The sequence below is a fragment of the Streptomyces fractus genome (genome assembly GCF_049844455.1).
Taxonomy (GTDB): Bacteria; Actinomycetota; Actinomycetes; order Streptomycetales; family Streptomycetaceae; genus Streptomyces; species Streptomyces fractus.
In genome coordinates this window covers 6,488,582-6,713,155 of sequence record NZ_JBMYHI010000002.1, presented here as the reverse complement: position 1 = coordinate 6,713,155, position 224,574 = coordinate 6,488,582, and the positions used below count along the sequence as shown (strand labels likewise).

The window sequence follows — 224,574 nt, the reverse complement described above, 5'->3', positions numbered from 1 at the left end:
ACAGGTCGCCGGGGCGCACCGCACGGGAGTCGTGGGTGATGCCGGTGACCTCCACTGCGGCCCTGGGCGTGGAGACACCCAGTTGATCGGCGAGTTCCGCGAGGGGTGTGGCGGAGACCTCGACCGGTCGCGGCGGCCCGGGGTATGTCACGGGTGCGCCCTTCTGGGTGGTTTGGGACTGATCAGCGTGTGGCACGGCGTGAGCGTACCGGGCCCACCCCCCGCCGGGCGAAGCGAGGGGCGTGGCGCGGGGCGGTTCCCCGGATCGGAGGTGATGGCTGTCACGGCACCCTCACGGCTTGTGAGTGATCATGGTCACGGCCCGTCCTGGCTGGAAAACGTCACGGCTTGAACGTGACGGGAAGCCTGGCCGGCTTGTCGCCCGTGGGCGGGGTCTGAAGCGTCTTCAGGGCGAACTCCATGACCTTCTTGTAGATCGGGCCACAGATCTGGCCGCCGAAGTAGCCGCCCTTGGTGGCGTTCTGGATCGCGCAGTAGACCGTGACGCGCGGCTTGTCGGCGGGCGCGAAACCGGCGAACGACGACGTGTAGCCCTTGTAGCGGCCGGTGGCCGGATCCACGCGGTTGGCGGTGCCCGTCTTGCCCGCGACGCGGTAGCCCGGGATGCGCGCCTTCGCGCCCGTGCCCTCTTCGTCGTCGACCACGGACTCCAGCATCTGCGCGACGGTCTTGGCGGTCTTCTTGCTGACGACGCGGTTCTCCTTGGGCTTCGGCGCGGGCGTGAACCGCCCGTCGGGACCCTTGGTGCCGCGTACGAGGGTGGGCTGCACGCGTACGCCGCCGTTGGCGATGGTCGAGTACACGGACGCGGCCTGCATCGCGTTGATGGAGAAGCCCTGGCCGAACGGGATCGTGTACTGCTGCGACGTGGACCACTTGTCGGCGGGCGCGAGGATGCCGGACGTCTCGCCGGGGAAGCCGAGGCCGCTCTCCCGGCCGATGCCGAACTTGCGCAGGTACGAGTAGAGCTTCGCGTTGGCCTCCGGCTGCGTCTTGCCGAGCTGGCCCGTCGCCAGGATGGTGCCGATGTTGCTGGACTTGGCGAGCACGCCGTTGAGCGTGAGGTGCCAGGTCGGGTGGTCGACGTCGTCCTGGAAGAGGCGGTCGCCGCGGTGCAGCCGGTTGGGCACGGTGACGTGGGTCCCCGGCGTGGCCGCGTTCTCCTCCAGGACGGCCGACATCGACATGACCTTGGCGGTGGAGCCGGGCTCGTACGCGTCCTGGAGCGCGGCGTTGCCGAGGGCGGAGGCCTTGGCGTCCGCCAGGTCGTTCGGGTCGAAGCCGGGCGCGTTCGCCATGGCCAGGACCTCGCCGGTCTTGGTGTCCTGCACTATCACGTAGCCGCGGTCCGCCTTCGACTTCTTGACCTGCTCGTCGATCGCGTTCTGCGCGGCCCACTGGATGTCGCGGTCGATGGTCAGCTCGACGTCCGAGCCGGGGACCGCGGGCTGCTCTGTGCTGCCCGCCGTCGGTACCTGCTGTCCGCCGGACTGGGCGTAGCGGATCTTTCCGGGCTTGCCCGCGAGCTCCTTGTCGAGCTGCTGCTCCACGCCGCCGCCGCCCTTGCCGTCGGCGTTGACCCAGCCGAGGACGCCCGCGCCGAGGTCGCCGTTCGGGTAGACGCGCTTGCTGCTGGGGTCGGCGACCACGCCGGACAGCACGCTCGCGGTGCGGCCCGCGGCGTTCGCCTTCTCGTTCAGCGTGGTCCTGAGGTCCTTGATCTGCTTCCAGACCTGCGGCGTCTGGCGCGCGGCGAGCCGCACGTACCGCGTGTTCTTCGTCTTCAGCTTCTTGGTCAGCTCGGCGGCGTCGACGCCGATGATCGGCGAGAGGAGCGCCGCCGCCTGCTCCGGCGCGTCGTCGACCTTGGTGGCCTTCTTCGTGAACAGCGTCGGGTCGGCGGTGATGTCGTACGCGTCCACGCTCGCGGCGAGCTCGACGCCGCTGCGGTCCGTGATGCCACCGCGCTCGGCGGCGATCGAGTGGCTGACGTATCGGTTCAGCGAGGCCTTCGCCGCGTACGCGCTGGCGTCGACGCCCTGCACCTGGAAGAGGCGGACGACGAAGACCAGCAGGACCAGCGTGAGGCCGAGGCTGACCATGCGCAGGCGCGGCTTCGGGCTGCCGAGACGCAGCCGGGAGGCCGCCTTCTGCTTCGGTTTCGGCGGGGCGGGGCGGGGACGGCGGGTGGCCTGGCGCGGGGCGGGGCGGCCCTGTTGCGCGGACCTGGCCGCGGGCTTCGGCGCGGGCCTGGCGGGGCGCTTGGCCGCCCCCTTCGGGGTGGGCTTGGGCGCGGGCCGGCCGGTGCGCGGCGGGCGCGCGGGGCCTGGCACGCGGCGGCGCGGGGGCTCCCTGTCGGTCATGGCGTCACCTGCCGGTGCTCGAAGGGGAGGGCTCGACCGAGGAGTTCGGGCTCGCCGACTCGGAGGGTTTGGCGGAGGGGGACGTGCCGGCCGACGCGGACGGGCTCGCGGAGGGCGACGCGCTCGCGCTCGGGGTGGCCTCCCGCGTCTTCTTCGGCTCGACGCGGGGCGGGGCGGGCGGTCCGGCCGCCGGGCTCGGCATGCCCTTGACGGTGCCGTTCGGCTCCAGGAACGCCGGGTCGCCGCCGGGCACCATGCCGAGCCCGCGGGCGCGCCGCAGGAGGGCGTCGGGCGCCGAGTAGGAGTCGACGTCGCGCTGGAGTTCCTGCTCGTCGTCGGTGAGTTCGGTGGTCTGCTTCTTGAGCTTGGTGAGCTGGAACGAGCCTTCGTTGAGCGAGGAGTTCAGCATCAGGAGCGTGATGAGACCGCCGCCGAGGAGCAGCACGACGAGAAGGACGAACGGGGTACGTGCGGCCTGTGTGCCGCCGGACGGGCCGAGCGGGAGCAGCCGCGCAAGGCGGGCGGCCCTGTCGCGCAGCGCACCTTTCGAGCCACTGCTGGCGCTCATGACCACCCCTCCACGCGCGCGTACGTCACTCGGCCGTCACCCCTCGACATCCTCGCGGATGCGCTGCGCACCCCGCAGCCGTGCCGGAGCGGCCCGGCGGTTCTCCGCGACCTCTTCCTCCGTGGGGAGTTCGGCGCCGCGCGTGAGCAGCTTCAGCCGCGGCTGGTACTGCTCGGGGACGACCGGCAGTCCGGGCGGCGCCGTATTGCTCGCCCCGGCCGCGAACACCTGCTTGACCAGGCGGTCCTCGAGCGAGTGGTACGACAGGACGGCGATCCGGCCGCCGACGGCGAGCGACTTCACGGCCCCCGGGATCGCCCGCTCGAGCACGCTCAGCTCGCCGTTGACCTCGATGCGCAGGGCCTGGAAGGTGCGCTTGGCGGGGTTGCCGCCGGTGCGCTTGGCGGCCTGCGGCAGGGAGTCGCGGATCAGCTCGACGAGCCGGGCGCTGTTGCTGAACGGCTCCTTCTCGCGCTCCCGCACGATGGCCGAAACAATGCGCTTGGCCTGCTTCTCCTCGCCGTACTGGCGCAGGATCCGCACCAGTTCACCCGGCGGGTACGTGTTGAGCACCTCGGCGGCGCTCATCCCGGCCGACTGGTCCATGCGCATGTCGAGCGGCGCGTCCTGCGCGTACGCGAAGCCGCGGTCGGCCTCGTCGAGCTGCATGGAGGAGACGCCGAGGTCGAACAGGACGCCCTGCACCTTCGGGATGCCCAACCGGTCGAGGACCTCGGGCAGTTCGTCGTAGACGGCGTGCACGAGCGTGGCCCGGTCGCCGAAGGGCGCGAGGCGCTCGCCGGAAAGACGCAGCGCTTCCTTGTCGCGGTCGAGCGCGACGAGGCGGCACAAGGGGAACGTGGAGAGCAGCGCCTCACTGTGCCCGCCGAGGCCGAGCGTGCAGTCGACGACGACCGCGCCCGGCTGGGCAAGTGCCGGAGCCAACACGTCCAAGCAGCGTTGGAGCATGACCGGAACGTGTCGCTGGCTCAAAGGTCCCTCTCAGGTCCGGCGTGGAGGCGTACGCACTGCCGGGTCCCCGCCCGCTCGTGAAGGGGAAGGTGGTCCGTCGGCGCCGGGGAAGTGACGCCGACCGACCGGAGCGGGAGGAGGCCGAGCCGTACGTACGCGCCGCGCACGCGGGGAGCGTTCCGACAGGTGCCGGGACGGCGGTGCCGGGATCTCCGTGTTGCATCGTTGCGTGGTTATCTGGGGTCGGCGTCACTTTAGTCCACGGTGCCCCCCGGTCAATCAACCGGTCGACCAAGCGGACCGCGCGTCGCGGCCGCCACGGCCCGAAGCCGCGAATCGGGTGAATTCACCCGAGCGGCCGAGGTCGCACCCCTCTGTGGGTTCGCTCACAACAAGGCTCAATGATGTTCTTTGTCCGCTCTCACAGCGGGCCCCGACCAGGCTCGACGGCTACCGTCATAGTCATGACGACTTCTGCTCACCTCCCCTCTGGAGCCGCCTCCGAAGGCGCCATACCCGCCGACGGAAGCGTGATCGACCGCCTTGTCGACGCGAACGGGCGGTATGCCGCGGCGTTCACCGACCCCGGCATGGACGCGCGCCCCGTACTTCAGGTCGCGGTCGTCGCGTGCATGGACGCCCGCCTCGACCTGCACGCCGCCCTGGGCCTCGAGCTCGGCGACTGCCACACGATCCGCAACGCGGGCGGCGTCGTCACCGACGACGTGATCCGCTCCCTCACCGTCAGCCAGCGCGCGCTCGGCACCCGCAGCGTGGTCCTCATCCACCACAGCAACTGCGGCCTTGAGGGCCTGACCGAGGACTTCAGGACCGACCTGGAGATGGAGGTCGGCCAGCGCCCCACCTGGGCGGTCGAGGGCTTCCGCGATGTCGACCAGGACGTGCGCCAGTCCATCCAGAAGGTGCGCACCTCGCCGTTCCTGTTGCACACCGACGACGTCCGCGGATTTGTCTTCGATGTGAAGACGGGCTTGCTGCGGGAGATCGAGCCGGCCTGACAGCCGGTCCGAATGCGGTCGACTTTCCTCTCAAAGGGCTTCAAGCCCTGACATATCGCGGCCAGTTGTCCACAGGCGAGTGACACGAACCGGTAACGCAAACAAGAATGCGTGTGTGACATCCGCACGAGCGGCGAACATCTCGTGCGCGCTGTCCGTGTATCGGGGTGGGCCGGTTCGCGTCGTAGCGCGTCGGCCCGGAAAGTACGGGCCGAGGAGGGCCGGGTGACGACCTATGACGATCGAGCGAGCCTCACTGATCTGACCACCACCGCGGAACGCGTGCGGGGGTCGGTGGAGGCTGTGATCGAGGGCAAGCCGGAGGTCGTACGGCTCTCGCTGACCGTGCTGCTCGCCGAGGGACATCTGCTCATCGAGGATGTTCCGGGTGTCGGCAAGACGATGCTGGCCAAGGCGCTCGCGCGGTCCATCGACTGCTCGGTGCGCCGCATCCAGTTCACTCCCGACCTGCTGCCATCGGACATCACCGGTGTGTCCATCTGGGACCAGCAGCGTCGGGAGTTCGAGTTCAAGCCGGGCGCCGTCTTCGCGCAGATCGTGATCGGGGACGAGATCAACCGTGCGTCCCCGAAGACCCAGTCCGCGCTCCTCGAGTCCCTGGAGGAGCACCAGGTCACCATCGACGGCAAGACGTACGAACTGCCCACCCCCTTCATGGTGGTGGCCACGCAGAACCCGGTCGAGATGGAGGGCACCTACCCGCTCCCCGAGGCCCAGCGCGACCGCTTCATGGCCCGCGTCTCCATCGGCTATCCGAGCCCGGAGGCCGAGCTTCAGATGCTGGACGTCCACGGCGGCGTGAACCCGCTGGACGACCTGCAGCCGGTGGCGCACGCGCACGAGATCGTGAAGCTCATCGACGCCGTGCGCACGGTCCATGTAGCCGACGCTGTACGGCGCTACGCGGTGGACCTGGTCGCCGCCACGCGCACCCACCCCGACCTCAGACTCGGCGCGTCCCCGCGCGCGACGCTGCACCTGCTGCGCGCGGCGAAGGCGGCCGCGGCCCTCAGCGGCCGCGAGTACGCGCTGCCCGACGACATCCAGGCGCTGGCCGTGGCGGTCCTGGCGCACCGTCTGCTGCCCACCGCCCAGGCCCAGTTGAACCGGCGCACCGCCGAGCAGGTCGTCCTCGACATCCTGCAGCGCACCCCGGTCCCGGCCGCCGAACCCCGCGCCGCGCAGCCCTACGACTCGACGACGCCCCCGCTGTACGGCCAGCAGCCGCCCGGTCCGCGGAGGCTGTGATGACACCGGGGGGACACACGGGGCACTACGCGCCGGATCCGGGGGGCGGATTCACGGACGACGACGCGGGAAGGAACGTCGGCGACAAGAGCGGTCTGCGCACCGCCCTCGCCGGACTCACCACGCGCGGCCGTTCGTTCCTGGCCGCCGGCATCGCGGCGGGGATCTGCGCGTACGTCCTCGGGCAGAGCGATCTGCTCCGGGTCGGCCTGCTGCTCGCGGCCCTGCCGCTGGTGTGCGCGGGCGTCCTGTACCGCACCCGCTACCGGGTCGCGGGCAGCCGCCGGCTCTCCCCCGCGCGCGTACCCGCGGGTTCCGAGGCACGCGTGCACCTGCGCATGGACAACATCTCCCGGCTGCCGACCGGCCTGCTGATGCTCCAGGACCGGGTGCCGTACGTGCTCGGGCCGCGGCCCCGGTTCGTCCTCGACCGGGTCGAGGCGGGCGGCCGCCGCGAGGTGTCCTACCGGGTCCGCTCCGACCTGCGCGGCCGCTATCCGCTGGGGCCGCTGCAGCTGCGCCTCACGGACCCCTTCGGCATGTGCGAACTGACCCGGTCCTTCTCGACGTACGACAGCCTGACGGTGATCCCGCGCGTGGACGCGCTGCCTCCGGTGCGTCTCACCGGTGAGGCGAAGGGGTACGGGGACGGGCGGCAGCGCTCGCTCGCGCTGGCCGGCGAGGACGACGTGATCCCGCGCGGCTACCGGTACGGAGACGACCTGCGCCGCGTCCACTGGCGGCTGACCGCGCGCTACGGCGAGCTGATGGTGCGCCGCGAGGAGCAGCCGCAGCGCTCCCGCTGCACCGTGCTGCTCGACACGCGCGCGCCCGCCTTCCAGGGCGCCGGGCCCGACTCGGCCTTCGAGTGGGCGGTGTCCGGCGCGGCCTCCGTCCTGGTGCACATGCTCGAACGCGGCTTCTCCGTCCGCCTGTTGACCGACACGGGCAACGCGGTACCCGGCGAGGGCACCGACGGCTTCGCGGGCACCAGCCAGGAGTCGGCGGACGCGGCGGGCCTGATGATGGACACGCTCGCCGTCGTCGACCACTCCGACGGCGGCACGCTCTCCGCCGCGTACGACGTGCTGCGCGGCGGCAACGAAGGACTTCTGGTCGCCTTCTTCGGCGACCTCGACGAGGAGCAGGCCTCCGTCGTCGCCAAGATGCGCCGCCGCAGTGGTGGCGCGCTCGCCTTCGTCCTGGACAGCGGCTCCTGGACCCAGGGGCCCGGGTCGCCGGTTTCGGAGCGCTGCACCGAGCGGCTGCGGATGCTGCGGGAAGCGGGATGGACCGCGGTGGCCGTGCCGCACGGCGCGTCCCTCGCGGACCTCTGGCGGCAGGCGGACAGGGAGCGTACGGGGCTGTCCGCGCCGGCCGGCGCCGCGGATTCCCTGGATACCCGGAACACCTCAGGGGGTTGGTCATGAGCGGCGGCGCCCGCCTGTCGATCTGCGCCACGCTGGCCACGTTCCTGGCCTCGTGCGCGCTGCTCCCGCTGGTCGACCGGTCCACGTGGCTGATACAGATCGCGATCCTGCTGGTGATCCAGGCCGCGGTGGGCGCGTTCGCCCGCCGGGTGCCGCTCGCCCGCCCGCTGACGGTGGCGGCGCAGGCCCTGGTGTCGCTGCTGCTGCTCACCGTCCTCTTCGCCCGCGACCAGGCGATCGCCGCGTTCCTGCCGGGCCCCGAGGCCTTCCGGCACTTCGGCCTGCTGCTCCAGGTGGGCGGCGAGGACGTGGGCCGGTACGCCATACCGGCGCCGCTGACCGACGGCATCCGGCTGATGCTGGTGGGCGGCGCGCTGGTGATCGGTCTTTTCGTGGACGTCCTCGCGGTGACGTTCCGCAGCGCGGCCCCGGCGGGGCTGCCGCTGCTCGCCCTGTACTCGGTCGCCGCGGGGCTCTCCGTGGGCGGCGCGGACTGGCTGTGGTTCCTGCTCGCGGCCGGCGGCTATCTCCTGCTGCTGCTCGCGGAGGGGCGCGACCGGCTCTCCCAGTGGGGCCGGGTGTTCGGGGGTGCCGGGCGGGCGCCCGGCGCGTCCACGCCCGTGCTGGAGGGCGCGCACGGGGCCCTCGCCCCGGTCCGTACGGGCCGCCGGATCGGCGCTGTCGCCCTGGGGCTCGCCCTGGTGGTGCCGCTCGCCCTGCCCACCCTGGACGGCGGGCTCCTCGGCGCGTCCGGCAGCGGGGTGCGCGGCGGGACCGGAGGCGGCGGCACGATCTCCGCGGTCAACCCGCTGGTCTCGCTGCAGAACAGCCTGAACCAGCCGGAGGACCGGGAGGTGATGTCCTACCGGACGGACACGGACCAGGCGTCCGACATGTATCTGCGGATCGTGGCGCTCGACGAGTTCGACGGCACGACCTGGCGCCCCTCGGTCCGCAGCATCGACGACGTGCCGTCCACGCTGCCCGATCCGCCGGGTCTGGGCGCCGACGTACGCAGGACCCAGGTGCGGACGAAGATCTCCGCGGCCGACTGGTACGCGCAGGACTGGCTGCCGATGCCGTATCCGGCGACGCGGGTGGGGATCGACGGGCGCTGGCGGTTCGAGCGGGTCGGCCGGACCCTGGTGGGCGACCACGGGCAGACCACGCGCGGGAAGACGTACACCGTCGACAGCCTGATCGTGCGGCCGACGCCGCAGCAGCTCGCCGCCGCGGGAGCGCCGCCCGGGGGCATGGTCCGCGAGTTCACCAAGGTGCCGGCCTCGCTGCCGAACGTGGTCCGCACGACGGCCCTCAAGGTCACCGAGGGCGCGTCGAACAACTACGAGCGTGCGGTGAAGCTGCAGGACTACTTCGCGGTCAGCGGCGGCTTCACGTACAACACGGAGGTGCGGGCCGGCAGCGGTTCCGCGGCGATAGCCCGGTTCCTGAAGCAGAAGGAGGGCTTCTGCGTCCACTTCTCCTTCTCGATGGCCGCCATGGCCCGCACGCTCGGCATTCCGGCCCGCGTCGCGGTCGGCTTCACTCCGGGCGTTCCCTCGGGCGAGGGCAAGTACTCGGTGGGCCTGCGCGACGCGCACGCGTGGCCCGAGCTGTACTTCGAGGGCGTCGGCTGGACCCGCTTCGAGCCCACGCCGAACCGCGGCACGACCCCGGACTACACGGTGGAGAACAGCCCCGACGGCAGCCCCAGCAACCCGGCGGCGCCCAGCGAGTCCGCCTCCACCGCGCCCACGGCCCCGGAGCCCTCGACGTCCCAGAGCTGCTCCTTGGCCCAACGCAAGGACGGAAGCTGCGGCAGCGCCGCCCCCGCCGTCGTGGGCGGCTCGCCGGGCGACGGTCCGCCGGTCGGCACGATCACTGTGGTGTCCCTGATCGCGCTGCTGATCCTCGTGGTGCCGCTTCTGCCGATGCTGTGGCGCAGGCGGGTCCGTGCGGTGCGGCTCGGCTCTGCGGGGCGCACGGACGCCGATGCCGTCGGGCGCACCCTGGCGGCCTGGCGGGAGGTCACGGACACGGCGTGGGACCACGGCATCGCGCCGGACGACTCGCAGACGCCGCGGACGGCGGCGGCACGCATCGTCCGGATCGGCGAACTCGAGCCCGACGCGGCCGACAGCGTGCACCGGGTGGCCGCCGCCGTGGAGCAGGTGCTGTACGCGCCGCGGCCCCGGCCCGCTTCGGGTCTGGGCGAGGACGTCCGCCGCCTGCACGACGATCTGCACGCGAAATCGAGCCGGTCGACCCGGCTCCGGGCGACGTTCGCACCCCGCTCGGCCGTCCGGGTGGTGTGGGCGGCGGCGCGACGCTGGGAGGCGTTCACGCTGGGCGTGCGCGGCCGGTTCACACGGCCCGCGCGACAGGGAAGCTGAGCTGAGATTACGCGCGAAGGCTGAGATTACGCGCAAAGGGTGACCGCGTGATGCGGTCACCCTTTGCGGATGTCTTCGTATGGGTCGTAGTCGGCGATGCGGGGCGGGCGGCTTGCCGCCCGCTGCTCAGCGGCCGCCCTGCTCGTCCCGGCGGCGCTGCCAGCGCTGCTCGATGCGGTCCATCATGGAGCGCTTCTGCTTGCCCTGCCGTCGGGGCGCCGACGCGCCCGGCACGGCTCCGGCCGCTCCTGCCGCCTGCTGCTCCCCCGGTTTGGGGGCCTTGCGCCAGCCGGTGACGGCGAGCACCGCACATCCCAGCATGACGAGGAACCCCACCACGCTGATCCAGATCTGCTGCGCGACCATTCCTGCCATGAGGAGCGCGATACCCACCAGGAAGCCCACGACTGCCTGGTAGACCCGACGTCGGGTGTATGTACGCAGCCCGCTTCCCTCAAGCGCTGTCGCGAACTTGGGATCTTCGGCGTACAGCGCTCGCTCCATCTGCTCGAGCATGCGCTGCTCGTGCTCCGAGAGCGGCACGGAGTCCTCCTCATCGTGCAGTCGCCGGGGCGACCGGGGGTCCCCTTCAGGATAGGCAGGGAATCGCCCCCGTGAAACCCGCCCCTCTACGCCAACTTCGCCATTGCCGACCGCGACACGGCGTCCCGGCTCACAGGGCGACATGCCCCGCAGGCCGACCCGTCATGCCGGACCGTCTTCTCAGATCATACGGCGCCGAGCGTCCGATCGGGGGGCCTGTGGCGTACTCCATCAAACGCTGCGCCGCTGATCAGCGGCGGCTCCCGGCCGCCGGTCGGCCGGGTCAGCCCTCTTCGGCCACTCGCTTCTCACCGAGCACGTGCAGTTGCGTGGCCACGGCGTGGAAGGCGGGGAGCTCGGCGGCGGCCGCCTCGAGCTTCAGCAGTTCCCGCTGCGCGCTCGGCTCGGTGTCCACGAGGACGCCCGGGACGAGGTCCGCGAAGACCCGCACACCGTGCACCGCGCCGACGTCCACTCCGGCCCCGCCGACGAGCTCCTTGAGCTGCTCGGCCGTGAAGCGGCGCGGCACCGGGTCGCCCTCGCCCCAGCGTCCCGCCGGGTCGTCGAGCGCCTGCCTGGCCTCCTTGAAGTGTCCCGCGAGGGCGCGCGCGATGACGGCGCCGCCGAGGCCCGCGGCGAGCAGGCTGAGCACGCCGCCGGGGCGCAGCGCGCCCACCGCGTTGCGCACGCCTTCCGCCGGTTCCTCCACGTACTCGAGGACGCCGTGGCACAGGACCGCGTCGTAGCCGCCGCGCTCGACGACGTCGAACAGGCCCGAGACGTCGCCCTGGACGCCGCGCACCCGGTCGGCGACGCCGGCCTCCGCCGCCCGGCGCTCCAGGGCGAACAGCGCGTTCGGGCTGGGGTCGACGACGGTGACGCGGTGGCCCAGCTGGGCGACCGGCACCGCGAAGTTGCCGCTGCCGCCGCCGGTGTCGAGTACATCGAGTACCCCGTGGGCCTCGCTGCCCGCCGACTTGGCGCGCCGGTCGAGGGCGTCCTTGAGGACGTCCCAGACGACGGCGGTACGGAGGGAGGCGCGGGGCCGCGAGGAGTCAGAGCGCGGTGACGTGGTTCGAGGGTGGTGATCCGACACGGCAGGTGACTCCTCGGGGCGGCTCCGACCGGCGGCGGAGCAAGTACAGGTTCGGGCGCCTCCACCCTAATGGGCGCGGCCCCGCGCCCATGCCATCCGTGCGCGGGGCCCCGCGCGCTACCCGGCGTCCTGCACCGTCCTCCTGCTCGTGCGCCCGTCGTCCTCCTGTCGGGGCTGGGGCAGCACCGGCTGCAGCACGAGCGCGCGCTCGACCAGGCGCAGGAACATCGCCACGTCACGCAGCAGGTCGTCGGCGTCGCGTGCGGTCGCCGCGTCGCGTATCCCCGCCTCCGCGCGGGCGCGCTTGGTGGCGCCCGAGGCGAACAGGGCGCTCCACTCCGTCAGCTCGGGGGCTATCTCGGGGAGCACCTCCCACGCGCTGCGTATCTTGGCGCGGCGCCTGGGCGTGGGCTCGGGCCTGCCGCGGGCCGCGAGCACGGCGGCGGCGGTGCGCAGCGCGGCGAGGTGGGCCGTGGCGTACCGCTCGTTCGCCGTCTCGAGCACGGACGCCTCGTCGAGTCCGGCGCGGGCCTGGGCGAGCAGGTCGAGGGCGGCGGGCGGGGCGCCGGCCCGGCGGAGCACCGGGTGGATGTCGCTCGCCGGTCCGGTGGGTGAGGGGGCAGGGCCGGTGGCGCCGCGGCGGGTGGCAGCTGCGGTAGGTGCCTTGTGTCCAGCCATGACGAACCTCCTGTCGTCTGTGTGACGGCACTGTGGCCGTATGTGCCCATCGTGGGGTACGCCACTGACAATCGGCCCTGACCAGGCATTTTGCTTCGATCGGAAGTTCGGGCTAGCTTTTGCACTGACCAGTCAGTTCAAAGAGGTACCCAGGGGGGACCATGGACGGCCCGGCAAGCGGGGCGACGAACCCGGACAGCGCGGACGAGCACGGGGAGACGGTCGGAGCCTCGGTGGCCGCCACGGACTTCGGCCTGAAGGGGCCGCGGGGCTGGGCCTTCCGTGGCATCGACGTCGACGCGGCGGCGGGTTCGCTCGTCGCCGTGGAGGGCCCCTCCGGCAGCGGGCGCACCTGCCTGCTGCTCGCGCTGACCGGGCGGATGAAGCCGAGCGAGGGGACGGCGCGGGTCGGCGGGATGCGGCTGCCGAAGCAGCTGACCGCCGTACGCAGGATGAGCGCGCTCGCGCACGTGCCCGGCGTGACGGAGCTCGATCCCGCCCTGACCGTGGCCGAGCACCTGCGGGAACAGGCGCTCCTTCAGCGGAGGTTCGACGGAACGCTCCGCGGGCTGCTGCGCACGCCCGCCGAGCGGCGGGCCGAGGCGAGCCTGCGCATCGACGCCGCGCTCGCCGCCGCGGGGCTCGACACCGAGACCCTGCCGAAGGGCTCCCGCACCTCCGTGCGCGACCTGGAGCGCCTCGAGGCCCTGCGCCTGTCCCTGGCGCTCGCGCTCATCGGCCGCCCGCGCCTGATCGGCGTCGACGACACCGACCTGAAGCTCGCGGACGCCGAACGGGCCGAGATCTGGGCCCAGTTGCGGGCCATCGCCGACGCGGGCACGACGGTCGTCGCCGTGTGCAGCGAGGCGCCCGAAGGGGCGGTCGTCGTGTCGACCGCCCCGGCGAACACCACGAACGACACCGCGAAGGAGACGGCCGATGCGCTCGCCGAAGCTCGCCGCGCTTGAACTCAGGCGCTTCGGCAGGGGAAAGCTGCCGCGCGCGGCACTCGTCGCGCTCCTCCTGCTGCCGCTGCTCTACGGGGCGCTGTACCTGTGGTCCTTCTGGGACCCGTACGGAAAGCTCGACAAGATCCCGGTGGCACTCGTCAACGACGACAAGGGCGCGACGGCCGCAGGGCAGAAGGTCAGCGCGGGCGACGACATCACCAAGGGCCTGTACGACAGCGACACCTTCCAGTGGCACGAGGTCAGCTCGGCGCAGGCGCAGAAGGGCGTGGAGGACGGCACGTACTACCTGTCGCTGACCATGCCGGAGGACTTCAGCAAGCGCATCGCGTCGAGTTCCGGTGACTCGCCCGAGACCGGCGCCCTCCAGGTGCGCACGAACGACGCGAACAACTACATCGTCGGGCAGATCTCCCGGACGGTCTTCTCCGAGGTGCGCTCCGCGGCCTCCGCCAACGCGTCGCGCTCGTTCCTCGACAAGATCTTCGTGTCCTTCTCGGACATCCATGACGCGACGAAGAAGGCGGCCAAGGGCGCCGACCAGCTCGAGGGCGGCATCGGCAAGGCCAAGAAGGGCTCCAAGGACCTGGCCGACGGCCTGAAGGACGCCAAGAAGGGCAGCGGCGACCTGGAGAGCGGCCTGACGAAGCTCACCAGCGGGGCCGGTGACCTGGAGTCGGGGTCCCGACAGGTCGCCGACGGCACGCAGTTGCTCGCCGACAAGGTGAACGGCGCGGCCGACCAGGTGCGCCCCTTCCTGAAGGGCAACAAGAAGGCGATCGCCGACACGGCGCGCCTCGTCGCCGACTCCGCGCAGGGCGTCCGGCACAACCTGGACGACCTGGTGAAGATCGCCCCCACCGCGCGTACGGGCGCACACGCGGGGTCCGACGCCCTGGACGCCGTCTACGAAAGGCGCTGCGAGAAGGCGGTGATCGACGACCCGGCCTGCCCCGACCTGAAGAAGGCGAAGACGGCGGCGAACGACGTCGCCACGATCTCCGACGACCTGAACAGGCTCATCCAGGACGAGCACGGCAACCTCGGCCAGATGGACAGCCACCTGGCGATGCTCCAGAAGCAGTCCGAGAACCTGGCCGCGCACGCCCCCACGCTCGACCAGGACGTCGAGAGCGCGGTCGCCCAGATCAACAAGCTCAACGACGGGGCGGGCCAGGTCGCCGCGGGCGCCGAGAAGCTGCACACGGGGCTCGGCACGGCGCAGAGCGGGTCGACCGAACTCAACAGCGGGGTCGGCCGGTTGACGACCGGCGCGGACGACCTGAACGGCGGCATGTTCCAGCTGGCCGACGGCTCGGGCAAGCTCGCCGGCGGACTGCACGACGGCGTGCAGAAGATCCCCGACTACGACAAGAAGGACCGCGACCAGCGCACCGGGGTGATGGCCGACCCCGTCCAGCTGGCCTCCCAGTCGCTGCACAAGGCGCCCAACTACGGGACGGGCTTCGCGCCCTACTTCATCCCGCTCTCCCTGTGGGTGGGCGCGATGGTCGCCTACATGCTGATCCAGCCGATGAACCGGCGCGCCCTCGCGGCCGGCTCCTCGTCCTGGCGGGTGGCGTTCGCGGGCTGGCTGCCGGTGGCCGCGCTCGGGTTCCTTCAGGTGGCGGCCCTGATGTCCGTACTGCACTGGGCCCTCGGGCTCGAGATGCTGCACGCGGCGGGGACGGTCGGCTTCCTGTGCCTGGTCACGGCGTGCTTCGCGGCGATCGTGCAGTGGCTGAACGCGCGCTTCGGTGCGGCGGGCCGCATCCTCGTACTGGCCTTCCTGATGCTGCAGTTGACGTCGGCGGGCGGCACGTATCCCGTGCAGACGAGCCCCGGCTTCTTCAACGCGCTCCACCCGTTCCTGCCGATGAGTTACGTCGTGGAGGCCCTGCGGCGACTGATCTCCGGCGGCGGGCTCGGGCCCGTGTGGCAGGCGTGCGTGGTGCTGACTGCGTTCACGGTGGGCGCGCTCGCCCTCACCGCGTGGACGGCCCGGCGCAAGCAGGTGTGGACGCTGGACCGGCTGCACCCGGAGCTGAGCCTGTGAGCGCGCCCACAATGGCTCCTGTGAGAATCAAGGGCATGGAAAGCAGCACACGGCGCCAGGCCACCCGGCAGAAGCTCTACGAGGCGGCGGTCACGCTCATCGCGGAACAGGGCTTCTCCGCGACCACGGTCGACGAGATCGCCGAGCGGGCCGGGGTCGCGAAGGGCACGGTCTACTACAACTTCGCCAGCAAGTCGGTCCTCTTCGAGGAGCTGCTGCGGCACGGCGTCGGGCTCCTCACCGCCTCCCTCCGGGAGGCGGCACAGAAGACGGACGAGAACGGCGGCAGCAAGGTCGACGCCCTGGACGCGATGATCCGGTCGGGTCTCGGGTTCATCGAGCACTACCCGGCCTTCACCCAGCTCTTCGTGGCCGAGCTGTGGCGCACCAACCGTGCCTGGCAGTCCACGCTCGCCGTGGTCCGCCAGGAGGCGGTGGCCGTGGTCGAGGAGGTCCTGCGGGCCGCGGTCGCGGACGGCGAGCTGAGCGCGGAGATCGACGTGCCGCTCACGGCGGCGGCCCTCGTGGGCATGGTTCTCGTGGCCGCCCTGGACTGGCAGGCGTTCCAGCCCGAGCGCTCGCTGGACGATGTGCACGGCGCGCTGTCGCTGCTGCTCCAGGGGCGGGTGGGCGGCGGACAGCCGCTGACGGGCAAGGCCTGAGAGACAGCGGCCGGGCCGGACAGGCCCCGCCGGGTCGGCGCAAATGAAGCGCCGGTCCGGCGGGGCCTGTGGTCGTTCTCAGGCCTCACCGGACCGGCGCATCCCCCGTGGATCCCCGTTTCCCCCGTGGATCCCCCGTTGGACCCCCGTTCGGTCTCCCCCAGGGTCCCCCGTCCTCACTCCCGCCCTCGCGGGCGAGAGGAGCGGCAAGAGGCACTCGATCCGTTCCGCCGCCCCGTGTCGGCGGTGCCGCATCCGTGCCCCTCTCCGTGCCCTCCACTCTTCCGTCTGCGCAGGTCGCGACCCATCCGCGTACCTACTCATCTCCCCGACTAGGTACGGATACTCAGGCGTGCGTGCTCAGACCCAGGCGGACTCCGTGCCCGCACTCAGCGGCCGGCCGCGCCGCCGCGACCTGGCGGCGGTGTTGTCAGTGGTGGCGGATAAGGTCCCTGGCATGGCACGAATTGCGGTGATCGGCGCGGGGATGGGCGCCATGGCGGCCGCCGCTCGGCTGGCCGTCGCGGGCCACCGACCGGTGGTGTTCGAGCGCGCGTCGACGTACGGCGGGTCGCTGGGCCGCCTCGAGCGCGAGGGCTTCGCGTTCGACACAGGGCCGGGGCTGCTCCATCTGCCCGCGGTCCACCGGGACTTGTTCATCAAGACCGGCAAGGAGCCGCTGGAGGACCTCGTCGGCCTCACCCAGATCGAGCCCGCCGTACGGCACGTCTTCGCGGACGGCACGACGACGGACCTGCCGAACGCGCGGCGGGCGGGCGTCGCCGAGGCCCTCGACGCGGCGATCGGTTCGGGCGCGGGCGGGCGCTGGTCGGCGTTCATGAACCGCGCGCGGGAGGCCTGGGACCGCTCGCGGCGCCCGCTGCTCGAAGAGCCGCTGTGGCCGAACTGGCAAGTGCTGGCCGACCGCGAGCCGTACCCCGCGGTCGTGCACAAGCGGGTTCTGCGCAAGGACCGCGCCGCGTCGACGCTCGCCGAGGTCGGCGCGCTCGAGCTGGGCGGGGAGCCGCGCCTGGTGGCCCTCCTCGAGCAGTACGCGCTGGCGTCCGGCCTCGATCCCCGTACGGCCCCCGCGAGCGCGGCCGTGCTGCCGTACATGGAGCAGACGTTCGGGACGTGGGCGGTGGCCGGCGGGATGCGGGCCCTCGCGGACGCCGTGCACGCGCGCTGCCTGAAGCGGAAGGTCGAGTTCAGATACGGCTCGGCCGTCACCCGGATCGTGGAGAAGGACGGGCGCGCGGCCGGCGTGGAGCTGGCCGACGGCACGGTGGAGGAAGCGGAGTTCGTGGTCGCGGGCGTCGCTCCGGGCGTGCTCGGCGGGCTCCTTCCGGGGCGGCCCGTGCGCGCGGAGGGGCCGGCCCAGCGCGAGTCGGCGTGGCCGAGCCGGCTGACCGTGCACCTCGCGCTGCGCGGGGCCCGGCCGCAGGACACCCCGCACCGCACGGTGGTGCACGCGGCGGACCGGGACGCCGAGTTGGCCTGGCTCTTCGAGGGCGGCGCCGCCCCTTCGAGACCGACGGTGGCGGTGCTGCGCACCGGTGACGCGGCGGCGGTGCCGGACGCGGAGCACGAAGCGGTGACCCTCACGGTGACCGTTCCGGCGCACGCGCGCGTGGGCGAGGCCGATGTGGAGCGGGTCCTCGCTGCGGCCGAGCGTGCGGTGCCCGGGCTGCGCGAGCGGCTGCTGTGGCACGAGGTGCGCACCCCGCAGGACATCGCCGACGCCACCGGGGCCGAGGGCGGCGCCGTGCCCGCGCCCGCGCTCGCGGCGGCGCGCGGCGAGCTGCTGCACGCGTCGAACACCACTGCCCTGCCGGGCCTGTTGACGGTGGGCGGCTGGTCCCATCCGGGCGGCGGCCTGCCGCACGCGGGCATGTCCGGGGCGCTGGTGGCGGGCCTGATCGTGGAGGGACCGGGCTTCCAGGGCTCCCAGTGAGCCGCAGGGCGCCCGCGTGAACCGCGGTGGACCGCACTGAGCCCCGAGCGCCTCAGCTGCTCGGGGCTCCGCGTTTCGGTACTGGTCCGTCCGGTTACCTGGTCCGGCCCGGTTACCTGATTGGTGTCAGTACCTGTACTGCTGCTCGTTGTACCCGTTGTTGTCGTACCCGGTGTTCGGGTCGTGCTGCGGGTACGCCGGGTACTGCTGCTCGGGCGGCAGTTCGCCGCCGTAGTTCTGCTGCTCGTCGCCGGCGCGCTGCTGTGGCACCCAGACGCCGCCGGGGGGCGTCTCCCCGCCGTAGCCCGCGGCCGTCGCGTACGGGTCGGCATAGCCCTGCCCGGTGGCGTACGGGTCGCCGTACTGGGGCTGCGCCGGGTAGGTCTGCGTCCCGATGTACGGGTCCGAGTACGGGGCGGCGTACGGCTGCTGAGTCGGGTCGTAGCCGTAGCCCTGCTGGTCGTAGCCGTAGGACCCGGCGTCGTAGCCGTAGTCCTGCATGCCGGCCTGGGCAGTCTGGGCGTACGCCGTGTCCTGGTAGACGCCGTACTGGCTGGTGTCGTCGGGCATCGGCTCGGGGGCGTACACCGCCGTGCTCTCGACCGCCGGCTCGGGGACCGGCGCGTACTCCTGCGGCGCCGGCTCGTACTCCAGGTCCGAGACCTGGAGCGTCGGCTCCTGGTGCGGTTCCTTCTCGGAGCGCCCCTCCCGGTCCATGCCGGGAACACCCGGTACGCCCTTGAGGGACCAGCCCGCCGCGAAGCCGCGGCGGAACGACAGCGTGACGTATGTCTGCCCGATCGCGAACGCGATGGCCCCGGCCCCGATGACGTACACCGAAGGCATCAGGACACCGATCACGACTCCGAGGAAGCCGCCGAAGGCGAGCAGCCGCCAGCGCAGCCGTGCCTTGTTCTGCAGCAGGACCTCACCGAGGAGCCACAGTGCCACCAGTCCGAACGCGACATAGAGGACCGCCCAGCCCATGTACGCCCCTCTCGTACGGCCGTAGCCCTTGTGGGTACGGCGAAATCAGCCCCGCTCGTGGTGCAGGCCCAGGTTCTCGTAGATCTCCAGCGATGCCGTGGAGTTGTTGAGCGTAATGAAGTGCAGACCCGGCACTCCCTCGTCAAGCAGCTTGGCGCAAAACTCCGTAGCGAACTCGATGCCAATGGAGCGTACAGCGGCGGGATCGTCTTTCGCTGTGAGGATTCGCTCTTTCAACACCGGGGGGATGTCCGCGTTGCTCAACTTGGGCAGGCGTTCGAGCATGCGCACGCTCGTCACCGGCATGAGTTCCGGGATGATCGGCGTCTCGCAGCCGGCCGCGGCGACCTTGTCGCGCAGCCGCAGATACTCCTCCGGATGGAAGAACATCTGCGTGATCGCGTAATCGGCGCCGGCCCTGCACTTGTCGACGAAGTGCCGCACGTCGGAGTCCCAGTCCGGCGAGCGCGGGTGCATCGCGGGGAATGCGGCGACGCCCACGCAGAAGTCACCGGACTCCTTGATCAATTCAACGAGTTCGGCCGCGTACGTGAGGCCTTCGGGGTGCGAGACCCACTCGCCCATGGGGTCGCCGGGCGGGTCACCGCGCACCGCGAGCATGTTCCGGATCCCGGCGTCGGCGTACTGGCCGATGATGTTGCGCAGTTCGGCGACCGAATGTTCGACGGCGGTGATATGGGCCACCGGCGTCAGCGTCGTATCAGCGACGATCTGCTGGGTCTCCTTGACGGTGCCCGCGCGCGTGGAGCCGCCCGCGCCGTACGTCACGGAGACGAAGTCGGGCGAGACCGCCTCGACCCTGCGCAGGGCGTTCCACAGGTTGCGCTCGCCCTTCGGGGTCTTCGGCGCGGAGAACTCGAACGAGAAAGCCGTCTTTCCGGGCGCGAGCATGTCGCGCACGGTGCGGGCACGATCAGTCCTGGTGGAAGCGGTACCTAGGGCCATACGGGCAGGTTACTGACGGATATCCAAAGCCCCTAATTCCCGTCCACCTTGCGGACAGGCGGGCAGGACGGCCGTTACCGGCTGTTTCCTGTGCCGCCGCGCGTGATTCACGCGGTGCGCAGGCGCTTCGCGAACTCGGCTGCCGCGGCGGCCGGATCGTCGGCCTCCGTGATGGCCCGGACGACGACGGCCCGGCGGGCGCCGGCCTCCAGCACCTCGTCCAGGTTCGTCAGGTCGATGCCGCCGATCGCGAACCAGGGGCGGTCCGTGTCCAGGCCCGCCGTGTAGCGCACCAGGTCGAGGCCGGGGGCGTGGCGGCCGGGCTTGGTGGGGGTCGGCCAGCACGGGCCCGTGCAGAAGTAGTCCACGCCCTGCTGGACGGCGGCCGCGGCGGCCTCGTCCTCGGCGTGCGTGGAGCGGCCGATGAGCACGTCCTCGCCGAGGACTACGCGGGCCGCGGGGACCGGCAGATCGCCCTGGCCGAGGTGCAGCACGTCCGAGCGGGTCGCGTGGGCGACGTCCGCGCGGTCGTTGACCGCGAACAGCTTGCCGTGGCGGCGGGCCGCGTCGGCGAACACCTGGAGGTGCTCCAGCTCCTCGCCGGCCTCCATGCCCTTGTCGCGCAGCTGCACGATGTCGACACCATTCAAGGGGTCGGCCAGCACCGCGTCGAGGAACTCCGGCAGATCGCCCTGGCGCTTGCGCGCGTCGGTGCACAGGTACAGCCGCGCGTCGGCGAGCAGCGCGCGCTTGGAGTCCGCCATGAAGTCCCCCCGTGGGTCGTGCGGTGTCGGTGGCGTGCGCACCACGCGGGTCGCGGTGCGCACGCCGGACGGTTGTCAGGTCAGACGGCGAGCGCCTGGGCGCGGCGCTTCACCTCCGTGCCGCGATTCTCGCTCAAGGCCTGCGCGGGCGTGCCCGGCAGGCTCGGGTCGGGGGTGAAGAGCCACTCCAGCATCTCTTCGTCGCTGAAGCCGTCGTCCCTCAGGACCGTCAGGAGGCCGACGAGCCCCTTGACGATCTTGTCGCCGTCGATGAAGGCGGCGGGCACGTGCAGTGCCCTGTTCTCACCGCGGCGCACGGCGATCAGCTGGCCTTCCTTGACCAGCTGCCGCACACGCGTCACCTCGACATCAAGCTGTTCCGCGATGTCGGGGAGGTTGAGCCAGGCAGGGACAAGAGCATCGATCTTTGCGTCAATCTCGGTCACAGGACAAGCCTGCCATCCCGGACTGACACTCGGAAGCCGGGCCGGTGCGGATGGGCCACGAATCCTCCCGTTTCACCCCTTCTGTCACGCCTGGGCGGGCGCACACCGCGGCGAACTCACGCCACCGCGGACTTCAGCGGGCGGGCCGGATCCGCGAGGAGCTCCGGGTCGAGCGCGGCCCCCGACTGGATGAGCTTGCGCCCCTGGGCCAGGTCACGCGGCTTGCCGACGGCGAGGACCGCCACCAGGGCGCCGTCGCGCAGCCAGCACACCGACCAGGCCGCGCCGGCGGGGTCGCCGCGCCACACCGTCGTGTCGGCGCCCTCGTGGTGCCCGGCGTACTGCACGAAGCGGCCGAACTGCTCGGACCAGAAGTAGGGCACCGGGTCGTACACCGCCGGTGTCTGGCCGACGATGTTCGCCGCCACCGTGCGCGGCCCCTGCAGCGCGTTGTCCCAGTGGTGGACCATGAGGCGCTCTCCGTAGCGCCCCGAGGGGAACGAGGAGCAGTCCCCCACCGCGTACACATCGGGAACGGACGTGCGCAGCCGCTCGTCCGCGAGGACCTCGCGGTGGGCGCCCAGCTCGATGCCGGAGCCGGCCAGCCAGCGCGTGGCGGGGCGGGCGCCGATGCCGACGACGACGGCTCCCGCGGGCAGCCGCGTGCCGTCGTCGAGGACCACGACGCCCGGCTCGATGCGCTCCACGCGCGCGTGGGTGCGCAGCTGGGCCCCCGCGTCGGCGTACCAGGTCGCCATGGGGGCGGCGATCTCGGCGGGCAGCGCCCCGGCCAGCGGCCGCTCGGCGGCTTCCACCACGGTGACCCGGCAGCCGGCCTCACGGGCCGCGGTGGCGAACTCGGCGCCGATCCAGCCGGCGCCCACGACCACCACGTCGTGCTGCTCGGCGAGGACGGGCCGCAGCCGCTCCGCATCGTCGAGCGTGCGCAGCAGGTGCACGCCGGGGGCGGAGTGCGCGCCCGGCAGCTGGACGGGCTCGGCGCCGGTCGCGACGACCAGCACGTCGTACGGGACCGGCCCTTCGGCCGTGTCGAGCTCGTGGTCGCCGGGCCGCAGCCCGGTCACCTCGCGGCCCAGTTCCAGGGAGACGCCGAGCGCCTCGAAGTCGACGTCGAAGGCCGAGCCCTCGGCCTTGCCGAGCAGCACCGCCTTGGACAGCGGCGGCCGGTCGTACGGCTGGTGGGGTTCCGCGCCGAGCAGCGTGACCGCGCCCGTGAAACCGTGTTCGCGCAGCGCGACCGCCGTCTGCACACCCGCCATGCCCGCGCCCACGATGACGACGTTCCGCTGCCCCGAAGGCGCTCCGCTCCCGCTCCGCTGCTCACTCACGGGATCAACCTTAGGCACCTGATCTTTCGTCAGTCAGCGATGCGGACCACTCCCGGGCCGTGACGTCCTGCACACACGTCAGCGGTTTAGCGATCAAGGGAAGGCCGGTGTTCCGGCGATCACGCCGGGCCGGGGAGCTGCTCGACCACGCTGGTCCCGCTGCCCTCCTGCGACTCCCACTCCCAGGTCTCGTCGAGGCGCACCCGGCCGTCCGGGAGCTCGGACACGGTCGAGACACAGTGCCCGGACGAGGTGGTCCCGTCGGTCTTCAGCTGCACATAGCGGAAGTCGAGCCGGTCGCCGGAGCGCGTGCCCACAAGGTGCCCCTCGACGACATCACCGCCTGCGTAGTCGGCCGAAACGCGGCCGTCCCGCTCCCGGTACGCGAAGCGGGTGCGCGTGCCCACCTGTCCCGGGGCCTGGTCGGCTACCGGGGACAGAACGAGACCGTCAAGAGAACGGGCCACGGGCTGGGACTCCCTTACTGGAGGTCACGGTGAACGGCTAGGGTGGCCAACGTAGAGCACTCGCGGGAGCCCGTACGCAGCGGGCTGAGAGGGAGGCTGGAGCGGCCTTCGACCGTACGAACCTGATCCGGGTCATACCGGCGAAGGGAGGGGCTTGACGCCCATGTCGTCGACGCCATCCGCACGTTCGCACCATTCGCACACCTGCGACGTCCTCGTCGTCGGTGGCGGCATCATCGGTCTCGTCACCGCCTGGCGGGCCGCGCAGCGCGGTCTGTCCGTCGCGGTCGCGGACCCCGAACCCGGCGGCGGGGCCGCCCAGGTGGCCGCCGGGATGCTGGCCGCCGTCACCGAACTCCACCACGGCGAGCAGACGTTGCTCGGCCTGAACCTCGCGTCCGCGCGCCGCTACCCGGACTTCGCGGCCGAGCTGTCCGAGGCCTCCGGGCAGGACCTCGGCTACCGCGCGTGCGGCACGCTCGCGGTCGCGCTCGACTCCGACGACCGCGCCCACCTGCGTGAACTGCACGCGCTGCAAACGAAGTCGGGGCTCGAATCCGAGTGGCTCTCGGGCCGCGACTGCCGCCGCCTCGAACCGATGCTCGCTCCGGGCGTGCGCGGCGGACTGCGCGTCGACGGGGACCACCAGATCGACCCGAGAAGACTCGCGAGCGCCCTCGTGACGGCCTGCGAGCGCGCCGGCGTGACCTTCCACCGGTCGTGGGCCGACAGGCTCTCTGTCGTCCGCGACCGGGCGCGCGGCGCGGTCCTCGCCGACGGCACCGAACTCGCCGCCGGCCAGGTGGTGCTGGCGGCCGGCAGCCGCGCCGGACAGCTCGCCGGTGTGCCGGACGCGGTGCTGCCGCCGGTGCGCCCCGTCAAGGGCCAGGTGCTGCGCCTGACGGTGCCCAAGCGGTACGCGCCCTTCCTCAGCCGGACGGTCCGGGCGGTCGTCCGCGGCGGCAACCTCTACATGGTGCCGCGCGTCAACGGCGAGCTCGTCGTGGGCGCGACCAGCGAGGAACTCGGCTGGGACACCACGGTCACCGCGGGAGGCGTCTACGAACTCCTGCGGGACGCCCACGAACTCGTCCCCGGCATCACCGAACTCCCGCTCACCGAGACCCGAGCTGGCCTGCGCCCCGGCTCCCCCGACAACGCGCCGCTCCTGGGCCCGACCGCCCTGCCCGGCCTCCTCCTCGCGACCGGGCACTTCCGCAACGGCGTGCTCCTGACGCCGATCACCGGCGACACCATGGCGCACGTCCTGACCACCGGCGAACTCCCGGAAGAGGCCCGCCCGTTCACGCCGATGCGCTTCGGCACCACCCTCGTGGAGCAGCCCGCATGAACGTCCATCTCAACGGCGAGCCGCGCACGGTGGCCGCGGGCACCACGCTCGACCTCCTGGTCACCACGCTCACCGCCGCGCCCAAGGGCGTCGCCGCCGCCCTCAACGAAACCGTCGTCCCCCGCACCCAATGGCCCGCCACGGCGCTCTCCGAAGGAGACCGCGTCGAGGTCCTCACGGCCGTACAAGGAGGCTGAACCGTCCATGGCCGACGACACTTTCGTCCTCGGGGGCGACCCGTACTCCTCGCGCCTGATCATGGGCACGGGCGGGGCGCCCAGCCTGGACGTCCTGGAGCGCTCCCTGGTGGCCTCCGGAACCGAACTCACCACCGTGGCGATGCGCCGCGTGGACGCGAGCGCGCACGGCTCGGTGCTGTCCGTCCTGGAGAAGCTGAACATCCGGGTGCTGCCGAACACGGCCGGCTGCTTCACCGCCGGAGAGGCCGTCCTGACGGCCCGCCTCGCGCGCGAGGCGCTCGGTACGAACCTGGTGAAGCTGGAGGTCATCGCCGACGAGCGCACCCTGCTGCCCGATCCGATCGAGCTGCTCGACGCGGCGGAGACGCTGGTGGACGACGGCTTCACGGTCCTGCCGTACACGAACGACGACCCCGTTGTGGCCCGCAAGCTGGAGGACGTCGGCTGCGCGGCGATCATGCCGCTCGGCTCCCCCATCGGCTCCGGGCTCGGCATCCGCAATCCGCACAACTTCCAGCTGATCATCGAGCACGCGCGCGTACCGGTGATCCTGGACGCGGGCGCGGGCACGGCGTCCGATGTGACGCTCGCCATGGAACTCGGCTGCGCGGGTGTGATGCTCGCCTCGGCGGTGACCCGCGCGCAGGAGCCCGTCCTCATGGCGGAGGGCATGCGGCACGCGGTGGAGGCGGGTCGCTTCGCGTATCGGGCGGGGCGCATCCCCAAGCGACATTTCGCGGAGGCGTCGTCGCCCACGGAGGGCCTTGCCGACCTGGATCCGGAGCGGCCGGCGTTCTGACACATCAAGCCCCTGCAGGGGGCACCTCCCAGCGTTAGCTGGGGGAGATTGAGCAGCGGGGTCCGGGGCGGAGCCCCGAGCCGTCAACCGGTCACAGCTGTGCTGCAGTACCGGCCCGGTCCAGCGACGCAGGACCGGGCTGTCGGTCACTCCTCGTAGACTCGCCTGCGTGGACACGACCCTTCAGGACCCGTTGCTCGGGCACGTGCTCGACGGCCGGTACCGCGTCGACGCACGCATCGCGGTCGGCGGGATGGCCACGGTCTACCGGGCCGTGGACACCCGCCTCGACCGCGTGCTCGCGCTCAAGGTGATGCACCCCTCGCTGGCCGCCGACGCCACGTTCGTGGACCGCTTCATCCGTGAGGCCAAGTCGGTGGCCCGCCTCTCGCACCCCAACGTCGTGGGGGTGTACGACCAGGGCACCGACGGCGCGTACGTGTATCTGGCGATGGAGTACGTCGCCGGCTGCACGCTGCGTGACGTGCTGCGCGACCGCGGAGCGCTGCGGCCCCGGGCCGCGCTCGACATCCTGGAGCCGGTCCTCGCCGCGCTCGGAGCGGCCCACCGCGCGGGCTTCGTGCACCGCGACATGAAGCCGGAGAACGTCCTGATAGGGGACGACGGCCGGGTCAAGGTGGCGGACTTCGGCCTCGTCCGCGCGGTCGACACGGTCACGAACACGACGGGCGCCGTCCTCGGCACGGTCTCGTACCTGGCGCCCGAGCAGATCGAGAACGGCACGGCGACGCCGAGCGTGGACGTCTACGCGTGCGGGGTCGTGCTCTACGAGATGCTCACCGGCGGCAAGCCGCACGCGGGCGAGTCCCCCGCCCAGATCCTCTACAAGCACCTCCACGAGGACGTGCCCCCGCCCTCGGCCGCGGTCCCCGGGCTCCCCTACGAGCTCGACGAACTGGTCGCGTCGGCGACGGCCCGCACCCCCGAGGTGCGCCCGCACGACGCCGTGGCGCTCCTCGCGCACGCCAGGGGCGCCCGGTCGACGCTCACGGACGCCCAGTTGGACGCGGCGCCGCCGCAGGCGCGCGACACGGAGCACGTGGGGGCCGACGACCGTACGAGCGTGATCCCGCGCGCGGTGGGCACGCCCGTACAGCTGCCGCTGCCCACGGACTCCGCGGACCAGGCGCGGCTCAACCGGACGAGCCGCCTGGAGATGCCGCCGGCCCCGCCGCCCGCGGCCCCCGGCGCGGCGCACGGCGGCGGTCGTGGTCGCGGCCCGCAGCGCCGCACGATCGCAATCCTCGTGGCGGTCCTGCTGGTCCTCGGTCTGGGCACCGGCGTCTGGTACATCAACTCGGGCCAGTTCACGAAGGTCCCGTCCGTCCTCAACCAGACGCAGGCGCAGGCCGAGAAGCGGCTGCGCGACGCGGGTCTGGAGACCGGCTCGGTCACGCGCGCGTACAGCGACACGTACAAGCGCGGCGCCGTCATGGACAGCGACCCGGGGTCAGGCGACCGCATCCGCAATGGCGGCACGGTGGACCTGACCGTGTCCAGGGGCTCGAAGACCGTGAAGGTTCCCGACCTCAGCGGCACCGCGCTGGACACGGCGAAGAGTGACCTCAGGAAGCGGGACCTCGAACCGGGCATGGTCACCAAGAAGTTCAGCGAGCAGATCGCCAAGGGCTCCGTGATCAGCACGGATCCCGGCGCGGGCGAGACCCGCAAGGCCGGTTCCGCCGTCGCCCTGGTCGTCTCCAAGGGCTCCCCCATCGACGTACCCGACGTCACGGGCGAGTCCGAGCAGGACGCCATCGCCGACCTCGAGGACGCGGGCCTGAAGGCCGAGATCTCCACGAAGCGGGTCAACTCGGAGGAGGACAAGGGCGCTGTCGCCCAGCAGTCCCCCGCCGAGGGCAAGCAGCTCGCCGAGGGCGACACGGTGACGCTGACGATCTCCAAGGGCCCCGTCATGGTCGAGGTCCCCGACGTCACGGGGATGAAGGTCGACGAGGCGAAGTCGCGGCTCAGCGCCGCCGGCCTGGAGGCGGAGGAGAACCGCGGGCTGCTCGGCCTGTTCGGCGACACCGTCAAGAGCCAGTCGGTGGAGGGCGGCGACAAGGCGCCCAAGGGCTCGACGGTCACGATCACCATCCGGTAGCGGCAGCCCGGCCCTGGGCGTTCGGACGCCCATGACACCCTGGGCCGGGTGAACAGCAGCATCCGCAACCCCATCGGCGGTCACGTCCCCGTGGCCGGCGGCCTCGCGAACGTAGGACTCTCCTACGCCCGTGACCTCAAGGCCGAAACCGTCCAGGTCTTCGTGGCCAACCCCCGCGGCTGGGCCACTCCGCCGGGAAACCCCCGCCAGGACGAGGACTTCCGCGCCCAGTGCGCCGCCGAGAACATCCCGGCGTACGTCCACGCCCCGTACCTGATCAACTTCGGTTCGCACACCGAGGCGACCGTCGACAGGTCCGTGGACTCCCTGCGTCACTCGCTGCGCCGGGCCCGCGCGATCGGCGCCCTCGGCGTCGTCGTGCACACCGGCTCCGCGACCGGCGGCCGGGAGCGCGAGGTCGCCCTCGCCCAGGTCCGCGAGCGCATGCTGCCACTGCTCGACGAGCTGACCCACGACGACGACCCGTTCCTGCTCCTGGAGTCGACCGCGGGCCAGGGCGCCTCCCTGTGCTCGCGCACCTGGGACTTCGGCCCGTATTTCGACGCCCTCGACCGCCACCCCAAGCTGGGCGTCTGCCTCGACACCTGCCACATCTTCGCGGCGGGCCACGACCTCACGGGCCCGGCCGGCATGAAGCAAACCCTCGACCTCCTCGTGGACACGGTCGGCGAGGGCCGCCTGAAGCTGATCCACGCCAACGACTCGAAGGACGTCGTGGGCGCCCACAAGGACCGACACGAGAACATCGGCACCGGCCACATCGGCGAGGAACCGTTCCGCGAGCTGATGACCCATCCCGCGACCGAGAACGTTCCCCTGGTCATCGAGACGCCCGGCGGCAAGGAAGGTCACGCGGCCGACGTCGCACGCCTCAAGGAACTTCGGATCTGAGGATCACAGAAGCCCGAGGAATACCCCTAGGGGGTATAGGGTTCCCTTGGTGACAGCATCCGCAGCGAACACTGGGGGAACCATGCAGCACGACACGCACGCCGGGCACAAGCACGAGCACCACGGCGCACCCGGCACCGGCAACGGCAAGGTCACCTGGTCCATGGCCGCCCAGGCCACCCTGCACTGCCTCACCGGCTGCGCCATCGGCGAGGTCCTCGGCATGGTGATCGGCACCGCGTTCGGCTGGGGCAACGTACCGACGATGATCCTGGCGATCGTGCTCGCCTTCGTCTTCGGCTACTCGCTCACGCTGCGCGGCGTCCTGCGCGCGGGCGTCGACTTCAAGACGGCCTTCCGTGTCGCGCTCGCCGCGGACACCCTGTCCATCGCGGTCATGGAGCTGATCGACAACGGCGTCATCGTCCTCTGGCCGGCCGCCATGAACGCCCAGCTCTCGGACGCCCTGTTCTGGGGCTCGCTGGCCCTGTCCCTCGCGCTCGCCTTCGTCATCACGACGCCGGTCAACCGCTGGATGATCGGCCGCGGCAAGGGCCACGCGGTGGTGCACCAGTACCACTGACCCCCGGGGGGTACCGCAGGCGCCGACAACGACCGGACCGGTCCTAGAGCTCGGGGCCTTCCCCGGGCTCCTCCTGGTACGAGTACCGCTGCTCGCGCCACGGGTCGCCCACGTTGTGGTACCCGCGCTCCTCCCAGAACCCGCGCCGGTCCGCCGTCATGTACTCGACGCCGCGCACCCACTTCGGGCCCTTCCAGGCGTAGAGATGCGGCACGACGAGGCGCAGCGGGAAACCGTGCTCCGCGGTGAGCAGTTCGCCGTCCTTGTGCGTGGCGAAAATGGCCCGCTCGGAAGCGAAGTCGGACAGGCGCAGGTTGGACGAGAATCCGTACTCGGCCCAGACCATCACATGGGTGACGTCGGGCCCGGGAGGGGCCAGTTCCAGGATCGTGGAGGCGCGGACGCCGCCCCACTCGGCGGCGAGCATGCTGAACTTCGTGACGCAGTGGAGATCGCCGACCACGGTCCCGTACGGCAGCGCCGAGAACTCCTCGTGGTTCCAGCAGTGCTTGTCACCGTCGGCGGTCGCGCCGAAGACCCTGAACTCCCAGCGCTCGGGCCGGAACTTGGGCACCGGGCCGTAGTGCGTGACGGGCCAGCCGCGCTGCAGACGCTGCCCCGGTGGAAGCTCCGGCTGCACTGCTCCCCCAGACTCGCGACCCACCGGATGACCCATGCCTCCATCCTGACAGACCTGGAGCAGTGGACGTGACCACGCCCACCCCGCCCGCACCCGCCACGAGCACCGATTGGGGCAACTCCTACTAAGCATGCACTTACTGGACGCACTCCTGTGCCGGTGCAAGGATGCGCGAAACCTGCCCAGTAACCGCTTGGAAGGAGCCTCTGCGATGCAGGGCGACCCCGAGGTCATCGAGTTTCTCAACGAGCAGCTGACGGCCGAGCTCACGGCGATCAATCAGTACTTCCTGCACGCGAAGATGCAGGACAACTTCGGCTGGACGAAGCTCGCGAAGTACACCCGCTCCGAGTCGTTCGACGAGATGAAGCACGCGGAGGTGCTGACCGACCGGATCCTGTTCCTGGACGGCCTGCCGAACTACCAGCGGCTCTTCCACGTCCGGGTCGGCCAGACGGTCACCGAGATGTTCCAGGCGGACCGGCAGGTCGAGGTCGAGGCGATCGACCGTCTGAAGCGAGGCATCGAGGTGATGCGCGGCAAGGGCGACATCACGTCCGCGAACATTTTTGAGTCGATCCTCGAAGACGAGGAGCACCACATCGACTATCTGGACACGCAGCTGGAGCTGGTGGAGAAGCTGGGTGAGGCGCTCTACATCGCGCAGCTCATCGAGCAGCCGGAGAGCTAGGCGGGCCGGTCCGGCTAGGCCGCCTTCGGCAGTTCCGCTGCCGGCAGTTCCGTCTGCGGTGCGAGGGCCGCGGCCGAATCGCCCTGCTCGACGAGGTCCCGGCGGGGGCACGCGCCCCGGCCGAGCAGCGCCTGGATCCGGCGGACGCAGGAGCCGCAGTCGGTGCCGGCCTTGCAGGCCGACGCTATCTGGCGGGGGGTGCAGGCACCGTCCTCCGCGTGCTTCTTGACCTGCGCCTCGGTGACACCGAAGCAGTTGCAGACGAACACGCGGTCCACCTCCCGGTCGGGCTGTCGTCGGGACTCATAGGTAACTGCCGTCCCGATTGATCGGTGAGGCTAACCTAACCTTACCCGGCCGACCGGAAGCACAAAAGTGCCGTGGGGCGCGGATCCTTGTGATCCGCGCCCCACGGCGTTACCCACGGTCAATGGCCGTCACTGGTCGCGGTACATCTCCGCCACCAGGAACGCCAGGTCGAGGGACTGGCTGCGGTTCAGGCGCGGGTCGCAGGCCGTCTCGTAGCGCTGGTGCAGATCGTCGACGAAGATCTCGTCGCCGCCGCCCACGCACTCGGTGACGTCGTCACCGGTGAGCTCGACGTGGATGCCGCCCGGGTGCGTGCCGAGCGCCTTGTGGACCTCGAAGAAGCCCTTGACCTCGTCGAGCACGTCGTCGAAGCGCCGGGTCTTGTGACCGGAGGCCGCCTCGTACGTGTTGCCGTGCATCGGGTCGGTGATCCAGGCGACCTCGGCGCCGGACGCCGTGACCTTCTCGACCAGCTCGGGCAGCTTGTCGCGGACCTTGTCGGCGCCCATGCGGACGATGAAGGTCAGCCGGCCGGGCTCGCGGTCGGGGTCGAGGCGCTCGATGTACTGCAGCGCGTCCTCGGCCGTCGTCGTCGGGCCGAGCTTGATCCCGATCGGGTTGCGGATCTTCGAGGCGAACTCGATGTGCGCGTGGTCGAGCTGACGCGTGCGCTCGCCGATCCAGACCATGTGGCCCGAGACGTCGTACAGATTGCCCGTACGCGAGTCCACGCGGGTCAGCGCCGACTCGTAGTCGAGCAGCAGCGCCTCGTGGGAGGCGTAGAACTCGACCGTCTGGAACTCGGCCGGGTCGGTGCCGCAGGCGCGCATGAAGTTCAGCGCGTTGTCGATCTCGCGGGCGAGCTTCTCGTAGCGCTGGCCCGACGGGGACGACTTCACGAAGTCCTGGTTCCAGGCGTGCACCTGGCGCAGGTCCGCGTAGCCGCCCGTGGTGAAGGCGCGCACGAGATTCAGCGTCGAAGCGGACGCGTGGTACATCTGCTTCAGGCGCTCGGGGTCCGGGATGCGGGCGGCCTCGTTGAACTCGAAGCCGTTGACGGAGTCGCCGCGGTAGGTCGGCAGCGTCACGCCGTCGCGGGTCTCGGTGCCCTTGGAGCGCGGCTTGGAGTACTGGCCGGCGATCCGGCCGACCTTCACCACCGGCACCGAGGCGGCGTACGTCAGCACGGCGCCCATCTGGAGCAGGGTCTTCAGCTTGTTCCGGATGTGGTCGGCGGAGACCGCGTCGAAGGCCTCGGCGCAGTCGCCGCCCTGGAGCAGGAACGCCTCTCCCTTGGCGACGGCGGCCATACGGTTGCGCAGCTGGTCGCACTCGCCTGCGAAGACGAGCGGCGGATACGACTCGAGGTCCGCGATCACATCGCGCAGAGCCTCGGCATCGGGGTACTCGGGCTGCTGCGCCGCGGGCAGGTCTCGCCAGGTGTTGCCAGCGCTCGCGCTGGTCTTAGCGTTCACGGTCACGGCCCCAACATTACGGGGTCGTGTCGTGCGTCCATTCCCCCGCTCATCTTTTGAGACGGACGCGACACGTCTGAGCCACGGCGCGCGGCATCGGGTACGGTGACGCTCATGTTCGCGCAACTTCTGCACCGCACCTGGTGGTGGACCGCACATCCGGCGGCCCACTGACTGCGCGTACCTGAAACCGCGAAGGCCGCCCGAGGGGCGGCCTTCAGTGTTTTCACGGGCTGTTCCTCCCTGACGACTGCCGAAGTCGACGACTCACGAAGTCAGACGAAGTCACTGGAAGGAACACTCCTCATGCTGGACGCACTGCTCACCGACGACCGCCCCTTCGCCCTGTTGCGCCGCCGCACCCCGGGCCGCGAGCACGACACGGTCGAGGTCCTGGTCGGCCCGGTCGCCGACTACGAACGTCTGGCCGACATCCCCGAAGGGCTCGCCCTCGTCCCCTTCCGGCAGATCCGGGAACGCGGCTTCGACGTCCGCGACGACGGCACCCCGCTGACGGTCCTCGCCCCCGAGGAGTCGTACGAACTCCCGCTCGCCGAGGCCCTGGAGCAGCTCCCGGTCCACGACGTCCAGGTCCGTGACGGCGGCTTCGACGTCGACGACGACACGTACGCGGACATCGTCGGCCGGGTGCTGCGCGAGGAGATCGGGCAGGGGGAGGGCGCCAACTTCGTCATTCGCCGTACGTACGAGGGTGAGATCGCGGGATTCTCGCGGGCCGACGCCCTCGCGCTGTTCCGGCGGCTGCTTGACGGGGAGCGGGGCGCGTACTGGACGTTCGTCGTGCACACCGGGGACCGGACGCTGGTGGGCGCGAGCCCCGAGGTGCACGTGCGGATGTCCGGCGGCACCGTCGTCATGAACCCGATCAGCGGCACATATCGCTACCCGGCCGAGGGCCCGACGCCCGAGCACCTGCTGGACTTCCTCGCCGACGGCAAGGAGATCGAGGAGCTGTCGATGGTCGTCGACGAGGAGCTCAAGATGATGTGCACCGTCGGCGACATGGGCGGTGTCGTGGTCGGCCCGCGGCTCAAGGAGATGGCGCACCTCGCGCACACCGAGTACGAGCTGCGCGGCAAGTCGACCCTCGATGTGCGCGACGTCCTCAAGGAGACGATGTTCGCGGCGACCGTCACCGGCTCACCGGTGCAGAACGCCTGCCGGGTCATCGAGCGGTACGAGCCCCTCGGGCGGGACGGTGTCGGGCGCGGCTACTACGCGGGCGCGCTCGCGCTCGTCGGCCGCGACGCCGGCGGGGCGCAGACGCTCGACTCCCCCATTCTGATCCGCACCGCCGACATCGACGCCTCCGGGCGGCTCCGCGTCCCGGTCGGCGCGACCCTCGTGCGCGGCTCCGACCCGAAGAGCGAGGTCGCGGAGACGCACGCCAAGGCCGCCGGTGTGCTCGCCGCCCTCGGCGTGCGTCCCGCGCGCCCGCGCGGGGAGGGCGCGCGGGCGCCGCTCGCCGACGACCCGCGGGTGCGGGCCGCGCTCGACGGGCGGCGGGCGGCGCTCGCGCCGTTCTGGCTGCGGATGCAGCGCCGCGAGAACGAGCTGTCCGGGCACGCGCTCGTCGTCGACGCCGAGGACACGTTCACCGCGATGCTGGCGCACGTGCTGCGCTCGACCGGGCTCGACGTGACGGTGCGGCGCTACGACGAGGAGGGGCTGCGGGAGGCGGTGCTCGCCCACGAGGGCCCGGTCGTGCTCGGCCCCGGCCCCGGCGACCCGTCCGACCTCGCCGACCCGAAGATGCGCTTCCTGCGTTCGCTGACCGCCGAGGTGATCCGCGGGCACGAGTACGGCGTGCTCGGGGTCTGCCTCGGGCACGAGCTGATCGCGGCGGAGCTGGGCCTGGAGATCGTCCGCAAGGAGGTGCCGTACCAGGGCGCGCAGAGCGACGTCGAGGTGTTCGGGCGGACCGAGAAGGTCGGGTTCTACAACAGCTTCGTGGCGTCCTGCGACGACGGGGCGGCGACGGAACTGGCCGCGCACGGCGTGGAGGTCAGCAGGGACCGGGCGACGGGCGAGGTGCACGCGCTGCGCGGGCCCTCGTTCGCCGGTGTGCAGTTCCACCCGGAGTCGGTGCTGTCGCTGCGCGGCGCCGGGATCGTACGGGAGCTGATGGCTCAGCTCGTCGCCGACGCCTCGGCCGGGACCAGCACGTTCTCGGAGCGGCGGCCCGCCTGATAGTCGAGGACGTTCTGCACCGTGGTCTCGATGATCTGTCCGACCGCGTCCACGGTGTAGTACGCCTGGTGGGACGTGACCAGGACGTTCGGGAACGTGACGAGGCGGGCCAGGGTGTCGTCCTCGACGACGTCGAGGGACTTGTCGAGGAAGAACAGGCCCGCCTCGGCCTCGTACACATCGAGGCCGACCCCGGCGAAGCGGCCCTCGCGCAGCTCCGTGACCAGCGCCTTGGTGTCGATGAGGCCGCCGCGGCTGGAGTTGATCAGGATCGCGTCGTCCTTCATGGCGCGCAGCGCGGCGGCGTCGACGATGTGCTCGGTGGCGGGCAGCAGCGGTACGTGCAGGCTGATCACGTCGGCCTCGGAGAACAGCTGCTCCTTGTCGACGTACTTCATGCCGAGGGCCGTGCAGTTCGGGTTCTCTGCGACGTCCCAGCCGAGCAGTTTCATGCCGAAGCCGTGCGCGATCCGGGTGAAGGCCTCGCCGATCTTCCCGGTGCCGAGGACGCCGACGGTGCGGCCCCGCATGTCGCGGCCCAGCAGACCGTCGAGGCGGAAGTCGAAGTCGCGGGTGCGGGTGCTGGCGCGGACGATGCGGCGGTTGACGGCCATCGCGAGGGTCCAGGCGAACTCGGCGACCGAGTACGGCGAGTAGTACGAGACGCGGGACACGGTCAGGCCGAGCCGCTCTGCCACCTGAAGGTCGATGTTGTTGAAGCCCGTGGAGCGCTGGGCGATCAGCTGCGTGCCCCCGGCCGCGAGGGTCTGGAGCACGCGGTGGTTGAGGGTGGCGTTGACGCTGCTGGAGATGATCTCGTAGCCGGCGGCGATCGGAGCGGTGTCCTCGTTGAGGAAGACGTCGAGGCAGCGGACGTCGTGGTGGCCCTCGAAGGCCTTCTCGATGAGGGGCTTTTCGTCGGATTGCACACCAAAAGCGAGAATCTCCATGGGCGTGAGCCTAAGCCAATCGGGCCTCCAAGGCTCAGCCGAAGAACACGCCCACTTCTTCGTACAGCGCCGGGTCCACCGTTTTCAGCCGGGACGTCGCGTCGGCGATCGGTACGCGCACGATGTCCGTGCCCTGGAGCGCCACCATCTTCCCGAAGTCCCCGTCCCGCACCGCCTCGATGGCGTGCAGCCCGAACCGGGTGGCCAGCCATCGGTCGAAGGCGGACGGCGTACCGCCGCGCTGCACATGCCCGAGGACCGTGGTCCGCGCCTCCTTGCCCGTGCGCTTCTCGATCTGTTTCGCCAGCCACTCCCCCACGCCGGAGAGGCGCACATGTCCGAAGGAGTCCAGCGACTCGTCCTTCAGCACCATGTCGCCGTCGCGCGGCATCGCCCCCTCGGCCACGACCACGATCGGGGCGTACGAGGAACGGAAGCGGGAGGTGACCCAGGCGCAGACCTGGTCGACGTCGAAGCGCTGCTCGGGGATGAGGATGACGTTGGCCCCGCCGGCCAGGCCCGAGTGCAGCGCGATCCAGCCCGCGTGCCGGCCCATGACCTCGACGACGAGGACCCGCATGTGGGACTCGGCGGTGGTGTGCAGCCGGTCGATGGCCTCGGTGGCGATGCCGACGGCGGTGTTGAAACCGAAGGTGTAGTCGGTGGCGTAGAGGTCGTTGTCGATGGTCTTCGGTACGCCGACGGTCTTGATGCCGTACTCGTCCGAGAGCCGGGCCGCGACGCCGAGGGTGTCCTCGCCGCCGATCACGATGAGGGCCTCGACCTCCTGCTTGGCGAGGTTCTCCTTGACGCGGCGGATCCCGTTCTCCGCCTCCATGGGATTGGTGCGCGAGGAGCCGAGAATGGTGCCGCCCCGGGGCAGGATGCCGCGCACCGAGGGGATGCCGAGGGGGACGGTGTCGTTCTCCAGGGGGCCGCGCCAGCCGTCGCGGAACCCCACGAACTCGTAGTCGTACTCCTGCACGCCCTTGCGCACGATGCCCCGGATGACAGCGTTCAGTCCGGGACAGTCACCGCCTCCGGTAAGGACTCCGACCCTCATGGCGTAACTCCCTTGTCACGGCGAGTGGTTGGAGTCACTCTCCCGCGCGGGGTCAGTCGTCGTCCAGACCCCGCTCGATCGCGTACCGGACGAGCTCCACGCGGTTGTGCAGCTGGAGTTTGCCGAGGGTGTTCTGCACGTGGTTCTGGACCGTGCGGTGCGAGATGACCAGCCGTTCGGCGATCTGCTTGTAGCTCAGGCCCTTCGCGACGAGGCGCAGCACCTCGGTCTCCCGGTCCGTGAGCTGCGGGGCGGCGCCCGGCTCGTCGGCGTCGCCGGCCGGGGGCGGGTCGGAGGCGAGGCGCCGGTACTCGCCGAGCACGAGGCCCGCGAGGCCCGGCGTGAACACGGGGTCGCCGACGGCGGTGCGCCCCACCGCGTCGATCAGCTCGTCCGTGGAGGCCGACTTCAGCAGATAGCCGGTCGCGCCGGACTTCACCGCTTCCAGCACGTCGGCGTGCTCACCGCTCGCGGACAGCACGAGGACGCGCAGGCGGGGGTCGGCGCCGACGAGTTCCTTGCACACCTGGACGCCGGGCTTGGCCGGCAGGTTCAGGTCGAGGACGAGGACGTCGGGGCCCGCGGCCTGCGCGCGGCGCACCGCCTGCTCGCCGTCGCCCGCCGTGGCGACGACCTCGAAGCCGGCCGCGCCCAGGTCGCGGGCGACGGCGTCGCGCCACATCGGGTGGTCGTCGACCACCATGACCTTGATGGACCCGTTCGCGTTCCCGGTCCCGTTCGGTTCGCTCATCGCTCCTGTCCTGCCTTCCCCCGTGGCCCGTGCGGGCCCTTCCTCGACTACTTCTCTCGGCTACTTCTCTCGACTACTTCTTCGGTACGCGCAGTTCGACCTCGGTGCCCTGGCCGGGGACCGAGATCAGCTCGGCGGTGCCGCCGATGTCGCGCAGCCGGCCCCGGATCGACAGGGAGACGCCGAGCCGGCCCTCACCCTCGGCCTGCGCGAGGCGGCCCGCCGGGATGCCCGGCCCGTCGTCCCGCACCGTCACGATCACCTCGTCCGGCTCGTCCTCGACGAGGATCCACGCGCTCGCGTCCTCGCCCGCGTGCCGACGCACATTGTCCAGGGCCGCACTGACAGCGGCGGCCAGTTCGCGGGCGGCGGCGGGGCGCATCGGCACCGGGGCGCCCGGCTCCGAGAAAGTGATGCGTCCACCGGCGTGCCCGGCGAGCAGGGGGCGCAGATCGCGGGCGCCCGCGCCGTCACCGTCGGCCGGTTCATCCAGTTCGTCCGGTTCGACCACGCTGCGTACGACCGCGCCGCTCGCCGCGTCCTCGGACGCGCGCGACGCGGGCAGGAGGCCCCCGGCGACCAGCGTGCGCAGCGCGACCTCCTGCTCGCCCGCCATCCGGCCGAGCTCCGCGGCCTCGCCGCCCAGGGCGGTGCCGCGGCGCTGCACCATCGCGAGGACCTGGAGCACGCTGTCGTGGATGTCGCGGGCGAGACGCTCCCGCTCGCGCGTCGCCGCCTCGATCTCCAGGGCGCGCGCGAGGGTGCGCTCGGAGGCGCGGGCCACCTCCACGACGTAGCCGATCGCGATGGAGGCGATGCAGACGAGCAGCACGCTGTGGACGAGGCCGCGGGTGATGTCGCCGCGCTGCAACACGTTGGCGACGCCGATGAGCAGGGATGCTCCCGCCGCCCACCGCCAGCCGCCCTTGAGCGCCCAGGCGAGGACCGCGCCCGCCGTCCAGATCGACGGCAGCGTGGCACCTCCGGTGGCGGCCCGCTCGTGCCCGGCGACCGGTGAGAGCAGGATGCCGGCGACGGCGATGGCCAGGTCGGCGGTGAGGAACCGCTTGGTGCAGCGCCGGGCGCCGGACACCTGCGGCAGCGTCACCAGCGTCCACACCGCGATGACCGCGAAGTAGCCGATGCCGACCCAGGGGCGCTCGTACACCTCGTACGAGGAGGCGAAGAGCCCGATCGCGTAGACGAGGGTCAGCAGGCGGTAGCCGGTGAGGGCGCGCCACAGCGGCTGCTCGACCGACATCCGCACGACCCGCTCGCGCCCGACCGTGTTCCCCATGTCCCCTGTCCCCTGTCCCCACCCTTGGCGCTTCCGGGCACCTCTTGGGAACGACGCGACTAGGAGCCGCCCCGTTCCTTCTCCAACGCCTTCTTCGCGGCTTCCTTCTCGGCCTTCTCGGCCTTGGCCGCCTTCTCCGCATCGGCGATCCGCCGCTTCGCGGCCGTCGCGTACATGTCGACGTACTCCTGGCCGGAAAGCTTCATGATCTCGTACATGACCTCGTCGGTGACAGCCCGCAGGACGAAGCGGTCGCTCTCCATGCCGTGATAGCGGCTGAAGTCGAGCGGCTTGCCGATGCGGATGCCCGGCCGCATCAGCTTGGGCATCACCTTGCCAGGGGGCTGGATCTTCTCCGTGTCGATCATGGCGACGGGGATGACGGGGGCGCCGGTGGACAGCGCCACGCGCGCGAGGCCGCCCGGCTTGCCGCGGTAGAGGCGGCCGTCGGGGGAACGCGTCCCCTCCGGGTAGATGCCGAACAGCTCGCCGCGCTCCAGGACCTCGATGCCGCTCTTGATGGCGGCCTCGCCCGCGCCCCGCGAACCGGAGCGGTCCACGGGCAGCTGGCCGACTCCCTTGAAGAAGGCGGCCGTCATCTTGCCCTTGATCCCGGGGGTGGTGAAGTACTCGGCCTTCGCGATGAAGGTGACCTTGCGGTCGAGGACGGCGGGGAGGAAGAACGAGTCGGAGAACGAGAGGTGATTGCTGGCGAGAATCGCGGGGCCCTCGGCCGGGATGTTCTCGAGGCCCTCCACCCACGGCCGGAAACCGAGCTTCAGCGGCCCTCCGATGGCCACCTTCATTGCGCCGTAGATCAACCCTCTGCCTTCCCTAGTGCCCGGACCTCGTACCGGACCAGTCCGAGGGTCCGACCTTAACCCGCGGGGCCGCCCGGAGGCCCGATGACCCGGGTCGGCCTGCTTGTCCGGCCGGGGGTCCGGGGGTTGTCCCCCGGGAAGACACAGCACCCGGGGGGCGGCCCGGGGGCCCGATGACCCTGGTCGGTGTCAGTCCGGTCGCGTACCGTGAGGTCCACGTCCTGAACCCCCCGTCGTTTCTGATGAACAGGAGACCGAAGGTGCCGGTCCTTCCTGGAGCCGAGCCGTACCGCCACGACGGTGGCGAGGTCGGCGTCCTCCTCTGTCACGGATTCACCGGATCACCCCAGTCGCTGCGGCCCTGGGCCGAGTACCTGGCCGAGCGCGGCCTGACCGTCTCGCTCCCGCTGCTGCCGGGACACGGCACGCGCTGGGAGGACCTGTCCGTCACCGCCTGGCAGGACTGGTACGCGGAGGTGGACCGCGCCCTGCGCGAGCTCACGGAGCGCTGCTCCAAGGTCTTCGTGTGCGGCCTGTCGATGGGTGGCGCGCTCGCCCTGCGTCTCGCGGCCAGGCACGGGGACGAGATCGCGGGCCTCGTCCTGGTGAACCCGGGGAACAAGGTGCACGGCCTTTCCGCGTACGCGCTCCCGGTCGCCCGGCACGTCGTGCGCACGGTCAAGGGCATCGCCAGCGACATCGCCAAAGAGGGCGTGGAAGAGGTCGGCTACCCCCGGGTTCCGCTGCACGCGGCGCACCAGCTGCGCATCTTCTTCGGGCTCGTGGACCGTGAACTGCCGCAGGTGACACAGCCCTTGGTGGTGCTGCACAGCGTGCACGACCATGTGGTGCCGCCCGCCGACTCGGCGCGGGTGCTCGGCCGCGTCTCGTCCACGGACGTCACGGAGATCCTGCTGGAACAGAGCTACCACGTGGCGACGTTGGACCATGACGCGGACCGGATCTTCCAGGAGAGCTACGCGTTCTTCGACCGGCTCGCTCCCGAAGTCGGCAAGATCCCCAACGAGGGCGTGGAAGGGACGAGCACCGGTGACTGAGCAGGAGCGGGGCGGATCCGAGCGGCCGGACAGCTCGGATCCGCACGACCAGGACGGGACCGGCGCGCAGCCGCGCGATCCCCTCCTGCCGAGCGACGAGGACGCGGCGTGGGCGGCGATCGTCGCCGGTTACGGGGAGGAGCCGCCGGACCCGCCGGGCGCCAAGCCGTTCAAGTCGGTGGAGGACCTGGCCCTGCTCGAACCGGAGACCAACGAGCCTCCGGAGCGGTCGGCCGACACGGAGCGCGGCACCCAGAAGCAGGACGCCCCGGCACCGGACGAGGACAGCGCCCAGGACCGCGACAGGGACCCCGATCAGGACCGGGACCGGAACCGGGGCAAGCAGAACCCCCTCGGCTCCTCGGTCTCCTTCGCCCCGGGCCTCGCCCCCGCCTCCGGCCCCCGCGACCACACGCCGCCCGAGACCTCGGACGACGAGGGCCACTTCGTCCCGCCCGAGCCGCCCCCGCTGCCGGAAGGGGACGTCACGTCCAGGTTCGCCTGGCTCGCGGTGGTCGGCGGCCCGATCCTGCTGCTCCTCGCGGTGCTGCTCGGCTGGGACATGACGTGGTGGCTGGCGACGCTGTGCATCGGCGGCTTCCTCGGCGGCTTCGGCACGCTCGTCGCCCGCATGTCCCCGGGCGACGACGAGGACGGCGACGACCCGGGCCGCGGCGCGGTGGTCTGAGCCCACCCCTGGACACCCCGCGGGGCCCGGCCGGAGAGATCCGGCCGGGCCCCGTCGTCGTATCCGCCGCCGCACCGGAGGGAACCCGTTCGCGGGCTGCGGCGAAGTACCGGTGAACCAGCCCAAGCCTTCAAGGCGTTCATCAGGCGCCTTGCGAGGGGCCTCGGCGCGGAGCGCCGATGGCCGAGTCAGCGGAGCCGGGTGAAGGCGAACACACGTGTCCGTGATCACTGGTAGGGGTGATCGGGGCGGGATGCGGGTGCAGGTGTGCGGGCCTCGCTCGTATGGTCGCGGTTCCGTAGGTGGGCGGGGCAACCGGGACGACGGTGCGGACGGTCGGGGGTGAGGACATGACGGCCAAGACGACAGGCAGTGACGGCACTGGGCATGTCCGTTTCTCCTACCGGTTGCGAGTGTCGGCCACCGCCGCAGCGGCGCTGGAGGCGGAGTGGGGCCGCTGCCGGTGGGTCTGGAACGAGGCCGTGGCGAAGTCCAAAGCCGTCTACCAGCACAATCAGCAGCATCCGCAGTCCAAGGTGACATGTGGTCCGGCGCAACTGGACAAGATGCTCACCCGGGCGAGAGCGGTCACACCGTGGCTGCGGGCGGGCTCCAGCGTTCCGCAGCAGCAGATCATCCGGGACTTCGGCAAGTCCCGGACCAAGGCGCTCAAGGACATCGCGGAGCGGCTGCCCATGCGGCAGCGGGCCGGGATGCCCTGCTTCAAGAAGAAGCACGCGAGCCGCCCGACGTTGAACTACACGCGGCGCGGCTTCCAGCTCAAAGACGATGGCCGTCTGCATCTGGCGGGCGGCATCACGCTCACCGTGGTGTGGTCGCGCCCGCTGCCCGCTCGCCCGACCTCGGTCCGTGTCTACCAGGACAGCCTCGGCCACTGGTATGCGAGCTTCGTCGTCCCCGCCACCATGGAACCGCTGCCCGAGACCGGTGCCGTCATCGGCGTCGACTGGGGGGTGCGGGAGATCGCTACCACCACCTCCGACGCACATGATCTGGCGCACCCCGGGTACGGCACGACGGCGACGGCGAAGCTGTCGCGCTACGACCGGATGATGGCCCGCCGCAAACCCAAGAAGGGACAGCCCGCCTCGAATGGCTACCGGGCGGCGAAGAACCTGCGGGCCAAGGCGTACAAGAAGGTCGCCCGCCAGCGCGAGGACACCGCTCGGAAGTGGGCGAAGAAGGCCGTCACCGATCATGACGAGTTGGCCGTGGAGGACTTCAAGCCCAAGTTCCTCGCCAAGTCCACCATGGCGAAGAAGGCCCAGGACGCCGCCATCGGCGCCACCAAGCAGGCCCTGATCCACATGGCCCGCAAGCACGGCAGGACCATGCACCTGGTCCACCCCACGTACACCACGATGGACTGCGGACGATGCGGTGCGAGAACCAAGCACCAACTCCCGCTGGGCGTGCGCACCTACACCTGCACCGCCTGCGGACACGTCTCACCGAGGGACAAGAACTCCGCACGCGTGATGCTCCACAGGGCGGGTCTGAGCCCTGCTGGTGTCGAGGGCACAAGACCGGACGGAACGCAGTTCCGCCCGGCAGCCTGAGCCAGAAATCCCCTCCCCCTCAGGGAGAGGAGCATTCAAACGGACGAAAGGAGCCCCAGTTCCCCAGTGGGCATCTCCTACCCCGAGGGCTTCAAGCTGTCGCACACGGTGAAGTGGGCGGTCACCGACAAGGCCAAACAACGCCCCTAACCGACGGGAACGCGGAGGGCGGCCAGGACCGGGAGGTGGTCGGTGGCCGCTCTCAGTTCGGCTGGGTCGAGGAAGTCCGGGACCCCGCAACCGAGCACCTCGATGTCCTTCGTGGCGAGGATCGCGTCGATACGCTGATGCGGGTCGGCCGGGGTAGAGGTGTACTCGCCGCCCCAGGGCCGGGTCGCCCAGGCGTCGTTGAGGGTGCGCGCGAGGCGTCGGAAGGTGCGTCCGCCGGGCCGTTCGTTGAGGTCTCCGCCCACGACGACGTGCCGCACCCCCATACCGGCGACCCGGTCGAGCAGCATCCCGCCCTGCGCGTACCGCTCGTCCTTCTGCAGGCTCAGATGGCAGCTGACGACACCCACCCGTACGCCCCCGAACCGTACGACCGCGGTCGCGAGGCCGCGCCGGTGCAGGCCCGGTGTGAGCGGCAGCAGCACGTCCTCGGTGCGCTCGACGGTGGCCCGCAGCGAGCAGAGCAGCGCGGGCCCCGCGGCGCTGCCGCCCCCGGAGAGGATCACCAGGTCGGCGGCGCGGGCGAGCCGGGCGAGCTGTTTGCGCCAGCGGAAGAACCGGGGCGCCTCCTGGATCAGTACGAGGTCCGGGGCGCAGGCCTTCATCACGCGGGCGAGGGCGACGGGGCTGTCGCGCATCGAGCGGATGTTGTAGCTGAGAACGCGGATGACGGCCGAACCGTCCGATTCGGTACGGGACTTGGGGAGTTCGGTGGGTGCTTCGGGGAGCGAGCCGGAGTCCATGAAGATCAAGATACGCCGGTGCCCGCCGCCCCCAAGGGGAACGACGGGCACCGGGTGCGCATGTACGTCACATGACGGGGTCGGGCTCCCGCGCCAGGTCGGCGGCGCCGACCATGCCCGCCTTGTTGCCCAGCTCGGCCGCGATCACGTCGGCCACGGGCCGCCAGTTGCCGCCGACCAGCCACCGCTTGTACGACTTGCGGATGGGGTCGAGGACCAGCTCGCCCTCGTCCGACAGGCCGCCGCCGACGATGAACGCCGACGGGTCGAACAGCGAGGCGAGGTCGGCCAGGCCCGCGCCGGCCCAGCGGGCCAGCTCGCGGTACGAGTCGACGGCCACGGGGTCGCCCTCGCGGGCGGCCGAGGAGATGTGCTTGCCCTCGATGCCATCGGGGGTGCCGTCGCCGAGGGAGAGCAGGTACGTCGCGTTCTCCGGCGTCGCGTTCGCCCGCTGCTTCGCGTAGCGGACGAGCGCGCGGCCCGACGCGTACTGCTCCCAGCAGCCCTGCGAGCCGCAGCCGCACAGCAGGCCGTCCGGCACCATGCGGATGTGGCCGAACTCGGCGGCCACACCGAAGTGGCCGCGGCGCAGCTTGTTGCCGATGATGACGCCGCCGCCGAGGCCGGTGCCGAGGGTGATGCAGATGACGTTGCGGTGGCCCTTGCCCGCGCCGAACTTGTACTCGCCCCAGGCCGCCGCGTTCGCGTCGTTCTCCACGACCACGGGCAGCTTGACGCGCGCCTCGACCTTCTCCTTGAGCGGTTCCTGGCGCCAGTCGATGTTCGGGGCGAAGTACACGGTGGAGCGCTGGCGGTTGACGTAACCGGCGGCACCGATCCCCACGCCCACGATCTCGTGTCCGGCCCTGGCACCTTCCACGGCCGAGGCGATCGCGTCGACGATCCCGTCAGGCGTGGAAGGCGTCGGCACCTTGAACGTGGAGAGGATGTTGCCTTCCTCGTCGACCACGCCGGCCGCGATCTTCGTGCCGCCGATATCGACGCCGATGGTGAGTCCCATGAATCCCTCAGTTCGGTCGAGCCCCGCTATGGCCCACCTTAACCGAGCAGGACCGCGCCCCCCGGTTCAGTCCAGGTCGATGTGTTCCCCGCCGGGGCCTTCGTCCCTGGGGTCCTTGCTGTTCTCGGTGTCCTTGACCGGGGCGGACTCCTGAGAGCGCTGGGTCCAGCGGCGCTCCTGGCCCTCGACCGCCGAGCGGTAGGCGGCGAGCAGTTCGCCGCCCGCGGCGGCCAGGTGGTCGAACACGTCCGCGTTGCGGTCGATGACCGGCTCGATGACGGAGCGTGCCTGCCGGACGGCCTGCTTGGCGACCTGCTCCGCGGTGCCCTGGGCGACCGCGCCGAGGAACGGGGCCTGCACGGAGGAGAGCTTGTCGGTGACGGCGTCGACGAGCCTCTTCAGCTCCTCGGCCGCGGATCCGGGCGGCGGGCCGTACTCGGCCCTGCGGCGGGCCCGCTCCTCCTCGAGATCCTCGGCGCACGCCTTCTCCCAGGCGTCGTCGTCGACCTGGTGCGCGGGCTGCTCGGTGGCGTCGCTCATGACGGCTGACTCCTGCGGAGAGCTGAGATGTCGTGGCTCGGGTGAACCCGGGGCACCTTCGACGTTACCCGAACGGGTGCGCCCCCTTCACGGGGTCTGCGGCCACAGATCCGGGTCGGGGGCGAAGCGGACCCGCAGCTCGCCGTCGACGAGTCCCGCGCCCGCCACGGTGCAGCGGCGGGGTGCGGAGGGCAGTGGGACGACGCGGCGGAACGTGCCCGCGCCGACGACCAGTTCGTCGCCGCGGCGCACCAGGCTCAGCTCCTCGCGGACGGCTCCGGGCAGCGGTATCCGCCACACCAGGACTCCGTCCTCGCCGAGCCGGTCCTCCACGGGCCACGGGTCACGGGGTCCCGGCAGGGTCGCCGGCGCGGGCGCGTCCAGGTCGCCGGGGCGCGGGTCGCGGCCCAGGTGGGGCAGCTCGTGCGCGCCGGGCCACTCGGCGAGGACCTTGCGCTGGAGGGCGGCGGCGTCGGCGAGCCACGGGTCGGTGGAGCCGTCGGGGAGCATGCGGTTGGCGACGACCGTCTCGACGTCGAGCCCGTGCAGGGCGAGTCCGGTGCGGGTCGTGCGCAGGGTCTCGGCGGCGGCCCGGGTGGGCTCCGCGACGAGTCGTACGCGGGTGGTGGCGGCGTCGATCACGGCCTGCGCGGCGGCGAGTTCGGCGTCCCAGCGGGCGGCGGACTCGTACAGCCACTGCGCGGGCATCGGCACCCCGGCGAGCCGGCCGAGCACGGGGCGCAGGGCACGTGCGGCCTGGCGCTCCGCGGGGAGCAGGCGGCGCAGGTAGCGGCGGAGCTGCTCGGGCAGGGCGAGCGTGTCGACGGCGCGGGGCGCGGGCGGCAGGTCGACGACGAGGAGGTCGTACGGGCCTTCGGCGCTGTCCCGCAGGGCGCGGAGCAGCGCGAGTTCCGCGCTGCCGGGGAGCGGGGTGACCTCGTCCGCGTCGAGCCGGGCGGCGCCGAGGAGTTCGAGGCCGGAGGCGGCGCGTTCCTGGAGGGCGAGGAGGTCGCGGCGGAAGTCGTCGGCCGGGGTGAGGCGGGCGACGTCGACGTCCTCGATCTCACCCACGGGGTCCGCGGTGATCAGCCTCGTACGCAGGCCCTGCCGGGCGGCCTGGTGGGCGGTGGCGGCGGCGACGGTGGTCTTGCCGGCGCCGCCGGGGCCGGTGACGAGGAGGGTGCGCATGGGGTGTGAGGGTACCCGTGGTGGCTGCAACCGTTCCTCGTGCGCGACACCGGGGCCGCGGCACCGGGGCTTCGGGGCTCTGCCCCGGACCCCGCTGCTCAATCGCCGCAGGGGCTCTATTCGCCCGACTCGACCCGCTTCTTCAGGCCCGCCAGGGCGCGGTCGATGATGACCTTCTCCGCCTTGCGCTTGATCATGCCGAGCATGGGGATCTTCACGTCGACCGTGAGGGAGTACGTGACCTCGGTCCCCTCGCCCGCCGGCTTCAGCACGTACGAGCCGTCGAGGGAGCGCAGCATCTGGGACTTCACGAGGGTCCACGAGACCTCGTTCGCACCGGCCCAGGTGTACTTGAGCGTCTGGTCGTCCTTGATCGCCCCGGCGTCCATGACGAGCCGGACCTGCTCGGCGCGGCCGGCCTCGTCCTCGGCGATGACCTCCGCCTCCTTCACCTCACCCGTCCAGTCCGGGTAGCGGGCGAAGTCGGCGATCACCCCCATGACATCGGCGGGGGCCGCCTCGATCGTGATGCTCGAGCTGGTGTGTTCCGCCATCGCCCTGGCTCCTCCGGATACCGGTCATGGGTGCGCCGTGCCTGCCTTGATGTGTCGCGTGAAGGCTATCGCGCGAGTACGGCTGCGCCTTCACCGATATCACCACTCCAGCGCCCACGGCCTGCCCGTACCCGCGAAGTGTCCGACGTTCACGCATTCCGTGGCCCCGATCCGCATCCGCCGCGCGAGCGGCTGGTGGACGTGGCCGAAGAGCGAGTACCGGGGCCGGGTCCGGCGGATCGCCTCCAGCAGGGCGCGGCTGCCGCGCTCGAAGCGCCGCGCCACGGTGTCGTAGACGGAGATCGGGGACCTCCGGCGGGATGTGCGTGCACAGCACGTCGACCTCGCCCACGGCCTCGATCTTCGCGGCGTACTCCTCGTCGTCGATCTCGTACGGCGTGCGCATCGGCGTGCGCAGCCCGCCGCCGACGAAGCCGAAGACCCGGCCGCCGATCTCGACGCGCTCCCCGTCGAGCACCGTCGTGCCGGGTGCGGCGTACTCGCGCCAGAGTTTCGGCATATCGACATTGCCGTAGGTCGCATACGTCGGTGTGGGGAAGGCCGCGAACATCTCCGCGTACTGCTTCCGCACGGCTTTTTCGATGGCGGGCACACGGTCTATGCCCGCCCAGAGCTCCGCCCCGAAGGCGCGCGCCTCCTCGAAACGGCGGGCCGTGCGCAGTTCAACGATGCGGTCCGCGTTCTCGACCCCGAACAATTCGGGGAAAATGCCGCGCGCGTGATTTGCGTAATCAAGGAACAACACCAGGTCACCAAGGCAGATGACGGCATCGGCGCCGTCTCCGGCTCGTGCGAGGTCGGTGGAGTTTCCGTGCACATCGCTGACTACATGTACGCGCATGCCGATCACCCTAGGACGATGGGTTCCAGAATGGGTAGAGGCCGTCGGACCTGCGGTTACTTCCGAGTCGGTCGGCTTCTGGACTAGGGTGCGAGAACAGTCGCGGCGACGTGTGACGCAGCGTACATCTGGTCCGACCCCCTATCGAAGAAGCAGTACCGGTGGGTAACGTCCGGGCAGTCCAGTCGTGTTCAGTTCAAGCAACGAGTGCCGTCGAGTTGGGGCGGACAATTCATTGATGCACTGTGCACCTGCCCGATCTTGGACCGCACCGGCGCATCACAGAAGAGTGGCGCCGGCGCCCTACGAGGAGCAGCAGTCTTGCGCGAGTTCAGCCTTCCCGCTTTGTACGAGGTCCCCGCGGACGGCAATCTGACCGACATCGTTCGCAGAAACGCCGCGCAGCACCCGGACGTCGCTGTGATCGGCCGCAAGGTCAACGGCACGTGGACGGACATCACGTCCGTCGAGTTCCTCGCCGAGGTGCGCGCGGCCGCCAAGGGCCTGATCGCCTCCGGCGTGCAGGCCGGTGACCGCATCGCGCTCATGTCGCGCACGCGCTACGAGTGGACGCTGCTCGACTTCGCGATCTGGAGCGCGGGCGCGATCACCGTTCCGGTCTACGAGACGAGCTCGCCCGAGCAGATCCAGTGGATCCTCGGCGACTCGGGCGCGGTCGGGATCCTCGTCGAGCTGGACGCGCACGCCGCGGCCGTCGCCTCCGTGCGCGACCGGCTGCCCGAGCTGCGGGACGTCTGGCAGATCGAGGGCGGGGGCCTGGACGCGCTGTACCGCGCCGGCGCCGGGCTCTCCGACGGGATGGTCGACGACCGCAGCGCCATCGCGAAGGCCGACGACCCGGCGACCATCGTCTACACGTCCGGCACCACGGGCCGCCCCAAGGGCTGCGTCCTCACGCACCGCAGCTTCTTCGCCGAGTGCGGCAACATCGTGGCGCGCCTCGGCCCTCTGTTCCGTACGGGCGAGTGCTCCGTGCTGCTCTTCCTGCCGGTGGCGCACGTCTTCGGCCGCCTCGTCGAGGTCGCCTCGCTGATGGCGCCGATCAAGCTGGGCCACGCTCCCGACATCAAGCACCTCACCGATGAACTGGCCGCCTTCAGGCCTACGTTGATCCTCGGCGTGCCGCGCGTCTTCGAGAAGGTCTACAACTCGGCGCGGGCCAAGGCGCAGGCCGACGGCAAGGGCAAGATCTTCGACAAGGCCGCCGACACGGCGATCGAGTACAGCCGCGCGCTCGACACCCCGAACGGTCCTTCGCTGGCCCTGAAGCTCAAGTACAAGACGTTCGACAAGCTCGTCTACGGCAAGCTGCGCGCCGTCCTCGGCGGGCGCGGCGAGTACGCGATCTCGGGCGGCGCGCCGCTCGGCGAGCGGCTCGGCCACTTCTTCCGCGGCATCGGCTTCACGGTCCTGGAGGGGTACGGCCTCACGGAGTCCTGCGCGGCCACGGCGTTCAACCCGTGGGACCGCCAGAAGATCGGCACGGTGGGGCAGCCGCTGCCGGGTTCGGTGGTCCGGATCGCCGACGACGGCGAGGTGCTGCTGCACGGCGAGCACCTCTTCACCGGCTACTGGAACAACCAGGGCGCCACCGAGGAGGCGCTCGCGGACGGTTGGTTCCACACGGGCGACATCGGCACGCTCGACGAGGACGGTTACCTGCGGATCACCGGCCGCAAGAAGGAGATCATCGTGACGGCGGGCGGCAAGAACGTCGCCCCGGCCGTCATCGAGGACCGCATCCGGGCGCACGCGCTGGTCGCCGAGTGCATGGTCGTCGGCGACGGTCGGCCGTTCGTCGGCGCGCTCGTCACCATCGACGAGGAGTTCCTCGGCAAGTGGGCCGCGGACCACGACAAGCCGGTGGGCTCGACGGTCGCGTCGCTGCGGAACGACCCGGACCTGCTGGCCACGGTCCAGGCGGCGGTGGACGACGGCAACGCGGCGGTGTCCAAGGCGGAGTCGGTGCGCAAGTTCCGTATTCTCGGCGCCCAGTTCACCGAGGAATCGGGTCACCTGACACCTTCGCTGAAGCTGAAGCGGAACGTCGTGGCGAAGGATTACGCGGACGAGGTCGAGGCGATTTACCGCGGTTAGCGGTAGCGGGTGACATCCGCCGCGGCGCGTTTCTTTTGCGCTGCGGCGGATGTCGCGTTTGCGGCGGACGTCGCCCACGTCTCGGGGCTCCGCCCCGGCCCCCGCGCCTCAATCGCCGGCGGGGCTTGATGTGGCCGTCCGAGCCAGCCACGGCGCACCCGCTACAACAGCCCCCGCAGCCGCTCCGCCAAGAGGTCCCAGCGCCACTTCTCTTCCACCCATTCGCGGCCCCGCTCGCCCATCCGCCGGCGGAGATCCGGGTCCAAGAGAAGCGTCACGACACGGTCCGCCGCCTCCGATTCCGAGCCGCCCCGGACGACCCAGCCCGTCTCCCCGTCCAACACCGCGTCCGGCGCCCCGCCGGAGTCACCGGAGACGACCGGCAGCCCGGTCGCGGAGGCCTCCAGGTAGACGATGCCGAGGCCCTCGACGTCGAGCCCGCCCCGCCGCGTACGGCACGGCATCGCGAAGACGTCCCCCGCCCCGTAGTGCGCGGGCAGCTCCTCCCACGGCACGGCCCCCGTGAAGCGCACGGAGTCCTCGACACCGGTCTCCACCGCCAGCTTGCGCAGCTCCTTCTCGTACGGCCCACCGCCCACGATCAGCAGCACCGCGTCAGGCACGGCCGCGAGAATCTTCGGCATCGCGAGGATCAGCGTGTCCTGCCCCTTGCGGGGGACGAGCCGCGAGACGCAGACGACGACCGGGCGATCCGTCAGCCCGAGCCGGGCCCGCACCACGTCGCCCCCCGATCCCGGGTGGAACGTCTTCTCGTCGACCCCCGGCGGGAGCTGCTCCATCCGCCCCGCCGCCGCGGGCGTGAGCGCCGCCGCGATGCGCGAGCGCGTGTACTCGCCGAGGTACGTGATCGTGTCCGTGCCCTCACCGATCCGCCTCAACAGCTGCCGGGACGCCGGGAGTTGGGCCCACCCCGCCTCGTGCCCGTGCGTCGTCGCGACGATCCGCTCGGCGCCGGCCCTGCGCAGCGCGGGTGCCATCAGGCCGAGCGGCGCCGCCGCCCCGAACCACACCGACGTACAGCCGTGCGCCCGCAGCAGACCGGCCGCCCGCCGGGTCACGCGCGGCGTCGGCAACAGCATCGTCGTGTTGTCGCGCACCACGGTGAACGGCTGCTCGGCGTCGAAGGCCGCCGTCGCCTCGACGCCCTCACGGCTGCGCTTCCACGTCGAGGCGTAGACGACGAGCCGCTCCGGGTCCAGGCGCAGCGCCATGTTGTGCAGGAACGCCTGGATCCCACCGGGGCGCGGCGGGAAGTCGTTGGTCACGAGCAGTGTCTTCGGTGTCTGGCGCATCACCGCCGACAGTACCGAACGCACCCGGCGGGATCCGCCGCGCCGCGGGGTCCATGGCCAGGCCACGGGGCTTCCCGGCATCATGTCTCGAATGAAGTCGCGAACGCCCGCCGGGCTCCTGGTCACCTGGGTACTGACCCGGGCGCTGCTCCTCCTGTGCGTCTTCAAGGTGATCGTGGTCCCTGGCCCGGACGTCACCAGCGACGTCCACGTGATCTACCAGGGCTGGTTCGACGTGCTGCGCACAGGAACGTTCCCGCTGGACGACGTGACGTGGCAGTACCCGCCGGCCGCCGCGATGGCGATCCTCTCCCCCGCGCTGCTGCCCTTCCTCTCGTACGCCTCCGCGTTCTTCCTGCTCGCGTTCCTGGCGGACGCCGTCGTCCTGTTGATGCTCCTCTACGTCTCCGAACGGCGGGGCGCGTCGCGGCGCGGCACCTGGGTGTGGGTCATCGGTCTGCCGCTGCTCGGACAGACCGCCTACGCGCGCTACGACGTGATGGTGACGGCCGTCGCGATCGCGGCGCTGCTCGCGGCGGCCCGGCATCCACGGGCCGCGGGCGTCTTCGCGGCGATCGGCGCGATGATCAAGGTGTGGCCCGCGCTGCTGCTGCTCGGCACGCGGCGCGGCCGGGCCACCCGGCAGACGTGGGGCACGGCGGTCCTGACGGCCGCCGGGCTGCTCGTCGCCTTCACGGTCGCGATGCCGGGCGCGCTCGCCTTCCTCACGTTCCAGAAGAACCGGGGCACGGAGGTGGAGTCCCTCGGTTCGCTCGTCTTCCACGTGGCGCGCCAGTTCGGCTGGAACGGCACGGTGCGGCTGAACTACGGCTCGGTGGAGTTCCTCGGCCCGTACGTGGACGTGGTGAGCACGCTGGCGCAGGTGCTCACGGCGCTCGCGTTCGCCTGGCTGGTGCTGTGGCGGTTCAAGGCGCGCGCCTGGCAGTCGGCGACGCTCGCCGACGCGGGCCTGACGGCGGTGCTGCTGTTCACGACGACGAGCCGCGTGATCAGCCCGCAGTACATGGTGTGGCTGGTAGGCGTGGCCGCTGTCTGCATGCTCTTCCGGGACAGCCGGATGACGCTGCCGGTGTGGCTGGTGCTCGCGGCGACCTTCGTGACGTTCCTGGAGTTCCCGCTGTACTTCGGGAACGTGGTGGCCAGCGACGCGGTCGGCGTCACGCTCCTCTTCGTGCGCAACGGCCTGCTGGTCGTGGCCTCCCTGAGCGCCTGCCGCCGGCTCTGGCGCGCCACGGTGACCGAGCCCCGACATGCCGGACACACTCCCGCGCACGCCCCGACCTCGCGCGACGACGCGGTACCGACGCCGTAGCCGCCGTAGCCCTCGGAGAGGGTTCTCAGCCCAGCTCCGCCCGCACGTACTGCCGCCACTGCGTCACGAACTCCTGCTCGTCGATGCCGAGGGCCTGCCGCAGCGCGCCGTCGACGGCCCCGGACCGCTGCTTGTGGCCGCCGACCGCCGTGTAGAACGCGTTGAGTTTCGCCTCGCCCCACCGGTCCGCGATCATCCGGCAGGCCAGCCAGCCGCTCTCGTAGGCGCGGGCGAGCCTGGCGGAGTCGCCGGCGAAGCCGAAGTCCGCGTCGGCGGGGAGCCCGGCGGGCGCCGCGCCCTCCTGGACGGCGCGGCGCAGCTCTGGCGCCGCCTGCCCCGGCGTGCGGTCGCTCTCGCGGTAGCCCGCCCAGTCCGCGTACCCCTCGGAGAGCCACAGCGGGGTCGCGGCGGAGGTCGCGCGGCGGGTGGCGACGTGGGCGGTCTCGTGGGTGAGGACGACCTGCTTGCCGACCTGACCGAGCACGCTGTACGCCTCGGGGTTGAGGATCACCCGGTCCGCGGGCGCCGTCTTCGGACCGCCCGCCTCGCCCGTCGTGACGGCCGCGATCCCCTGGTAGCCGGCGGCGGGCGCGCCGAGGAGTCCGCCCATCTCGTCGAGGGACTCGGGCACCAGGACGACGATCCGGCGCGCCCAGTCGTCTCCCCAGGCGCGCCGCACCGCGGGCACCGCCTCGTCGGCGAGCTTCGCGTACGAGCGCAGTTCGGAGCGTGGTTTGCCGACTCCGAGCACCAGGCTGTGGGCGCCCTTCACCGCGGTCACCGGGCCCTGCTCCCACAGCTGCTCGCCCGCCTTCTTCGCGGGCCGGTCCCCGGTGACGTACCAGCCGTCGTCGCCGTGGCCCAGGGTCAGCGCTCGCTCGGCGACCACGGGCGCCTTGTCGTAGCCGTCGACCCGGTAGCGGAGTTCGGCCGTGGCGGTGGCCCCGGATCCGGAGCGCTTCAGGTGCGTGAGCTTGTACTGCCAGGAGTCGAGCGGGACCTCGGAGAGGTCGTCGAGCAGGCCGGGCTCCGCGCTGCCCGTCGACCGGTACACGGGCCCGTCCCGGGTAACGACGGCGTGCGCCCGCTGGTTGAGCACCCGCTGCACGGCGGACGCGTCCGCGCCCTTCGGCCCCTCGGCGCCGCCGCACCCGGAGAGCGCGGACAGCCCTACGAGCAGGGCGCCCAGTGCCACCGCACTCCCCGCCCTGCCCACCGCACGCCGTCGACCAGCCATCATCGCCGATCGTACGGCGAAGTCGCGCGAGGAGCCTCAGACCCGGGTCACGGATGAGACGGGCATCATGCCGACCGGGTCGTAGCGCACCGGGGCGCCCGGATGCGGCGCGTGGATCACTTGGCCGTTGCCCGCGTAGATGGCGATGTGGTGGGCGTCGGAGCCGTAGGCGACGAGGTCGCCGGGCTGCGCCTGCGACACCGGGACCTGACGGCCCGCGTACCGCTGCGCCTGCGAGGTGCGCGGCAGCCCGACGCCCGCCTGTCCGTACGACCACTGCATCAGGCCCGAGCAGTCGAAGCCGGAGGGCCCCGTCGCGCCCCAGATGTACGGCTTGCCGAGCGCCGACTTGGCGGCGGCGAGCGCGATGGCCGCACGGGCGGAGGAGGCGGCGCCCGCACCGGACAGGTCGGGGCGGAGCTCGCTGCGCGAGGCCCGGTCGTACGCGGCCCGCTCGCCGCTCGGCATCGCGTTGAGCAGCCGGCGCGCCTTGGCCAGCTTCTTCTCCACGCTCCGCTTGTGCTGCCGGACGGCCTTGCGGCTGGCCTCCAGCTGGGCGAGCTCGGTGCGCGCCTCGGCCCTGCGCTGGTCCAGATCGCGCTGGGCGCCCCGCAGTTCGACCAGCTCTCCCGCGTTCCGGGCGCCGATCCTGTCGAGCGTGCCGGCCTTGTCGAGGTAGCCGGCAGGGTCGGAGGAGAGCATCAGGGCGAGCGAGGGGTCCATGCCCCCGGACCGGTACTGGGCGCCGGCCACCACGCCGAGCGCGCGCCGCATCGCGTTGATCCGCTCCTGCCCGCGGGCCACCTGGTCCTGGGTGTCGGCGAGTTCCTTGCGAAGCTTGTCCGCGCGCTCGTCCGCCCGGTTGAACGCCTCGGTGGCCTTCTCGGCCTGCTCGTACAGGCGGTCCACCGCGGCCTTGCCCGCGGCGGGCCTGTCCTGCGGCGCCGCGCCCGCCGGGGCTGCGCCGAGGGCCGCCGCCGCGGAGGCCGCGGCCACGGTCAGAACGGTCGCACGCGTACTCCGGTCGAGGCCCGAGTGCCGAGAATGCGAGATACGGCGATGAGAACCCACGGGTAGCCGCTCCCCCTTCCGCTGACGGACCCCCGTGATCGGGGGAATGCGCGCCGACAGTAGTCGGGCGACTACCGCCTGGCCAAAGACCGTTCAGGGGCCACGCAGCGCGGCGCCCCGCCTCTGACGCAGGTCATGGGCGGGGCGCGGGGGTCAGCGCGGGTCCGTGGAATTCGCCCGAACGGGCGCGTTTCCAGGGCACGTTGAGAGCCGGGAGGCGGCGGCCTTCCGGTGGGTCAGATGCGGCGGGCCGTCTGGTAGGGGCCGACCGTGTCCATCGACTCGTAGCGCACGCTGGCACCGGGGTGCGGGGCGTGCAGCACCTGGCCGTTGCCCGCGTACAGGGCCACGTGCTCGGTGTTGTTGAAGAAGACCAGGTCGCCGGGCTTGAGCTGGCTCCTGGGCACCTCGGTGCCCTCGTTGATCTGCGTGTACGTGGTCCGGGATATGGAGACACCGGCCTGGTTGTACGCCCACTGGGTCAGGCCCGAGCAGTCGTAGGAGTTGGGGCCCGAGCCGCCGGAGACGTACGGCTTGCCGATCTGAGTGGCGGCCGCGGACAGGGCGGCGGCGGCACGGCCAGAGGCGGGCACCGCGCTGCCGAGGTCGACGCGGCTGGCGGAGTCGCGGCTGGCGCGCTGCTGCTCGGCGGCCATCTTGGCGCGCTGCTCGGCGGTCAGCGTGTTGAGCAGCTTGCGGGCCTCCGCGAGCTTGCTCTGGACCTGGTCCTTCTTCTTGCCGAGCTCCGTGCGCGTGTCGGCGAGGTCCTTGAGCTTCTGGGAGGCCTCGGCGCGCTCCTGGGCGAGCGTGCGCTGCTTCTCCTGGACCTTCTTGAGCGACTCGAGCTGCTGGGCGCTGAGCGAGTCGAGCGTCGAGGCCTTGTCGAGGTAGCTGTCCGGGTCGGAGGAGAGGAAGAGCTGAACCGAGGGGTCGATGCCGCCGTTGCGGTACTGCTGGCCGGCGAGCGAACCGAGGCCGGAGCGCAGGTCGTTGAGCTCGTCCTGGCCGCGGGCGACCTTGTCCTGGAGATCACCGATCTCCGTCTCGAGCTTCTTCTGCTTCTCCTTGGCCCCGTTGTAGTGGTCGGTCGCGAGACCGGCCTCTTCGTAGAGCTTGTCGACCTTGGCCTTGACTTCGCTCTTGCTGGGCTTGGGTGCGGCGTTGGCAGCCTGAGAGGTAAGCGCCACGGCAGCGGCGGCGGTCGCGGTGAGCACGGTCACGCGGGTGCGGCTCGGCTGCTTGGGTCGACGGTGGGACGCCACGAAGGCGAGCTCCTTCTTCCTCCAGCCGCCTACCGATGCGCCGGCGGGCGGTGTCCCTCCACCGTCACCCCTTTTAGGTGATCACCCGAGCGGAGGTTCGAGCCAGACCCTAGTGACCTCTTCGTGATCAGTTCAAATCCCTCAGAGAAAAATCTCAGTCACTCGCTGCATTCTTTGCACTCAACTCACATGCAGTGATGTCCGCTTGACGCTACGTTGCGTGAAGGTTTCGCCAATTCGGGCATACGACACGGATGTTGCGCGTGTGACATAGGTAACTCGGGGTCCCTTTTGGGGGAAGGTCAACCGTGCGAGAGTCGCTTCAGGAGCACCACGGAGGCGACGGGCCGCGCCCCCGCCTTCGCGATGCCGTCCGCGACCTCCCGGTCGGTCGACACGACGATGACGGGGCGACCCGACGGCTCGGCGCGCACGAGCTGGCGGATCAGCTCGTCCGCCGTTACCCCCGGCTTGGAGAACAGCACCCGCACCCCGCGCGGGGGCGCGAGCAGTACGGGCGCGGCGAGTTCGGCCCCGTCGAAGACACACGTCACCTCGGCCCCGGTCTGCGCCGCGAGCTGCGAGAGCGAGCCGAGCAGGCGCAGCCGCTGCTTCTCCAGCGGCATCGTCGGATACCCGGTCTTCGTGACGTTGTACCCGTCGACGACGAGGTGGGCCTGCGGCAGCGCCAGCAACTGGTCGAGGATCGCCGGGTCGTGCTCGTGCAGGGCGCGCGCCGCGATGTCCTTCGGCGTCATCCGGCCGGGCTCGACGGCGTCGACGGAGTCGGCGGGGCGTGAGGACACCGGCGGCAGCGCGAGCTCCCTGCGCAGCCCCTGGGCCGCGTCCAGGACCGTGTCGAGCAGCAGTCGCACCCGCATGTCCTCGATGCTGCGCCCCTCGCGGGCCGCCCGGCGGGAGGACTCCAGGGCCGACTCCGCCTCGCCGAGCCGCGACTTGAGCCGCCGCGTCTCGCTCTCCGCGGCGGACACCTGGGCCTGCCCCTCGGCGCGCACCGCGTCGGTCTCGGCCTTCGCCTTGCGCACGGCGGCCTCGCCGCGCTTCACGTCGCTGAGCGCGGCCCGCAGCTTGCGCTCCACGGAGCCGACCTCGCGCTTGGCCGCGTCGAGCTCCCCGCGCAGCCGGTCCGTCTCGGTCTTGGTGTGGGCCCGGGCCTCGGCCAGTTCGGCGCGCAGCCGCTCGAGTTCGGCGCGGGTCTCGTCGTCGGCCCGCTCGGCGTCGGCCCGCTCCGCGTCCTCGCCCGCGGCGGCGACGAGCTTCACCCAGCCGACGGGCCGCAGCACATAGGCGGCCGCCGCCACGTCGAGCGGATCGGCCGCGGGCGGCGGGGACCCCGCCTCCAGGGCGGCCGCCAGTTCGGGCTGCGCGTCCCGCAGGCGCTCCCCGATCCGCTGCCGGAACAGCGTGTCGCCCTCCAGGGCCGCGGCCATGGCGTTGCCGGCGAACTTCATCCGCCGGGTCGGGGTGAACCGGGCATACTGCCGCAATTGAGCCGGGAGTTCACCTACCGTCAGACCGCCGAAGCCGTCCGACGCGATCTGCACGACCCGCCGCCGTACCCCTTCGGGCAGCGGACGGTCGAGCACCTCGGCGGCGCCGCCCTCCCCGGCCTCCCCGCCTGTGCTCTCCACCATCCGTCACCCCAATGTCGCTGTGGAGCCGCTCCTCAGGAGTCGGCGCCCGGCCTGTCCACCAGTTCCACCTGATCCACCGCGTTGCACCAGCGGCAGCGCACCGACTCGATGGTCTCACTGACCACCTCGCGCTCCTCCACCTTCGGCTCGCCGGCCAGGTCCAGGTGGACGTACTCGACAACCTTCGAGGACCGCGTGACGTCGAAACGCGTCAGATTGCCGCACAGCGTGCAGCGCCAGCGGGTGGTGGCGGTCGGCAGGGGAACCGTCATCGAGTGGTGCCTTCTTCCGGATGCGTACGGGGTTGCGTGGTGCTGCTTTATTGCCCGTAACCCTACGGCCTGCCGTACGCCGCCCGCTCCCCGCCTTGCGTCATGCTCTCTCCATGATCGGCAATGGGCGCTCCGCGATCGACAGACTGACCGCATTCCTCAGAGGTCACCCGGCTCCGGTCACGTACGGCATCATCGCGGTCTGCTGTGTCGTTTTCGTACTGTCCCCCGCCTCGGGCCTGAACCCCGGCTACGGCACCGGGGACCACCTGCTCGCCGCCCAGAGCGCCTACTTCGACCGCTGGGGCGTGGTCCCCGACGAACTCTTCAGCGGTTCGGCGCGGGCCCTGCTCACCCCCCTCACGGCCCTGTTCGTGCACGGCAGCTGGCTGCACCTGCTGGGCAACATGCTCTTCCTCTACGTCTTCGGGGCGATGGTCGAGGAACACATGGGCCGCCTGACGTACGCCCTGTTCTATGTGGTCAGCGGCTATCTGGCGCTTCTCGGATACGTGATCGCGCACGCCGATTCGGACCAGAGCCTGGTCGGCGCGTCGGGGGCGATCTCGGCGGTCCTCGGCGCGTTCCTCTTCCTGTTCCCCGAAGCGCGCGTGACGAGCGTCTTCCCGTTCCTCTTCTTCCTGCCCCTGCGGTTTCCGGCATGGGTGGTGCTGCCGTTCTGGGTGGCGTTGCAGTGGGTGGCGGCGGGGCGGGACAGCCAGGGGCCCGGGGTGGCGTATCTGGCGCACCTGGTGGGGTTCTCCGTCGGCTTCCTGTGGGCGTGGGGGAGGTACCGCGGGCGGGCTAAGGTTGAGGCGACCCCAGCCACGGCCACCGAGGGAGACAGCCAGCCGTGATCACCGCGATCGTGCTCATCAAGACCAGCGTGGACCGGATCCCCGAGATCGCCGAGTCGATCGCGGCCCTGGACAACGTGAGCGAGGTCTTCTCCGTCACCGGTACGTACGACCTGATCGCCATGGTCCGGGTCGCCCGCCACGACGACCTGGCGGACGTCATCCCCGGCAAGATCAGCAAGATCCAGGGCGTCGAGGGCACGGACACGCACGTCGCGTTCCGCACGTACTCGCAGCACGACCTGGAGGCGGCCTTCTCCATCGGCCTCGACGCGTAACGCCTCTCCGGCGGGGTCCCATTTAAGCGTCTGCGGCGACTGATTCAAGCGTCTGCGGCGGCTGACCCTTTTAAGCCCCTCCGGCGCTTGAGGAGCAGGGTCCGGGGCGGCGCCCCATTTAAGCCCCTGCGGCGATTGAGCAGCGGGGTCCGGGGCAGCGCCCCGGCGGCGCCGCGCGGTCAACGCCTCGGGGCTCCGCCCCGGACCCCGCTGCTCAAGCGCCGCAGGGGCTTGATTCGCCCACCCGCCGCAGGGGCTCAAGTGGGCTCAGGCAGACGACGGGTCCGGGACGCAGCGGCCGTCCTCCGTGCGGTAGCTCCACCGCGCACCGTCCCGTACGAGTTCCTTCACGGCGGACACGAACCGCTCCACGTGCTCGTCGGGCGTCCCGGCACCGAAGCTGACACGGATCGCGTTGAGGGACTTCTCGCCCGGCGCCGCCCCCGGCGCCCCGCACTCGCCCTGCTGCTGCGGGTCGGAACCGAGCAGCGTCCGCACCAGCGGGTGGGCGCAGAACAGCCCGTCACGCACCCCGATCCCGTACTCCGCGGAGAGCGCGGCGGCGAAGTGCGAGGAGTTCCACCCCTCGACGACGAACGACAGCACACCCACGCGCGGCGCCTCGTCCCCGAACAGGGACAGCACCTTCACCTCGGGCACGGCCGCGAGCCCCTCCTGGACCTTGCGGATCAGGTACTGCTCGCGGGCGACGAGGTTGTCGAACCCGGCCTCGGTGAGCGCCTTGCAGGCGGAGGCGATGGAGTACACGCCGATGACGTTCGGCGAACCGGCCTCGTGGCGGGCCGCGGTGGTCTGCCACTCGACGTCCACGCCACCGTCCGCACGCCGCGCGACCTTCTTGGACGCGCCGCCGCCCGCGAGGTACGGCTCCGCGTCCGTCAGCCAGTCGGAGCGGCCCGCGAGCACACCCGAGCCGAACGGGGCGTACAGCTTGTGCCCGGAGAAGGCGACCCAGTCGACGTCCAACTCCTGCACGGAGACCGGGTGGTGGGGCGCGAGCTGCGCGGCGTCGAGCACGATGCGGGCACCGTGCGCGTGAGCGGCCGCCGCGAGCTCGCGCACCGGCCAGAGCTCACCGGTGACGTTCGAGGCACCGGTGACACAGACGAGAGCCGGGCCGTAGGGCTCCCGGTCGGCGAGCGCGCGCTCCAGCGTGGCGACGGCCTCGTCCGGCGTGCGCGGCGCGTTCAGGTACGTCACGCGCGCCTCGCGCCACGGCAGCAGCGAGGCGTGGTGCTCGGTCTCGAAGACGAACACCTCGCAGCCGGCGGGCAGCGCGGCGGCGAGCAGGTTGAGCGAGTCGGTCGTGGAGCGGGTGAAGACGACCTGGTCGTCCACGCGGCAGCCGAGGAACTCGGCGACGGCGACCCGGGAGTTCTCGAACAGGTCGGTGGACAGCTGCGACAGGTACCCGGCGCCGCGGTGCACGCTGCCGTAGTACGGCGCGTAGGCGGCGACGTCGTCCCACACCCGCTGCAGGGCCGGCGCGCTGGCCGCGTAGTCGAGGGCGGCGTACGTGACCTCGCCACCGGTGACGAGCGGAACGGTGACGTCCCGGCCGAGGACCTGAAGCGGGGCCGCGACGTCGGAGGGGGTCGCGGTACAGACAGCGGCGTCGACGGAAACAGACATGGGTGAACTCCCTGGCGCGGTAAGCGAATTGACCATGCCGAAGCCACGTCCGACCTCTGCGGGGCAGGGCTCGACGGCATGGAAAGAAAGGTGAAAACGGGTACGCGGAGGCGGGGCCGAAACGCCCTATCGCATTCGCTTGCTCACGAGACTGCTCCCTTGAGGACCAGGACCCCAGGGTGTGCAGGGGTCCGCGCTTGCCACACGCCTTGCTGCGCACGGCCTGGTCTTCACCCAGGGCACCCCGCCACGGACGGAGGGTTGCCGGACAGCGGGCTGGGGCCTCGATCGCTGTCACTCATGACCTTGAAAAGCATCCTGCCACACGTCTCGGATACGGCAAGGGCGCAGTCCAAAGTTTGGACTGCGCCCTGCGTCACACCCTTGAGGTCACGGCCGGTTGCTCGCCGCCACCCACCGCTCCAGGGCCGCCTTCGCCGCGCCGGAGTCGATCGACTCGGCGGCCCGGTCCATGCCGGCCCTGATCTGCTCGACGAGCGTGCCCTCGCCCGGCCGCACGGCCACCAGGGCCGCCGCCGCGTTCAGCAGCACCGCGTCGCGCACGGGCCCCCGCTCGCCGTCGAGGAGACGCCGCGCGACCTCCGCGTTGTACGAGGGGTCGCCGCCGCGCAGCGCCTCGATCGGCACGATGTCGATGCCGACGTCGCGTGGGTCGAAGGACTCCTCGCGCACGGCGCCGTCTCGCACCACCCACACGCGCGAACTCCCGGTGGTGGTCAGCTCGTCGAGCCCGTCGTCGCCGCGGAACACCAGGGACGAGTTGCCGCGCTCGGCGAAGACCCCGGCCACGATCGGCGCCATCCGTGCATCGGCGACGCCGACGGCCTGCGACTTCACCTTGGCCGGGTTGGTCAGCGGGCCCAGCAGGTTGAACACGGTGCGGATACCGAGCTGGCCGCGCGCGGCGCCCGCGTAGCGCAGCGCGGGGTGGAACTTTATGGCGAAGCAGAACGTGATGCCGGCTTCTTCCGCGACCTCGGGCACCCGCTTGGGCGACAGGTCGAGGTTGACGCCCAGCTTCTCCAGTACGTCGGAGGAGCCCGAAGCCGAGGAGGCGGCCCGGTTGCCGTGCTTGACGACCTTGGCGCCGGCCCCCGCGATCACGATCGCGGCCATGGTCGAGATGTTGACGGTCTTGGCGCCGTCCCCGCCGGTGCCGACGATGTCGACGGTCTCGCCGGGCACCTCGATCACGTTGGCGTGCTCGTACATGCCGCGTACGAGGCCGGAGATCTCCTGCACGGTCTCGCCCTTGGCGCGCAGCGCCACCGCGAACCCGGCGATCTGCGCGTCGGTCGCCTCGCCCCGCATGATCCGGTCCATCGCCCACGCCGTGTCGTCGGCGCTCTGGTCTCGGCCCTCCAGCAGGCCGTTCAGGACGGCGGGCCAGGAACGGCCCGCCGCGGTGTCGCCTCCAGCGGGGTTCAAAGCGCTCATGGCCGCTCCTGTGTGCATCTGTGGATCGAAAGGTGCTGCGGTCCCACCCTATCCAGGTCCCGGGACCGCAAAGAGCCCCCGTCCAGGCACTGGACGAGGGCTCCCGCTGTGGCTTGCAGCGACAGATCAGAGATCAGTGATGGCCGTGGCCGCTGGTGATCTCCTTGTACTCCTCGGCGGTCGGCTTCGGGATCTGGTTGTTCTCCCCGTAGTAACCGCGCGAGAGCTTGCCGCGCAGCTTCTGGAGCCGCGTGACCTTCCGCTCGACACCGTTCTCGTCGACCGTCGGGCCGATCTCGACCGGCGCGTACTGCTCGTGCGCCGTGAGGGTGTGCAGGGCCTCCTGGTCGAGCGGCTCGTGCACCTCGATGAACTCACCGTGCGGCAGGCGCTTGATGATGCCGGACTCGCGTCCGTGGAGCACCTTGTCCTTGTCGCGGCGCTGGAGGCCGAGGCAGACCCGCTTGGTGACGATGAAGGCGATGACCGGTCCGACGAAGAACGCGATCCGGACGAACCAGGTGATCGCATTCAGCGAGAGGTGGAAGTGCGTCGCCCAGAGGTCGTTGCCACCACCGATGAGCAGCACCATGTACCAGGTGATCCACGCGACGCCGAAGGCCGTGCGGGTCGGTGCGTTGCGCGGGCGGTCCAGGATGTGGTGCTCGCGCTTGTCGCCGGTGACCCAGGCCTCGATGAACGGGTAGACCGCGATCGCGACCAGGACCAGCGGGAAGACGATCACCAGCGGGATGGCCACGCCCAGGACGAGCGTATGACCCCAGAAGTTGATCTCCCAGCCTGGCATCACACGGATCAGGCCCTCGGAGAAGCCCATGTACCAGTCGGGCTGCGCGCCGGTGGACACCTGATCCGGCCGGTACGGACCGATGGCCCAGATCGGGTTGATCGTCGCGATCGCGGCGACCACCGCGATGACGCCGAACACCAGGAAGAAGAAGCCACCCGCCTTGGCCATGTAGACCGGGAGCAGCGGCATGCCGACGACGTTCTTGTTGGTCTTTCCGGCACCCGCGAACTGCGTGTGCTTGTGGTAGAAGACCAGGATCAGGTGCGCCGCCATCAGGCCGAGCATGATGCCCGGCAACAGCAGGATGTGGATCGAGTAGAACCGTGCGACGAAGTCGCCGCCGGGGAACTCGCCGCCGAAGAGGAAGAACGACATGTACGTGCCGACGATCGGCACGGACAGGATCGCGCCCTCCATGAAGCGGACACCGGTGCCGGAGAGCAGGTCGTCCGGGAGCGAGTAACCGGTGAAGCCGGTGAACATGCCCAGGACGAACAGCAGGAAGCCGAACAGCCAGTTGACCTCACGCGGCTTGCGGAACGCACCCGTGAAGAACACGCGCATCATGTGCACGAACATGCCCGCGAGGAAGATCAGCGCGGCCCAGTGGTGGATCTGACGGATCAGCAGGCCACCGCGCACATCGAAGGAGATGTGCATCGTCGAGTTGAAGGCCTCCGACATCAGCTGCCCCTGGAGCGGGACGTAGCTGCCGTTGTAGGTGACCTCGTTCATCGACGGGTGGAAGAACAGCGTCAGATACACACCCGTGAGGATGATGATGATGAAGCTGTACATGCAGATCTCGCCGAGCATGAAGGACCAGTGGTCCGGAAAGATCTTGCGCATGTTGGACTTGGCCAGGGAGTAGATCCCCAGACGTCCGTCGGCCCAGTCGGCTACGCGCTCGCCGGCCGGTGCCTTCTCGCGCGCAGGCGCGTCGTTCGTGGTCGTAGTACTCATCCGCGCTCCCAGAAGGCAGGGCCGACGGGCTCAGCGAATTCGCTCTTCGCCTCGAGGTGACCCTCGGCGTTGACGCCGATGCGCAGCTGCGGCAGCGCGTGACCGGCAGGACCGAAGATCACCCGGGCGCCGTCGGAGAGGTCGAAGGTGGACTGGTGGCACGGGCACAGCGCGTGGTGCGTCTGCTGCTCGTACAGCGAGATCGGGCAACCGACGTGGGTGCAGATCTTCGAGTAGGCCACGATGCCCTCGTGGGACCACTCGAGTTCCTGCTTGTCCTTGATGTTCTCCGGCTGGATCCGGACGAGCATCAGGGCGTCCTTGGCGATCTTCGTCTGGAAGTCCTCGTCGTGCTCCTCCAGGCCCTCGGGCTTGGCGAAGGTGAGCGAGCCGACCGCGATGTCCGAAGGACGCAGCGGCTCGTTCGTGTTCATGTTGACGAGGGTCAGGCCCTTCTTCCACGACGTGGTGCGCAGCTTCTTCTCGGGCAGCGGCCCGAGGTCACGAAGCAGGACCACACCGGAAAGGGGCACCAGCGCCAGCGCGCCGAACAGGGTGTTGCGGATCAGCTTGCGCCGGCCGAACTGCGACTCGCGGGCACCGTCGGCGAAGTCCTGCAGGACCTTCGCCTTGACCTCGGGCTCCGCCTCGATCGGGTGGCGCTCCTGGATGACCTCTTCGTCGGACATCAGGGTGCGGGCCCAGTGGACCGCGCCCGCGCCGATGCAGAACAGGGCCACGCCCAGGGTCAGGCCGAGCGCGAAGTTGAGCGCGCTGATGTGCCCGATCGGGAAGACGTAGATGCTCGTGTCGACGTCGATGGTGACGTACGAGGCGATGAAGCCGACGGTGGCCAGCATCGACACCATGAACAGGAAGGCAACGACGCGCTCGGACCGCTTGGCGGCCCGCTCGTCGAGGTCCTGGATCCGGTGCTCGTGGGGCGGCAGACCCGGGTCGGTGAAGGGCTCGTCCTTCACCGCGACCGAGCCGTGCTCCTCGGCTTCCTGCTCAGTGGGCAGGTTCTCTTCTGGAATGTCTTGGCTACTCATGACTTCTTGGCCTTTGCGGTCCGAGCGGCAACCCAGATGGCGACGGCGATCAGACCGCCAAGACCGAAGATCCAGGCGAACAGGCCCTCACTGACCGGGCCGAGCCCGCCCAGCTTGAGACCGCCCGGGCTCTCGGTCTTGTCACCGTTGACCGCGTCGAGGTACGCGATGATGTCCTTCTTGTTCTGCTTGGTCATCGTCGTGTCCGGGAACGACGGCATGTTCTGCGGGCCCGTCTGCATGGCCTCGTAGATGTGCTTCGGGGCCACACCCTCGAGGCTCGGTGCGAACTTGCCGTGGGTCAGCGCGCCACCCTCACCGGTGAAGTTGTGGCACTGGGCGCAGTTGGTGCGGAACAGCTCGCCACCCTTGGCGATGTCCGCGCCACTGGCGCTGTAGTCCTTGTCGGTCGGCGCGACCGGACCGGCACCCAGCGACGCGACGTACGCCGCGAGCTGGTCGATCTCGGCCTGCGAGTAGATGACCTTCTTCCTCGGGACCTGGGCGCCCGGCTGCTGGGCCGGCATCCGGCCGGTACCGACCTGGAAGTCGACGGCGGCGGAGCCGACGCCCACGAGACTCGGCCCGTCGGAGGTGCCCTGACCGCCGGTTCCGTGGCAGCTCGCGCAGCCTACGGAGAAGAGCTTCTTGCCCTCGTCGATGGCGAGGGACTGGGAGGTTTCATTGGCCTGCGCCTTGTCCGCCGGCGCGAACGCGGCGTACAGCCCCCCGGTGGCCGCCAGCGCGAGGAGTAGGACGACGACCGCCGCCAGCGGATGGCGTCGTCGTGCGGAGAGCTTTTTCACGGATTACCCCGGTGTCAGGATCTTCTGCGTCGGTGCTGCGGAAATGTGTCGGGTACTACGCCCGATGCTGTGATCGTCGAACTACTTGATCAGGTAGATCGTGGCGAAGAGGCCGATCCAGACGACGTCCACGAAGTGCCAGTAATAGGACACGACGATGGCGGCCGTCGCCTGATGGTGGGTGAACCTCCGGGCCGCGTACGTCCTGCCGAGGACGAACAGGAAGGCGATGAGGCCACCTGTCACGTGCATGCCGTGGAAGCCGGTGGTCAGGTAGAACACCGAGCCGTACGGGTCGGAGGAGAGCGAGAGCCCATCCTTCTTGACCAGCTCGGTGTACTCGTAGACCTGACCGCCGATGAAGATCGCACCCATGATGAACGTGACGATGAACCACGACCGGAGCTTCTTCACGTCGCCGCGCTCAGCGGCGAACACGCCCATCTGGCACGTGAGTGAGGAGAGCACCAGGATCGTGGTGTTCGTCGCGGAGAACGGAAGATTCAGCGCATGCGCCATTTCCTTCCAGTGATCCGGCCCGGTCACCGATCGCAGGGTGAAGTACATCGCGAAGAGGGCCGCGAAGAACATCAGCTCGGAACTCAGCCAGATGATGGTTCCGACGCTGGTGAGGTTCGGTCGATTGACCGACGGGTGCGCGTGCCCGGTTTCTACTGTCGTTGCTGTCGCCACGACCGACATTATGTCGGTCGCTTATCTCGCCCTCACTCCGGGGGGTGCCGTTCGGAGTGTCTGGGTGGTGTGTCCAGCCCATATGGCCCATCGGAGCCGTGTGCGAACCGGTGTTGACGGGGTGTCGGGAGGAGTAGGCTCCGCCGCGAGGACGCCCTAGGACACCGATGTCTCGGAGGAACGATGCAGTCGACCGCGACGGTTCTGGTCTACAGCGACGACGCCAACACGCGCGAGCAGGTCCGCCTGGCTACCGGACGCAGGCCCGCGTCGGACGTTCCCGAGGTCCAGTTCATCGAGTGCGCGACGCTTCCGGCCGTCCTCAAGGAGCTGGACCGGGGCGGGATCGACGTCTGTGTGCTGGACGGCGAGGCCACTCCCTCGGGCGGCATGGGCGTGTGCCGGCAGATCAAGGACGAGATCTTCCACTGCCCGCCGGTGCTGCTCCTGATCGGCCGCCCGCAGGACGCGTGGCTGGCGACGTGGAGCCGCGCGGAGGCGGCTGTGACGCTTCCTGTGGAGCCCGTGGAGTTCGCCGGGGCGCTGGCCTCCCTGCTGCGCTCCCGGCTCGCTGTCGAAGCCTGAGGCGCCTCGCGCGGACCGGCTCCCGCACGCACCGACTCCCGTACACCGATGGCGTACGGGAGTCGGAAGTCACACCGCTGATCCTGGCCGGCGGCCTCAGGCCTGGGGACTGAGCCGTGCCTGGAGGGCCGGGTCGGGCTTGTCGGCCTTCTTCGTGAGGGCGCTGCCCCCCTGCCACTTCTTCCAGCTGACGTTCCAGTCGCCGAACCCGTTGCCGAACGGGTCCATTTCCGAGCCGTTGCTGTTGACGACCTTCACGATGTCGCCCTGGCGCACGGTGTCGTAGAACCAGGCGGCGTTGTTGGTGCTCATGCCGGTGCAGCCGTGGCTGACGTTCGCGGAGCCCTGCGAGCCGACGGACCAGGGCGCGGCGTGCACGTACTCGCCGCTCCAGGTGACGCGGGTCGCGTAGTAGACCGGCAGGTCGTACGAGTCCGAAGAGCCCTCGGAGATGCCGATCGTCTCGCCGCGCATCCGTACGTAGTACTCCTTGCCGAGCACCACCTTGACGCCGTTTCGGGTCTCGTAGCCGGGCTTGCCGGTGGTGACCGGCATGGAGTTGATCTCCTTGCCGTTGCGGTAGACCGTCATGGAGTGCGCGGAGGCGTCGGTGACGGCCACGATGCGGTCGCCCGTACTGATGGTCAGCGGCTTGGAGCTGCCGCCCCACAATCCGTCCCGGATCTTCACGCCCTCCAACCTGCTGGTTGCCGTGATTTTCGCCTGAGTGGGCCAGTAACCCTTGGGGCGGTAGTGCAGTTCGGTGCTGTCCACCCAGTACCAGGAGCCGTCCACGGCGGGCTTGGAGTCGACCTTCAGGGAACGCTCCACCAACGCGCGGGACTTCTCGTCCCGTACGGGCTTGTTGAGTTCGGCGGTGATGGGCTGTCCGACGCCGTATGTGCCCTTCTGCGGGCCGAACGTGACCTTGAGGGCCTTCTCCTTGCCCGGGTGGCCGGTGTCGAAGCCGAGGACCTTGCGGCCGGGTTCGCCGTCCTCGTCCTCGGTGCTCACCCGGACCGTGTAGCGGGTGTCCGCGGTCAGGGGTGCGGTGGTGTGCCATCTCGTGCCGTCGGCGGAGAGTTCGCCCGCGACATAGCGGCCCATGGCGTCCTGGGCGGTGACGTCGGTGATGCGGGACTCGTCGCCCTGGGCGGTGACCTCCAGCGGCTTGTCCGGGTCGGCCTTCTTGGCCTTGCCCACGGGACCGTTGAAGGAGATCTGGCTCGCCGCGTCGTACGGCTTGGCGGAGAGCGGGTGGCCGGAGTTGCCGCATGCCGCTGTGCCCGCACCGAGTGCGGCCACCAGCACGGTGCAGCCCAGAACCGTACGGATACGCGGTGAGTGGTTCATGGACTCACCGTAAGAAGGAACGTCCCGTCCAGCGCGGCGAGTGAGCCGCACGGGGCAACCGGCGGCATGCCGAAGGGCCCGGACGCTCCGTCAGGAGTGTCCGGGCCCTTCGGTCACGGAGGTTCAGTACCGGTCAGCCGGGGCTCACTGGTTCTGGTTCTCACCGCGGTAGTACTCGAAGACCCAGCCCCACAGGCCGAACAGGATGATCGGGGCCGAGAAGTACAGCAGCCACCAGCCGATGGCCACGGCCAGGAAGGCGAGCGCGCCGCCGACACCCAGTGCGAGCGGCTGCCAGGAGTGCGGGCTGAAGAAGCCCACCTCGCCGGCGTCGTCCGCGACGTCGGCCTCCTTGTTGTCCTGGGCACCGGTGTCGACACGCCGGGCCGTGAAGGCCAGGTAGTAGCCGACCATGATGCACAAGCCGAACGCCAGGAAGAGTGCCGTCGTACCGGCCGGCTCCTTCGACCACACGCCGTAGACACCGGCCATGATCAGGACGAAGAGGCTCAGCCAGATGAACATCTTGCCTTGGACCTTCACTTGCCGGCCTCCTTAGCAAGAGCGGTGCCGGTCGAGGCACCGTGTCCAGCGTTCTCCAGCTGGTCCAGCGCGGCGATCTCCGGGTGGTGGAGGTCGAAGGCCGGGGATTCCGAGCGAATGCGCGGCAGCGTGAGGAAGTTGTGCCGCGGCGGCGGGCAGGACGTCGCCCACTCGAGCGAACGGCCATAGCCCCACGGGTCGTCGACCTCGACCTTCTTGCCGTACTTGGCGGTCTTCCACACGTTGTAGAGGAACGGCAGGATCGACAGGCCGAGCAGGAACGAGGAGATCGTCGAGATCGTGTTCAGCGCGGTGAAGCCGTCGGCCGCGAGGTAGTCCGCGTAGCGACGCGGCATGCCCTCGACGCCCAGCCAGTGCTGCACCAGGAACGTGCCGTGGAAGCCGATGAACAGCGTCCAGAAGGTGATCTTGCCGAGACGCTCGTCGAGCATCTTGCCGGTCATCTTCGGCCACCAGAAGTGGAACCCGGCGAACATCGCGAAGACGACGGTGCCGAACACCACGTAGTGGAAGTGCGCCACCACGAAGTACGAGTCCGAGACGTGGAAGTCCAGCGGCGGGGCCGCCAGGATGACGCCGGTCAGACCGCCGAAGGTGAAGGTGATCAGGAAGCCGATCGTCCAGAGCATCGGTGTCTCGAAGGACAACGATCCCTTCCACATCGTTCCGATCCAGTTGAAGAACTTCACGCCTGTCGGCACGGCGATGAGGAACGTCATGAAGGAGAAGAACGGCAGCAACACACCGCCGGTGACGTACATGTGGTGCGCCCACACGGTCACGGAGAGACCGGCGATCGCGATCGTCGCACCGATGAGGCCGGAGTAGCCGAACATCGGCTTGCGCGAGAACACTGGGATCACTTCGGAAATGATTCCGAAGAATGGTAGGGCGATGATGTACACCTCTGGGTGCCCGAAGAACCAGAAGAGGTGTTGCCATAGCAACGCGCCGCCATTCGCGGCATCGAATACATGCGCACCGAACTTGCGGTCCGCCTCCAGGGCGAACAGCGCGGCGGCGAGCACCGGGAAGGCCAGCAGGACCAGCACACCGGTCAGCAGCACGTTCCACACGAAGATCGGCATGCGGAACATCGTCATGCCAGGAGCGCGCATGCAGATGATCGTGGTGATGAAGTTGACCGAGCCGAGGATCGTGCCGAAGCCGGAGAAGGCCAGACCCATGATCCACATGTCGGCGCCGATGCCCGGCGAGCGGACGGCGTCCGACAGCGGGCTGTAGGCGAACCAGCCGAAGTCGGCGGCGCCCTGCGGGGTGATGAAGCCACCCACCGCGATCAGCGAGCCGAACAGGTACAGCCAGTAGGCGAACATGTTCAGGCGCGGGAACGCGACGTCGGGGGCACCGATCTGGAGCGGCATGATCCAGTTCGCGAAGCCGGAGAACAGCGGCGTCGCGAACATCAGCAGCATGATCGTGCCGTGCATCGTGAACGCCTGGTTGAACTGCTCGTTCGACATGATCTGCATGCCGGGACGGGCCAGTTCGGCGCGCATGAAGAGCGCCAGGATGCCGCCGATGCAGAAGAACGCGAACGACGTCACCAGATACAGCGTGCCGATGGTCTTGTGGTCAGTGGTGGTGAGCCACTTGATCACCGTAGAGCCGGGGCGCTTGGGCCGGACCGGCAGCTCGTTCTCGTACGAGTCGCTTGCTGCCGCGGCACCCTGGGGTTCGTTGAGGATGCTCACAGGTTCTTCGTCTCCCGGTCCTTCTCGTGGTCCGTCTGGGCGATGCCAGACGGGACGTAACCGGTCTGCCCCTTCTTCGCGAGGTCCTTGAGGTGCTGCTGGTAGCGCTCAGGAGAGACGACCTTCACGTTGAACAGCATCCTGGAGTGGTCGACGCCGCAGAGCTCGGCGCACTTGCCCAGGAAGGTCCCCTCCTTGTTGGGGGTCACCTCGAAGGAGTTGGTGTGGCCCGGAATGACGTCCTGCTTCATCAGGAACGGCACCACCCAGAAGGAGTGGATGACGTCACGCGAAGTGAGGACGAAGCGGACCTTCTCACCCTTGGGGAGCCAGAGGGTCGGACCGGGGTTGTTGGTCTGCGGGTTCCGCTCGCCAGGGGTACCGACCTCGTAGACACCGCCGGCGTGCGCCGGGAAGTCGTCCTTGAAGCGCTTCGGGATGCCCGAGAGCTCCTTGGAGGTCTTGGCGTCACCGTTGACACCCGGCACGTTCTCGACGTAGTTGAAGCCCCAGCTCCACTGGTAGCCGACCACGTTGACGGTGTGTGCGGGCTTGTCGTCGAGCTTCAGAAGCTTCGACTCGTCGCGCGCGGTGAAGTAGAAGAGGACCGACACGATGATGAGCGGAACCACCGTGTAGAGGGCCTCGAGCGGCATGTTGTACCGCGTCTGCGTCGGAACCTCGATCTTGGTGCGGCTGCGCCGGTGGAAGATGACGCTCCACAGGATCAGACCCCACACCAGCACGCCCGTGGCGAGCGCTGCCGCCCACGAGCCCTGCCAGAGGGAGAGGATCCGAGGGGCCTCCTCCGTCACCGGGGTGGGCATACCAAGACGAGGGAAGTCCTTGTATGAGCAACCGGTAGCGGTTACCAGGATCAGGCCCGCAGTCAGCACCTGCGGCAGCTTCCGCCGCATCGGGCGCCGCGACGAGCGGTCGGAGCCGTTGGGACTCACGTAGCGCCTTCCCGAGAGTCTCGCCCGCGCTCTTTGGTTGGCTACGGCCGCCATCTCGCTGGTCGCTCGCCGCCCTGGCACACGGGCAGGGGTTTGGATGTTTATGCGGACCAAACCCTACTGGACGCTATTTGGGGTCGCGCGGGGAGGGTGCCTAACGCGCCGCGGGTCACTCCGAAGGGTGGGATCGGGCCGCGTTTGAGGCTTTCTGACGGTGGGTCGGGGGTGCGGTGCGCGGTTCCCCGCACCCCCGGGGAAGCGGGCTCGGCTGGACCGGGGGCGCCCCCTGGGGTCACCGGTCGGCTGTGACGGCCTTAGCGTTGCGGCGTGTCGTACTTCGATGTGGCCTCGTCCGCTCCGCTTCATCCCGTCGCCCGGCAGGCGTTGCAGGCCTCGCTCGACGAGGGGTGGGCCGATCCGTCCCGTTTGTACCGGGAAGGTCGGCGGGCGCGGCTGTTGCTGGATGCCGCGCGGGAGGCGGCCGCCGAGGCGGTGGGGTGTCGGCCCGACGAGCTGGTGTTCACCTCGTCCGGGACGCGCGCCGTGCACGACGGGATCGCGGGGGCGCTCGCCGGACGGCGGCGCGCCGGAAAGCACCTGGTCGTGTCAGTGGTCGAACATTCTGCCGTGCTCCATTCGGCGGCGTCCAACGAGGGTCTCGGCGGGTCGGTGACCCAGGTCGGGGTCGGGCGGGAGGGAAGCGTGCGCGTCGAGGCGTTCCGCGGCGCGCTGCGTGAGGACACCGCGCTGGCCTGTCTTCAGTCCGCCAACCATGAAGTGGGGACCGAACAGCCGGTCGCCGAGGTGGCCGAGGCGTGCCGGGCCGCCGGGGTGCCGCTGTTCGTGGACGCGGCGCAGTCGTTGGCCTGGGGGCCGGTGGCGGGTGACTGGTCGATGCTCGCCGGGAGCGCCCATAAATGGGGCGGCCCGGCCGGGGTCGGTCTGCTCGCCGTGAGGAAGGGGACACGGTTCGCCCCTCAAGGGCCCGCCGACGAGCGGGAGTCGGGGCGGGCCGCCGGGTTCGAGAACATTCCGGGCATCGTGGCCGCGGCCGCCTCGCTCCGGGCCGTACGGGCGGAGGCCGCCGAGGAGGCGGCGCGGCTCAAGGAGTTGACGGAGCGGATCCGGGCGCGGGTGCCGGAGCTGGTTCCGGACGTGGAGGTCGTCGGCGATCCGGTGCGGCGGCTGCCGCACCTGGTGACGTTCTCCTGTCTGTACGTCGACGGGGAGAGCCTGCTGCACGGGCTCGACCGCGCCGGGTTCTCCGTTTCGTCCGGGTCGTCCTGTACGAGCAGCACGCTGACGCCCAGCCATGTGCTGCGCGCGATGGGCGTGGTGAGCGAGGGGAATGTGCGGGTGTCGCTGCCGCTTGGCACGGAGGCCGCCGAGGTCGAGCGGTTCCTCGCGGTGCTGCCGGGCGTGGTGGGCGAAGTACGGGAGAAGCTGGGCGCGCCGGTCGCCGGGGCGGAGGGCACGGCCGATTCGCTGACCGTCGACGCGCTGGGCCTGACCTGCCCTCAGCCGGTGATCGAACTCGGCCGGGCGATCGGCGGGGTACGGGTGGGCGGCACGGTGACCGTCCTCGCCGATGACGAGGTGGCGGCGGTCGACATCCCGGCGTGGTGCTACACGCAGGGCCACGAGTACGTGGGAGCGGAGCCGCGCGAAGCGGGCGGCGTCCTTTATACGGTGCGGCGAGGCGTTTAGGGCCTGTCTGGGGCTGTGATCTGGATCAGGGAGCGGGGCGTGGTGCGTGCGATCGCAAGGCGCCGGGATGTCCTCGCATGGGGCCTCCCCTGCTCGAGCAAAGCCGAGAGCTTGGGGAAGGAGCTACTAGGGCATTTCGGCAACGCGGCGAGCGTGCGGCTTCGCCGTGTGGGCGCGGATGCGACCACCGGGGAAATCCGCGGCCGCGCTGCTCGGCGAGAGAACAGCGCGGCCGCGGTCTTTCATGGGATCGCCGAGGCGTCAGCCCAGGTGGGCCTCGACCTCGACCGCGGCGGCGTCCCCGTAGGCCTTGCGGAAGCGGTCCATGAACTGCGCGCGCCGCAGCTCGTACTCCTGGGTGCCGAGCGTCTCGATGACCAGCGTCGCGAGCATGCAGCCGACCTGCGCCGCGCGCTCGTGCGAGACGCCCCAGGCGAGGCCGGACAGGAAGCCCGCGCGGAACGCGTCGCCGACGCCCGTCGGGTCGACCTTGGCCTCCTCCTCCGGGACGCCGACCTCGAGCGGGTCCTCGCCGGCCTTCTCGATGCGCACGCCGCGCGCGCCGAGCGTGGTGACGCGGTGGCCGACCTTGCCGAGGATCTCGGCGTCGGTCCAGCCGGTCTTGGACTCGATGAGCCCCTTCTCGTACTCGTTGGAGAAGAGGTACGTGGCGCCTTCGAGGAGCGTGCGGATCTCCTCGCCGTCCATGCGCGCGATCTGCTGCGAGAAGTCGGCGGCGAACGGGATCGACCGGCTTCGGCACTCCTCCGTGTGACGGAGCATCGCCTCCGGGTCGTCCGCGCCGATGAGGACGAGGTCGAGGCCGCCGACGCGGTCCGCGACGGTCTTCAGCTCGATGAGCCGGGCCTCGCTCATGGCTCCCGTGTAGAAGGAGCCGATCTGGTTGTGGTCGGCGTCCGTGGTGCACACGAAGCGGGCCGTCTGAAGGGTCTCGGAGATGCGGACGGACTCCGTGTCCACGCCGTGGCGGTCCAGCCAGGCGCGGTAGTCGTCGAAGTCCGAGCCGGCGGCGCCCACCAGGATCGGGCTCGTGCCGAGCTGCCCCATACCGAAGGCGATGTTGGGGCCGACGCCTCCGCGGCGGACGTCCAGGGCGTCGACGAGGAAGGAGAGGGAGACCGTGTGCAGCTGGTCCGCGACCAGCTGGTCGGCGAAACGGCCGGGGAAGGTCATCAGGTGGTCGGTGGCGATGGAGCCGGTGACTGCGATTCGCACGGCGTGAGCACGCTTCCTGAATAAGGGGAGGAGTTGACGCTTCACGCTACCCGCTCGGGGCGTGCGGGCTGAAGTATGGAAAATGCCTGATAGTGGCTCTTTCTTCGGATGTCACCTCAGGGCTACCGTGCCTTCATGACCTACGACGTGTCAGGCACGGTCCAGGACGGTCTCGCGGAGCTGCGCGGCGACTGCGTCCGGATGCTCCCGCACTGGGTGACACCGCCGGCGACGTGGGAGGTCGAGCGACACGGCGCGGCGGCCGGACCCGCCGCGATCCACGGGGTCGTCGTACCCGAGTCGTCCGCGCGGATGATCGACTCCATGGCCGGTTTCGGCGACTGACGGCTTCCGGAAGGGAACCGCGTACCCGCGCGCCCCGTCCCATCGGTGTCCCCGGTGAGAAGGAGCGATGCGGTGAGCGGCGAAGAGCGGACGCGGGACCAGCACCGGCGACGGCACACGGCGGCTGTCGTATCGGTCGCGGCGGCCGTCCTGCTGGCCGGTGGCGGCGGCGCGTATCTGGCGACGAACGCGATGAGCGGATCCAGCGACGAGGGGGCGGCCCGGCCCGGCGCCGGCCCCGGCACTCCCCCGCCGCTGGCCCTGGACGGCTACTCCGACACCTCCCCCTCCTCCGGCACGGCGCCGCCCGGCATCGCGCCCGGCGAACCCGATCCGAACGGCACCCGCTACAAGGCGACCGGCGATCTTCCGGAGGGCCCCGGGAAGGCGCCCGTCTACCGGGCCCGCGGCGAGGTGACCGCCGCCGAGGCCGGCACGCTCGCCGAGGCCCTCGACGTACAGGGGAAGCCGCGACGGTCCGGTGACACCTGGAAGGTGGGTCCGGCGAAGGACGGTTCGGGGCCCTCGTTGCGGGTGGGCCGGGAGGCGCCGGGGACCTGGACGTACTCCAGGTACGCGCCGTCCGCCGGCACCAAGTGCGGTGACCTGGCGAAGTGTTCGGACCCGGCAGGCGGGGGCGGCGCCAAGGACGCGGTGAGCGAGGCCGCCGCGAAGCGGGCCGCCGCGCCGGTCCTGAAGGCTCTCGGACAGGACGACGCCAAGCTGGACGCCGGGCAACTCATGGGCGCCACGCGCGTGGTGAACGCCGACCCGGCGGTCGGCGGGCTGCCGACGTACGGCTGGTCGACCGGGATCCAGGTCGGCTCGGACGGTCAAGTGGTGGGCGGCAGCGGCCAGTTGAAGGCGCCGGTCAAGGGCGACACGTATCCGACGGTCGGGGCCCGCGAGGCCCTTGAGGGGATGAACGGGACGGCGGCCGGGGGCCGGGTGTCCGTCGGCGGGTGCGCGAGTCCGGCGCCACTCGACGAAGGCAAGGGCGAAAGCAAGGACAAGAGCGTGGGCAAGGGCGCGGACTGTGCTTCCGCGCCGCCCGAGCCGTCCGCGGTCGCCGTCACCGGGGCGACGTTCGGGCTCGCCGCGCACACCGTCGGGGGGCGGCAGGCGCTGGTGCCGTCGTGGCTGTTCGAGGTGCGGCCCAGCGGGTCGGACGCCGCGTTCACCGTGACGTATCCGGCGGTGGAGCCCAAGTACCTTGCGGCGCGGCAGAGTTCACCGCGGAACCCGAAGCCCTCCCCCTCCGAACCTTCCTCCCCCTCCGGCAAGGCGGGCACCGACACCCGCACCGTGCACATCCAGGGCTACAGCGCCAAGGGCCGGACCCTGACCCTGCACTTCACGGGCGGCGTGTGCGCGAAGTACTCGGCGTCGGCGGACGAGTCCGGGGGCCGTGTGAGCGTGAAGGTCACGGAGACGAAGAAGAAGGGCACCGTCTGCATCGAGCTGGCGAAGTTCTATACGTTGCCGGTGACGCTGGACGCGCCGCTGGGCGAGCGGAAGGTGCTGACGGCCGACGGTTCCGCCGTGCCGAACGCGCAGAAGAACGCGCCCGGCGGCGTCGAGCCCGCGCCGCGGAACTGAGGAACCCAGGAACCGAGGAGCAATGCCGAAGGGGCGGCCCCAGTGGGGCCGCCCCTTCGCGCTTTACAGCTGTACGGCTTAGCTGAACGAGTCGCCACAGGCGCAGGAGCCCGTCGCGTTCGGGTTGTCGATCGTGAAGCCCTGCTTCTCGATGGTGTCGACGAAGTCGATGGAGGCGCCGCCCAGGTACGGGGCGGACATGCGGTCGGTGACGACCTTGACGCCACCGAAGTCCTTGACGACGTCGCCGTCGAGCGAGCGCTCGTCGAAGAAGAGCTGGTAACGCAGGCCGGAGCAGCCGCCGGGCTGAACGGCCACGCGCAGCGCCAGGTCGTCACGGCCTTCCTGGTCGAGCAGGGCCTTGACCTTGGCGGCGGCTTCGTCGCTGAGGATGATGCCGTCGCTGACGGTGGTGGTCTCGTCCGATACGGACATCTACATCTCTCCCGGGTTGTTCGGAGACTGCTTGCCGACCATTGCAACCGGCAAAGGCCCGGATCCATTCCGGGTTTCGCACTTCTTCTCTTCATGCTCGCACACCGTGCGCGGACGGGGCACGGCCTGGGGCCCGCGGATTGCGTCACATCGACGACATTGCCGTCGTCAAACTGACGTGAAGCACGTATGATAGATAACGTCATTTCGACGAAAAGTCGAGCAGAGCGAAGAAAGGGTGCGTGACGTGACCACGGCCCAGTCCCCCCAGGCCCCTGTTGACCTGGACGTTTCTCCCACGCCTCTGGCGCTGCTGCTGCTCGGCCGCGAGGCCGACCCGCGCAGTGAGCGCGGCGTGGAGTGCCCCGGCGACCTGCCCTCGCCGTCCGACCCGGACCTGGTGGAGCGGGCGCGCGCGGCCAAGGAAAAGCTCGGAGACAAGGTGTTCGTGCTCGGACACCACTACCAGCGCGACGAGGTCATCCAGTTCGCCGACGTCACCGGGGACTCCTTCAAGCTGGCGCGCGACGCGGCGGCCCGGCCCGAGGCCGAGTACATCGTGTTCTGCGGCGTGCACTTCATGGCGGAGTCGGCCGACATCCTGACCGGGGACGACCAGAAGGTGGTCCTGCCCGACCTCGCCGCCGGGTGCTCCATGGCGGACATGGCGACGGCCGAGCAGGTCGCCGAGTGCTGGGACGTGCTGACCGAGGCCGGCATCGCCGGGTCCGTGGTCCCCGTCTCGTACATGAACTCCTCCGCGGACATCAAGGCGTTCACGGGCAAGCACGGCGGCACGATCTGTACGTCGTCCAATGCCGAGCGGGCCCTCAACTGGGCGTTCGAGCAGGGCGAGAAGGTCCTCTTCCTGCCCGACCAGCACCTGGGGCGCAACACCGCGGTGCGCGACCTTGGCATGTCGCTCGACGACTGCGTCGTCTACAACCCGCACAAGCCGAACGGCGGGCTGAGCGTCGAGGAGCTGCGGGCCGCGAAGATGATCCTGTGGCGCGGGCACTGCTCCGTGCACGGGCGGTTCTCGCTGGACTCCGTGAACGACGTGCGGGAGCGGATACCGGGTGTCAACGTGCTCGTGCACCCGGAGTGCAAGAACGAGGTCGTCGCCGCGGCGGACTACGTCGGCTCGACCGAGTACATCATCAAGGCGCTGGAGGCCGCGCCGGCCGGGTCGAAGTGGGCCATCGGCACGGAGCTGAACCTCGTACGCCGGCTCGCGAACCGGTTCGCCGCCGAGGACAAGGAGATCGTCTTCCTCGACAAGACGGTCTGCTTCTGCTCGACCATGAACCGGATCGACCTGCCGCACCTGGTCTGGACGCTGGAGTCCCTGGCGGACGGCCAGCTCGTCAACCGCATCGAAGTCGACCGCGAAACCGAACAGTTCGCCAAGCTCGCCCTTGAGCGCATGCTGGCGCTGCCTTAACCCGTATAAGCCCTTGCGGCGATTGAGCAGCGGGGTCCGGGGCAGAGCCCCGAAACCGGAAGCGGGGCGAGCGCCAGATGAACGCTCGCCCCGCACCGGGGTGCCGGCAACCGTTACGCGTTGGCCGGCTCCGGCTCCGTGGCCTGGGACTGGGGCGGAACCCCGTCCCCGCCACCCCGCTTGGCGGCCCGCTTCGCGGCCCTGCGCTCCTTGCGGAGCTCCAGCATCGCGTAGAGCGTCGGCACGAGCAGCAGCGTCAGCAGCGTCGACGAGATCAGACCGCCGATCACCACCACCGCGAGCGGCTGGGCGATGAAGCCGCCCTCGCCCGTGACGCCGAGCGCCATCGGGAGCAGGGCGAAGATCGTCGCCAGTGCCGTCATCAGGATCGGACGCAGTCGGTGCCGCCCGCCCTCGACGACCGCCTCGACCACGCCGAGCCCTTGGGCCCGGTACTGGTTGATCAGGTCGATCAGGACGATCGCGTTGGTGACCACGATGCCGATGAGCATCAGCATGCCGATCATCGCCGGGACGCCCATCGCCGTGCCGGTGGCGACCAGCAGGCCGATCGCGCCGGTGGCCGCGAACGGGATCGAGACCAGCAGGATCAGCGGCTGGGCCAGCGAACGGAACGTCGCCACCAGGAGCATGAAGACGATCGCGATCGCCGCGAGCATCGCCAGGCCCAGGTTCTTGAACGCGTCGTCCTGGTCGGAGGTGACACCGCCGATGGTCGCCGTGGCGCCCTTCGGCAGATCCAGCTTGTTGATCTTCTGCTGGAGGTCGGTGCTGACCGCGCCCGTGTTGTCGCCGTCCGGCTTCGCCGTGATCGTCGCCGCGCGGGCGCCGTCGATCCGGGTCATCGAGACCGGTCCGTCGACCGTCTTCACGGTGGCGATGTCGCCGAGCGTGAGGCCGCCCGGGCCCATCGGCAGCTTCTTCAGCTCGGCCATCGTGGTGGCCGGCTTCGCCGACTTCACGACGATGTCGCGTTCGGTGTCGTCGATCGTCGCCTTGCCGCTGGTGGTGCCGCGCACCGCCTGCGTGACGGCGGCGCCGAGCGTCGTGTCGTTGAACCCGGCGGCGGCCGCCTTGGAGTTGGCCTTCACCGAGATGCGCGGCACCGACTGCGACAGGTCGCTGGTGACGTCGGTGACGTCGTCGAGCGACGCTACGGCGTCCTTGACCTGCTCCGAGGCCTTGTCCAGGACGCTGCCGTCGGCCGCCTTCACGACCACGGAGAGGTCCTGGCTGCCGAAGCCGCCACCGGCCGAGATCGTCGTCGTACCGACCCCGGACAGCTTGCCGAGCTCGCGCTCGATGCGCTTCTGCGTGGCCTCGTACGTCGAGCTGTCCTTCAGCTTCACCTGGTACGACGCCTGGTTGGTGTCGGTGCCGCCGCCGAAGGCCGCCATGAAGCCGGAGGAGCCGATGGTGACCTGGTAGTCCTCGATCTCGTCGATGCCCGAGAGCATCTTCTCGATCTTCTTCGCGGACGCGTCGGTCGTCGACAGGCTGGTGCCGGGCTGCAACTCCTGCTTGATGGAGAGGACTTCCTGGTCGCCCTGGTCGAAGAAGTTCGTCTTGAGCATCGGCGCCATGCCGAACGTGCCGACGAGCACGACCACTGCGATCAGCAGGCTGGTGATCCGACGGCGCGTCGCGAAGCGCAGCACGGGAACGTAGATCCGCTGCAGCCAGGAGCGCGCCTCCTTCTCCTCGGCCTTGCGCCGGGCCTCCTCCGGGTCGACGCCGCGGGCCGTCTTGGGCGGACGCAGGAACCAGTAGGAGAGGACGGGCACGACGGTCAGCGAGACGAGCAGGGACGCGAGGAGCGCCGCCGTCACCGTGATGGAGAACGAGCCGAACAGCTCGCCCACCATGCCGCCGACCAGGCCGATCGGGAGGAAGACCGCCACGGTCGTGAGGGTCGAGGACGTCACCGCGCCCGCGACCTCGCGGACCGCCTTGAGGATGGCCTCCCTGCGTTCCTCGCCGTAGCCGAGATGGCGCTTGATGTTCTCCAGGACGACGATCGAGTCGTCGACGACGCGGCCGATCGCGATCGTCAGCGCGCCGAGCGTGAGCATGTTGAGCGACAGGTCGCCGGTCCACAGGACGATCAGCGCGAGGACCACGGACAGCGGGATGGAGACCGCCGTGACGAGGGTCGAGCGCAGCGACGCCAGGAAGATCAGGATCACGATGACCGCGAAGAGCAGGCCGAGCGCGCCCTCCGTGGTCAGGCCCGAGATGGACTTCGAGACGGCCGGGCCCTGGTCGCTGACGACCGTGATGTCGGAGCCGGCGCCGAGGTCGGTCCTCAGCTGCGGCAGCTTGTCCTTGACGTCCTTGGAGATGGAGACCGCGGAACCGTCGTGGTCCATGGTCACCGCGAGCGAGAGGCTCGGCTTGCCGTCGGTGCGGGTGATCGAGTCGGCCGTGGACGGCTGCTGCTTCACCGTGGCGATGTCACCGAGGCGTACGGGCTTCTTGACGCCCTCACCCGTGATCATCAGGTCCTGGAGCTGCTTCAGGGACGTGAAGCCGCCGCCGACCTGGACCGTGCGGTTCTTGCCCGCCTCGTCGAGCGAGCCCGCGGGCATGGTGGCGCCGCCGGCCTTCAGGGACTCCGCGAGGGCCTGCGGGTTCACCCCGGCCGCGGCCATCTTCCGGTCGCTTGGCGTGATGTCGACCTGGAGGTCGCGGACGCCGTCCACCGTCACCTGGGAGACGCCGTCGATGTCCTTCAGCGTCGGCACGACCGACTTGTCCAACTGGTCGGCGAGCGCCTGCTGGTCCTTGTCGGAGGTGACGGCGAGGACGACGGTCGGGATGTCGTCGGTCGAGCCGGCGACGACCTGCGGGTCGACGTCGTCGGGCAGCTGGGCGCGGGCCCGGTTGACCGCCTGCTGGACGTCGGCGACGAGCTGCTTGCTGCCGTCCGTGCCGTAGTCGAACTGGGCCATCACCAGGGCGTTGCCCTCGCTGGCCGTCGACGTGACGCCGGTGATTCCGTCGACCGCGTCGATGGAGTTCTCAAGAGGCTCGACGACCTGCTTCTCCACCACGTCCGGGGACGCGCCCTGGTAGGGGGCGATGACGGAGACCATGGGCAGTTCGATCGAGGGCAGCAGCTGCTGCTTGAGTTGAGGGATCGCGATCGCGCCGAAGACGATCGCGATGATCGAAATCAGCCCGATGAGGGCGCGTTGAGCGAGGCTGAATCTCGACAGCCAGGACATGGATCGGGTCTCCGTGGGACGTGAGCGGAAGATGAAGGCCCGTGCCATGACAACTCCTGCGGTGGCACGGTGGCAGGCGTGGGGCCCACGGTCCACCCTCGGTCATGCGTGCGACCCGATTCGTCGCTCCCAGGTCCCGTTCTTGTCCGCCGCCTACTGCGCCCGTAGTACGCGGCCCGTAAGGGTCACTCCACCCGTGGACGTACCAGGCCCGATTCGTACGCGATGACGACGAGTTGGGCGCGGTCGCGGGCGCCCAGCTTGGCCATGGCGCGGTTGACGTGGGTCTTCACGGTGAGCGGGCTGACCTCGAGGCGCTCGGCGATCTCGTCGTTGGAGTGGCCGCCGCCGACCTGGACGAGGACCTCGCGCTCGCGCCCGGTGAGCGCGGCGAGCCGCTCGCCGCTGCTGCCCGCGAGGCGCGTCCCCTCGTCGTGACCGTCCCCCTGCGCGAGGAACTTGGCGATCAGCCCTTTGGTCGCGACGGGCGAGAGCAGGGCGTCGCCGGCCGCCGCGATCCGCACGGCGCCGAGCAGTTCGTCGGGCTCGGCGCCCTTGCCGAGGAAGCCGGAGGCGCCGGCCCGCAGCGACTGCACCACGTACTCGTCGACCTCGAACGTCGTCAGCATCACGACGTGTACGTGGGCGAGTTCCGGGTCGGCGCTGATCTCGCGGGTGGCGGTGAGGCCGTCGGTGCCGGGCATCCGGATGTCCATGAGCACGACGTCGGGGCGCTCGGAACGGGCGAGCCGGACGGCCTCGGCGCCGTCGGAGGCCTCCCCCACCACCTGCATGTCGGGTTCGGAGTCGACGAGCACACGGAAGGCGCTGCGCAGCAGGGCCTGGTCGTCGGCCAGGAGGACCCTGATCGTCGCGCTGGTCATGTGGTGGCGTCCTCGGGGGTGTTGGTGTCGTCGGCGTCGTGGCGACCGGTGCCGGCGCGGGCCTTGGTCGGAAGGATCGCATGGACGCGGAAGCCGCCGCCGTAGCGCGGTCCCGCGGTGAGGGTGCCGCCGAGCGCGGTGACGCGTTCGCGCATGCCGAGGAGGCCGTGGCCGCCGTTCGCGTCGGGCTCCTCCGGATCGCTGGGGTGGTCGCCGTACGCGGCCGTGGCGCCGGGCCCGTTGTCGAGGATGGTGACCTCCGTGTGCGGTCCCACCCGTACGACGCTGACCTCGGCCTTGGCGTCGGGGCCCGCGTGCTTCTGTACGTTCGTCAGCGCTTCCTGTACGACGCGGAAGGCGGCGAGGTCGACGGCGGCGGGCAGGGCGGGGGCGTCCTTGGCGCGGGCCACCTCGACGGGCAGGCCCGCGTGCCGGAAGGTGTCGACGAGGTCGTCGAGCCGGTCGAGCCCCGGGGCGGGCTCGGTGGGCGCCTCGGGGTCACCGGTCTGCCTCAACAGGCCGACCGTGGCGCGCAGTTCGTTCAGCGCGGAGCGGCTGGCCTCGCGGACGTGACCGAGGGCCTCCTTGGCCTGGTCGGGGCGCCGGTCCATGACGTGTGCGGCGACGCCGGCCTGCACGTTGACCAGCGCGATGTGGTGGGCGACGACGTCGTGCAGATCGCGGGCGATCCGCAGCCGCTCCTCGGCGACCCGGCGCCGCGCCTCCTCCTCGCGGGTGCGTTCGGCGCGTTCGGCGCGCTCCCTGATCGCGGTGATGAAGGCGCGGCGGGAGCGGACCGCGTCACCCGCGGTCGCGGCCATGCCGGTCCACGCGAAGATGGCGAGGTTCTCCTGGGCGTACCAGGGCAGCGGGCCCGCGAACATGGCGACGCCGGTCAGCACCGCCATCGAGGCGAGGCCTACGCGCCAGGTGGTGGGGCGGTCCGTGGCGGCGGCGACCGTGAAGAGGGCGACGACCGCGGACATCACGACGGGGGCGCGGGGGTCGCCGGTGATCAGCTCGACGACGGACACGGCGGAGGTCGCCACCAGGACGTGCAGGGGCGCGCGGCGCCGGAACACGAGGGCCGCGGCGCCGAGCAGCATCAGGACGAGGCTGAGCAGGTTCGGGGTTCTGGCACCCCAGGCGTACGTACCCTCCGGGCCGTGCGGGTCGACGAAGGAGCCGGCGACCATGCAGAGGAGGACGCCGAACGCGAGGGTGGCGTCCAGGGCCGACGGATGCTCCCTGGCCCACCGTACGAAGCGGTTCACCGGCTTCACGGTACCGGGCCCGCCCCGTCGCCTCCGCGGAGCGGTTACCCCGGGATCAGGCCGTCGTCGCTGAGCATGTCGCGGACCTCGGACAGGGTGGCGTCCGCCGCCGGCAGGATCAGCTCCGACGGCTCCAGCGCGTCGTCCGGCAGCGAAGTGCCCAGGCGGCGGACCGCGTCGAGGAGGGCGGCGAGCGTGCGGCGGAAGCCCGCCTCGTCGCCGCTCTCCATCTCCGCGAGGAGTTCGTCGTCGAGCTTGTTGAGTTCGGCGAAGTGGCTGTCCGCCAACTCCACCTGGCCCTCCCCCATGATCCGGACGATCATGTCGGCCTCCAGCCTTCTACTGCTTGTCGAAGCGCGGGGTGTCCTGGGGCTGCTGCGACGGCTGACCCTGTTCCTGTCCGCCCTCGAGTGCCTGCTGCGACGAAGACGAGCCCCCGGCCAGCTCCGACTTCATGCGCTGCAGTTCCAGCTCTACATCCGTACCACCGGAGAGCCGATCCAGCTCGGACTGGATGTCGTCCTTGGCCAGACCCGACGAGTCGTCGAGCGCGCCCGAAGCGAGCAGTTCGTCGATCGCGCCGGCCCGCGCCTGCAGCTGCGCGGTCTTGTCCTCGGCACGCTGGATCGCCATGCCGACGTCGCCCATCTCCTCGGAGATGCCGGAGAACGCCTCGCCGATCCGGGTCTGCGCCTGCGCCGCCGTGTACGTGGCCTTGATCGTTTCCTTCTTGGTGCGGAAGGCGTCGACCTTCGCCTGCAGCCGCTGCGCCGCGAGAGTGAGCTTCTCCTCCTCGCCCTGCAGCGTCTGGTGCTGCGTCTCCAGGTCCGTGACCTGCTGCTGGAGCGCGGCACGGCGGGACAGCGCCTCGCGGGCGAGGTCCTCCCGGCCGAGCGCGAGCGCCTTGCGGCCCTGGTCCTCGAGCTTCGACGACTGGGACTGGAGCTGACCGAGCTGCAGTTCCAGGCGCTTGCGGGACGTCGCCACATCCGCGACCCCCCTGCGTACCTTCTGGAGCAGCTCCAGCTGCTTCTGGTACGAGTAATCGAGGGTCTCGCGCGGGTCCTCGGCCCGGTCAAGGGCCTTGTTCGCCTTCGCGCGGAAGATCATCCCCATACGCTTCATGACACCGCTCATGGGCTTCGCGCGCCCCCTTCTGACAGATCCAGCGTTGGTCCAGCTCCAGCACTGCGACAGAACCACAGTACGGGTCCTGCCTCTATTACCGCACTGTTCAGGTACGGATGCGCTCATCCCCGAGGACGACTGCTTCCGGCCCCGATCCGGCGCAAGGAGTAGATGACCCCTGACGGAGGGACGCGGGACGTTGCCGGATCGTTCCCCACGGCCCTGTGGTCGATGCATGACCACCACGTACCCTTGGCTCTTGTGTTCCGTAGCCGATCCAAGGACGACAAGGCCCAGGCCGCGCAGGCCAAGGTGACCATGTCCAAGCAGCCCCGTGACCCCCAGGCGCCCAAGGGCCGCCCCACGCCGAAGCGCAGCGAGTCCCAGTCGCCGCGCCGCAGCGTGGCCAACACCAAGATGTCGCCGAAGGAGGCCCGCACCCGCTCGCGCGACGAGCGCCGCACCGCGATGCAGCGCCAGCGCGAGGCGCTGGCCAACGGCGACGAGCGTTACCTGCCCGCCCGTGACAAGGGCCCCGTGCGCAAGTTCGCGCGCGACTTCGTCGACTCGCGCTTCGCGATCGCCGAGTACTTCCTGCCGATGGCGGTGGTCATCCTCGTCCTGAGCATGATCCGCGTCGGCTCGCTGCAGAACATCGCGCTGCTGCTGTGGCTGCTCGTGATCGTCGCGATCGTGGTCGACTCGGCTGTGACCGGTTTCCGCCTGAAGAAGATCCTCGCGGAGAAGTTCCCGAACGAGCGCCGCAAGGGCGCCGTCGCGTACGCGCTCATGCGCACGCTCCAGATGAAGCGGCTGCGCCTGCCGAAGCCGCAGGTCAAGCGCGGAGAGCGGCCCTGAGCACGAACCGCACGGACAGTACGGACGGTACGGAGCCTTTCGCCGGCGACGCTGTGCACTCCTGGCTGGACAAGCTCGGCGGGCTGCGCAACATCGTGCGGCAGGAACTCGTGGCCCGGCAGCTCGACGAGCAGCTGGCCGGGCGGTTCCCCGTCGGTCAGCGGCTGCGGGTGCTCGACGTGGGGATGGGCCAGGGCACGCAGGCGCTGCGCCTTGCCCGTGCCGGGCACAAGGTGACCGGTGTGGAGCAGGACCCGGAGATGGTCGCCGTGGCGGGCCGGACGCTCGCCGCGGAACCCGCGGGGGTGCGCGACCGGGTCCGCCTCGTGCAGGGCAACGGCATGGAGACCGGCGTGCATTTCCTGCCGGGCAGTTTCGACGTCGTGCTCTGTCACGGCGTGCTGATGTACGTCGAGGATCCCGACGCGCTGCTCGCGGGCCTGGCCCGGATGTTGGCGCCCGGCGGCCTGCTCTCCCTCGTCGTGCGCAATGGGGACGCGCTCGCGATGCGTCCCGGGCTCGCCGGTGACTGGATCGGGGCGCTCGGCGCGTTCGAGACGACGAAGTACACGAACCGGCTCGGGCTCGACGTCAGGGCCGACCGGCTCGACGCGCTGACGGAGACCCTCGCGGGGATCGGGGCGCCGCTGCACTCCTGGTACGGGGTGCGGGTCTTCACCGATCAGGCCGGGGACGATGTGGTGGCGCCGGAGCACGGGGAGCTTCAGACGTTGCTCGCCGCGGAGGAGCGGGCGGGTCGTTCGGATCCGTACCGGCGGGTGGCGGCACTGCTGTACCTTTGCGGGGTACGGGGGTAGGCAATTCAAGCCCCCACGGCGATTGAGCGGCGGGGTCCGGGGCAGAGCCCCGGGCCGCAGCCACGGCGCCGTTGGTGACGCCTCGGGGCTCTGCCCCGGACCCCGCGCCTCAATCGCCGGCGGGGCTTGAATGGCTCACCCGTCGGCGGGGCTTGATTCACCTTCCGCGTGCAGGCTCATCGGGCCGTAGATGACCTTGTCGTCCTCGCGGAGCGTGACCTGGTCCGCTCCTCCGTCCGCGAGCTGCTTCCAGTACTCGCCGACCCAGGACTCGGCGTCACCCTGGGTGGTGAACTCCTCCGGCTCCACCGCCGGAGGCACCTCCGTGCCGTCGGACTTCTCGAACCGCCACGTCCACGCCGCCATGCCAGCCTCCCGGTCTCGGACGTCCGCTGTGCCGCTGTCACCGGAAGCCTATCCGGGCGCGCGTCGAACAAGGGGGCGCGGGAGGATCTTCCTGTGGAACTGACACTGCTCGGCACCGGCGGCCCCGACGGGCTGCCCCGCCCCGACTGCCCTTGCGCCGCCTGCGCGACCACGCTCGGCCGCGACGCCCGTGCGGCGACGGCGGTCCTGATCGACGGGACGCTGCTGCTCGACCTGACGCCGGGGGCCGCGTTCGCCGCCGCCCGTTCGGGGCACAGCCTCGGCGGCGTACGGCAGGTGCTGCTCTCGCATCCGCACGACGGGCCCGCGGTCGAAGTACCGGCGGGGCTCCCGCAGCCCGGCCGGGTGCCGGACGGCCGGGAGCTGGCGCTGCTGACCGGTCACCGGGTGCGGGCGCTCGCCCTGGACGCGCCCGGCACCGGCTACGAGGTGACGGGACCCGAGGGCGAGCGGCTGCTCTATCTGCCGCCCGGCACCGCGCCCGCGGGCTTCGACGAGCCACGGGCGCCGTACGAGATGGTCCTCGCCGACGTCGTCGGGCGCCCCGACGCGCTCGCCCGGCTGCGTTCCGCGGGCGCGGTCGGGCCGACCACCGATGTCCTCGCCGTCCATCTGGACCACGACGTCTTCCCCGGCCCCGAGCTCGCGCGGCGGCTCGCGGCCGCGGGCGCGCGGGCCGTGCCCGACGGCACGACCCTGGACGTCGGCACGTACGAGGACGTGCCCGATGTGCCGCGCAGGACGCTGGTGCTCGGCGGGGCGCGGTCCGGGAAGTCGGTGGAGGCCGAGCGGCGCCTGGAGGCGTTCCCCGATGTGCTGTACGTGGCGACGGGCGGGACGCGCGGCGGGGACACGGAGTGGGCGCGGCGGGTGGCCGCGCACCGGGAGCGGCGGCCCGGTTCGTGGCGGACGGCGGAGACCTGCGATCTCGTACCGCTCCTTGAGGATCCGGAGGACACGGCGCCGCTGCTCGTCGACTGCCTGTCGCTGTGGCTGACGTACGCGATGGACGAGGTGGGTGCCTGGGACGACGCCGAGTGGGCGGGCGGCGGCGAGAAGGCGCTGCGGGAGAAGGTGGCCGCGCTCGTCGACGCGGTGCGGCGGACGCGGCGCACTGTCGTCGCCGTCTCGAACGAGGTGGGTTCGGGGATCGTGCCCGCGACCGCGTCGGGGCGCCGTTACCGGGACGAACTCGGCCGCCTGAACGCGGCGTTCGCGGCCGAGTGCGAGCACGTGCTGCTCGTCGTCGCGGGCCAGCCGCTCGCGCTGCGCGGCTGACCCTGCCCTCTATGCCTACGCGTCCGGGTCGCGGCGCGCGATCACCCGGTACGCGTTGGAGAAGCGGGTGCGGCGGGCCAGCGGCGCGAGGAGCCGGTCGGCCGCGCAGGCGGCGAGGAACGCGGGCGCGACGGCGTACATCAGGGCCTTGCGCAGGACGCGCTTGGCCTCGCCGGGGGCCTTGCTGCGCCACGGGTCGTCGGCCTCGGGCAGGTGGCGGCCGGCGAACAGGGCGAGTCCCGCCGCGAGATCGAGCGGGACGTGGGCCTCGCGGCGGTCGACGGCGACGACCGTGTAGCCGAGGGCGCGCAGTTCGGCGCGGAGGTTGGCGAGCGGGATCAGGTGCAGGTGCTGCGGCTGGAAGTACGAGATCCACCACTTCCCGAGGAGCTTCGCGAAGCGGCTCTCGGGGTCGGGGAGTTCGATCATCAGATGCCCGCCGGGGCGCAACACGCGGTGCGCCGCCTTCAGTTCCTCGCGCGGATCGCGGGAGTGCTCCAGGTAATGGAACATGCTCAGCGCGTCGTAGCCGCCCTCCAGGCCGGGGGCGAGATCGGTGAGCAGGCCCCGGTGCGCCCGCTCGACGCGGCCCGCCCTGCGGCCCTCCTCGACACCCTCGCCGCTGTCGAGGCCGTCGAAGGCCGTGTACGGCAGGACCTCTTGGGCGGTCGCGGGGAAGTGCCCCTCGCCGGTGCCGATGTCGAGCCAGCTCTCCGGTTCGGCGAACGCGGCGAGGGCGCGGGCGCGGGACCGGTCGCGGCGGGTGGAGATCCTCGCGCGGAAGATCCACTCGGCCTGGTCGGCGTAGCGGCCCTCGCGGAAGTCCCTGTAGTAGAAGTCCAGACCCTCGGGCGTGAGGCGGGGGTTCTGGAACGAGTGGGCGCAGGACCCGCACTGGTCGAGGGTGAAGCTGCCGGGCTTGTGCTGGAGGAGGTCGGTGGTGCGCAGGCGGGTGCGCAGCCGGGTGCTGCCGCACCAGGGGCAGTCGGGACGGCGCGGCTCGTGGAACCGCTCGGTGCCCTGGGCGAGTTCGGTGAGATAGGCGGGGCGGCGCTCGGCGACGGCCTGGGGAGTGGCGGGGGCGGCGGGGCCGGTCAAGGGGGATGCCTCCTGTCATGTTCTGCTTCTGCGTTGCCACAACGAGTGCGCGAGATATGACAATTCGACTGGAACGTGAACGTAAGCGATCATCTCCAAGCAGTTCATGACAGCCGGGAGGCGACTCACCGTCCGCCGCCACCGTCCGCCGGAAGGACGCACCCATCGGTGTCCCGTGACGGAGGGTGCGGCTGGGGCCAGACCCTCGCGACGGCCGGTACTGTTCGGCGAATGAGCTCGCTGAACCTCGACGACTTCACCGATCTGATCGAGCGCCCCGACGGCGGGACCCGCCGCGACGCTGAGGAGCGCAGGGCCCGCTTCGCCGTGCCGCCCGGCGCGCTCGGCCGCCTCGACGAACTGGGCGAGTGGCTGAGCGCCGCCCAGGGCGCCGTGCCCGTACGACCCGTCGCGCGGCCGCGCGTGGTCCTCTTCGCGGGCGACCACGGCGTGGCCGGACTCGATGTGTCGAAGCGGGCCGCGGGCAGCGCCGCCGGTCTCGTACGGGAGGTCGTCGAGGGCGCCTCCACGGGCGCGGTGCTCGCCCGCCGGCTCGGCGTCGGCGTACGGGTCGTCGACCTCTCCCTGGACTGCGAGCCCGACGAGCTGCCGGGGTCCGTCGACAACCGGCGCGTGCGGCGCGGCTCGGGGCGCATCGACACCGAGGACGCGCTCACCCTCGAAGAGGCGGAGGCCGCGTTCCGCGCGGGCATGGCGGTCGCCGACGAGGAGGCCGACTCCGGTACGGATCTCGTCGTCCTCGGCGACATCAGCGTCGGCGGCACGACGGCGGCGGCCACGCTCATCGCCGCGCTGTGCGGCACGGACGCGTCCGTGGTGACCGGGCGCGGCGGCGACCCCATCGACGACCTCGCCTGGATGCGCAAGTGCGCGGCGGTCCGCGACGCGCTGCGCCGGGCCCGCCCCGTCCTCGGCGACCAGCTCCAGCTCCTCGCCACCGTGGGCGGCGCGGACCTCGCGGCGGCGACCGGCTTCCTGCTCCAGTGCGCGGTGCGGCGTACGCCCGTGCTCCTCGACGGTGTGGTCTCCGCGGCCTGCGCGCTCGTCGGCCAGCGGGTCGCGTTCCGGGCCCCCGACTGGTGGCTGGCCGCCCACGCAAGCGGCGAACCGGCCCAGGCGAAGGCGCTCGACCGCATGGCCATGGACGTCCTCCTCGACCAGGACGTCAAGGTGGGCGGTGGCACGGGCGCGCTCCTGGCCCTCCCCCTGGTCCAGGCGGCAGCGGCCCTTGCGGCGGAACTCCCGGAGATCACGGAGCCCGCGAAGGAAGACGACTAGCACCTGTGGACGGCATACGTTTCGCCTTCGGGACCCTCACCGTCCTCCGGGTGAAGGTCACCCGCTGGGACCGTGAGGCCGCCCGCGCCGGGATGCTCTGCGCGCCGCTCGCCGGCCTGGTCGTCGGCCTCGCCGCGGCAGCGGCCGGCGTGGCCCTGACGTTCCTCGGGGCGGACGCGCTGCTCGCGGCCGTCGCCGCCGTCGCGGTGCCGGCGGCGCTGACCCGCGGGCTGCACCTCGACGGGCTCGCTGACGTCGCGGACGGCCTCGGCAGCGGGAAGCCCGCGGAGGACGCGCTGCGGATCATGAAGCAGTCGGACATCGGCCCCTTCGGCGTGGTCACGCTCGTCCTGGCCCTGCTCGCCCAAGTCGCGGTCCTGGCCGACCAGTTCGGCCAGTCGTGGTGGCGCGGCGCCCTCGCCGCGACCGTCTCCGCGGTCACCGCGCGCCTCGCCCTGACCTTCGCCTCCCGCACCGGCGTCCCGGCCGCCCGCCCGGAGGGCCTCGGCGCGGCGGTCGCCGAAACGGTGTCGCCGCGGGCGGCGCTGATCGTGGGCGCGGTGGTCGTCGCGGCGACCGCGGCGCTCTCGCTCCAGGGGGCAATCGCCGTCGTCCTGGGCTGCGCGACAGCCGAACTCCTGTCCCGCCGCTGCGTATCCCGCTTCGGCGGCGTAACGGGCGACGTCTTCGGCGCCCTGGCAGAGGTCGCGGCGACGACGGCGCTGGTGGTACTGGCCATATCAAGCCCCGCCGGCGTTTGAGGCGAGGGGTCCGGGGCAGAGCCCCGCGCGGGTGGGCCGCACCTGGACGAAGCACCCCAAGAACGACGGGCGTAGGCTCAGCCACGGGCGGGCCAACTACCCCCGGCCCCGGCGAAGAAGCCGATCCACCCGGATGAAAGAGAGACCTCACCACCGTGACTGCTCTGACTCTCAGCACCGCCGCGGCGACCGGCCTCCGCGCCGACGCGATCGTCGTCGGCGTCGTCAAGGGCGACAAGGGCCCGGTCGTCGCGCACGGCGCGGAAGCCGTGAACAAGGCGTACGACGGAAAGCTCGGGACCGTCCTGGAGACCCTCGGCGCCAGTGGCGGCGAGGGCGAGGTGACCAAGCTCCCCGCGCCGTCCGGCCTCAAGGCGCCGATCGTGCTGGCGGTCGGTCTCGGCGGCGAGCCCGAGAAGGACGGCGCGTTCGACAGCGAGGCGCTGCGCCGCGCCGCCGGTGTCGCGGCCCGCGCCCTGGCCGGTTCGAAGAAGGCCGCGTTCGCGCTGCCGGTCGACGACGCCGAGGACGCCGGCGCGATCGCGGAGGGCGCCCTGCTCGGCGCGTACTCCTTCGACACCTACAAGGAGGTCTCCGACGACAAGGGGACCCCGAAGAACGGCAAGGCGCCGCTCGCCGAGATCGCGATCCTCGGCGGCAAGCCGCGCGACAAGGCGTACAAGGCGGCCGTCGAGCGCGCCGTCGCGGTGGCCGAGGAGCTCAACCGCGCCCGCGACCTGATCAACACCCCGCCGAACGACCTGAACCCGGAGTCCTTCGCCGCCGTCGCCCAGGCCGCGGCCAAGGAGCACGGCATCAAGGTGCAGGTGCTCGACGAGAAGGCCCTGGAGAAGGGCGGCTACGGCGGCATCCTCGGCGTCGGCGCCGGTTCCGCCTCGGCCCCGCGCCTGGTGAAGCTCTCGTACAAGGGCCCCAAGGCCGGCAAGAACACCAAGCACCTCGCGTTCGTCGGCAAGGGCATCACCTACGACTCGGGCGGCATCTCGCTCAAGCCGGCCGGTCACAACGAGACGATGAAGTGCGACATGGCCGGCGCCGCCGCCGTGTTCGCCGCCGTCGTCTCCGCCGCGCGCCTCGGCCTCGACGTGAACGTCACCGGCTGGCTGGCGCTCGCCGAGAACATGCCGTCGGGCTCGGCCACCCGCCCCGGCGACGTGCTGCGCATGTACTCGGGCAAGACGGTCGAGGTGCTGAACACCGACGCCGAGGGCCGCCTCGTTCTCGCCGACGCCATCGCCAAGGCCTCCGAGGAGAAGCCCGACGCGATCGTCGACGTCGCGACGCTCACCGGCGCGATGATGCTGGCGCTCGGCGCCCGCACCTTCGGCATCATGGCCAACGACGACGCCTTCCGCGGCTCGATCCACGAGGCCGCCGAGGAGGTCGGCGAGCCGGCCTGGCCGATGCCGCTCCCGGCCGACCTGCGCAAGGGCATGGACTCGTCGACCGCCGACATCGCCAACATGGGCGAGCGGATGGGCGGCGGCCTGGTCGCCGGCCTGTTCCTGAAGGAGTTCGTCGGCGAGGGCATCACGTGGGCCCACCTCGACATCGCGGGCCCGGCCTTCAACGAGTCGGCCCCGTTCGGTTACACGCCGAAGGGCGGCACGGGTTCCGCGGTCCGCACGCTGGTCCGTCTCGCGGAGCGGACGGCGGCGGGCGACCTCGGCTGAGGCCCCTCGGCCACCGCGTCATCGCCGTATAAGCGCTGAACAGCCCCCGGGTGCACGACCCCGGGGGCTGTTCGCTTTGAACGAAATCCGGGTGTTTGTCCCCCCTCGTCACAGCTGTTTCCGGTGTAACAGCCGTCTCACCCCCCAGCCCGACGTCCCGACTCCCGCCGACAAGTGCGAGGATGGGGTACGGCAGGACAGGGCCCTCACCCAGGGCCGAAGAACGAGCGGCCGAACACCCCGCCGCCCGGTCGTCGGAGACCGGCGTACGGCGCACATGCATGGAGGACGTGACGTGGCGAACGACGCCAGCACCGTTTTCGACCTAGTGATCCTCGGCGGTGGCAGTGGCGGTTACGCCGCGGCCCTGCGCGGAGCGCAGCTGGGCCTGGACGTCGCCCTGATCGAGAAGAACAAGCTCGGCGGCACCTGCCTGCACAACGGCTGCATCCCCACGAAGGCTCTGCTGCACGCCGGTGAGATCGCGGACCAGGCGCGCGAGTCCGAGCAGTTCGGCGTCAAGGCCACCTTCGAGGGCATCGACATCGACGCCGTCCACAAGTACAAGGACGACGTGATCTCCGGCCTGTACAAGGGCCTGCAGGGCCTCGTGGCCTCGCGCAAGGTGACGTACATCGAGGGCGAGGGCAAGCTCTCCTCCCCGACGTCCGTGGACGTCAACGGCCAGCGTGTCCAGGGCCGCCACGTGCTCCTCGCGACCGGCTCCGTGCCGAAGTCGCTGCCGGGCCTGGAGATCGACGGCAACCGCATCATCTCCTCGGACCACGCGCTGAAGCTGGACCGCGTCCCGCAGTCCGCGATCGTCCTGGGCGGCGGCGTCATCGGCGTCGAGTTCGCCTCGGCGTGGAAGTCCTTCGGCACCGACGTCACGGTCATCGAGGGCCTCAAGCACCTCGTCCCGGTCGAGGACGAGAACAGCTCCAAGATCCTGGAGCGCGCCTTCCGCAAGCGCGGCATCAAGTTCAACCTCGGCACCTTCTTCGAGAAGGCCGAGTACACGCAGGACGGCGTCCGCGTGACCCTCGCCGACGGCAAGACCTTTGACGCCGAGGTCCTCCTCGTCGCCATCGGTCGCGGCCCGGTCTCCCAGGGCCTCGGCTACGAGGAGCAGGGCGTCGCGATGGACCGCGGCTTCGTCCTCGTCGACGAGTACATGCAGACCAACGTGCCGACCGTCTCGGCCGTCGGTGACCTGGTCCCGACCCTCCAGCTCGCGCACGTCGGCTTCGCCGAGGGCATCCTGGTGGCGGAGCGGCTCGCCGGCCTGAACCCGGTTCCGGTCGACTACGACGGCGTCCCGCGGGTGACCTACTGCCACCCGGAGGTCGCCTCCGTCGGTATCACCGAGGCCAAGGCCAAGGAGATCTACGGTGCGGACAAGGTCGTCGCCCTGAAGTACAACCTCGCGGGCAACGGCAAGTCCAAGATCCTGAAGACCACGGGCGAGATCAAGCTCGTGCAGGTCAAGGACGGTGCCGTGGTCGGCGTCCACATGGTCGGCGACCGCATGGGCGAGCAGGTCGGCGAGGCTCAGCTGATCTACAACTGGGAAGCGCTGCCCGCCGAGGTCGCCCAGCTCATCCACGCCCACCCGACGCAGAACGAGGCCATGGGCGAGGCGCACCTGGCCCTCGCGGGCAAGCCGCTGCACTCGCACGACTGAGCCACGCCCCTGTCGCACCTGGGCGCGACGACCGACCACCACAGACTTCCGCACTGCGTTGCCGCGCATTGCACATCGTTAAGGAGCAACCGAAACCATGCCGGTTTCCGTATCCCTTCCGGCGCTCGGTGAGAGCGTCACCGAGGGCACTGTCACCCGCTGGCTGAAGGCCGAGGGCGAGCGCGTCGAGGTCGACGAGCCGCTGCTGGAGGTGTCGACCGACAAGGTCGACACCGAGATCCCCTCGCCCGCCGCCGGCGTGCTCGCCTCCATCAAGGTCGCCGAGGACGAGACCGTCGAGGTCGGCGCCGAGCTGGCCGTCATCGACGACGGCTCGGGTGCCCCGGCCGCCGAGGCCGCCCCCGCCGCCGAGGCCCCGGCCGCCGAGCCGACTCCGGCCCCGGCCCAGGAGGCCCCGGCCCCCGCCGCCGAGCCGGCCCCCGCTGCCGCCCCCGCCGCCCCGGCCGGTGGCGCCTCCGGTACCGACGTCGTGCTGCCCGCGCTGGGCGAGTCGGTCACCGAGGGCACCGTCACCCGCTGGCTGAAGGAGGTCGGTGAGGAGGTCGGCGAGGACGAGCCGCTGCTCGAGGTCTCCACCGACAAGGTCGACACCGAGATCCCCTCCCCCGTCGCCGGCGTTCTCCTGGAGATCACCGTCGCCGAGGACGAGACCGCCGAGGTCGGCGCCAAGCTCGCCGTCATCGGCGCCCCGGGCGCCGCCCCGGCCGCCGCCGAGACCCCGGCCCCGGCTCCGGCTCCGGCCGCCGAGCCCACCCCGGCTCCGGCCGCCCCCGCGGCTCCCGCCGCCCCGGCCGCTCCGGCTCCCGCGCCCGCCGCCCCGGCCCCCGCGCCGGCCCCGATCGCGCCCGCCGCCCCGGCCACCCCCGCCGCGCCGGTCACCCCGGCCGACGAGGGCGCCTACGTCACCCCGCTCGTGCGCAAGCTCGCCTCCGAGCACGGCGTCGACCTGTCCACCGTCAAGGGCACCGGCGTCGGCGGCCGCATCCGCAAGCAGGACGTCACCGCCGCCGCCGAGGCCGCCAAGGCCCAGGCTCCGGCCGCCGCCCCGGCTGCCGCCGCCGCGCCGAAGTCCCCGGCCCTGGAGGCATCTCCCCTCCGCGGCCAGACGGTCAAGCTGCCGCGCATCCGCAAGGCCATCGCCGACAACATGACCAAGGCGCTGCACGAGCAGGCGCAGCTGTCCTCGGTCATCGAGGTCGACATCACCAAGCTGATGAAGCTGCGCAACAAGGCCAAGAACGGCTTCGCCGCCCGCGAGGGCGTCAAGCTCTCCCCGATGCCGTTCTTCGTCAAGGCCGCCGTCCAGGCACTGAAGGCCCACCCGGTCATCAACGCCCGCCTCAACTACGACGAGGGCACCATCACCTACTTCGACTCCGAGAACGTCGGCATCGCCGTCGACTCGGAGAAGGGCCTGATGACCCCGGTCATCAAGGGCGCCGGTGACCTCAACATCGCGGGCATCGCGAAGAAGACCGCCGAGCTGGCCGACAAGGTCCGCACCAACAAGATCGCCCCGGACGACCTGTCCGGCGCGACCTTCACGATCTCCAACACCGGATCGCGCGGCGCCCTCTTCGACACCGTCATCGTCCCGCCGAACCAGGTCGCCATCCTGGGCATCGGCGCCACCGTCAAGCGCCCCGTCGTCATCTCCGACCCGGAACTCGGCGACACCATCGCGGTGCGCGACATGACCTACGTGACGCTCTCCTACGACCACCGTCTCGTGGACGGCGCCGACGCCGCCCGCTACCTGACCACGGTCAAGCAGATCCTCGAGGCCGGCGAATTCACCGCCGAGCTCGGTCTGTAAAGACAGGCAGTCGCACGACGGCGCCCCCGCCCGGAAGCTTTCCGGGCGGGGGCGCCGTCGTGCACGCGCGCGTGCGTAGCGGCACGCCCGGGCGGGCACCCCCTTCTGTAGCCCGCCCCGAAGCCCGCCCCGACAAACGCTCTCTGTAACCGGCATCACCCGTCGCATGCGCGGCCGTACCCCGTCTGGCCAGGGCGGCGGCCGTATTGTCTAAGGGTCCCCGCCGACCCACCGGGTCCACCCTGCCAAGGAGCCCCCATGACCGCGCCCGTCGTCCACTCGCTTCGCGATCAGATCCGCGAGCACATCGTCGAGGGGATCGTCAGCGGCCGCTGGAAGCCGGGCGAGCGCATCGTGGAGCGCCGGATCGCGACCGAGCTGGAGGTCTCCCAGACCCCGGTGCGGGAGGCGCTGCGGGAGCTGGAGTCGCTGCGGCTCATCGAGTCGGCGCCGAACAAGGGCGTGCGCGTACGGAATCTCTCCGCGGCGGACCTGGAGGAGTCCTACCCCGTCAGGGCGGGCCTGGAGGCCATCGCAGCCGAGTTGGCGGCCGACGGACTGGCCGACGACTGCTCGGCCCTGGAGCCCCACGTGGAGGCGCTGTACAGGGCGGACCAGGAGGCGGACGGGACCGCGCAGGTGCGGCACACGGTGGCCTTCCACCGGGCGCTGGTGCGGGCGGCGGACAATTCGGTGCTGCTGCACACCTGGGAGGGGCTCGGCATCGAGGTCTTCACCGCGCTGTCCATCCGCTGGCTCGGCACGGTGCAGCAGTCGTACGCGGAGGAGCACGCGGACCTCGTCGCCGCGTTCCGGCGGCGGGACCCGGAGATCGCGGCCCTCGTGAAGGCCCACGTCCTGGGATGTGCGCCGCGCGCATGAGGCGTCACGGTCCGCAGCTCTGACCAGGCACTCCGTGCCCTGATCGACAAAAACGAGCGACACCCTGTGCCGACTTTCTTGATCTGAAGAGGTTTTGGGGGTGAATCCTTTGATCGATCATCGATCAGGGAGTTACAGTCACGGACGGGCCTCCACAGAGACCCAGCCCTGTCCTGCCAAAGACAAAGGGCACCCCCACCCCACCCCCTTCGACTCAGGAAGGCGTGCGGCGACTATGACCGACCCCATGCGCATCCAGCCGAGCGAGCTCGACCAGCTCCCGGACCGCGACCCCGAGGAGACCGCCGAATGGCGGGCCTCCCTGGACGCCGTTACCCAGGCGGCCGGGCCGCACCGCGCCGCGTACCTCATGCGGCGGACGCTGGAAGGCGCCGAAGCGGGCGGCCTGGCGCTGCCGAAGCTTCTTGAGACGGACTACCTCAACTCCATCCCCACCGCCGCCGAGCCGGACTTCCCCGGCGACGAGGAGATGGAAGCCAAGATCACCGCGTACAACCGCTGGAACGCGGCGGCGATGGTGACCCGTGGTTCGAAACACGGCGTCGGCGGCCACATCGCCACCTTCGCCTCGGCGGCCTGGCTGTACGAGACCGGCTTCAACCACTTCTTCCGCGGCAAGGAGGGCGACGGCTCGGGCGACCAGCTCTACATCCAGGGCCACGCCTCTCCCGGCATCTACGCCCGCGCGTTCCTCGACGGCCGCCTCTCCGAGCAGCAGCTCGACAACTTCCGCCGCGAGGCGGGTGGCAACGGCCTGCCGTCGTACCCGCACCCGCGCCGCCTGCCCTGGCTGTGGGAGTTCCCGACGGTGTCCATGGGCCTCGGCCCGCTGTCCGCGATCTACCAGGCGCGGTTCAACCGCTACCTGACGGCGCGGAACATCAAGGACACGTCGAACTCGCACGTCTGGGCGTTCCTCGGCGACGGCGAGATGGACGAGCCCGAGTCGACCTCGGCGCTCACGCTCGCCGCCCGCGAGGGTCTGGACAACCTGACCTTCGTCATCAACTGCAACCTGCAGCGCCTGGACGGCCCGGTCCGCCCGAACTTCCGCGTGGTGCAGGAGCTGGAGGCCCAGTTCCGCGGCTCCGGCTGGAACGTCATCAAGTCCATGTGGGGCAACGCCTGGGACGAGCTCTTCCAGCTCGACACCACCGGCGCCCTCCTTCGCCGCCTGCGCGAGGTCCCGGACGCCCAGTTCCAGACGTACCAGACGCGCGACGTCGCCTACATCCGCGAGAACTTCTTCGGCACCGACCCGGCGCTGATCGAGCTCGCGAAGGTGCTGTCCGACGACAAGATCTCCGAGTGCTTCCACACCTCGCGCGGTGGCCACGAGCCCCGCAAGGTGTACGCGGCGTACAAGGCGGCCGTCGAGCACAAGGGCAAGCCGACCGTCATCCTGACGCAGACGGTGAAGGGCTTCACGCTCGGCAAGGGCTTCGAGTCCAAGAACGCCAACCACCAGATGAAGAAGCTGACGATCGACGAGTTCAAGGGCATGCGTGACCTCCTTGACCTGCCGATCCCGGACAGCCGCTTCGAGGACGGTGTCGTCCCGTACGCCCGTCCCGCCGAGGGCTCCCCCGAGCTGCGCTACCTCGCCGAGCGTCGCGCCGCCCTGGGCGGTCCCGCCCCGGCCCGCCGCACGCAGCCGCTCGCGCCGCTGCCCGCGCCCGCGGACAAGGCGTTCGCCTCGTTCGACAAGGGCTCCGGCACGCAGTCCGTCGCCTCGACGATGGCGCTCGTACGCCTCCTGAAGGACCTCGTACGGGACAAGACGTCCGGCAAGCGCTGGGTGCCGATCATTCCCGACGAGGCGCGCACCTTCGGCATGGAGTCGCTGTTCCCGTCGCTCGGTCTGTACTCGCCCAAGGGCCAGACGTACGACCCGGTCGACCGCGACCAGCTCATGTACTACAAGGAGTCCGAGTCGGGCCAGATCCTCAACGAGGGGATCAACGAAGCCGGTTCGCTCGCGGACTTCATCGCCGCCGCCACGTCGTACGCGACGCACGGCGAGCAGATGATCCCGCTGTACATCTTCTACTCGATGTTCGGCTGGCAGCGCACGGGCGACCAGTTCTGGCAGCTCGCCGACCAGATGGGCCGCGGCTTCGTCGTCGGCGCCACCGCCGGTCGCACGACGCTGACCGGTGAGGGTCTGCAGCACGCGGACGGCCACTCGCCGATGATCGCGGCCACCAACCCGGCGGCGCTCTCCTACGACCCGGCGTTCGCGTACGAGATCGCGGTCATCATGAAGGAGGGCCTGCGCCGGATGTACGGCGAGGCCAAGCCGGGCGAGGACCAGGACGTCTTCTACTACCTGACGGTCTACAACGAGCCGATGCCGCAGCCGGCGAAGCCGGCCGTGGACGGTCTCGACGAGGCCATCATCAAGGGCCTCTACCGCTTCAACACGGCGGAGAGCGCGGGCCTGTCCCCGGCCGCGAACGCCGCGCGCATCAACCTCATCGGCTCCGGTACGGCGATCCACTGGACGCTCAAGGCGCAGCAGCTGCTCGCCGAGGACTGGGGCGTGGCCGCCGACGTGTGGTCCGCGACCTCCTGGACAGAGTTGCGCCGTGACGCCCTGGAGGCGGACGAGGCGCTGCTGAACGGCGAGGAGCGGATCCCGTTCGTCCGCCAGGCGCTTGCCGGCGCCGAGGGCCCGGTCCTGGCCGTGTCCGACTACATGCGCCAGGTTCCCGACCAGATCGCGCAGTGGGTCGAGCAGGACTACACCTCGCTCGGTGCCGATGGCTTCGGCCTCTCGGACACCCGTGAGGACGCCCGCCGCCACTTCGGCGTCGACGCCGAGTCGATCGTCGTCGCGTCCCTCGCCCAGCTCGCCCGCCGCGGCGAGGTCAAGGCGACGGCCGTGAAGGAGGCGCGCGAGCGCTACGGCCTGTAAGGCCATCTGAGAGGTACGTGTGCGTGCCCCGTCCCGATTGCCGGGGCGGGGCACGCGTGCGTGAATGGACGCGTCTGCTCCGGGCCCGTTCGCGTTGTGGGAGGCGTACCTCCATGAAGATCTCCAAGACTCCCTCCGCGCCCTGCTGGGCCGAGCTGTCGACATCCGATCCCGAGGCGGCCCGGTACTTCTACGAGGCCCTGTTCGGCTGGCGCACGCGGTCGACCGACGACCCCACGGTCGGCGGCCACGGCCGGTTCTCGCTCGACAGCCCGGACGGGCCGAAGGTGGCCGGGGTCGGCCCCGTGCTGCGCCCCGGTCAGCCCGCCGCCTGGCTGCCGTACTTCCAGTCCAGCGGCATCGACGCGGTCACCGCGCGCGTGAGCGGCAACGGCGGCCGGGTCGTCTCGGGCCCGATCGGCGTCGAGGAGGAGGGCAGGCTCGCGGTCTGCCAGGATCCGGCGGGCGCGCCGTTCGGCATGTGGGAGCCGCGGGAGCACGCCGGGTTCGAGGTGGTGAACGTGCCGAGCAGCTTCTGCTGGTTCGAGCTGCTCACGCGGGACGGGGCGGGCGCGGTGGACTTCTACCAGTCGGTGCTCGGCTGGGGCGCGCAGACGCGGCGCGACGGCGGCTACACGGAGTGGAGCGTCGCCGACGAGCCCTTCGGCGGCATGGTCGACATGTCGACCGGCGACTTCCCGCCCGAGGTGCCCTCGTACTGGAACCTGTACGTGGCCGTGGACGATCCCGACGCGGTGGCCGAGCGCTGCACGGAGCTGTCGGGGCAGGTCCTGGTGGCGCCGACGACGATCGAGCCGGGCCGGTTCGCGATGCTCGCGGATCCGCAGGGCGCGGCGTTCTCGGTGATGCGCTTCAAGAGCTGAGCGGGGTCTGTTGTCAGTGGTGCGGTTCATGATGGCCGTATGCGTGCTGCCCGCCTGATCAAGATGGTGCTGTTGCTCCAGTCCCGGCCGTCCATGACCGCGGCCGAGCTGGCGCGCGAGCTCGAGGTGTCCGAGCGGACGGTGACGCGGGACGCGCAGGCGTTGTCGGAGGCCGGGGTTCCGGTGTACGCGGACCGGGGGCGGGCCGGTGGGTACCGGCTGGTCGGCGGGTACCGGACGCGGCTGACGGGGCTCGCGCGCGGCGAGGCGGAGGCGCTGTTCCTGTCGGGGGTGCCGGGGGCGCTGCGCGAGATGGGGCTCGAGGACGCGGCGTCGGCGGCGCAGCTGAAGGTGTCGGCGGCCCTGCTGCCCTCTTTGCGGGACGCGCCGCGGACGGCGGCGCAGCGGTTCCATCTGGACGCGCCGGGCTGGTTCAAGGAGCCGCAGACACCCGAGCTGCTGCCCGTGATCGCGGAGGCGGTGTGGGAGGACCGGGTGGTGCGGGTCCGCTACCACCGCGCTTCGGGTGACCAGATGGACGATGTGGAGCGGGAGTTGGAGCCGTACGGGCTCGTGCTCAAGGCGGGCGTCTGGTATCTGGCGGCGGCGGTGCGCGGGGCGGACGCCTTCCGGGTGTACCGGGTCGACCGGTTCACGGCCGTGGAGCCGGGCGAGGAGCGGTTCGAGCGGGCCGAGGGGGAGGACGCGTTCGACCTGCCGGCGTTCTGGGAGGAGCGGGCGGAGCAGTTCGCGCGGGCACTGCTGCGGTCGGAGGTCGTCGTGCGGCTCACCCCCGCCGGGATACGTCAACTGCCGTACGCCGTCGATCCGGCGTCCGCGCGCGAGGCCCTGGAACCGGTGGGGGCGGCGGACGCGGAGGGGCGGGTGACGGTGACACTGCCGGTCGAGTCGGAGGACGTGGCGTACATGCAGCTCATGGCGCTCGGGCCGGAGGCGGAGGTGGTGGCTCCGGCGGCGCTGCGGGAGCGGTTCGCGCTGGCCGCGCGGCGGATGCGGGGGTGGTACGACTGAGCGGGCCGCGGCCCGGCCGGGGGTGCCGTGGGCATGTGCATGCATAACGAAGTGGAGCAGCTCCCGCGCTCGGCGTGCGCCCCGTGGGCACAGGACCGATGCTGGTCCCGTGATGGACGAGACCGAGTTCTGGGAGATCGTGGACAGTACGCGTGAGGCCGCGGGCGGCGACCCCGAGGACCACGCCGAGCTGCTCGTCGAGCGGCTGCTGCGGTCCGATCCGGACTTCGTGCTCGACTTCGCCCGGCACTTCGAGTCCCGGTACAACCGGGCGTACCGCTGGGACCTTTGGGGCGCGGCGTGGGTGCTGCTGGATGGGGCGAGTGACGACGCCTTCGACTACTTCCGGTGCTGGCTGATCGGCCAGGGCCGGGAGATGTTCGAGGGGGCGCTGCACGATCCGGACTCGCTGGCGGAACTCCTGGACGACTTCGACGAGGAGGTCGACGGGGACGGTGAGGAGATCGGTTACGCGGCGGACGAGGCGTACGAGCAGCTGACCGGGGTGGTCGCCCCGGACCTGGGCCTCGCCCCCGCTCCCCCGGAGCCGGAGGGCACGCCTCTGGACTTCGAGGACGACGGGGTGATGGCCCGGACGTACCCCCGCCTGACAGCACGGTTCGGATAGGTCCGGCCGGTCCCGTCACGCCGCCCGAATCGCCTGTTCCACGCCCGGGTGGGTGAACTCGAATCCGGATTCCAGCAACCGCGTGGGCACCGCACGGGTTGAACCGAGGACGTCGCCCGCCATCTCGCCGAGGGCCACACGCAGGGCGAAGGACGGCACCGGCAGCACCGCAGGCCTCCGCAGGACCCGCCCCATCGCCGCCGTCACCTCACGGTTCGTCGCGGGCTGCGGCGCCGTCAGGTTCACCGGACCGGCCAGGCCGTCCGTGTCCAACAGGTGCCGCAGCGCCGCCACATGGTCGGCGAGCGCGATGTACGACCAGTACTGCCGACCGTCCCCCATGCGCCCGCCGAGCCCCGCCCTGAACAGCGGGAAGAGCTTGCCCCAGGCGCCTCCGCCGCGCGCGACGACGAGGCCGGTGCGGGCGAACACCGTACGGATGCCCGCCTGGTGCGCGGGCGCCGCCGCTGCCTCCCACTCGACGCACAGCGAGGGCAGGAAGCCGTCGCCCGCCGGGGCCGATTCGTCGACCGTGCGGGCGCCCGTGTCGCCGTAGTAGCCGACCGCGCTGCCGTTGAGGAAGACGCGGGGCGGCGTGTCGAGGCCGGCCGCCGCCCGCGCGAGGGTCCCCGTGCCGAGGATCCGGCTGTCGCGGATCTCCCGCTTGTACGCGTCCGTCCACCGGTGGTCGCCGACCCCGGCCCCCGCGAGGTTGACGATCGCCTCGCAGCCGGCGAGCCGGGACGTGTCGACGTACGACTCCTTCGGGTCCCAGCGGGCCTCGTCCGCCGCCCGTGGGGCGCGCCGCACCAGGCGCACCACGTCGTGCCCGTCGTCGGTCAGGGATCGGACGAGGGCCGAGCCGATGAGCCCTGAGGCGCCCGCCACCACGAAACGTGTCATGGGCCCATCCTGCCCGTCGTACAGTCGGCCGCATGTCAGCCCCCAAGGACTCCGAGGTCCACATACGTTTCGCCGTCCCCGAGGACGCGGAATCGCTCGACCGCCTCGACCGGGAGACCTGGTCGTATCTGCACGCGGTGAAGGCGCTCGACCCGGAGCCCTCACCGTTCTTCAACGAGCGCTTCGGCCCGCGCGACCACCTCGTCGCCGAGCTCGGCGGCCGGCTCGTGGGCTACGTCCGTCTCGGCCTCCCCACGCCCCTGCCGGCGAACGCGCACGTGCGGCAGATCATGGGGCTCGCGGTCGCCGACGCGGCCCGCGGGCGCGGCGCGGGCCGGGCCCTGGTGCGGGGCGCGATCGAGCTGGCGCGGCGGCAGGGCGCGCGCCGGATCACGCTGCGCGTCCTCGGCCACAACACCCCGGCACGGAAGCTGTACGAGGCGGAGGGCTTCGTCATCGAGGGCGTGCTGCCCGCGGAGTTCCTGCTCGACGGGGCGTACGTGGACGACGTGCTGATGGGACGTCCCCTGTAGGCCGTCCGGCGCGGCGCGGTCACGGCGTGCGACGGGCGGCGACTCGTAGCAGGGTGAGGTGGAACGACCGTCGCGAAGGGAGCCGAAGCCGGCATGACCTGGCCCACGGCGCGCCGAAGGGACGAGGCGGAGCGCGCCTGGCTGCGCGGTGCGCCGCCGCCGCGCTGGGTACGGTGGCTGCCGGTCGGCCTGCTCGTGGTCCTGTACGCGCTGCAGGCCCCGGCGGGATACCGGTTCGAGCTCGCGTTCCCGCTCGCGGCCATCCCACCGCTCGCCGCGCTGTCGTACGGTCCCGTGGCCACGGCCCTGTACGGCGGCTTCGTCATCCTGCTCCTCGAAGTGCCCCGCACCGGCTTCGGACGCCCCGGCGACAGTGATGTGCTGACGGTGGGGCTCGTCGCCGTGCTCAGCACGGCGATCGCCCTGGTGCGCAGCCGCAGGGACAAGCAGTTGGTCACGGTGCGCACGGTCGCGGAGGCCGCCCAGTTCGCGGTGCTGCCGCCGCTGCCCGACCGGGTGGGCTCCGTGCACTGCGCGGGCCTGTACCGGGCGGCGCACCGCGGCGCCCTGGTCGGCGGCGACCTCTTCGACGTGCGCAAGGGCCCGACCGGCGTGCGGGCGGTCGTCGGCGACGTACAGGGACACGGCCTGTCGGCGGTGGGCACGGTCGCGGGGCTGCTCGGCGCGTTCCGGGAGGCAGTGCTCGACCAGCCGGACCTGGAGGGCGTGGCGGCGCGGCTCGACCGGCGGCTCGTGGTGGACACGGCGGAGGACGAGCACGCGGAGCTGTTCGCGACGGCGGTGCTGCTCGAGTTCCCCGACCCCTCCCCCGGCGAGGCGCCCGTCGTACGCCTCATCAGTTGCGGCCATCCGCACCCGCTGCTGCTGCGCGACGGGCGGGTGACCGAGCTGGACGTGCCGTCGGGGGCGCCGCTCGGTCTCGGCCTCGCGGAGGTCGCGCCGCCCGAGCGGCTGACGGTGGAACTGCGGCCCGGGGACCGGCTGATCGCGCCGTCGGACGGGGTGACGGAGGCCAGGAACCGGGACGGGGTGTTCTATCCGCTCGCCGACCGGCTTCCGCAGTTCGCGGGCGAGGATCCGGCCGGGCTCACGGACGCGGTGTGGCGGGACGTCATCCGGTTCGCCGGGGCGGTCAGGGACGACCTGACCCTGCTCGTCTTCGCGCCTCTCGTGTCCGCCGCGGACGCCACGCGGACCCCGGACGTGCCTCGCGGGGCGTGAGGTGTGAACGTAGGCGCATGAAGAACCCGGGACTCCCGCGCCGCCAGGGACACCGCCGATCCGCGGCCACCGCCTCCGTACTGCTGCCCCTCGCCGTGTCCACGCTGGTCACGGTGTCCGCCTGTTCCGACGACGACAGCGCGACCAAGCCGCCGCCCACGGCCTCGCCCGCCGCGACGGCGAGCGGCGCCCGCTGTGTGACGGACCGGTCGGCCGACGACCACGGCCCGGACGCGAAGCCCCGCGCGAAGGCCGCGTACACGGTCGACGACAAGACCGTGCGGGCGAAGGCCCAGAAGGAGTTCAAGACGACGAAGCCGGACGAGTCCGCGCTGCTCGTGTCCGGTTCGGGGAAGCTGACGACGCGCGACGGGAAGTTCATCAAGCACGGCGGCACCTCGTCCGTCACCGCGTCCGACGGGCACGGTCTCAACGCGGCCGCGCTCGCCCGCGACGGCGGCACGTTCACGATGTCCGGCGGCCGGATGTCCACCCAGAACAAGGGCGCGATCGCGGTGTTCGCCTCGGGCGAGGGCACGAAGGCCACGCTCAGCTCGGCCGGCATCCGCACCCACGGCGCCTCCTCGCACGGTGTGGCGGCCGCGCACGGCGGCGCGCTCGACCTGACGTACGTGGAGATCGACACCACGGCCGCGCAGGCGGCACCGGTGGCCGTGGGGCCCGGCGGCGGGAAGGTCACGGTGTCCGGCGGCACGATGACCTCGGCGGGCTGCGGGTCGCCCGGCGTGCAGACGGCGGGCGACGTGTCCTTGGCGCAGACGCTGTTCGACCTGGCCAACTCGGAGGCGTTCACCGTGGAGGCCGGGGGTTCGCTGACCCTGAAGGACGTCCGGGCGTCCGCGGCGGCGGGCGGTGTGGTCCTGCGCGGCGACGGCGCGACCTCGTACCGGATGACCGGCGGGGCGGTCCAGGCCACCGACGGCGACATCTTCGCGGTCCAACAGGCCGACGCCGACATCGAGTTGGGCGGTGGCGCCGACGTGAAGACGAAGGACGGCAAGCTGCTGCGGGTCACGGACAAGGGGAAGGCGGCGTTCCGGGCGAACGGCGAGAAGCTGAAGGGCAGCGTGTCCGTGGAGAAGGGCTCCTCCGCCACCCTCGACCTGGCCGGCTCCACCGACCTGGACGGAAAGATCGTGGGCGAGGCGTCGCTGAAGCTCGGCGCCAAGACGCAGTGGTCCGTGTCGGGGGACTCGCGGCTGAAGAGCATCGAGCTGGCCGACGGGGCGAAGGTCTCCGACGTGATCGTGGGCAACGGTCACACGGTGACGTACGACAAGGCGTCGAGCCCGGACCTGCACGGGAAGAAGTACCAGCTCGACGGCGGCGGCACGCTCAAGCCCGCGTAGCGCCGGAACCCGGTCGCTACCGGCGGTGCTGGAGCGCCGCGGCCCGCTCCCTGATCTCGGGCAGCTTCCCCATCAGGGCGAGGCCGGGGCAGAACGTCTCGTAGCCGTCGCGGTGCCCGGACACCGCGAAGAACTCGTGGGCCGTGCCCGTCCGGTAGCGGGCCAGGTCGTTGCTGGACACCAGACGCACGTGCGAGCGCGGGTCGATCCCGGACAGGCCCAGCTTCCACGCGGCGACGGCAGCGATCGAGTCGGTCATCGCCTTCGGCACCGGGGTGCCCTCGGTGAACGTGCCGATCGCGGCGATCCCCGCCGTGTCCCGGTTGAAGCCCTGCGTGTGGGCGCCGATGACGGGCCGGCCGGTGCCGCCCGCACGCCCCTCGTAGATCGTGCCGCACCGGTCGACGAGGAAGTTGTAGCCGATGTCGTCCCACTCCTTGCCGCCCGAGGCGCCGCCGCCCGCCTGCCCCGCGTACAGGTAGCGGATGATGCGCGGCGCGTCCGCGCAGTCGTAGTCGTTCGGAGAGTCGGTGTGGTGCAGGAAGACGGCCTTGACGCGGTCGCCGTAGCGGACCGCGTCACGGTGGTACGTCTGCGCTCCCGCGAGCCACCGGGAACGCGGCACGATCCGGGGGCGCGCCACCGGTACGCGGTCGCCCACCGACGCGACCCGCTTCGCCGGCACCGCGGAGGGCGGCAGCTCGCCACGGGCCGTGGCAGCGAAGCGCTCGGGCCCGGGCCTGTCGACCGTCGCGGCACACAGCAGAAGGAGCCCGAGGGCCAGAGCCCCGGGCAGCCAGCGCAAACTTCTCCATACAACATGCACGCCTCCCACCCTGGGCCCGACACTCCCTGTGCGGTCAGCCACAGTGGGCCAGGTGGCGGAACCATCGGGGGCACCCGGGCGTTTCTTACCGGTATGGACCTCCACATACTCGACGTGCTGCTCCTGGTGGTGGCCCTCGCCTACGCCGTGTCCGGCTACCGGCGCGGTCTGCTCGCGGGCTGCGTCTCGCTGGCCGGGTTCGTGGGCGGTGCGGCCATCGGCGTCTGGCTGCTGCCGCACCTGATGGAGACGGTCACTCCGGGCACCACATCGGCCACGGTCGTCGCCGTCCTCACGGTGCTCGTACCGGCGGTCGCGGGGCACGGTCTCGCCGGGCTGCTCGCGGCGCGGGTGCGCGGCGGCATGTCGCACGCGCCGGGTCCGCTGCGCGTGGCCGACGGGGTGGGCGGTGGCGCGGCCACCGCGGTGGCGGTCCTGGTGGTGGCGTGGGTGGCGGGCAGCGTCCTCGTCGCCTCCTCGTCCACGGTCCTCAACCAGGCGATCCGGAATTCCACGGTGCTCGGCGCGGTGCAGGACACCATGCCGTCGACGACCCCGTCGTGGTTCTCGCAGGCCACGGGGGCGCTCACCTCGGCGGGCTTCCCGCAGGTCTTCGACCCGTTCGCGAGCGAGCCGCCCGCCAAGGTCGCGAAGCCCTCGGGGGACAACGTGACGGCGAAGGCGACCGCCGCCGCCCAGCGCAGCAGCGTCAAGGTCCAGGGCGCGTCCGGCACCCAGGGCCGCGAGGGCAGCGGCTTCGTGTTCAGCTCCCAGCACGTCATGACCAACGCGCACGTGGTCGCGGGCATCGACGACCCGACGGTACGGGTGGGCGGCACGGGCCGCGCGTACGAGGCGAAGGTCGTCCTCTTCGACCCCGACAAGGACGTCGCGGTCCTCTACGTCCCCGGGCTCGACGCCCCGTCCCTGCGCTTCGACGACTCGGCCGGGCGCGGTGACGCCGCCGTGGTCGCGGGCTACCCGCAGGACGGCGGCCTCGACCTCCAGGCCGCCACGGTCGACGACACGATCAAGGCGGCCGGCCAGAACATCTACGGCTCCGGCAACGTCACGCGCGACATCTACTCGATCCGCTCCACGGTCCTCCCCGGCAACTCCGGCGGCCCGCTCCTCGACACGGACGGCGAGGTGTACGGAGTGGTGTTCGCCCGGTCCACGACGGACGACGGGACGGGCTACGTACTGACGGCGGACGAGGTGTCGCCCGACGCGCAGCGGGCGGCGTCGGCGACGACGGCGGTGGACACGGGCCGGCTCATCCAGTCCTAGGAGAGGGCGGACCCCGTCGGCACGACCACCCCGTACAGATCGGTGATCGTCGCCATCGCGCCGAGGTGCACCTGCTCGGCGGGCAGCTCGACGCCGCCGACCGAGGTCAGGGGCCGCGTCGCGCAGGCGTCGGCGACCACGGTGGGCCGGTTCCCGCGCAGGAACGCGCCCTGCGCGGTGAACTGCACGCACATGTGCGACATGAAGCCGATGACAACGACGTCCTTGTGGCCCGCGGCGTCGACGATCTTGCCGAGGTCGGTGCCGACGAAGGAGTCCGGGGCGGGCTTGACCACGACGGCCTCGCCCTCGACGGGCGCGACGTCGGGGTGGATCTCCCCGATCTCGGCGCGGACGTCGTACGCGGAGCCCTCGCCGCCGTCGTGCTGGATGTGGACGACCGTCGAGCCGGCGGCGCGGGCGCGGGCGAGGAGTTCGGCGGCGTTGTCGAGGGCGGTCCGCCAGCCCTCCAGCTCCATCACGCCACGGGTGTAGGTGTTCTGGTAGTCGACCAGGATCAGGGTCGCGTCGGCGAGCGAGGCGGGCGTCTCGTCGAGGCCGTTGAGGGTGCGCAGAGTCGTTGTTGGCGTCGTTGTTGGCATGCCTTGAACGCTACGAGCGGCGGGTCGATGTCGGCAATGACAGCTAACATGCAGATTCAGACACGACACCAACACCGACACCACCACCGTCATCGTGAGAGGGGCCCCGTGAGCGCGACCGAACGGCTCGTCGTCATCGTCCTCTTCGACGGGGTCGACACGCTCGACGTCACGGGCCCGCCCGAGGTCTTCGCGCTGGTGCGCCGCGAGGGGAACGGCGACGCCGACTACCGGGTCCTCCTCGCCGCCGAGACGCTGGACCCCGTCACCACCTCCGCCGGCGTACGTGTCCTGCCCGATGTCACCTTCGACGACGCGGCCCGCCTGAGCATCGACACCCTCCTGGTGCCGGGCTCGGTCGAGGCCGACGCGGAGCGCGGGGTGCGCGCCCTCGCAGAGCCCGCCGTGGTCGACCGGGTGCGGACGCTCGCCGGGCGGGCCCGCCGGGTCGCCTCGGTCTGCGTCGGGGCACATCTGCTCGCGGCGGCAGGTCTGCTCGACGGCAAGCGCGCCACCACCCACTGGTCGACCGCGCGCCAACTGGCGGACGAGCACCCGGAGATCGACGTCGACCCCGACCCGATCTTCATCCGCGAGGGAGACATCTGGACGGGCGCCGGCATCAGCTCCTGCCTCGACCTGTCCCTCGCCCTGGTGGCGGACGACCTCGGCGAGCCGACGGCGCTGCGGGTGGCGCGGCAGCTCGTGATGTACCTGAAGCGGCCGAGCGGCCAGAGCCAGTTCAGCGTGCCGCTGGCGCAGGCCTCCACGACGCGGCGCGTGGACGACCTGCGCCAGCACATCACCCGGAATCTCGGCGAACCGCTCACCGTCGCGGTCCTCGCGGCGCACGCCCATGTCGGCGAGCGCCAGCTCACCCGGATTTTCAAGTCCGAACTGGGCACGACACCGAGCGCGTACGTCGAGTCGGCACGCGTCGAACGGGCCCGCCAGCGACTCGAATCGTCCGACGACACGCTCGACCGGATCGCCTCCGCCTGCGGTTTCGGCACGACGGACACGCTGGTGCGGGCCTTTCGCCGCCAGCTCGACACGACGCCGACGGCGTACCGGCACCGCTTCCGAGTGTCCGTGTAGCGGCTAGCGGCTGGCTACGGCGGTTCGCTCAGTAGTGGGTGCCGCCGTCGATACGGATCTCCGTACCGGTGATGAACTTCCCGTCCTCGGAGGCCAGCATCGCGACGACCCCGGCCACGGCCTCGGGCCCGGCGAATCCGTCACCGAGCGAGGGCGACAGCTTCGCGAAGAGGCTCCAGTCCGTGTCCTCGGGCAGGCCGGGGCCCTGACTCTGCTTGCTCTCGCCGGAGCCGTCGGTCATGCCGGACGCGATGGAGCCGGGCTGCACGGCGGTGAACCGGATGCCCTGCTTGCTGTACTCGGCGGCCAGCGCGTGCGTCATGGACTGCACGCCGCCCTTGCTCGCCGCGTACGCCGCCATGTACGGGTGGGCGAACATCGCGGAAGTGGAGCTGAAGTTGACGACGGCGGGGGCGTCGCCCTGGAGCAGTGCGGGTATCGCTTCGCGAATCATCAGGAAGGTGCCGGTGAGGTTGACCGCGAGCACCTGGTTGAACTCGGCGAGCGTCGTCTTCTCGGTGTGCGAGGAGCGCAGGATGCCGGCGGCGTTGACGAGCACGTCGAGTCCGCCGAGCGCCTGCACGGCGGACTCGACGGCGTCGCGCACGGACGCCTCGTCGGCGATGTTCACGACGACGGTGGTGAGGCGCTCGGCGTCGGCACCCGCCTTGCTGACGGTGTCCTGGAGACCGGCCTCGCTGACGTCGGCCGCGACGACCCGGCCGCCCTCGGCCAGCATGCGCAGCACGGTGGCCTGGCCAATTCCGGACCCACCACCGCTGACCAGCGCACGGCGCCCTTCATATCGCCCCAGCCGGTCCTGTCGGTCCTGTCGGTCCTGCCGGTCCGGTCGATTCAGGCGGTTCATGGCGACTCCTTACGTTCCTGTGCGCGTCCTCGCGCGCTGCTCACCGTACGCTTCGGTGGCACGTTTTGCCATAACGGCATTTCGCGCCACTTCATTCCCGGTGCGGCTACGCTTCGTCAGGTGAACGAGCCCAGAACACCCCCTTCGTCGCCTGCGCGCCCCCCTCAGCCCTCGCAGCCCTCTCAGCCCTCGCTGACCGAACGTCGAAAGGCGGCGACCCAGCTCGACATCGCGCGCGCGGCGATGGAGCTGTTCACCGAGAAGGGCCCCGACGGCACCACGGCCGAGGAGATCGCCCACGACGCCGGGGTCGCGCTGCGCACCTTCTACCGCTACTTCCGCAACAAGCAGGACGCGGTGGGCCCGCTCCTCGCGTCCGGTGGCGACCGCTGGCGCGAGCTGCTGGCCGCGACGGACCCGGGCACGCCGCTGCCGCAGGCCCTCGAATCGGCCGCGGCGGCCACGCTCTCGCCCCCGGACGAGGCGGCGGAGGAGGCACTTCAGGGCACCCGGACCCTGTTGCGCGCGGCCCAGGACGACCCGGCGCTGCGCGCGGTCTGGTACCGCGTCAACCAGGAGTCGGAAGAGAAGCTGCTCCCGGTGGTGACCCACCTCGCGGGCCCCGACGCGGACCCCCTGGAGACCCGCCTGACAGCCGCCGCGGCAACCGACGCGATCCGGGTGGCCCTGGAACTCTGGTCCACGACAACCGCCCCCACCTCCGGCCCCCACTCCCCCGCCTCCCTGGCGATCCGCGCGCTGCGCCACTTGACGGCGGGGGGCAAGGGGTAGCTGACGGCGGCCGGGAGCAGGGGGTGACTGGTGGCGGGGGCCTTGTCTGGTCGCCGGCCGTGACAAGGGGCGCCTCGCAACCGGCGGCGGGGGGCGCCCAGTTGCTGGACGTGGCGGGGTACCCGGCAACTGGCGGCGGGGCGAGGCGACCGTCTGATGACTGCCGGTGGGACCTCACCCCGCCCTTGGCGGCGAGGGCGACTGGTGACTGACGGTAGGACCTCACCCCGCTCCTGACGGCGAGGCCGTCTGGTGACTGGCGGTGGGGCCTCACCCCGCTCCTGACGGCGAGGCCGTCTGGTCACTGGCGACGGGAGCGCCGCCCGACTGCTGACGGCGAGGGCGACTGGTCACTGACGGTGGGGCCCCACCCCGCTCCTGACGGCGAGGCCGTCTGGTGACTGACGGCAGAGCCTCACCCCGCTCCTGACTACAAGGGCGACTGGTGACTGACGGCGGGAGCGCCGCCCGACTGCTGACGGCGAGGGCGACTGGCCACTGACAGCAGGGGGCGCCTGGCGACTTGCGACAGGGGCTCCGTCCGGTGGCTGACGGCCGGGGCGTCCGGGGGCTTTTGGCGATGTCACCTCGTAGCTGACGGCGGGAGCCGTGTCGTACAGCCGTGGGGTGTGTCCCGCGGGAAGGCGTCCGGCCGTGCGACCGGCGTGCCCCCGTGCCGCCCCCACGCGCGACTGCCCGGCGTGTGCGCCGCACCTACTCTCGAGTTCCCTGGGCCCCGAACTCAGGTATCTCGAGGGCGCGTTGAGGGCATGAGCCCGGACGTCAGCCACCCGACCCGCCGGAGGCACACCGTGCTCGACCCTGCAGACGCAAGCCCGGGAGCCATCGTCGTCGTGGGCGCCGGAGTAGCGGGACTCGCGGCGGCCCGGCACCTGACCAGGGCGGGCCTGCGCCCGTTGGTCCTGGAGGCCGCCACGGGCATCGGCGGCCGCATGTCCACCGAGAAGGTCGACGGCTTCCGCCTCGACCGGACCGGCCGGCCACTGTGCACCTCGTACCCCGAACTGCGTCGCGACCCCGCCCTCGCCTCCCTCACCCTGCGCCACTTCTCCCCGGGCGTGCTCGTACACAGCGAGGGGCTGCGCCGCCGGGCGGGCGAACCCACCGGCCCCCGGCGCACAAGGGGCGCACTCAGCGCGGCACGCGCCTTGGCGAGCGCCCCCCGGAGTCCGCGCGGCACGCGCCCCACCCTCGGCAGCCCGCTCGACCACGCACGCCTGGGCGCGGCCCTGTCCCGGCTCGCGACGACGGAGCCGTCCCGCCTCCTCTCCCGCCCCGAACTCCCCGCCGCCCAGGCCCTCTTGACCCGAGGCCTGCCGGCCTCGGCCCTCCACGGCTTCGTACGCCCCCTGCTCTCGGCCCTGCTCTGCGACCCGGACCTCGGCACCTCCAGCCGGTGCGCCGACCTCGCCCTGCACGCGTACGCGGCGGGCCGGCTCGCCGTGCCGGAGGGCGGCGCCGACGCACTTCCGGAGCTGCTCGCGGCGGGCCTGCCACCCGGCACGGTGCACACCGGCGTACGGGTCACGGCGGTCGCCACGACCTCGGTCACGACCACCGAACTCGGCCAACTCCCCTGCCGCGCCGTGGTGTTGGCGACCGGCGCGGGCGACGCCGCCGAACTCCTCCCCGGCCTGCGCGTCCCCGCCTTCCACGAGGTCACGGTCGTGCACCACGCCGTGCCCGAGCCCCCGCTCACCGAACCCGCGCTGCTGCTCGACGCGGACCGGCTCGGACCGGTCGCGCACACGTCGGTGATCAGCCAGGTGGACCCCACGAGAGCCCCGGCGGGCCGCGCCCTGGTCTCCTCGACGATCCTCGGCCCACCGCCCACGGACCGCGAACTCCGCACTCAACTCGCCACCCTCTACGGCACGTCGACCGCCGACTGGGAAACCCTGGCCGTGCACCACGACGCCCACGCCGTGCCCGCGATGCCGCCCCCACACGATCCGTGCCGCCCGGTCCGCCTCCTCGACGGCCTGTACGTGTGCGGGGACCACCGGGACACCAGCACGGTGCAGGGCGCCCTCCACTCGGCCCGCCGGGCGACCCGCGCGCTCCTGACGGACCTGGGCATCCCCGAACCCACCGCACCCCCACTCACCAACGCCGCCTGACCCCTCCATTCCGCGCCCGCCTCCGTGGCCCAACTCCGGGGGCGGGCGCGCCACCCCCTCCGGGCCCACCCGGACACACCCTCCGCCCCGAACGCCCGCGCCGTCCGACGGAGCCTCGCCGGACGGGACACGTCCCCCTCGCCCGACACGTCCCCCTCGCCCGGCACGACCTCCCGCCCGACGCGGTCCCCTCCGCCTGGCGCGGCTCCCCCGCCCGCGACGGTTTCCCGCCCCCTCGGGGGGCTCCAGGCAGGAGCCCCCGGCCCGGCTGCCAACGCCCGCACCGGGGCTGAACCCCGGGGGCCGCACCCCGGCTCCGGACTCATGCCTCTCACCCACGAACGGGCTTGATTCACGCCCCTCCCACCCAGGCCTCCGCAGGTAATCCACCATCGAGCGCGGTCGCCCACCCGTTGCGGCCGAGGCCACCCCACCAGGCAACCCGCCACCCGTCCGTGCCGGTCGCCCCTGCGCCCGCCTTGCGCCACGCCACCGGGCACAACTCCCCGCTAGAAACGGCACGGTCTCCCATCCGTTCGTGGCCGACATCCGCCCCCGCCCGAGGATCGCCGCCGCACAGAGCCCCCGTCTCACGGCAGTCAGGCCACCCTGCTTCCGTCTCTGCTGGCCCACCCGTTCGCGGTCAGCGTCCACCCCGGCCGCCTTAAGAGGACTGACGCCACACACAGCCCTCTTAATGCGGCCGGGCCCGCCCCGCCACTGGGGGGGCGGGCACAGCTCCCCATCCAAGTGGCAACGCCCGCCCTGTCCTCTGCACGCCTCCCTCGGGGAAGCCGTGGACGTCAGCCCACATCCCGTCCCAGCCCCACCACCCACCCCGCCCGGGATAGCCGCAACGCACAGCTCCCCGCCTTGAATAGCGTGCCGTCCCGGGCGGGGTGGGTGGTCAAGGCAGCGCCCCGGTAGATCGCACCCATCACCGCAGGCGCCACCCCCGACACAACCCAGCCCCCGGCGCAGCGCACCAGACACCACCCCGTCCCGGGGGCCGAAGCCCCCGGAGGGGGCGGGTGGGCGGGAGGTGACCGGGCAATCAGCGCGGCCGACAAGGCACGGCGCCGCGAACCGGCCCCACAGGCGTCACCCCGGCAGGCCCCCGGAACCCCGGTGCGGCGAATCGCTGGCGGCAAGCGTCAACCTCGGCGAACCCCGGGAACCCCGGTGCCGCGCATCAACGACACCAGCCCTCATCCCGACTCACCCACCACAACCCCGGCCCCGTCCCCGGCCCCGCAACCAGCCCGCCCCCGCCCCACCGACCCTCACCCCAACGCCGCGACCCGCTCCCGATACCCCCGGACGGGCCCCGCATCGCGATACGGCTCCAACCGCCTCTCGAACTCCCGCACATACTCGTGCGCCCGCACCGACCGCATGTCGGCCGCGGCCGACGCCGCCTCCGCGCCGAGCGCGCACGCCGAGTCCAGTTCCCCGAGCCCGAGGCGTGCCGAGGCCAGCACCACCCGGCAGAACAACCGGCTGCGCGCGAACCCCGGCGCCCGCAACTGCAGCGACCGCTCCGCGTGCTGCGCCGCGGCCCGGTACTGCTGCAGATCCCGGTGGCAGTGCCCGAACTCGTCCGCCAACTGCGCCTCGTCGAAGAACCGCGCCCACGGCGGCACCTCGTCCCCGGGCCGCACCGCCCCGAGCGCCCGCTCGGCCCGCACCAGCGACGCCGTGCACGCCCGCACCTCGCCGAGCACCCCGTGCCCGCGCGCCTCCACGGCGTGCAGCAGCGCCTGCACCGCGGGCGGCGCCGACGCCCCCACGCCCTGCTGTGCGACCCGCGCGAGCTGCACCGCCTCCCGCCCGTGCCCGAGGTAGACGGCCTGCCGGCTCATGGTGACCAGCACGTACGACCCGTACATCCGGTCCCCCGCGGCCTGCGAGAGCCGCAACGCCTGCACGAAGTACCGCTGGGCCAGGCCGTGCGCCGCGATGTCGTACGAGGTCCAGCCCGCGAGCCGGGTCAGATCGGCGACGGCGCTGAACAGCCGCCGCCCGTGCTGCTCCCCGTACGCCCCGCGCAGCATCGGCTCGGCCTCGTGCTCCAGGTACCGCACGAGGGCCTGGCGCGCGTGCCCGCCCCCGTACGCGTGGTCGAGCGCGCGGAACAGCTCGCCCACCGAGCGCAGCGCCGCGATGTCCCCGCTCGTCACCCGATGCCCGGGCCCGCGCTCGGTCTGCCCCCGCTGCCGCGGCACGGCGGCGCCCACCGCCTCCAGAGCCACGCCGGGCCGCCCCTGCACCGGCACCCGCGGCAGCTGCTCGCCGTGGGCCACCCGGTCGTCGGCGCGGCCGATCAGCCAGTCGCGGCTGGGCACGACGAGCCCGGCCGGGGTGAACGCGATCTTCCGGAGTTCGGCGTGGCTGCCGGAGTCCTTGCGCCACAGACCGCTGACGATGTCGACGGCCTCCTCGGGCGATGCCGCGAACTCCAGCCCCGCGTACACCGGCGCACACGCGTCGAGCCCGAGGTCCTGCGCGGAGAGGCGGCGGCCGAGGCGGCGCGTGAACACCTCGGCGATGAGCGCGGGTGTGGTCCCTCTGGGCTGCTGTCCGCGCAGCCACCGGGTCACGGATGTCTTGTCGTAGCGCAGGTCAAGCCCGTGTTCGAGCCCCAGCTGGTCCACGCGGCGCGCGAGGCCCGCGTTGGAGAAACCGGCCTCCGCGATGAGCGCGGCGAGCTGGCGGTTCGGGGTGCGCTGCGGAGGTCGTTCCGTCATGCTGTGCGTTGCCTTCCGGGCCCTTGGAAGCGGTAAAGGGGGGCCCTTGAGTGCCCCCCTTCAGTCGCTGCTCCCTCATGGAACGGCGCCGTCCGTGACCGACTTCCGCTCACGGACGGCGCTGAAATTATCACGGAGCGCACACGGCGTCCCCCAATCAGCCCAGCCGAACCCCTCCTTCATCCGATCGTGTGACAAACCGCGCGAGGGGTGGACGACGGGGCCGTGAATCGGGAGCCGTACAGTTGCTCCGGGCGCGTTATATGCACGGTGAAGGTTCTTAGGGAGGCACTTGCCGTGAGTGAGTTCCGGTTCGTCCGCATGGGTTTCGGTGCGGACATGGTCGATTACCAGGTCGCCTGGGACGAGCAGCGCCGTGTGCACGCCGCTCGCTTCGCCGACGAAGTGCCCGACACCTGTCTGCTCCTGGAGCACCCACCCGTCTATACGGCAGGCCGTCGCACGGCCCCCGAGGAGCGCCCGCTCGACGGCACCCCGGTCATCGACGTCGACCGCGGCGGCAAGATCACCTGGCACGGCCCGGGCCAGCTCGTCGGCTACCCGATCCAGAAGCTCCCGCGCCCCGTGGACGTGGTCGCGCATCTGCGCCGCCTGGAGGACGCGATGATCGCGGTCTGCGCCGAGTTCGGAATCGCGGCGGCGCGGGTCGAGGGGCGCGCCGGTGTCTGGGTCCTGGGCGACCCGATCGAACAGCGCACGGCCCGCAAGGAGCACAGCGGGCTCTCGCTCGACTTCGACCCCCGCCTCAGCAGCGAGGACGAGGAGTTCGACCACCGCCTCGTAGGACCCGAGTACGCGCCGTCGAACGCCGGTCAGCGGCACGAGGACCGCAAGATCTGCGCCATGGGCATCCGCGTCGCCAAGGGCGTCACGATGCACGGCTTCGCGCTGAACGTGAATCCGGACACGTCGAACTTCGACAAGATCATCCCCTGCGGCATCCGCGACGCGGGCGTGACCTCCCTCTCGTACGAGCTGGGGCGCGAGGTCACGATGGACGAGGTGCTGCCGGTCGCGGAGAGGCATCTGCAGGACGTCCTGGGGAACGCGGACCTCAAGCCGCGCGCCGTCGAGAACGCGGCGAAGGCCTCGGCGTAGTCCATACGGGGAATGCACCCCGCAGGCGGCCGGTTGGCCACCCGTGAGGGCCATGAACATCACGGGCGTACCCTGATGTACGCCGAGGAATCAAAGCTTTAGGGAGCCGGTCGTGTCCGCAGTCGCACCCGACGGACGCAAGATGCTGCGCCTGGAGGTCCGTAACGCTCAGACCCCCATCGAGCGCAAGCCCGAGTGGATCAAGACCCGGGCGAAAATGGGTCCCGAATACACGAAGATGCAGAACCTCGTGAAGTCGGAGGGCCTGCACACCGTCTGCCAGGAGGCCGGCTGCCCCAACATCTACGAGTGCTGGGAGGACCGCGAGGCCACCTTCCTCATCGGCGGTGACCAGTGCACCCGGCGCTGCGACTTCTGCCAGATCGACACCGGCAAGCCGGAGCCGCTCGACCGTGACGAGCCGCGCCGCGTCGGCGAGTCCGTCGTCACGATGGACCTGAACTACGCCACGATCACCGGCGTCGCCCGCGACGACCTGGAGGACGGCGGCGCCTGGCTGTACGCGGAGACGGTCCGCCAGATCCACCGCCAGACCACCAATCGCGCCGACGGCCGCACCAAGGTCGAGCTCCTCGCCCCCGACTTCAACGCGGACCCGGACCAGCTGGCCGAGGTCTTCTCCTCCCGCCCCGAGGTCTTCGCGCACAACGTCGAAACGGTCCCGCGGATCTTCAAGCGGATCCGCCCGGGCTTCCGCTACGAGCGTTCGCTGAAGGTCATCACCGAGGCCCGCGACTTCGGCCTGGTCACCAAGTCGAACCTGATCCTCGGCATGGGCGAGACCCGCGAGGAGATCAGCGAGGCGCTGCGCCAGCTGCACGACGCGGGCTGCGAGCTGGTCACCATCACGCAGTACCTGCGCCCCTCCGTGCGGCACCACCCCGTGGAGCGCTGGGTCAAGCCGCAGGAGTTCGTGGAGCTGAAGGACGAGGCCGAGCAGATCGGTTTCTCCGGCGTCATGTCGGGCCCGCTGGTCCGCTCCTCGTACCGCGCGGGCCGGCTGTTCCAGATGGCCAAGGAGAAGCGCGGATCCTTCGCCGCCTCGCAGGCCGTGTGAGTTCAGACCGCATGAATCACGGCGTGTGAATTCACGCACAAGAGGCTACTGATCGGTAGTGGCCGGTTGGGCGCGGTCCTGACGATCCCCGCAGTTGGGGGCACCGTCAGGACCGCGTTCGCGTTTGCGGCGCGAGGGCCAAGGCTTCATTGGTGTTTGACCGTCCGGTCACGCCCTGGTAACACCAAACAGTGACTCTGGAATCACGCCCCGTACACCCCGCGCCACAGCCGTGATCACCCTTCGAGGGGGGACCTCAACCATGCAGGCCGCGCCCGTCCGCGCCACCGCCATCCCGACCGTCACCGACGCTCTGCGCGCCGTGGAGTCGCTGCTCATGAGCAGCGGCCAGCGCACCGCGCGCCGCAACGCATGGACATCCGTCCTGGAGGACCGCCGCCGCGCCAAGGACCGGGTCGAGGCGCAGCGCGTCCTGGAGGCCGCCGCCTCGCAGGGCTGAGCGAGCCGGGGGCCGGTGCGGGTTCTTCCCGCTTCCCCGGCCACGTAGACTTCAGGACATGGCGAGGAAGGAAACTGCAGCGGACGCTGCTAACACCGGGCGGCTCAAGCAGATCGCCCAGACCTACAAGATGACCCGCAGGGTCGACACCAAGATCGGTCTCGTACTCGCGGGTGTGGGAATCGTCACCTTCGGTGTCCTCCTCGCGATCGGCTTCTTGATCGGTCACCCCATCTACCTCGGAATTCTCGGCATCCTGCTCGCTCTCCTCGCGATGGCGATCATCTTCGGGCGCCGAGCCGAGAAGGCGGCCTTCGGGCAGATGGAGGGACAGCCCGGCGCGGCCGCGGCCGTGCTCGACAACATCGGACGCGGCTGGACGACGACCCCCGCGGTCGCCATGAACCGCAGCCAGGACGTGGTGCACCGCGCGGTCGGCAAGGCCGGCATCGTGCTCGTCGCGGAGGGCAACCCGAACCGGGTGAAGTCCCTCCTCGCGGCCGAGAAGAAGAAGATGGCCCGCATCGTCTCCGACGTCCCGGTCCACGACTTCGTGGTGGGCACGAGCCAGGGACCCGAGGGAACGGTTCCGCTGAAGAAGCTCCGCACGACGATGCTCAAGCTGCCGCGCGTGCTGACCGGCCCCCAGGTGACGGCGACCAACGACCGGCTGAAGGCGATGGGCGACCTCATGTCGAACATGCCGCTGCCGAAGGGTCCGATGCCGAAGGGCATGAAGATGCCGAAGGGCGGCGGCGGCCGGACCCGCTGACACGCTCCGCTGCTTCTACGTGAACGAGGCGGGCCGGAACCTGATGGGTTCCGGCCCGCCTCTCCTACGTTCCCGCGCGTCGCTGTGGTCCCGCTCGCGCGGTTGCCCGCGCCCCTAAACGCGGACCTGTACCGCCTTCGCGACGCGGTCGTGCAGACCGCGGCCGTCGCGGTCCCAGATCAGGGCCGGGATGGCGACGCACAGCAGCACCGAACGGATCAGCACCCGGCCGATCCCGATACGTCCGCCGGCCTCGGAGACGACCCGCAGGCCGAAGAGGCGCTTGCCGGGTGTGCAGCCGATGGTGCCGACCGTGAGCACGCTGAGGGCGAAGAAGATGAGCAGCGCCCAGTTCCCCGTCGCCTGGTTGTAGCCGTGCGTGACCAGGCCGTATGCGATCAGCATGCACAGCGCCCAGTCGACGACGAGGGCCCCGATGCGGCGGCCGGGGCGCGCGACGGAGCCGGGTCCGTGCTCGGGCAGACCGAGCTGTTCACCGCGGTATCCGAAGTCGGCGCCCGCCTGTTCCATGGCCTCACGAGGCCCGGACAGCCACGATCCCATTGCTTCCCTGTTGTCCACGCGTCAACGGTACTGCGCCGCTCTCCTGATGCGGTCCCGACCCCTGCTCCGGTTAACTTGGGCGAAACAAATGGGTCATGCTTGAGAAATCACGCCTGCATATCGTCGGGTCCCAGCGTGTGCCGCCGCACCGGTCGCGCGATCGAGCTGCCAAGAGCTGCAACCCCGCCCCTCCCTGGGTGGGAGTAGGAGGAGTTGGATGTTCCAGAACGCCGATGACGCCAAGAAGTTCCTCGCGGACGAGGACGTCAAGTTCGTTGACGTTCGCTTCTGCGACCTGCCGGGTGTGATGCAGCACTTCACGGTACCGGCCGAGGCGTTCGACCCCACGGAGGAGCTGGCCTTCGACGGCTCGTCGATCCGCGGCTTCCAGGCGATCCACGAGTCCGACATGGCGCTGCGCGCGGACCTCTCCACCGCCCGTGTGGACCCCTTCCGCCGCGACAAGACGCTGAACGTCAACTTCTTCATCCACGACCCGATCACGGGCGAGCAGTACTCCCGCGACCCGCGCAACGTGGCGAAGAAGGCCGAGGCGTACCTGGCCTCCACCGGCATCGCCGACACCGCGTTCTTCGGCCCCGAGGCCGAGTTCTACGTCTTCGACTCGGTGCGCTTCGAGACCTCCGCGAACCGCTCGCTCTACGAGATCGACTCCGAGGCGGGCGCCTGGAACACCGGCGCCGTCGAGAACAACCGTGGCTACAAGGTCCGCTACAAGGGCGGTTACTTCCCGGCCCCGCCGGTCGACCACTTCGCCGACCTGCGCGCCGAGATCTCCCTCGAGCTGGACAAGCAGGGCCTCAAGGTCGAGCGCCAGCACCACGAGGTCGGCACGGCCGGCCAGGCGGAGATCAACTACAAGTTCAACACGCTGCTCGCCGCGGCCGACGACCTGATGCTCTTCAAGTACATCGTGAAGAACGTCGCCTGGCGCAACAACAAGACCGCGACCTTCATGCCGAAGCCGATCTTCGGTGACAACGGCTCGGGCATGCACGTCCACCAGTCGCTGTGGAACGGTGGCGAGCCCCTCTTCTACGACGAGCAGGGTTACGCGGGCCTGTCGGACATCGCCCGCTACTACATCGGCGGCATCCTGAAGCACGCCCCGTCGCTGCTCGCCTTCACGAACCCGACGGTGAACTCGTACCACCGCCTGGTCCCGGGCTTCGAGGCGCCGGTCAACATGGTGTACTCGCAGCGCAACCGCTCCGCGGCCATGCGTATCCCGATCACGGGCTCGAACCCGAAGGCCAAGCGCGTCGAGTTCCGCGCGCCGGACCCGTCCTCGAACCCGTACCTCGCCTTCTCGGCGCTCCTCATGGCGGGCCTCGACGGCGTCAAGAACAAGATCGAGCCGGCCGAGCCGATCGACAAGGACCTGTACGAGCTGGCTCCCGAGGAGCACGCCAACGTCCAGCAGGTCCCGACCTCGCTCCCCGCGGTCCTCGACGCCCTCGAGGCGGACAACGAGTACCTCCAGGCCGGCGGCGTCTTCACGTCCGACCTGATCGAGACGTGGATCGACTACAAGCGCACGAACGAGATCGCCCCGATCCAGCTCCGCCCGCACCCGCACGAGTTCGAGCTGTACTTCGACATCTAGAAAACGCACAGGTCAGAGCTTGTTTGTAGCGCTCTGGGCCGTACATGGGCCGTGGGCCGTGTCCTTCCCCGTCGAGGAGGAGGGCACGGCCCACGGTCGTTTGATGTGCGCTTGTTGATCAGGTGCGTGTACGTGCGGAGCGTGAACCCAGGGGCTGTTACAGGTTTCTCCACCTCATCGAGCCGAGGTCGGACGGGGACAGCCTCAGAAGTTGCTCAAGAGTTTCCGCTGCGAGTACCGCGAAGCCGGTTGATCTGTCACGGTCATTCCACGACGCAACGGGGCAGCACGTCCGTAGGCCCCGAAGCTCGTCACGGTTGCCGTTGTCGTCGGTCTGGGCGTGATCGCATATCGGCGGTTCGGTGCACGTAAGTAGGAGCAGACGGCAGCCCGGAGCACGGCGGGGAAGGTCGGGGCGGGAGATCAGTGCGAACAGCGGTTGTCGCGTCTAAGGCCGTACTCACGGTGATTGGCACGTGGCTCACGCTCGTGCTCGTGATCGCCCTTCCAGCACTGCTTCCGGATCGGTGGGAGTACTACCTGATCTCCCCTGCCAGTGTGGGCCTGTGGATGCTTTCCATGCTCGTAGGACCCGTCGCGGTCTGCTGGAAACTGCGCTCCTGGATACGGGCGGTCCCCGGTGATCCGCAAGGGGGCGGGCCCCGGAGAGCACGGCCGACGGCGTTGTGTGGGCGGGACTTCAGGCTTGGGTGGGGGAAGCGTAAGAGTCGGTTCCGCTGAGGGAGTCGTGGAGGGCGATGAAGGCCTCGCGGTCGATCTTCGGGCCGCTCTCCTCGATCACGCGGGTGCCCTCCGCGGCGCCGTCGACCAGCAGGTCCACCACCGTCGTCGCCATCAGCTTGGCCGGGATCACGGCTGCGGCGTGGTGGTCCGCGGTGAAGTACTGGGGGCCGTGCGGCGCCCCGTCCGTGCCGCAGGCGGAGGCCGGCTGGACCACCGGCATGATGTGGCCGAGGTCGCCCATGTCGGTCGAGCCGCCGAAGTTGCCGGTCATCACCGCGCACTCGTCCTCGCCGACCAGGTCGCGGCCGTTGGCGTGGGCGAGGTCCAGCAGCGGCTGGTCGCTGCGGAACGGCAGGAAGGCCACCGCGGTGGTGATCTCCACGTCGGCGCCCATCGCCATCGCCCCGGCCCGCAGCGCCTGGTCGACGCGCTCGGAGGCGTCCCGCATCGCGTCCACGTTCCTGGCCCGGATCAGCATCTCCATCTCGGTGCGGGCCGGGATCGCGCTCACCGAGTCGCCGGACTTCGTGATCAGGTGGTGCACCCGGACGTTGTCCTCGTCCTTGAAGAACTCGCGGTGCGCGTCGATCGCCGCGATGGCGACGGTGGCCGCCTTGTAGGAGCTGACGCCCATCCACGGGGTGCTGCCCGCGTGCGCGGACCGGCCGGTGAAGCGGACCCGCTTGACCAGCGAGCCGTTGCCCTCCCCGCCGAAGGCCAGCGCCGGGGAGGACGCCCCGGCGTGGGTGAGCAGCGCCATGTCCACGTCGTCGAACTCGCCTAGCCGGATCAGCTCCGCCTTGCCCGCGGTGTGGTGGATCTCGCCCTCGTCGACGAGGCCGAGCCGCCACTGCACCTGTACGCACTCCTCGGCCGGTACGGCGAACAGCACCACGTCGCCGTCCAGTTGGTCCATCACGGCCTGGAGGCCCAGGCCGGCGCCGATCATGGACGCGATCTGGGCGTTGTGCCCACAGGCGTGGGCCGCGTCGGTCTCCGGGTCACCGTGCGGGTGGCCGGGGATGACCAGGCCGTCGAGTTCGCCGATCACGGCGGCGGTGACGCCCGAACTCCGGCCGCTCATACGGGCCTTGACGCCGGTGCGGGCGAGCCCGGTGGCCGGTTCAAGGCCCATCGCGCGGAACTGTTCGGCGACGACCGCCGCGGTGCGGGTCTCGCGGTAGCCGGTCTCCGGATGCCGCATGATGTCATCGCTCAGTTCGGTGATCCGCTCGGCGTGGCGGTCGATCTCGGCGCAGACCAGCTCCTTGAGCTTGGCCTTCAGCTCGGCGGTGTCGGACGCGGAGGGGGTGGATGTCATGGTCTCGTTCCTTCGTGTTGCTGCGGGGCGCGTGGACTCGATACGTGGACCGCGGCGCTCAGGCCACCGTCACCGGCTCGGCCTCATGGGCGGCGGGCGGCTGCTGCGACGCACCCGCGGCGACCCGGCGGGCGGCGAGCGTCAGGGCGGCGGCGAGGGCGCAGGCACCGGCGGAGAGCCACAGCACGGTGCTGTACGCGGCCTCGCTCGGCACGGCGGTGTGCGGGATGAGCAGCGCGGACAGCACGGCGGCGAAGATGGCTCCGGTGACCGAACCACCCACCGTACGCAGGGTGTTGTAGAGGCCGGCGTTGATGCCGCTCTCGGTCTCGGTCGAGCGCTCCAGGATCGCCGCGGGCAGCCCGGCGATCGCCGCTCCGTTGCCGAGGCCCATCACGATCGACAGGGCCATGAACTCGCCCCGGCCGGTGTGCCAGAGCGCCATCCCGGCGAAGCCGAGGCCCATGACGACGAGCGCGCCGCACAGCGAGGCGCGGTGCCCGACGACCTTGCCGACCCGGTTCACCAGCGAGGCGCCGACCATCGCGGCAAGGCCCATCGGCAGCAGGAACCAGCCGAGCCCGGTGGTGCCGATGCCGAGCCCGTAGCCGAGCTTGTCCGGCGACGACGCCAGGAACGTGCCCAGGGCCGTCTGGGAGCCGAAGGCCGCGCCGCCGACCAGCCAGGCGGCCAGGAACAGCACCAGCATCCGCGGTCGGCCGAGGCGTCGGACGTCGACCACCGGCTCCGCGGCCCGCAGCTCGTAGCGGACGAACACGATCAGCAGAACGACCGCGAGGGCCAGCAGGCCGATGATGGGCGCCGAACCCCAGCCCCAGGACGGTCCTTCGGCGACACCGAGCAGCAGGGCGATCAGGAACAGGCAGAGGCCCGCGGTCCCCGTCCAGTCGATACGGACCCTGGCCCGCCGCAGCGACTCCGGGATCAGGAAGAACGGGACCGCCAGGCACAGCACGGTCACCGCCGCGGGTATCCACAGCACCGCGGTCAGGCTGCCGAGCGCGCTGGACAGGACCGAGGCGAGGACGAGGCCGAGAGAGACGCCGCCGGTCAGCGCCCCGATGAGCAGGCCGATGCCGGCGCGGGCCCTGGAGGGTTCGACGCGGTCCCTGACCAGCGCCATGTCCAGTGGCAGCAGCGCCAGCAGCCCGGCCTGGAGCAGTCGGCCGACGAGCAGCACCGCGAAGTTCGGGGCCGCGGCCACCACGATGCTCCCGAGCGCGAACAGCGAGACGGAGACCCGCAGCAGTTTGCGGTGGCCGTGGATGTCGCCGAGTCGGCTGAGCAGCGGCACCCAGATCGCCGCGGAGACGAAGAAGACGGTGTTCACCCAGGTCAGCGCGGAGGCACTGACCTCGTAGCGGGCGCCGATGGCGGGGGTCAGGGTGCCCATCATGCCCTGGACGATGCCGCTGACGAGTTCGATGAGGACGAGGAATCCCACCACGCGGAGCGAGCCTGCGGCGCTCGGGGCGGCGGGTGGAGGAGCGGAGGCGGGGGTGGACCCGGCGTGGGGCAAGACGGACTCCGTTCGCTGGCTGCGGGGCGTCGAGATCGACACGTGCTGCGGGGGGCGTCGCGATTGACAGAAGCTAACAACGTGATGTCCCATCCCCGTGTCCGTGCATGATGTTGCTTCAAGGGGGCGCTTCCTTGCCGATTTCTGCCGAGCTGGACGAGACCGATCTGACCCTGTTGAACGCCCTGCAGATCAGCCCGCGGGCCTCGTGGTCCGCGGTGGGCCGGGCCCTGGGCACGGACGCGGCGACCGCCGCCAGACGCTGGCACCGGCTCTTCGAGCGAGGCCTGGCCTGGGTCACCGGATATCCCGCGGGCGGGCTCGACGAACTGGCCGGGGCCCTGGTGGAGATCGAGTGCGAGGCCGCACAGACCCGGCAAGTCGCGGCCGTGATCGCGGAGGATCCCGAGGCGGTCACGGTGGAGGAGACCGCGGGCGGCCGGGATCTGCTGATCACCGTCCACGCGGTGGACCTGGCCGCGCTGTCGGCGTACATCTCGGGGCGGCTGCGGCTGCTGCCCGGGGTGCGGGCGACGCGGACGAACATCTTCACCGACGGCTTCACCGACGGCGGCCAGTGGCGGCTCGGCACCCTGGACGCGCAGGCTCAGCGGGCCCTGGGACCCAGCGCACCGTCGGCCGGTGAACTGCCCACCCTGCGCGACGAGTTGGACCAGCGGATCATGGTGGAACTGAGCCGGGACGGGCGGGTGACCGCGACCGAGCTCGCCGAGACGCTCGGTGTCGCGGTCACCACGGCCGCCCGGCGGCTGCGCCGGCTGCTCGGCAGCGGAGCCGTGCAACTGCGCTGCGAGGTGTCGCGGGCCGCCGTCGGCCGGCCGGTGACCGCGACGCTGTGGGCGGCCACGTCGCCCCAGCATGTGGAGGCCGCGGGGCGGGAGTTGAGCCGGCTGCCCCAGATCCGGCTGGCCGTGGAGGTGGCCGGTCCGAGCAATGTCATCTGTATCGCCTGGCTGTCCTCGCTGCGCGACCTGGCGCTGCTGGAGATGGAGATCGCCAGGCGGGCGCCGCACCTGACCATCGTGGACCGCGCGGTGACCCTCCATCCGGTCAAGCACAGCGCCCGGCTGCTCGACCACCAGGGCCGCGCCCGCGGCGTCGTCCCCACGGATCTGTGGGCCCGCTCGGCGGACGAATCCGCGGCGACCGTCGGCCGCGACGCCTGAGCCCACCGGTACCGCTCCCCCATCACCCGCTCGCCCGTCACCCGCTCGTCCCGCTCACCCCGACCCAGAGGAGAACCATGACCGTCGTGCAGACCAGGTCAGGCGCCGTACGCGCAGTCGCGTCCGAGGGCGTCCGCGCCTGGCGCGGCATCCCCTACGCCCGCGCCCCCATCGGCCGTTGGCGCTGGGCGGCACCGGTCCCGGAGCAGCCGTGGAGCGGGATACGTGACGGCGGCGAGTGGGGCGACCGCGCCCCGCAGCAGGCCCCCGCCCAAGCGATGCCGGCCGGGCCCGCGCCGACCGACGACGACCGGCCGACGTCCGAGGACTGTCTCTACGTCAACGTGAGCGCCCCGGAACACGCCTCTGCCGGGGACCGTCTTCCGGTGCGGGTGTGGATCCACGGAGGCGGCTTCCACCTCGGCTCCGGCGCCGGGTTCATCGGCGACGGCGCGCATGTCGTGCGGTCCGGCACCGTCCTGGTCACCTTCAACTACCGCCTCGGCGCGCTGGGTTTCCTCAACCTGGGCGACCTGCTCGGCCCCGAGTTCGCCGACGCCGCCAACTGCGCGCTGCTCGACCAGATCGCCGCGCTGCGCTGGGTGCGGGAGAACATCGCGGCCTTCGGCGGCGATCCGGGCAACGTCACCGTCCAGGGGGTGTCCGCGGGCGGCAAGAGCGTCATCAACCTCATGGCGTCGCCTGCCGCGGAGGGTCTCTTCCGGCGGGGCATCAGCCACTCCGGTGGCGACCACACTGGCTCCGCCGAGGACACCGCGGCGCTGGCCCGCCGCTTCGTGGACCTCCTCGACCTGCCCGGTGGGGATCCCGGACGGATCCGGGAGGTGCCGGTCGAGGAGATCACCGCGGCCCAGTACGCGCTCGGCGAGGGGCTGCGGGCCACCTGGATCTGGCGGCCCACCGTGGGCGGCGCCGTCCTGCCGCACTGCCCCACGCGCGCCCTGGCCGCCGGGCGGGCGGCCGGCATCCCGCTGATCGCGGGTGTCACCGACAACGAGTGCGGCACGTACGTCACCAACGACCCGAGCGCCCTGGACCACGCCGACGCGGTGCTGCGGGACACGTTCCCCGGCCGGCACCGGGAGGCGGCCGAGGCCTACGCGACGCAGTACCCGGACCGCGACCCGGCCGGGCGGATGAGGGCGTTCATGTCGGACGAGCGTTACGGGGCGCCGACCCTGCGGCTGCTCGACGCGCAGTCGCGGCACGCACCCGTCTGGCACTTCCGCTTCCGCGCACCGATGCCGGGGGCGCCCGAACGGGACTGGTACACCCACGGCTCGGACATGCCGTACGCGTTCGGCCTCGTACCCTTCGCGGACCCGGAGGCGGCCGCGGTGGCGGAGGGGATGCGGGAGGCATTCGGCGCCTTCGGCCAGGGCACGCCGCCCGGTTCGGAGCACTTCCCGGACTGGCCGGCCTATGAGCCGACCCGCCGCGCCGCACTCCTGATGGGCACCCCCTCGCGGGTCGTCCGCGAGGCCGGCAACCCCGTCCATGAACGGCTGTGGGCCGACCACGACTGGACGCCGGGCACCTGGTGGCCGCTGCGGGATCCGGTCGGCGGGGCGGCGGTCGACGCACCCGTGAGCGGCCGATAAGTCTCCACAGGCACAAACCGGCCAACCCCCTTAAACTCGGGCAAGTCGCACACGCTGACAAGCCTCGGAGGAGTGCCGTCATGAGCAATCTGTTCGTCGTCGCCTATAACGACCTCGCCACCGCCGACCAGGTCCGCAACCGCCTTCTGGAGATGTCCAAGGAGCACCTCGTCGAGCTCGAGGACATCGTCGTCGTCGAGCGCCGGGAGTCCGACGGGAAGATCAAGCTGCACCAGGCCGTGAACCACACCACGATGGGCGCCACCGGCGGCGCGCTGTGGGGCAGTGTCATCGGGATGCTCTTCCTCGTGCCGTTCCTGGGGGCCGCCGTGGGCGCCGCCGCGGGCGCCGCGGGCGGGGCCGTCACGGACACCGGGATCAACGACAACTTCATGAAGGAACTCAGCCAGAACCTGCGGCCCGGCGCCGCCGCGCTGTTCGTCCTCGTCAAGCAGGCCGCCCGCGACAAGGTCGTACCGGAGATCGCCCAGTACGGCGGTCAGTTGGTGCAGACGTCGCTGAGCAACGACGACGAGGAGGCGCTGCGCGAGATGCTGCAGGAGGGCCAGGCGAAGGCCGAGGCCTCGGCCTAGGCCTAGGCGACGGTCAGGTCACTGGGCGAGGAGTTCGGGCAGTCGGCCCTCGGTGACCTCGCGGGCCACCTCGGCCAGCTTGCGGCGGTGGGAACGCGCGTAGCCGCGCAGGCCCGCGAACGCCTCGTCCAGTGACAGTCCGTGCCGGGCGGCGAGGATGCCCTTCGCCTGTTCCACGACGACCCGGCTGGTCAGCGCGTGCTCCAACTGGCCCGCGAGGAGCTGACTTTCGCTCAGTTCGCGCTGGAGGGTGAGGGTGTGCCCCGCGACCTCGGCGAAGAGCCGGACCAGGGCGAGGGCCTCCTCGTCCAGCGGCTTGCCCGGCGCGGAGAACAGGACCAGCGCACCGATCTCCTCGTCCCTGCCGTGCAGCGGAAGCGCGGTGGCCCGGCCGAAGCCGAGGGCCTTGGCCCGGGCGGCCCAGCGCGGCCAGCGCAGCTGCGAGGAGCGCGCGGTCACGTCGACGTCCACGAGGGCGCAGCCCGTCGTACGGGCGTCGTACCCGGCGCCCTCCTCCCAGCGGGCGGCATCGGCCGCGAGGCTGCCGAGCGAGGAATCCGTCCCGTCGGTGAGGACGGGCGAGCGTCCGCCCGGCACGTACGCCACCTTCGCCCCGCGCGCGTGGAAGAGTCGCCTGCCGCCTTCGGCGAGGGTGGCCAGCAGTGTCTGCGTATCCAACGGGTCGCGGGCGGCGCCACCCGTCAACTCGGCGAATACCGCGGCGACTTCCTGCTCTCGCAGTGTCACGGTGGAGACCTCTCAGCCGAGTCGGAGTCGTCCCTGCACGATATCCTGTGCGATCTCACCGATGGGACGGCTGTCCGCGAAGGCGCGCACTTTGACCAGTTCCAACGCGTCCGGTATGCGGCAGCCCACCTGGACGGCCACCATACCCGCGGCCTGGTGGACCTCCGCGCGGTAGTCGATCCCTCCGAACAGACCGGGTACCGCGTCCGCGCCGAGGAAAACATTGCGGGTCAGGGAATCCGCGACCTGAGTGACGGTCGTGGTGGATGCGGCGTCCGCGCGCACGCCGAACGTGGCCAGAGCGCCGATGCAGCTGCCGGCGGACTGCAGGGGCACGGCGAGGACGTGGCCGATTCCGAGTTCTTCGGCTGCCGGGCCGTAGCCGGGCCAGCGGTCCGTCAGCACGTCCTCCGATGCGACGACCGGGCGGCGCTCGCGCACCGCGTCGCGCGCCGGGCCCTCGCCGAGGATGTACTCCAGGTCCTGCGCGGCACGCGCCGGCTCGTCGGACGAGGCCGTCGCGATCTGGTTCCGCCCGACGTCGACGAGCGTGACGGCGGCGCTGCCGGTCCCGCAGGCCTCCGCGACCCCCGTCATGAACAGCGGGGGCCGCCCTCCCGTCCTCGCCCAGGACGCGGCACGGCGGGCATGGGATTCGAGGAGCCGCGCCGTCAACTCGTGCCGCTCCGCGCTCGTCCGGTGGATGTGCGCCATACGGTCGTGGAGGTCTCGGCCGCTCTTCCGGGCCAGGTACTCGGACTCGCGGACAAGGTCGAACTCGCGGTCGGCGCGTTCACGAGCGCGGGCCGCCCGCTGCCAGACGGCTGCCGCCTGTTCCGCAGAGCTCCCCCGAGGGTCATGTCCCCAGCGTACGCCCAGGGAGCGGATCAGGAGGCTCCGTTGCTCCGGCCGTCCTCCTCCATCAGCAGCACGACGCCGCCGCGGTGTCCGTCGAACGGGCTGCAGTGCACAGTGCAGTTGATGCTGCGGCCGAGGCGGTTGACGGCGGCGACCAGCACCGGCTTGCCGCGGCTGCGGGTCCTGATGCACTCCTCCACCGCCTCGCGCAGCGGCCGGGTGGGCAGCCCGAAGTCGAGGTCGAAGAAGGGCTGGTCGACCGCCTCGTCCTGGCGCAGCCCCCACAGGCCGCTCGCACCCCGGTTCCAACTCTTGACCCTGAGATCCTTGTCGAGGACGACGATGGCCGCCGCGATGGAGGTGAGGACCCCCTCCAGGAAGGCGCGGGTCTCGTCGAGCTCGTCGCTGCGGATCCGCATTTCCTCGTTCATCGTCTCCAGCTCCTCGTTGCCGGACTGGAGTTCCTCGTTGGTGGTCTCCAATTCCTCGTTCGTGGACTGGAGTTCCTCGTTGGTCGTCTCCAGTTCCTCGATGGAGGACTGGAGTTCCTCGTTGGTGGTCTCCAACTCCTCGTTCGTGGACTGGAGTTCCTCGTAGGCCGTCTCCAGGTCCTCGCGTACGCGCTTGACCTCGGACTTGAGTTGGGTCGCCACGGTCACGTCGGTGAACGAGATGTGAGTGGCCGTCGGCACCCGCCCGGCGCCGATCAGCGGCTGGACGGCGATGTCGAAGAACCGGATGTCCTCGCCGACCCGGCGCTCCGCCCCGTTGACCCGCAGCGTGCGGCGCTCGTGCGTGGCCTGGTCGATCAGCGAACGCAGCTCGACGGGCCGGTAGGAGATCTCGAGATCCTGGAAGGGGCGGCCGATGTCGTTCGCGGTGAGGCCGAACTGCATGCGCGCCTGGTTGTTGATGAGGACGACGACGCCCTCGGCGTCCACCGCGAGGGCGGCGCCGGGCGAGGCGTCGAGGATCAGATCGCGCAGCTGGCGGTTGCGGGCCATGTGCTGCATCTCCCCGCCGAGGTTCGAGCGCAGCTTCACCGGGGCGGGCTGGTACGGGGCCGAGGAGTCACCCGGACGGCGGCGGAAGATGCGCTGGCGCATGCTGACGACATCGAACCGGTCGGCGTCGTTCAGCAGCATCTCGGCTTTGCCGAGGAAGAGGAACCCGCCCTCGCGCAGCGCGAAGTGGAACCGGTCGATGATCTGGGTCTGCGCCTCGACGTTGAAGTACATCAGCGCGTTGCGGCAGACCAGCAGGTCGAGGCGGGAGATGGGGGCGTCGCGGGTGATGTCGTGGCGGCCGAAGATGACGCGGCGGCGCAGGTCGGAGCGGAAGCTGTACCGCGCCCCGTTCTTCTCGAAGTACTTCTCGCGCAGGGTCTCGGAGAGCGGCTCAAGGGCCTTGGCCGGGTAGAGGCCGGAGCGCGCGTCGCGCAGGGCCTCGTCGTCGACGTCGGTGCCGTAGATCTTGACGCGGTTGAGGGTCTCCTCGATGCCGAGGGTCTCGGCGAACATGATGGCCAGCGAGTACGCCTCCTCGCCGCTGGAGCAGCCCGCGCTCCACACCCTGATCTCGTCCTCCGGGCCGTGCTCGGCCAGCGCCTCGGGGATCACCTCGCGCTGGAGGTACGTCCAGGCCTCCGTGTCACGGAAGATGGAGGTGACGTTGATCAGGATGGTGTTGAAGAGGGCGCTGAATTCCTCCGCGTTCGTCTCCAGCTGGTCGCGGTAGTCGGCGTACGAGTCGATGCCGACGTCGCCCATGCGCTTGCGGATCCGGCGCCCGAGGGACGTGCGCTTGTAGCCGGTGAAGTCGAAGCCGCGGGCGTCCCGAAGGAAGCCGAGCAGTTCCTCCAGCTCCTCGTCCGTCTCCTCTTCGCGCCGTGCCTCGCTCATCGCTGTCCTACCTACTGCTTCCTGGTGTCGACCAGCCCGCGGATCACCGTGGGGATTTCATTCAGCGGTAGCACGAAGTCCACTGTCCCCGTACCCTCCGCCGCCTCCGGCATGCCCCGGAACTCCGCCGTGTGCGGATCCTGGGCGATCACGGTACCGCCGCGGGACTTCACGGCGTCGACCCCCATCGCCCCGTCGTTGCCTGTGCCGGTCAGGACGACGGCGATGGCACGGGACCCGTAGGCGCCCGCGACGGATTCGAAGAGCAGATCGGCGGAGGGGCGCAGGAAGTGGACGAGTTCGCTCTGGGAGAGGGCGAGCGTGCCGTCCTGGCCCACGAGGAGATGGCGGTCGGGCGGTGCGATGTAGACGGTGCCCGGGACGGCCGACTCGCCCTCTTCGGCAAGTTTGACGTCCAGGCCGGTCCTGCGGTCGAGGATCTCCGCGAGGACCGTGCGGTGGCGCGGGTCGAGGTGCTGGACGACGAGGACGGGCACGGGCAGGTCGGCCCCGAGCCCGCCGAGGACGGTGACGAGTGCGTGGATGCCGCCCGCGGAGGCGGCGAGGGCGACGACGCTGAAGCTGTCGTCCGTACGGTCGGCACTGATCGGTGGCGGCACAGCTCCGACACTAGACTCCCGCCAGGTCCGCGGCTACGGATGGGGGCGGTCGGCCGTCACGCGCCGCCGGCCGCGGTCAGCACCCCGGCCGATATCGCGCCCCGCAGCGCCGCGTGGTCCCGTTCGGTCTGGTCGGCGTAGTGGAGCGCGAACGCGGCGACCGCCCGGTCGAAGCCGTCCTTGCCGCCGAGGTAGGCCGCGACGGCGATGCGGTCGCCGGAGCGGGCGTGCGCGCGGGCGAGGGCGGTGCCGCACAGCCGGGCGTACGCGAGGAGTTCGTCGGGCGGCATGACGGTGACGTCCGCGGAGCCCTTCATGTCGCGCAGCTGACGCCAGTAGAAGGAGCGGCCCTGCGGTCCCGTCATCCAGCCGAGGAAGATGTCGCCCGCCGCCTGGAGCAGCCGCTGTCCCGACACGACGCGGTGGCCCGGATGGATGTACGGGCCGTGGTTCGGGATGTGGTCCTCGACGACGGACCGGGTGGCTTCCTTGATCTGGAGGAACAGCGGGTCGTCGGCGTCGCGCCCGGCGAGCAGCACGATGAAGCAGCGGGTGCCGACGCTGCCGACGCCGACGACCTTGCGGGCCGCGTCGACGAAGCGGTAGCGGTCGAGCAGGCGGCGGCGTTCCTCGGCGAGCGTGGAGCGGTAGTCGCCGAACATCTTGCGGACGGCCGCGGCGTCGGACACCCCGGCCGGTTCGAGGAGCGGCGGGTCGTAGGCGATGCGGCGGCGGCCTTCGGGAGTGGTCTCCGTGAGCTTGGCGAGGGCGTGCAGGCTGGTGCGGCGGGTGGCCTGGGCGAGGGTGTGCTCGGCGCGGCGGCGGTGCCGGGTGGAACGGATCAGCGGGAGCAGCGCGTGGGCGTCGATGCGCTCGTACCAGACGGCGAGCTCACCGAGCGAGGCCAGGCGGCGCATGTTGGTGCGGTACGCGGTGACGGAGGTGAGGGCGGCGCGGTGGGCCTGCCGGTCGGAGTGGCCGTTGTCGCGGGCGGCGACGGCTATGGAGGCGGCGAGGCGCTTGACGTCCCACTCGAAGGGGCCCGGGTACGTCTCGTCGAAGTCGTTGAGGTCGAAGAGCAGGGCGCGGTCCGGCGCGGCGAACAGGCCGAAGTTCAACAGGTGGGCGTCGCCGCAGAGTTGGACGGTGAGGCCGGTGTGGGGTGTCGCCGCGAGGTCGCCGGTCATCACGGCGGCGGCGCCGCGCAGGAACGCGAACGGGCTCGCCGCCATGCGCCCGTAGCGGATGGGCAGCAGGTCGCGGAGCCGGTCGGCGCCCTGCCGCTCCAGGGTCACGACGGGGTCGGGGCGGTCGGCGGACGGGATCCACGGGCCGTGCGAGGAGCGGGGGCTGTGCTTGCGGGCGCGTCTGCCCAGGGCGGCGCGTTCGGCGGGGCTGCTCATGGCGGGGCGCCCCGTCGGTCAATGACGCAGGGCGCGGGAGACCCCGGCGGTGATGTCACCGTCGAGCGAGTGGGTGCTGCGGGCGGTGGCGTCCTTGGACCCCCCGCCCTTCACGTCGCTCACATTGAGTACGACGGTGTCGACCAACTTGTCGTCGCCGTTCTTGAAGTCGACCTCGACGACGTACGACTTGGTGTCCGACGCGCCGTTGCTGACGGTCACCGGGACCGTGGTGCGGTCGCCGTCGGACTTCACGTCGCCGAGCTTCACGTCGCCCTTGGCGTCGACGCCGTCCTTGAAGTCGTCGAACTTCCGCTGCGCCTCCGCGGTCGCCGACGCCACCACGTCCGAGGCCCTGGAGGCGGCCGACGAGGCGGCGGAGGCGGCCTTCGACGCGGCGCCGGACGGACTGTCGCCGTCGTCGGAGCAGCCGGCCGCGGCCACGGTCAGGGCCGCCACGCACAGGGCCGCGCCCGCCGCCCGTACGCCTCGGGCACCTCGTGCGCCTCGCCTTGGGTTCGCCATCACCGACACCTCCGCTCGACCACCACTGCAGGTCGCCTCAGTCAACGGTGGGGCAGGGTCGGGGCGCATGCCAAGGGGGGCAAACAGGTGACCTTCGGGGCGGTGCGGCGGGCAGGATGTGCCGCATGAACACGAAGAGCACGGGGACCGTGCGGCACATCGGTGACGACGAGCGGCGCGTGCGGCTGGCTCGCGCGCACCGCCTCGCCCCCTCGGCGCGCGCGGACCGCGCCGAGGACGTCGCGCGCTCGCTGGTGGCGTTGCACGGCACGGATCCGGCGACCGTGTATCTGGCGGTGGGGGCGCGGCTCGCGGACGCCTCCGGGACGGTCGCGGACGTCGAGCGGGCGCTGTACGAGGACCGCAGCCTGGTGCGGATGCACGGGATGCGGCACACGGTGTTCACGTTCCCCGCCGAACTGGCCGCGACGGTGCACGCGTCGACCGGGCTAGCGGTGGCGGCGAAGGCGCGGGCCGGGCTGCTCAAGGACATCGCGGGCGGGAGCGACGGGCGCCTCACGCCCGAGTGGCTGGCGGAGGTGGAGGCGTCGGCGCTGGCCGCCCTTGAGCGGCGCGGTGAGGCGACGGTGACCGAACTCGTCGCGGACGAACCGAGGTTGCGGGAGCAGTTCACGTACGGGCGGGGCAAGAGCTACGAGGCCGAGCAGACGGTGTCCTCGCGGCTCATGCGGGTGCTCGGGGTGGAGGGCCGGGTCGTACGGGGCCGGCCGCTCGGCTCGTGGACGTCGACGCAGTTCCGGTGGGCGGTCGCGCCACCGCATCCTGAGCTGCCGGTCGCCGAGGCGCAGGCGGAGTTGCTCGGGCTGTGGCTGGGGGCGTGCGGGCCCGCCACGGAGGGGGACCTCAAGTGGTGGACGGGGTGGAAGGTCACGGATGTGCGCAAGGCGCTCGCCGCGGTGGGTGCGGTGGGCGTGTCGCTGGACGGCGGGGGCACGGGGTACGTACTGGCGGACCAACTCGACGCGCCGGACGGCGACTTGGAGCCGTGGGCGGCGCTCCTGCCGGGCCTCGACCCTACGTCGATGGGCTGGCAGGAGCGGGACTGGTACTGCCCGGCGGAGCTGCGCCCCGCGCTCTTCGACGGCAGCGGGAACATCGGCCCCACGGTGTGGTGGGGCGGGCGGATCGTGGGTGGGTGGGGGCAGCGGGCGGACGGTGAGGTGGTGTGGCGGTTGCTGGACACGTCCGGTGGCCGAAAAGCTGAGCGGGCGGTCGCGGCGGAGGCGGAGCGGCTCGCGGCGTGGCTGGGCGGGACGCGGGTGACACCTCGCTTCCGCACGCCGCTGGAGAAGGAGTTGGGCACTTCAAGCCCCTGAGGCGATTGAGCAGCGGGGTCCGGGGCGGAGCCCCGTGGCGTGGGGAGCCGCCCCGGACGACGGATTCACCGGCTGTAACGCATCAGCGCCCGCACCATGTGGCACGTCGTGTCGGACGGCGGGTGGATGCCGACGAGGTCGGCGGTCGCGCGGATCCTGCCGTTGTGGGCCTGGTTGGGGAGGTAGACACCGGAGTCCAGCAGGGCTATCGCCAGGCGCATGGCCTTCAGCCGGCGGTTGTGGGTGATGTACCAGTCGCGCGGGCGCCCCGCGGGGAGCGGCCTCTTCGCGAGTGGTGTGTACGGCAGATCGATCAGCATCGGAGCGGCGGCAGCGGGCACAGGCATCCTCCTGTCGCGAGTCGTCCGAGAGCCCCCGTAGCCCTCGAACACTGCTTCTATTCTACTGCCGACCACTGACAAAAGCCGCTGGCCAGAGCCGACTTGGGACCCGTCGCACGGCTTCACTCGCGTACCGTTGGCCCCATGGAGATCTGGATCAACCCGGCCTGCTCGAAGTGCCGCAGCGCGCTCACCCTGCTCGACGCCGAGGGCGCCGATTACACGGTGCGGCGCTACCTGGAGGACGTACCCACGCCCGACGAGATCCGCGCCGTGCTCGGCCGGCTCGGGCTCGAGCCGTGGGACATCACCCGCACCCAGGAGGCCGTCGCGAAGGAGCTCGGGCTGAAGGACTGGGCGCGGGACTCGGACAGCAGGGAGCGGTGGATCGAGGCGCTCGCCGCACACCCCAAGCTGATCCAGCGCCCGATCATCACGGCCGAGGACGGCACGGCGGTGGTGGGCCGCAGCGAGGAGGCCGTGCGGGAGGCCATGAGCCGCGGGTAGCTCGCCAACTCTCGTGTGAGACACGTTACTTGAGCGTCCGGTGCGGCCGTTGAGTGCTCAGGTTCGGCCACCCGTACGTAACGGCGTGCGCAACAACGTGCATCTCACGACAGGAGGCGCGCATGTCACGCAGGAGAACTCTCGGCCCGAAGAAGCGGCTCGCCCTCACGACGGCCGCGGCGGTGGTCGCGGGCGGCGGGGCGTTCGCCCTCGCGGCCACCAGCAACGCGGCGCAGGTCGACCAGGGCGGCGCGCAGGGCTCGGTCGTGTGCGACGGTCTGACCACCGCGCTCACCAACAACCAGAAGTTCATCGACGGGCAGAAGGCGAACCCCGACGCCCAGTCCGAGGCCCGGATCGCCAACCGCGAAGCGGTGATCGCGGAGATCAAACGGAAACAGGAGGCCTCCGGATGCGATACGGGGGCCGGGTCGGGGGCGGGAGCCGGGACGGATGCGAGCACGCCTCCGGCCGAAGCCTCCGCATCCGCATCCGCCCCCGCATCTGGCCAGGCCGCCGCATCCGGCGAGCAGGTGTGTGCCGGGCAGCAGGTGACGCTTTCCGGGGAGGGCGGGGCGCCCGCCGCGTCCAGTGACCAGTTCCCGGCGGGCACGAAACTGAAGGTGACCAACCTCGACAACGACAAGTCCACGACCGTCGAGGTCACCTCCACGTCCGGGTCCTGCGCCCTGCTGAACAACGCCGCGTTCGAGCAGGTGCGGGAGCCCGGCAAGTTCCTGATCCGTAACGCCCGCATCGAAAAGGTGGGGTAACCCACACACCGCACAGCACACACCGCATCGCATACAAGACCGCGGGCCACATCCCGCCCCGCGCCACTCAGGTAACACGGGGTTCACAAACGGGCAACGGCCGGGAAATCCCCTGGTGACACGCTTCCGGGCAGTTCGAGACCCGCGTGAATGAGGATGTGGCCCGCGTGACCTTCAAGGCTGAGTACATATGGATCGACGGCACCCAGCCGACGGCCAAGCTGCGTTCGAAGACGAAGGTGATGGCGGGCTCCCCGCAGGGCCTCGACACGCTCCCCCTCTGGGGCTTCGACGGGTCCTCCACCAACCAGGCCGAGGGCCACGCCTCCGACCTCGTGCTCAAGCCGGTCGCCCAGTACCCGGACCCGATCCGTGGCGGCGACGACATTCTCGTCATGTGCGAGGTCCTGAACATCGACATGACGCCGCACCGCTCCAACACGCGTGCCGCGCTCGCCGAGGCCGAGGAGAAGTTCGGCGCCCAGGAGCCGATCTTCGGCATCGAGCAGGAGTACACCTTCTTCGAGGGTGACCGCCCGCTCGGCTTCCCGGTCGGCGGCTTCCCCGCCGCGCAGGGCGGCTACTACTGCGGCGTCGGCACCGACGAGATCCACGGCCGTGACGTCGTCGAGGCCCACCTCGAGAACTGCCTGAAGGCCGGTCTCGCGATCTCCGGCATCAACGCCGAGGTCATGCCGGGACAGTGGGAGTTCCAGGTCGGCCCCGTGGGCCCGCTGGACGTCTCCGACCAGCTGTGGATCGCCCGCTGGCTGCTCTACCGCACCGCCGAGGACTTCAAGATCTCCGCGACCCTCGACCCCAAGCCGGTCAAGGGCGACTGGAACGGCGCGGGCGCGCACACCAACTTCTCCACGAAGGCGATGCGCGAGGGCTACGACCCGATCATCACCGCGTGCGAGTCGCTCGGCGAGGGCTCCAAGCCGCTCGACCACGTGAAGAACTACGGCGCCGGCATCGACGACCGCCTCACCGGTTCCCACGAGACCGCCCCGTGGGACGAGTACAAGTACGGCGTCTCCGACCGCGGCGCCTCGGTCCGCATCCCGTGGCAGGTCGAGCGGGACCGCAAGGGCTACATCGAGGACCGCCGTCCGAACGCGAACGTCGACCCGTACGTCGTGACGCGGCTGCTCGTCGACACCTGCTGCGCCGCGCTCGAGAAGGCCGGCCAGGTCTGACCGCGCCGGCCGGGCCCTGACCCGGCCGTCCGGAAATCCAGCCATCCGCTTCGGGAGGGTGTCCACCTTGTGTGGGCACCCTCCCGTCGGCGGTTGAGGTGAATTCCGGGGGCCGATTGAACAGGGTCGGCCCCCGTTGCGTACGTAGTCCCATGGGACGCACCTCACGGAAACGGCGCTCATCGCTGGCGACGCGCATGACCATCGCGTCGGCCGCACTGCTCCTGGGCGGAGGTGGGCTCGTCGCGGTCAACGTGTACGCATCGGCCCACGAAAACTCCGGCGACGGGCAGAACGCGGGCAGCGGGAGCCAACAGACACAGCAGACGCAGCAAGTGGCCACCATCGACTGCCCGGACGTCGGCGCGCAGTTGTCCGACGTGCCGGGCGGCGCCCGCGACGAGGTCGACGGTGAACTCGCCACCCTGGACACCCAGATCACGCAGGCCTACAAGCGGCTCTCCTCGACGCGGGACGCGGCCGCGCGGGACCCGAAGTTCGTACAGAACAGCATCATGGATCCGCTGAAGAAGAACCGGAGCGCCATCCTCGAGCGCATCCGCCTGGAGATGGAGCGCCGCGGCGGGCAGGCCCCCGACGGCATGAACGACATGGCCGAGTGCACGGCCCAGCCGAAGGAGGGCGACCAGCAGCCCCCGGACGGGCAGGGTGACGGCTCGGACCAGGGCGGCGGAAATCAGGCCGGCGGAGACCAGGCCGGCGGGGACCAAGGCGGCGGGCAGCAGCAGGGCAATGGCGGACAGGCCGGCAACGGGCCCGTCGCCGCGGACTTCGCCGACATCACCAAGGTCCAGCCGAACGTCCAGAAGCCGAAGAACGGCGCCAACGCCTCGACCGGCACCTTCACCACCCGCTGCGGCGTGAACGAGAACAAGAAGTTCAACACCGACAACCTCATCGTGGCGCCCGGCGTCACCAACGGCGCGCACCACCTGCACGACTATGTGGGCAACCAGGACAACGACGCGTTCTCCAGCAACGACGACCTGGCGAACGCCGACACCAGCTGCCAGAACCAGGGCGACAAGTCGACGTACTACTGGCCGGTGCTGCGCGTGCAGGACGGTTCGAAGGACTTCGACGCCGACAAGGACGGCGGCGGCAAGGAAGGCAACGTCGGCAAGGTCCTTCAGGCCCAGAAGGCGAGCATCAAGTTCGCCGGGAGCCCGCAGGGCGATGTCGTCGCGATGCCGAAGTTCCTGCGCATCATCACCGGCGACGCCAAGGCCTTCACCAACGGCACGGCGAACGCGAACGCGCACTGGAGCTGCACCGGCTTCGAGAACCGGCAGTTGACGGACAAGTACCCGCTCTGCCCCGACGGTTCGAAGGTGGTGCGCAGCTTCGCGTTCCAGAGCTGCTGGGACGGGCAGAACATCGACAGTGCCAACCATCGCACTCACGTGGCGTTCGCCGACCAGGCCGGCAACTGCCCGCAGAATTTCAAGGCCATCCCGCAGCTGAAGATGCGCCTGGTGTACGACGTGCAGACGCCGACGATCGAGAACGGGCAGGTGAAGAACCCGTTCGCGGTGGACGGCTTCCCCGAGCAGCTGCACAAGCCGATCACGGATCATGACGACTTCATCAACGTCTTCGACGACCAGACCATGCAAAAGGTCGTGGACTGCATCAACAAGGGCGATCGCTGCACCTGAGCGATCGCCCCTTCCCGGCCGCTGCGCGGCCGACTCAGCGGCGACCCTCGTACCGGGAGAGCTACCCCGCCTCGTGACCCCCACCACCGCCACTCCCCGTGTGGTGCGAGGCGGGCCTCTCCAGGGTCCCGCCGAGCCGGCCGCGCAGCTTCGTGAGCTGTGCGGCGCCGCCGACCGCGATCCACTTGGGTCCGACGAGATAGACGCCGCCATAGTCGTTGGCCTGGTCGAACCACTGGGCCTGGCCTTTGTCGGTGGTGAAGGTGGCGAGGATGTAACGACCGCCGCCTGCACCGCAGTTGGCCTGCCGGATGTCGGCCGCGTCGGTCTGGATGTCGGGGCGGCAGCCCGCCTCCTTCGCGAGGTGTTCGAGGCTCCCGGAGGCCGTACGGGGGATCTTCGGCGTGTCGTCCTTCGGGGCCCCGTCGGAGCCGCCCGAGCCGCATCCGGTCGCTGCCGCGAGCAGTACGGCCGCCGCCACCAGCATTTTCCTCATTGCGTTCTCCTGTCCCGTACGTTCCGTTGCTACCGTGCGCCGCACCAACCGCGACGCAAGGGGGGTACACGTATGTCCGCACCATCGCGACGCACTGTCCTCGGCACGACGGCCGCCGTCGGCCTCGGCACGACCCTGGGGGCCGGTGCCCCGGCCGCTCAGGCGGCCCCGCGGCCGCTCGCCGCGAGGGAGGTGACTGTTCTTGATACGGCCGGGGCGCGCGCGGCGCTCAACAGGCAACTGCCGCACCACGCGGACCAGTTCCGACTCAGACTGCTGGCCGCGAGCGGCACGGAGGACCGTTTCCGGGTGACCGGGACGCAGGGCCGCATCACGGTGTACGGGACGACCCCGGCGACGCTGCTCGCCGGGGTCCACTGTTATCTGAAGTACGTGTGCGGGGCGCACATCGCCTGGAACGGCTCCCAGCTGGACCTGCCGGACCGCCTCCCCGCCCCCTCGAAGACGCTGGAGCGCAGCAGCCCGCTCCCCCACCGCTTCGCGCTCAACGACACGAACGACGGCTATACGGCGCCCTTCGCCGACTGGTCGTACTGGGAGCGCGAGCTCGACATCCTGGCGCTGCACGGCTGCAACGAGGTGCTGGTCATCGCGGGCATGGAGGCCGTCTATCAGCGCGTACTGAAGGACTTCGGCTACAGCGACGAGGAGGCGCGGCTCTGGCTGCCGGCCCCGTCCCACCAGCCGTGGTGGCTGCTGCAGAACCTGTCCTCGTACGGTGGCCCGCTCTCGCCCGAACTCATCGCGAGACGCGTGGAGTTGGGGCGAAGAATCGTCGACCGGCTGCGTGCGCTCGGCATGAAGCCGGTCATGCCCGGCTACTACGGACACGTGCCGAAGGGGTTCGTGGAGCGCAACGGCGGGGACGCGCACGTCGTGCCTCAGGGTGTGTGGCACGGCTTCGAGCGCCCCGACTGGCTCGACCCGCGCACCGCGGCCTTCGCGCAGGTGGCCGAGTCGTTCTACGGGCACCAGAAGGACCTGTTCGGTGACATCGGCGCCTTCAAGATGGACCTGCTGCACGAGGGCGGCACGGCCGGTGACGTGCCGGTCCCGGACGCGGCGCGCGGCGTCGAGAAGGCGCTCCAGAAGAACCGGCCGGGCGCGACGTGGGTGATCCTCGGCTGGGAGGCGAACCCGCTGCCCGAGCTGATCGACGCGATCGACAAGAAGAAGATGCTGATCGTGGACGGCGTCTCGGACCGCTTCGCCTCGGTCACCGACCGCGAGAAGGACTGGGGCGGCACCCCGTACGCGTTCGGCACGATCCCCAACTTCGGCGGCCGTACGACGATCGGGGCCCGCGCGCACATCTGGGAGCAGAAGTTCTTCGCGTGGCGCGACAAGCCGGACAGCGCGCTGGCCGGTACGGCGTACCTGCCGGAGGGCACCGACCGGGACCCGGCGGCGTTCGAGCTGTGGTCCGAACTCGCCTGGATGGAGGCGGGATTGGACCGTCCTGCCTGGTTCGCCTCGTACGCCGACTTCCGCTACGGGCGCCGCGACAAGGACGCGCGCGCCGCCTGGCAAGCGCTGCAGGAGACGGCGTACCAGCACACGGCGGCCGAGCGCTCCGACCCTCACGACTCGCTCTTCGCGGCCCGCCCCGACCTGTCGGCCGACCGCGCCTCCTACTATGCGCCGCGCGCCCTCGCCTACGACCCGGGCCGCTTCGACGCGGCACTCACCGGACTCCTGGGCGTGGACGGGAAGTTGAGGGGCAGCGCCGCCTACAAGTACGACCTCGTGGACGTGGCACGCCAGGCCCTCGCGCACCGCAGCCGCCAGCTCCTGCCGCAGCTGAAGGCGGCGTACGCCGACAAGGACCAGGCCACCTTCAAGGCGTTGTCGACGCTGTGGCTGAAGCTGATGCGGCTCTCGGACGACGTGACGGGCACCCATGCGGCGTTCCTGCTCGGCCCGTGGATCCGGGACGCCCGGAGCCTCGCCACGAACGAGGGTGAGCGCGCCGAGTTCGAGCGCTGCGCGAAGGCGCTGATCACGGTGTGGGGCGACCGGGCCACGTCCGATCCGGGCAACCTCCACGAGTACGCCAACCGCGACTGGCACGGCCTGATCGGCGACTTCTATCTGCCGCGCTGGCAGAAGTGGCTCGACGAGCTGTCCGACGCGCTGGGCGCGGGCCGGGAACCCGCGAAGGTCGACTGGTTCGCGTTCGAGGACGCCTGGACGCGTGAGCGCAAGGACTACTCCCTGCGGGCGTACGGCGACCCGTACCGGACGGCCTCTCAGGTCCGCGACGTCCTCGCACGCGCCCCGTACCAGGGCGCGGTGACGGTCACCGCCGAGCCGTCCGCCTTTCCGCCGGGCGGGCACGCGCGCGTGACGGCCACGTTCCGCAATGTCAACGGCCTGCGCGCGACGGGCCGCGTCGACTTCGAACTCAAGGGCATCACCGCCGAACCCGAGGGCGCGACCCGCCTGGGCAGTGTGCCGCCGGCCGGGGAGGGCACCGTCGCGTGGCGGGCGAGCGCGCCCGGCACCCCGCTCGACGAGCCGCTGCGTCCGCTCCCCTACACGATCGACGTCCAGTACGGTCCGGCCGGCGAGGACCGGGTCACCTACGTCCACAAGGGCACGCTGTTCGAGGCCGGTCCGCTGGCCGAGGGCTGGAAGACATACAGCAACAACGCGGCGGTGTTCGGGCAGCTCGGCGAGCGGTTCGCGATCGACGGCGGCGGCGCCGACCTGTGGAAGGGCACGGCGGAGTTCGGGACGGCGTACCGCGAGGGCGCGTTCCGGGACGGCGCGGCTGCCGTGCTGCGGGTGGACACGCAGGAGGTGACGGGGCCGTGGGCGCGCGCCGGGATCATCGTGCGCGACGCCCTCGGGACAGCGGGGTCGCCGGGCTTCGTGAACCTGTCGGTCACGCCCGCCAACGGCGTCGTCCTGTCCTACGACACCAACGGCGACGGCACCCTCGACACGTACAAGCGGATCACCGGTCTCAAGGCGCCGGTGCTGCTGCGGCTGAGCCGGGCGGGCGGTTCGTACACCGGGGAGTGCTCCACGGACGACGGCGCGTCGTGGCGGACCGTCGCCACGGTGCCTGTGCCGGGGGCCGCCGCCGTGCAGGACGTGGGGCTGTTCATGAGCGCGACGAACGGCGGGAACGGGACGCGCGGGACCGTGGAGTTCAGCGGGTGGAAGCTGAGCTGATCCGGCCCCGCGACGCCGGTAACTCCGGTGACACCGGGGCGCTCCTGTGTGAGAGTGCCCCGGTGAGCACCGAGAGCAGTGACTGGGAAGAGCGGATCGCGGCCGCGTGGGCGACGATCGACACTTACGACGAGGCCGGCGCGGGAGAGTTCCGCGCGCTCATCGACGGTCTCGCCGCCGAGCTGCCGCCCGGCAGTCCCGTCGCCCCGTTCGAGCGGGCCTCCGCCTTCGACTCGACCGGCCACTCCGACAAGGCGGTCCCGCTGTACCAGGAGGCGCTGCGGCTCGGCCTGAGCGGCTACCGGGCCCGCCGCACGAAGATTCAACTGGCCAGCTCACTGCGGAACATGGGGCGCCCGGAAGAGGGTGTCGCACTGCTGGAACCGGAATTGACCGCTCCCGGCGACGAGTTGGACGACGCGGTGCGGGCCTGCCTGGCGCTGTGCCTGTCGAGTCTCGGCCGCGACAGGGAGGGCCTCGCCCTGGTCCTCGGCGCGCTCGCACCCCATCTGCCCCGCTATCAGCGGTCGATGGCGAACTACGCGAAGGCGCTGGTCGTGTCCGAATAGACCCGTGCCGGGAGTGATGGCTGTGACCATCCCACGATTCGCTCGTTCAGCTGAACGTGCAGTCAAAGGTGCAGCAGCAATCAACGCCCCCGTCCGCAGCGCCGGCCGCCGTCATCGACGTCGAGCAGGCCGAGGCCGCCCTGGTCGAGCACTACCCACGGCTGGTACGGCTCGCCTACCTCGTGCTGCCGCCGGGCCTCGGCCGCAACCGCCGCGTCCTGACCGCCCATTCGGTGGTCCAGCGGGCGCTCCCCCGCGGCCGCTCCGCGAACGCTCCGGCGCCGATCCCGGCCCAGCGCGACTCCGCCGGCCGCACCGGCGACCCCGGCTTCGCCTACGTACGCCTGAAGGTGCTGCGCAGCAGCCTGGAGGCGGGGCTCCCGCTGCGGCGCGCGGCCTGGCCCAAGCGGGCGCAGCTGCCTCCGCTGCTGCCGCAGGTGTGGGGCCTGCGGCTGTTCCCGAAGTCCGGCGGCGCCGATGAACTCGCCCTGGACCAGCAGCTTTCCGCGCTGAGCGGCCCGGCCCGCGCCGCGTACGTGCTGCGCGGACTTGAGCGCCTCGACGACGTCGCCGTCCGCGCGGTCCTCACCGAGGCCGGCTGCACGCAGGAGGACGCGGCCGCGGCCCTCGCCGAGGCGCGCGGCATGGCGGCCGACGCCGGGGCCGGTACCGAGCTCCTCGAGTCCCCCGAGTTCGACCCGTGCTCCCTGCACGCGCGGCCCACCGATCTGATGCGCCGCCGCCAGCACCTGAAGGCGGCGATCGCGGCGGTCGCGGCGACCCTCGTGTGCGGCGCGCTGCTCGGGCTTCCGGGCGAGGGCTGGGCCCCGGACGGCGCGGCGGCCCCGCCCTACGCGAAGAATCCGGCGGGCCAGGCGGCCCTGAATCCGGCCAAGCTGCGGACGGTCGCGCCGGACGCGTGGAAGACGTCGGCCCGGACCGACTTCTCGGTGTGGCCCGCGCGCGGCTCGCTCACCGGGGACAAGGAACTGCTGCGCAGGGCGCTCGCCGTGTGGGCGCGGCCCGGCGGCTCCGTGAAGGTCTCGGCGACACCGGGCACCCCTGCGGGCGCGCCGCCCGGACCGCCGCAGCTGCTGTACGCGGGCGAGCTCGACCAGGCCCGCGTCGTGCTGCTCTACGACGGCTTGCGCATCGTGCGCTACGCCGAGCCGAAGAACGGCACGAGCGGCGCCGCGCTCGACTTCGCGCGGGTCGACGGCGCGGCGGACGCGCAGTCGAGCGCCGTGGTGATGGACCGGGCCGACGGCAACGTCCGCTATCTGACGGCCCCTTGGGTGGCCAAGGCCGCCACCCGCGACCTCCTGAAGCCGTCAGCGGGGGCGCGGGCCCTGTCGCGTACGAAGGACGGGGTGACGGCTCCGTTCCCGAGCCCGGCGCTCGCGACGTCCTGCACGTCGTGGAACGCGCTGGCGCTCACCGACTCGACCGGCACCCGCCTCACCACCGACCTCGGCGAGCTCGTGCCCGCGCACCTCACGGCCGGCAACCCCACAGCGCCCCGCGAGGCGCGGCCCGCGGACTGGGCGACGACCGCGTGCTCGCTCGCGGCGGCGCGCTCGCACGGGGTGCGCTCCGTCAACTCCTGGGCGTACGCCCGCCAGGCGCTGCCGCAGGCGAACGGGACGGCCGAGTGGTGGTGCACCCGGGCCGACACGTGGCGGGGCGTCGGGCCGCGCACGCTCGCGCTGTTCCGGGCGCCGGGGGCGAACTCCGCCGTCGTCGCGGCGAAGTCGCAGTCGTCGCCCGCGTGTGGCTCGCGCGATCCGCAGGTGCTCGCGGGTGTGCGGTGGAAGTCGCGGGAGGGGGCCTGGTACCTGGTTGCCGCGGGCAGCGAGGGGGTGAACCGGGTGAGTGCGTCTGGGCGGGCGGCCGAGGGGAATGTGCTTGCGGTTCGCGTCCCGCGGGGGGACGAGGTGTCGCTCAGCGGGCGGGGGGCTCGGGGCGCCGAAGTTCGGCCCCTGAGGTGAGCCCGGTCGCGGGGCTCCGCCCCGGACCCCGCTGCTCAATCGCCGCAGGGGCTCGAAACACAAAAGTGCTGCCCGAGGGGTATCGCCCGTACCTACCCGTCAGTACATTGACGCCATGTCTAATACGCGCGTTCCGTTGAAGGCACGCCAGGTGTCCTTCGCCTGGGACAGGACACCCCTGCACTGGCTGCCGGACGACCCGTTCAGCACGCACACCATCAACGTCCTGCACCTGTTGCTGCCGGCAGGCGAGCGCTGGTTCGTGCACGTCTACAAGCAGGTTCTGCCGTACATCACGGACGAGCGGCTGCGCGAGGACGTCATCGGGTTCATCGGCCAGGAGGCCATGCACTCGCAGGCGCACGACGAGGTGCTGCCGCATCTGCGGGAGCAGGGACTCGACCCGACGCCGTACACGGCCCAAGTGGACTGGTTCTTCGAGAAGTTGCTCGGCGACCGGACGCTGCCGCCGGGCAAGGCGCGCGAGTGGTGGCTGATGGAGCGGGTCGCGCTGATCGCGGCGATCGAGCACTACACGGCGTCCCTCGGCAACTGGGTGCTGAACGCGGAGGAGTTGGACCGGCGCGGCGCCGACCCGACGATGCTGGACCTGCTGCGCTGGCACGGCGCCGAGGAGGTCGAGCACCGGGCGGTGGCCTTCGAGCTGTTCGAGCACCTCGACGGCAGCTACCGGCGCCGGGTGCGCACTTGGGCCACCGCCTTCACCGCGCTCGTCTTCCTGTGGCAGCGCGGCGCGCGGTTCTTCATGGAGAACGACCCGACGCTGCTCGACGGCAAGGCCACCTGGAAGGACTTCTACCGCAGCGGCAAGCGGGGCGTGCTGCCGTCGACCGGGTCGATGGCCCGGTCCATCCCCCGTTACCTGAGCCGGAGTTACCACCCCGACCAGGAGGGCGACACCGCCCAGGCCGTCGCCTACCTCGCCTCGTCGCCCGCGGCCACCGCCGCCGAAGCCCGTACGGGAGCCGCCCGATGAACGCCCGTACGCTGCGCGGGGCCGTGGTCGTCGCCGGTGCCGCGTTCGTCGTGCGGCGCGCCATGCGGCGGCGTGTGCGGCGCTCGCCGCTGTGGCCGTTGCCCACGCTGGAGGAGCCGACGTCTGGGCGGCCGCGGGACCGTGCGCTGAGCCTGCTCGTCACGCGGCACGAGGAGGTCGCCGAGGGGGTCGTGCAACTCCGCCTGGAGGGCCGCGACCTGCCCGCCTGGCGGCCGGGCGCGCACCTCGACCTCGTGCTCCCCTCCGGGCTCGTACGGCAGTACTCGCTGTGCGGCGACCCCGAGGACACGTCGTCGTACACCGTCGCGACGCGGCTCGTCCCGGCCGACCAGGGCGGGCGCGGCGGGTCGCGCGAGGTGCACGAGCACGTGCGGGAGGGCATGGAGGTCGAGGTGCGCGGGCCGCGCAACCGCTTCCCGCTCGACGCGGAGGCGCCCGCGTACCTGTTCGTCGCGGGCGGCATCGGCGTGACACCGATCCTGCCGATGCTGCGGGAGGCCGCGGCGCGGGGCGCCGACTGGAAGCTGCTGTACGGGGGCAGGTCGCGGGCCTCGATGCCGTTCGTGGAGGACGTGGAGAAGCTGGGCGGCGGGGCCGCGGGCCGGGTCACCGTCGTCGCGGAGGACGAGGCCGGGCGGCCCGACCTGGCCGCCGCGCTCGCGGACACCGCGCCCGGCACGGCCGTGTACTGCTGCGGCCCCGAGGGGCTGCTGGCGGCCGTGGAGGCGGCCCTGCCCGAGCACCGCACGCTGCACAGCGAACGGTTCACGCCACGCAATTCGGCCGAGGGGAACGGCCCGTTCGAGGTCGAGTTGCGGCGCAGCGGCAGGATCGTGGACGTGGCCGCCGACACGACGGTGCTCGCGGCGGTCCGCTCCGAGGTGCCCGCGGTCCCGTACTCCTGCGAGCAGGGTTTCTGCGGAACCTGCCAACAGCGCGTCCTGGAAGGGGAGATCGAGCACCGCGACGAGCTGCTCACGGACGCCGAGCGCGCCGACTCGATGCTGATCTGTGTTTCGCGGGCCCGTGGCGGGCGTCTCGTTCTCGACCTTTAGCGCCGACGCGCGAGGGTGCTGCGCGGGGGCCGGTTGGCAGGCCGGAATCGCTCGGTAGAGTGTTCGGCATGACTACCGTGGCGCGGCGCAGGATGGGAGTCGAGGAGCGGCGGCGGCAGCTGATCGGGGTCGCACTCGAACTGTTCAGTCACCGCTCCCCCGACGAGGTCTCCATCGACGAGATCGCGGCCGCCGCGGGCATCTCGCGGCCGCTGGTCTACCACTATTTCCCGGGCAAACTCAGCCTGTACGAGGCGGCGTTGAGGCGAGCGGCGCAGGATCTGGCCGAGCGGTTCGAGGAGCCGCGGGAGGGGCCGCTCGGGGCGCGTCTGCTGCGCGTGATGGGCCGCTTCTTCGACTTCGTGGACGAGCACGGTCCCGGCTTCTCCGCGCTGATGCGGGGTGGGCCGGCCGTGGGGTCTTCCGCGACGAACGCGCTGATCGACTCGGTCCGGCAGGCGGCGTACGTCCAGATCCTCACGCATCTGCGGGTCTCGGCGCCGTCCGCCCGCCTCGAACTCGTCGTCCGCTCGTGGATCTCGCTCGCCGAGTCGACGGCGCTGATCTGGCTGGACGGGCGGCGTATCCCCCGCGAGGAGCTTCAGCGTCAGCTCGTCCATGACTTCGCGGCGCTCTGCGCGGTGAGCGCCGCGTACGACGAGGAGATGGCGGATCTGCTCCGCCACCTCCTCGCGGACGAACCGGCCGACGGCCCCTTCGCGGCCCTGATCACCCGCCTCGCGTCACTGGCACCGTCGGCGGCCGGGACCCCTGCGGCGGCGGGCTGAGCCCCACCGTCATCGGCGCGCGGCACCGGGGTGCCGCCTTGCCCACCCTGCCGCCCAAGGCGGCAGATTGCCCAAGGCGGCGGCCGCCGGGTGGGCATATCAAGCCCCGCCGGCGATTGAGGCGCGGGGTCCGGGGCGGAGCCCCGTGGCCTGGGGACGGTCGGCCGTGTCAGTCGGCGACGGCCGAGCGGTACGTCGGGTCCAAGTCCCGTACCTCCGCGGAGAGATGCACACCCGCCGGCTCCTTGATGTGGGCCGGGAGCGCCGCCAGAACCGCCTCGGCGAGAGCCGTCTTGGCCTCCTCCGTACGCCCCGCCAGAAGCGCGATCTCCACGTGCACGAGGGACGCGGGCCCGTCCCCGACCACCGTGGTCCCGACCTCGCGGAACCGCGTCTTGCACGCGGGGATGCGCGCGGCCACGATGTCGACGGCGGCCTGGTGCACGGCCCCTGCGAGCCCCGCCCGGTCGAGGCGGTCGTCGAGGTCCGCGGAGTGGTCGACGGTGATCTGTGGCATGGGGGCCCTCCGAGGTGTCGTGGTGCGTGCGCGCACGCGTGTCGGCGCCAACCTTCGCCCGGAAGCGCCCGCCCGCACAATCACGTCCCGCCCAGCGGACGGGCCGACGGGCCCCGGTCACCGCGGAGCGCGCCGCAGCGCCAGGAGCGCGATGTCGTCGGCACGGTCGCGGCCGAAGCGGGCGAGGAGCGCGTCGCACAGCTCGTCCGGGTCCACGGGCGCGTCCGCGGCGGCGATCCGCAGCTCCTCCAGGGACACGGACAGGTCGATGCCGCGGGTCTCGACGAGGCCGTCGGTGACCATGAGGAGGCGGGCACCGGGGTCGAGGTCGAGCACGGTGGGTTCGGGATGCGGCAGGCCGAGCCCGAGCAGCGGCCCCGCCGCCTCCGCGTACCGGGCCGCGCCGCCGACCGGCACGATCAGCGGCGGGATGTGCCCCGCGTTGGCCACCCGCGTACGGCCCGTCGCGGGGTCGACGAGGGCCAGGCACAGCGTGGCGGTGAGCTGCGGATGGTAGTGCTGGAGCAGGCGGTCGAGGCGGGTCACCAGGTGGGCGGGGCGCGGGTCCTCCAGGCAGTAGGCGCGCAGCGCGTGCCGGAGCTCGACCATCACCGTGGCCGCGTCGAGCGAGTGCCCCACGACGTCGCCGACGCCGACGAGCACGCCCTCCGGGGTGGGCAGCGCAGCGTAGAAGTCGCCGCCCATCTGCGCCTCCTGGGAGGCGGGCTCGTACCGGAAGCCGATGTCCACGCCGGTGACCGCGGGCAGCACGGAGGGCAGGAAGTTGTGTTGCAGCGTGTGGGCTACGTGGCGTTCCTGCTCGTACAGGACGAGGGGTTCCGCGGCGAGCGCGGTGGCGCGGGCGAGCTGGGCGACGAGCGGCCCCGTTCTGCCGTCCGGGTCGGCGAAGTCGGGCGTGGCCAGGCACACGGGGAGCCGGCCGTCGCGGGTGCGGGAGAGGGTGAGCCGGGCGCCGCCGGGCCCGAAGTAGGCCTGCGGCCACGCGTCCCCGGTCCGCAGCGTGGTGCGCACGCCGCCGGGCCCGCAGTTGATCTGCCGCACCAGCTCGACGGCCCGCTCGCGCGCGGCGGCGTCCGGCCCGGCGGGCTCCGCCGCGCTCCGGGACAGGCCCGTGTGCACCGCGCCGTGGTCGACGAGGACGAAGGCGGCGGCGTCGCCCCCGGTGAGCCGGGCCGTCGCGGCGGCCGCCGCGCGCGCGAGCTCGGCGAGGTCGCGGGCGCCCTGCACGTCGACGACGGCTCGGGACAGCAGGGTGAGGTGGTCGAACTGGGCCTGGGTGTCGGTGAGTTCGCGGGCCCCGCGGAGCGCGGCGCGCACCACGGCGCGGATCTCCTCCGGTTCGGCGGGCACCGTCAGATAGGCCTCGCCGCCCGCGTCGAGCGCCCGGCAGCGATCCGCCGGGACCGAGGGACGGGCGGAGAAGTGCACGACGGGGATCCCGGCGAGCGAGGGCAGCGCCTTGACCCTGCGGCACAGCTCGAACCCGCTGAGGTCGGGAAGCCCCACGTCCACGAGCGCCACATCGGGCAACGCCCCCGCACGCAGCCGCACATCGAGCTCGACGAGGGCCTCTCCCGCGGAGCCGACGGGGATGACGACATGCCCTGCCCGGCTCAGGACAGCACCCAGGGCGTACCGGCTGGCGGCACTGTCGTCGACCACCAGGACGGTGCACCCGGCGTCGGTCTCAGGTCTTTGACCCATGGCGTTCACGAGAAGGCCCCTCAAGCACGGAGCGAGCGGGCCCCCTCGGCCCGCAACGCCCCAAGCTACCGCCGGACGCCCGTGCGGTGGCCTGCCCTTCGGTCGGTTCACCGGTCCGGGTGGCGGGGCTCAACGCGGCTTGCCCGGCCGGTACTTCCTGTTCGGTGGGCAATGCGGCGAGTGACGGGTAAGGTCGCGTCCCGTGACCGCACGCCTTGCCGACATCGCAAGCCAAGCGGGGGTCAGCGAAGCGACCGTCAGCCGCGTGCTCAACGGGAAGGCGGGGGTCGCCGCGGCCACCCGCCAGTCCGTCCTCGCCGCCCTCGACGTGCTCGGCTACGAGCGCCCCGTGCGCCTCAAGCAGCGCAGCGCGGGCCTGGTCGGCCTGATCACCCCGGAACTCGAGAACCCGATCTTCCCCGCGCTCGCCCAGGTCGTGGTGCAGGCCCTGACCAGGCAGGGTTACACCCCGGTCCTCGCCACGCAGACCCCCGGCGGCTCCACCGAGGACGAGCTGACGGACATGCTCGTCGAGCGCGACGTCAGCGGCATCATCTACGTCTCCGGGCTGCACGCCGACACCACCGCCGACACCCAGCGCTACGAACGCCTCCGCGGCCAGGGCGTCCCCTTCGTGCTCGTCGACGGGTACGCGCCCGCGGTCGCCGCACCCTTCATCTCGCCGGACGACCGCGCCGCGGCCCGCCTCGCGGTGACGCATCTGCTCTCGCTCGGCCACACCCGGGTCGGCCTGGCCGTGGGGCCGCGCCGCTTCGTGCCCGTACAGCGGAAGATCGAGGGCTTCGTACGCACGATGGCGGAGCGGCTCGACCTGCCGGAGGACGAGATCGAGCACGATCTCGTCCAGCACTCCCTCTACACCCTGGAGGGCGGGCAGGCCGCGGCCTCCGCACTGCTCGACCAAGGCTGCACCGCGATGGTCTGCGCGAGCGACATGATGGCGCTCGGCGCCATTCGGGCGGTGCGTGAGCGCGGCATGGACGTGCCGAAGGACGTCTCCGTGGTCGGTTTCGACGACTCTCCGCTGATCGCGTTCACCGATCCGCCGCTGACCACGATCCGTAAGCCGGTGCACGCGATGGGGCAGGCGGCGGTGCACACGCTGCTTGAGGAGATCGGCGGCACGCCCGCGCCCCCGAGCGAATTCGTGTTCATGCCGGAGCTGGTGGTACGGGGGTCGACGGCCGCGTCGGCAGCGGTGTCCTCAGGGGTTCGACCTCGTCCGTAGGGCGTAGCGGGTGCGCCCGTGACCCGCCCAAGGGATGATCGGTCGGGGGGCCGGAATCTGGCAGACTCTGTGCCTATGGGTGAAACGACCGTGACGACACGTGAAGGCCGAAAAGGGGCCACACCCTCACCCATCGCGGAAGACCGCGCCGGGCGTCGCCTTCGGGCGCCGCGGCGCCCGCGCCTCTGGTTCGAGATCCTGCTGATCGCGGTGAGTTACTACACGTACTCCCTGATCCGCAACGCGGTCCCGGAGCAGAAGGCTCAGGCGCTGCGCAATGCCGACTGGATCTGGCAGACCGAGCACAGCATCGGTATCTCCGTCGAGCAGACCGTCAACCATGCCGCGAATTCGGTGAGTTGGCTCATCGTCGGCATGAACTACTACTACGCGACACTGCACTTCGTCATCACGCTGGGCGTGCTGGTGTGGCTGTTCCGCTGCCACCCCGGGCGCTACGCGGCGACCCGTCTCGCGCTGTTCGCGACGACGGCGGTCGCCCTCGTCGGTTACTACTTCTATCCGCTGGCGCCGCCGCGCCTGATGAGCGGTGGCGGCTTCGTCGACACCGTCGCGGTGCACCAGACCTGGGGCTCGATGGCCTCGGGCAACCTGAAGAACATGTCGAACCAGTACGCGGCGATGCCGTCGATGCACATCGGCTGGTCGCTGTGGTGCGGCATGACGATCTTCGCGCTCGCGTCGGTGCCGTGGGTGCGGGTCCTCGGGCTCCTGTACCCGGTGCTGACCCTGGTGGTCATCGTGGCGACCGCGAACCACTTCTGGCTGGACGCGGTGGGCGGCATGCTGTGCCTGGCGTTCGGGTTCGCGGTGGCGCGGGCCTGGTACGGGGCGCTGCCGTACGCGCTGCCGCGCCTGGTGAAGCCACCCCTGATGCCGGTCAAGGCGTAGGGAACGGGGGCGTCAGGCGCCCCCGTTCCTGCGGGGCTCAGGCGCCCCGGTGCGTGATCCGGCCGTCCGTCACGGTGAGGACGACGGGGGCCTCGGCGACCTCGTCCGCGGGGGCCGTGACCGGGTCGAGGCCGAGCACGGTGAGGTCCGCGCGCAGGCCGACCGCGATCCGGCCCCCCTCCGCCGCCTGGCCCGCCGCGATCGCCGCGTGCGAGGTGACGCCCTCCAGTGCTTCGAGCCCGGTGAGCCCCTGCGCGGGCCCGGCGGCGCCCTGCGGAATCCGCGCCGTGGCGAGCACCTTCCGGGCGTCGTAGTGGGCGATCGGCCAGTCGGAGCCGAGCGCGAGCACGGCGCCCGCGTCCCGCAGGTCGCGGGTGCGCCAGGCGCGGGCGGCGCGCGCGTCACCGAGCCGCTTGGACCACTCGTCGCTGTGGTCACCCTTCGTGTACGCGGTGTGCGGGGGCTGCATCGACGCGGCGACGCCGAGCGCGGCGAACCGGGGGATCGTGTCGTCGGGCACGGACTCGATGTGCTCGATGCGGTGCGCGTCCCGGCCGCTCTGCCCGAGCGCCTCGATGGTGTCGAGGGCGTGCCGGACGGCGGCGTCGCCGATGGCGTGCGTCGCGGTGCGCACGCCGGCCGCGTGCAGATGACGTACGGCCGCGCTGTACGCCGCCGGGTCCGGCCAGAACGCGTCCGTCCCCTGCCCGTGGCAGTCGGCGTGCTCCAGCCAGGCGGTGCCGCCCTCGACGGTGCCGTCCATGAAGAACTTGACGCCGCCGACCCGCCAGCGGCGCCCGCCCCGCTTCTGGAGCGCGACCAGTTCGTCGAGCCCGGCCCGGTCCACGCCCGGCATGCACCACGGCGAGACGGTGAGCCGCAGCGGCAGCTCGGCGTCCTCTTCCACGGCGGCGAGGAGGTCGAGCCCGGAGCCGTCCATGACGTGCGCGCCGGTCAGCCCGGTGGCGGCCATCGTGCCGAGCAGCTCGACGAGTCCGGTGCGGCGGTCCTGGTACGAGGCCCGGGGCGCGACCTCGTACACCAGGTCCATGGCGGCGTGCTCGACGAGGTACCCGGTGGGCCGGCCCTCGCCGTCGCAGACGATCTCGGCCCGCTGGGCGAACGAACGCGGTCCCGTGATCCTCGCGGCGTCCAGGGCGGCGCCGCTGACCAGCGCGGAGTGGCCGTCGTACAGGCGCAGGAAGGCGGGCGCGCCGCCGAGCACGTCCTCGATGAGTTCGCGGTGGATGGGCCGCCCCTCGAAGGCGTTGTGGTCGAGCCCCCAGCCGACGACCCACCCGCCGAGCCGATCCGCTCTGCGCAGGGCATCGCGGAGTCCGTCGAGGTCCTGTACGCCGCTGAGGTCGGCGCCGGTCGCCATCTCCAGGCCCCAGACGGGGTGACTGTGGGAGTCGACGAACCCGGGGAGGACGTGGGCGCCGCCGAGGTTCAGCCGCTCGGTGCGGGGGCCCTGCCAGTCCCGTACGAGGTCGTCCGTGTCCCCGACCGCGACGATGCGGCCTCCGGCCACGGCGACGGCGGTTGCCTCCGGGGGAGCGGGCTGGAGCGTGCGGACGTGGGCGTCGGTGAGGAGGAGGTCGGCGTGGGCCATGGTGCGGTTCGCTCCGTTTCTGAGCACCCTGTCGCGTTGGCGGGTGCGGTTCTCGCTGTGGCTGGGTTCGCGCAGTTCCCCGCGCCCCTGAAAAGCAGATCCCTGCGCCGGGGCAGCCATTTCAGTCCGTTCGGCGACGAGTAGATCTTTCGAGCCCCTGCGGCGATTGAGCAGCGGGGTCCGGGGCGGAGCCCCGTGACGTCGACCCCGTCACTGGCCGAATCGTGCGTACGTGTCCGGGCGGGAGCGCCGTAGGCGCCACGCCAAGGCGAGGCCCAGCACGAAGACCGCCGGCGCCACCGCCAGCAGGACCCAGTTGACCAGCGGGGACGCCCCCGTGAACAGGTCGATGTGCGTGGCCACCAACCCGATCGCGACGGCCAGGAGCAGCGTCGCCACGACCGGCGCCACGACCGTCCGCACCACACCCTCCTGGTGCGTGATCCGCCGGAAGAAGAACGGGACGGCGAGCGCCGCGAGCAGCTGGAGGGCCATCAGGCCCAGCATTCCGGGGGTGTTGACCCACAGCAGCAGCTGATCGTACGGGTCCGCCCCGGCCGCCCAGAACCCGAGCACGACGACCGCGCCGAGCACCGTCTGCGCGAGCCCGGCGACGTACGGGGAGCGGTGCTTGGGGTGGATGCGGGCGACGGAGCGCGGCAGGACGCCCTCGTCGGCGAGGGCGAGCGCGTACCGGTTGATCGCGTTGTGGAAGGCGAGGAGGGAGGCGATGACGCTGGTGACGATGAAGACGTGCATCAGGTCGGCCGCCCAGCCGCCGACGAAGGTGGTGATCGCGGTGAAGAAGAGGTTCGCCGGGTCGTCGCCCGCCGCCTTGACGACCTGCGCGTCGCCGAAGGACTGGATGGCGATCCAGACGGTGAAGGCGTAGAAGAGGCCGAGGAAGGCGACCGCGATGTACGTGGCGCGGGGCACGGTGCGGTCCGGGTCGCGGGCCTCGCGCCGGTAGATGACGGTCGACTCGAAGCCGGTGAACGCGGCGAACGCGAAGGCGAGGACGGCGGCGGTGCCGGGCACGAGGACGTTGCCGGGCGCGAACGAGGCCGCCGAGAGGCCGTGCGCGCCGCCCTTGATGAGGACCCCGCCCGCGAGCAGGACCAGGATGCCCGTCTCGGCGACCAGCAGGACGCCGAGGACCTTGGCGCCGAAGTCGATCGAGCGGAAGCCGCCGTACCAGATCAGGACCAGGCCCACGAGGGAGACCGGCAGCCAGGGCACGTCCGCGCCGAACAGGGCGTGCACGGTGTCCTGGGTGGCGGAGCCGAGGAGCCCGTAGACGCCGATCTCCATGCCGTTGTAACCGACCATCGCGAGCAGCGCGGCCCCGATTCCGGCCGGTTTGCCGAGGCCCTGCGCGATGTACGAGTAGAAGGCGCCGCCGCCGGTGACGTGGCGGCTCATCGTGGTGAAGCCGATGGCGAAGACGGCGAGGGTGATGCCGGCGAGCAGATATCCGGCGGGCGCTCCGACGCCGCCGAGGGAGATGGCGATGGGCGCGACGCCCGCCATGACGGTGAGCGGGGCGGCGGCGGAGATCACGAAGAACGCGATGTCGGAGGTGCCGAGGGTGCCTGTGCGCAGGCCGGGCGGCGCGCTCGGCGGCGCGGACTTCGTCTTCGGGGATGTCACGGGCATGCGGCAGGAAGCCCCTCTGGAGGACGGCCCGCACTGCGGACGGGCGTAAATCTAAAGGCTTTTGGTTTTCGCAATGTAACCTCCCGTTGGGCATACGGGAAGACCCGATTTTCTGAAGCCACCAAGGAGGGACCTGGATGGGCCGGCCGCGCACACCCCTCCTCGACCGGGAGCGGATCGCCACGGCGGCGCTCGACATCGTCGACGAGAACGGCGAGTTCAGCGTCCCGCAGCTGGCGCGCAGGCTCGGCGTGCAGGCGGGTTCGCTCTACCACCACGTGGAGGGCCGCGACGGGATCGTGGAGCTGCTGCGCGAGCGGATCTGCTCCGCGATCGACGAGACGCCGCTGACCTCGGGGCTCCCGTGGGACGAGGCGATCGCCGGGTGGGCCCGCTCCTACCGGGCCGCGTTCGCCGCGCACCCCAAGGCGATCCCGCTCCTGACGACCCATCCGGTACGCGCGCCCCGGGTCCTCGCGCAGTACGAGCTGGGGGTGGCGCTGTTGCTCGACGCCGGGTTCGCGCTGCCGGACGTGATGCCGGTGATCATCGCCCTGGACAACATGGTGCTCGGCTCGGCGCTCGACATGGCGGCGCCCGACACGATGTGGGAGCCGTCGGAGGAGGGCCGGACCCCGCTGCTGGAACGGGCGCTCGGCGCAGGGCCCGAGGGGCGCACGGACGCGGCGTTCGAGCTGGCGCTCACCGGGTTCGTCGCGCGGTGCCGGGTGCTGCTCGACGCGTAAGTCCTCCGTAGGGGGCCGGGACCTTCGGCCCGCGCGTTCGCGACCGATGGCATCTGCCGGCGGGGCCCGGCGGGGAGGATCGTCGGAGGTCCAGACCTCGACGGTACGGACGGTACGGACGGAGAGCCGGTTTCATGTCTACGGCAACGGCAACGGTAACGGCGCGTAAGGACACGGTGGCGGCTCCGGGCGACGGCGCCCACCCCTTCGGGGCGCTCCAGCGCGAGCACGCCTCCGGCGCCGACGAGCGGACGGTCCTCGCCCACCGGGGCCCTTCCGGGTTGCCGTGGATGGCGGGCACGACCTCGGCCAAACTGGCGTAGCCGGGCCCGTCACCCCCACGCCACGGGGCTCCGCCCCGGACCCCGCGCCTCAATCGCCGGCGAGGCTCGATTCTGCCCACCCGCCGCCGGGGGCTAAGGGGCACCGTAGAAGCGGTCCTCCATTACCGCTCGTGCGCGGCGCGTGGTGCGGCGGTAGTCGTCCAGCATGTCGCCCACGTGCCCGGGGTCGTACCCCAAGTACCGTCCCACGGCGCCGAGTTCACGCCCGTCCGACGGAAACGTGTCGCCCGGCCTGCCACGCACCAGCATCACCGCATTGCGCACACGCGCGGCCAGCACCCACGCCTCGTCGAGGATCGCCGCCTCCTCGGCGGGGATCAGCCCGGCGGCGCACGCGGCGGCGAGGGCCTCACGGGTGCGGGTGGTGCGCAGCCCCGGTTCCGCCCAGCCGTGCCTCAACTGGAGCAGCTGCACCGTCCATTCGACGTCGGAGAGACCCCCGCGCCCCAGCTTGGTGTGCAGCGTGGGATCGGCTCCGCGCGGCAACCGCTCCGACTCCATCCGCGCCTTGAGCCGCCGGATCTCCATGACGGCATCGTCGCCGAGCCCTTCCGCGGGGTAGCGCAGCGGGTCGATGAGGTCGATGAAGGCGCGGCTCAACTCCTCGTCACCGGCGACGGGTTGGGCCCGCAGCAGCGCCTGCGACTCCCAGACCAGGGACCAGCGCCGGTAGTACGCCTCGTAGGACCCGAGCGTGCGCACCAACGGACCCGACTTGCCCTCGGGACGCAGGTCCGCGTCGATGAGCAGCGGCGGATCGGCGCTCGGCAGGGCGAGGAGCCGCCGCATCTCGGAGACGACCTTGTTGGCGGCCTGCGCTGCCTCATGGTCGTCGACGCCCTCGCGGGGCTCGTGCACGAACAGCACGTCGGCGTCGGATCCGTAGCTGAGCTCGTGCCCGCCGAAGCGCCCCATGGCGATGATGGCGAAGCGGGTGGGCAGGGTGTCGCCCCAGCCGTCACGGACCACGGCGCGCAGCGTCCCGCCGAGGGTCGCGGCCGTCAAGTCCGATACGGCGGCGCCCACTTGGTCCACCAGGGCGCCCTGGTCGGCGACGGCGGGCGTGTCCTCGGTGCCGTACGAGGCGATGATGTCGGCGGCCGCCGTGCGCAGCAGCTCGCGGCGGCGGACCGCGCGCGCCGAGGTGACCGCCTGCTCGCCGTCGTCCGCGCGCCGCACCGCCGCGAGCGCCTCCTGCTCCAACTGGGCGTGCCCGCGCGGCTCCAGGCCCCGCTCGTCACCGAGCAGCGCCACCGATTCGGGGGCGCGCATCAGGAGGTCGGGGGCGAGGCGCCCGGCGGACAGGATCCGCGCCAGGTTCTCCGCGGCCGCGCCCTCGTCGCGCAGCAGCCGCAGATACCAGGGTGTCTTGCCCAACGCGTCCGACACCTTGCGGAAGTTGAGCAGCCCCGCGTCCGGGTCGGCGGAGTCCGCGAACCAGCCGAGCAGCACCGGGAGCAGCGTCCGCTGGATGGCGGCCTTGCGGCTGACTCCGGAGGCCAGCGCCTCCAGGTGGCGCATCGCGGAGCTGGGGTCGGCGTAGCCGAGCGCGACGAGCCGCTCGCGGGCCGCGTCGGCGCGCAGCCTGGTCTCGCCGGGGCCGAGCCCGGCGACGGCGTCGAGGAGAGGCCGGTAGAACAGCTTCTCGTGCAGGCGGCGGACGACGGAGGTGTGCCGCCGCCAGGCCCGCTTGAGGTCCGTGATGGGTTCGGTGCGCATGCCCATCGAGCGGCCGATGCGGCGCAGGTCGGGATCGCCCTCGGGCACCAGGTGGGTGCGCCGCAACTTGTAGAGCTGGATGCGGTGTTCGAGCGTGCGCAGGAACCGGTAGGCGTCGTCGAGCTGCACGGCGTCGACCCGGCCCACGTAGCCGCCGTCGGCGAGCGCGGCGAGGGCGTCGAGCGTCGTCCCGCTGCGCAGCGCGGCGTCCGTCCGCCCGTGCACCAACTGAAGGAGCTGCACCGCGAATTCGACGTCCCGCAGGCCGCCGGGGCCGAGCTTCAGCTCGCGGTCCTTCTCGCCCGCCGGGATGTTCGCCACGACCCGCTTGCGCATCTTCTGCACGTCGGGCACGAAGTTCTCCCGCTCGGACACCTGCCACACCATCGGCGACACGGCCTCGACGTACTCCTCGCCGAGCTCCGGGTCGCCCGCGACCGGGCGGGCCTTGAGCAGCGCCTGGAACTCCCAGGTCTTGGCCCAGCGCTGGTAGTAGGCGAGGTGCGAGGAGAGGGTGCGCACGAGCGGCCCGTTGCGCCCCTCGGGCCGCAGATTGGCGTCGACGGGCCAGATGGTGCCCTCGACGGTGGTGTCGGAGCAGATCCGCATCATGTGCGAGGCGAGCCGGGTGGCGGCCTGGATCGCCTTGCCCTCGTCGGCGGATCCGTCGGCGGGCTCCCCGACGAAGATGACGTCGACGTCGGACACGTAATTCAGCTCGTGGCCACCGCACTTGCCCATCGCGATCACGGCGATCCTGCACAGCGCGGCGTCGGCGGGGGACGCCGTGCGGGCGATGGCGAGGGCCGCGCGCAGCGTCGCCGTCGCCAGGTCGGCGAGTTCGGCCGCGGTCTGGGTGATGTCGGTCGTGCCGCACACGTCGCGGGCGGCGATGGACAGCAGGCAGCGCCGGTAGGCGACGCGCAGCGACACCTCGTCGGTGGCCTCGGCGAGCCCCTGCTCGAACTCCTCCACGCCGGGGTGCAGATCGCCCGACTCGTACGTGACCAGGGCCCGCCAGTCCTTCGAGTGCCGGGCCAGGTGGTCGGCCAGCGCCTCGGAGGAACCGAGCACGCCGAGCAGCCGGTCGCGCAGCGGCTTCGCGGCGACGAGCGTGTCGAGCAGCTCGCGGCGCGCCGTCTCGTCGTCCTGCGCCTCGACCAGCCTGACGAGGCCGAGGAGCGCCAGGTCCGGGTCGGCGGCGGTGCCGAGCGCGTCCAGGAGCAGCGGGTCGGCGCGCACGGCGGACAGCGCGGGGGCGTCGAGCAGCCGCTCGGCGGTGGACGGATCGGTGAAGCCGAGTCGCAGCAGCCGGGTGAACGTGCTGCTCCTGCGGCCGCCCGTCCACCCTCCCCCTTCGTGCGGCACCGACATCATCGCCCGGCCTCCTGTTCGATCAACGGTGGCCTTGAGCCTACTGCGCTCCGGGCTGCACCGATGAGTTGTGCGTCCGTCGCCGGTCTCCCCCTGTGTACGAGTGGCCCCGTACACGGAAGGGAACGCCCACGATGCCGTACGACGCCCATACCGACACCGGTCCCCCGCACACGTCGATCGACCCGCGCTACAGCTCCCCCGGCGCCGAGCCCACCCCGTGGGCCGTCGCCGAACGGCTGCTGACCGGCGCCGAACTGTTCTGGATCTCCACGGTGCGCCCCGACGGCCGCCCCCACGTCACGCCTCTGCTCGGCCTGTGGCAGGACGGGGCCCTGCACTTCAGCTCCGGCGCGCGCGAACGCAAGTCGCTCAACCTCGCCGGGAACCCGGAGGTCGCCCTCACCACCGGCACGAACGCCTGGGCGGCGGGCTTCGACGTGGTCGTCGAGGGGCGGGCGGTGCGGGTCACGGAAGCGGAGCGCCTGCACGCCCTCGCCAAGGCGTGGGAGGAGAAGTACGGCCCGGCCTGGCACTTCGAGGTCGCCGACGGCGCGTTCCAGGGCCGGGAGGGCCCCGCCCCGGTGTTCGCGGTGACGCCGCACACCGTCTTCGGCTTCGGCAAGGGCGAGGAGTTCACGCAGACCCGCTGGCGATTCGAGTGACCTCGCGGCGTCGGCGGGGCCGGAACCGGCGATTCGCCCCTACCTTTTCCCCATGGAGATGACCCTGGAAGTACTCACCATCCCGGTCTCGGACATCGACCGCGCGAAGGCCTTCTACGTCGACAAGGTCGGCTTCCGCTGCGACGTCGACCGCGAGGTGATGCCGGGCGCCCGCGTCGTCCAGCTCACGCCGCCGGGATCCGGCTGCTCGATCGCCCTCACCTCCGGCCTCCCGAGCCCGACGGGGACGGCGGCCCCCGGCACGTACCACGGCATGCAGCTCTGCGTCGCCGACATCAAGGCGGCCCACGAGGAACTCCGCGCCCGCGGCCTGGACGTCTCGGAACCCGTCCAGTACGCCCCCGACGACGGCGGCACGTTCATGCACTTCACGGACCCGGACGGCAACGGCTGGGCGATCCAGGAATACCGCACCCGCTCCACCGTGCCGCTCCGGGACGCGATCACCGCGCCTTAGGCCTCCGGGCCACCGGGAACCTTGGCGGCGAGGACGTTCGTGTATTCGATCGTCGGCGGCCCCACGAGCAGCTCGGACAGCCCGGCCAGGCGGGCACGGCCGGCCTCCAGGTGTTCCTGCCGGGCCTCCTGGTCGGGGAAGGCGTCGACCACGGCGAAGGTGGTGGGGCCGAGGCGGAGCGCGAGCCACACGACGGTGCCCGGCTCCTTCTCGACGTCAGCGAGGGCCGCGGTCATCGCGGCCCGCACCTCGTCCTCGCACCCCGGCCGTGCCTCGATCCGAACGAACAGCCCAACGCCGACCACGCGCGATCACCCCGCTCCCGATCCGGAAAACCCGCCGAAACCGTCCCCAAGAACCGTCCCACGAGCTGCCCCGACCGGGCCCTACAGCACCGGCAAATTCTTCCGCAGCTCGAACGCGGTGACCTCGCTGCGGTACTCCTCCCACTCCTGCTTCTTGTTGCGCAGGAAGAAGTCGTAGACGTGTTCGCCGAGGGTTTCGGCGACCAGTTCCGAGCGTTCCATCAGCGTGATCGCCTCGCCGAGGTTCTGCGGGAGCGGCTCGATGCCCATCGCGCGGCGTTCGGCGTCGGAGAGGGCCCAGACGTCGTCGTCGGCGCCCGGAGGGAGTTCGTAGCCCTCTTCGATGCCCTTGAGGCCGGCGGCCAGCAGGACGGCGTAGGTCAGGTACGGGTTGGCGCCCGAGTCGATGGAGCGGACCTCGACGCGCGCCGAGCCCGTCTTGCCCGGCTTGTACATCGGGACGCGGATGAGGGCCGAGCGGTTGTTGTGGCCCCAGCAGATGTAGGACGGGGCCTCGCCGCCGGCGCCCGCCGTGCGCTCCGAGCCGCCCCAGATGCGCTTGTAGGAGTTGACCCACTGGTTGGTGACGGCCGAGATCTCCGCCGCGTGGCGCAGCAGGCCCGCGATGAAGGAGCGGCCGACCTTGGAGAGCTGGTACTCGGAGCCCGACTCGTAGAACGCGTTCCGGTCGCCCTCGAAGAGGGAGAGGTGCGTGTGCATTCCGCTGCCCGGGTGTTCCGAGAACGGCTTCGGCATGAACGTGGCCTGGACGCCCTGCTCCAGCGCCACCTGCTTCATGACCAGGCGGAACGTCATGATGTTGTCCGCGGTGGAGAGCGCGTCGGCGTAGCGGAGGTCGATCTCCTGCTGGCCCGGCGCGCCCTCGTGGTGGCTGAACTCGACCGAGATGCCCATCGACTCGAGCATCGTGATCGCCTGCCGGCGGAAGTCCATCCCCACGTTCTGCGGGGTGTGGTCGAAGTAGCCGGAGGTGTCGGCGGGCACCGGGCGGGTGCCGTCCAGCGGCTTGTCCTTGAGCAGGAAGAACTCGATCTCGGGGTGGGTGTAGAAGGTGAAGCCGAGGTCGGAGGTCTTGGCCAGGGCCCGCTTCAGGACGTAGCGCGGGTCGGCGAAGGACGGCGAGCCGTCGGGCATCAGGATGTCGCAGAACATGCGCGCCGTGCCAGGGGCCTCCGCGCGCCACGGCAGGACCTGGAACGTGCCCGGATCCGGCTTGGCGATCATGTCGGATTCGTATACGCGGGCGAAGCCCTCGATCGCCGAGCCGTCGAAGCCGATGCCCTCATCGAACGCCTGTTCCAGCTCGGCCGGAGCCACTGCCACCGACTTGAGGAAGCCCAGCACGTCCGTGAACCACAGACGTACGAACCGGATGTCGCGCTCCTCAAGGGTCCGGAGCACGAATTCCTGCTGCTTGTCCATCTCTCGCTTCCACCCATCCTTGCTGGTCAGGCCTACTGCTCCCACGCCGACCCACGACTCACAGGGGACGTGGTCACATCCCACCACACGCCGGTTTCCGGCGCGTTGCCGACCTTGATCGCCGCTGATCGGTCGGTGATGTGTTCATAGTGCCTGCCGAACGTCTCGGGGTCATAGTGCCCGCCCCGTGATCCACCCGGCGGACGACCGGCCGCGGCACCGCGTCACGGGCGGCCGGCCCGCCCCCGATGCGCCCAAATCAGCTTATCCCGACCGTAGTTGAGCCGACTTGACGTCTTCTTGATCGTCTCATTTCCCCCGCGTGAACGGTTGTTGGCAAGAGTGGGCCCTTCTGCGTGTGCATTACACATGCACCTCAGCATCTCCAGCACCTCTATCCAGGGGGGTACCACATGAGATCCAACCGCGGCACACGCCGCACCCGGGCAGGCCTGAGCATCGCGGCCACCCTTCCGCTGCTCGCCGGCGCCCTCGCTCTCGCCGCCCCGGCCCACGCCCAGGCGAACAGCCGCGACACCCTCTCCGGCACCAGGCCGCTGTGGGCCACCGGCTCCGCCGACAAGGGCGACACCGCGGACACCGGCAAGGTGTCCACGCGCGTGTACTTGGCCGGCCGGGACGCCAAGGGCCTCGCCGCGTACGCGAAGGACGTGTCCGACCCGAAGTCGCCGAAGTACCAGAAGTATCTGAGCGCCAAGGAGGCGCGCAGCCGCTTCGGGGCGACGAAGCAGCAGATAGCCGAGGTCACGGCCTGGCTGAAGTCCTCCGGCCTGACCGTGACCGGCTCCACCGCGCACTACCTCTCCGTGTCGGGTGACGTCGCCGCCACGGAGAAGGCCTTCGGTACCGAGCTGCACGACTACACCAAGGGCGGCCACACCTACCGCGCCCCGACCGGCGCCGCCTCCGTGCCCGCCTCCCTCGACGGCGCCGTGCTCACGGTCACCGGCCTCGACAGCGCCCCGCACAAGGCGGCGAAGCAGGACCAGCTGCCGCCGCCGAGCGCCGTGTTCCGCAACGCGGGCCCGTTCTCCACGTACTACGGCTCCAACACCGCGAGCACGCTCCCGGACGCGTACGGCGGCAAGGCCCCGTACGCCGTGAAGGGCTACACGGGCAAGCAGCTGCGTGCCGCGTACGGCGCCGGCAAGGCGACCGGCAAGGGTGTGAAGGTCGCGATCACCGACGCGTACGCCTCGCCGACCATCGCCAAGGACGCGGCGACGTACGCGAAGAAGCACGGCGACGCGCCCTATGCGACAGGGCAGTTGAACCAGTCCCTGCCGAAGAAGTACTCGCGGATCAAGGAGTGCGACGCGGCCGGCTGGTACGGCGAGGAGACCCTCGACGTCGAGGCCGTGCACGCGATGGCCCCGTCCGCGAACGTCACGTACGTGGGCGCCGCCTCCTGCTACGACGACGACCTGCTCGACTCGCTCGGCAAGGTCGTCGACCACCACCTGGCCGACATCGTCTCCAACTCCTGGGGCGACATCGAGGCCAACCAGACGCCCGAACTGGCCGCCGCCTACGACCAGGTGTTCCAGCTCGGCGCCGTCGAGGGCATCGGCTTCTACTTCTCCTCCGGCGACAACGGCGACAACGTCGCGTCGACGGGTACGAAGCAGGTCGACACGCCCGCCAACTCGGCGTGGGTGACGGCGGTCGGCGGCACCTCGCTCGCCGTCGGCCAGGGCGACCGGTACCAGTGGGAGACCGGCTGGGGCACGCTGAAGTCCAACTTGGCCGCGGACGGCAAGAGTTGGACCGACTTCCCGGGCGCGTACACCTCGGGCGCGGGCGGCGGCACCAGCAAGACGGTCGCGCAGCCCGACTACCAGAAGGGTGTCGTACCGGACTCGCTGGCGGGCGCCAACGGCGGCAAGAACCGCGTCGTGCCCGACATCTCCGCGATCGCCGACCCGAACACCGGCTTCCTGGTGGGCCAGACGCAGACCATGCCCGACGGCTCGCTCGGCTACGACGAGTACCGCATCGGCGGCACCTCGCTCGCCGCGCCGGTCATCGCGGGCGTGCAGGCGCTGGCGCAGCAGACGGGCGGCGGCAAGTCGCTCGGCTTCGCGAACCCGGTGATCTACGACCGGTACGGCACGGCGAAGTACCACGACGTGGTCGACAAGCCGACCGGCAAGGACCTCGCCGTGGTCCGCGTCGACTTCGCCAACAGCTACGACGCGTCGGAGGGCCTGCTCACCTCAGTGCGCAGCCTCGGCAAGGACGCCTCCCTGAAGGCCGTCAGGGGCTACGACGACGTGACGGGTGTCGGCTCGCCGGCTCCGGGTTACGTGAACTCGTACCGCCGCTGACCGAAGGACGCCCCGGCGGCGGGTGGGCGCTCACCTCGCCGCCGGGGCTCAGCCTTGTTCGCCCACCACGGGGTCACGGTGGTCCGGGTGGATCCAGCTCGGTTTGCGGAACTTGAGGAACGCGACCGGCGCCGCGATGCCGAGGACGAGCAGCCCGCCGCCGACGATCAGCAGGTAGCGCCACAGCGGCCCGGTGTCGTACTGGTCCGGCGGCACGAAGCCGATCACGAGCGCGAGGACCGAGGCCACGAACCCGACGCCCGCGACGGCGGTGACGGCCGGGACGACGAAGCCGCGCGGCACGTCCGGCTGCGAGCGCCGCAGCCGCACCACGGCCACGAACATCAGCAGATACGCGACCAGATAGATCTGGATCGTGATGACGGAGAACATCCAGTACTGGCTGGATACGTTGTCGCTGAAGGCGTAGAGCACGCCGATGAGCGTGGTCAGGACCCCCTGCGCGACCATCACGTTCTGCGGGACGCCGTACTTGTTGAACTTCTGCAGGAACGGCGGCAGATAGCCCTCCTGCCGGGACAGCAGCACGAGCCCCTTCGCGGGCCCCGCGAGCCAGGTCAGCATGCCGCCGAGCGCCGCGCACACCAGCATCACGCCGACGATCCGCGTCATCCAGCCGACCCCGAAGTGGTCGAAGAACGCCTGGAACGCCTGCATCAGGCCCGCGGTCAGGCTGAGTTGCTTCGCGGGCATCACCCAGCTGATCGCGAGGGCCGGGAGGATGAAGATCAGCAGGACGAGGCCGGTGGCGAGGAAGATCGAGCGCGGGTACTCGGCGCGCGGGCTGCGCAGCGACGACACGTGCACACCGTTCATCTCCATGCCCGCGTAGGACAGGAAGTTGTTGACGATGAGCACGAGGCTGGCGAGGCCCGTCCACGGCGGCAGCCAGTGGCTCCCGTCCATGGGGGCGGCGGACGGGTTGCCCTGGCCGAGGAAGACGAGCCCGAGGACGACGAGCACGACGCCGGGGATCAGCGTCCCGATGATGAGGCCCAGGGACGACAGGCCCGCGATCGTCTTCGTCCCGCGCGAACTCACGTACACACCGGCCCAGTACAGGACGACGATGCAGATCGCGACGTACAGGCCGTTCTCGGCGAGGCTCGGGTGGATGACGTACGCGAAGGTGGACGCCACGTAGGCGAGCAGGCTCGGGTAGTAGGCGATGGTCATCGCGAACTGGCACCACACGGCGATGAACCCGAGCGGCTTGCCGAGCGCCTCGCTGACCCAGCGGTAGATGCCGCCCGTCCAGCCGGAGGCGAGTTCGGCGCCGACGAGGGCGGTGGGCAGCAGGAAGACGACGGCCGGGAGCAGATAGAGGAAGATCGCGGCGAGTCCGTACAGCGCCATGGAGGGCGAGGGCCGCAGGCTGGCGACGGAGGCCGTGGTCATCAGGCCGAGGGTGACCCAGGAAATGAACTGCCGACGGGTACCGTCGTCCGCGACCTGATCCCTTTGCCCTGGATTGTCCGCAGTCGTCATGGGCTCATGATCGGTGCGGGAGGGGGAGGCCGCACGTCGCGGGATACCGGGTGGGGGTAAGGTGCGGGGCATGGCGAGGAAGAGGAGCGGGACGGGGCGGTGGCAGCGGCTGCTGCTGTTCGCCGCGCTGCTCCTCGGGATCGTCGGCATGCACACGCTGGGGCATCCGTCGGGGCCCGAGGCGGACGCGGCGCCCATGTCCATGTCGGCCGCCGCACCGGCCCACGGGACGCCGCCCCACGCGCCCGCCGCGCACGAGCACGCGCCCGACTCCCCCGGCCACGGCGGCATGGACTCGATGAACGTATGCCTCGCGGTGCTCGGCTCGTTCACGCTGCTTCTGCTGACCGCGTGGGTGCTGCGGCCGCTGCTCACGGCGGCGGCGCCGGGGCCGCGCGCACGGGGCCTGGCGTTCGCCCAGCACCCCAACCCTCCCCCGCCGCGAAGACTTCTGTCCCGACTGTCGGTGCTGCGCATTTAGGCCTGCGCACGATTTCGCGCGCCTGAATCACATTCCCCTTTTCACCCTCACCGACATCGAGGTACTCACGCATGCGCAAGCAACACCCGCACGCCCCGAACCGGCGCACCCTGCTCGGCGCGGCGATCGCCGTCGCCGGCACGGGAGCCCTGACCGCCTGTTCGAACTCGGCCGGCTCCTCCTCCGGCCACGGCGGCCACGGCGACTCCGGTGCCGCGCCCTCCGGCTACATCGACCCCGCGGGCAAGGAGGTCGCCGCCGCCGAGAAGAAGCGCGGCGCCGACGGCCGGGTCCGCGAGGTCCGGCTCACGGCCGCCGCGACCCGGCTCGACCTGGGCGACAGCACCGTCAAGTCCTGGTCGTACGGCGGCGATCTGCCCGGCAAGGAGGTCCGGGTCACCGCGGGCGACACGCTCGACCTGACCCTCGCCAACCACCTCCCCGAGCCCACGTCGATGCACTGGCACGGCGTCGCGCTGCGCAACGACATGGACGGCGTACCGGCCCTGACCCAGAAGTCGATCGCGCCGGGCGCCGACTTCACGTACCGCTTCAAGGTCGCGCACCCCGGCACGTACTGGTTCCACCCGCACTCCGGCACGCAGCAGGACCGCGGGCTGTACGCGCCGCTGATCGTCGAGGACCCGAAGGAGCCGCTCTCCTACGACAAGGAGTGGGTGGTCGTCCTCGACGACTGGGTCGACGGGGTGGACGGCTCGACGCCGGACGCGGTGCTGAAGGAGCTGCGGTCGGGGATGGACCACGGGGGCGGCTCGGGCGGTTCTTCCGGCGGCGGCCACTCGGGGCACGACATGCCGGGGATGGAAGGCATGTCGATGCGTACGGAGGAGCCCCCGGCCGGGCCGTCCCGCATGATGATGGGCGCGAAGAGCGACCTGCTGGGCGGCGACGCGGGCGACGTGAAGTACCCGCACTACCTGGTCAACGGCCGTACCCCGGCGGCCCCTTCGTCCTTGAAGGCCCGCCCCGGCGACCGCATCCGGATCCGGTTCGTCAACGCGGGCGGCGACACGGCGTTCCGCGTCGCGCTCGGCGGCCACGAGATGACGGTGACGCACACGGACGGCTTCCCGGTGCGCCACGCGAAGACGGACGCGCTGCTTCTCGGGATGGGCGAGCGGTACGACGTGCTGGTCACGGCGGGCGACGGGGTGTTCCCGCTGACGGCGCTCGCGGAGGGCAAGAAGGCGTCGGGGATGGCGGTGCTGCGTACGGGCTCGGGTTCGACGCCGGCCGCGTCCGTGCGCCCCAAGGAACTGGACGGCCGCCTCCTCACCGCCGACAAGCTCCGCTCGGACGACTCGGTGGCGCTCGACTCCCGCAAGCCCGACCGCACGATCAAGCTCAAGCTGACCGGCGGGATGGCCAAGTACGACTGGGCGTTCAACAAGAAGCCGTACGACCCGGACGAGCGCTACCCGGTGCGCACGGGCGAGCGGGTCCGCCTGGTCTTCGCCAACTCGACGTCGATGTGGCACCCGGTCCATCTGCACGGCCACACGTTCGCGCTGCCGGACGGCCCCCGCAAGGACACGGCGATCGTCCTCCCGAAGCGCACGCTCACGGTCGACTTCGACGCGGACAACCCCGGCCTGTGGATGGTCCACTGCCACAACGTGTACCACTCGGAGGCCGGGATGATGACGGTGCTGGGCTACCGCCACTGAGCACCGGGCACGCCTGAGGGCGCGTGCGCGGCCCGCCTCGTCCGAAGGCGGGCCGCCGCGGCCTTCAGCGCCGGGCCGGCTCGTGTTCCGCCGGGACGTGGGAGGCCACCAGCCGCCCCTGGGCCGTCGCACCGCGACCCCGGTCCACGGCGTACGCGACCGACGCGACGCCCACGCCGAGCACGGCCAGCGCCGCGCCCGTGAGCGCCGGGGACGTCACGCCGAAGCCCGCGGCGAGCGCGAGGCCGCCGATCCAGGCGCCGCCGGCGTTGGCCAGGTTGAAGGCGGCCTGGTTCGCGGACGAGGCGAGGGAGGGGGCCGCGGAGGCCTTCTCCATCACGATCAGCTGGAGCGGGGAGCCCGTCGTGAACGCCGCCATGCCGAGGAGGAAGACGGCGAGCGCCGCGCTCCACTCCGTACGCATCAGGATCGGGAAGAGCGCCAGGACCACGGCCAGCGACGTCAGGCCGCCGAAGAGGGTGCGGCGCAGGGAGTGGTCCGCGAGGCGGCCGCCCATGAGGTTGCCGATGGTGGCGCCGATGCCGAAGAGCGCGAGGAGCAGCGTCACGGACGCGTCCGCGTAGCCCGCCGCGTCCGTGAGCATCGGCGTGATGTAGCTGTACGCGGCGAAGAGCGCGCCGAAGCCTGCGACCGTCGTGCCGAGCGCGAGCCAGACCGGAAGGGACTTCAGGGCGCGCAGTTCGCCCCGCAGGCCCGCGGCCGTCTCGCCCTGGCCGTGGTCCGCGGGGACCAGCGCGAGGAGCGCCGCGATCGCGACGAGCCCGATCGCGCTGACCGCGAGGAACGTGGCGCGCCAGCCGAGCTGCTGGCCCATCGCCGTCGCGGCGGGCACGCCGACGACGTTCGCGATGGTCAGGCCGAGGAACATGAGCGAGACCGAGCGGGCCTTGCGTTCCGGCGCGACGAGGGACGTCGCGACGACCGCGCCGACGCCGAAGAACGCCCCGTGCGGCAGGCCGCTGACGAAGCGGGCGAGCATGAGCGAGTGGTAGTCGGGGGCCGCCGCCGAGACCGCGTTGCCGACGACGAACAGCGCCATCAGGCCGATGAGGACGCGGCGGCGCGGCATCCGCGCGGTGACCGCGGCGAGCAGCGGCGCGCCGATGACGACACCGAGCGCGTACGCGGAGACGAGGTGTCCGGCGGCCGGGATCGATATGTGCAGGTCATCGGCGACGTTGGGCAGCAGGCCCATGATGACGAACTCGGTCGTGCCGATGCCGAAGGCGCCCACGGCGAGCGCGAGCAGGGCGAGGGGCATGAGGGAACTTTCGGGTAGCGACGGCGTGAGTGCGCAAGTACGGAACACGTAAGTTTACGCGCGGAACAAAGCCTCGCCCGTCGACTGTTCCGTGAGGTTAAAGCGCCGTGACGAACGACGAACCACTCGGCGTCACAACTGGACCCGCGCCGCGATGGGCAGATGGTCGCTCCCGGTCTTCGGCAGCGTCCACGACGTGACCGGTTCCACACCCTTGACCATGATCTGGTCGATGCGCGCCATCGGGAACGCGGCCGGCCAGCTGAACCCGAAGCCGCTGCCCGCGGCGCCCTGCGTGGAGCGCATCTGCGAGGTGACGCCGTTCAGCGCGCGGTCGTTCATGGTGCCGTTCAGGTCGCCGAGGAGGACGACCTTGTCCAGCGGCTCGTCGGCGATCGCCTCGCCGAGCGCGTCCGCGCTCTCGTCGCGCTGGCTGGCGGTGAACCCGGAGTGGAGCTTCACGCGCACCGACGGCAGGTGGGCGACGTACGCCGCGACCTTGCCCTCGGGCGTCGCGACGGTCGTGCGCAGCGCCCGCGTCCAGCCCAGCTTGATGTCGACGGACCGGGTGTCGGAGAGCGGGTACTTGCTCCACAGCCCGACCGTGCCCTTGACCGCGTGGTACGGGTAGGCCTCCGCGAGCGCGTCCCGGTACGTCGGCAGCGCCTGCGCCGTCACTTCCTCCAGGGCGATGACCTGCGCGCCGGACGCGGCGACGTCCTTCGCGGTGCCGGCCGGGTCGGAGTTCTCGGCGTTGACGTTGTGGGTGACGACGGTCAGGTCGCCGCCGCTGTCCGTCTTGTCGGTGAGCAGCCCGCCGAACAGGTTGAACCAGACGATCGCCGGGGCCAGCACCGCGATCACCGCGGTCGCCGACCTCCGTACGAGGCCGAGGACGAGCAGCACCGGGATGAAGACGCCGAGCCACGGCAGGAACGTCTCGGTCAGGGAGCCGAGGTTGCCGACGGTGTTGGGGATCTGCGCGTGCAGCAGCATGACGAGCGCGAGCAGGATCGCGAGCACCGCGAGGAGGATGCCGCGCCGCCAGTAACCGGACCCGCCGCGCGGGCCCCGTCCGGGGCTCCGGAGCCGCGCTCCCGGTCCTGTGGTCCCGGTTCCGCCGCCGTCGCCACCCTTGTACGCCTGCGCCATGCCGTCGTCGCCTCACTGCCTGCCGTGCCCGCTGCCCCCGCCAAACACTAGGCGATGAGCAGCGGCTTTCTGTCCCTACGACCAGGGGGACGTACGCGGCGGTGCGCCGAGTTCCGTACGGCGGCCCCACAATCACGGCTGTGACGAAACCGGCACATCGACTCAGTCGAGCCCCTGCGGCGATTGAGCAGCGGGGTCCGGGGCTGAGCCCCCGGGCCGCAACCCGGCGAGCACCGTGTCCACGATCCGCTCCGCGAGATCCTCCGCGAGCGGCGCGTCGGACCGCATCACGGTCCGCAGCAACATCGGCCCGGTGATCAGATCCGCCGCGAACTCCACATCGGTGCCGGGCGGCAGCTCCCCCTCGGCGACCCCGCGCCGCACCACGTCGTGCGTCGCGCGTCGCCGGGGGTCCACGACGAGCTCCTGGTACGCGTCCCAGAGCAGCGGCAGGGTCTTCATCTGCGCGAGGACGTTGTGCAGGAGGGCGGAGGTGCGCATGCTGAGGCCGCGTCTGCGCATGTGCTCCAGGAGCCGGACGAGATCGTCGCGCATCGAGGTGCCGGGCAGCTCGGGGTCCGGTTCCTCGATGGAGGCGACGACGTCGACGAACAGCGCTTCCTTGCCACTCCAGCGCCGGTAGATGGTGGCCTTGCCGACGCCCGCGGTGCGGGCGATCCGCTCGATGGACAGCTCGGTGAGCGGCACGCCCTGCTCGAGGAGTTCGATGACGCCCTCGATGATCGCCTGCTCGACGGCCTCGCTGCGCGGACGGCCGCGCGCGGGGGCGGCCGGCGCCGGGGGCCCGGGGATCCTTCGCCGCCGCGTCTGCCCCTCGGCCCGTTCCGTGCCCGCGTCCACCGCGCTCCGCCTTTCGCCACGCCCCGGGCCCCGCCGCTGTGGCGGGCCCCTGCGCATTCTCTCAACCAGCGGATCAGTGGCGGATCAGTGGCCCGCGCCGACCTTCTCCTGCTGCTCACCGCTGTGCTCGGCCGGCGGGCCCTGGGGCTTGCGCGGCAGGAACAGGCCGGTGAGGACGGCGCTCAGGACGGCGACGCCCGCGCCGCACAGCGCGGTGATGTGCATGGCGTGCACGAAGGAGTCGTTCGCCGCCCCGACCAGGGCCTCGCCGCGCGGCCCGAGCTTCTCGGCGACGCCGAGCGTGGCCTCGATGGACGCGCCCGCGGCGTCGCGGAGCCCGGCGGGCAGCGGCAGCAGCTGGTCCGCGATCCCGTTCTTGTACGCCGTGGACAGCACGGAGCCGAGCACGGCGATGCCGAGCGCGCCGCCGACCTGCCGGAACGTATTGCTGAGCGCGGAGGCCGAGCCCGCCTTCTCGCGCGGCAGCGACTGCATGATGACGACGCTGGTCGGCGTCATGACGTGGGCCATGCCCGTACCCATGAAGAAGAAGATGATCTCCATGACCCACATCGGGCTGTCCTCGTCGAGCAGGGTGAACGCGGCGAGCATGGCCGCGAGCAGCAGTAGGCCACCGGTCGTGGTGACGCGGACGCCGAGCTTGTCGACGACGAGCCGGGCGCGCGGCGCGAAGATCAGCTGGGCGGCGGCGAGCGGCAGCAGGAACGCGCCGGTCTGCAACGGCGAGTAACCGCGCACGCTCTGGATGTAGAAGGACGCGAAGAACGTGACGCCCATCATCGCGAAGAAGACGAGCGCGATGCCCGCCATGGCGGCCGAGAACACCTTGTTCTTGAAGTAGTTGATGTCGAACGACGGGTGGTCGCTGCGCTTCTCGTACAGCACGAAGGCGACCAGGACGGCGAGGCCCGCGACGATCGTGGCGAGCACCTGGGCGCTGGTGAAGTCGCCCTCGTCGCCGCCCTTGATGATCCCGTAGACGAGCAGTACGAGGCCGACGACGGACAGCACGACGCCGACGAGGTCGACGCGGCCCGGCTTCGGGTCCTTGGAGTCGGGGACGAGCGCCAGCATCAGCGCGATGGCGATGATCACGATCGGCACGTTCACGAGGAAGACCGAGCCCCACCAGAAGTGGTCGAGGAGCAGTCCGCCGGTGATCGGTCCGATCGCGATGGCGAGGCCCACTCCGCCGGCCCAGATGCCGATGGCCTTCGGCTGCTCGTCCCGTTCGAAGACGTTCATCAGGACGGCGAGCGTGGCCGGCATGACGAAGGCGGCGCCGAGTCCCATCACCGCGCGGAACGCGATGAGCTGGACCGGCGTGCCGGACTCGGCGGCGAGCGCGGAGCCGAGACCGAAGACGACGAGGCCGCCGATGAGGACCTTCTTGCGGCCGATGCGGTCGCCGAGCAGCCCGGCCGTGAACAGCAGGCCCGCGAAGACGAGCGTGTACGCGTTGATGGCCCACTCGAGCTCGCTCTGCGAGGCACCGATGCCTACGGGCGCGGGGGTCGAGATCGTCTTGATCGCGACGTTCAGGATCGAGTTGTCGAGGACGACGATCAGCAGGCTCAGCATGAGCACGCCGAGGATCACCCAGCGACGGCGGTGCACGGACTCGGGTATGCGGGAACCCTGGGAGCCCTGAGAGGCGGCGGGAGTGGTCATGTGAACGACCCTAGACCCATTTCGATACGGAACCGTCTCGTATTGAAAGTCTGCCGGAAAGCCTTGCCGAGGCTTTACCGGAGCGCGAAGGGGCCTGGCGCGGGAGCGGCACGCGGTGCCACCATGGAGGCGATCCGGGGACGCCGTCAGGGCGCCTCGAGACGACATGAAGGAGCCGTTGCGATGACGCAACCCACAGAGCTTTCGGCTGCCCAGAAGTCCACCGCGCTGTACGGGGGCAAGGGCTCGCGGCGGGTCTCGGTCCGGGACATCGGCCTCGCCAAGGAGCGTGGCGAGAAGTGGCCCATGCTCACCGCCTACGACGCGATGACGGCGTCGGTCTTCGACGAGGCGGGCATCCCCGTGATGCTGGTCGGCGACTCGGCGGGCAACTGCCACCTCGGATACGAGACCACGGTGCCGGTGACGCTGGACCAGATGGTGCTGCTGTCGGCCGCGGTCGTACGGGGCACGTCCCGCGCCCTGATCGTCGGCGACCTCCCCTTCGGCTCGTACCAGGAGGGGCCCACGCAGGCGCTCCGCTCGGCGATGCGGCTGGTGAAGGAGGCCGGGGTCGGCGCGGTGAAGCTGGAGGGCGGCGAGCGCTCCCACGACCAGATCAAGCTGCTGGTCGACGCCGGGATCCCGGTCATGGCCCACATCGGCCTGACCCCGCAGTCGGTCAACACCCAGGGCTACCGGGTGCAGGGGCGCGGCGAGGAGGCGGCGCAGCAGTTGCTGCGCGACGCCAAGGCCGTCCAGGACGCGGGCGCGTTCGCGGTCGTCCTCGAACTGGTCCCCGCGGAGCTCGCGGCCGAGGTGACGCGGGTCCTGCACATCCCGACCGTCGGCATCGGCGCCGGGGCCGGCACGGACGCGCAGGTCCTGGTCTGGACGGACGCGCTCGGCCTCACCGGGGGCAAGATGCCGCGCTTCGTGAAGCAGTACGCGGATCTGCGCGGCGTGATGTCCGACGCGGCGAAGGCGTTTGCGGAGGACGTCATCGGCGGAACGTTCCCTCAGGAGGAGCACTCCGTCCACTAGGGTCCTTCTGACGGATCAGGCTGGACGCGGTGGGCCGCATCATTCGCCCCCGCGACCCCAGCAAGATCCGTCAGAAGGGCCCTGGCCCACCCGGTACGACCGCGGCCCGCCGAACTTCCCCCGTCGGCGGGCCGTGTCGTGTGCCGGACCCGTCGGCGGAATGTCGGCGACATATCGGCGGCGGCCGGGGGCTGTCGGTCGGGTGTCGGTGGATTGTCGGTGGCGGCTGGCACCTTGGTGGGCATGACGCGAATCGACAAGAACTCCGTGAGCGACCGCCCGGTCGCCGTGTCCGTGAGGGGACTGGTCAAGCACTACGGCGCGACCAAGGCCCTGGACGGCGTGGACCTGGACGTGCACGAGGGCACCGTGATGGGCGTCCTCGGTCCCAACGGCGCGGGCAAGACCACCCTCGTGCGCTGCCTGTCCACCCTGGTCACCCCCGACGCCGGCACGGCGATCGTGGCGGGCTACGACGCGGTGCGCCAGCCCCGCCAGCTGCGCCGCGTGATCGGCCTCACCGGCCAGTACGCCTCGGTCGACGAGAAGATCTCCGGCCGGGAGAACCTCTACATGATCGGGCGGCTGCTCGACCTGTCCCGCAAGGACGCCAAGGCCCGCGCGGACGCCCTGCTGGAGCGCTTCTCGCTCACGGACGCCGCGGGCCGCCCCGCGAAGACGTACTCCGGCGGTATGCGCCGCCGCCTCGACCTCGCGGCGTCGATGATCGGCCGCCCGCACGTCCTGTACCTGGACGAGCCGACGACCGGCCTCGACCCCCGTACCCGTAACGAGGTGTGGGACGAGGTGCAGAGCATGGTGCGCGACGGCGTCACCGTCCTGCTCACCACCCAGTACATGGAGGAGGCCGAGCAGCTGGCCTCCGAGCTCACCGTCATCGACCGCGGCCAGGTCATCGCCGCGGGCGGCATCGAGGAGCTGAAGGCGAAGGTCGGCGGCCGCACCCTGCGGATCCGCCCGGCCGACCCGATGGAGCTGAGCCCGCTGTCGCACGCGATAGACGACATGGGCATCACGGGCCTCGCCACCACCACCGTGGACACCGAGACCGGGGCCGTCCTGGTCCCCGTGCTCAGCGACGAGCAGCTCACCGCCGTGGTCGGCGCGGTCACCGCGCGCGGCATCACGATCGCCTCGATCGGCTCCGAACTGCCCAGCCTGGACGAGGTGTTCCTGTCCATCACCGGCCAGAAGGCCTCCGCCCCGGAGGACGCCAGGCCCGAACTCGAGGAGGCCGCCGTATGAGTGCCACCACCCTGACTCCCCCCGCGGTCTCCACGATCACCGTCGAGGCCGACCCCAAGATCGGCCTGCGCGGCCACCTGCGGCACACGGGCGCGCTGGTCCGCCGCAACCTCCTGTGGATCCGCAACGACCCGGAGTCGATGTTCGACGCGGTCCTCATGCCGATCGTCTTCACGCTCCTGTTCGTCTACGTCTTCGGCGGCTCGATCGGCGCCTCCATGGGCGGCGGCCAGGACGCGTACGTGCAGTACGTGATCCCCGGCATGATCGCGATGATGAGCATGAACATCGCGCAGGGCGTGGGAACCGGCTTCAACGAGGACTTCCACAAGGGCATCATGGACCGCTTCCGCACGCTGCCCATCGGGCGCGGATCGGTCCTCATGGCCAAGGTCTCCGTCGAACTGCTGCGACTGCTCGTCGCCACCACGATCCTGATGATCGTCGCGCTGCTCGTCGGCTTCGACATCACCAACTGGGTAGGGCTGCTCGCCGCGTTCGGCCTGACCGCGCTGTTCGGCTCCTCCATCATGTGGATCTTCCTGACGCTCGGCGTCACCATGAAGACCGCGCAGGCCGTGCAGGCCATGGGCTTCCTGGTGATGATGCCGCTGCAGTTCGGCTCGTCGATCTTCGCGCCGACCCAGTCGATGCCGGGCTGGCTTCAGTCCTTCACCGACTGGAACCCGATGTCGACGCTGGCCGACGCCTGCCGCGGACTGATGGTCGGCGGCCCCGCCGCCCACGACGTGTGGGTGACGGTCGCCTGGTCGCTGCTGCTCACGGCCGTCATGGCGCCGATCGCGATCCGCAAGTTCACCAAGCAGAGCTGAGCCGAGCCAGAGCGGATCGGATCGGACCGGACCGGACCGGACCGGACCCGGGCGAACGCTGTCGATTCGCGTCGGTCGTCAGCCGTCAGTCGTCCAACAGGGCGGTGGCCTCCTCCAAGGAGAGGCCACCGCCCTCCGCGTGTGCTTGGGCGTACGTCGCCGGGTCGACCAGCGCGCGGACCTCCGCCTCGGTGTCCGCGCGCCAATTACGTTCGAGGAGCGCGGGCTTGTGGCCTTCGGGCGTCGCCGCGTCGGCCGCGCCCATGAGCCGCGCGGCGGCCAACGCGTCGCCTTCCCGGCCGCGCTGGACGACGGCTCTGGCCGCCGTGCACAGATGGATGCCCACCAGTTGCGGCATGACGAGCGCGGACAGCGGGTCCCCCGCGATGACGAGGCAGCGCCGCGCGTTCACGATGGCGTCCTCGGTGCGCCGGTCGACGACGTCGATCATCGCCTCCATGCCGACGGTCATGCCGTAGAAGAAGCCGATCTGCGCCGTCTTGAACTCACCGCGCAGCAACGCCAGTTGCTCACGGGCCTCGACGGTGCGGCCGGTGAACGCGAGGTGGGAGACGAGGAAGAGGCGCGCCGCGGGCCGGGACTCGTTGGTGTGCCGGCGCCCGTCCTCGAGCGACTCCCACAGCATCGCCTCGCCGCCCTCGGTGTCCCCCTGCTCGATCCGCGCCTGGCCGAGCCTGACCTGGAGGATCGCGGCCTGGGCGTGGGCGCCCATGCTCTGCGCGAGCTCACGGGCGCGCGTGTAGTCGGCGGCGGCGCCCTCGAAGTCGCCGAGCTTCTCGCGCGCCTCGCCGCGCGCGGACAGCGCCTCCGCCGTCCCCCACTCGTCTCCGAGCCGGCTGAACAGGCTCAGCGACTCGTCGGCGTACGCGAGTCCTTCCTCGGCCCATTCGGTGCGGTTGGCGAACACGTTGGCCCGCATCTGGAGGACGAGTGCCAGCTCCCAGTCGTAGCCGAGTTCGCGGCAGGTGCGCGCGGAGACGGCGGCGAGCTCCTGCAACCGGTCCATGTCCCCGGTCATCAGGACGGCGAAGTACCAGATGTTGCCGGGCGGGCGGCAGGCCTGCGGGAGGTCGGCGCTGTATGTGTCGATGACGGCGCGGAGCCGGGCCTGGCCCTCCTCCGTCTGCCAGTGGTCCATCTCCATGTCCATGTAGCCGAGCCGGCACAGATGGACCTGGCGGCGCGCCTCTTCGAAGAGTTCGCCGGTCAGCGGGGGCGGGGTGTCGGTGCACCGCTGGAGCAGCGGCGGCGCGGGCCGCACGGGCCCGGCGAACGGGTCGGGGCCGAGCGCCGCGGCCTCCCCCGTCCACGTACGGGCGTCGATGCGCAGGTCCCGCATCTGCCAGAACCAGGCCAGGGACAGGACGAGGCTGAACGCCTCCTGCTCGTCACGGGCCGCGACCGCGTGCCGCAGGGCCGTGCGCAGATTCTCGTAGTCCCGCTCGATCCTGGCGATGGCCGCGCGCTGACCGCTGCCGCGGAGCAACGGGTCGGTGGTGCGGGCGAGTTCGCGGTAGTACGTGAGGTGGGCGCGCTCGGCGTCGGCGCGCTCCCCCGACTCGTCGAGGCGGTCGCCCGCGTACTCGGAGACGGTTTCGAGGAGGCGGTAGCGCATGTCGCCGCTGTCCTCCTCCGGGGCGGCGACCACGAGCGACTTGTCGACGAGGGAGGCCAGGGCGTCGAGCGCGTCCGGGCCGCAGACCGCTTCGGCGGCGGACAGGTCGCAGCCGCCGCTGAACACGGAGAGGCGGGCGAGGGTGGCGCGTTCGGGCTCGTCGAGCAGTTCCCACGACCAGTCGACGACCGCGCGGAGCGTCTGCTGGCGGGGCAGGGCGGTGCGGGCGCCGGAGGTGAGGAGGCGGAAGCGGTCGTCGAGGCGGTCGGCGATCTGGCGGGGCGTGAGCATCCTCAGCCGCGCTGCGGCGAGTTCGATGGCGAGCGGCAGGCCGTCGAGGCGGCGGCAGATCTCGCCTACCGCCTCCGGCGCCTCGTCCACGGTGAAACCGGGGCGCACGGCGGCGCCGCGCTCGCCGAAGAGCCGGTGGGCGTACGGCTCCGGGAGCGGCTCCACCGGATACAGCAACTCGCCCGGTACGCCGAGGGGTTCGCGGCTCGTGGCCAGGATCGTGACGCCGGGGCAGTGGGCGAGGAGGTCGTCGGCGAGGGCGGCGGCCGCGTCGACGACGTGCTCGCAGTTGTCGAGGATCAGCAGCAGCCGGCGGTCCGCGCAGTGCTCCACGAGGCGTACGAGGGGGTCGTCGCCCTGGCGCTCGCCCGCGACGCGGAGCTCTTCGGCGCCGGCGCCGCGCAGCACCGTCTCCCGGGCCCCGAGGGCGCTGACGACGGCCTCGGGCACGGCGGCCGGGTCACTGACCGGCGCCAACTCCGCGAGCCACACCCCGTCCGGGGCGGTGGGCAGGCCCTCCGCGGCCTCCTGACTCAGCCGCGTCTTGCCGGCGCCCCCGGGCCCGAGCAGGGTGACCAGTCGTACGCGGGTCAGGTCGGCACGGATCGCTTCGAGGTCCCCCGCCCTCCCGACGAACGAGGTGAGCCGGGCACGAAGATTGCCGGGCACATCAAGCCCCTGCGGCGGGTGGGCCAAATCAAGCCCCCGCGGCGGGTGGGCAAAATCAAGCCCGCCTTTGGGACGAGAGCCCGCGGGGTCCGGGGCGGAGCCCCGTGACGTAGGGGCGGACGGGGCCAGCAACTCCTCGTGCAGCGCCCGAAGTTCCGGCCCGGGATCCGCCCCCAACGTGTCCGCCAGCTCCCGCCGAACCCCTTCGTACGCCACCAACGCCTCCGCCGCCCGCCCCGCGGAGCGCAACGCCCGCAACCTCAGCACCTGAAGCGGCTCGTCCAACGGATGGGCGTCACAGAGCGCGGTGAGCTCCGGCAGGACCCCGTCCGCCCGACCGAGCACGAGCTGCGCGGCGATACGCGTGCGCCGCGCGTCGAGGTGCCGCGCGTCCCAGCGCGCCGCCTCCGACACCCGGTCCGGAAGATCCGCGAGGGCCGGACCGCGCCACAGCCCCAGCGCCTCGTCGAGCACATCGAGGGCCTTGGCCGCGTCACCGTCCGCGAAGGCCCGCACCCCGTCGCCCGTCAGCCGCTCGAAGCGAAAGGCGTCGACGTCGTCCGGGGAGGCGGCGAGCCGGTAGCCGCCGTCGGCCGACAGGACCGCCCCGGCCCCCAGGGCCCTGCGCAACCGCCCGACCAGCGCCTGCAACGCACCCGCCGCGTCCGCGGGCGGCTCCTCGCCCCACACCTCGTCGACGAGCAACGAGGCGGGCACCACGCGCCCCGCCCGCAGCGCGAGCACCGCAAGCAGGGCACGCAACCGCGCCCCGCCGACGGGAACGGCCGTGCCGTCGTCGCGGAGCGCCTGCGTGGTGCCGAGAATGCGGTAGCGCACGGACCTATTCTCCCCGCTGCCGTCGAGCCGCCGCGCCCGGTACCTGCCCGGACCGCTTCATCCCCCTACCTTGTCCGGAACTCCCGCGATACCGCGACACGTTTCCCGCATACAGCGAGTACGTTCGGTGAGCCAGCCGACCAGCCTGCCCCGGGAGTTCCACCCCATGACCACCGCCACCGCACGCCGCGGCGACAACAGAATCAGCCCCGTCTTCCTCGGCATCGCCGCGATCACGGCGGTGGCCGGCTGGGCGGTGTGGACGGGCTTCGCGTCCCAGCCGGGCTTCGCGGTGTTCCTGTTCGTGACGGGCGCCTGGGTCGTCTCACTGTGTCTGCACGAGTACGCGCACGCGCGCACGGCGCTGCACAGTGGCGACATCTCGATCGGCGCGAAAGGCTATCTCACACTCAACCCGCTGGCTTACACGCACGCCGTGCTCAGCATCGTGCTCCCCGTGCTCTTCGTGATCATGGGTGGCATCGGCCTGCCCGGCGGCGCCGTCTTCATCGAGCGGGGGCGGATCCGGGGGCGCTGGCGGCACAGCCTGATCTCGGCGGCGGGGCCGCTGACGAACGTGCTGTTCGCGATCGTGTGCACGGCGCCGTTCTGGCTGGACGCGCTGGACGGGGTGCCGGACACCTTCCGTTACGCGCTCGGGTTCCTCGCCCTGCTCCAGGTGACCGCGGCGATCCTGAACTTCCTGCCGGTGCCGGGGCTCGACGGGTACGGGGTCATCGAGCCCTGGCTGTCGCACAAGGTCCGGCGGCAGGTGGAGCCGTTCGCGCCGTTCGGTCTGCTCGCCGTGTTCGCCGTGCTGTGGATCCCGGAGATCAACCAGTGGTTCTTCGACCTGGTCGACTGGGTGCTCGGCGCGCTCGGCGTGCACGAGTGGGACACGTACTGGGGCCAGCAGTTCTACCGGTTCTGGCAGGGCACCCCGGAGATCCCGACGTTCACACAGTAGGCGCGGCCTCGGCCTGCGCCGCCTGCTTCTCGGCCTTCGCCTTGCGTGCGTAGAACCACGTCATGTTCGACGTGATGCCGGCGATCAGCACCCAGACGATCCCGAGGAAGCTGCCCTCGACGAAGGAGACCACGGCCGCAGCGACCGCGAGGGCGCAGACGACGAGGGCGAACAGTGCGATGCGGGGCATGGGGCTTCGGCTCCAGACGGCGGCACGACGGGTTGTACGCCGACCAGTGTCCACCATGCCCCGCGAGCGCCGGAAGGCACCCCGTACATGACGTACGTGGCTATACGTCCGTGACGCGCAGCCCCGCGTGTGCCTTGTAGCGGCGGTTCACCGAGATGAGGTTCGCGACCAGGGACTCGACCTGGTGGGCGTTGCGGAGGCGGCCCGAGAAGATGCCGCGCATGCCGGCGATGCGCCCGGCGAGCGCCTGGACGATCTCCACGTCGGCGCGCTCCTCGCCGAGGACCATGACGTCGGTGTCGATCTCGTCGACCTCCGGGTCGATGAGCAGCACGGCCGACAGGTGGTGGAAGGCGGCGGCGACCCGGGAGTCCGGGAGCAGCGCCGCGGCCTGTTCCGCCGCGCTGCCCTCCTCCGGCTTCAGGGCGTACGCGCCCTTCTTGTCGAAGCCGAGCGGGTTGACGCAGTCGACGACGAGTTTCCCGGCGAGGTCCTCGCGCAGGGCTTCGAGGGTGGCGCCGTGGCCGTCCCAGGGCACGGCGACGATCACGACGTCGCTGCGGCGGGCGCACTCGGCGTTGTCGGCGCCTTCGATGCCGAGGCCGAGTTCGTCGGCGGCGGACCGCGCGCGCTCGGCGGCTCGGGAGCCGAGGATCACCTTCTGGCCCGCACGGGCGAAGCGGTAGGCGAGGCCCTTGCCCTGGGGTCCGGTCCCGCCGAGTACGCCGACGACGAGTCCGGAGACGTCGGGCAGGTCCCAGGGGTCCTTCGCCGGGGCCTTCTGGCCGCTCGGGGTGCTCTGACTGCTATCGGTAGAGGTCATGCGGCGACCCTACTCAAGCGTATGCGCCTCGTACGGGCGGACTTCCCCCGAACGCGGCGAACGGGCGGGCCACTTGAGGCACCATGCCACCCCATGGACGCCGTACGAGTAGCACTGCTGCGCGAGGTACTCGCCGGGACCGAGTGGCCCTCCGCCACCCGCCGTTTCGCCGGGGCGCTGCGCTCCTCGGTGGCCGCGCACGGCGGCGGGCTCCTCCTCGTGGGTTCCCCGAGTTACGAGCCCTGGCATCTGGCGGCGCACCTGGTCGACGAGGCGGCCTGGTCCGGCACGCCCGAGCTGGCCCCCACCCTCGTACGGCACGCGGCGCGCCCGGACGATCCGGCGCATCTGGCCGTCGGCCTCGGCCGGCTCGAAGCGGCGCGGCGCGGCGAGACGCTCCTCGTGGTCACGCCGACCGAGCCGGGCGCTCCGCTGCTGGAGCGGGTGCATGACGCGCGCCGCGCGGGGGCGACGATCCTGGCGCTCGACGCGGAGGCCTCCGGCGGTGGGGATCTGCGTGCCATGGCCCACGACGGGCTGAGCGTTCCCGGCGACACGGACCTGGACCTGGACACGGTGCAGCATCTGGTCAGTGCGGCGGCCGGGGAGAACGCGACGGGCGCTCCGCGGGGGCGGCGGGGGTTTCGGGATCGGTTGTCGCGGCTTGCGGATCACTTGACCGCGCCGCCGCCCGCGCGGTGGTGATGTTGCGGTCACCCGCGCGGGGCTCTGCCCCGGACCCCGCGCCTCAATCGCCGGCGGGGCTTGAGATGCCCAATCGCCGGCGGGGCTTGAGAGGCTCAATCGTCGGCGGGGCTGTCCCTGTTCCACTTGGGGTCGGAATCCCACTCCAGGTTTCGTTCCCTCGCCGTCTCCATGGCGTGTTGTGCCTCCTCGCGGGAGGCGTAGGGGCCGAAGCGGTCCTTGTTGGGGCACTCCGGGCCCTCTTCGACCTTCTTGTGCTCCAGGCAGTAGTACCACTCGCCCGGCTTTCCGACGGTTCGCTTCTTGAACAGCGCCACGGCGGCTCCTCTCGTCTCCGCCATGCTCCCCCACGCGCGCTCGTTACACTCGCTGGCATGTCTGGCCAGTCGCAAGCTTCGCCCACCCTGCTCGTTCCGGGGGAGATCTCCCCCACCCGTTCCGTGCCCGGGAACATCCGGCGCCCCGAATACGTCGGCAAGCCCGCGCCGACGCCGTACACGGGCCCCGAGGTGCAGACCCCGGAGACCGTCGAGGCCATGCGGGTCGCCGGGCGGATCGCGGCGCGGGCCATGGCGGAGGCGGCGAAGGCGATCGCCCCGGGTGTCACCACGGACGAGTTGGACCGGATCGCGCACGAGTACATGTGCGACCACGGCGCGTACCCGTCGACGCTCGGCTACCGCGGCTTCCAGAAGTCGCTGTGCACGAGCGTCAACGAGGTCATCTGCCACGGCATCCCGGACTCGACCGTCCTGAAGGACGGCGACATCATCAACCTCGACGTCACCGCGTACATCGGCGGCGTGCACGGCGACAACAACGCCACGTACCTGGTGGGCGACGTCGACGAGGAGTCCCGTCTCCTCGTCGAGCGGACCCGCGAGTCCCTGAACCGCGCGATCAAGGCCGTCAAGCCGGGGCGCCAGATCAACATCATCGGCCGGGTCATCGAGTCGTACGCCAAGCGCTTCGGCTACGGGGTGGTGCGCGACTTCACGGGTCACGGCATCAACTCGTCCTTCCACAGCGGCCTGATCGTCCCGCACTACGACTCCCCGCAGGCCACGACCGTGATCCAGCCCGGCATGACGTTCACGATCGAGCCGATGCTCACGCTCGGCACGTACGAGTACGACATGTGGGAGGACGGCTGGACGGTCGTCACGAAGGACCGCAAGCGGACCGCGCAGTTCGAGCACACGCTGGTCGTCACGGAGAGTGGCACGGAGATCCTCACGCTGCCGTAGCGACCTCCCGGGCCCCCGGTTCTCCATGCCTTCGACCTTCGGTTTTTTGGATTTACGTTCCCTTGATCGGGTCACTGGGTACGCTTTTACCGACAGCTTGTCGGCAACCCGGAGGCTCCATGGACACCCCGTTCTCCACGCTGATCCGCACCGCCTCGCACGAGCAGCACACGGAGGCGGAGACGTCGTCGTTCATGGGGGATCTGCTCGGCGGGCGGCTCGGCGTGGACGCGTACGCGCGGTACACGGAGCAACTGTGGTTCGTGTACCGGGCACTTGAGGACGACGCGCGGCGGCTCGCCGGCGATCCGGTGGCCGGGCCCTTCATCCGGCCGGAGCTGCTGCGCGTACCGGAGCTGGAGCGCGACCTCGCGCATCTGCGGGGCCCGGACTGGCGGGAGACCGTCTCCGCGCTGCCGCAGACGCGGGCGTACGCGGAGCGGGTCGCGGAGTGTGCGGCGTCCTGGCCGGCCGGGTATGTGGCGCACCACTACACGCGCTATCTGGGCGATCTCTCGGGTGGGCAGATCATCCGGGACAAGGCGGAGAGGACGTGGGGGTTCGCGCGCAAGGGGGACGGCGTGCGGTTCTACGTTTTCGAGGGGATCGCCAACCCCGCGGCGTTCAAGCGCCATTACCGCGAGCTTCTTGACGCCATCGCGGTGGACGAGTTGGAGAAGCAGAGGGTGGTGGCGGAGTGCAAGGCGGCGTTCGCCTTGAATACCGGGGTGTTCCGGGGGCTGGGCGAGGAGTTTCGGTCGGCCGCGTAACCCTTTGGGCCGTGCCGTGGTTGACGCCGCGGGGCTCCACCCCGGACCCCGCGGGCTCTCGTTCGAAAAGCGGGGCTTCAGATGCCCCAGCTCACCCGGCCGCCCACCTCGATCAGGCCGCCCGGCTGCGGTGCCGTCAGGATCTGGGAGCCGCGGCCCTGGCGGATGTTCAGTGCCCGGTCGAGGCGGCCGGTCAGTGCCAGCGCGGCCGCTCCCGTGGCCTCGTCCTCCACGATGCCGTCGCCGCGGCCGGGGAAGGCGCGGGCCCTGACCCGGCCCGCCGCCTCGTCCTCCCAGGCCCACGCGTAGATCCACTCACCCTCCGGAGGGACCGGCAGCGCGTCGACCTCGGCGGCCGAGTCGTACTGCCGCAGCGTGCGCCCGGGCGCCCACTCCGCGCGCGCCTCGATCCAGCTGAACTCGCCGTCCAGGCGCGCCCCGACGACGCCCGCGGGCACGACGAGTTCCGGCACGTCGAGCAGCCAGGCCGTGCCGACGCAAGGGTGTCCGGCGAACGGCAGGCGCGCGGTCGGCGTGTAGATGTCGATGACGCCGCGCTCGGGGTCGTCGACGAAGACGGTCTCGCTGAAGCCCAACTTGGCGGCGAAGGCCTGTCGTTCGCCCCTGTCGGGCAGGCGGGAGCCGTCGCGGACGACGCCCAGCGCGTTGCCCTCCCGGCCGCCAGGGGCGCAGAAGACGCGCACCACGTCGTACTCGATGCCGTACTCGTTCATGGCGGCAGTCAACCACGGGACATCCGGAGCTTGACGATCCCTTGACTCTTCCCTGACTTGCCCATGGGCGGTACTGAGGTAAGCCTCATATAAGTTAGGTCGGCCTTAGTTGCCCCTGTTCCTGTGCACCCCCTGTACCGCTGCTGTACGCCTTGGAGCCCGCATGCGAGCCGCCCGACTCACCCTGTCCACCGCTGTCGCCGCGGTGGCCGCCCTGACCGCGGTCACGGGGTGCACCCAGAAAAGCGACGCGAAGAGCGCCGGTTCCGGTGCGATCAAGGTGACCGCCGACGACGACAGCTGCAAGGTGTCGAAGAAGCAGTTCCCGGCGGGGCACGTGGAGTTGGCGGTCGAGAACAAGGGGTCCCGGGTCACCGAGGTCGAGATCCTCTTCCCGGACGACCGGATCGTCTCCGAGCGCGAGAACATCGGCCCCGGCACCAGGCACAGCCTCACCGCCGAGGTGAAGAGCGGCGACTACCGCATCGCCTGCATCCCCGGCATGAAGGGCAAGGGCCACCGCCAGGACGTGCAGGTGACCGGCGGCAAGGCGACGGTGAAGCGGGACCCGCGGCTCGACGCCGCCGTCGCCACCTACCGCCAGTACACGCAGGCGCAGGCCGACGAGACGCTACCGAAGGTGAAGACGTTCACCGACGCCGTCCGCGACGGCGACCTGGAGGCCGCCAAGAAGGCGTACGCCCCCTCCCGTATCGGCTGGGAGCGCACCGAGCCGGTCGCCGAGTCGTTCGGTGACATCGACCCGAAGGTCGACGTGCGGGCCGACGGCCTCGAAGAGGGCCAGAAGTGGACCGGCTGGCACCGCCTGGAGAAGGCGCTGTGGCAGGACAAGAAGATCGGGAAGACGGAGAAGGGGCTCGCGGACCAGCTCGACAAGGACCTCAAGGACTGGCAGCAGCGCGTCGGCAAGGCGGAGATCACGCCCACCTCCATGGCCAACGGCGCCAAGGAACTGCTCGACGAGGTCGCCACCGGCAAGGTCACCGGCGAGGAGGAGCGCTACTCGCACACCGACCTCGTCGACTTCAAGGGCAACGTCGAGGGCGCCGAGAAGGCGTACGACCTGCTGAAGCCGGTCGCGGCGAAGAACGACGCCGCGCTGACCAAGGAGTTGGACAAGCAGTTCGCGGCGCTGGACAAGCTGCTCGACAAGTACCGCGAGGGCAAGCAGGGCTACGAGTTCACCTCCTACGACAAGGTCGGCAAGGCGGACCAGAAGGAGCTGTCCGACGCGGTCAACGCGCTGGCGGAGCCCCTGTCGAAGCTGGCCGCCGCGGTCGTCAAGTAGCCGAGAACGTGAATACGCACCACGAGGAGAGGGCCGCCATGGCGGACGACGTGACCTCCAGCTCCCCCGACTCCCCCAGCTCCCCCAACTCTCCTTCGCCTTCCCGGCGTTCCCTGCTCGCCGTCGGCGGCGCGGGGCTCGCGCTCGGCGCAGCGGCAGCGGGCGGCGCCGTCGCCCTGACCCGGTCGGCCGACGGCTCGGACATGCAGCCGGCGGGTGAGGCGGGCGGCTCGGTGCCGTTCCACGGGGCGCACCAGGCGGGGATCGCCACGGCGGTCCAGGACCGGCTGCACTTCGCGGCGTTCGACGTGAAGACGGCCGACCGCGAGGAGTTCGTGCAGCTCCTGAAGGACTGGACGAAGGCCGCCGCGCGGATGACCGAGGGGCGCACCGTCGGCGAGGGCGCGTACGGCGGGCTCGTCGAGGCGCCGCCGGACGACACCGGCGAGGCGCTGGGGCTCCAGCCGTCCCGGCTCACGCTGACGATCGGCTTCGGGCCCTCCCTCTTCGAGAAGCACGGAAAGGCCCTCGGCATCGCCGACAAGCGGCCGGAGGCGCTCGTCGACCTGCCCAGGTTCCCCGGCGAGAACCTGGAGAAGACCCGCAGCGGCGGCGATCTGTGCGTACAGGCCTGCGCCGACGACCCGCAGGTCGCCGTGCACGCCATCCGCAATCTCGCCCGCATCGGCATGGGCAAGGTCGCCATCCGCTGGTCCCAACTCGGCTTCGGCAAGACCTCGTCGACGACTCCGGACGCGCAGACCCCCCGTAACCTGCTGGGCTTCAAGGACGGCACCCGCAACATCGCGGGCACCGAGAAGGACCGCCTCGCCGAGCACGTGTGGGTGGATTCTCCGGGCGACGGTGCCGACTGGATGAAGGGCGGCTCATACCTGGTCGCCCGCCGGATCCGGATGAACATCGAGACCTGGGACCGTACGTCGCTTCAGGAGCAGGAGGACGTGTTCGGCCGGGACAAGGGCGAGGGCGCCCCGGTCGGCAAGGCGAAGGAGCGCGACGAGCCGTTCCTGAAGGCGATGAAGCCGACCGCGCACGTGCGGCTCGCGCACCCCGACTCCAATCACGGGGCGACGCTGCTGCGGCGCGGCTACTCGTTCACCGACGGCACGGACGGGCTCGGCCGGCTTGACGCGGGCCTGTTCTTCCTCGCGTACCAGAAGGACATACGCAAGGGGTTCATCCCGGTGCAGCGGAATCTCGCGACGGACGCGCTCAACGAGTACATCCAGCACGTCGGTTCGGCGGTGTTCGCGGTGCCGCCCGGAGTGCGGGACGGCAGTGACTGGTGGGGCCGCGGCCTCTTCGAGCAGAAGCAGACCCAGAAGCAGAAGGGCGCGTGAGACGCGATGTTCGCGAACTACCTGATCGGGCTGCGTGAGGGTCTGGAAGCCAGCCTCATCGTCTGCATCCTCGTCGCCTACTTGGTGAAGACGGAGCGCCGGGACGCCCTGAAGCCGGTGTGGGCGGGGGTCGGCGTCGCGATCCTGGTGTCGCTCGGGTTCGGCGCGGGCCTGGAGTTCGGCTCGCAGGAACTGACATTCCAGGCGCAGGAGGCGCTCGGCGGCTCGCTGTCGATCATCGCCGTCGGCCTGGTGACGTGGATGGTGTTCTGGATGCGGCGCACGGCCCGGCACCTGAAGACGGAGCTGCACGGAAAGCTGGACAGCGCCCTGCAGATGGGCACGGCGGCCCTCGTCGTGACGGCGTTCCTCGCGGTGGGCCGCGAGGGGCTCGAGACGTCCCTGTTCGTGTGGACGGCGGTGCACGCCACCAGCAACGGCACGACGGACCCGGTGATCGGCGCGCTCCTCGGCCTCGCCACGGCGGTCGTCCTCGGCTGGCTGTTCTACCGGGGCGCGCTGCGCATCAACCTGGCGAAGTTCTTCACGTGGACGGGCGGCATGCTGGTCGTCGTGGCTGCGGGCGTCCTCGCGTACGGCTTCCACGACCTCCAGGAGGCCGATTTCGTCGGCGGCCTCAACAACCTGGCCTTCGACATCAGTTCGACGATCTCCCCGGACGGCTGGCTCGGCACGCTCCTGAAGGGTGTCTTCAACTTCCAGCCCGACCCGACGGTCCTTCAGGTCACCGTCTGGTTCGTCTATCTTGTCCCCACTCTCGCCCTGTTCTTCGCGCCTCCCGGGCTGTTCTCCCGCAGGGTCGCGGCAGTGCGGGCCTCCTCTTCCCGGTAGGGTTCGGGCCCGTGCATGGGGCCGGGGAGCGGAAGGTGAATCGAACGTCATGAGCGAGGCCAGGAACAGGATCGGCCGACCGGTCGCAGCGGCGGCGGCCGCGGTCGTGCTGTCCCTCACCGCGAGCGGCTGTGTCACCGTGCACGGCGAGCTGGAGATCGTCCCGACGACCACGAAGGGACAGGCGGCGCGCGCCGTCGACACCTTCGTGGACGCGTACAACGAGGCGGACAGGACGTACGACGCCGATGCCGACGCCAAGCACGTCACCGGGGCGCTCGGCGCGATCGACGCCGCGAAGCTGAAGGCTGGCCGCGCGCTCAATCCGAACGGCAACCCGAAGCACTCGCCGCTGAAGCTCACCGACACGAAGATCACGGTGCCGAAGAAGGCGGGCTGGCCGCGCTGGTTCGTGACGAACTCGGACAACAACCGGGTCAACGGCTACCGCTGGGTCATGGTCTTCACCCGCAACGCCGAGAACGCGCCGTGGGCGGTCTCGTACCTCTCCCTGTTCCGGGACGGCACGGTCCCCAAGTTCAAGCAGGACAAGGACGGTTGGGGCGAGTCCGTCGACCCCGACGCGTCGGGTCTCGCGCAGCGTCCGCAGGACATGGGCAAGCAGTACATCCAGTACCTCAAGAAGGGCGGGGACGACTACGCCCCCGGCCCGCACACGACGCGCTGGCGGCAGACCCGCGAAAAAATCGGCACGCGCCCCGGCCTCACCACGCAGTTCATCGACGAGCCCCTCGCCTCGGGCGACTTCGCACCCGTGGCCCTGCGCACCGAGAACGGCGGCGCCCTCGTCTTCTTCACGACCCGCCGCTACGAGAAGCTGACCGCGTTCCCCGGCAGCAACCTCCCCGCGATCGGCGCGGACGTGAAGGCGCTGATGAAGGGCGAGCCCAAGCAGTCGGCGATGTACGGCTACGTCTCGGGCCAGGCGGCGATCGACCCTCCGGGGGGAGCGGGGAAGGTGAATGTGGTGTCCCGAGTGGAGGGCATCACGACGGCCGAGGGCAGCTGACGGGCGACCGGTGTTGCGGTCTCGGGGCTCTGCCCCGGACCCCGCTGCTCAATCGCCGCAGGGGCTTGAATCAGGGCCACGCCGACGTGTAGTCGGGCTCCGCGCCCACGTACCGCGCACACGCGTCCGTCAGGGTCTCCAGCAACGTGAGCGGATCGGGAAGCGGATGCTCCGGGCCGCGGATCCAGAACACGGACCGCTCACCGGGCAGCCGGGCCGGCGGCACGAGCACGTACGACCCACGGCAGTGCCACCGCAGCCCGGGGTGCTCGTCCATGGTCTCGGGGTGGCAGTCCAGTTCGCAGGGCCACCACTCGTCCTCCTCGTCCGGCGTCCCTCGCGTCGCCGTGAAGAAGAGCATGCGGTCACCGCCGGACTCGGCGACGGGGCCGACCTCGATCCCGGCGGCCAGCAGCCGCTCCAGCGCCTCGTGGCCGGCCTCGAGCGGGACGTCGAGGACGTCGTGGACCATGCCCGTCGCCGTGATGAAGTTGGCCAGCGGCTGGTGTCTCGCCCAGCGCTCGATCTGCGCGCGGTCCGTCGTGGACTGGGTCTGCCAGGCGAAGGAGACGGGGTGCCTGCCGGGGGTCGGACAGCCGACGCGGTTGCACGAGCACCGGTAGTCGGAGGGGTACGCGGCCGGGGCCAGCGGCAGTCCGGCGGCGGCAGCGGCGAAGAGCAGGTCCTCACGGGCCGCGTCGGCGGCCGCGGTGTCCTTCGGGCCGCGCGAGGCCCTCAGCCATCGTGAGAGCCGGCCGCCCGGCGCGCGCCCCTCCGTACCGCTCCGCCCGCCGAATCGGCGGCCCTGCTCCGCGCCCATCAATCCCCTCACCATCGCCGTCGAGCCACTGCTGTCGTGCCGAGTCCGGATGAACCTTGGACCAAAAGTGTCCCACCATCCTGCGCCCCGGGTGGCCACAGTCCACATCCGGGGTGGGTGGGGGCGGACCTTAGGCCCGGGGGCGGGTGCCGATTCCGTAGAGGGCGTACTCGACGATCGTGTCCGCGTAGGCGTGGTCGAGCGGTCCGGTGTTCTGGAGCCAGCGCTGGGCGAGCGGTCCGGAGAACAGGTCGCGGGCGATCAGCGGGTCGACCTCGGCGCGGACCTGGCCGGCCTCCTGCGCGGCGCGCAGCCGGTCGGCGTAGAGGTCGAGGCCCGGCATGAGCAGCCTGGCGACGAACTCCTCGGAGAACGCGCGGTCGGCCAGCCCCTCGGCGGCGAGCGCGCGGGCCGGGGCCTCGAACACGGGGTCCTTGAGTACGTCGACGGTGGCGTGCAGCAGCAGCTTGAAGTCGGCCTCGATGTCGCCGGAGTCGGGCAGGACGGACGGGTCGCCGGGGTAGCCGGGGTGCCGCTCGGCGGCGACTTCCGTGTTGCGCTCGTTGAGGTCGATGAAGGCCTCCATCAGGACCTCGGCCTTCGAGCCCCACCACCGGTAGATCGTCTGCTTGCCGACGCCGGCGCGGGCGGCGATGCCCTCGATGGTGGTGCGCGGGTAGCCGATCTCTCCTACGAGGCCGAGGGCGGCGTCGTAGATCGCGCGGCGGGAACGTTCGCTGCGGCGGGTGGCGTCGGGGACGGCCTTCTTCGCCGACTGGCTCTTCGTTGCTGACATGGTTCGAATGTAGCAGCGGGCGAACCGAGACGGTCCGTCTCGTAATGTCTTGACAAGACGTACCGTCTCGCCCAAGGTGGAGTACACCCAGGAAGCGAGACGATACGTATCGTCACAATGGTTCGAGGAGGACGACCATGACCCGAGGTGGAGCAGGCGGCATGCTGGGCGTCGGCGGCGACCGCAGCAACATGTCCCGCAAGGCGATGCGCGGCGGCGGACGTGGTGGACGCGTCGGTGGCGGGGGCCCCGATCCCGTGGCGCAGAAGCGTGAGCTTCTGCGCAAGCTGAAGGAGAAGCGCGGCACGCACGACGCTTCGTGATCAGGATCAGGAGTGAACCACCCGTTCGGTTCACAGCCCCGAGGGCTCCTCCGGCCGCACCATGGGCTTCCACCCGGACCTGCGGTCATGAGGAGCCCTCATTGCGTAATCCGCGCCTTGTCGAACGTCGCGCCACACCCCGGCGCTATCTCATGTGCCCACCGGCACACTTCAAGGTCACGTACTCGATCAACCCGTGGATGGACCCGGCGAAACCCGTCGACGTCCCGCTCGCGGTCGCCCAGTGGGAGGACCTCAGGGACCGCTACCGCGCGCTCGGCCACACCGTCGAGGTGCTCGCCCCCCGGCCAGGACTGCCGGACATGGTGTTCGCGGCGAACGGCGCGACCGTGGTGGACGGCCGGGTGCTCGGCGCCCGGTTCGCGCACCGGGAGCGGGAGGCCGAGGCCGCCGCGCACCTGGAGTGGTTCCGGGCGCGCGGATACGCGGAGGTGCACGAGCCCGTCCACGTCAACGAGGGCGAGGGCGACTTCGCCGTCACCGCCTCGTACGTGCTCGCGGGGCGCGGCTTCCGGGCCTCGCCGCTGTCGCACGGGGAGGCGCAGGAGGTGTTCGGGCGGCCGGTCGTCGGGCTCGATCTCGTCGACCCGCGCTTCTACCACCTGGACACGGCACTGGCCGTCCTCGACGACACGGACGACTCCGTCATGTACTACCCGGCGGCGTTCTCGCCCGGGAGCCGGGCGGTGCTGCGGCGGATGTTCCCAGACGCGCTGATCGCCTCCGAGGAGGACGCGGTGGCCTTCGGCCTCAACGCGGTGTCGGACGGCCGGAACGTTTTGCTGCCGCAGGGGGCGGTGGGGTTGTTCGGGCCGCTCCGGGAGCGGGGGTTCGTGCCGGTGGGGATGGATCTGGGTGAGTTGTTGAAGGGGGGCGGGAGCGTGAAGTGCTGCACGCTTGAGCTCCGCTGACCGGGCGGCGTGGTCGGGGTCGCGGGGCTCTGCCCCGGGCCCCGCTGCTCAATCGCCGCAGGGGCTTGAATTGCTTGATTGGCCCCACCCGTCGCCCCAATCCGCGTTCCGGGCCTCGCGGTAAGCGGCACCGTGCTTCTTGGTCACCGTCGTCCGTGTCAGGGTTCCGTTCGCCTCGCAGAGGTCGAGGAGGACCTGGCCCTTGCGGGTCTGGGGTTTGCGGATCACGCGCGACGGGGCGGGCGTCGGGGCGGAGCGGGTCGCGGCGACGTAGGCGAACTTCTCGTCCTCGTACGCGAGGGAGCCGCCCTTGACCTGGCGGTGCAGTGAGGAGCGGGCGACGCGCGCCGAGAAGTGGCACCAGTCCGTGCCGGGCACGATGGGGCAGGCCGCGCTGTGCGGGCAGGGTGCCGCGATGTGGAAGCCGGCGGCGATCAGGCGGTCGCGGGCCTCGATGACGCGGGTGTAGCCGTCCGGGGTGCCGGGTTCGATGATCACCACGGCGCCCGTGGCGGCGCGCGCGGCGGCGTCGACCACGGTCGCACGGTCGGCCTCGGTCAGTTCCTTCAGGACGTAGGAGACCGTGACGAGGTCGGCCTCCGGGGCGTCGTGCACGCCGATCCGCCCCCGCTCCCAGCGCACCGATTCCGCCAAGTCGCCCTGAGAGGCGGCCAGTTCGCGGCCGAGGTCGAGCGCGGGCTGCGACCAGTCGACGACCGTCGTGGTCCGCTCCCCCGGCCACACGTCCTGCGCCGCCCACACGGCCGCGCCCGTGCCGCCCCCGATGTCCAGGTGCCCGGCGGGCCGCCAGTCGGCCGCGGCGTCCAGCGCGTCGAGCGCGGAGCGCACCGCTTCGAACGTGGCCGGCATCCGGTACGCCGCGTACGCCACGACGTCCGCCCGCTCGCGCAGGATCGGGGCGTCGGTCGGGGTGGTACCCCGGTAGTTCGCGATGAGCCGCTCGACGGCCTTCGCCGCCTGCGTGGGCGGGAGGCCGTCGAGGAGTCCGGCGAGGGCCGTGCGGAGGGTGTCGGAGGGCGACTGGAGGGGGGCGTTCACCCCGCGATTCTACGGAGCGGTGGCGCCGGCCCAGGTCCGCGTCAGATGACGGCCCGCGCCAGCCGGTTCGCCACCGCCACGCGCGGGCCGTTCGCCGGGCCGCGGCGCCGGGGGTGCACCGTGTTGGCGAGCAGGACCAGGAAGGTGTCCGTCGCCGGGTCGATCACCAGGGACGTCCCCGTGAAACCGGTGTGGCCCGCCGCGCCGCGGCCCGCCAGTTCGCCCATGAACCACGACTGGTCGAGCCGGAAGCCGAGGCCGGGCGGCGTCAGCATCAGGTCGACGAAGTCGGGGCCGAGGATGCGGGCCGTGCCGTAGGAGCCGCCGGTGAGGAGGGTGCGGCACAGGACCGCCAGGTCGTACGCCGTGGAGAAGAGGCCCGCATGGCCGGCCACGCCGCCGAGCGCCCACGCGTTCTCGTCGTGCACCTCGCCGCGCACCATGCCCCGGTCAGCCTTGGCCCAGGGGCGGCGCTGGTCCTCGGTGGCGGCGGCGCCGGGGCGGGGCCCGTACGACGTGGCGGTCATGCCGAGGGGGCGGGTGATGCCCTCGTGGACCAGGACGTCGAGGGGGCGGTCCGTGACCCGCTCGAGGACGTGCTGGAGGAGCAGCATGTTCAGGTCGGAGTACAGGTAGTCACCGGGTGGTGACGACGGCTCCTCCGCGCGCAGCATGGCCGCCCGGGCGGCCGCGTCCGGGGCGTCGTACAGCGGGAGTTCGGGGCGCAGGCCCGAGGTGTGGGTGAGGAGTTCGCGGACCGTGACGCCGTGCCGGGCGGCGCCCGTGAACTCGGGGACGTAGGCGCCGACCTTCGCGTCGATGCCGAGCCTGCCGCGCTCGATCTGCTGCACGGCGGCGATCGACGTGAAGAGCTTGGTGAGCGAGGCCAGGTCGAAGGGGGTGTCGGCGGTGACTGGCACGCGGGAGGCCGGCGGCAGTTCGATCCCGGTGTCCGTCACCTCGTCGTACGACGCGTAGCGCGCCGCCCAGCCGTGCGCCGCTTCCACGGCGATCACCGGGCCGCGCCCCGCGAGCACGACGGCGCCGGCGCACCAGGGCCGCGCTCCCTCGGGCAGCCTGCGCACATCGGAGACGAGCCCGGCGAGCTGCTCCGCGTCGAGCCCTGCCCGCTCGGGGGTGTCGTGGCGCAGTCTGGGCGCGTTCAGCGTGCAGCCACCTCCCCCGCCGCGCGCTGCTGCCAGGGGCGGCAGAGGGTGACGAAGGCGAGCGCGGCGACGAGCCCGCAGACGAGCTGGACCAGCGCCATCGGGACCGCCGTGTGCTCGCCGGCGATGCCGACGAGCGGGGAGGCGATCGCGCCGATCAGGAACGAGGACGTGCCGAGCAGCGCCGACGCGGAGCCCGCCGCGTGCGGGGTGCGCATGAGGGCGAGGGCGTTGGTGTTGGGGGTGGTGAGGGCCATCGACGCCATGAGGACGAAGAGGCCCGCGGCGACGGGGGCGAGGCCCAGTTCCTCCGGGGACCCGAAGACGCCGGTCGCGGCCAGGAGGAGGAAGGCGGCGGCGAGGACGACCATGGTGAGGCCGATGCCGAGCACCTTGTCGAGGTTGACCCGGCCGACGAGCACCTTGCCGTTGAGCTGGCCGACGGCGATCAGGCCGACCGAGTTGAGCCCGAAGAGGAGGCTGAACGTCTGCGGGGACGCCCCGTAGATCTCCTGGATCACGAACGGGGAGGCCGACACGTAGGCGAAGAGCGCGGCGAACGCGAAGCCGCCGACGACCGTGTAGCCGAGGAAGACGCGGTCGGCGAGCAGTCCGCGCATCGTGCGCAGCGCCTCCATGGTGCCGCCGCCGTGCCGCCGCTCGGGCGCGAGGGTCTCCGGCAGGAACTTCCACACGACGGCGGTGAGCGCGATGCCGATGCCGGTGAGCACGACGAAGACGCCGCGCCAGTCGGTGAACCGCAGCACCTGGCCGCCGATCAGCGGCGCGACGATCGGCGCGATGCCGGAGATCAGCATCAGGGACGAGAAGAACCTCGCCATGGCGACGCCGTCGTACAGGTCGCGGACGACGGCGCGAGCGATCACGATGCCCGCCGAGCCGGCGAGCCCCTGGAGCAGCCGGAAGGCGATGAGCAGGGTGGCGTTCGGCGCGAAGGCGCAGATCGCGGTGGCCACGATGTAGATCAGCAGGCTGACGATCAGCGGTCTGCGCCGGCCCCACTTGTCGCTCATCGGGCCGACGACGAGCTGCCCGAGCGCCATGCCGGTCAGGCACGCGGTGAGGGTCAGCTGGGCGGTGGCGGCCGAGGTGTGCAGCACCTCGGTGACCTCCGGCAGGGCCGGGAGGTACATGTCCATGGAGAGCGGCGGTACGGCGGTCAGTCCGCCGAGGATGAAGGTGACGAGAAGGCTCGCGCCGGCCCCGACCACCGCCTTGGGAACGGGCGTTGGGGCGGCACCGCGGACCTCACCGGTCGCGTCCTCCCCCGTGGTGCTCCCGGTGGAACATCCGCTGTCCTTCATCCCGCTGCCCCTCGTTTCCCTTCGCCTCTCCCGGCCATGTGTGCGATTCCCTATGCTCTCAGCTCAGCGGTGCGGTCGAGACCAATATCTGGAGTGGGTGGAGCACGATGGCGAAGCGGGTGCGCTGGGGAATTCTCGCGACGGGCGGGATCGCCGCGTCGTTCACGGCCGATCTGCTCGACCTGCCGGACGCCGAGGTGGTGGCGGTGGCCTCGCGCAAGGAGACCTCGGCGAAGGCCTTCGCGGAGCGCTTCGGGATCGAGCGGGCGTACGGCGACTGGGCCTCGCTCGCCGCGGACGAGGACGTCGACGTCGTGTACGTCGCGACGCCGCACGCCGCGCACCGGGAGGCGGCCGGGCTCTGCCTGGAGGCGGGGCGCCCGGTGCTGTGCGAGAAGGCGTTCACGCTGAACGCGCGGGAGGCGGCGGAGCTGGTGACGCTCGCGCGCTCGCGGGGCGTGTTCCTGATGGAGGCCATGTGGATGTACTGCCATCCGCTGGTGCGGCGCATGAAGGCGCTCGTCGACGACGGGGCGATCGGTGAAGTGCGCACGGTGCAGGCCGACTTCGGGCTCGCGGGCCCCTTCCCGCCCGCGCATCGGCTGCGTGATCCGGCGCAGGGCGGCGGCGCGCTCCTGGACCTCGGGGTGTACCCGGTGTCGTTCGCGCACCTGCTGCTCGGGGAGCCGTCCGGCGTGACGGCGTCCGCGCAGCTCTCCGACGAGGGCGTCGACCTCCAGACCGGGATGCTGCTCTCGTGGGACAGCGGCGCGCACGCGCTGCTGCACTGCGCGCTCAACGCCGGTACGGGGGTGACCGCGTCGGTCACCGGGTCGGCCGGGCGGATCGACGTACCGGCCGGGTTCTTCTCCCCGGAGCGGTTCGTGCTGCACCGGGACGGGCGGGACCCGGAGGAGTTCGTGGCGGCGCCGGAGGACGGGCCGCACGATTCGATGCGGCACGAGGCGATCGAGGTGATGCGGCGGGTCCGGGCGGGCGACACGGAGTCGCCGCTGGTGCCGCTGGAGGGTTCGCTCGCCGTGATGCGGACGCTCGACGCCGTCAGGGAACGGGTGGGCGTCCGCTATCCCGGCGAGCACTGACCGGACCTACGCGGGCTTGAGGCCCGGCTCCCCGGCGACCGTCACGAACGACGCCGCCGTGGTGAGGGCCGCCCCCGGTGTGGTCACCGCGGACACCGTCTTGAAGTCGGACCGTGCCGCTTCCTGCCCCAACTCCACGGTCACGTAGCCGCGTTGACCGTTGTAGTGCTTCATGTGCGGGTTGCGGGCGAGGTAGTTGGCCCAGTTGGACGGCTTGGCGGAGCCGTCCTTGCCGCTGGTGATCGACGTCGTGACGATCTCGGTGCCGACCGTGCGGGAGTCCTGGTCGTCGGCGTCCCGCTTGATGTCCATGGCGTACGAGACGTGGACGTCGCCGGTGAGGACCATCAGGTTCTCGACGCGGGCCGCGTCGGCGCCCTTGAGGATGCGCTCGCGGGAGGCCGGGTAGCCGTCCCAGGAGTCCATGGAGAGCGTCGTGTTGCCCGCGGCGGCGTTGTTGCGGCGGGAGAAGGTGACCTGTTGCGGGACGACGTTCCACAGGGCCCGCGAGTCGCGCCAGCCGTTGGTCAGCCAGCGCTCCTGGGTGAAGCCGGGCAGCGTCTGGGAGGCGGCCTCGGACTCGGGCGTCGGGGTCTTCCAGCCGTCGCCGTTGGCCTGGTCGGTGCGGTACTGGCGGGTGTCGAGGATGTCGAACTGGGCGAGCCGGCCCCAGTGCAGCCGCCGGTAGAGCTTCATGTCGGGGCCGCTCGGCACCTGCGGGCGGCGCAGCGGCTGGTTCTCCCAGTACGCGCGGTACGCGGAGGCGCGGCGCAGCAGGAACTCCTCGGGCGGGTCGCCGTTCTCGTCGGTGTCGCCCGCGTAGTTGTTCTCGGTCTCGTGGTCGTCCCAGGTGACGACGAAGGGGTGCGCGGCGTGCGCGGCGCGCAGGTCCTCGTCGCTCTTGTAGAGGGCGTACCGCAGCCGGTAGTCCTCCAGTGTCATGGTCTCCCGGTTGAAGACGTCGGGCAGGACGCGGTCGGTGTAGTTGCGGGCGCCGCCGACGGAGGTGACGGCGTACTCGTAGAGGTAGTCGCCGAGGTGGAGGACGACGTCGACGTCGTCCTCTGCGAGGTGCTTGTACGCGGTGAAGTACCCGTCGTGGTACGCCTGGCAGGACACGGCGGCGAGGGTGAGCGCGGAGGTCTTCGCGCCGGTGGCGGGCGCGGTGCGGGTGCGGCCCGCCGGGCTCACCCAACTCCCCACGCGGAAGCGGTAGTAGTACACGCGCCCGGCGGAGAGCTTGTCGACCTCGACGTGCACGGAGTGGTTGTACTCGGGGTGCGCGGTGGTGGTGCCGCGCCGCACCACGCGCCGGAACTTCTCGTCGAGCGCCAGCTCCCAGGCGACGTCGACGCGGGAGGCGGGCAGCCCGCCGCCGGTCTCGTACGGGGACGGGGCGAGCCGCGTCCACAGCAGCACGGAGTCGGGCAGCGGGTCGCCGGAGGCGATGCCGAGCGTGAACGGGTCGCTCTTGATCTTCTTGGCGTCGAGCTCGGCGGCGGCCGCGACGCCCGCGGTCGGCAGATTGGTCGCGAAGGCGAGCGCGGCGGCGGCGCCCGTGACGGTAAGGAATCTTCTGCGGCCCAAGTGCTGGGCGGCGACTCGGAGTTCCGGGGAGTGCTGCGGTATGCGAGGCATGGAACGCTATTGCAGTGGCCCGCGACGACGCCCGACTGTCACGTACACAACAGCCACATGGCGGAGCGATGATCTCCGCGTGGCCGCGCGACCCGTACGCTGCGGCCCCATGAACGAACAGCAAACGCACCCGACGCCGCGCACCGCCGTCGTCACCGGCGCGGGGTCCGGCATCGGCCGCGCCGTCGCCCTCGAACTGCTGCGCGCGGGCTGGCGCGTGGCCCTCGCGGGCCGTCGCACGGAGACCCTGGAGGCGACCGCGGCGCTCGCCCCGGACACCGGATCGCTCGTGGTCCGCGCGGACGTGTCCCGCCCCGAGGACGTCACCGCCCTCTTCTCCGCGGCCCGCGACCGCTTCGGCCGCCTCGACCTGCTCTTCAACAACGCGGGCACGTTCGGTCCCGGCGGCGTGGGCATCGAGGACCTGGAGTACGGCGCGTGGCGGCAGGTCGTCGACGTGAACCTCAACGGGGCGTTCCTGTGCGCGCAGGCCGCGTTCCGACAGATGAAGGAGCAGGACCCGCAGGGCGGCCGGATCATCAACAACGGCTCCATCTCGGCGCACGCGCCGCGCCCGCGCTCGATCGCGTACACGACGACGAAGCACGCCCTCACGGGCCTGACGAAGTCGCTCTCCCTGGACGGCCGCCCCTACCGGATCGCCTGCGGCCAGATCGACATCGGCAACGCGGCGACCGACATGACCGAGGCCATGCGGCGCGGCGTCCCGCAGGCGAACGGCGAGCTGGTGGCGGAGCCGGTGATGGACGTCGGGGACGTGGCCCGCACGGTGCGGCACATGGCGGAGCTGCCGCTGGAGGCCAACGTCCAGTTCGCGACGGTCCTGGCGACGAACATGCCGTACATCGGCCGGGGCTGAGCCCCGCCGCCTGTTTGCGTGCTAGATCCACTGAACTAATGTCACTCGAACGGGCCCGCGCACCGCGTGCGGGCCGGACGAGTGCCGGACGGTGAAGTCATGACCTGTTCACGTTTTCGTACGTCTCGTAATTCCTGTCCCGGGCGCCGCGATCTCGGGCTCCTCGCGCTGCGGATCGGCACCGGCGGGGTGCTCGCCGCGCACGGCGCGCAGAAGCTCCTCGGCTGGTTCGGCGGCGGCGGCGTGTCCGGCACGGCCGCCGGCATGGAGGCCATGGGGTACCACCCGCCGAAGGCGAGCGCCATCGCCGCGGGGCTCGGGGAGGCGGGCGGCGGGGTGCTGCTCGCGCTCGGGCTCGCGACGCCGGTGGGCGGCGCGGCCGCCGCGGGGACCATGGCGGGCGCGGCCGCGGTGCACGCCCCGAACGGGTTCTTCGCGCAGGGCGGAGGCTACGAATACCCGGCGTTCCTCGGCTTCGTCGCGGCGGGCCTCGCGGTGACCGGCGCGGGCCGCTACTCCCTGGACCACGCGCTGGGCCACCGCCTCGACCGGCACTGGATGGTGCCCGCGGCGCTGGTCGGGGCGGGCGCGGCGGCGATGGCCGTGGTGGCGTCCCGCAACAAGCAGGTGGCCGCGAAGCAGGACGAGAAGGAAGAGGAATAGCCTCGTCGTCCGTGACGACGAACGACGACAGCGAACTGTGGGCGACCCTCGACCGGCTGCGCGCCTGGCTCGACGCCAACAACGCCCGCCCGCCCCAAGAAGCCCTCCTCCTACGGATGTTGAAGCTGTCGGAGGAGGTCGGCGAGGTCTCCGAGGCGGTGATCGGCGCGGTCGGCCAGAACCCGCGCAAGGGCGTCAGCCACTCGTGGGGTGACGTCGAGTCGGAGCTGTGCGACGTGGTCGTGACGGCACTGGTCGCCCTCGGCACGCTCACGCCCGACCCGAGGGAGGCGCTGCGCGCGCATGTGGCAGCCGTAGCGAAACGCTCCCTGGACCATTCAAGCCCCTGCGGCGATTGAGCCGCTCAAGCCCCTGCGGCGATTGAGCAGGCGGCTCCCCGGGCCGACCCCCGGGGCTCTGCCCCGGACCCCGCTCCTCAATCGCCGGAGGGGCTTAGATGGCTCAGTCGCCGCGGCACCACGCCGAGCTCCTCGTCCAGCTCCCGCGCCAGCGTCTCCTCGGCGCTCTCCCCCGGCTCGGGCTTCCCGCCCGGCAGATAGAAGACGTCGGGCGCGGCCCGCTTGCTGACGACGAGCAGCCGCCCTTCCTCGACGACCGCCGCGGCGACCACGTCCATGACCGTTCCTTGCTTCATACGCGGATTCTCCCCCGGTTACGCTGGCGGGGATCATTGGCCACGGATCGCAGGGGGCACGGAGTGGACGGCATCGTCACGGCGGTCAGCAGCAACGGTACGTACTCGTTCACCAAGCCGAACCGGGAGAGCATCACGCTGCTCGCGGGGCTCGGTGTCGAGGGCGATGTGCACGCGGGGGTCACCGTCAGGCACCGCTCGCGCGTCGCCCAGGACCCGACGCAGCCGAACCTTCGCCAAGTGCACCTGATGCACGAGGAGTTGTTCGAGGAGGTCGCCGGGGCGGGGCACGCGGTGCGGCCCGGCGACCTCGGCGAGAACGTCACCACGCGCGGCGTCGACCTGCTCGCCCTGCCCACCGGCACCCTGCTGCGCTTCGGCGAGGGCGGCGCCGTCGTCGAGATCACGGGCCTGCGCAATCCGTGCGTACAGATCGAGGCGTTCCAGGACGGGCTGCTCAAGCGGGTCGTGGGCCGGGATCCGGAGACCGGGGGGACGGTCCGGAAGGCCGGGATCATGAGCGTCGTACGGGAGGGTGGTGAGGTCAGGCCCGGTGACGCGATCCGGGTGACGCTGCCCGCCGAGCCGTTCCGGCCCCTCGAAAGGGTCTGAAACCCCGCACCGGCAGGGCGCGTCAGGTGAACGGCTACCATCGCCGCCATGACTGACAGGCACCGAAGCACCGAACTCCCGCGCCTGGGTGTGGCCATCGTCACGATGGGCAACCGCCCCAAGGACGTGGATGCCCTCCTGGAATCGGTGGCCAAGCAGGATGCGGTGCCGACCCGCGTGGTCATGATCGGGAACGGTGCGCCGCTGCCCGTGTACTCCGGTTATCCGTTCGAGGTCACGACGGTCGAGCTGGACGACAACCTCGGCTGCCCCGGCGGCCGCAACGTCGCCCTCGCCCGGCTGCGTGAGTTCGGCGACGTGGACGTGGCCGTCGAGCTGGACGACGACGGGCTGCTCGTCGACGCCGACGTGTTCTCCACCATTCAGCGCCTGTACGCCGAGGACCCGGAGCTCGGCGTCGTCGGCTTCCGCATCGCCGACGAACACGGCGAGACGCAGCGCCGCCACGTTCCGCGGCTGCGCGCGAAGGACCCGATGAAGCGGGGCCTCGTGACCGCGTTCCTCGGCGGCGGCCACGCCTTCTCGATGGACATGCTCGCCGAGACCGGCGACTGGCCCGCCGACTTCTTCTTCACGCACGAGGAGACGGACCTCGCCTGGCGCGCGCTCGACGCCGGCTGGAAGGTCCTCTACGAACCGTCCCTCCTGCTCCAGCACCCCAAGACGTCCCCGGCCCGGCACGCCGTCTACCACCGGATGACCGCCCGGAACCGGGTGTGGCTGGCCCGCCGCCGCCTCCCCCTCCCGCTGATCCCGCTGTACCTGGCGGTGTGGACCGGCATCACGCTGCTGCGCACCCGGTCGCTCGGCGGCCTGCGCGCCTGGGCGGGCGGCTTCGCGGAGGGCATCCGCGCGTCCGCCGGCGAACGCCGCCCGATGCGCTGGCGCACGGTGTGGCGCATGACACGACTGGGCCGCCCGCCACTGATCTGACGTTACGGGGGCGGCGGCGCGCCCGAAGGTGCTTCGCTGGCCCCATGATTGTCGTCGCCACCAGCGTCATAGCGGTCCTCGGCACCCTGCTGGGCGCCGCCCTGAGCCACGTACTGCAGAGCCGCACGGCCGCCCGCGGCCAGGACTTCACGCGCGCCGAACGGCTTCGCCAGGAACGCATCGACGCCTACTGCGCGTTCGGCGGCGCGCTCGCCAACTACCGCAGGGGGCAGCTGGATCGCTGGTTCCCCGAACACGTCGACCGGCCCGGCGAGACGGCCGACGTCCACGAACTGCGGCGCGAGGCATACCGGTTGAGGGCGGCGGCCATGGAGGCGATGTTCCGGGTCGAACTGCTCACCAAGTCCCCGCCGCTGACCGCGCTCGCCCAGGAGGCGATGGCATCCGTCGACCGCATCACCACGGCCGACGACCGCGAGGAACTCCGGGTCGTACGGGACGAGTCGCGCGGCCTGATGCACGCGTTCATCGCGGCGTCACGCCCCCACGTGGGCCTGTCGTGACGGGCCTCAGATCGACTCCAGGCTCCGCCCCGTCGTACGCGGTCCGAGCAGCCGCACGTTCAGGCACAGGACCAGCATCAGTGCGCCCGATCCGATGAAGACCGCGTTCGCGCCCAGGTCGTCGAGCACGTCGATCGCGATGAACGGCAGCACCACCGAGGTGAGGCGGGACAGCGAGTACGCGATGCCGATGGCGCTGGAGCGCATGCCCGTCGGGAAGATCTCCGTCTGGTAGACGTGGAAGGCGTTCGAGAAGACGTTGGAGCACACGGTGAGCAGGAAGCCCGCCCCGACGATCAGCCAGGACGCCTCCGCGAACCCGAAGACCAGGCCGAACGCGGCGATCCCGAGCGCCGACAGGATGATGAGCGTGCGCCGCTCGATGCGGTCGATGAGCGGCACGGACAACGCCGAGCCCACCGGGTAGCCGAGGTAGCTGAGGGCCGCGTACGAGAGGGACTCCGTGACGGTGTGCCCCTTGGCCTGCAACACGACGGGGGCCAGCGAACCGAAGCCGTAGTAGCCGACGGTCTGGAGGATCTGGAAGATCCACCACATGACGGTGCGGCGCGCGTACGGGGGCTTGAACATGTCGCCGAGCGGCACCTTCTTGGCCGGCCCCGCCGGGGTCGCGGTCTCGGGGCTCTGCCCCGGACCCCGCTGGCTCTCGTCCAAAAGCGGGGCTTGATGTGACTGAGCGGCGATGGCTCGCACCACCGCGTCCGCCTCCGCCGTCCGCCCCCGCGAGGCCAGCCAGCGCGGCGACTCCGGCAGCCGGGTCCGCAGGACCTGGATGAACGCGGCGCCGAGCGCGCCCGCGACGAGCAGCCAGCGCCAGCCGTCGACGCCGAACAGCTCGTGCCTGGCGATGAGCCGCGCACCGAGCAGCGCCGCGACGGGCACGCCGACGAAGCCGAGGGTGTAGGCCCAGGCGATGTAGCGGCCGCGCACCTTGCGCGGCAGGAATTCCGCCAAGTACGTGTCGACAAGCACCAGTTCGGCGCCGAGGCCGAGACCGGCGAGGAAGCGGAGCACGGAGAGCTGGGTCGCGTCCTGGGAGAAGGCGCAGGCCAGCGAGAACAGCGAGTAGAGCCCCAGGTTGACCAGGAACATCTTCCGCCGCCCGAACCGGTCGGCGAGCACGGACAACACGTTCGCGCCGACGAACATGCCCAGGAACCCGGAGGCGATCAGCCACGACTTCTCGGTGGCCGACAGCTGCCAGGACTCGGCGAGCGCGGCGGCGAGCACGCCGCCGAGGAACACCTCGTAGAGGTCGAAGAAGGCTCCTACGCCGACGATCGCGGTCAGCCGTCGGTGCCACGGACCGACGGTCAGGCGGTCGAGCCTGCCGACCGGGTCCGTCGTGTCGTTCATGTCCGGGGTTGCGGCAGCCCCCGTGACGCCGTGCTCACTCATACGCACAGACGCTAGCTGTAAGCGGCACGTAAATGAAGAGGCAATTCCTCTTCCTCCGCACCTTCCTCACCTGCGCATACGCCCCAGGGGTCGGTCGAAGGGGCCACCGACGGGACCCGTACGTCCTTACATGTGCATTACTCGCATACTGGACATAATCCTTCTTCTCTCGAAAGGCGGGCCCATGTCCTCGAACGACCACGACACCACCGGCACAGCACTGGACGTCGGCGAGTGGGCCGCGTTCGACAGCGGCCTCGAAGTGACGATCGACGAGCTCGAGCCCTTCGCGCCCACGTACCTGGACCGGGACCACGAGGACGGCGACACCTACGTCCGCTTCACGGTCCGCGCGAAGAACATGGCCCCCGGCGTACGCCGCGCCATGCGCGCGCACCACGCCGAGCACCCGCGCCGCGCGCCGCGCAGGGGCTACGCCAGCGAGGCCGCGCACACGAGGGCGGTCGAGCAGCACACCAAGGAGCGCACCGACGCGCTGCGCCGCGCGAAGGCGGGGGTGCGGATGCGCCTCACCGCCCGCGTCCAGGTGTGGGCGGGCGATGCCCGGGCCGTCCGCTCCTACGACGCCGGCCAGGACATCCTCGCCGGCCTGCACACGGAGGTGCGCCGCCGCCGCACCCGCACCGCGACCTACGTCTTCCGCGTGCCGGCGGGCGGCCTTGACGACCTGCGCATACGCCTGAGCCCCGCGGTGAACGGCACGACCCGCGAGTCCGCCGACTGGACGGCGTCCCTCCCGGCCCCGCCGGAGGACCTCCTCGACGACTCCCTCGTACGGGAGCCGGAGGAGCACACGGACACCGAGGACGTCACGGACGAGGACGACCACACGGAGCACGAGCCCAAGAAGCGCAAGCAGCGCCGCCAGGAGAAGCGGGAGCACCGCCGGCAGCAGATCCGCTCGACCCATGGCGCGGCGCTCTGAGGCACGCCGGAGCGGTGGAAGTGGAAGGGGGGGCAGACGAGTCGGGCTGTACGCCGGGTTCTGTGCCCCGGGACCTCGCGGTCGTCGGGGCGACGGCCATCCATCTAGGACCGGCGTTGCCACCGGCCTCCTGCGGTCTACCCGCGAACATCGGGCGGGCAGCCCTCGATCGTCCGCGCAGAACCGTCTCCGAGGAGGCGGTCCCTCTTGACCTTGCTCCAGGTGGGGTTTACCTAGCCGCCTGAGTCACCTCAGGCGCTGGTGGTCTCTTACACCACCGTTTCACCCTTACCCGGCGCCTGAGCACCGGGCGGTCTGTTTTCTGTGGCACTGTCCCGCGGGTCACCCCGGGTGGCCGTTAGCCACCACCTTGCCCTGTGGAGCCCGGACGTTCCTCGGGAGGTTCCTCAAGAACCCCACGCGACCGTCCGCCCGGCTCGTCTGCCGTGCGGCCATCCTACCTGCCGGTGCGGAGGGCCCCGTCCGCTTGACCCTGCCGTAGCGTCAACGTTTCTACTGAGGTCATGCGGATCGGAGAGCTGGCCCGGATCGTCGGTGTCACCACACGCGCCATCAGGCACTATCACCACCTCGGGCTGCTGCCCGAGCCCGAGCGCCTTGCCAACGGGTACCGGAGGTACGGGCTGCGGCACGCCGTCGAGCTCGCCCGGATCCGGCGCCTGACCGAGCTGGGGCTCGGCCTGCCCGAGGTGCGGGACGTGCTGGCGGAGGACGCGGGGCGGGACCTCGTGGAGGTGCTCGGTGAGCTGGACGCCGATCTGGCGCGGCAGGAGGCGGCCATCCATGAGCGGCGGACACGGCTGCGGGATCTGCTGTCCGACGCCGAGCGGGGACGGCTGCCCGCCGATGGGCCGCTGTCTCCCGAACTGACCGCGTTCCTCGGCGAGTTGGACGACGAACTGGCCGACTCCCCCATGGCCGCCAAGGACCGCGAGGTGCTCGCCCTCCTCGACACGGCGGCGCCGCCCGAGGAACGCGAGCGGCTGATGTCGGCGCTGCTGCCCACCCTGTCCGGGCCCGACGCCCTTGCCGCCGCCCGCGACGTGTACGCGCGGCTCGACGCGCTCGCCGACGCCCCCGTGGACGATCCCCGGGTGGCCGGGGCGGCGCGGTCGCTGGCCGCGTGCGTACCGCCGGACCTGCCGACCGGCGAGGCCCTGACGGACGGGAACTCCCTGCTCGACACCTTCCTCGCCGACTTCTCCCCCGCCCAGGCCGAGGCCGTCCGGCGCGCGCTGCGGATGGCCGCCGATGGCGGTGCGCCGTGACGGCCCTGCGGACGGCGTCGCGCGCCCTCGCCTACGCCGCCCTGGCCGCCGAACTGGTCTTCGCTGTCTGCCTGTTGGCGGGTACGCGGCCGTCCCGCGGCGTCGAGGCGGCGAGCGTCGCGGTGCTCGTCGTCGAGGTCTGCGGGCTCGCCGTGCTGTACCGGCGCGGCGGCCGGGACGCCGTGCGGGAGGTCGTGCCCGCCGGGGTCCGCCGGATCCTCGGGCACGAGCTGCGGGTGTTCGCGAGCCTCGGGCGATGGGTGGCGCGGCGGCGGCACGGCGTCCCGGCGGGGGCGAGCGCCTTTCCGTACGCGCGCGGCCAGGCCGTGATGATGTACGGCCTCACGTTCGTGTGCGTCGTCGAGTCCTTCGGGATGTGGGCGCTGCTGCGGAACTGGCCGACGCTCCACCACATCGTCCTGTTCCTCGACGTCTACACGGTGCTGATGATGCTCGGCCTGCACGCCGCGTCCGTCACGCGGCCGCACGTGGTCACCGCCGACGCGCTGCGGGTGCGCCGCGCCGCCCATGTCGACCTGCGGATACCGCTGGAGCGGATCGCGTCGGTGCGCCGCGAGAACAAGTACACGCACACGCCACGCGAGGGCGAGCTGAACCTGGACGTCGGCTCCCAGACCAGCATCACCCTCGAACTCGCCGATCCCGTACGACACTTCACGTTCCTCGGCCACCCGAAGGACGTTCACCTGGTGCGCTTGCACGCGGAGGATCCCGACCTGTTGGCACGCACCCTGGAGCAGCGGCTCACGCCGGCGTGAACAGCACCTTCGTCGTGCCGGGGTCCGCCTGCGTGAGGCGGACCCGCAGCCGCTCCCCCAGCGGCAGCGCGGACGTACCGCCCTCGACCCGGGCGACAACGGCGGGCTCGGTCAACTGCACGGTCCCGGCGGCCGGTTGGCGGTCCTTCACGTCCACCACGACGGCGTCGAAGACGTCGCCGACCCGGTGCTCAAGAAGGGCCGCCTCGACGATGTCGACGCACTCGCGCTCCACGGTGTTCGCGCGCCGGGTGCCCTCGGCCATCTCCTTCGGGAGGCCGTCCAACGACGTCAACACCCATTCGGGGACGCCGCGCCCGGCGCACGCGGCGAGGCACAGCTCGGACGCGTAGCGGTCGACGAGGCGGCGCAGCGGGGCGGTGCAGTGGGTGTAGGGCGCGGCGACGGCGGCGTGCGTGGCGAGAGCCGGGGGCTCGCCACCGCTGAAGGCCGTGTAGCCCGCGCCGCGCAGCAGCGTCGTGCACTCCTGGAGGAACGCGGCGTGGTGCGGGATGCGCGGATCGAGGGAGCGGACGAGGTCGGAGTACGGGACGTGGTGCGGCCACTCGATGTGCAGGGCCTTCGCGGTGCGGCGCAGCCGGCCGACCGCGCCGTCGGGGGCGGTCGGCAGGGTGCGCAGGATGCCGGTGCCCGAGGCGAGCATCAGGTCCGCGGCGGCCATGCCGGTGAGGAGGGAGATCTGGGCGTTCCACGCGTCGGCGGGCAGCGGGGCCCGGTAGGCGAGTTCGTACGCGGTGTCGCTCGCGACGATCTCCTGCTCGGGCACGTCGAGCGAGATGCCGCCGCGTTCGACCTCCAGCTGTTCGCGCAGCAGCCCGATGTCCTTGAGCAGGGCGACCGGCTCTTCGGCGGACCCGTCGTCGATGGCCGTCTGCACGCCCTCGTAGTTCAGTTTGGCGCGGCTGCGCACCAGGGCCCGTACGACGTCGGTGGTCTCGGGGCGCCCGTCCGCGTCCAGGTCGATGGTCCACAGGACGGCCGGGCAGGTCTGGTCCGGGAGCAGGCTCGCCGCGCCCTCGCTGAGCACGGGCGGGTGCAGCGGGACCTTCTCGTCGGGGAAGTACAGGGTCGTCACGCGGCGGTGCGCCTCGGCGTCGAGGGGGCCGCCGGGCGTGACGTACGCGGCGACGTCGGCGATCGCGTACCGCACGCGGTAGCCGCCGCCGGGGCGCCGGGACAGGTGCATGGCCTGGTCGAGGTCGGTCGACGTGGGCGGGTCGATCGTGAAGAACGGGATCGCCGTCTCGTCGCGGTCCGGCAGCCAGGGCGGCGCGGCGGCGACGCGCTCCGCTTCCGCGGCCACGTCGGCCGGGAACTCCTCGGGCACGTCCAGCTTCGTACGCAGTTCACGCAGCACGGCACCGAGCGGCTCCCGCGCCGCGCCGGTCACTCGGAGGTGGCGACGGGGCATGGGTCGAGCGTAGAAGGCGGTGGCGGGGTCGGCACGCCGTACGCTGGTGCGTCGATCGACCCGTGTTCCCGTACGTGCTTGAGGAGTGCCCCGTGCTTGTGCTGTTGCCGCCGTCCGAGGGTAAGGCCGCTTCCGGACGCGGGGCGCCGCTGAAGCCGGAGGGCCTCTCGCTGCCGGGGCTCGCCGAGGCGCGGGCGGCCGTCCTGGACGAGCTGGTGGAGCTGTGCGCGGCCGACGAGGAGAAGGCGCGCGAGGTGCTCGGCCTGAGCGAGGGGCTGCGCGGCGAGATCGCCAAGAACGCGGAGCTGCGCACGGCGGGCGCGCGCCCGGCCGGCGAGATCTACACGGGTGTCCTGTACGACGCCCTGGACCTGGCCTCCCTCGACGCGGCCGCGAAGAAGCGGGCGGCCAGGTCGCTGCTCGTGTTCTCCGGGCTGTGGGGCGCGGTCGGCGTCACCGACCGGATCCCCTCCTACCGGTGCTCGATGGGCGTGAAGCTGCCGGGGCTCGGCGCGCTCGGGGCGTACTGGCGCGGGCCGATGGCCGAGGTGATGCCGGCGGCCGCCGGGGACGGGCTCGTGCTCGACCTGCGCTCGTCGGCGTACGCGAGCGCGTGGAAGCCGAAGCCCGGCGACGGCACGGTCGCGGAGCGGACGGCGACGGTGCGGGTGCTGCACGCGCCGACCCGCAAGGTCGTCTCCCACTTCAACAAGGCGACCAAGGGGCGGATCGTCCGGTCGCTGCTGATGGCGGGGGCCGCTCCGACCGGACCCGCCGAGCTGGTCGACGTGCTGCGGGAGCTCGGGTACGCCGTGGAGGTCGAGGAGCCCGCGAAGGCCGGGCGGCCGTGGAACCTGGACGTGCTGGTGGACGAGGTCCACTGAGACCCGCCGCCCTTCGACCCTGCGATTGCAGCATGTGCAACGCCCTTTGCGCATGTTGCTGCGGGCGAGGCAGGATGGGGCCATGACCTCGACTGCCGCCGCCTCTGCCGGCTCCGCCTCCGTGCTGGATCTCGCCCCCGTCGTCCCCGTCGTCGTGGTGGAGGACGTCGCCGACGCGGTGCCGCTCGCGCGTGCGCTCGTCGCGGGCGGCCTCCCCGCCATCGAGGTGACCCTGCGCACGCCCGCCGCGCTCGACGCGATCCGGGCGATCGCCGCCGAGGTCCCGGAGGCCGTCGTCGGCGCGGGCACCGTGATCTCGCCCGCGAACGTCGCCGACTCGGTGGCAGCGGGCGCCCGCTTCCTGGTCAGCCCCGGCTGGACGGACGTCCTGCTCGACGCGATGAAGGGGTCGGGCGTGCCGTTCCTGCCCGGCGTCTCCACGACGTCGGAGGTCGTGGCGCTGCTCGAGCGCGGCGTGCACGAGATGAAGTTCTTCCCGGCGGAGGCCGCGGGCGGCACCGCGTACCTGAAGTCGCTGGCGGGACCGCTGCCGCAGGCTCGCTTCTGCCCGACGGGCGGCGTCTCGCCGGCCAACGCGCCCGGCTATCTCGCGCTGAAGAACGTCGGCTGCGTGGGCGGCAGTTGGATGCTCCCGGCCGACGCGATCGCGGCGAAGGACTGGGGCCGGGTGGAGGCCCTGGCCCGCGAGGCGTCGTCGCTGCGCTGAGCCCCTACGACCTGAGGTGCGCTGTCTCGTTGAGGCAGCGCACGCTCGCGTTCCCGTCCGCGTAGTACGCGACCGTGGTCAGGGACGCCGCCGCGAGCTCCATGCGGAACATGGCCTCGGCCGGGGCGCCGAGCGCGAGCCGCACCAGCGTCTTGATCGGCGTCACATGGCTGACCAGCAGGGCGGTGCGCCCCCGGTACGCGACGGTCAGCCGGTCCCGGGCCTCGGCGACCCGCTCGGCGACCTCGGCGAAACTCTCGCCGCCACCGGTCGGGGCGGCGTCGGGCGAGGCGAGCCAGGCGTTCAGGTCGTCCGGGTAGCGGGCGCCGGCCTCCTTGAACGTGAGCCCCTCCCACGCCCCGAAGTGCGTCTCGCGCAGCCCGTCGTCGACCCGCACATCGAGCCCGAGGCGCCCGGCGGCGACCTCGGCAGTCTGCCGGCAGCGGGCGAGCGGCGAGGCCACGACCACGTCGATGTCACCGCGGGCGACCAGGGCGTCGGCGGCCTGCTCGGCCTGCCGCCGCCCGACGTCGGAAAGCTCGGGGTCCGCGCCCCCGCTCCCGGAGAACCGCTTCTCGGGAGTCAGCGCGGTCTCCCCGTGCCGCAGCAGCACGAACGTCGAAGGTGACCCGAGGTCTGGGGGTGCCACATCTTTCCCTTTCAGCAGGCCGCACCGGCGTTGCGGTCGCGGGGCTCTGCCCCGCACCCCGCGCCTCAAACGCCGGCGGGGCTGGAGTGGCCTACAGCCCCGACTCCGACGTCCGCACCAGAATCCGCCGACAGTTCTCGCAGCGCAGGACCGCGTCGGGCGCGGCCGCGCGAACCTCGTTCACCTCAGTGATGTTCAGCTCGAGCCGGCACCCCTCACAGCGCCGCTGGAACAGCTTGGCCGCGCCGACCCCGCCCTCCTTCTCGCGAAGCTTGTCGTACAGCTTCAGCAGGTCCGCCGGGATCGACCCGGCGACCACCTCGCGCTCCTTGGCGACGGAGGACAGGTCGGCGTCGATGGCGGCGACCGCCGCGTCGCGCCGCGAGATCGCGTCGTCGGCCTTGGCCTGCACCGAGGACACCCGCTCGGCCAGCTCGCCCGCGCGCTCCTGCGCGGACTCGCGGCGCTCCATGACCTCGAGGACGACGTCCTCCAGGTCACCCTGGCGCTTGGCGAGCGAGGCGATCTCGCGCTGAAGGTTCTCCAGGTCCTTGGGGGACGTGACCGCGCCGGAGTCGAGGCGCTTCTGGTCGCGGGCGGCGCGCTGGCGGACCTGGTCGACGTCCTGCTCGGCCTTGGTCTGCTCGCGGGCGCAGTCGCTCTCCTCGGTCGTCGCCGCGACGTGCAGGTCGCGCAGCTGCGTGAGGTCCTTGGTCAGCGACTCGATCTCGGCGTGCTCGGGCAGCGACCGCTTCTTGTGGGCGAGCTGCTGGAGACGGGTGTCCAGGTCCTGGACGTCGAGAAGACGGATCTGATCGGCGGGCGCGGCGTTCAGTTGGGGGCTCCAAAAGTAGAAACAGACTGGGGGGAGGACGCCGCGTGGGCGGTCCAGGGATCGGTGACCGTCTTCGAGACGTGGACCCGCAGGCCCCATCCCTCACGGTCGGAGATCTCGTCGAGCTGAGCCGCGGCCAGCTCGCACCAGGGCCACTCGGTGGCCCAGTGTGCCGCGTCGAGCAGCGCGAGAGGAGCAGAGGAATCAGACACAGCTTCGCGGGCCTCGCTCACCGGGTGGTGGCGCAGGTCCGCGGTGAGGAAGGCGTCGACACCCGCGGCACGTACATCGTCAAAGAGACTGTCGCCGGAGCCACCGCTCACAGCGATCGTACGCACCGTCGCGTCGAGGTCCCCCGCCACCCGGATCCCCTGCGCCGTCGGCGGCAGCCGGTCGGCCGCGCGGCCCGCGAGTTCGCGCAGCGTCAGCGGGTGCTCGAGCTCGCAGACCCGGCCGAGGCCGCGGCGTCCCGCGGGGTCGGTGGGGTCCGGGACCAGCGGGCGGACGACGCGGACGTCGAGCGCGCCCGCGAGCGCGTCGGAGACGCCGGGGTCGGCCTTGTCGGCGTTGGTGTGCGCGACGTGCAGCGCGATGTCGTTCTTGATCAGTGTGTGGACGGCGCGGCCCTTGAAGTGCGAGGCGGCCACCGTCGTCGTACCGCGCAGGTAGAGCGGGTGGTGGGTGACCAGCAGGTCCGCGCCGAGCTTCACCGCCTCGTCGACGATTCCCTGGACGGGGTCGACCGCGAAGAGCACCCGGCCCACCTCGGCGTCCGGATCCCCGGCGACCGTGCCGACCGCGTCCCATCCCTCGGCGAGGGCCGGGGGCCAGAGGGCTTCGAGGGCGGCGGTTACTTCAGACAGACGGGGCACGCACCCAGGTTACCTGCGCCGCCCGCCCCACCTCCAAGCCCGGCCTGACCGGAGCGAAGGAGCAGGAGAGCACACGGGACCCGCGGTTCACAGCCAATTCGGGGCATGGCCCACCTTTCGTGTGAAACGGCGGGCGCGAGGTGCCACGGAGGTTCGTGCGAAAACTAGCGTCGGCCCGAACAAGCGGAGGTGACTGATCCATGACGGCCCTGGCCACCGAACCCACGTCGGATACGCCAGAAACGCAGCCACGACCGCCGCACACCGGATGTGTGCTCACGATGGACGCGTCGTACGCGGCACGGCTCGCTCAGCACGGCGCGAGCGCCGACTCCTGGTTCCCCGAGCGCTGGACCCTGGACGGACCCGAGCCGTACGCGGTCCCGCTGCCGGGGCCCCAGCCGGAGGAGCCCGGCACCGCGGTGCTGCCCCTGACCGACGGCCGGGTGCTGATCCAGCGCGCCGCGGCGGGGCGCCAGATGTTCTCGCTGCTCTACCCGACGGGGCCCGGCACGGGCGAGGTGCCGCTCGGGGCCGTGGAGTGCGAGGAGCTCTCCCTGCTGCCGCCCGCGCCGGACGGGCGGTGCGCGTACGCGCTGGCGCCCGGCGAGGAGTCGACGGCGGTGTGGCAGGTGGTGGGCGGCGGGTCCGGGCCCGAGCTGCTCGCCGAGGTGCCGGGGCACTGCTCGGGCGGGGTCTGGCTGTCCCGCGAGGCCCGGCTGCTCGCGCTCGACCGCGCGCCTTCGGACGCGGACGGCGGCGGCCCGGTGAAGACGGTGGTGGTGGATCTGGACCGGGGCGGCGAGGTCTCCCCGCTCCTCCAGATCGCCGACGACAGCGAGGACCGGCTGCTCGTCGCCGACCTCGACAGCGGCCTGATCCTGCTCCGCTCGGACGCCCCGACGCCGGGTGAACTCCGGCTCGGCTGGGGCGTGTTGGGCAGTACGCTGCCGATCCGCTTCCCGGAGTCGCTGCGCCTCGCCGACTGCGAGCTGACCCCGTTCGCCATCCAGCCGGGCCAGTCGCTGATGCCGGAGGGCTGCGCGGTGGCGCTGCGCGTGGCGAGCACGGAGGGCGGCTCGCCGTGGCTCGGCCTGTGGCGGCCCGCGGAGGGCCGGATGCACCAGGTCGCGGCGCCCGCCGGTTGGCTCTCGGGCAGCGGCTTCTTCTCGCGCGACGGGGTGCTCTCCCTCCCGTACGTCACGGAAGAGGTGCCGTGCGGTCTCGCGCGGTTCGCGGCGCCCGAACCCGGCCCGCGGCGACAGGAGGCGAAGGCGGAGCCGGCACCTCCGGAGCCCGTCGCGACACGCCCCGTCCCGCTGGCACAGGCACCCCTCGGTGGCCGTGACACGGACCGTTAGACTCGCCCGGCTGCAACTGAAGGATCTTGTACGTGTTTACGGGGTGAATGTTCCGATGACGGAAGGCAACGGCACGGATGTCGAGGGCGGCACGGAGGCGGCGCGCTACGCGCGGGTCGGCTCGGGTCGGCACCGCGGCGAGGTGTCCTCGTCGCCCACGGCGGGCGGCGACCAGGAGTCGAGGCCGCGCGGGCGGCACCGTGGGGCGCGTGCCGACGAGGCGTAACGCTCGACACTCGACGTGAAGAAACGTCACTTTGAGGGGCCCGGCACCAGCCGGGCCCCTCAGTCGTGTCCGGGACGGGTCGTCCCGCGCGCGATGTCAGCCGTGCTTGAGGCCGAGCACCTCCGAGGCCGCGAACGTCTCGTTCGGGGGCCGGTCCTTGTAGTGCGGGGTGAGCAGCGCGTCGAGTTCGTCGTACGTGAACGCGTCCTTGGCCGTGTCGAACTTCGCCTGCACCCTGGGCCGGTCGACGACGGCGACCATGCCGCCGTGCACGACGAGCAGTTGGCCGTTGACGTTGGCGGCGGCGGGCGAGGCGAGGTAGCCGACGAGCGGGGCGACGTGTTCGGGGGCGAGCGGGTCGAGCCCGTCCTCAGGCTCGGCGAACCCGGCGAAGACGTCCTCCGTCATACGGGTGCGGGCGCGCGGGCAGATGACGTTGGCGGTGACGCCGTACTTGGCGAGGGCGAGCGCGGTGGAGGTGGTGAGCCCGACGATGCCGCCCTTCGCGGCGGCGTAGTTGGGCTGGCCGGCCGAGCCCGCGAGGAAGGCCTCGGACGAGGTGTTGACGATGCGCCCGTAGACCGGGGCGCCGGCCGCCTTGGAGGCCTCGCGCCAGTGGCGGGCCGCGAAGTGGCTGGTGTTGTAGTGGCCCTTGAGGTGGACGTGGATGACCGAGTCCCACTCCTCCTCGGTCATCGAGAAGATCATGCGGTCGCGGAGGATGCCGGCGTTGTTGACGAGGATGTCCAGTTGGCCGTACGTGTCGACGGCCAACTGGACGAGTTCCTGGGCCTGTTGGTGGTCCGCGACGTCGCCGGTGTGCGGGGTGGCGGTGCCGCCGGCGGCCTCGATCTCCGCGACGACCTGCTCCGCGGGGCCCGGTGCGGCCTCGCCGGAGCCGTCGCGGCCCGGTTGGCCGAAGTCGTTGACGACGACGTTGGCGCCGAGGCGGGCGAGTTCGAGGGCTTCGGCGCGGCCGAGGCCGCGGCCGGCTCCGGTCACGATGGCGGTGCGGCCGGTGAGCGGCGTAGACATGCGGTTCCGCTTCCTCTCGTTGGGTGGGCAGATCAAGCCCCTGCGGCGATTGAGCAGCGGGGTCCGGGGCAGCGCCCCGAGGCCGCGACGCCGGTGCGGCTACAGCTCGATACACGTCCGCAGAGCGACACCCGTGCGCATCTGGTCGAGGGCCTCGTTGATGTCCGCCAGCGGGACGCGGTGGGTGATCAGGGACTCCAGGTCGATGCGGCCCGCCCGCCACAGGGCGATCGCGCGCTCGTAGGACTGGAGGACGTCGCCGCCGCCGTACATCGACGGCAGGATCTTCTTCTCGTCGAAGAACAGCTCGAACATGTTGAGCTGGAGGAAGTCGTCCATGGCGCCCGCCCCGACGACGCAGAGCGTGCCGCCGCGTCGCGTCGTCTCGTACGCCGTGCGGGCGGTGGCGGACTTGCCGACGACCTCGAAGACGTAGTCGAAGCCCTCGCCGGCCGTGATGTTCTGCTTGGCGTCGGCCAGCTCGTCCGGGGAAATCGCCTTCGTGGCACCGAACTTGAGGGCCGACGCGCGCCGCGACTCCACCGGGTCCACGGCGACGATCTCCGCCGCGCCCTTGAGCCGCGCGCCCTGGATCGCGGAGATGCCGACGCCGCCGCAGCCGATGACGGCGACGGACGAACCCGCCGCCACGTCCGCCGTGTTGATCGCGGCGCCGAGCCCGGTGGTGACTCCGCAGCCGATGAGCGCCGCGATGTCGAAGGGCACGTCGTCGGGGATCGGCACGGCGCACGCCGCGTTGACCACGACCTCCTCGGTGAAGGTGCCGGTCCCTGCGAAGCCGAAGACGTCACCACCGGGACGCTTGAAGTTGGGGGTGCCCGCGTTCATGAAACCGGCGAGACAGAGCTCGGTCTGGCCGCGCTTGCACGCGGGGCAGGTGCCGCAGGCGGGCAGCCAGCACATCAGGACCCGCTGGCCGGGGGCCAGGTTCGTGACGCCGTCGCCGACCTCGACGACCTCGCCCGCGCCCTCGTGCCCGGGGATGAACGGGGCGGGCTGCGGCAGCACCCCGTTCATGGCGGAGACGTCGGAGTGGCACAGGCCCGTGGCGCGCAGCCGGACCCGCACCTTGCCCGGACCGAAGCCGACCGCCTCGACGTCGTCCAGTACCTCGAGTTTGTCCTGGCCTATCTCGTGCAGTACGGCTGCTCGCATGGGGTGCGGCTCCTTCGTACGTCGCTGTCGTGCCTGTCGTCGGTGTGTACCGGTCGCGTGTACCGGTGGTCAGTTGTGGTCGACGAGTGTGTCGGCGAGTACCGGCGCGTCCTCGCGCTCCACCGCCGTGACCGTGACCTGCACGCGGCCCGGCTGCTCCCACATGCGCACGCGCAGCGTCTCGCCGGGGAAGACGATCCCGGCGAAGCGCGTGCTGTAGCGGGTGATGCGGGAGACGTCGCCGCCGAGGGCCGTGTCCGCGACGGCCTTCAGCGTCATGCCGTAGCTGCACAGGCCGTGCAGGATCGGCTTGTCGAAGCCGGCCAGCTTGGCGAACTCGGGGTCGGCGTGCAGCGGGTTCCAGTCGCCGGAGAGGCGGTAGAGGAGGGCTTGGTCCTCGCGGATGGTCCGCTCGACGGTGCGGTCGGGTGCGCGGGAGGGGACCTCGAGGCGCTCGGAGGGCCCGCGGTCGCCGCCGAAGCCGCCCTCTCCGCGGACGAAGATCTGGGAGTCGCTGGTCCACAACGGGCCGTCCGCGTCGGCGACTTCGCTGCGCAGCACGAGGACGGCCGCCTTCGTCTTGTCGTAGACGGCGGCGACGCGCGAGGTGGTGGTCGCCCTGCCCTTGACCGGGATGGGGCGGTGCAGCTCGATGGTCTGGCCGCCGTGCAGCACGTGCGCGAGGTTCACGTCGATGCCGGGCGCTGACAGGCCGCCGACGACGCCCATGCCGGCGCCCGCGACGGTCGCGAAGCTCGGCAGGACGTGCAGCTTCGACTCGAGCGTGTAGCGCAGCTCGTCGGGGTCGGTGGCGGGGACGCCCGCGCCGAGACCCAGGTGGTAGAGCTGGATGTCCTTGTGGTCCCAGGTGATCTCGGCGGACCTGGGCTCTGCGGCTACGGCCTTCGCGGCGTCGATGGGCATGCGCTGGCGCTCCTAAGGCTGGTCCTGCTGCTTCCTGCCGGTTCCTGCTGGTTCTCGCTGGTTCCTACTGGTTCCTGCTGGCTTGAGACCTCGGTGCGGCCGTCCGCACCGTCGGTCGCACCGAGGTCGTCACGGGCCGGGTAGAACAGGTTCCAATTCCCCCGGCGACCCCATGTATAACCAAGAGCGCATGGCTTGGGAAGGGCCGTGGCGCAGATTTCTGACGGCACGTCAGAAGGCGTGCCGGTGACGTCCGCCGGTGACATTTGTACCGGCGAGGTGCGGACAACCGGATCTGCCGCTCCCCGGGCCGTGCCCCGTACCTTCAGGGTCATGACGACGAAAGCGACAGAGGCGACATCGGCACCGGCCGTGTCCTTCACGGGGGCTGTCAAGACATTCGGGGACGTCCGCGCGGTCGACGGGCTCGACCTGGAGATCGCCGCGGGCGAGACCGTGGCACTGCTCGGCCTGGACGAGCCGGACGAGCGGCGCGTGGAGCTGTTCGGTACGGCGCCGGTGACGGCCGTACGGGACGGGCGGGTCGGCGCCATGCTGCAAGAGGGGCGGGCCGTGCCCCGGGTGACGGTCGCCGAGCTGGTCGACTTCGTGGCCCGCCGCTATCCCGCGCCCATGAACGTGCGGGACGCGCTGCGGCTCGCCGGGATCGAGGAGCTCGCGGGGCGGCGCGTCGACAAGTTGTCCGGCGGCCAGACACAGCGGGTGCGGTTCGCGGTGGCGCTCGCCGGGAACCCCGCGCTGCTGGTGCTCGACGAGCCGACCGCCGCGCTCGACGTGGAGGCCCGGCACGCGTTCTGGACGTCGATGCGGGCGTACGCGCGGCGCGGCCACACGGTGCTGTTCTCGACGCACTACCCGGAGGAGGCCGACGCCAACGCCGACCGGATCGTGGTGGCGCTGTTCCCCGACTGGCTCCAGAAGGTCTCGTCCTTCACGCCCACGAACCGGTTCGCGCAGCTCGGCACGGCGGTCGCCGACGGACACGCACCATCTGAACACGCGCACCATCTGAGCAACGGAGAAGGATCGACATGAAGTGGTGGCAACGGTTCGCCGGGCAGGCGCGTGCCGGGCTCGCGGCGCGCGACGAGTGGAAGGCGAACCGCGACGAGTGGAAGGCCGAGTACAAGTGCGCCAAGGCGGCGCGCAAGGCGCGCGGAGAGCAGTGGCCCGGCGAGCACCTCGGCGGTCCGCGGCTGAGCGGGTTCACCCTGCTGCCCTGGCTGCTGCTGGGCATGGGCGCCTTCTCCAACCTGGTCCAGGGCGACACCCCGAACCCGTGGATCGGCGGCGTGGGCCTGCTCACCTTCAACTCGCTCTACATCTATGTGGTGTTCCGGTCGTTCGCCCCGGCCGCACGGGACTCCCGCTCCACGCGCGTGGCCTTGCTCGTGATGACCGCGGTGACCTGCACGCTGTCCCTGCTGTACGGCGGGAGCTGGGTGGCGTTCTTCCCGCTGCTCGGCCTCGCGACGGGCGCGGCGGTACGCGGACGGAACCTCGGCAGGGTCGGCATCGGGCTCGCCGTGCTCGGGGGCGCCATCGCCGGCTCGCAGGACCCGAGCAGCGGCGCGAGCGTCGGATACGGCACGTTCCTGTCCACGATGGTGACGGCGGCGATCCTGTCGCTCTCCGAGACCGTACGTGAACTGCGGGCGGCCCGCGAGGAGTTGGCGCGCAACGCGGTGGCCGAGGAACGGCTCCGCTTCTCCCGCGACCTGCACGATCTGCTCGGCCACACGCTGTCGGTGATCGTGGTGAAGTCGGAGGCCGCGAGGCGGCTCGCACCCCGCAGCATGGACGCCGCCCTCGAACAGGTCACCGACATCGAGGCGGTGGGCCGGCAGGCGCTCACCGAGATCCGCGAGGCGGTCACCGGCTACCGCGAGGGCAGCCTCGCCCTTGAGCTGGACCGGGCGCGCTCCGCCCTGACGGCGGCCTCCATGGAACCCGTCGTACGGCAGTCGGGCCCGCCCCTGTCGGCGCGTACGGAGGCGCTGCTCGGGTGGGTGGTCCGGGAGGCGGTCACGAACGCGATCCGGCACAGCGCGGCCACCACCTGCACGATCACCGTCGACGGCACGGCCGACCGGGTCCGGCTCCGGGTCACGGACGACGGGGCGGGGCCCGCGCCGACCACCGCGCCCGGCACCGGCCTCAAGGGGCTGACCGAGCGTCTCGCCGCGGCGGGCGGCTTCCTGGAGGCGGGCGAGGGGCCGCGCGGCGGGTTCCAGGTACGGGCCGAGCTGCCGGCCGACGAACGGGAACCGGTGGCCGGAGGCGCGCTGAGCGCGCCCGCATGACACCGCGCCGCGCCCCCGCTCCCCGTAACCTCTCCCCCGTGACCGAGATGCCGCAGGACCACCGCCCCGCCAAGTGCATCCGCGTACTGCTCGCGGAGGACCAGGGCATGATGCGGGGCGCGCTCGCGCTGCTGCTCGGGCTCGAGGCCGACCTGGAGGTCGTCGCCCAGGTCGCGAGGGGGGACGCCATCGTCGACAGCGCACTCGTCCACCGCCCCGACGTCGCGCTGCTCGACATCGAACTCCCCGGCCGCAGCGGCCTCGACGCCGCCGCCGAACTGCGCGATCAGGTCCCGGACTGCCGGGTCCTGATCCTGACGACCTTCGGGCGGCCCGGCTATCTGCGGCGGGCGATGGAAGCCGGGGCCGCCGGGTTCCTCGTCAAGGACGGCCCCGTCGAGGAGCTCGCCGAGTCGATCCGCAAGGTGCTGCGCGGCGAGACGGTCGTCGACCCCGCGCTCGCCGCGGCGGCGCTCGGCGCGGGGCCCAGCCCGTTGACGTCGCGGGAGGCGGATGCGCTGCGGGCGGCGGCGGACGGGGCGACCGTCTCCGACATTGCCGGGGAGCTTCACCTGTCGGAGTCGACCGTGCGGAATTACTTGTCGGCGGCGATCGGGAAGACGGGGGCGCGGAATCGGACGGAGGCGTTGCGCTCCGCGCGTGAGCAGGGGTGGCTGTGACGGGGGTGCGGTCGCGGGGCTCCGCCCCGGACCCCGCGCCTCAATCGCCGGCGGGGCTTGATGTGTCGGCGGGGCTTATTCGGCCTGCCAGGATCACCACTGCCGCTACCACCAGGATGCCCGCGCCCGTGGCGAATGCTGCCGCGTAGCCGTGGGTCAGGGCGGTCGGGTTCGTGGAGCCTTCGGAGCGGGTCGTCGCCACGGTCGACAGGATGGCCAGGCCCAGTGAACCGCCCAGTGTGCGGGACGTGTTGACCAGGCCGGAG

At 71.4% G+C, this 224,574-nt stretch carries 205 protein-coding genes, 1 other RNA gene, 2 pseudogenes and 2 riboswitches (2 of these 210 only partly in view); of the genes and pseudogenes, 106 read left to right on the top strand and 102 right to left on the bottom strand.

Features of this window, described 5'->3' with window-relative positions; translation table 11 throughout:
- The 4 genes from ACP4E5_RS32355 to rsmH form a co-directional block, all read right to left on the bottom strand.
- On the bottom strand, window positions 1-151 hold the beginning of the coding sequence (locus ACP4E5_RS32355; RefSeq protein ID WP_425834900.1) for a UDP-N-acetylmuramoyl-L-alanyl-D-glutamate--2,6-diaminopimelate ligase. 1,397 nt of this gene lie to the left of the window's left edge; the window shows 151 of its 1,548 coding nt (coding positions 1-151); it begins with the start codon at window positions 149-151; its stop codon lies off the left edge, out of view.
- A gap of 190 nt (window positions 152-341) precedes the next feature.
- Window positions 342-2,384 (bottom strand): peptidoglycan D,D-transpeptidase FtsI family protein, encoded by a 2,043-nt coding sequence (locus tag ACP4E5_RS32350; protein ID WP_425834898.1) that lies wholly within the window; start codon window positions 2,382-2,384, stop codon window positions 342-344.
- A 4-nt stretch (window positions 2,385-2,388) separates the two neighbouring features.
- Window positions 2,389-2,952, bottom strand: a complete 564-nt coding sequence (gene ftsL, locus ACP4E5_RS32345) for a cell division protein FtsL (RefSeq protein ID WP_425834896.1) — start codon at window positions 2,950-2,952, stop codon at window positions 2,389-2,391.
- Window positions 2,953-2,988: 36 nt separating this feature from the next.
- Entirely contained in the window at window positions 2,989-3,945 is a 957-nt protein-coding gene (gene rsmH, locus ACP4E5_RS32340) for a 16S rRNA (cytosine(1402)-N(4))-methyltransferase RsmH (RefSeq protein ID WP_425834894.1), read from the bottom strand.
- Window positions 3,946-4,325: 380 nt separating this feature from the next.
- On the opposite strand from rsmH, the gene ACP4E5_RS32335 reads away from it, so the two are divergent.
- The 4 genes from ACP4E5_RS32335 to ACP4E5_RS32320 all read left to right on the top strand — a co-directional run bounded on the left by ACP4E5_RS32335 (window position 4,326) and on the right by ACP4E5_RS32320 (window position 10,035).
- Complete coding sequence (locus tag ACP4E5_RS32335; RefSeq protein WP_425834892.1) at window positions 4,326-4,943, top strand: beta-class carbonic anhydrase; 618 nt, start codon at window positions 4,326-4,328, stop codon at window positions 4,941-4,943.
- A 225-nt stretch (window positions 4,944-5,168) separates the two neighbouring features.
- The gene (locus tag ACP4E5_RS32330; protein ID WP_425834890.1) at window positions 5,169-6,212 is read left to right on the top strand and encodes an AAA family ATPase; all 1,044 of its coding nucleotides are present in this window, start codon (window positions 5,169-5,171) and stop codon (window positions 6,210-6,212) included.
- Window positions 6,212-7,642, top strand: coding sequence for a DUF58 domain-containing protein (locus tag ACP4E5_RS32325; protein WP_425834888.1), 1,431 nt, complete (start codon window positions 6,212-6,214; stop codon window positions 7,640-7,642). Before ACP4E5_RS32330 ends, ACP4E5_RS32325 begins: the two co-directional genes overlap by 1 nt.
- Window positions 7,639-10,035 (top strand): transglutaminase TgpA family protein, encoded by a 2,397-nt coding sequence (locus tag ACP4E5_RS32320; protein WP_425834886.1) that lies wholly within the window; start codon window positions 7,639-7,641, stop codon window positions 10,033-10,035. Before ACP4E5_RS32325 ends, ACP4E5_RS32320 begins: the two co-directional genes overlap by 4 nt.
- Window positions 10,036-10,161: 126 nt before the next feature.
- Here the strand turns inward: ACP4E5_RS32320 and ACP4E5_RS32315 are convergent, their stop codons facing one another.
- From ACP4E5_RS32315 to ACP4E5_RS32305, 3 genes are all read right to left on the bottom strand, one after another.
- The gene (locus tag ACP4E5_RS32315; RefSeq protein WP_425834884.1) at window positions 10,162-10,578 is read right to left on the bottom strand and encodes a DUF3040 domain-containing protein; all 417 of its coding nucleotides are present in this window, start codon (window positions 10,576-10,578) and stop codon (window positions 10,162-10,164) included.
- A gap of 283 nt (window positions 10,579-10,861) precedes the next feature.
- On the bottom strand, window positions 10,862-11,674 hold the full coding sequence (locus ACP4E5_RS32310; RefSeq protein ID WP_425834882.1) for a class I SAM-dependent methyltransferase: 813 nt from the start codon (window positions 11,672-11,674) through the stop codon (window positions 10,862-10,864).
- A gap of 117 nt (window positions 11,675-11,791) precedes the next feature.
- A complete protein-coding gene (locus tag ACP4E5_RS32305; protein ID WP_425834880.1) occupies window positions 11,792-12,352 on the bottom strand; it encodes an SAV_6107 family HEPN domain-containing protein in 561 nt (186 codons plus the stop codon).
- Window positions 12,353-12,513: 161 nt separating this feature from the next.
- Here ACP4E5_RS32305 and ACP4E5_RS32300 point away from each other — a divergent pair, with 161 nt between their 5' ends.
- From ACP4E5_RS32300 to ACP4E5_RS32285, 4 genes are all read left to right on the top strand, one after another.
- Entirely contained in the window at window positions 12,514-13,320 is an 807-nt protein-coding gene (locus ACP4E5_RS32300; protein ID WP_425834878.1) for an ATP-binding cassette domain-containing protein, read from the top strand.
- Entirely contained in the window at window positions 13,292-15,376 is a 2,085-nt protein-coding gene (locus ACP4E5_RS32295) for a YhgE/Pip family protein (protein WP_425834876.1), read from the top strand. The genes ACP4E5_RS32300 and ACP4E5_RS32295 overlap by 29 nt, the downstream gene beginning before the upstream one ends.
- Before the next feature lie 35 nt (window positions 15,377-15,411).
- Entirely contained in the window at window positions 15,412-16,038 is a 627-nt protein-coding gene (locus ACP4E5_RS32290) for a TetR/AcrR family transcriptional regulator (protein WP_425834874.1), read from the top strand.
- A gap of 457 nt (window positions 16,039-16,495) precedes the next feature.
- Complete coding sequence (locus tag ACP4E5_RS32285; RefSeq protein ID WP_425834872.1) at window positions 16,496-17,992, top strand: phytoene desaturase family protein; 1,497 nt, start codon at window positions 16,496-16,498, stop codon at window positions 17,990-17,992.
- Window positions 17,993-18,118: 126 nt separating this feature from the next.
- On the opposite strand, the gene ACP4E5_RS32280 is transcribed toward ACP4E5_RS32285, so the two are convergent.
- The 6 genes from ACP4E5_RS32280 to ACP4E5_RS32255 all read right to left on the bottom strand — a co-directional run bounded on the left by ACP4E5_RS32280 (window position 18,119) and on the right by ACP4E5_RS32255 (window position 22,971).
- Window positions 18,119-18,979: a hypothetical protein gene (locus ACP4E5_RS32280; protein ID WP_425834870.1), complete on the bottom strand. Its 861-nt coding sequence runs from the start codon at window positions 18,977-18,979 to the stop codon at window positions 18,119-18,121.
- A 45-nt stretch (window positions 18,980-19,024) separates the two neighbouring features.
- Window positions 19,025-19,945, bottom strand: a complete 921-nt coding sequence (gene metF, locus ACP4E5_RS32275; RefSeq protein ID WP_425834868.1) for a methylenetetrahydrofolate reductase [NAD(P)H] — start codon at window positions 19,943-19,945, stop codon at window positions 19,025-19,027.
- A 107-nt stretch (window positions 19,946-20,052) separates the two neighbouring features.
- Window positions 20,053-20,709, bottom strand: coding sequence for a thiamine phosphate synthase (gene thiE, locus ACP4E5_RS32270; RefSeq protein WP_425834866.1), 657 nt, complete (start codon window positions 20,707-20,709; stop codon window positions 20,053-20,055).
- A gap of 80 nt (window positions 20,710-20,789) precedes the next feature.
- Window positions 20,790-21,155 (bottom strand): Rv2175c family DNA-binding protein, encoded by a 366-nt coding sequence (locus ACP4E5_RS32265; protein ID WP_389280736.1) that lies wholly within the window; start codon window positions 21,153-21,155, stop codon window positions 20,790-20,792.
- Window positions 21,156-21,271: 116 nt separating this feature from the next.
- Window positions 21,272-22,504, bottom strand: a complete 1,233-nt coding sequence (locus ACP4E5_RS32260; RefSeq protein ID WP_425834863.1) for an NAD(P)/FAD-dependent oxidoreductase — start codon at window positions 22,502-22,504, stop codon at window positions 21,272-21,274.
- 119 nt (window positions 22,505-22,623) lie between these two features.
- Window positions 22,624-22,971, bottom strand: coding sequence for an avidin-fold protein (locus tag ACP4E5_RS32255; protein WP_425834861.1), 348 nt, complete (start codon window positions 22,969-22,971; stop codon window positions 22,624-22,626).
- Window positions 22,972-23,023: 52 nt separating this feature from the next.
- Window positions 23,024-23,137, top strand: a riboswitch (TPP riboswitch).
- On the opposite strand from ACP4E5_RS32255, the gene thiO reads away from it, so the two are divergent.
- From thiO to ACP4E5_RS32225, 6 genes are all read left to right on the top strand, one after another.
- Entirely contained in the window at window positions 23,135-24,322 is a 1,188-nt protein-coding gene (gene thiO / locus ACP4E5_RS32250) for a glycine oxidase ThiO (RefSeq protein ID WP_425834859.1), read from the top strand. (Overlaps the previous riboswitch by 3 nt.)
- On the top strand, window positions 24,319-24,519 hold the full coding sequence (gene thiS, locus ACP4E5_RS32245; RefSeq protein ID WP_425834857.1) for a sulfur carrier protein ThiS: 201 nt from the start codon (window positions 24,319-24,321) through the stop codon (window positions 24,517-24,519). Before thiO ends, thiS begins: the two co-directional genes overlap by 4 nt.
- A 7-nt stretch (window positions 24,520-24,526) precedes the next feature.
- Window positions 24,527-25,321, top strand: a complete 795-nt coding sequence (locus ACP4E5_RS32240) for a thiazole synthase (protein ID WP_425834855.1) — start codon at window positions 24,527-24,529, stop codon at window positions 25,319-25,321.
- A 169-nt stretch (window positions 25,322-25,490) separates the two neighbouring features.
- On the top strand, window positions 25,491-27,446 hold the full coding sequence (pknB, locus tag ACP4E5_RS32235) for a Stk1 family PASTA domain-containing Ser/Thr kinase (protein WP_425834853.1): 1,956 nt from the start codon (window positions 25,491-25,493) through the stop codon (window positions 27,444-27,446).
- A gap of 48 nt (window positions 27,447-27,494) precedes the next feature.
- Entirely contained in the window at window positions 27,495-28,358 is an 864-nt protein-coding gene (locus tag ACP4E5_RS32230; RefSeq protein WP_425834851.1) for a deoxyribonuclease IV, read from the top strand.
- Window positions 28,359-28,440: 82 nt separating this feature from the next.
- The gene (locus ACP4E5_RS32225; RefSeq protein ID WP_425834849.1) at window positions 28,441-28,941 is read left to right on the top strand and encodes a DUF4396 domain-containing protein; all 501 of its coding nucleotides are present in this window, start codon (window positions 28,441-28,443) and stop codon (window positions 28,939-28,941) included.
- A gap of 43 nt (window positions 28,942-28,984) precedes the next feature.
- Here the strand turns inward: ACP4E5_RS32225 and ACP4E5_RS32220 are convergent, their stop codons facing one another.
- On the bottom strand, window positions 28,985-29,617 hold the full coding sequence (locus tag ACP4E5_RS32220) for a sulfite oxidase-like oxidoreductase (protein WP_425834847.1): 633 nt from the start codon (window positions 29,615-29,617) through the stop codon (window positions 28,985-28,987).
- A 175-nt stretch (window positions 29,618-29,792) separates the two neighbouring features.
- Between ACP4E5_RS32220 and bfr the strand changes: the two genes are divergently transcribed.
- The gene (gene bfr / locus ACP4E5_RS32215; protein WP_425834845.1) at window positions 29,793-30,272 is read left to right on the top strand and encodes a bacterioferritin; all 480 of its coding nucleotides are present in this window, start codon (window positions 29,793-29,795) and stop codon (window positions 30,270-30,272) included.
- A gap of 14 nt (window positions 30,273-30,286) precedes the next feature.
- Here the strand turns inward: bfr and ACP4E5_RS32210 are convergent, their stop codons facing one another.
- On the bottom strand, window positions 30,287-30,550 hold the full coding sequence (locus ACP4E5_RS32210) for a (2Fe-2S)-binding protein (protein WP_425834843.1): 264 nt from the start codon (window positions 30,548-30,550) through the stop codon (window positions 30,287-30,289).
- A gap of 159 nt (window positions 30,551-30,709) precedes the next feature.
- Window positions 30,710-32,062 (bottom strand): class II 3-deoxy-7-phosphoheptulonate synthase, encoded by a 1,353-nt coding sequence (locus ACP4E5_RS32205; protein ID WP_425834841.1) that lies wholly within the window; start codon window positions 32,060-32,062, stop codon window positions 30,710-30,712.
- Window positions 32,063-32,362: 300 nt separating this feature from the next.
- On the opposite strand from ACP4E5_RS32205, the gene ACP4E5_RS32200 reads away from it, so the two are divergent.
- A complete protein-coding gene (locus ACP4E5_RS32200; RefSeq protein ID WP_425834839.1) occupies window positions 32,363-34,267 on the top strand; it encodes an anthranilate synthase family protein in 1,905 nt (634 codons plus the stop codon).
- Here the strand turns inward: ACP4E5_RS32200 and ACP4E5_RS32195 are convergent.
- The 5 genes from ACP4E5_RS32195 to ACP4E5_RS32175 all read right to left on the bottom strand — a co-directional run bounded on the left by ACP4E5_RS32195 (window position 34,207) and on the right by ACP4E5_RS32175 (window position 39,146).
- On the bottom strand, window positions 34,207-35,217 hold the full coding sequence (locus ACP4E5_RS32195; RefSeq protein ID WP_425834837.1) for a 2-hydroxyacid dehydrogenase: 1,011 nt from the start codon (window positions 35,215-35,217) through the stop codon (window positions 34,207-34,209). The two genes, ACP4E5_RS32200 and ACP4E5_RS32195, sit on opposite strands and share 61 nt — an antisense overlap.
- 34 nt (window positions 35,218-35,251) lie before the next feature.
- On the bottom strand, window positions 35,252-36,280 hold the full coding sequence (locus ACP4E5_RS32190; RefSeq protein WP_425834835.1) for a 6-phosphofructokinase: 1,029 nt from the start codon (window positions 36,278-36,280) through the stop codon (window positions 35,252-35,254).
- Window positions 36,281-36,332: 52 nt separating this feature from the next.
- Entirely contained in the window at window positions 36,333-37,031 is a 699-nt protein-coding gene (locus ACP4E5_RS32185) for a response regulator (RefSeq protein WP_425834833.1), read from the bottom strand.
- Between the two features lie 73 nt (window positions 37,032-37,104).
- Window positions 37,105-38,328, bottom strand: coding sequence for a MacS family sensor histidine kinase (gene macS / locus ACP4E5_RS32180; protein ID WP_425834831.1), 1,224 nt, complete (start codon window positions 38,326-38,328; stop codon window positions 37,105-37,107).
- 59 nt (window positions 38,329-38,387) lie between these two features.
- Complete coding sequence (locus tag ACP4E5_RS32175; protein WP_425841805.1) at window positions 38,388-39,146, bottom strand: lysophospholipid acyltransferase family protein; 759 nt, start codon at window positions 39,144-39,146, stop codon at window positions 38,388-38,390.
- Between the two features lie 263 nt (window positions 39,147-39,409).
- Here ACP4E5_RS32175 and ACP4E5_RS32170 point away from each other — a divergent pair, with 263 nt between their 5' ends.
- The 3 genes from ACP4E5_RS32170 (at window position 39,410) to ACP4E5_RS32160 (ending at window position 42,475) form a co-directional block, all read left to right on the top strand.
- On the top strand, window positions 39,410-40,207 hold the full coding sequence (locus tag ACP4E5_RS32170) for an alpha/beta hydrolase (protein WP_425834829.1): 798 nt from the start codon (window positions 39,410-39,412) through the stop codon (window positions 40,205-40,207).
- On the top strand, window positions 40,098-40,895 hold the full coding sequence (locus ACP4E5_RS32165) for a hypothetical protein (protein ID WP_425834827.1): 798 nt from the start codon (window positions 40,098-40,100) through the stop codon (window positions 40,893-40,895). Before ACP4E5_RS32170 ends, ACP4E5_RS32165 begins: the two co-directional genes overlap by 110 nt.
- Before the next feature lie 350 nt (window positions 40,896-41,245).
- The gene (locus ACP4E5_RS32160) at window positions 41,246-42,475 is read left to right on the top strand and encodes an RNA-guided endonuclease InsQ/TnpB family protein (protein ID WP_425834825.1); all 1,230 of its coding nucleotides are present in this window, start codon (window positions 41,246-41,248) and stop codon (window positions 42,473-42,475) included.
- 146 nt (window positions 42,476-42,621) lie between these two features.
- Here ACP4E5_RS32160 and ACP4E5_RS32155 read toward each other — a convergent pair whose 3' ends face one another.
- From ACP4E5_RS32155 to ACP4E5_RS32130, 6 genes and pseudogenes are all read right to left on the bottom strand, one after another.
- Window positions 42,622-43,386: an endonuclease/exonuclease/phosphatase family protein gene (locus ACP4E5_RS32155; protein ID WP_425834823.1), complete on the bottom strand. Its 765-nt coding sequence runs from the start codon at window positions 43,384-43,386 to the stop codon at window positions 42,622-42,624.
- A gap of 67 nt (window positions 43,387-43,453) precedes the next feature.
- Window positions 43,454-44,407 carry an ROK family glucokinase gene (locus tag ACP4E5_RS32150; RefSeq protein WP_425834821.1) on the bottom strand — a complete coding sequence of 318 codons (954 nt, stop codon included), beginning with the start codon at window positions 44,405-44,407 and terminating at the stop codon, window positions 43,454-43,456.
- Window positions 44,408-44,473: 66 nt separating this feature from the next.
- On the bottom strand, window positions 44,474-44,947 hold the full coding sequence (locus ACP4E5_RS32145) for a DUF5304 domain-containing protein (protein WP_425834819.1): 474 nt from the start codon (window positions 44,945-44,947) through the stop codon (window positions 44,474-44,476).
- 87 nt (window positions 44,948-45,034) lie between these two features.
- On the bottom strand, window positions 45,035-46,135 hold the full coding sequence (locus ACP4E5_RS32140; RefSeq protein WP_425834817.1) for an ArsA family ATPase: 1,101 nt from the start codon (window positions 46,133-46,135) through the stop codon (window positions 45,035-45,037).
- Window positions 46,136-46,251: 116 nt separating this feature from the next.
- Entirely contained in the window at window positions 46,252-46,689 is a 438-nt protein-coding gene (locus ACP4E5_RS32135) for an SRPBCC family protein (RefSeq protein WP_425834815.1), read from the bottom strand.
- Between the two features lie 99 nt (window positions 46,690-46,788).
- Window positions 46,789-47,551: pseudogene (locus ACP4E5_RS32130) on the bottom strand (metallophosphoesterase family protein).
- 321 nt (window positions 47,552-47,872) lie between these two features.
- Between ACP4E5_RS32130 and ACP4E5_RS32125 the strand changes: the two are divergent.
- The gene (locus ACP4E5_RS32125; protein WP_425834813.1) at window positions 47,873-49,669 is read left to right on the top strand and encodes an AMP-dependent synthetase/ligase; all 1,797 of its coding nucleotides are present in this window, start codon (window positions 47,873-47,875) and stop codon (window positions 49,667-49,669) included.
- Window positions 49,670-49,830: 161 nt separating this feature from the next.
- On the opposite strand, the gene ACP4E5_RS32120 is transcribed toward ACP4E5_RS32125, so the two are convergent.
- Window positions 49,831-50,982, bottom strand: coding sequence for a glycosyltransferase family 4 protein (locus ACP4E5_RS32120; RefSeq protein WP_425834811.1), 1,152 nt, complete (start codon window positions 50,980-50,982; stop codon window positions 49,831-49,833).
- A 91-nt stretch (window positions 50,983-51,073) separates the two neighbouring features.
- On the opposite strand from ACP4E5_RS32120, the gene ACP4E5_RS32115 reads away from it, so the two are divergent.
- Window positions 51,074-52,315: a glycosyltransferase 87 family protein gene (locus ACP4E5_RS32115; protein WP_425834809.1), complete on the top strand. Its 1,242-nt coding sequence runs from the start codon at window positions 51,074-51,076 to the stop codon at window positions 52,313-52,315.
- A gap of 25 nt (window positions 52,316-52,340) precedes the next feature.
- On the opposite strand, the gene ACP4E5_RS32110 is transcribed toward ACP4E5_RS32115, so the two are convergent.
- The 5 genes from ACP4E5_RS32110 to ACP4E5_RS32090 all read right to left on the bottom strand — a co-directional run bounded on the left by ACP4E5_RS32110 (window position 52,341) and on the right by ACP4E5_RS32090 (window position 57,812).
- Complete coding sequence (locus ACP4E5_RS32110) at window positions 52,341-53,552, bottom strand: hypothetical protein (protein ID WP_425834807.1); 1,212 nt, start codon at window positions 53,550-53,552, stop codon at window positions 52,341-52,343.
- A 36-nt stretch (window positions 53,553-53,588) separates the two neighbouring features.
- The gene (locus ACP4E5_RS32105; protein ID WP_425834805.1) at window positions 53,589-54,623 is read right to left on the bottom strand and encodes a C40 family peptidase; all 1,035 of its coding nucleotides are present in this window, start codon (window positions 54,621-54,623) and stop codon (window positions 53,589-53,591) included.
- A gap of 236 nt (window positions 54,624-54,859) precedes the next feature.
- Window positions 54,860-55,885, bottom strand: a complete 1,026-nt coding sequence (locus ACP4E5_RS32100; protein ID WP_425834803.1) for a C40 family peptidase — start codon at window positions 55,883-55,885, stop codon at window positions 54,860-54,862.
- Between the two features lie 302 nt (window positions 55,886-56,187).
- Complete coding sequence (locus tag ACP4E5_RS32095) at window positions 56,188-57,540, bottom strand: NYN domain-containing protein (protein WP_425834801.1); 1,353 nt, start codon at window positions 57,538-57,540, stop codon at window positions 56,188-56,190.
- 32 nt (window positions 57,541-57,572) lie between these two features.
- A complete protein-coding gene (locus ACP4E5_RS32090) occupies window positions 57,573-57,812 on the bottom strand; it encodes a hypothetical protein (protein ID WP_009309707.1) in 240 nt (79 codons plus the stop codon).
- Between the two features lie 113 nt (window positions 57,813-57,925).
- Between ACP4E5_RS32090 and ACP4E5_RS32085 the strand changes: the two genes are divergently transcribed.
- Complete coding sequence (locus ACP4E5_RS32085) at window positions 57,926-58,669, top strand: rhomboid family intramembrane serine protease (RefSeq protein ID WP_425834798.1); 744 nt, start codon at window positions 57,926-57,928, stop codon at window positions 58,667-58,669.
- Window positions 58,666-58,947, top strand: coding sequence for an Lrp/AsnC family transcriptional regulator (locus tag ACP4E5_RS32080; protein ID WP_425834796.1), 282 nt, complete (start codon window positions 58,666-58,668; stop codon window positions 58,945-58,947). The genes ACP4E5_RS32085 and ACP4E5_RS32080 overlap by 4 nt, the downstream gene beginning before the upstream one ends.
- A 267-nt stretch (window positions 58,948-59,214) precedes the next feature.
- On the opposite strand, the gene ACP4E5_RS32075 is transcribed toward ACP4E5_RS32080, so the two are convergent.
- The 6 genes from ACP4E5_RS32075 to ctaE all read right to left on the bottom strand — a co-directional run bounded on the left by ACP4E5_RS32075 (window position 59,215) and on the right by ctaE (window position 66,392).
- Window positions 59,215-60,600, bottom strand: coding sequence for an aminotransferase class V-fold PLP-dependent enzyme (locus ACP4E5_RS32075; protein WP_425834794.1), 1,386 nt, complete (start codon window positions 60,598-60,600; stop codon window positions 59,215-59,217).
- 188 nt (window positions 60,601-60,788) lie between these two features.
- A riboswitch (SAM riboswitch) is annotated at window positions 60,789-60,906 on the bottom strand.
- An 84-nt stretch (window positions 60,907-60,990) separates the two neighbouring features.
- Entirely contained in the window at window positions 60,991-62,058 is a 1,068-nt protein-coding gene (gene trpD, locus ACP4E5_RS32070) for an anthranilate phosphoribosyltransferase (protein ID WP_425834792.1), read from the bottom strand.
- A gap of 133 nt (window positions 62,059-62,191) precedes the next feature.
- Window positions 62,192-63,832 carry a cytochrome bc1 complex cytochrome b subunit gene (qcrB, locus tag ACP4E5_RS32065; RefSeq protein ID WP_425834789.1) on the bottom strand — a complete coding sequence of 547 codons (1,641 nt, stop codon included), beginning with the start codon at window positions 63,830-63,832 and terminating at the stop codon, window positions 62,192-62,194.
- The gene (gene qcrA, locus ACP4E5_RS32060; RefSeq protein WP_425834787.1) at window positions 63,829-64,884 is read right to left on the bottom strand and encodes a cytochrome bc1 complex Rieske iron-sulfur subunit; all 1,056 of its coding nucleotides are present in this window, start codon (window positions 64,882-64,884) and stop codon (window positions 63,829-63,831) included. Before qcrA ends, qcrB begins: the two co-directional genes overlap by 4 nt.
- The gene (gene qcrC / locus ACP4E5_RS32055; protein ID WP_425834785.1) at window positions 64,881-65,690 is read right to left on the bottom strand and encodes a cytochrome bc1 complex diheme cytochrome c subunit; all 810 of its coding nucleotides are present in this window, start codon (window positions 65,688-65,690) and stop codon (window positions 64,881-64,883) included. Before qcrC ends, qcrA begins: the two co-directional genes overlap by 4 nt.
- An 81-nt stretch (window positions 65,691-65,771) precedes the next feature.
- The gene (gene ctaE / locus ACP4E5_RS32050; protein WP_326014682.1) at window positions 65,772-66,392 is read right to left on the bottom strand and encodes an aa3-type cytochrome oxidase subunit III; all 621 of its coding nucleotides are present in this window, start codon (window positions 66,390-66,392) and stop codon (window positions 65,772-65,774) included.
- Between the two features lie 174 nt (window positions 66,393-66,566).
- Here ctaE and ACP4E5_RS32045 point away from each other — a divergent pair, with 174 nt between their 5' ends.
- Window positions 66,567-66,968 (top strand): DNA-binding transcriptional response regulator, encoded by a 402-nt coding sequence (locus ACP4E5_RS32045; RefSeq protein ID WP_425834783.1) that lies wholly within the window; start codon window positions 66,567-66,569, stop codon window positions 66,966-66,968.
- A 96-nt stretch (window positions 66,969-67,064) separates the two neighbouring features.
- Here ACP4E5_RS32045 and ACP4E5_RS32040 read toward each other — a convergent pair whose 3' ends face one another.
- The 4 genes from ACP4E5_RS32040 to ctaC all read right to left on the bottom strand — a co-directional run bounded on the left by ACP4E5_RS32040 (window position 67,065) and on the right by ctaC (window position 71,556).
- A complete protein-coding gene (locus ACP4E5_RS32040) occupies window positions 67,065-68,321 on the bottom strand; it encodes a L,D-transpeptidase (protein ID WP_425834781.1) in 1,257 nt (418 codons plus the stop codon).
- A gap of 144 nt (window positions 68,322-68,465) precedes the next feature.
- Window positions 68,466-68,864: a cytochrome c oxidase subunit 4 gene (locus ACP4E5_RS32035; RefSeq protein WP_425834780.1), complete on the bottom strand. Its 399-nt coding sequence runs from the start codon at window positions 68,862-68,864 to the stop codon at window positions 68,466-68,468.
- Window positions 68,861-70,600: an aa3-type cytochrome oxidase subunit I gene (gene ctaD, locus ACP4E5_RS32030; protein ID WP_425834778.1), complete on the bottom strand. Its 1,740-nt coding sequence runs from the start codon at window positions 70,598-70,600 to the stop codon at window positions 68,861-68,863. The genes ACP4E5_RS32035 and ctaD overlap by 4 nt, the downstream gene beginning before the upstream one ends.
- On the bottom strand, window positions 70,597-71,556 hold the full coding sequence (ctaC, locus tag ACP4E5_RS32025) for an aa3-type cytochrome oxidase subunit II (protein WP_425834776.1): 960 nt from the start codon (window positions 71,554-71,556) through the stop codon (window positions 70,597-70,599). The genes ctaD and ctaC overlap by 4 nt, the downstream gene beginning before the upstream one ends.
- 327 nt (window positions 71,557-71,883) lie before the next feature.
- Here ctaC and ACP4E5_RS32020 point away from each other — a divergent pair, with 327 nt between their 5' ends.
- On the top strand, window positions 71,884-73,263 hold the full coding sequence (locus ACP4E5_RS32020) for a cysteine desulfurase/sulfurtransferase TusA family protein (protein ID WP_425834774.1): 1,380 nt from the start codon (window positions 71,884-71,886) through the stop codon (window positions 73,261-73,263).
- Window positions 73,264-73,524: 261 nt separating this feature from the next.
- On the opposite strand, the gene ACP4E5_RS32015 is transcribed toward ACP4E5_RS32020, so the two are convergent.
- Window positions 73,525-74,499, bottom strand: coding sequence for a carbohydrate kinase family protein (locus tag ACP4E5_RS32015; protein ID WP_425834772.1), 975 nt, complete (start codon window positions 74,497-74,499; stop codon window positions 73,525-73,527).
- 135 nt (window positions 74,500-74,634) lie between these two features.
- Between ACP4E5_RS32015 and ACP4E5_RS32010 the strand changes: the two genes are divergently transcribed.
- Window positions 74,635-74,844 (top strand): hypothetical protein, encoded by a 210-nt coding sequence (locus tag ACP4E5_RS32010; RefSeq protein ID WP_425834770.1) that lies wholly within the window; start codon window positions 74,635-74,637, stop codon window positions 74,842-74,844.
- Window positions 74,845-74,916: 72 nt separating this feature from the next.
- Complete coding sequence (locus ACP4E5_RS32005) at window positions 74,917-76,443, top strand: hypothetical protein (RefSeq protein WP_425834768.1); 1,527 nt, start codon at window positions 74,917-74,919, stop codon at window positions 76,441-76,443.
- 78 nt (window positions 76,444-76,521) lie between these two features.
- Here ACP4E5_RS32005 and ACP4E5_RS32000 read toward each other — a convergent pair whose 3' ends face one another.
- Window positions 76,522-76,878, bottom strand: coding sequence for a HesB/IscA family protein (locus ACP4E5_RS32000; protein ID WP_111661853.1), 357 nt, complete (start codon window positions 76,876-76,878; stop codon window positions 76,522-76,524).
- Between the two features lie 238 nt (window positions 76,879-77,116).
- On the opposite strand from ACP4E5_RS32000, the gene nadA reads away from it, so the two are divergent.
- A complete protein-coding gene (gene nadA / locus ACP4E5_RS31995; RefSeq protein WP_425834765.1) occupies window positions 77,117-78,322 on the top strand; it encodes a quinolinate synthase NadA in 1,206 nt (401 codons plus the stop codon).
- Between the two features lie 113 nt (window positions 78,323-78,435).
- On the opposite strand, the gene ACP4E5_RS31990 is transcribed toward nadA, so the two are convergent.
- The 5 genes from ACP4E5_RS31990 to ACP4E5_RS31970 all read right to left on the bottom strand — a co-directional run bounded on the left by ACP4E5_RS31990 (window position 78,436) and on the right by ACP4E5_RS31970 (window position 84,865).
- Window positions 78,436-81,570 carry an efflux RND transporter permease subunit gene (locus tag ACP4E5_RS31990; protein ID WP_425841802.1) on the bottom strand — a complete coding sequence of 1,045 codons (3,135 nt, stop codon included), beginning with the start codon at window positions 81,568-81,570 and terminating at the stop codon, window positions 78,436-78,438.
- A gap of 185 nt (window positions 81,571-81,755) precedes the next feature.
- Window positions 81,756-82,454: a response regulator transcription factor gene (locus ACP4E5_RS31985; protein WP_425834763.1), complete on the bottom strand. Its 699-nt coding sequence runs from the start codon at window positions 82,452-82,454 to the stop codon at window positions 81,756-81,758.
- Entirely contained in the window at window positions 82,451-83,728 is a 1,278-nt protein-coding gene (locus ACP4E5_RS31980) for a sensor histidine kinase (RefSeq protein ID WP_425834761.1), read from the bottom strand. Before ACP4E5_RS31980 ends, ACP4E5_RS31985 begins: the two co-directional genes overlap by 4 nt.
- A gap of 44 nt (window positions 83,729-83,772) precedes the next feature.
- Entirely contained in the window at window positions 83,773-84,051 is a 279-nt protein-coding gene (gene pspAA / locus ACP4E5_RS31975; protein WP_425834759.1) for a PspA-associated protein PspAA, read from the bottom strand.
- A 16-nt stretch (window positions 84,052-84,067) separates the two neighbouring features.
- The gene (locus ACP4E5_RS31970) at window positions 84,068-84,865 is read right to left on the bottom strand and encodes a PspA/IM30 family protein (RefSeq protein WP_425834757.1); all 798 of its coding nucleotides are present in this window, start codon (window positions 84,863-84,865) and stop codon (window positions 84,068-84,070) included.
- A 222-nt stretch (window positions 84,866-85,087) separates the two neighbouring features.
- Here ACP4E5_RS31970 and ACP4E5_RS31965 point away from each other — a divergent pair, with 222 nt between their 5' ends.
- Together ACP4E5_RS31965 and ACP4E5_RS31960 are read left to right on the top strand one after the other, a co-directional pair.
- Entirely contained in the window at window positions 85,088-85,714 is a 627-nt protein-coding gene (locus ACP4E5_RS31965) for a DUF3043 domain-containing protein (RefSeq protein ID WP_425841799.1), read from the top strand.
- A 110-nt stretch (window positions 85,715-85,824) separates the two neighbouring features.
- Window positions 85,825-86,532 (top strand): class I SAM-dependent methyltransferase, encoded by a 708-nt coding sequence (locus tag ACP4E5_RS31960; protein ID WP_425841796.1) that lies wholly within the window; start codon window positions 85,825-85,827, stop codon window positions 86,530-86,532.
- A 135-nt stretch (window positions 86,533-86,667) separates the two neighbouring features.
- Here the strand turns inward: ACP4E5_RS31960 and ACP4E5_RS31955 are convergent, their stop codons facing one another.
- Window positions 86,668-86,898 carry a hypothetical protein gene (locus tag ACP4E5_RS31955; RefSeq protein WP_425834755.1) on the bottom strand — a complete coding sequence of 77 codons (231 nt, stop codon included), beginning with the start codon at window positions 86,896-86,898 and terminating at the stop codon, window positions 86,668-86,670.
- Between the two features lie 93 nt (window positions 86,899-86,991).
- Between ACP4E5_RS31955 and ACP4E5_RS31950 the strand changes: the two genes are divergently transcribed.
- Entirely contained in the window at window positions 86,992-88,197 is a 1,206-nt protein-coding gene (locus tag ACP4E5_RS31950) for a bifunctional adenosylcobinamide kinase/adenosylcobinamide-phosphate guanylyltransferase (protein WP_425834753.1), read from the top strand.
- A gap of 15 nt (window positions 88,198-88,212) precedes the next feature.
- Here the strand turns inward: ACP4E5_RS31950 and ACP4E5_RS31945 are convergent, their stop codons facing one another.
- Complete coding sequence (locus tag ACP4E5_RS31945; RefSeq protein WP_425834751.1) at window positions 88,213-89,295, bottom strand: class I SAM-dependent methyltransferase; 1,083 nt, start codon at window positions 89,293-89,295, stop codon at window positions 88,213-88,215.
- Between the two features lie 231 nt (window positions 89,296-89,526).
- Here ACP4E5_RS31945 and ACP4E5_RS31940 point away from each other — a divergent pair, with 231 nt between their 5' ends.
- The 10 genes from ACP4E5_RS31940 to ACP4E5_RS31895 all read left to right on the top strand — a co-directional run bounded on the left by ACP4E5_RS31940 (window position 89,527) and on the right by ACP4E5_RS31895 (window position 102,934).
- Window positions 89,527-90,594, top strand: a complete 1,068-nt coding sequence (locus ACP4E5_RS31940; protein ID WP_425834749.1) for a nicotinate-nucleotide--dimethylbenzimidazole phosphoribosyltransferase — start codon at window positions 89,527-89,529, stop codon at window positions 90,592-90,594.
- A gap of 5 nt (window positions 90,595-90,599) precedes the next feature.
- On the top strand, window positions 90,600-91,355 hold the full coding sequence (gene cobS / locus ACP4E5_RS31935) for an adenosylcobinamide-GDP ribazoletransferase (protein WP_425834747.1): 756 nt from the start codon (window positions 90,600-90,602) through the stop codon (window positions 91,353-91,355).
- A gap of 155 nt (window positions 91,356-91,510) precedes the next feature.
- Window positions 91,511-93,049 (top strand): leucyl aminopeptidase, encoded by a 1,539-nt coding sequence (locus ACP4E5_RS31930; RefSeq protein WP_425834745.1) that lies wholly within the window; start codon window positions 91,511-91,513, stop codon window positions 93,047-93,049.
- Between the two features lie 295 nt (window positions 93,050-93,344).
- The gene (lpdA, locus tag ACP4E5_RS31925; RefSeq protein ID WP_425834743.1) at window positions 93,345-94,733 is read left to right on the top strand and encodes a dihydrolipoyl dehydrogenase; all 1,389 of its coding nucleotides are present in this window, start codon (window positions 93,345-93,347) and stop codon (window positions 94,731-94,733) included.
- A gap of 97 nt (window positions 94,734-94,830) precedes the next feature.
- Window positions 94,831-96,570, top strand: coding sequence for a 2-oxoglutarate dehydrogenase, E2 component, dihydrolipoamide succinyltransferase (sucB, locus tag ACP4E5_RS31920; protein WP_425834741.1), 1,740 nt, complete (start codon window positions 94,831-94,833; stop codon window positions 96,568-96,570).
- A gap of 258 nt (window positions 96,571-96,828) precedes the next feature.
- Window positions 96,829-97,452, top strand: a complete 624-nt coding sequence (locus ACP4E5_RS31915; RefSeq protein WP_351342103.1) for a GntR family transcriptional regulator — start codon at window positions 96,829-96,831, stop codon at window positions 97,450-97,452.
- A gap of 235 nt (window positions 97,453-97,687) precedes the next feature.
- Window positions 97,688-100,390 carry a pyruvate dehydrogenase (acetyl-transferring), homodimeric type gene (aceE, locus tag ACP4E5_RS31910; protein WP_425834739.1) on the top strand — a complete coding sequence of 901 codons (2,703 nt, stop codon included), beginning with the start codon at window positions 97,688-97,690 and terminating at the stop codon, window positions 100,388-100,390.
- 113 nt (window positions 100,391-100,503) lie between these two features.
- Window positions 100,504-101,274 (top strand): VOC family protein, encoded by a 771-nt coding sequence (locus ACP4E5_RS31905; protein WP_425834737.1) that lies wholly within the window; start codon window positions 100,504-100,506, stop codon window positions 101,272-101,274.
- A 39-nt stretch (window positions 101,275-101,313) separates the two neighbouring features.
- Window positions 101,314-102,306, top strand: a complete 993-nt coding sequence (locus tag ACP4E5_RS31900) for a helix-turn-helix transcriptional regulator (protein ID WP_425834735.1) — start codon at window positions 101,314-101,316, stop codon at window positions 102,304-102,306.
- Between the two features lie 112 nt (window positions 102,307-102,418).
- Window positions 102,419-102,934, top strand: a complete 516-nt coding sequence (locus ACP4E5_RS31895) for a DUF4240 domain-containing protein (protein WP_425841794.1) — start codon at window positions 102,419-102,421, stop codon at window positions 102,932-102,934.
- A gap of 15 nt (window positions 102,935-102,949) precedes the next feature.
- Here ACP4E5_RS31895 and ACP4E5_RS31890 read toward each other — a convergent pair whose 3' ends face one another.
- Complete coding sequence (locus ACP4E5_RS31890; protein ID WP_425834733.1) at window positions 102,950-103,837, bottom strand: TIGR01777 family oxidoreductase; 888 nt, start codon at window positions 103,835-103,837, stop codon at window positions 102,950-102,952.
- A 32-nt stretch (window positions 103,838-103,869) separates the two neighbouring features.
- On the opposite strand from ACP4E5_RS31890, the gene ACP4E5_RS31885 reads away from it, so the two are divergent.
- The 3 genes from ACP4E5_RS31885 to ACP4E5_RS31875 all read left to right on the top strand — a co-directional run bounded on the left by ACP4E5_RS31885 (window position 103,870) and on the right by ACP4E5_RS31875 (window position 106,982).
- Entirely contained in the window at window positions 103,870-104,370 is a 501-nt protein-coding gene (locus ACP4E5_RS31885; protein ID WP_425834731.1) for a GNAT family N-acetyltransferase, read from the top strand.
- Between the two features lie 93 nt (window positions 104,371-104,463).
- Window positions 104,464-105,612: a PP2C family protein-serine/threonine phosphatase gene (locus ACP4E5_RS31880; RefSeq protein ID WP_425834729.1), complete on the top strand. Its 1,149-nt coding sequence runs from the start codon at window positions 104,464-104,466 to the stop codon at window positions 105,610-105,612.
- Window positions 105,613-105,629: 17 nt separating this feature from the next.
- The gene (locus ACP4E5_RS31875; RefSeq protein ID WP_425834727.1) at window positions 105,630-106,982 is read left to right on the top strand and encodes a hypothetical protein; all 1,353 of its coding nucleotides are present in this window, start codon (window positions 105,630-105,632) and stop codon (window positions 106,980-106,982) included.
- Between the two features lie 16 nt (window positions 106,983-106,998).
- On the opposite strand, the gene ACP4E5_RS31870 is transcribed toward ACP4E5_RS31875, so the two are convergent.
- The gene (locus tag ACP4E5_RS31870) at window positions 106,999-107,787 is read right to left on the bottom strand and encodes a peptidoglycan recognition protein family protein (protein ID WP_425834725.1); all 789 of its coding nucleotides are present in this window, start codon (window positions 107,785-107,787) and stop codon (window positions 106,999-107,001) included.
- 114 nt (window positions 107,788-107,901) lie between these two features.
- On the opposite strand from ACP4E5_RS31870, the gene ACP4E5_RS31865 reads away from it, so the two are divergent.
- Window positions 107,902-109,098, top strand: a complete 1,197-nt coding sequence (locus ACP4E5_RS31865) for a MarP family serine protease (protein WP_425834722.1) — start codon at window positions 107,902-107,904, stop codon at window positions 109,096-109,098.
- On the opposite strand, the gene ACP4E5_RS31860 is transcribed toward ACP4E5_RS31865, so the two are convergent.
- On the bottom strand, window positions 109,095-109,700 hold the full coding sequence (locus ACP4E5_RS31860; RefSeq protein WP_425834720.1) for a cysteine hydrolase family protein: 606 nt from the start codon (window positions 109,698-109,700) through the stop codon (window positions 109,095-109,097). The genes ACP4E5_RS31865 and ACP4E5_RS31860 overlap by 4 nt on opposite strands.
- A gap of 108 nt (window positions 109,701-109,808) precedes the next feature.
- Between ACP4E5_RS31860 and ACP4E5_RS31855 the strand changes: the two genes are divergently transcribed.
- Complete coding sequence (locus ACP4E5_RS31855; protein ID WP_425834718.1) at window positions 109,809-110,798, top strand: GlxA family transcriptional regulator; 990 nt, start codon at window positions 109,809-109,811, stop codon at window positions 110,796-110,798.
- Window positions 110,799-110,826: 28 nt separating this feature from the next.
- Here the strand turns inward: ACP4E5_RS31855 and ACP4E5_RS31850 are convergent, their stop codons facing one another.
- Window positions 110,827-111,666 (bottom strand): SDR family NAD(P)-dependent oxidoreductase, encoded by an 840-nt coding sequence (locus ACP4E5_RS31850; RefSeq protein WP_425834716.1) that lies wholly within the window; start codon window positions 111,664-111,666, stop codon window positions 110,827-110,829.
- Between the two features lie 120 nt (window positions 111,667-111,786).
- Here ACP4E5_RS31850 and ACP4E5_RS31845 point away from each other — a divergent pair, with 120 nt between their 5' ends.
- Window positions 111,787-112,458, top strand: coding sequence for a TetR/AcrR family transcriptional regulator (locus tag ACP4E5_RS31845; protein WP_425834714.1), 672 nt, complete (start codon window positions 111,787-111,789; stop codon window positions 112,456-112,458).
- 812 nt (window positions 112,459-113,270) lie between these two features.
- Window positions 113,271-114,599, top strand: coding sequence for an NAD(P)/FAD-dependent oxidoreductase (locus ACP4E5_RS31840; RefSeq protein WP_425834712.1), 1,329 nt, complete (start codon window positions 113,271-113,273; stop codon window positions 114,597-114,599).
- Between the two features lie 1,283 nt (window positions 114,600-115,882).
- Here the strand turns inward: ACP4E5_RS31840 and ACP4E5_RS31835 are convergent.
- Window positions 115,883-117,346, bottom strand: coding sequence for an NsdA family TPR-like regulatory protein (locus tag ACP4E5_RS31835; RefSeq protein ID WP_425834710.1), 1,464 nt, complete (start codon window positions 117,344-117,346; stop codon window positions 115,883-115,885).
- A 297-nt stretch (window positions 117,347-117,643) separates the two neighbouring features.
- On the opposite strand from ACP4E5_RS31835, the gene lipB reads away from it, so the two are divergent.
- From lipB to ACP4E5_RS31815, 4 genes are all read left to right on the top strand, one after another.
- Window positions 117,644-118,465 carry a lipoyl(octanoyl) transferase LipB gene (gene lipB / locus ACP4E5_RS31830; protein WP_425834708.1) on the top strand — a complete coding sequence of 274 codons (822 nt, stop codon included), beginning with the start codon at window positions 117,644-117,646 and terminating at the stop codon, window positions 118,463-118,465.
- 112 nt (window positions 118,466-118,577) lie between these two features.
- Window positions 118,578-119,543 carry a lipoyl synthase gene (gene lipA / locus ACP4E5_RS31825; RefSeq protein ID WP_425834706.1) on the top strand — a complete coding sequence of 322 codons (966 nt, stop codon included), beginning with the start codon at window positions 118,578-118,580 and terminating at the stop codon, window positions 119,541-119,543.
- A 262-nt stretch (window positions 119,544-119,805) separates the two neighbouring features.
- Window positions 119,806-120,003 (top strand): SCO2195 family GlnR-regulated protein, encoded by a 198-nt coding sequence (locus ACP4E5_RS31820; protein ID WP_425834704.1) that lies wholly within the window; start codon window positions 119,806-119,808, stop codon window positions 120,001-120,003.
- A 58-nt stretch (window positions 120,004-120,061) separates the two neighbouring features.
- Window positions 120,062-120,775, top strand: coding sequence for a DUF4191 domain-containing protein (locus ACP4E5_RS31815; RefSeq protein WP_425834702.1), 714 nt, complete (start codon window positions 120,062-120,064; stop codon window positions 120,773-120,775).
- 114 nt (window positions 120,776-120,889) lie between these two features.
- Here the strand turns inward: ACP4E5_RS31815 and ACP4E5_RS31810 are convergent, their stop codons facing one another.
- A complete protein-coding gene (locus ACP4E5_RS31810; RefSeq protein WP_425834700.1) occupies window positions 120,890-121,357 on the bottom strand; it encodes an RDD family protein in 468 nt (155 codons plus the stop codon).
- Window positions 121,358-121,556: 199 nt separating this feature from the next.
- Between ACP4E5_RS31810 and glnA the strand changes: the two genes are divergently transcribed.
- A complete protein-coding gene (glnA, locus tag ACP4E5_RS31805; RefSeq protein WP_425834698.1) occupies window positions 121,557-122,966 on the top strand; it encodes a type I glutamate--ammonia ligase in 1,410 nt (469 codons plus the stop codon).
- A gap of 700 nt (window positions 122,967-123,666) precedes the next feature.
- Here the strand turns inward: glnA and ACP4E5_RS31800 are convergent.
- Together ACP4E5_RS31800 and ACP4E5_RS31795 are read right to left on the bottom strand one after the other, a co-directional pair.
- Complete coding sequence (locus tag ACP4E5_RS31800; protein ID WP_425834696.1) at window positions 123,667-125,031, bottom strand: amidohydrolase; 1,365 nt, start codon at window positions 125,029-125,031, stop codon at window positions 123,667-123,669.
- 58 nt (window positions 125,032-125,089) lie between these two features.
- Window positions 125,090-126,571: an MFS transporter gene (locus ACP4E5_RS31795; RefSeq protein ID WP_425834694.1), complete on the bottom strand. Its 1,482-nt coding sequence runs from the start codon at window positions 126,569-126,571 to the stop codon at window positions 125,090-125,092.
- Window positions 126,572-126,705: 134 nt separating this feature from the next.
- Here ACP4E5_RS31795 and ACP4E5_RS31790 point away from each other — a divergent pair, with 134 nt between their 5' ends.
- The 3 genes from ACP4E5_RS31790 (at window position 126,706) to ACP4E5_RS31780 (ending at window position 129,973) form a co-directional block, all read left to right on the top strand.
- Window positions 126,706-127,758, top strand: coding sequence for an Lrp/AsnC family transcriptional regulator (locus ACP4E5_RS31790; RefSeq protein ID WP_425834692.1), 1,053 nt, complete (start codon window positions 126,706-126,708; stop codon window positions 127,756-127,758).
- Between the two features lie 77 nt (window positions 127,759-127,835).
- Window positions 127,836-129,380 carry a carboxylesterase/lipase family protein gene (locus tag ACP4E5_RS31785; RefSeq protein WP_425834690.1) on the top strand — a complete coding sequence of 515 codons (1,545 nt, stop codon included), beginning with the start codon at window positions 127,836-127,838 and terminating at the stop codon, window positions 129,378-129,380.
- 80 nt (window positions 129,381-129,460) lie between these two features.
- Window positions 129,461-129,973, top strand: coding sequence for a DUF1269 domain-containing protein (locus ACP4E5_RS31780; protein ID WP_425834688.1), 513 nt, complete (start codon window positions 129,461-129,463; stop codon window positions 129,971-129,973).
- Window positions 129,974-129,991: 18 nt separating this feature from the next.
- Here the strand turns inward: ACP4E5_RS31780 and ACP4E5_RS31775 are convergent, their stop codons facing one another.
- From ACP4E5_RS31775 to ACP4E5_RS31750, 6 genes are all read right to left on the bottom strand, one after another.
- On the bottom strand, window positions 129,992-130,720 hold the full coding sequence (locus ACP4E5_RS31775; protein WP_425834686.1) for an ANTAR domain-containing protein: 729 nt from the start codon (window positions 130,718-130,720) through the stop codon (window positions 129,992-129,994).
- A gap of 12 nt (window positions 130,721-130,732) precedes the next feature.
- Window positions 130,733-131,434, bottom strand: coding sequence for a GAF domain-containing protein (locus tag ACP4E5_RS31770; RefSeq protein ID WP_425834684.1), 702 nt, complete (start codon window positions 131,432-131,434; stop codon window positions 130,733-130,735).
- Window positions 131,435-131,607: 173 nt separating this feature from the next.
- Complete coding sequence (locus ACP4E5_RS31765) at window positions 131,608-133,479, bottom strand: CheR family methyltransferase (protein WP_425834682.1); 1,872 nt, start codon at window positions 133,477-133,479, stop codon at window positions 131,608-131,610.
- 11 nt (window positions 133,480-133,490) lie between these two features.
- The gene (locus ACP4E5_RS31760; RefSeq protein WP_425834680.1) at window positions 133,491-134,099 is read right to left on the bottom strand and encodes a chemotaxis protein CheB; all 609 of its coding nucleotides are present in this window, start codon (window positions 134,097-134,099) and stop codon (window positions 133,491-133,493) included.
- A 56-nt stretch (window positions 134,100-134,155) separates the two neighbouring features.
- Complete coding sequence (locus ACP4E5_RS31755) at window positions 134,156-135,502, bottom strand: DUF2252 domain-containing protein (protein WP_425834679.1); 1,347 nt, start codon at window positions 135,500-135,502, stop codon at window positions 134,156-134,158.
- 18 nt (window positions 135,503-135,520) lie between these two features.
- On the bottom strand, window positions 135,521-136,027 hold the full coding sequence (locus ACP4E5_RS31750; RefSeq protein ID WP_425834677.1) for a hypothetical protein: 507 nt from the start codon (window positions 136,025-136,027) through the stop codon (window positions 135,521-135,523).
- A 125-nt stretch (window positions 136,028-136,152) separates the two neighbouring features.
- Here ACP4E5_RS31750 and ACP4E5_RS31745 point away from each other — a divergent pair, with 125 nt between their 5' ends.
- Window positions 136,153-137,364 (top strand): winged helix DNA-binding domain-containing protein, encoded by a 1,212-nt coding sequence (locus tag ACP4E5_RS31745; RefSeq protein ID WP_425834675.1) that lies wholly within the window; start codon window positions 136,153-136,155, stop codon window positions 137,362-137,364.
- A 65-nt stretch (window positions 137,365-137,429) separates the two neighbouring features.
- Here ACP4E5_RS31745 and ACP4E5_RS31740 read toward each other — a convergent pair whose 3' ends face one another.
- Window positions 137,430-137,711, bottom strand: coding sequence for a hypothetical protein (locus tag ACP4E5_RS31740; protein ID WP_425834673.1), 282 nt, complete (start codon window positions 137,709-137,711; stop codon window positions 137,430-137,432).
- 138 nt (window positions 137,712-137,849) lie between these two features.
- Here ACP4E5_RS31740 and ACP4E5_RS31735 point away from each other — a divergent pair, with 138 nt between their 5' ends.
- The 4 genes from ACP4E5_RS31735 (at window position 137,850) to ACP4E5_RS31720 (ending at window position 141,863) form a co-directional block, all read left to right on the top strand.
- Window positions 137,850-138,212, top strand: coding sequence for an arsenate reductase family protein (locus ACP4E5_RS31735; RefSeq protein ID WP_425834671.1), 363 nt, complete (start codon window positions 137,850-137,852; stop codon window positions 138,210-138,212).
- A gap of 122 nt (window positions 138,213-138,334) precedes the next feature.
- Window positions 138,335-138,985, top strand: a complete 651-nt coding sequence (locus ACP4E5_RS31730) for an RlpA-like double-psi beta-barrel domain-containing protein (RefSeq protein WP_425834669.1) — start codon at window positions 138,335-138,337, stop codon at window positions 138,983-138,985.
- A 167-nt stretch (window positions 138,986-139,152) separates the two neighbouring features.
- Window positions 139,153-140,184, top strand: coding sequence for a glutamine synthetase (gene glnII / locus ACP4E5_RS31725; RefSeq protein ID WP_425834667.1), 1,032 nt, complete (start codon window positions 139,153-139,155; stop codon window positions 140,182-140,184).
- A 152-nt stretch (window positions 140,185-140,336) separates the two neighbouring features.
- The gene (locus tag ACP4E5_RS31720; protein WP_425834665.1) at window positions 140,337-141,863 is read left to right on the top strand and encodes a DUF1996 domain-containing protein; all 1,527 of its coding nucleotides are present in this window, start codon (window positions 140,337-140,339) and stop codon (window positions 141,861-141,863) included.
- Between the two features lie 61 nt (window positions 141,864-141,924).
- Here the strand turns inward: ACP4E5_RS31720 and ACP4E5_RS31715 are convergent, their stop codons facing one another.
- Window positions 141,925-142,359: a hypothetical protein gene (locus ACP4E5_RS31715; protein WP_425834663.1), complete on the bottom strand. Its 435-nt coding sequence runs from the start codon at window positions 142,357-142,359 to the stop codon at window positions 141,925-141,927.
- 72 nt (window positions 142,360-142,431) lie between these two features.
- Between ACP4E5_RS31715 and ACP4E5_RS31710 the strand changes: the two genes are divergently transcribed.
- The 6 genes from ACP4E5_RS31710 (at window position 142,432) to ACP4E5_RS31685 (ending at window position 150,978) form a co-directional block, all read left to right on the top strand.
- The gene (locus tag ACP4E5_RS31710; RefSeq protein WP_425834661.1) at window positions 142,432-145,560 is read left to right on the top strand and encodes an alpha-N-acetylglucosaminidase; all 3,129 of its coding nucleotides are present in this window, start codon (window positions 142,432-142,434) and stop codon (window positions 145,558-145,560) included.
- 62 nt (window positions 145,561-145,622) lie between these two features.
- Window positions 145,623-146,129 carry a tetratricopeptide repeat protein gene (locus ACP4E5_RS31705; RefSeq protein ID WP_425834659.1) on the top strand — a complete coding sequence of 169 codons (507 nt, stop codon included), beginning with the start codon at window positions 145,623-145,625 and terminating at the stop codon, window positions 146,127-146,129.
- Between the two features lie 68 nt (window positions 146,130-146,197).
- The gene (locus ACP4E5_RS31700) at window positions 146,198-148,117 is read left to right on the top strand and encodes a hypothetical protein (RefSeq protein WP_425834657.1); all 1,920 of its coding nucleotides are present in this window, start codon (window positions 146,198-146,200) and stop codon (window positions 148,115-148,117) included.
- A 115-nt stretch (window positions 148,118-148,232) separates the two neighbouring features.
- Entirely contained in the window at window positions 148,233-149,114 is an 882-nt protein-coding gene (locus ACP4E5_RS31695) for a metal-dependent hydrolase (RefSeq protein ID WP_425834655.1), read from the top strand.
- The gene (locus ACP4E5_RS31690; RefSeq protein ID WP_425834653.1) at window positions 149,111-150,190 is read left to right on the top strand and encodes a PDR/VanB family oxidoreductase; all 1,080 of its coding nucleotides are present in this window, start codon (window positions 149,111-149,113) and stop codon (window positions 150,188-150,190) included. The genes ACP4E5_RS31695 and ACP4E5_RS31690 overlap by 4 nt, the downstream gene beginning before the upstream one ends.
- A 68-nt stretch (window positions 150,191-150,258) precedes the next feature.
- Entirely contained in the window at window positions 150,259-150,978 is a 720-nt protein-coding gene (locus tag ACP4E5_RS31685; protein WP_425834651.1) for a TetR/AcrR family transcriptional regulator, read from the top strand.
- A gap of 169 nt (window positions 150,979-151,147) precedes the next feature.
- Here ACP4E5_RS31685 and ACP4E5_RS31680 read toward each other — a convergent pair whose 3' ends face one another.
- Window positions 151,148-151,495, bottom strand: coding sequence for a 5-carboxymethyl-2-hydroxymuconate Delta-isomerase (locus ACP4E5_RS31680; protein WP_425834649.1), 348 nt, complete (start codon window positions 151,493-151,495; stop codon window positions 151,148-151,150).
- Between the two features lie 117 nt (window positions 151,496-151,612).
- A complete protein-coding gene (locus ACP4E5_RS31675; protein WP_425834647.1) occupies window positions 151,613-153,220 on the bottom strand; it encodes a SpoIIE family protein phosphatase in 1,608 nt (535 codons plus the stop codon).
- Window positions 153,221-153,422: 202 nt separating this feature from the next.
- Between ACP4E5_RS31675 and ACP4E5_RS31670 the strand changes: the two genes are divergently transcribed.
- Entirely contained in the window at window positions 153,423-154,469 is a 1,047-nt protein-coding gene (locus ACP4E5_RS31670) for a LacI family DNA-binding transcriptional regulator (protein WP_425834645.1), read from the top strand.
- 75 nt (window positions 154,470-154,544) lie between these two features.
- Window positions 154,545-155,381, top strand: a complete 837-nt coding sequence (locus ACP4E5_RS31665; RefSeq protein ID WP_425834643.1) for a phosphatase PAP2 family protein — start codon at window positions 154,545-154,547, stop codon at window positions 155,379-155,381.
- 37 nt (window positions 155,382-155,418) lie between these two features.
- Here the strand turns inward: ACP4E5_RS31665 and ACP4E5_RS31660 are convergent, their stop codons facing one another.
- Together ACP4E5_RS31660 and ACP4E5_RS31655 are read right to left on the bottom strand one after the other, a co-directional pair.
- Complete coding sequence (locus ACP4E5_RS31660) at window positions 155,419-156,993, bottom strand: amidohydrolase (protein ID WP_425834641.1); 1,575 nt, start codon at window positions 156,991-156,993, stop codon at window positions 155,419-155,421.
- A gap of 210 nt (window positions 156,994-157,203) precedes the next feature.
- Window positions 157,204-158,649, bottom strand: coding sequence for an APC family permease (locus ACP4E5_RS31655; protein ID WP_425834639.1), 1,446 nt, complete (start codon window positions 158,647-158,649; stop codon window positions 157,204-157,206).
- 137 nt (window positions 158,650-158,786) lie between these two features.
- Here ACP4E5_RS31655 and ACP4E5_RS31650 point away from each other — a divergent pair, with 137 nt between their 5' ends.
- Window positions 158,787-159,395, top strand: a complete 609-nt coding sequence (locus ACP4E5_RS31650; protein ID WP_425834637.1) for a TetR/AcrR family transcriptional regulator — start codon at window positions 158,787-158,789, stop codon at window positions 159,393-159,395.
- Between the two features lie 134 nt (window positions 159,396-159,529).
- Window positions 159,530-159,718, top strand: a complete 189-nt coding sequence (locus tag ACP4E5_RS31645; protein WP_425834635.1) for a hypothetical protein — start codon at window positions 159,530-159,532, stop codon at window positions 159,716-159,718.
- Window positions 159,719-159,811: 93 nt separating this feature from the next.
- Here ACP4E5_RS31645 and ACP4E5_RS31640 read toward each other — a convergent pair whose 3' ends face one another.
- Window positions 159,812-162,835 carry a bifunctional [glutamine synthetase] adenylyltransferase/[glutamine synthetase]-adenylyl-L-tyrosine phosphorylase gene (locus ACP4E5_RS31640; protein WP_425834633.1) on the bottom strand — a complete coding sequence of 1,008 codons (3,024 nt, stop codon included), beginning with the start codon at window positions 162,833-162,835 and terminating at the stop codon, window positions 159,812-159,814.
- 131 nt (window positions 162,836-162,966) lie between these two features.
- On the opposite strand from ACP4E5_RS31640, the gene ACP4E5_RS31635 reads away from it, so the two are divergent.
- Entirely contained in the window at window positions 162,967-163,497 is a 531-nt protein-coding gene (locus ACP4E5_RS31635) for a pyridoxamine 5'-phosphate oxidase family protein (RefSeq protein WP_425834631.1), read from the top strand.
- A 52-nt stretch (window positions 163,498-163,549) separates the two neighbouring features.
- A complete protein-coding gene (locus ACP4E5_RS31630; RefSeq protein WP_425834629.1) occupies window positions 163,550-163,975 on the top strand; it encodes a VOC family protein in 426 nt (141 codons plus the stop codon).
- On the opposite strand, the gene ACP4E5_RS31625 is transcribed toward ACP4E5_RS31630, so the two are convergent.
- Entirely contained in the window at window positions 163,972-164,280 is a 309-nt protein-coding gene (locus ACP4E5_RS31625) for a putative quinol monooxygenase (RefSeq protein ID WP_425834627.1), read from the bottom strand. The two genes, ACP4E5_RS31630 and ACP4E5_RS31625, sit on opposite strands and share 4 nt — an antisense overlap.
- Before the next feature lie 81 nt (window positions 164,281-164,361).
- The gene (locus ACP4E5_RS31620) at window positions 164,362-165,723 is read right to left on the bottom strand and encodes a glutamine synthetase family protein (RefSeq protein WP_425834625.1); all 1,362 of its coding nucleotides are present in this window, start codon (window positions 165,721-165,723) and stop codon (window positions 164,362-164,364) included.
- Between the two features lie 413 nt (window positions 165,724-166,136).
- On the opposite strand from ACP4E5_RS31620, the gene ACP4E5_RS31615 reads away from it, so the two are divergent.
- Window positions 166,137-168,071: a S53 family peptidase gene (locus ACP4E5_RS31615; protein WP_425834623.1), complete on the top strand. Its 1,935-nt coding sequence runs from the start codon at window positions 166,137-166,139 to the stop codon at window positions 168,069-168,071.
- A 48-nt stretch (window positions 168,072-168,119) separates the two neighbouring features.
- Here ACP4E5_RS31615 and gadC read toward each other — a convergent pair whose 3' ends face one another.
- Window positions 168,120-169,580: a glutamate/gamma-aminobutyrate antiporter GadC gene (gadC, locus tag ACP4E5_RS31610; protein WP_425834621.1), complete on the bottom strand. Its 1,461-nt coding sequence runs from the start codon at window positions 169,578-169,580 to the stop codon at window positions 168,120-168,122.
- Window positions 169,581-169,650: 70 nt separating this feature from the next.
- On the opposite strand from gadC, the gene ACP4E5_RS31605 reads away from it, so the two are divergent.
- Both ACP4E5_RS31605 and ACP4E5_RS31600 read left to right on the top strand, forming a co-directional pair.
- Entirely contained in the window at window positions 169,651-170,061 is a 411-nt protein-coding gene (locus ACP4E5_RS31605; protein ID WP_425834619.1) for a DUF6153 family protein, read from the top strand.
- Window positions 170,062-170,132: 71 nt separating this feature from the next.
- A complete protein-coding gene (locus tag ACP4E5_RS31600; protein ID WP_425834617.1) occupies window positions 170,133-171,749 on the top strand; it encodes a multicopper oxidase family protein in 1,617 nt (538 codons plus the stop codon).
- Between the two features lie 64 nt (window positions 171,750-171,813).
- Here the strand turns inward: ACP4E5_RS31600 and ACP4E5_RS31595 are convergent, their stop codons facing one another.
- The 4 genes from ACP4E5_RS31595 to ACP4E5_RS31580 all read right to left on the bottom strand — a co-directional run bounded on the left by ACP4E5_RS31595 (window position 171,814) and on the right by ACP4E5_RS31580 (window position 176,736).
- Entirely contained in the window at window positions 171,814-173,031 is a 1,218-nt protein-coding gene (locus tag ACP4E5_RS31595; RefSeq protein WP_425834615.1) for an MFS transporter, read from the bottom strand.
- A 132-nt stretch (window positions 173,032-173,163) separates the two neighbouring features.
- Window positions 173,164-174,183 carry an endonuclease/exonuclease/phosphatase family protein gene (locus ACP4E5_RS31590; protein ID WP_425834613.1) on the bottom strand — a complete coding sequence of 340 codons (1,020 nt, stop codon included), beginning with the start codon at window positions 174,181-174,183 and terminating at the stop codon, window positions 173,164-173,166.
- Between the two features lie 162 nt (window positions 174,184-174,345).
- Window positions 174,346-175,044, bottom strand: coding sequence for a TetR/AcrR family transcriptional regulator (locus tag ACP4E5_RS31585; RefSeq protein WP_425834611.1), 699 nt, complete (start codon window positions 175,042-175,044; stop codon window positions 174,346-174,348).
- Window positions 175,045-175,128: 84 nt separating this feature from the next.
- The gene (locus ACP4E5_RS31580) at window positions 175,129-176,736 is read right to left on the bottom strand and encodes an MFS transporter (RefSeq protein WP_425834609.1); all 1,608 of its coding nucleotides are present in this window, start codon (window positions 176,734-176,736) and stop codon (window positions 175,129-175,131) included.
- A 183-nt stretch (window positions 176,737-176,919) separates the two neighbouring features.
- On the opposite strand from ACP4E5_RS31580, the gene panB reads away from it, so the two are divergent.
- The 3 genes from panB (at window position 176,920) to ACP4E5_RS31565 (ending at window position 179,879) form a co-directional block, all read left to right on the top strand.
- On the top strand, window positions 176,920-177,780 hold the full coding sequence (gene panB / locus ACP4E5_RS31575; protein WP_425834607.1) for a 3-methyl-2-oxobutanoate hydroxymethyltransferase: 861 nt from the start codon (window positions 176,920-176,922) through the stop codon (window positions 177,778-177,780).
- A gap of 243 nt (window positions 177,781-178,023) precedes the next feature.
- Window positions 178,024-179,046: an ATP-binding cassette domain-containing protein gene (locus ACP4E5_RS31570; protein ID WP_425834605.1), complete on the top strand. Its 1,023-nt coding sequence runs from the start codon at window positions 178,024-178,026 to the stop codon at window positions 179,044-179,046.
- Window positions 179,043-179,879, top strand: coding sequence for an ABC transporter permease (locus tag ACP4E5_RS31565; protein WP_425834603.1), 837 nt, complete (start codon window positions 179,043-179,045; stop codon window positions 179,877-179,879). Before ACP4E5_RS31570 ends, ACP4E5_RS31565 begins: the two co-directional genes overlap by 4 nt.
- An 85-nt stretch (window positions 179,880-179,964) precedes the next feature.
- On the opposite strand, the gene ACP4E5_RS31560 is transcribed toward ACP4E5_RS31565, so the two are convergent.
- Complete coding sequence (locus ACP4E5_RS31560) at window positions 179,965-183,312, bottom strand: AfsR/SARP family transcriptional regulator (protein ID WP_425834601.1); 3,348 nt, start codon at window positions 183,310-183,312, stop codon at window positions 179,965-179,967.
- A gap of 166 nt (window positions 183,313-183,478) precedes the next feature.
- Between ACP4E5_RS31560 and ACP4E5_RS31555 the strand changes: the two genes are divergently transcribed.
- Window positions 183,479-184,279: a site-2 protease family protein gene (locus tag ACP4E5_RS31555; RefSeq protein ID WP_425834599.1), complete on the top strand. Its 801-nt coding sequence runs from the start codon at window positions 183,479-183,481 to the stop codon at window positions 184,277-184,279.
- Here ACP4E5_RS31555 and ACP4E5_RS31550 read toward each other — a convergent pair.
- Together ACP4E5_RS31550 and npdG are read right to left on the bottom strand one after the other, a co-directional pair.
- Window positions 184,269-184,469, bottom strand: coding sequence for a hypothetical protein (locus tag ACP4E5_RS31550; protein ID WP_425834597.1), 201 nt, complete (start codon window positions 184,467-184,469; stop codon window positions 184,269-184,271). The two genes, ACP4E5_RS31555 and ACP4E5_RS31550, sit on opposite strands and share 11 nt — an antisense overlap.
- A 100-nt stretch (window positions 184,470-184,569) precedes the next feature.
- Complete coding sequence (gene npdG, locus ACP4E5_RS31545) at window positions 184,570-185,292, bottom strand: NADPH-dependent F420 reductase (RefSeq protein WP_425834595.1); 723 nt, start codon at window positions 185,290-185,292, stop codon at window positions 184,570-184,572.
- 93 nt (window positions 185,293-185,385) lie between these two features.
- Here npdG and ACP4E5_RS31540 point away from each other — a divergent pair, with 93 nt between their 5' ends.
- Window positions 185,386-185,997, top strand: a complete 612-nt coding sequence (locus ACP4E5_RS31540; protein ID WP_425834593.1) for a hypothetical protein — start codon at window positions 185,386-185,388, stop codon at window positions 185,995-185,997.
- A gap of 95 nt (window positions 185,998-186,092) precedes the next feature.
- On the opposite strand, the gene ACP4E5_RS31535 is transcribed toward ACP4E5_RS31540, so the two are convergent.
- Entirely contained in the window at window positions 186,093-186,314 is a 222-nt protein-coding gene (locus ACP4E5_RS31535) for a hypothetical protein (protein ID WP_425841791.1), read from the bottom strand.
- A 57-nt stretch (window positions 186,315-186,371) separates the two neighbouring features.
- Here ACP4E5_RS31535 and map point away from each other — a divergent pair, with 57 nt between their 5' ends.
- Both map and ACP4E5_RS31525 read left to right on the top strand, forming a co-directional pair.
- Window positions 186,372-187,244, top strand: a complete 873-nt coding sequence (gene map, locus ACP4E5_RS31530) for a type I methionyl aminopeptidase (RefSeq protein ID WP_425834591.1) — start codon at window positions 186,372-186,374, stop codon at window positions 187,242-187,244.
- A gap of 119 nt (window positions 187,245-187,363) precedes the next feature.
- Window positions 187,364-188,014, top strand: coding sequence for a biliverdin-producing heme oxygenase (locus ACP4E5_RS31525; RefSeq protein ID WP_425834589.1), 651 nt, complete (start codon window positions 187,364-187,366; stop codon window positions 188,012-188,014).
- Window positions 188,015-188,091: 77 nt separating this feature from the next.
- Here ACP4E5_RS31525 and ACP4E5_RS31520 read toward each other — a convergent pair whose 3' ends face one another.
- Entirely contained in the window at window positions 188,092-188,748 is a 657-nt protein-coding gene (locus tag ACP4E5_RS31520) for a PhzF family phenazine biosynthesis protein (RefSeq protein WP_425834587.1), read from the bottom strand.
- 163 nt (window positions 188,749-188,911) lie between these two features.
- On the opposite strand from ACP4E5_RS31520, the gene efeO reads away from it, so the two are divergent.
- Genes efeO through ACP4E5_RS31500 form a run of 4 tightly spaced genes read left to right on the top strand, consistent with a single transcriptional unit; the run spans window position 188,912 to window position 193,300 of the window.
- Entirely contained in the window at window positions 188,912-190,057 is a 1,146-nt protein-coding gene (efeO, locus tag ACP4E5_RS31515) for an iron uptake system protein EfeO (RefSeq protein ID WP_425834585.1), read from the top strand.
- A gap of 38 nt (window positions 190,058-190,095) precedes the next feature.
- Entirely contained in the window at window positions 190,096-191,418 is a 1,323-nt protein-coding gene (gene efeB / locus ACP4E5_RS31510) for an iron uptake transporter deferrochelatase/peroxidase subunit (protein ID WP_425834583.1), read from the top strand.
- Window positions 191,419-191,424: 6 nt separating this feature from the next.
- Window positions 191,425-192,270, top strand: coding sequence for an iron uptake transporter permease EfeU (gene efeU / locus ACP4E5_RS31505; RefSeq protein WP_425834581.1), 846 nt, complete (start codon window positions 191,425-191,427; stop codon window positions 192,268-192,270).
- A gap of 49 nt (window positions 192,271-192,319) precedes the next feature.
- A complete protein-coding gene (locus ACP4E5_RS31500) occupies window positions 192,320-193,300 on the top strand; it encodes an SCO2278 family lipoprotein (protein WP_425834579.1) in 981 nt (326 codons plus the stop codon).
- Between the two features lie 70 nt (window positions 193,301-193,370).
- Here the strand turns inward: ACP4E5_RS31500 and ACP4E5_RS31495 are convergent, their stop codons facing one another.
- Window positions 193,371-194,120 (bottom strand): bifunctional DNA primase/polymerase, encoded by a 750-nt coding sequence (locus ACP4E5_RS31495; protein WP_425834577.1) that lies wholly within the window; start codon window positions 194,118-194,120, stop codon window positions 193,371-193,373.
- Between the two features lie 130 nt (window positions 194,121-194,250).
- The gene (locus tag ACP4E5_RS31490; protein ID WP_425834575.1) at window positions 194,251-194,916 is read right to left on the bottom strand and encodes a TetR/AcrR family transcriptional regulator; all 666 of its coding nucleotides are present in this window, start codon (window positions 194,914-194,916) and stop codon (window positions 194,251-194,253) included.
- A 137-nt stretch (window positions 194,917-195,053) separates the two neighbouring features.
- Between ACP4E5_RS31490 and ACP4E5_RS31485 the strand changes: the two genes are divergently transcribed.
- Entirely contained in the window at window positions 195,054-195,239 is a 186-nt protein-coding gene (locus ACP4E5_RS31485) for a DUF6243 family protein (RefSeq protein WP_425834573.1), read from the top strand.
- Between the two features lie 152 nt (window positions 195,240-195,391).
- On the top strand, window positions 195,392-196,171 hold the full coding sequence (gene ddaH / locus ACP4E5_RS31480) for a dimethylargininase (RefSeq protein WP_425841788.1): 780 nt from the start codon (window positions 195,392-195,394) through the stop codon (window positions 196,169-196,171).
- 48 nt (window positions 196,172-196,219) lie between these two features.
- On the opposite strand, the gene ACP4E5_RS31475 is transcribed toward ddaH, so the two are convergent.
- The 3 genes from ACP4E5_RS31475 to ACP4E5_RS31465 are packed head-to-tail and all read right to left on the bottom strand — an operon-like array spanning window position 196,220 to window position 199,721.
- On the bottom strand, window positions 196,220-197,230 hold the full coding sequence (locus ACP4E5_RS31475; protein ID WP_425834571.1) for a small ribosomal subunit Rsm22 family protein: 1,011 nt from the start codon (window positions 197,228-197,230) through the stop codon (window positions 196,220-196,222).
- Window positions 197,231-197,271: 41 nt separating this feature from the next.
- Complete coding sequence (locus tag ACP4E5_RS31470; protein WP_425841786.1) at window positions 197,272-198,441, bottom strand: serine hydrolase domain-containing protein; 1,170 nt, start codon at window positions 198,439-198,441, stop codon at window positions 197,272-197,274.
- On the bottom strand, window positions 198,393-199,721 hold the full coding sequence (locus ACP4E5_RS31465; protein ID WP_425834569.1) for a multidrug effflux MFS transporter: 1,329 nt from the start codon (window positions 199,719-199,721) through the stop codon (window positions 198,393-198,395). Before ACP4E5_RS31465 ends, ACP4E5_RS31470 begins: the two co-directional genes overlap by 49 nt.
- 107 nt (window positions 199,722-199,828) lie before the next feature.
- Between ACP4E5_RS31465 and ACP4E5_RS31460 the strand changes: the two genes are divergently transcribed.
- Entirely contained in the window at window positions 199,829-200,824 is a 996-nt protein-coding gene (locus ACP4E5_RS31460; protein WP_425834567.1) for a Gfo/Idh/MocA family protein, read from the top strand.
- Between the two features lie 6 nt (window positions 200,825-200,830).
- Here the strand turns inward: ACP4E5_RS31460 and ACP4E5_RS31455 are convergent, their stop codons facing one another.
- Complete coding sequence (locus ACP4E5_RS31455) at window positions 200,831-202,462, bottom strand: alkaline phosphatase D family protein (protein WP_425834565.1); 1,632 nt, start codon at window positions 202,460-202,462, stop codon at window positions 200,831-200,833.
- Window positions 202,463-202,571: 109 nt separating this feature from the next.
- Here ACP4E5_RS31455 and ACP4E5_RS31450 point away from each other — a divergent pair, with 109 nt between their 5' ends.
- The 3 genes from ACP4E5_RS31450 (at window position 202,572) to ACP4E5_RS31440 (ending at window position 204,364) form a co-directional block, all read left to right on the top strand.
- Window positions 202,572-203,342 (top strand): SDR family oxidoreductase, encoded by a 771-nt coding sequence (locus tag ACP4E5_RS31450; protein WP_425834563.1) that lies wholly within the window; start codon window positions 202,572-202,574, stop codon window positions 203,340-203,342.
- A gap of 99 nt (window positions 203,343-203,441) precedes the next feature.
- Window positions 203,442-204,005 carry a DoxX family protein gene (locus ACP4E5_RS31445; RefSeq protein WP_425834561.1) on the top strand — a complete coding sequence of 188 codons (564 nt, stop codon included), beginning with the start codon at window positions 203,442-203,444 and terminating at the stop codon, window positions 204,003-204,005.
- Window positions 204,006-204,016: 11 nt separating this feature from the next.
- Window positions 204,017-204,364 carry a MazG-like family protein gene (locus ACP4E5_RS31440; RefSeq protein WP_425834559.1) on the top strand — a complete coding sequence of 116 codons (348 nt, stop codon included), beginning with the start codon at window positions 204,017-204,019 and terminating at the stop codon, window positions 204,362-204,364.
- A 77-nt stretch (window positions 204,365-204,441) separates the two neighbouring features.
- Here the strand turns inward: ACP4E5_RS31440 and ACP4E5_RS31435 are convergent, their stop codons facing one another.
- A complete protein-coding gene (locus ACP4E5_RS31435; RefSeq protein ID WP_425834557.1) occupies window positions 204,442-204,660 on the bottom strand; it encodes an NUDIX domain-containing protein in 219 nt (72 codons plus the stop codon).
- Between the two features lie 63 nt (window positions 204,661-204,723).
- Between ACP4E5_RS31435 and ACP4E5_RS31430 the strand changes: the two genes are divergently transcribed.
- From ACP4E5_RS31430 to ACP4E5_RS31420, 3 genes are read left to right on the top strand one after another with little or no spacing between them, the layout of a single operon-like run.
- Window positions 204,724-205,272 carry an MOSC domain-containing protein gene (locus tag ACP4E5_RS31430; protein ID WP_425834555.1) on the top strand — a complete coding sequence of 183 codons (549 nt, stop codon included), beginning with the start codon at window positions 204,724-204,726 and terminating at the stop codon, window positions 205,270-205,272.
- Between the two features lie 48 nt (window positions 205,273-205,320).
- Window positions 205,321-206,226 carry a glycosyltransferase family 2 protein gene (locus tag ACP4E5_RS31425; protein ID WP_425834553.1) on the top strand — a complete coding sequence of 302 codons (906 nt, stop codon included), beginning with the start codon at window positions 205,321-205,323 and terminating at the stop codon, window positions 206,224-206,226.
- Window positions 206,227-206,270: 44 nt separating this feature from the next.
- Window positions 206,271-206,750 carry a hypothetical protein gene (locus ACP4E5_RS31420; RefSeq protein ID WP_425834551.1) on the top strand — a complete coding sequence of 160 codons (480 nt, stop codon included), beginning with the start codon at window positions 206,271-206,273 and terminating at the stop codon, window positions 206,748-206,750.
- Between the two features lie 6 nt (window positions 206,751-206,756).
- Here ACP4E5_RS31420 and ACP4E5_RS31415 read toward each other — a convergent pair whose 3' ends face one another.
- Complete coding sequence (locus tag ACP4E5_RS31415) at window positions 206,757-208,127, bottom strand: MFS transporter (protein ID WP_425841784.1); 1,371 nt, start codon at window positions 208,125-208,127, stop codon at window positions 206,757-206,759.
- Window positions 208,128-208,353: 226 nt separating this feature from the next.
- On the opposite strand from ACP4E5_RS31415, the gene ACP4E5_RS31410 reads away from it, so the two are divergent.
- Window positions 208,354-209,115 (top strand): hypothetical protein, encoded by a 762-nt coding sequence (locus ACP4E5_RS31410; RefSeq protein ID WP_425834549.1) that lies wholly within the window; start codon window positions 208,354-208,356, stop codon window positions 209,113-209,115.
- A 33-nt stretch (window positions 209,116-209,148) separates the two neighbouring features.
- On the opposite strand, the gene rnpB is transcribed toward ACP4E5_RS31410, so the two are convergent.
- Window positions 209,149-209,555: RNase P RNA component class A (gene rnpB / locus ACP4E5_RS31405), an RNA gene on the bottom strand.
- A gap of 84 nt (window positions 209,556-209,639) precedes the next feature.
- Between rnpB and ACP4E5_RS31400 the strand changes: the two genes are divergently transcribed.
- Window positions 209,640-210,404 carry a MerR family transcriptional regulator gene (locus ACP4E5_RS31400; protein WP_425834547.1) on the top strand — a complete coding sequence of 255 codons (765 nt, stop codon included), beginning with the start codon at window positions 209,640-209,642 and terminating at the stop codon, window positions 210,402-210,404.
- Complete coding sequence (locus tag ACP4E5_RS31395; RefSeq protein ID WP_425834545.1) at window positions 210,401-211,183, top strand: hypothetical protein; 783 nt, start codon at window positions 210,401-210,403, stop codon at window positions 211,181-211,183. The genes ACP4E5_RS31400 and ACP4E5_RS31395 overlap by 4 nt, the downstream gene beginning before the upstream one ends.
- On the opposite strand, the gene ACP4E5_RS31390 is transcribed toward ACP4E5_RS31395, so the two are convergent.
- Window positions 211,170-212,615: an RNB domain-containing ribonuclease gene (locus ACP4E5_RS31390; protein ID WP_425834543.1), complete on the bottom strand. Its 1,446-nt coding sequence runs from the start codon at window positions 212,613-212,615 to the stop codon at window positions 211,170-211,172. The two genes, ACP4E5_RS31395 and ACP4E5_RS31390, sit on opposite strands and share 14 nt — an antisense overlap.
- 92 nt (window positions 212,616-212,707) lie before the next feature.
- Here ACP4E5_RS31390 and yaaA point away from each other — a divergent pair, with 92 nt between their 5' ends.
- Window positions 212,708-213,499: a peroxide stress protein YaaA gene (yaaA, locus tag ACP4E5_RS31385; RefSeq protein WP_425834541.1), complete on the top strand. Its 792-nt coding sequence runs from the start codon at window positions 212,708-212,710 to the stop codon at window positions 213,497-213,499.
- 82 nt (window positions 213,500-213,581) lie between these two features.
- Window positions 213,582-214,226 (top strand): bifunctional 4-hydroxy-2-oxoglutarate aldolase/2-dehydro-3-deoxy-phosphogluconate aldolase, encoded by a 645-nt coding sequence (eda, locus tag ACP4E5_RS31380; protein WP_425834539.1) that lies wholly within the window; start codon window positions 213,582-213,584, stop codon window positions 214,224-214,226.
- A gap of 4 nt (window positions 214,227-214,230) precedes the next feature.
- Here the strand turns inward: eda and ACP4E5_RS31375 are convergent.
- The 3 genes and pseudogenes from ACP4E5_RS31375 to ACP4E5_RS31365 all read right to left on the bottom strand — a co-directional run.
- Window positions 214,231-214,872, bottom strand: a pseudogene (locus ACP4E5_RS31375) (histidine phosphatase family protein); the annotation flags it as partial.
- A 94-nt stretch (window positions 214,873-214,966) separates the two neighbouring features.
- A complete protein-coding gene (locus tag ACP4E5_RS31370) occupies window positions 214,967-215,710 on the bottom strand; it encodes a zinc ribbon domain-containing protein (protein ID WP_425841781.1) in 744 nt (247 codons plus the stop codon).
- Entirely contained in the window at window positions 215,707-216,582 is an 876-nt protein-coding gene (locus ACP4E5_RS31365) for a Nif3-like dinuclear metal center hexameric protein (RefSeq protein WP_425834537.1), read from the bottom strand. The genes ACP4E5_RS31370 and ACP4E5_RS31365 overlap by 4 nt, the downstream gene beginning before the upstream one ends.
- A 200-nt stretch (window positions 216,583-216,782) precedes the next feature.
- Between ACP4E5_RS31365 and ACP4E5_RS31360 the strand changes: the two genes are divergently transcribed.
- Both ACP4E5_RS31360 and ACP4E5_RS31355 read left to right on the top strand, forming a co-directional pair.
- Window positions 216,783-217,943 carry a hypothetical protein gene (locus tag ACP4E5_RS31360; protein WP_425834535.1) on the top strand — a complete coding sequence of 387 codons (1,161 nt, stop codon included), beginning with the start codon at window positions 216,783-216,785 and terminating at the stop codon, window positions 217,941-217,943.
- A 55-nt stretch (window positions 217,944-217,998) separates the two neighbouring features.
- A complete protein-coding gene (locus ACP4E5_RS31355) occupies window positions 217,999-218,169 on the top strand; it encodes a hypothetical protein (RefSeq protein WP_425834533.1) in 171 nt (56 codons plus the stop codon).
- 96 nt (window positions 218,170-218,265) lie between these two features.
- Here ACP4E5_RS31355 and ACP4E5_RS31350 read toward each other — a convergent pair whose 3' ends face one another.
- From ACP4E5_RS31350 to ACP4E5_RS31340, 3 genes are all read right to left on the bottom strand, one after another.
- Window positions 218,266-219,204, bottom strand: a complete 939-nt coding sequence (locus ACP4E5_RS31350) for a 3-oxoacyl-ACP reductase (RefSeq protein ID WP_425834531.1) — start codon at window positions 219,202-219,204, stop codon at window positions 218,266-218,268.
- 99 nt (window positions 219,205-219,303) lie between these two features.
- Entirely contained in the window at window positions 219,304-220,380 is a 1,077-nt protein-coding gene (locus ACP4E5_RS31345) for a Zn-dependent alcohol dehydrogenase (RefSeq protein ID WP_425834529.1), read from the bottom strand.
- A 69-nt stretch (window positions 220,381-220,449) separates the two neighbouring features.
- Entirely contained in the window at window positions 220,450-221,304 is an 855-nt protein-coding gene (locus ACP4E5_RS31340) for a MaoC/PaaZ C-terminal domain-containing protein (protein WP_425834527.1), read from the bottom strand.
- A 333-nt stretch (window positions 221,305-221,637) separates the two neighbouring features.
- Here ACP4E5_RS31340 and ACP4E5_RS31335 point away from each other — a divergent pair, with 333 nt between their 5' ends.
- The 3 genes from ACP4E5_RS31335 to ACP4E5_RS31325 are packed head-to-tail and all read left to right on the top strand — an operon-like array spanning window position 221,638 to window position 224,308.
- Window positions 221,638-222,360, top strand: a complete 723-nt coding sequence (locus ACP4E5_RS31335) for an ABC transporter ATP-binding protein (protein ID WP_425834525.1) — start codon at window positions 221,638-221,640, stop codon at window positions 222,358-222,360.
- Window positions 222,357-223,628 carry a sensor histidine kinase gene (locus ACP4E5_RS31330; protein ID WP_425834523.1) on the top strand — a complete coding sequence of 424 codons (1,272 nt, stop codon included), beginning with the start codon at window positions 222,357-222,359 and terminating at the stop codon, window positions 223,626-223,628. The genes ACP4E5_RS31335 and ACP4E5_RS31330 overlap by 4 nt, the downstream gene beginning before the upstream one ends.
- Window positions 223,629-223,675: 47 nt before the next feature.
- Window positions 223,676-224,308 (top strand): response regulator, encoded by a 633-nt coding sequence (locus ACP4E5_RS31325; protein WP_425841778.1) that lies wholly within the window; start codon window positions 223,676-223,678, stop codon window positions 224,306-224,308.
- A 40-nt stretch (window positions 224,309-224,348) separates the two neighbouring features.
- Here the strand turns inward: ACP4E5_RS31325 and ACP4E5_RS31320 are convergent, their stop codons facing one another.
- Window positions 224,349-224,574: the final stretch of an MFS transporter gene (locus ACP4E5_RS31320; protein ID WP_425834521.1), read on the bottom strand. It continues 1,244 nt past the right edge of the window; 226 of the gene's 1,470 nt are visible here — the last part of the coding sequence; the start codon falls outside the window, past its right edge — the gene reads right to left on this strand; the stop codon is at window positions 224,349-224,351.

Excerpts from the sequence above, each read along its gene's own strand:
- pspAA (WP_425834759.1), bottom strand. The coding sequence starts at position 84,051 with ATGATCGTCCGGATCATGGGGGAGGGCCAGGTGGAGTTGGCGGACAGC.
- ACP4E5_RS32200 (WP_425834839.1), top strand. The coding sequence starts at position 32,363 with ATGCTGGACGCACTGCTCACCGACGACCGCCCCTTCGCCCTGTTGCGC.
- ACP4E5_RS31650 (WP_425834637.1), top strand. The coding sequence starts at position 158,787 with ATGGGCCGGCCGCGCACACCCCTCCTCGACCGGGAGCGGATCGCCACG.
- ACP4E5_RS32295 (WP_425834876.1), top strand. The coding sequence starts at position 13,292 with ATGCGCTCGCCGAAGCTCGCCGCGCTTGAACTCAGGCGCTTCGGCAGG.
- ACP4E5_RS32195 (WP_425834837.1), bottom strand. The coding sequence starts at position 35,217 with ATGGAGATTCTCGCTTTTGGTGTGCAATCCGACGAAAAGCCCCTCATC.
- ACP4E5_RS31865 (WP_425834722.1), top strand. The coding sequence starts at position 107,902 with ATGGACCTCCACATACTCGACGTGCTGCTCCTGGTGGTGGCCCTCGCC.
- thiS (WP_425834857.1), top strand. The coding sequence starts at position 24,319 with ATGAACGTCCATCTCAACGGCGAGCCGCGCACGGTGGCCGCGGGCACC.
- npdG (WP_425834595.1), bottom strand. The coding sequence starts at position 185,292 with ATGACCTCTACCGATAGCAGTCAGAGCACCCCGAGCGGCCAGAAGGCC.
- metF (WP_425834868.1), bottom strand. The coding sequence starts at position 19,945 with ATGGCCCTAGGTACCGCTTCCACCAGGACTGATCGTGCCCGCACCGTG.
- ACP4E5_RS31955 (WP_425834755.1), bottom strand. The coding sequence starts at position 86,898 with ATGGCGGCGTGGACGTGGCGGTTCGAGAAGTCCGACGGCACGGAGGTG.
- ACP4E5_RS31355 (WP_425834533.1), top strand. The coding sequence starts at position 217,999 with ATGACGGAAGGCAACGGCACGGATGTCGAGGGCGGCACGGAGGCGGCG.
- ACP4E5_RS32280 (WP_425834870.1), bottom strand. The coding sequence starts at position 18,979 with ATGGGCTGGGCGGTCCTCTATGTCGCGTTCGGACTGGTGGCACTGTGG.
- ACP4E5_RS32040 (WP_425834781.1), bottom strand. The coding sequence starts at position 68,321 with ATGAACCACTCACCGCGTATCCGTACGGTTCTGGGCTGCACCGTGCTG.
- ACP4E5_RS31490 (WP_425834575.1), bottom strand. The coding sequence starts at position 194,916 with ATGTCAGCAACGAAGAGCCAGTCGGCGAAGAAGGCCGTCCCCGACGCC.
- ACP4E5_RS31740 (WP_425834673.1), bottom strand. The coding sequence starts at position 137,711 with ATGCCTGTGCCCGCTGCCGCCGCTCCGATGCTGATCGATCTGCCGTAC.
- ACP4E5_RS31465 (WP_425834569.1), bottom strand. The coding sequence starts at position 199,721 with ATGAAGGACAGCGGATGTTCCACCGGGAGCACCACGGGGGAGGACGCG.
- ACP4E5_RS31820 (WP_425834704.1), top strand. The coding sequence starts at position 119,806 with ATGCAGGCCGCGCCCGTCCGCGCCACCGCCATCCCGACCGTCACCGAC.
- ACP4E5_RS32085 (WP_425834798.1), top strand. The coding sequence starts at position 57,926 with ATGATCGGCAATGGGCGCTCCGCGATCGACAGACTGACCGCATTCCTC.
- map (WP_425834591.1), top strand. The coding sequence starts at position 186,372 with ATGTCTGGCCAGTCGCAAGCTTCGCCCACCCTGCTCGTTCCGGGGGAG.
- ACP4E5_RS31630 (WP_425834629.1), top strand. The coding sequence starts at position 163,550 with ATGGAGATGACCCTGGAAGTACTCACCATCCCGGTCTCGGACATCGAC.
- ACP4E5_RS31895 (WP_425841794.1), top strand. The coding sequence starts at position 102,419 with ATGGACGAGACCGAGTTCTGGGAGATCGTGGACAGTACGCGTGAGGCC.
- ACP4E5_RS31735 (WP_425834671.1), top strand. The coding sequence starts at position 137,850 with ATGGAGATCTGGATCAACCCGGCCTGCTCGAAGTGCCGCAGCGCGCTC.
- sucB (WP_425834741.1), top strand. The coding sequence starts at position 94,831 with ATGCCGGTTTCCGTATCCCTTCCGGCGCTCGGTGAGAGCGTCACCGAG.
- ACP4E5_RS32350 (WP_425834898.1), bottom strand. The coding sequence starts at position 2,384 with ATGACCGACAGGGAGCCCCCGCGCCGCCGCGTGCCAGGCCCCGCGCGC.
- ACP4E5_RS31590 (WP_425834613.1), bottom strand. The coding sequence starts at position 174,183 with ATGGCGCAGGCGTACAAGGGTGGCGACGGCGGCGGAACCGGGACCACA.
- ctaE (WP_326014682.1), bottom strand. The coding sequence starts at position 66,392 with ATGTCGGTCGTGGCGACAGCAACGACAGTAGAAACCGGGCACGCGCAC.
- panB (WP_425834607.1), top strand. The coding sequence starts at position 176,920 with ATGACGCAACCCACAGAGCTTTCGGCTGCCCAGAAGTCCACCGCGCTG.
- ACP4E5_RS32190 (WP_425834835.1), bottom strand. The coding sequence starts at position 36,280 with ATGAGGGTCGGAGTCCTTACCGGAGGCGGTGACTGTCCCGGACTGAAC.
- ACP4E5_RS32010 (WP_425834770.1), top strand. The coding sequence starts at position 74,635 with ATGACCTACGACGTGTCAGGCACGGTCCAGGACGGTCTCGCGGAGCTG.
- eda (WP_425834539.1), top strand. The coding sequence starts at position 213,582 with ATGACCTCGACTGCCGCCGCCTCTGCCGGCTCCGCCTCCGTGCTGGAT.
- ACP4E5_RS32165 (WP_425834827.1), top strand. The coding sequence starts at position 40,098 with ATGACGCGGACCGGATCTTCCAGGAGAGCTACGCGTTCTTCGACCGGC.
- ACP4E5_RS31615 (WP_425834623.1), top strand. The coding sequence starts at position 166,137 with ATGAGATCCAACCGCGGCACACGCCGCACCCGGGCAGGCCTGAGCATC.
- ACP4E5_RS31940 (WP_425834749.1), top strand. The coding sequence starts at position 89,527 with ATGAGCTCGCTGAACCTCGACGACTTCACCGATCTGATCGAGCGCCCC.
- ACP4E5_RS31985 (WP_425834763.1), bottom strand. The coding sequence starts at position 82,454 with ATGACCAGCGCGACGATCAGGGTCCTCCTGGCCGACGACCAGGCCCTG.
- ACP4E5_RS31885 (WP_425834731.1), top strand. The coding sequence starts at position 103,870 with ATGTCAGCCCCCAAGGACTCCGAGGTCCACATACGTTTCGCCGTCCCC.
- ACP4E5_RS31690 (WP_425834653.1), top strand. The coding sequence starts at position 149,111 with ATGAACGCCCGTACGCTGCGCGGGGCCGTGGTCGTCGCCGGTGCCGCG.
- ACP4E5_RS31485 (WP_425834573.1), top strand. The coding sequence starts at position 195,054 with ATGACCCGAGGTGGAGCAGGCGGCATGCTGGGCGTCGGCGGCGACCGC.
- ACP4E5_RS31550 (WP_425834597.1), bottom strand. The coding sequence starts at position 184,469 with ATGCCCCGCATCGCACTGTTCGCCCTCGTCGTCTGCGCCCTCGCGGTC.
- ACP4E5_RS31595 (WP_425834615.1), bottom strand. The coding sequence starts at position 173,031 with ATGCCCCTCGCCCTGCTCGCGCTCGCCGTGGGCGCCTTCGGCATCGGC.
- ACP4E5_RS31905 (WP_425834737.1), top strand. The coding sequence starts at position 100,504 with ATGAAGATCTCCAAGACTCCCTCCGCGCCCTGCTGGGCCGAGCTGTCG.
- ACP4E5_RS32290 (WP_425834874.1), top strand. The coding sequence starts at position 15,412 with ATGGAAAGCAGCACACGGCGCCAGGCCACCCGGCAGAAGCTCTACGAG.
- ACP4E5_RS32335 (WP_425834892.1), top strand. The coding sequence starts at position 4,326 with ATGATGTTCTTTGTCCGCTCTCACAGCGGGCCCCGACCAGGCTCGACG.
- ACP4E5_RS31965 (WP_425841799.1), top strand. The coding sequence starts at position 85,088 with ATGCATGACCACCACGTACCCTTGGCTCTTGTGTTCCGTAGCCGATCC.
- ACP4E5_RS31410 (WP_425834549.1), top strand. The coding sequence starts at position 208,354 with ATGTCCTCGAACGACCACGACACCACCGGCACAGCACTGGACGTCGGC.
- ACP4E5_RS31780 (WP_425834688.1), top strand. The coding sequence starts at position 129,461 with ATGAGCAATCTGTTCGTCGTCGCCTATAACGACCTCGCCACCGCCGAC.
- ACP4E5_RS31605 (WP_425834619.1), top strand. The coding sequence starts at position 169,651 with ATGGCGAGGAAGAGGAGCGGGACGGGGCGGTGGCAGCGGCTGCTGCTG.
- ACP4E5_RS32095 (WP_425834801.1), bottom strand. The coding sequence starts at position 57,540 with ATGGTGGAGAGCACAGGCGGGGAGGCCGGGGAGGGCGGCGCCGCCGAG.
- ACP4E5_RS31685 (WP_425834651.1), top strand. The coding sequence starts at position 150,259 with ATGACTACCGTGGCGCGGCGCAGGATGGGAGTCGAGGAGCGGCGGCGG.
- ACP4E5_RS32320 (WP_425834886.1), top strand. The coding sequence starts at position 7,639 with ATGAGCGGCGGCGCCCGCCTGTCGATCTGCGCCACGCTGGCCACGTTC.
- ACP4E5_RS31330 (WP_425834523.1), top strand. The coding sequence starts at position 222,357 with ATGAAGTGGTGGCAACGGTTCGCCGGGCAGGCGCGTGCCGGGCTCGCG.
- efeU (WP_425834581.1), top strand. The coding sequence starts at position 191,425 with ATGTTCGCGAACTACCTGATCGGGCTGCGTGAGGGTCTGGAAGCCAGC.
- ACP4E5_RS31720 (WP_425834665.1), top strand. The coding sequence starts at position 140,337 with ATGGGACGCACCTCACGGAAACGGCGCTCATCGCTGGCGACGCGCATG.
- gadC (WP_425834621.1), bottom strand. The coding sequence starts at position 169,580 with ATGACGACTGCGGACAATCCAGGGCAAAGGGATCAGGTCGCGGACGAC.
- ACP4E5_RS31435 (WP_425834557.1), bottom strand. The coding sequence starts at position 204,660 with ATGAAGCAAGGAACGGTCATGGACGTGGTCGCCGCGGCGGTCGTCGAG.
- aceE (WP_425834739.1), top strand. The coding sequence starts at position 97,688 with ATGACCGACCCCATGCGCATCCAGCCGAGCGAGCTCGACCAGCTCCCG.
- ACP4E5_RS31710 (WP_425834661.1), top strand. The coding sequence starts at position 142,432 with ATGTCCGCACCATCGCGACGCACTGTCCTCGGCACGACGGCCGCCGTC.
- ACP4E5_RS32110 (WP_425834807.1), bottom strand. The coding sequence starts at position 53,552 with ATGGCTGGTCGACGGCGTGCGGTGGGCAGGGCGGGGAGTGCGGTGGCA.
- ACP4E5_RS32140 (WP_425834817.1), bottom strand. The coding sequence starts at position 46,135 with ATGCGCACCCTCCTCGTCACCGGCCCCGGCGGCGCCGGCAAGACCACC.
- ACP4E5_RS31635 (WP_425834631.1), top strand. The coding sequence starts at position 162,967 with ATGCCGTACGACGCCCATACCGACACCGGTCCCCCGCACACGTCGATC.
- ACP4E5_RS32185 (WP_425834833.1), bottom strand. The coding sequence starts at position 37,031 with ATGAGCGAACCGAACGGGACCGGGAACGCGAACGGGTCCATCAAGGTC.
- ACP4E5_RS32045 (WP_425834783.1), top strand. The coding sequence starts at position 66,567 with ATGCAGTCGACCGCGACGGTTCTGGTCTACAGCGACGACGCCAACACG.
- ACP4E5_RS31715 (WP_425834663.1), bottom strand. The coding sequence starts at position 142,359 with ATGAGGAAAATGCTGGTGGCGGCGGCCGTACTGCTCGCGGCAGCGACC.
- ACP4E5_RS31970 (WP_425834757.1), bottom strand. The coding sequence starts at position 84,865 with ATGAGCGGTGTCATGAAGCGTATGGGGATGATCTTCCGCGCGAAGGCG.
- ACP4E5_RS32325 (WP_425834888.1), top strand. The coding sequence starts at position 6,212 with ATGACACCGGGGGGACACACGGGGCACTACGCGCCGGATCCGGGGGGC.
- ACP4E5_RS31850 (WP_425834716.1), bottom strand. The coding sequence starts at position 111,666 with ATGAACCGCCTGAATCGACCGGACCGGCAGGACCGACAGGACCGACAG.
- ACP4E5_RS31730 (WP_425834669.1), top strand. The coding sequence starts at position 138,335 with ATGTCACGCAGGAGAACTCTCGGCCCGAAGAAGCGGCTCGCCCTCACG.
- ACP4E5_RS31750 (WP_425834677.1), bottom strand. The coding sequence starts at position 136,027 with ATGGCGAACCCAAGGCGAGGCGCACGAGGTGCCCGAGGCGTACGGGCG.
- ACP4E5_RS31890 (WP_425834733.1), bottom strand. The coding sequence starts at position 103,837 with ATGACACGTTTCGTGGTGGCGGGCGCCTCAGGGCTCATCGGCTCGGCC.
- ACP4E5_RS31675 (WP_425834647.1), bottom strand. The coding sequence starts at position 153,220 with ATGGGTCAAAGACCTGAGACCGACGCCGGGTGCACCGTCCTGGTGGTC.
- ACP4E5_RS31600 (WP_425834617.1), top strand. The coding sequence starts at position 170,133 with ATGCGCAAGCAACACCCGCACGCCCCGAACCGGCGCACCCTGCTCGGC.
- ACP4E5_RS31500 (WP_425834579.1), top strand. The coding sequence starts at position 192,320 with ATGAGCGAGGCCAGGAACAGGATCGGCCGACCGGTCGCAGCGGCGGCG.
- ACP4E5_RS31335 (WP_425834525.1), top strand. The coding sequence starts at position 221,638 with ATGACGACGAAAGCGACAGAGGCGACATCGGCACCGGCCGTGTCCTTC.
- ACP4E5_RS31640 (WP_425834633.1), bottom strand. The coding sequence starts at position 162,835 with ATGATGTCGGTGCCGCACGAAGGGGGAGGGTGGACGGGCGGCCGCAGG.
- glnA (WP_425834698.1), top strand. The coding sequence starts at position 121,557 with ATGTTCCAGAACGCCGATGACGCCAAGAAGTTCCTCGCGGACGAGGAC.
- ACP4E5_RS32000 (WP_111661853.1), bottom strand. The coding sequence starts at position 76,878 with ATGTCCGTATCGGACGAGACCACCACCGTCAGCGACGGCATCATCCTC.
- ACP4E5_RS31800 (WP_425834696.1), bottom strand. The coding sequence starts at position 125,031 with ATGACATCCACCCCCTCCGCGTCCGACACCGCCGAGCTGAAGGCCAAG.
- ACP4E5_RS31620 (WP_425834625.1), bottom strand. The coding sequence starts at position 165,723 with ATGGACAAGCAGCAGGAATTCGTGCTCCGGACCCTTGAGGAGCGCGAC.
- ACP4E5_RS32135 (WP_425834815.1), bottom strand. The coding sequence starts at position 46,689 with ATGGCGGAACACACCAGCTCGAGCATCACGATCGAGGCGGCCCCCGCC.
- ACP4E5_RS31350 (WP_425834531.1), bottom strand. The coding sequence starts at position 219,204 with ATGTCTACGCCGCTCACCGGCCGCACCGCCATCGTGACCGGAGCCGGC.
- ACP4E5_RS31645 (WP_425834635.1), top strand. The coding sequence starts at position 159,530 with ATGTCTACGGCAACGGCAACGGTAACGGCGCGTAAGGACACGGTGGCG.
- ACP4E5_RS31420 (WP_425834551.1), top strand. The coding sequence starts at position 206,271 with ATGATTGTCGTCGCCACCAGCGTCATAGCGGTCCTCGGCACCCTGCTG.
- ACP4E5_RS31445 (WP_425834561.1), top strand. The coding sequence starts at position 203,442 with ATGACCTGTTCACGTTTTCGTACGTCTCGTAATTCCTGTCCCGGGCGC.
- ACP4E5_RS31455 (WP_425834565.1), bottom strand. The coding sequence starts at position 202,462 with ATGCCTCGCATACCGCAGCACTCCCCGGAACTCCGAGTCGCCGCCCAG.
- ACP4E5_RS32220 (WP_425834847.1), bottom strand. The coding sequence starts at position 29,617 with ATGGGTCATCCGGTGGGTCGCGAGTCTGGGGGAGCAGTGCAGCCGGAG.
- ACP4E5_RS31570 (WP_425834605.1), top strand. The coding sequence starts at position 178,024 with ATGACGCGAATCGACAAGAACTCCGTGAGCGACCGCCCGGTCGCCGTG.
- ACP4E5_RS31765 (WP_425834682.1), bottom strand. The coding sequence starts at position 133,479 with ATGAGCGAGGCACGGCGCGAAGAGGAGACGGACGAGGAGCTGGAGGAA.
- qcrA (WP_425834787.1), bottom strand. The coding sequence starts at position 64,884 with ATGAGTAGCCAAGACATTCCAGAAGAGAACCTGCCCACTGAGCAGGAA.
- ACP4E5_RS31665 (WP_425834643.1), top strand. The coding sequence starts at position 154,545 with ATGGGTGAAACGACCGTGACGACACGTGAAGGCCGAAAAGGGGCCACA.
- ACP4E5_RS31695 (WP_425834655.1), top strand. The coding sequence starts at position 148,233 with ATGTCTAATACGCGCGTTCCGTTGAAGGCACGCCAGGTGTCCTTCGCC.
- ACP4E5_RS32240 (WP_425834855.1), top strand. The coding sequence starts at position 24,527 with ATGGCCGACGACACTTTCGTCCTCGGGGGCGACCCGTACTCCTCGCGC.
- thiE (WP_425834866.1), bottom strand. The coding sequence starts at position 20,709 with ATGGCGGACTCCAAGCGCGCGCTGCTCGCCGACGCGCGGCTGTACCTG.
- ACP4E5_RS31680 (WP_425834649.1), bottom strand. The coding sequence starts at position 151,495 with ATGCCACAGATCACCGTCGACCACTCCGCGGACCTCGACGACCGCCTC.
- ACP4E5_RS32160 (WP_425834825.1), top strand. The coding sequence starts at position 41,246 with ATGACGGCCAAGACGACAGGCAGTGACGGCACTGGGCATGTCCGTTTC.
- ACP4E5_RS31360 (WP_425834535.1), top strand. The coding sequence starts at position 216,783 with ATGACGGCCCTGGCCACCGAACCCACGTCGGATACGCCAGAAACGCAG.
- efeO (WP_425834585.1), top strand. The coding sequence starts at position 188,912 with ATGCGAGCCGCCCGACTCACCCTGTCCACCGCTGTCGCCGCGGTGGCC.
- ACP4E5_RS31835 (WP_425834710.1), bottom strand. The coding sequence starts at position 117,346 with ATGACGGAACGACCTCCGCAGCGCACCCCGAACCGCCAGCTCGCCGCG.
- ACP4E5_RS31785 (WP_425834690.1), top strand. The coding sequence starts at position 127,836 with ATGACCGTCGTGCAGACCAGGTCAGGCGCCGTACGCGCAGTCGCGTCC.
- ACP4E5_RS31565 (WP_425834603.1), top strand. The coding sequence starts at position 179,043 with ATGAGTGCCACCACCCTGACTCCCCCCGCGGTCTCCACGATCACCGTC.
- ACP4E5_RS31425 (WP_425834553.1), top strand. The coding sequence starts at position 205,321 with ATGACTGACAGGCACCGAAGCACCGAACTCCCGCGCCTGGGTGTGGCC.
- ACP4E5_RS31900 (WP_425834735.1), top strand. The coding sequence starts at position 101,314 with ATGCGTGCTGCCCGCCTGATCAAGATGGTGCTGTTGCTCCAGTCCCGG.
- ACP4E5_RS32285 (WP_425834872.1), top strand. The coding sequence starts at position 16,496 with ATGGCACGAATTGCGGTGATCGGCGCGGGGATGGGCGCCATGGCGGCC.
- ACP4E5_RS31390 (WP_425834543.1), bottom strand. The coding sequence starts at position 212,615 with ATGCCCCGTCGCCACCTCCGAGTGACCGGCGCGGCGCGGGAGCCGCTC.
- ACP4E5_RS31450 (WP_425834563.1), top strand. The coding sequence starts at position 202,572 with ATGAACGAACAGCAAACGCACCCGACGCCGCGCACCGCCGTCGTCACC.
- trpD (WP_425834792.1), bottom strand. The coding sequence starts at position 62,058 with ATGAGCGCTTTGAACCCCGCTGGAGGCGACACCGCGGCGGGCCGTTCC.
- thiO (WP_425834859.1), top strand. The coding sequence starts at position 23,135 with ATGTCGTCGACGCCATCCGCACGTTCGCACCATTCGCACACCTGCGAC.
- ftsL (WP_425834896.1), bottom strand. The coding sequence starts at position 2,952 with ATGAGCGCCAGCAGTGGCTCGAAAGGTGCGCTGCGCGACAGGGCCGCC.
- ACP4E5_RS32150 (WP_425834821.1), bottom strand. The coding sequence starts at position 44,407 with ATGGGACTCACCATCGGCGTCGATATCGGCGGCACGAAGATCGCGGCC.
- ACP4E5_RS31345 (WP_425834529.1), bottom strand. The coding sequence starts at position 220,380 with ATGCGAGCAGCCGTACTGCACGAGATAGGCCAGGACAAACTCGAGGTA.
- qcrB (WP_425834789.1), bottom strand. The coding sequence starts at position 63,832 with ATGAGTACTACGACCACGAACGACGCGCCTGCGCGCGAGAAGGCACCG.
- ACP4E5_RS32225 (WP_425834849.1), top strand. The coding sequence starts at position 28,441 with ATGCAGCACGACACGCACGCCGGGCACAAGCACGAGCACCACGGCGCA.
- ACP4E5_RS31340 (WP_425834527.1), bottom strand. The coding sequence starts at position 221,304 with ATGCCCATCGACGCCGCGAAGGCCGTAGCCGCAGAGCCCAGGTCCGCC.
- ACP4E5_RS32145 (WP_425834819.1), bottom strand. The coding sequence starts at position 44,947 with ATGAGCGACGCCACCGAGCAGCCCGCGCACCAGGTCGACGACGACGCC.
- ACP4E5_RS31915 (WP_351342103.1), top strand. The coding sequence starts at position 96,829 with ATGACCGCGCCCGTCGTCCACTCGCTTCGCGATCAGATCCGCGAGCAC.
- ACP4E5_RS31495 (WP_425834577.1), bottom strand. The coding sequence starts at position 194,120 with ATGGGCGCGGAGCAGGGCCGCCGATTCGGCGGGCGGAGCGGTACGGAG.
- ACP4E5_RS31860 (WP_425834720.1), bottom strand. The coding sequence starts at position 109,700 with ATGCCAACAACGACGCCAACAACGACTCTGCGCACCCTCAACGGCCTC.
- ACP4E5_RS31555 (WP_425834599.1), top strand. The coding sequence starts at position 183,479 with ATGACCACCGCCACCGCACGCCGCGGCGACAACAGAATCAGCCCCGTC.
- ACP4E5_RS32155 (WP_425834823.1), bottom strand. The coding sequence starts at position 43,386 with ATGGACTCCGGCTCGCTCCCCGAAGCACCCACCGAACTCCCCAAGTCC.
- ACP4E5_RS31880 (WP_425834729.1), top strand. The coding sequence starts at position 104,464 with ATGACCTGGCCCACGGCGCGCCGAAGGGACGAGGCGGAGCGCGCCTGG.
- ACP4E5_RS31460 (WP_425834567.1), top strand. The coding sequence starts at position 199,829 with ATGGCGAAGCGGGTGCGCTGGGGAATTCTCGCGACGGGCGGGATCGCC.
- ACP4E5_RS31655 (WP_425834639.1), bottom strand. The coding sequence starts at position 158,649 with ATGCCCGTGACATCCCCGAAGACGAAGTCCGCGCCGCCGAGCGCGCCG.
- ACP4E5_RS31815 (WP_425834702.1), top strand. The coding sequence starts at position 120,062 with ATGGCGAGGAAGGAAACTGCAGCGGACGCTGCTAACACCGGGCGGCTC.
- ACP4E5_RS31990 (WP_425841802.1), bottom strand. The coding sequence starts at position 81,570 with ATGTCCTGGCTGTCGAGATTCAGCCTCGCTCAACGCGCCCTCATCGGG.
- ACP4E5_RS31770 (WP_425834684.1), bottom strand. The coding sequence starts at position 131,434 with ATGGCGCACATCCACCGGACGAGCGCGGAGCGGCACGAGTTGACGGCG.
- ddaH (WP_425841788.1), top strand. The coding sequence starts at position 195,392 with ATGTGCCCACCGGCACACTTCAAGGTCACGTACTCGATCAACCCGTGG.
- ACP4E5_RS32120 (WP_425834811.1), bottom strand. The coding sequence starts at position 50,982 with ATGCGCCAGACACCGAAGACACTGCTCGTGACCAACGACTTCCCGCCG.
- efeB (WP_425834583.1), top strand. The coding sequence starts at position 190,096 with ATGGCGGACGACGTGACCTCCAGCTCCCCCGACTCCCCCAGCTCCCCC.
- bfr (WP_425834845.1), top strand. The coding sequence starts at position 29,793 with ATGCAGGGCGACCCCGAGGTCATCGAGTTTCTCAACGAGCAGCTGACG.
- ACP4E5_RS32300 (WP_425834878.1), top strand. The coding sequence starts at position 12,514 with ATGGACGGCCCGGCAAGCGGGGCGACGAACCCGGACAGCGCGGACGAG.
- ACP4E5_RS32075 (WP_425834794.1), bottom strand. The coding sequence starts at position 60,600 with ATGTCTGTTTCCGTCGACGCCGCTGTCTGTACCGCGACCCCCTCCGAC.
- ACP4E5_RS31580 (WP_425834609.1), bottom strand. The coding sequence starts at position 176,736 with ATGACCACTCCCGCCGCCTCTCAGGGCTCCCAGGGTTCCCGCATACCC.
- ACP4E5_RS31745 (WP_425834675.1), top strand. The coding sequence starts at position 136,153 with ATGAACACGAAGAGCACGGGGACCGTGCGGCACATCGGTGACGACGAG.
- ACP4E5_RS31415 (WP_425841784.1), bottom strand. The coding sequence starts at position 208,127 with ATGAACGACACGACGGACCCGGTCGGCAGGCTCGACCGCCTGACCGTC.
- macS (WP_425834831.1), bottom strand. The coding sequence starts at position 38,328 with ATGGGGAACACGGTCGGGCGCGAGCGGGTCGTGCGGATGTCGGTCGAG.
- ACP4E5_RS31875 (WP_425834727.1), top strand. The coding sequence starts at position 105,630 with ATGAAGAACCCGGGACTCCCGCGCCGCCAGGGACACCGCCGATCCGCG.
- ACP4E5_RS31540 (WP_425834593.1), top strand. The coding sequence starts at position 185,386 with ATGGACGCCGTACGAGTAGCACTGCTGCGCGAGGTACTCGCCGGGACC.
- ACP4E5_RS31520 (WP_425834587.1), bottom strand. The coding sequence starts at position 188,748 with ATGAACGAGTACGGCATCGAGTACGACGTGGTGCGCGTCTTCTGCGCC.
- ACP4E5_RS31525 (WP_425834589.1), top strand. The coding sequence starts at position 187,364 with ATGGACACCCCGTTCTCCACGCTGATCCGCACCGCCTCGCACGAGCAG.
- ACP4E5_RS32090 (WP_009309707.1), bottom strand. The coding sequence starts at position 57,812 with ATGACGGTTCCCCTGCCGACCGCCACCACCCGCTGGCGCTGCACGCTG.
- ACP4E5_RS32115 (WP_425834809.1), top strand. The coding sequence starts at position 51,074 with ATGAAGTCGCGAACGCCCGCCGGGCTCCTGGTCACCTGGGTACTGACC.
- ACP4E5_RS31400 (WP_425834547.1), top strand. The coding sequence starts at position 209,640 with ATGCGGATCGGAGAGCTGGCCCGGATCGTCGGTGTCACCACACGCGCC.
- ACP4E5_RS31660 (WP_425834641.1), bottom strand. The coding sequence starts at position 156,993 with ATGGCCCACGCCGACCTCCTCCTCACCGACGCCCACGTCCGCACGCTC.
- ACP4E5_RS32305 (WP_425834880.1), bottom strand. The coding sequence starts at position 12,352 with ATGGCTGGACACAAGGCACCTACCGCAGCTGCCACCCGCCGCGGCGCC.
- ACP4E5_RS31325 (WP_425841778.1), top strand. The coding sequence starts at position 223,676 with ATGCCGCAGGACCACCGCCCCGCCAAGTGCATCCGCGTACTGCTCGCG.
- ACP4E5_RS31755 (WP_425834679.1), bottom strand. The coding sequence starts at position 135,502 with ATGAGCAGCCCCGCCGAACGCGCCGCCCTGGGCAGACGCGCCCGCAAG.